The following is a 209,438-nucleotide window of genomic DNA, read 5'->3' on the forward strand; positions in this document are numbered from 1 at the left end:
TGCGGATTCGTGACCGCCTGGCGCTTGGCGGACTGGCCGACCAGCACCTCGCCGTCGTCACTGAACGCGACGATGGACGGGGTGGTGCGGGTGCCTTCCGCGTTCTCGATGACCTTGGCCTGGTCGCCTTCCATCACGGCGACACAGGAGTTGGTGGTCCCGAGGTCGATACCGATGATCTTGCCCATGATTGAAATCTCCTGATGCGAAAAAGTGGCGCTGCAGAGCGTCGTTCTCTGCCAACTTGTACGGGAATCTGGGGGCCCGGGCCGGGTTTTCAAGGGGCGATATCCGAGCCGCCCCCTGATCCGCCCGGGTAGCCGGGTCAGGCGCTCTCGTCGATGTTCGGCGAGCTCGGTGCCTTGGAGACCACCACCATGGCCGGGCGCAGTACGCGGTCCTGCAGCATGTAGCCCTTCTGCATGGTCGCCACCACCGTGTTCGGCGGGTGCTCCGGGTCTTCCTGCATGGACATCGCCTGATGGCGCTCCGGGTCGAAGCGCTGGCCGGTCGGTTCCTCGGCCTGGATGCCGAACTTGTCGAAGACCTTGGTCAGGTTCTTCAGGGTCAGCTCGGCCCCCTCGATGATGCGCTCGACATCCTGGGTCTCGCGGGCCGCCTTCAGCCCCATCTCCAGCGAGTCGCCGACCTCCAGCATCTCGGAGGCGAACTTTTCCATCGCGTATTTGTGCGCGTTCTCCAGCTCGCGCTCGAAGCGCCGGCGCTGGTTCTCCAGTTCCGCCTGCGCGCGCAGGGCCTGGTCACGCCGTTCCTCGGCCAGGGCCTCGAGCTCCTGCAGACGTGCCTCGGTATCGCCCTCGCCGGGGTGGTCGCCATCGGCCTCGGGGGCCGCCTCGTTCCCGGTCTCGAGCTCTTCCGGTTGTTCCTGGGGTTCCCGCTGTTCCGACATGCTGGCCTCGCGAATCAATGAAAAGTGGAACCGCCCGCCGGGTCGCCAGCCGGCAGGCGGGGTATTCGGGTTGACTACGGGGACTGTGGGGGCATCCGTTCGGGTTTCAAGGGCGACCCGCTACTTCGGGTCGCCCGGCGGCTGATCGCCCAGGGCCGAGCCGAGCAGACGCGCGGTCACGTCCACGATCGGGATCACCCGGTCGTAGGACATGCGCGTGGGTCCGATGACCCCCAGCACGCCGACCACCTCGCCATCCACACTGTAGGGCGCAGTCACCACCGAGCAGTTCTCGAACCAGTCCAGTCCGGACTCGCGGCCGATGAAGATCTGCACGCGGTCGCTGCGAATGCACTGGTCGAGAATCCCGAGGATCTCCTGCTTTTCGTTGAAGGCCTCGAGCAGCTGCCGCAGGCGCTCCATGTCCGCCAGCTCCTCGTAGCCGAGAAGGTGAGTCTGGCCGGCCACGACCACGTCGTCCGGGTCCTCGTCACCGACCGCCTTCTCGCCCAGATCGATCGCCGCCAGCATCATCGCGTCCAGGTCGTCGCGCACGTCGCGCATCTCGCGCAGCAGCTCGGCCCGCACGGCGTGCAGGCTCTTGCCCGCCAGATGGGCGTTCAGATAGTTCGCCATGCGCTGCAGTTCGTCCTGGCCGAAGTCGCGCTCCAGCTCCAGCACGCGGTTCTGCACCTCCTTGCCGTCGATGACCAGGATCGCCAGGATGCGCCCCTCGCCCAGGCGCAGGAACTCGATCTGGCTCAGCGCCACGTTGCGATGCCGTGGCAGGCGCACCATCCCGGCCATACGCGTGACCTGCGACAACAGGTTGCTGGTGGTGTCCATCAGATCCTGGGTACTGGCGTTCGGATCAAAGCCGGACTGGATCGCGCGCACCTCCTCCGGTGAGGGGTTGCGCACCTCCAGCAGGCTGTCGACGAACAGCCGGTAGCCGGCCGGCGTCGGGATGCGCCCGGCCGAGGTATGCGGCGCATGGATCAGGCCCATGTCCTCGAGATCCGCCATCACGTTGCGCACGGTGGCCGCACTCACGCTGAGCCCGGAGGTGCGGGCCAGGGTACGCGAGCCGACGGGCTGGCCGTCCCGGATGTAGCTCTCGATCAGGGTCCGCAACAGGGTACGGGCCCTGGCGTCCAGATTGATGAAAGCGTTTTCCATGGGTCGTCAGCGCTCCACTCGGTCGAGTGCCAGAAGGTACCAGTCTTGGATGGTGCCGGAATCCGGTCAAGAAACCCCGGGTGCAGTCGCGGTCCCTTTTCCGGATAATGCCGGCATGATGCCAGACTTCAACAAGGTCGGACTGGTCGGCAAGACCAGCGACTCGCGCACCGCACCGCTGGTCGCCACGCTGGTCGGTCTGCTGCAGGAGCGCGGCCGCCAGGTCTTCATGGAACAGGAGATCGACGGCTTCGAGCGTCCGGAGCGGGTCGGGCTCCTGCCGCTGGAGGAGCTGGCCAGCGCGGTCGATCTGCTGATCGTCATCGGCGGCGACGGAACCCTGCTGGCCACCGCCCGCAAGGTCGCCGATGCCGACACGCCGCTGCTGGGGATCAACCTGGGTCGCCTGGGATTTCTCGTGGATGTCTCCCCGGACACCGCCCCGGAGGAACTGGGCGAGGTCCTGGACGGGGCCTTCGAGCGCGAGCCGCGGGCGATGCTGGAGGCCGAGCTGATCCGCGACGGGGTCACCATCCACCACGGGATCGCGCTGAACGACGTCGTGGTCCATGTACTGAGCGTGGTGCGCATCATCGAGTTCGACACCGCGATCGACGGCATGGACGTCGGCCGGCTGCGCGCCGATGGCCTGGTGGTGGCCACGCCCACGGGTTCCACCGCCTACGCCCTGTCCGCCGGCGGGCCGATCCTGACCCCGCAGCTGGACGCGATGGTCATGGTCCCGGTGTGCCCGCACAGCCTGAACCACCGCCCGCTGGTGGTCAGCGGCCGCTCCACGGTGGAGATCCGCCTGTCCAGTGGCAGCCGTTCCCCGGCCCAGGTCGCGCTGGATGGCCAGGAGAACGTGGACTTCGCCCCGGGCGACCTGCTGCGCATCCACCGTCGCGAACAGGCCCTGACCCTGATCCATCCCCGCGAACATCACTTCCTGCGCGTGCTGCGAACCAAGCTGCGCTGGGGCGAGCAGCCCTGATCCCATGCTGCGACTGATCAGCATCCGCGACTTCGCCATCATCGACCAGCTGGAACTGGAGCTGGACACGGGCCTGAGCGCCCTGACCGGCGAGACCGGGGCAGGCAAGTCCATCCTGATCGACGTGATCGGCCAGCTGCTGGGCGACCGCGCCGACGCCGGCATGGTGCGCGAGGGGGCCGAACAGGCCGACCTGTCCGCGGAGTTCGCCCTGACCGACACGAGCCCGGCTGGCACGTGGCTGGCGGAACAGGACCTCGCGGACCCCGACGACGACGCGGTGCTGCTGCGGCGGGTCCTGACCCGCCAGGGAAAGAGCCGTGCCTGGATCAACGGCCGACCGGTCGCGGTCGGCCAGCTGCGCACATTGGGCGAGTGGCTGGTGGACATCCACGGCCAGCACGCCCATCAGCAGCTATTGCAGCGCGACACCCAGCGCCTCTGGCTGGACGGCTTCCTCGAAGGCGACCGGGTCTCCCACGTGCGCGAGGCCCACACGGCCTGGCGCGAGGCCGCCCGCGCGCTGGAGCAGGCCCGCGAGAGCCAGGCCGACACCTCCGACCGCCTCGACCTGCTGCGTTTCCAGACCACCGAGCTGGCCGAACTGGCCCCGGTCCAGGACGAATACCCGCAACTGCTGGCCGAGCAGAACCAGCTCGCCCACGGCACCGAGGTGCTGAGCGCGCTGCAGACCGCCAGCCAGCAGATCGAGGACGACGCCGGCGTCGATGCCCAGATCGGCCATGTGCTGCACGCGCTGCAGGACGCCGCGCAGCACGACGAACGGGTGAACCCGACGCTGGAGCTGCTGGAGTCCGCGCGCATCCAGATCACTGAGGCCGGCGACACCCTGCGTCGGCTGGCCGACGGCATCGAACTGGACCCGGAACGCCTGGCCGAGCTGGACCAGCGCGTCGGCGAGTACCTGCGCCTGGCGCGCAAGCACCGGGTCGATCCCGAGGCCCTCCCGGGCCTGCACGACGAACTGCAGACCGAGCGGGACGCCCTGGAGAACGGCGACCAGACCCTCGAGGCCCTGGAGGCGCGCGAACAGGAGACCCGTACCGCCTTCGACTCGGCTGCCAAGGCGCTGAGCAAGGCCCGCCAGCAGACCGCCAAACGCATCGGCCAGGCGGTCACCGACACCATGCAGGAGCTGGGCATGGCCGGCGGCCACTTCGAGATCGCGATCGAGCCCGCCGACAAACCGCAGGCGCACGGCGTGGATCACATCGAGTTCCGCGTCGCCGCGAACCCCGGCTCCGCCCCGCAGCCGATGGCGAAGGTTGCCTCCGGCGGCGAGCTCTCGCGTATCGGGCTCGCGCTACAGGTGCTGGCCAGCCAGCAGCAGACCGTACCGACGCTGATCTTCGACGAGGTCGACAGCGGCATCAGCGGCGCGGTCGCCGAGGTCGTCGGGCGCAAGCTGCGCACCCTGGGCGAGCGCCATCAGGTCCTGTGCGTGACCCATCTGGCCCAGGTCGCCGCCCAGGCCCACCAGCAGCTGGAGGTGCAGAAATCGCACGGCAAGGACGGCACCCGCACTGCCATCCAGCCGCTGGACGACGAGCGCCGCGTCGAGGCCCTGGCCCGCCTGATCGGCGGCACCCAGCTCACCGAGACCACCCGCACCCACGCCCGCGAACTCCTGTCCTCCGCCGGTTAGTCCAGCACGAAGGCCACAAAGGACAACACGCAGGATGCGATGAGCGCAGCGGATCGTGGAGCGGGCGCTACAGGATCACCACCGCTGAACCATGCGGTTCAGGACCGCGCCGGCCAGATGCCGTCCGCCAGATGGCGCGCACCGGGTGGCAGACGCGGCATCCAGTAGACCCAGAGGGCCGTGGGACCATCCTCGGTCCAGGCGGGCACCAGGGCCCGGCGATACTCCCCGCGGCCGCCCGGGCGCACACCCTCCAGGGCGTCGACGCGCGGCAGGGCCCGCGGCGGATCGGGCAGGCGAATCCACTCGCCGTGCACAAGCTCCTGCGCCGCATCCGGGGCTGATGGCGCGAGCCCCCGGAAGCGGCGCTGACGCCCCGCGTCACGGGCCGGGTCCTGCCCGGCTTTCAGCAGAATGCTGTCGGCGGCAATCTGCACGGCGGGGTAGCCCACGGGTAAGTCATATAGCGACCCGACAATGGTCGCGGTGCGAATCCGGAGGGCGCTGGAGCAGAACGCCCGGTGGTTGGCGAAGCCCCGCTTCAGCGTCCCGTACACGAACAGGTCGACGAATCCCGCCATACCGATGGCTACTCCTGCGGGAAACGCACTACCGGGCGCCACAGGCGCGCGGACTCCGGCACCTGGCCGGGCCAGTCGACCACGTAGTCGATCAGGGGGAGGTCGGGGGCATCACACTCGCGGATGACCCGGCCGGCCACCGAGACGCGGGCGCGCTTGACCGTCTCCGGATCGCCCGTCAGCAGAGGGTGCCAGGTCGGCAGCGGGTGGCCCTCGAAACGCAGGCGATAGGCACAGGTGGGCGGCAACCAGTGATAGTGGGGCAGGTCCTTTCGGGTCAGCTGGATGCAGTCCGGCACGAAGTCCCGGCGGTTGGCGTAGTCCGAGCAGAAACCGGTCTCGCAGTCGAGCAGGTCGCAGGCCAGCCAGGTAAAGGCCAGCTCGCCCGAGTCCTCGTCTTCCAGCTTGTGCAGGCAGCAGCGCCCGCAGCCGTCGCACAGGGCCTCCCACTCTTCGTGGCTCAGGGTCTCGAGCGGGCGCTCCCAGAACGGGCGGGCATCCGGCGCGGCCGATTCACTCATGATCCCCGTAGTCCTCGCCCAGGCGGCGGCGCCCTTCGTCGCGCAGGCGTTCCACGGTCTGTCCCCAGCGCTCCTGGGTCACGTAGTGCATCAGCACACGCCCGCGGCGCGGGACCAGAATGGCCAGCCCGTCCTCGGGGTAGAGCCAGTAGCTGTGATCGGAGTCCATGCGCAGGCGCTCGCGCGGCTCGCCAAAACGCTGGGTAATCAGGTCCTCGGTCCAGTGGGCGCGCGGGATGTAGCTCATCTCGACGATCGGGACGTTGCCCAGCGATGTCAGGGCGTCGTCGCTCAGTCCGTAGCGCCGGGCCCCGCTGGGCATGGGCCGCTCGGACGTCGTCTCGGCCTCGATCCGGTCCAGCGCCGCCTCATCCAGATCCGGGCGCAGGATCAGGTTGGCCTCGAACGGGGGGATGCGCGCGTTCACGTAGTAGGCCTCCACCGAACGCGAACCGTCGGCATCCACGAACAGGCGGATGTCCGGCACCGGCAGGCGGCCCATCAGGTCGGCCATGGTGGTCTCGCCCAGCACGATGCCCAGCACCCGCGTGCGCTGGCGATCCCCTACCTCGATCTGCCACGGAAGGTCGGAGAACTGCTGACTGCGCATGCCACCCGGGTTGGAGTAGACCCACATGGCCAGCGCCAGGATGACCCCCATCGCCACCAGCCCGATGATCCAGCGTACATGCATCGCGCAATTCCCCTTGAAGACACAAAGCCCGGCCGTGGCGGGCGCGCCATGCCGCCTCGTATAATGCGACGCTCGCCCGACCACCGGATACCAGCCCGCCATGTTCGCACGTTTGTCTGCCTGGATCACCGCCCGCTCCGTCCCCGGCGACAGCGGCGGGCGCATCCTGATCCTCGCCCCGCGGGCCACCCTCGAGACGGCCGCCGACTGGCTCGCGGAGCTGGCCGACGCCGTCGGGCCGATCACGCTGGGGGTCACCGACTGCGGCCATGACCGCGAGGCGGCCGGCTTGATGGATGCCACCCCGGCGCTGGCGATGCGCCCGGACCTGGCGGCCCCGCGTCTGGCGCGGCTGCGGCCGCGCGCCGTCGTGGTCATCGGGCCCCTGCGGGCCGGCGAGCACGACCTGGGCCCCGCACTGGCCTCGCTCCATGCACCGCGCATCTGGGTGAATGCCGAGGGCGACACCGGGGGCGTCGAGTGGGATGCCGTGTTCGCGGCGCGCGAAGACGCCCCGGCCCCCGGGATCGCCGAAGTGATCGGCGACCCGATCGCCGGGGCGGTGGAACTGCCGGCCCCGCCGTCCGACTCCAGCGCATTCTGCGAACGCTTTCGCGAATACCACGAAAAGGGCCATCCGATCCTGCTGGCACCCAACACCGGCCCGGGCGAGGAGGCCTTCGCGTTTGCCGTGCTGTTCGCGGTTCTGCGCAAGAGCGCGGCCATCCTGCTACTGGCCCCCGCGGACCCGGCTCGTCACGAGCCGGTCTATCGCGACGCCATCAAGTACTCGCTGCCGATCATCCGCCACAACCGCTTTATGACCTCCTTCGTGCCGCGCAAGAACCGGGTCTACTACATCGAGGATCCGGAGACGCTGCACGCCGCCTACACCTGCGCCCAGGTGACCCTGCCGGGCGGCACCCTGGCCGCCAGCGAGACCCCGCCCGACCTGGGCCTGCCGCTGGCCTGTGGCAGCGCGGTCATCTGCGGCCCGGCGGAGCATGAACGCCACCCGGATGCCGCCACGCGACTGCGTATCGCCGCCGAGCACACCGGCCTCGTCGCTCGCGGCGAGGACCCCGAGCGGGTGGCCGACGAGGTGCTCGCGCGCCTCGCGGAGGGGATCGACCCGGCGGCACGGCGCGCACGCCTCGCTGAATGGCAGTCCCGCCAGTCCGGCGCACGCGCCGCGGTGCACGCCCGCCTGCAGGCCCTGCTCGCCCCCGCCTGACCCGGCGCGGAGCCGCCGGGCGGTGAAATGCAACTAATTGATCTATAATCGGGTCAACGAGTTACAGGTTTGCCGGACAGGTTCACGCACATGATCGACGCCAGCCACTCCCTCGCGGGCATCCAGAAGGGCATGACCAGCATGCGCCAGCAGGCCCACACGGTGGCCACCGAGAACGCGGGCAGTCGCGAGAGTATGGGTGCCCAGGTGGGCATGATCGCCAGCCAGAATCAGGTCGAGGCCTCGGTGAAGACCCTGCAGGCCGAGGACCGGATGATTGGCTCGTTGCTGGACGTACGCGCCTGAATCCGGGCAACGCCTGAGAACACGACCTACCAGGAGGCTCGCCGAGTTACGCGATGGAAGTCCCGGTCACCAACCCGTCTGCTGCGGTACCGGTCGGCACACGCCCGACCGGCAGCGACCGGCTGGGCCTGGGGCAGCTCTCCACCCCGGCCGATTTCGATCGCCCGCTGAACGACCCCGAGGCCGGCGAGGCCCGCCGCCCGATCGAGGATCGCGCGGAACAGGACGAGAACCGCCGCGGCGATGCCGAACAGGACCAGGGCCTGGCCTTCCCCCCGCGCTCGGAACAGGAGATGGCCTCGCGGGCCCGGGTCGCGGCCCAGATCGAGGCCTTCCGCAGCAGCGGCAATGACGCCGAAGGGGCCGCGGCGCCGGATGGTGGCGTGCTGGGCGGCGTCGGTGTCGAGGCCCTGCGCCGCCGCGTGGAACTCGCGGTCAGCCTGGCCGGGCCGGCCGAGGAGCCACGCCGCGAACTGAACGTGGTGGTCTAGCCCTCCGCGGAGCGCACGAAGAAGGTCCACAGCGCTTCACAGGAAGGCCCGGAAGATCGGAAGAAGCGCGTTGGGGTCATGACGCAGTGCCCTCAGTCCCTGCGTGACACGCCACCCCCACGCTCTCGTCATCCCGAACACCAACAGCACCGATCAGCCGTAATCGCGAGGCGCGCAGCGCCGTGGCGATCGGCTCGCGAGCTCCCGGCGCTTCCTTCAGGTTGCATCCCTGACAGGCGGCCGTGCCGGCTACTGCAGGCGCGGCGCTGCTTTGGCCTGTGCCTGGTTCTGCAGCCACTCCTGGGCGCGTTCGCCCGCGTGCAGGCGCTCGTCGGGGCTCAGCTCGCGCGCCACGCGCTCGCGGTAACGCGCCGCGCTCGCAATCCCCATCTCCGCCGCGATCGCATACCACTTGAACGCCGACACATCGGAGCGTTCCACGCCCTCGCCCATCGCGAACAGCCGCGCGAGATTGGCTGCACCGCGCCCCTCGCCGGCCTCGGCCGCCAGCAGATACCACTGGGCCGCCTGTTCCGCATCCTGCGGCAGGCCCCGGCCCTCGTCGAACTTGAGCCCCAGGTTGAACATCGCCTGGGCATTCCCGCGCTCCGCGGCAATATGGAACCAGCGGGCCGCCTCGTTGGGGTTCGCCTCCAGGCCGTCCCCCTGCTCGAACAGGACGGCCAGGTTGAAGGCGGCATCCGGGAACCCGGCCTCGGCCGAACGCTGATACCACTGCGCGGCCTCGAGGGGATCCCGCGGCAGGTGCTGCCCCTCATCCAGCAGGACCCCCAGGTTGAAGGCGCACTGCGGGTCCCCGGCCTCGGCCCCCTGCCGCCAGAGGGTCATCGCGACGGCGTGTTCGCCGCGGGCCCAGGCATTGCGAGCCTGCTCCAGGAGAGATTCTTGCGAAGAGGATTGCGCCATCACTGCCGTCCGGAATTGCCTTTGTCTCACTCTAGCGACCCCGCGAAGGGCCGTCGACAAACCGCACGAGGATGCGTGACAGAAACCACGCCCCGGGCGAAACGCAAAGCTGTGATGAATTTCCCGAAACACCGGAGGGGGCTCAAGGGTCGAGAGGTGTGAACGCAGTTGCGCGTTTACATCCACCTCAATGGACAGGAGTTTCCATGAAGCATTCCACCAGGATCCTGGCCGCCGCGGCCATCGCACCCTTTGTACTTCTGATGGGCTGCTCCGACGGCGACATGGGCATGGACGAGTTCGAGGAACAGCAGATGCAGGAACAGCCCGAGGGGGGTGAAGGCGGCATGCAGAGCGCCCCGCCACCCGAAGGGAGCATGCAGGAGCCGCCGCAGGACGGCGAGATGCAGCAGCCCCCGTCCGATGGCGGCATGGAACCGGAGGGTGACAACAACTTCTGACCCTCGGGCGCCCCGCCGGGGCGCCCCCTCCGACTCAACCAAAAAAGCCCCGGCACGCGCGGCGTGCCGGGGCTTTTTGTTTCGGGTCAGCCGGGATCAGTTGCTGAAGGTATCCTCCATCTCGTCCCCGGCATCCTCCATCGCGTCGCCAGCATCGTCCATGGCGTCGTCGATGTTCTCGCCGGCCTCTTCCGCCGGGCCCTGATTGTCACAGCCCGCGAGGGTCGCGCTGCCCAGCGCCATCATCAGGGCAAGCATCAGAATCGTCAGTCGTGATTTCCACATGGTGTTCTCCTTTACCGTTGCAGTCCGTTCCGGATCATTCCCTACGCACGGGCGGATCACCCGCCGTCGGGACACTCGGCTCTAAGGCCCGGTTGAGCGCCGTTGGTTCGATTCGTTCGGCCCCTGCGCCTGCAAACTGTGATGCACACCCGCGGAAACCGATCCATAAAAAAGGCCGCGGACAACGCCGCGGCCAATCGGAGGCACATGCAAACCCCGTTCGGGGGTCTCAGAAGCGGTGCTTCAGGCCCACCGAGAAGGTGCGCGGCTCATTGGGCCGGGCCCCGTCCGGATACCGCGAGATGATGCTCTGCTCGTCCAGCACATTGGTGGCGCGCACGAACAAGTCGGTATCCTTGCCCAGCGGATATCGGCTTACCAGGTCCAGCGTGGTCAGCGACTCGGTGCGATTGAAGCCGCCCGACGCACGATTACAGCCGTCACTGCTGCAGGTCTCGTCGATGTACTTCAGGATGGCGTAGTTGTTCCAGCCACTGCCATGCTCGAGCCCCGCGCGCAGACTGAACTGGTGACGCGGGATCGCCTGCAGGCGGTCTCCCTTCTGCACACCGGAAACCGCGTTGTCCGCGCTGTATTCGGCGCTGGTGTAGGTATAGCTAGCCTCCAGCGGGGCCCGGAAGCTGCCGAGATCCATGCTTGTGGACGTACGCAGTTCCAGACCGGAAATCACCGCCTCTCCGGTAGTGAACGTCCCGGAGGTGGATCCGTCCGAGCAGGGCGTGGCGATCGAGCAGTTCTGCACGAAGTCGGAGAAATCGCTGTAGAAGCCGATGGCCTCGACGAAGGCGTTATCACCCTGATAACGGGCACCCAGTTCCCAGTTGGTGCTGGTTTCCGGATCCTGTTCCTCGGTCGCACCGCCGCCCAGGGGGGCAAATCCCCGGTGTACGCCGGCAAGGACCTGCCAGCGATCCGTCACGTCATAGGTAAGCGAGGCCCCGGGCAACCAGATGCTGCTCGAATTGGAACGCCGGGAGTCCACAACCGTGCGCTGCGCGTCGCCGTATTGAGTACGCGAGGTCTCGACGTCCTCGTAGCGCAGCAGGAGGTTGGCGGTCAGCCGATCGTTCACGTACCACTCGTCGGCCACCCAGAAACTCCAGGCCTTGGCATCCTCGAACCGGTTGTTGCTGCCCGTCGGCTGGATCGTATCCTGGTAGACCAGCGAGCCGTTCACCTGGTCATAGATATCATCCGGCTGGAACCGATCCATCTCGTCCTGATGATAGCGGGCACCCGCGCGCAGCCAGTGGTCCCCGAAGTCCATGCTCAACTCGGTCTGGACACCCTCGGAGACATACTCGCGGTTGTTGTTGCGATACGTCAGGTCCGCAACATCCTCCTCGCCCCGGAGGATCCGCTGCGCGGTGGCACCCCCCTGGTTGGCGTCGTCGATAAATGCACTGCCGCCACCAAGTTTGAACCAGTTACGCGCGAATTCGTTGCGGTACAGGGTGGTGGTCATGCGTACGCGATCCGACCAGTCGATGTCGTGCGTCAGGCTCAGCCCGAGGTGATCGTTATTCATCTGGTCGATCTCGGAAAGGCCGTATCGCCGGTTGGGGTCCCGCGCGAAATCCTCGTCGGTCAGACCGAGGTAGGTCTCGTTCGAGGTCTCCTCCGAATACTGGATCTTGGTCTCGATGCTCTGGCGCTCACCCTCCCAGCGCAGTTTTCCGACATAGTCCTGGATGTCGTACCCGGTATCCCGGTTGCTGCGATCGATGTCCTTGAAACCGGCCCCGTCCCGCTGGACCGTCTCGATCATGTAGCTCCAGTCGCCGGAACGGTCGCCAAACATGGCATGCACATCGGTGCCGCCGCGATCGTTCACCACCGCCTCGATGGACCCTTCGCGTTCGCGGGGGAGTGGCGTGGACACCAGGTTGATCACCCCCCCGGTCGTCTGGGGGCCATGGCGCAGCAATGGCGCTCCCTTCAGTACCTCGATCTCGTGGATCCGCTTCGTGGTCGGGAAATAGTAGGCCGCCGGGTTGGAGTACGGTGCCGGCGCGATCAGCACGTTGTCCTCCATCAGGGTCACCTTGCTGCTGCGCCCCGGCGGCGCCGCCCGGATACCGATATTCGGCCGCAGGCCCGCGCCATCCTCCTCTCGGACATAGACGCCGGGCACCGTCTTGAGCGCCTGATGGATATCGGTGGTCCCTTCAGTTTCCAGCTGTTCACGCCCCACAACGGCCGCCGAACCGGGCAGCCGCTGTGTCGCGGTCACATCCCCGAGAATCTGGACCGGCGCAAGCCGGACCTCGCCTCCGTCATCCGCCGCCGGGCCAGCCTCGTCGGCATGAAGCACGGGCGTCCCCAGAACCCCGGCAATCGCGAGCACGACAGCACGGTGCCTCCACACCCCGGAGGCACGCGCGATGTCCGCGCGATGTCCGCATCGAGTGGTCATTCGCTGGTTTCGAGCCATTATTTTCTCCCTTGAGTTAGCCAGAATGAACACCGCCGCGGCTGATCGAACGCGGCGGGCCGGTGATGAACAAAGGCTGGCTGAGGGAGAGGCTCCCCTGGCTGGCGGGTCCCGTGGCTGTAACCACGGGTGACAGACTTGCTTTATTTAGTCAGGATCAGCTTCTTGCTGGAGGTCACCCGAAGGGTGTAGCACTGCCCTTCATGGCGGATAAACAGGCGGTCGGCATCACGCAGCAACTCACTCGAGGCAACCTCCCGCGGCGTGCCGACAGGACAGTCATGCACTCCAGGGCGCGCCGGAGAAGACTCGGTAGATGCCGGGATGCGCCCGCCTTCGCTGGAATTCATGCTTGCCTCCCCGACCGCGCCGAAGGGCGGTCGCACTCGAAACGATTACGACGCGGAGCTCGCCTGGCTCTGCTCGTAGTTCTGCAAACCGATGCGATCGATGAGCTGCAGCTGGGTCTCCAACCAGTCGATGTGGCTCTCCTCGCTGTCCAGGATCTTCTGCAGCAGATCGCGGGTCACGAAGTCGCGCACCTGTTCGCAATGGGCAATGGCCTCGCGATAGACCGGCGCACCGGCGTGCTCGAGCGCCAGGTCCGCTTCCAGGATCTCGCGGGTGTTCTCGCCAATGCTCAGCGTCCCCAGGTCCTGCAGGTTGGGCAGGCCTTCGAGAAACAGGATGCGGTTGATCAGCTCGTCCGCGTGCTTCATCTCGTCGATCGATTCTTCGTATTCAGCCGCGGCCAGCTTCTCCAGCCCCCAGTCCTTGAACATGCGGGAGTGGAGGAAGTACTGGTTGATCGCGGTCAGTTCACCCTTGAGGGCCTGGTTGAGGTAGCGGATTACGTCCTTATCGCCTTGCATCTCGACTCTCCTGGAATAGGTCCTTGATCGTTTTTTCGGATCAACGGGTTGGTTGACTGTGGCCCCCGTACTCAGGGGGACCCCACTATCCCGCCCGACTCCGCCGGGATGCAAGAACGCCCTCAACGCGAGCAAAACGATATCGGTAATGCGAACGATTTGCAACCCCGTTTGCTATAAATTTCATGGCGACTGCCGAACCGGCCGGGCAATCGGCTGGGGGAGGCACTATCGGATCAGCGGCACATCCGCCAGGCTCTCGACCTGGACCTGATCGGCGCAGCCCTCGATCGCGCCCTCCGGCCCCTCGCAGGCGGCGATGTCGTTGACCAGGATGCGCCCGACGCGATCGCAGGCCGTGTCCGTCATGCGAAAGGCCCGCACCGCGGTACTTCCCGCCCGCAACGGGGCCATCTCGACCACCGTACGCCGATGGATAATGCCGTCCCTGTCGAACACCACCAGATCCAGCTGGAACGACTCCAGGGCCTCGTCCAGACCGTTCTCCAGCACCAGATGTGCGCGACAGTCGTCGCCGTCGGCCTCGAGCTTGTTCAGTTGGACGCCGATCGCGCCGGGATCGTCGGGGGCGGGATCATCCGCACCGGCTACGCCTGGCAGCACCAGCATCAGAAGTAGCACCATCAAGGTGCCGAGAGCCTCGTCCCGCATACGCATGAAACCTCCTTCAATACATCCTTAACGCACGGAAAATGTGACCGGCACTACGAGTTCGAATTCGTCACGGCCGATCGCACTCGGGGCCGGGAACGGATCTGCCCGCTCGACCATGTCCTCGAGCGCGCGGTCGAGAATGCGGCTTCCAGAACTGTCTTCGATCCGATACTCGATCACGTTCCCGTCGCGGTCCAGATGCAGCCAGACGGAGGCCGTCCCCTCCAGTCGACGCCGCTGAGCCTGCCGCGGGTAACTCTTGTGGCGCTCTATCCACGCCTGCAATTCGGCCAGGTAGTCCGGATCCACGCCGGGCGTACCGCCACCCGCCGCATCGGAGGGGCTGTCTCCGGCCTCGGCATCGGCTGCACCCCGTTCGTCAGCCGGCGCCTCGGCATCGGCGCTGTCGCCGGGCTCGGCTGCCCTGTCCACCTCGTCCACTGGGTCAACTTCGGACTCGGCCGGCTCCGGCTCGGGCTCGGGCTCCGGCTCGGGCTCGGGCTCGGGCTCGGGCTCGGGTTCGGGCTCGGGTTCGGGCTCGGGTTCGGGCTCGGGTTCGGGCTCGGGTTCGGGCTCGGGTTCGGGCTCGGGTTCGGGCTCGGGTTCGACGACCTCGGCCTCCTCTACCGGCTGGCGCTCCGGTTCCCGGGGCTGGGGGGGTTCCGGTTGCACCGGCTCGGCTTCCACGGCCTCGGGCCGTTCGGGCTCTACGGCGTCGGTGTCCGCGGACTCCGCGGGCTCGGCCGGCACGGCCTGGGGTGCGCCGCCGGCCGCGGCCATGGAGATTTCCAGCCCGCCCACGCCCGCATCCTCGGCGCCGGCGGGTGGCTCGCGCAGCAGCAAGGCCATCGCCACCAGCAGGTGCAGGGCGACCGCCAGGACGAGGGCCACCATCCAGTGTCGAAACGTCGGCTGCATCAGATATCCGGTACCGTCAGCAGGTCGATCCGCTCGACCCCCGCCTCGCGCAGGCGTTCCAGCACCCCGACAACCGCGACCGCTTCCGCGCGCCCGTCTGCTTTCACGCGGACTCTGGCCGCCTCTCCGTGGCGCTCGACGTGCTCGCGTACCAGACCGGTCATGCCGTCGAGATCGACCTCGTCCTGATTGACCGCCAACCGACTCTCGGTACCGATGATCACCATGAACTCGTCCGGCCCGGGCTGGCCGTCCACGGCCGACTCCACCGGTTCGACCTCGAACGGATCGATCGCACTCAACTGCCCGGCCACCATGAAGAAGATCAACAACAGGAAGACGATGTTGATCAGCGGCAGGATGCTCTCGTCGTCGTTGCGCGGGCGATGCGCAACATGAAAGTGGCGTCGTTCGCCGATCATGGCTGCGCCTGCCGAATTACCGAAAGGTTGCGCGCCCCGACGTCGGACAGACCCTCCAGTACGTTGACGGTGTCTTGCATGCTGACACCGGGCGCCGGCATCACCAGTACCCGCGTGTCGGCCTCGTCGCGCACGCGTGCGGCGATGCGCTCGCGCAAGTCGCCCTCCGCGATCGTTTCACCTGCCAACCGCAGCCCGTCCGAGCGGATCTCGACCAGCATGGCGCCCTCCATCGAACCGGCCCCGCCGGCCTCGGCCGGTGCCTCCAGCTGAACCGCCCGCCACTGGAGGAAACTCGAGGCCAGCATGAAGAAGACCAGCAGGATAAAGACGACGTCGATCAGCGGGGTCAGGCTGATCAGATTGCGCCGACGCGGGCGGCTAGTGTCCAGCATCGGCCGTTCGGGGCAAGGCCCCGTCAGTCGAATCCGGATCGGCCGTCGGGCGAGGCGCTGGACGGTCCGGCGACTCGCGAGTCAGCGACACCGCCGCATACTGCCCCCCCGTGAACAAACGGGTCACGGCATCGTCCATCCGGTGTGCCACCCGCTCGACCCGCGTCTCCAGCCAGTTGAGCGCGGCCACAACCGGGATGGCGACCGCCAGTCCCACCGCCGTCGTCAGCAGGGCCTCCCAGATACCACCCGACAGGACCGCTGGATCCACTTGGCTTCCAGCCTGCTCCATCGCCTGGAAGGCCCGAATCATCCCCATCACCGTGCCCAGCAGGCCCAGTAGCGGAGCTAGCGCGCCAATCACTTCGAGCGGCCGCAATCCCTGACGCAGGGACTGGATGGTCGCATTGCCGTAACGCACCACCTCTTCGCGCACGATGGCCTCCGGCGCCCCGCCGTGCAGCCCCCGAATGCCCCGCGCCACGGCCCGGGCGGCGGGGTTCGGGGTCGCCTCGGCACACTCGATTGCACCCTCGACATCCCCGCGGTGGAAGCGGTCCAGCGCCTCGTCAGCGGGGCGCACATCGGTGACCCGCATGCGCCACAACTGCCACAGCTTGACCAGCACGAAGGCCAGCGCCACCACCGAAGCCCCCAGCAGAATCAGGACCACGGGCCCGCCCGCATCCAAAAAACCGGCCAGGCGCTCCGATGGAATCCATTGCTCGAAATTCATCTTCAGCTCCGAGGGTTCTGAGAGTACAGGCCGCATCCGTACCCACCGCGCCCCGACTTGGCATGCGGCAGGACGTCACACACGGACGACAGTTGCAGGGATAACCAGCGAGTGCAGCGCGACCGCCACCGCGCTGCACTACAGTACGACAATCTGGATGGTCGCCCTACAGGGCGACGGCGGGTTCAGGCCGGGAAACCTTCTCGGGTGGCGCGGGGGTACTGCGTCCGCCGGACACCTGCAGCACATTCGCGGCCGGATCGCGGGAACACCCCTTCAGCAAGCAATTGGCGCGGCGCGCGCATTTCCCGCATTCGGAACTCACACCCAGCCGATCCCGTAGATCCCGCATACGCAGGCCTTCCTGACTAGAGTCGATCAACTCCCGGATATCGCGTTCGCGAACGGATTTGCAGATGCAGACGATCATCGCCTTCCTCGACCTATCCTGAGTACTGGGCGGACGATACGATGATTGAGAATGGTTTGCAACACCATTACCAATTCTGCGGGAGTGCTCTCGACAGCGTCGAACCGGCTACCCCCTCCCAGCCTGGCCCCCCAAACAAAACAGGCCCCGCGTTTGCGGGGCCTGGGGGGCTGGCGGGCCTGCAGGCGCGATGCTCCCGCGCACAGCAGTGCTCGAACCCGCTCAGTGCTGGTGACCGCCCTCGCCATGGGCGTGGCCGTGCTCCAGCTCTTCGGCGGAGGCCTCGCGGACCTCGACGATCTCGACGTCGAAGTTCAGGGTCTCGCCGGCCAGCGGGTGGTTCCCGTCGACCGTGGCGGTATCGCCCTCAACCTTGGTCACGGTGACGGTCAGCGGGCCGTTTTCGGTCTGCGCCTGGAATTGCATGCCCGGCTCGACGGATTCGACGCCCTGGAACGCATCCATCGGGATCTCCTGGACCATGGCATCGATCTTCTCGCCATAGCCTTCTGCCGGGGAGACCTTGGCCTGGACCTTGTCACCGGCGGCCTTGCCTTCCAGCTCCTTCTCCAGGCCCGGGACGATCTGGCCGTTCCCGTGCAGGTAGGCCAGCGGCTCGCGGCCTTCGGAGCTGTCGATCTTCTCGCCAGCGTCGTTGGTCAGGGTGTAGTGGATGGCCACCACGGCGTTCTGCGCGACTTGCATGGGCTTTGCCCTCTTAATACATGAACTTGTAAGGGTAACGCGGAACAGGGCCGCGCGTCAGGTCCACCCGCCGGCGATACGGTTTCCGGCGGGTGGCCAATCGGGTCAGGCGGCCTTCTGCAACAGGAGGCGATTGAGCCGCGCGACGAACCCGGTCGGGTCCTCCAGTTGCCCGCCTTCGGCCAGCAGGGACTGCTCGAACAGCAGCGAGGCGAGGTCGTTGAAGTCTTCGCCCTCGGCGGCCTTCAGTCGCTCCACCAGCGGGTGCCCCGGGTTGACCTCCAGCACCGGCTTGCCGGAGAAGGTCTCCTGGCCAGCCTGCTTGAGCAGCTCCTGCAGGTACAGCGCCATCTCGTGCTCGCCGAGCACGATGCAGGCCGGAGACTCCACCAGCCGCCGCGAGGCGCGCACACTGTCGACCCGATCGCCCAGCGCCTTCTGCAAGCGTTCGGGCAGATCGCCCAGATCGTCGTCGCCCGCCGGCTCGTCGCTACCACTCTTCGGGTCTGCCTCCTCGCCGATGATCTTGTCGAGGTCCAGGTCGCCCTTGGCAACATTCTTGATCGCCTTGCCATCGAACTCGCGCAGGTGCGACAGCAGCCATTCGTCGACCCGGTCGGACAGCAGCAGCACCTCGATCCCGTGCTTGCGGAACACCTCCAGATGCGGGCTGTTGCGCGCGGCGGAGGCATTATCGGCGGTGATCACGTAGATCGCCTCCTGACCGTCCTTCATGCGCTCGATGTAGTCCGCCAGCGCCACGTTCTGGGTGTCGTCACTATTGTGCGTGCTGGCAAAGCGCAGCAGCTTCGCGATGGTCTCCTTATTGGCGAAGTCCTCGCCGGGGCCTTCCTTCAGCACCCGCCCGAAGTTCTTCCAGATCTCGGCGTATTTCTCGGGTTCGTTGTCGGCGATGGACTGCAGAAGCCCGAGGATCTTCTTCACCGAGCCGGAGCGGATCGAGTCGACCAGGCGGTTGTCCTGCAGGATCTCGCGCGAGACGTTCAGCGGGAGGTCAGCCGAGTCCACGACGCCGCGCACGAACCGCAGGTAGTTGGGCAGCAGCTTTTCCGCGTCGTCCATGATGAACACGCGCTTTACGTAGAGCTTGACCCCGTGACGGGCATCGCGGTCCCACAGGTCAAACGGGGCCCGCTTCGGGATGTAGAACAGCGTCGTGTACTCCTGGCGCCCCTCGACGTGGTTATGCGTCCAGGCAATCGGGTCCTCGAAGTCGTGCGCGACGTGCTTGTAGAACTCCTGGTACTCCTCGTCGCTGATCTCGCTCTTCGAACGGGTCCACAGCGCGCTGGCGCGGTTGACCGTCTCCCATTCATCGGTCGGGTTGCCCTCGTCATCCGACTTGCGCATGCGGATCGGGAACGCCACATGGTCCGAATACCGCCCGATGATGTGGCGCAGGCGCATGGGCTCGAGGAATTCGTCGGCGTCTTCCTTCAGCGTCAACGTAATCTCGGTGCCAGCCTCGGTGCGCTCGCAGGCAGTGATGGTGTATTCGCCGTCGCCCCGTGACTCCCAGCGGGTACCCGCATCCGGCTCACTGCCGGCTCGGCGGGTCTCCAGGCGCACCTCATCGGCCACGATGAACGAGGAATAGAAGCCCACCCCGAACTGGCCGATCAACTGCGAGTCCTTTTTCTGGTCCCCGGTCAGCTTCTCGAGAAACGCCTTGGTGCCGGAACGCGCAATAGTCCCGATATGCTCGACCACCTCGTCCCGGGACATGCCGATGCCGTTGTCGCGCACCGTCACCGTGCGGGCCTCCGGATCCACCTCGACGTCGATCGCCAGTTCCGCCGGCTGCGGAATCGCCTCCGGCTGGGCCAGGGCCTCGAAGCGCAGCTTGTCACAGGCATCGGCGCCATTGGAGATCAGCTCGCGCAGGAAGATCTCGCGATTGGAGTACAGCGAGTGGATCATCAGCTGCAGGAGCTGACTGACCTCGGTCTCGAAGCGGCGGGTCTCGGGTTGCGGTGCGGTCTGGGTTTCACTCATGGCCTGCTCGTCCCTTGATTGGTCTCGACACGTCGCAAGGTTGGGTCGCCCGTGCCGTTTTCAAGGACAGCTGCCTGGTAGAGCCCACCGGCAGCCTCCGGATCCAGGACCTGCCACACCGGCGCCAGCAGCTCGGGGAGATGCGCCTCCAGTTGCCACGGGGGCCGCAGCACCAGCATCCCGGAACCCGCCAGCCCCATGTGGCGTTCGGGGTCAGGCGCGATGCGCAGCTCGCTGGCCAGCCACGGATCCTCCAGTTCGGCTCTTAAGTGCTCGCGCATCGCGTGATCCGGCCGGCCCGCGAGGATCGGATACCAGATCAGGATGATCCCCGTGTTCCAGCGCCGGCGGATCGTGGTCACCATCTCGGCCACTTCGCGATACTCGGCCCCGCGCTCGTAGGAGGGGTCCAGCAAGGCCAGGCCACGGCGCGGCTCCGGGGGAAACAAGGCCCGCGCGGCCTCGCGCGCGTCGCGTTTGTGCACGTGACAGCGCGGATCCCCCGCCAACCGCGCCTGCAGACGTTCGTATGCCTCGGGATGCAGCTCGCAGGCGATCAGTTGATCGCGTTCGCGCAGCCGCGCCCGGATCAGCAAAGGGGATCCCGGGTACTCCGTCAGACGCGGGGGCCGGGGTTGCATCGACCGCAGCGTGCCGAGGAATTCCCGCACGCCCGAGGGCAAGGGCTGTTCCGTCGCCCACAGGCGGGCGATACCGGCCGCGGCCTCGTCGGTCTTGCGCGCCCGCGCACCGGTCAGGTCGTATCCGCCGGCACCCCCGTGCAGGTCCAGTGCCACGAAGGGCTTGTCGCGACCGCGCAGGGATTCCAGGATCTGCCAGAGGACCAGGTGCTTGTGCACATCGGCGAAATTGCCGGCGTGATAGTCGTGTTGGTAGCTGAGCATGCGTCCCTCAAACAAAAAGCCACCGCGAGCGTACCCGCGGTGGCTCAAGAAGGGCAGCCGATAGCGACCGCCCTCGACCGTGTGACCGGTTTACTGGTTGACCGGAGACTCCGGGTCCAGCAGATACGCCATCACGTGCGCGATCTGCTCTTCGGTCAGGAAGTTGTTGTGGCCAAAGCGTGGCATCTTGGTGCACGGGAAGTACTGGTGGGGGTTGGACACCACCTGATGCACGTAATTCACGACCGAGCTGTCGGTTCCACGGGTGGCCCCGTAACCCGCCAGGCTTGGGCCCAGCGTGCCGTAGAGCTCCTCGGCTGGATCCATCTGGTGGCAGGCATAGCAGTTGCCGCCCGGCTCGCGGGTACCGTGGTCGTCATTGCGATGACCGATCCGATAGCCGTAACCGGAACGCGCCAGCTCGGCACCCCGACGCCAGTTCCCCAGGCGCGGGCCGCCCGGCGGCTCTTCGTAGCTCTCGCGCGCCATCGCGATGACCTCGCCGGCCGTATCGGCATCCGGCTCGCCTTCGAGCGAACAGGCCGCCTGGATGCCATCCTGGACCATACGGTCCCGGGCTGATCCACCCTCCTGTGCCTCCTGCTCGAAGCTGTAGCTGTCCGTCTCCAGCACGAGGTATTCCGCATACTCTTCGGCGGTCATCGCCGTAATATCGACTTCGCCGCCTCGCTCGCCCATCCAGCCGTCGCAGCCTGCAATCAGCGCCGTCGACGCCACGATGGCCAAGCTCGCCCCCACTGTCTTGTTACTGAGCATCCCTGATATCTCCTCTTGCGTCGGCTGTTGCCGCTTCTTGCCCGCGGTGAGACCAGCGCCTCAAGGCATTCAGCCCGGCTGCCCTGATGGCTGGAGCGTCTCGTTCCCGTCCGGGACCCGCGCGCGGACGGGAGGCCGAGCGCGATGGGACCCTTTTCTGAATCCCCGCAACCCTGCGCGGGGACTCAAAAAAGGGCAGTCCTTGCGGACTGCCCCGATCCAGCAAATGGCTTACTGGTTGTTGACCGGCGACTCCGGATCCAGCAGGTAGGCCATGATATGGCTGATCTGCTCGTCGCTCAGGAGCTGGTGACGGTCGGAGTTGAAGCGCGGCATCTGCGTGCACGGGAAGTACTGGTGAGGATTGGAAATCACCTCGTGCACGTAGCGCAGGACGGCTTCGCTGGTGCCACGGTTGGCACCGTAGTTCTGCAGGCTCGGGCCGATCGTGCCCTGCTCGGACACGCGCGGATCGAACACGTGGCAGTTGTAGCAGTTGCCACCCGCCTCGCGCTGGCTGTGGTCATCCGTACGGTGACCCTGGCGGTAGCCGTAGCCGGAGTCGGCCAGTTCGGCACCCTTGCGCCAGTCGCCCAGCTCGATGCTTTCCGGTGCCTCGTAGGACGCACGCGCCATCGCGACCACACGGCCGGCGGTCTCGCCGTCCGGGTCACCTTCCATGGAGCAGGCCTTCTGCAGTTCATCCTGGGTCATGCGATCACGCCAGGTACCGCCTTCCTGCATCTCCTGATCACGGAAGCTGTCCGTCTCGAAGATGAGGTGTTCGGCGAGTTCCTCGGCGCTCATCGCGGTGATGTCGACATCCGAACCCTTGCTCCCGTCGGCGACAGCGCAACCTGCGGTCAGGGCGACGGATGCGAACGCGGCCATGCCGGCCGCAACAGCATTCTTCTTAAACATACTTGGTGTCTCCTATTGCGTCCGTAGGTTACCGCTTCAGGTCGGGCAGGACGGCCGGTTCGCCGCGCGCCGCATCGTTCCAGAACGAGATCAGAGCGGTGTTGACCGGGGTGTCCGCCTTGATACCGGCGTGACGCATCTGCCACACGCAACCGCGGATACGGTGGTTCTGGCTACGCACGTTGTCGTGGCCAGCGCGGTGGGCGGGCCAGGAGACAGCCTTGGTCCATTCTTGGCCATTGCGCATTTCGGGCAGCACGGAGGCGCGGATCTGCTTGCCGGAATCGCCGTGGCAGGAGGCGCAGTTGAAGTCCATCGCACCACCGCGGCGGAAGAAGAGCACCTCACCGGCGTCGCGCATGGCCTGCTCTTCCGGGTGATCCAGCGGCGGGTTCCACGCCATCCCGGAGGACTGGTGCGCGATATAGGTGGTCAGCTGCATGATGTCGGAGCCGTTGCCGTGCCGGCGGGCCACCGCGGGATCATCGCTGGTGAAGCCCTGCAGTTCCTTCATGCAGTGCACCAGACGCATCTCGAAGTCCATTACCTTGCCGGTGTCTTCGAAGTAGCGCGGCAGCTCGACGTAAGCACCCTCAAGCTCGCCCGGGCCCTTGCCGAAGTCGCAGCCTTCCAGGGAGACGTTGTTCGGGCCACGCTCGGCGTAGAACAGTTCTTCGCCTTCGTCGATCAGCCACAGGGCGGGGTTGTCCGGCATCATCATGATGTTCATTTCACTCTGATGCAGGTAGGCGGAATCGGGATTGTTCTGCAGCAGGTTCTGCAGGACATCATTGGGGTCCTGCCACTCGCCAGCCTGAGCCGCAGCCCCAACAGCCATTGCTACGGGCAACGCAAGCAATGCTTTCTTGAACATGGAAACCTCCATCACACGGGTTTTTTTCGATGAAGCCCGGGACTGATCTGGCCCGGACCTGTGTAGCAGAGTGCTGAACCCGAGTCCGTGCTGTCAACACAAAAGACTATATTAGCGTTTCCTAAAAGTCTGTTTTTGAAAGGTTCTTGGGCATCAACACCGAGGGGCAGACGGGGGACCACTCCAATCTATTCCCGGTTTTGGGGAATTTTTTTCAGGCGCCGTTCAGCACGGCCCGGGCGCGCAAGAAACTGAAAAAAGAGATGAAGATTCCCCGCAGGGGGAACAAAGCACGCAGACCAGCCGCCGCGGAGGCGGGAAGAATCATCGGGGGGACGGAAGGAAGGGAGAAAAACCGGCACGCGACGGGCGCCGGATCATTCGTGGTTCAGAACCCCCTCGTGCGCCAGCAACAGGCGCTTGACCTGGGCCAGCTCGCCCACCTGATCGCCTGCGTAGCCGCCCACATCATGGGTACGACGAAAGCGGGAGGACACGACCCGATGGCAGGGGATGAACAGCGGCCAGGGGTTGGCGCGACAGGCCTGCCCCACGGCGCGGGGCGCCGAGCCCACGCGGGCCGCAATCTCGGAATAGGTGCGGACCTCGCCGACCGGGATCTCCGACAGGGCCGCCCAGACGCGGCGCGCATGGGCACTGCCCGGCGGGACCGCGGGGGTCGGCTGCCAGGCGGACGCATCCCGGCCATAGGCGTCCGGGGCAAACGGTGGCGGGCGACGATCGGCCCCCGGGATGTCGGCCAGCGGGACCAGCTCCCGGGGATCATCCGGGTCCTGCCAGTCGCAGGCGAGGAGCTCACCGTTCGCGGATTCCAGCCACGCAAAAGCCAGCGCGACTCCGGGGAGGAGACAGCGCTGGCTGCGGGTCGTCGATCCAGCCGACATCGAATAGCGAAAAGCCAGGGGTGACGGGGTCACGGCCATTTGCCGCACCCCGCCGGCCGGCGTTACTTCGCCGCCTTGACGTCTTCCTTGATGCGGGCGGCCTTGCCGGTGCGGTCGCGCAGGTAGTACAGCTTGGAGCGACGCACCTTGCCGCGGCGCTTCACCTTGATCTCGGCGATCTGCGGGCTGTGGGTCTGGAACGTGCGCTCCACACCGTTGCCGTAGGAGACCTTGCGCAGGGTAAACGCGGAGTTGAGGCCGCGGTTGCGCACGGCGATCACCGCACCCTCGAAGGCCTGCAGGCGCTCGCGGTCGCCTTCGCGCACCTTCACCTGCACCACCACGGTATCGCCGGGCCCGAAGTCGGGCACATCCGACTTCATCTGCTCGGCTTCCAGTTCCTGAATGACGTTATTCATTGCTCGACCTCAATCATCGCTTTCGGTGCGCGAGCCGCCTGTCCGGCCACTCACACGGTATTCGTCCAACAGGGCCGCATCCTCGGCCCCGAGTCCCAGCCGGGCCAGCAGGTCCGGCCGCCGGCTCCAGGTCCTGCCCAGCGCCTCACGGCGGCGCCAGCGACGGATGGCGCCATGGTCGCCACCCAGCAGTACCGGCGGTACTGCCCGCCCGGCCACGGTCTCCGGCCGGGTGTAGTGCGGGCAATCCAGCAGCCCGGCACTGAAGGAATCCTGTTCGGCGGAGTCCGCATGCCCCAGGACCCCTGGGAGCAGACGGGCGCAGCCATCGACGACCGCCATGGCCGCGAGCTCCCCGCCCGAGAGGACGAAGTCGCCCAGCGACCATTCCTCATCGACCCGCGCCTCGATGAAGCGCTCGTCGATGCCCTCGTAGCGCCCGCAAACCAGGGCCACCCGGGGGCGCGCCGCCAGCTCGCGCAGCATCGCCTGCCGGATCGGCCGCCCCTGCGGGGTCAGCGCGATCACGTACGGGACCGCCTCCGCGTCCGCCACCGCCGCATCCAGCGCGGACGCCAGGGGCGCGTACTGCATCACCATGCCCGGCCCGCCGCCATAGGGACGGTCGTCCACGGCCTGGTGGAAGCCGGCGCCCCAGGCGCGCGGATTCCAGTATTTCAGGCCCAGCCGGCCGCGCTCGACGGCCCGCCCGGTCACGCCGGCTTCGCCAACCGCCGCGACCAGTTCCGGAAACAGCGTGATGACGTCGAAACGCACCGGCGCCGCTTAAAAATCCGGATCCCAGTCGACCCGCACGCAGCGAGCCTCCAGGTCCACATCCAGCACGTACTGCTCGCGCACCCAGGGGATCAGGCGCTCCCGGTCACCCCGGACCACCAGCACGTCGTTGGCACCGGTCTCGATAAAGCCCGAGATGGTGCCCAGTGCCGTGCCGTCGCGATTCTCGACCGCCATGCCCAGCAGGTCGGCCCAGTAGTAGGCGCCCTCTTCGGCCGGGGGCAGCCAGTCGCGTTCGATCGCGAGTTCGGCGCCGATCAACCCGTAGGCGGCATCGCGATCCGCCGCCTCGCGGAACTTCATCACGACGCCCGCGCCATGCGCGCGGCCGCCTTCGATCTCGACCAGGCGCCAGTCGTTCCCGTAGTGCATCCACAACTGCGGGAACTCGGTAATCGCGGCGCGCGGCTCGGTCTCGGAAAACACCCGGACCCAGCCCTTGACGCCATAGACCCCGGAGACACGCCCGACGCGGATGCGCTCACCCGCCTCGTTCATGACCGCAGCCAAGCGTCAGTACAGCGGACCGGACGACCTCAGGCCGCCGCGGACTGCTGCTTGCGGTAGCCCTTGACCAGGTGGTTCACGCGCTCGGACATGCCGGCGCCGTGACCCAGCCAGTAGTCCACGCGCTCGAGATCGATGCGCAGCGGCTCTTCCTGACCGCGGGCCACCGGATTGAAGAACCCGATCTGCTCCTTGTAGCCGCTATCGCGACGAGCGCGGGAATCGGTAACCACGATCGAATAAAACGGGCGCTTCTTGGCGCCGCGGCGTAGCAGGCGAATCGTAACCATGTAGTGTTGAACCCCGTGAGTCCGTTTTCTCGAGAAAACGCGCGATTATAACGAATCCGGCCAGCAACACAAGGGAAGCGGCAGGGCTCCCCACGGCTGCAGGCGGTCGTTCGCGCGAACCTTGACCATCAGCGGAACGGCATCCCGCCGCCGGGGCCACCCATACCCCCCATGCCGCCCATCTTGCCCCCCAGGGCGCGCATCATCTTCGACGCGCCGCCCTTGGAGAACTTCTTCATCGCCTTGCTCATCTGGGTGTGCTGCTTGAGCAGGCGGTTCACGTCCTGGATCTGGGTGCCGGACCCGGCCGCGATGCGCCGCTTGCGCGAGCCCTTGATCACGTCCGGATGGCGGCGTTCGTGCTCGGTCATGGACGAGATCACCGCCATCATGCGACCGATCTCCTTGTCGCTGGCCTGGTTCTTGACGGCGTCCGGCAGCTTGCCGCCACCGGGGAGCTTCTCGAGCATGGAGCTCATGCCCCCCATCTTCTGCATCTGGCCGAGCTGATCGCGCAGGTCGTTCAGATCGAAACCACGCCCCTTCTTCAGCTTGCGGGTCAGCTTCGCGGCCTGGTCCTGGTCGACCTGACGGCTGGCCTCCTCGACCAGCGACAGGACATCGCCCTTGCCCAGGATGCGCGAGGCGATTCGCTCGGGATGGAACGGCTCCAGCGCATCCGGGCGCTCGCCCATGCCGATGAACTTGATCGGCACCCCGGTGATCTGGCGCACCGACAGCGCCGCACCGCCGCGGGCGTCGCCGTCCGCCTTGGTCAGCACCACGCCGGTCAACGGCAGGGCCTCGCCAAAGGCGCGCGCGGTATTCGCGGCGTCCTGGCCGGTCATGGAATCGACCACGAACAGGGTCTCGATCGGGTCGATCGCCTGATGCAGCGCCCGGACCTCGGCCATCATGTCCTCGTCGACATGCAGCCGGCCGGCGGTGTCTACCAGCAGGACCTCGACCCCCTCGCGGCGGGCGCGGGCCACCGCGTCATCAGCGATCGCCTCGGGCTTCTGGCTGGTGTCGCTGGGATAGAACGTGACACCCACCTGCCCCGCCAGCGTCTCGAGCTGCTGGATCGCCGCCGGGCGGTAGACGTCGCAGCTCACGACCGCGACCTTTTTCTTCTCGCGCTCGCGCAACAGGCGCGCGAGCTTGCCAATGCTGGTGGTCTTGCCCGCGCCCTGAAGACCGGCCACCAGCACCACCGCGGGGGGCTGATGGGCGAGGTTCAGGGAGGCATTCTCGCCCCCCATGGTCGCGATCAGTTCGTCATGGACGACCTTGATCAGGGCCTGGCCCGGCGTCAGGCTGCCGATGACCTCCTTGCCCAGCGCCTTTTCCTTGACGTCCTTGATGAACTCGCGCACCACGGGCAAGGCCACGTCGGCCTCCAGCAGTGCCATGCGCACCTCGCGCAGGGCGTCCTGGATGTTGTCCTCGGTGAGCCGCGCCTGACCTTTCAGGCGCTTCATGGTCTCTTGCAGGCGGCTGGAAAGGCCGTCGAACATCGCGTGTCCTCTTCTGATCCGTGCGCGGGCGGCGGGCTTGGGCCGACCGCGGGACCGGACAGTATACCGGTCTCGCGGCCTTGCATGCAGGCCCGCCGCGGGGCAACCCGCAACCGCCGCCGGCATGTGCAATCCACCGGCATTGCAGCGATAATCCGGCGTCATGATCATTGCCACCGGACTCCTCGCCGTCGCGCTGTATCTCGCCACCGCGGGCTACCTGGCCATCACCGCCCGACGCCAGCCGCTGACACCCGGCCAGCCGCGAGCGGCCCTGGCCCTGTGGGGGCTGGCCCTGCTGGCCCACCTGGGCGCGCTGCTGCCGATGGTGCTCACCGAGGCCGGGCTCAACCTGTGCCTCGGCAACGCCCTGTCGGCGTCGCTGTGGCTGGTGGCCGCGCTGCTGTGGCTGACGAGCTGGCGCCACCCGCTGGCCATCCTCGGCGTGGTGATCCTGCCGTTGACGGCGCTCGCCGCCGTGACCGCGCTGCTGTGCGACGGCGATACCCGCTACGCCACCTCCGCGGGGATCGACCTGCACATCCTGTTTTCCGCGCTGGGCTGGGCCTTCCTCGCGCTGTCGACCGCCCAGGCCGCGGTGATGGCCGCCCAGCACCGCGCGCTGCACAATCACCATGCCTCGGGTTTCGTGCGCGCCCTGCCGCCCCTTTTCTCGATGGAGGTGTGGCTGTTCCGGATGATATTCATCGGCTGGTTGTTCCTCGGGCTCAGCCTGCTGTCCGGCCTGGTGTTCGTGGACAACCTGTTTGCCCAGCATCTGGTGCACAAGACCACGCTGTCGATCCTGGCCTGGCTGATCTTCTCCACCCTGCTGCTGGGGCGCTGGCGCCTGGGCTGGCGCGGCACCCGCGCGCTGGCCTGGACCACCGGCGGGTTTGTCGTGCTGGTGCTGGCCTATTTCGGCTCCAAGCTGGTGCTGGAGGTCATCCTCGGGCGGATCTGAATGCCCCCGAGGCGGCTTGACACCCCGGCGCCCCTTGCCTGAAATGACCCCGACGACGCCACCGCGTCCGCCCCAACCCTGACCGCAGGCCGCGCCCTTGCAAGAGATCCCGCTGTCCGTCCTGTTCGGCGCCCTGGTGGTGCTGTTCCTGCTGTCCGCGTTTTTCTCCGGCTCGGAGACGGCGCTGATGGCGCTGAACCGCTACCGGATGCGCCACCGCGCGCAGACCGGCCACCGCGGCGCGCAACTGGCCGCGCGGCTGCTGGACAAACCGGACCGGCTGATCGGCCTGATCCTGCTGGGCAACAACTTCGTCAACATCCTGATCGCGCAGATCGCCACCTTCATCGGCTGGCGCCTGTTCGGGGATACCGGGGTCGCCATCGCCACGGGCGTGCTGACCCTGACCCTCCTGATCTTCGCCGAGACCGCCCCGAAGACCCTCGCGGCTCTGCACAGCGAGCGCATCGCCTACCCCGCCGCATGGGTCTACTCCGGCCTGATCAGGGTGATGTGGCCGGTGGTGTGGCTGATCAACCTGATGGCCAACGGGGTGCTGCGCCTGTTCGGCGTGCACATGAACGCCGGCCAGCGCGCCGCGCTGAATACCGATGAACTGCGCAGCGTGGTCTCGGAGGCCGGCGCACTGATCCCAGCCAATCACCAGCGCATGCTGCTGAACCTGCTGGACCTCGAGCGCACCACGGTCGAGGACATCATGATCCCGCGCAACGAGATCGTGGTGATCGACCTGAACGAGCCATGGAACGAAGTCGAGGACCAGCTGATCCACGGGAGCTTCACGCGCCTGCCCGTGGTGGAAGGCGAGCTGGACCGTATCGTCGGCTTCATCCACCGCCGTGACGTGCTGCCCCTGGTCGAGCGCGACGAATTCGGCCCCGACGACCTGCGCCAGGTGGTGACGCCCCCGTATTTCATCCCCGAGGGCACGGCACTCAACCGCCAGCTGATCAACTTCCAGCAACAGAAGAAACGGATTGGCCTGGTCGTGGACGAGTACGGCGATATCGAGGGGCTGATCACCCTGGAAGACCTGTTGGAGGAGATCGTCGGGGAGTTCACCACCGATTCGCCGGCGATGAGCGACGACGTGCTGCGCCAGGAAGACGGCTCCGCCATGGTCGACGGCGGCATCCACCTGCGCGAACTCAACCGCGCCCTCGGTCTGGACCTGCCGCAGGACGGCCCCAAGACCCTGAGCGGCCTGATCGTCGAACACCTGGAGAGCATCCCCGAGGCACCGGTGAGCGTGAAGATCAACGGCGTGGTGATGGATATCGCCCAGATCAAGAACAACACCATCCGCACCGTGCGCGTGGTCGCACCGGACCTGCCCGCCACGCCCGACAACAAGGAAGCCTGATGGCGAAGGCAAAGACCCAGTACGTCTGCCGGGATTGCGGCGCGGTCAGCCCCAAATGGGCCGGCCAGTGCGGCGACTGCGGCGCCTGGAACACCCTCGAGGAGGCCACCCCGGCCGCCAGCGCCGGCCCGCGCGGCGGCTACGCCGGCGAGGCCGCCGGCATCACCCGGCTGGGCGAGGTCGAGCTGGCCGAGGTCCCGCGCACCGGCACCGGGCTGTCGGAGCTGGACCGCGCGCTGGGTGGCGGGCTGGTCCACGGCTCGGTGGTGCTGCTGGGGGGCGACCCGGGGATCGGCAAGTCCACCCTGCTGCTGCAGACCCTGGCGATGCTGCCGGTCGGCGACACGCTCTACGTGACCGGCGAGGAGTCGGCCCAGCAGATCGGCATGCGGGCCCGGCGCCTTGGTCTGGAGGTCGACGGGCTGCGCCTGCTCACCGAGACCCAGGTGGAGAACGTGATCGCCACCTGCGAGCGCGAACGCCCTCGAGTGCTGGTGATCGACTCCATCCAGACGCTCTACACCGCCGCGCTGCAATCCGCGCCCGGCTCGGTCGGCCAGGTGCGCGAGAGCGCCGCCGCCCTGGTGCGCCTGGCCAAGCAGCGCGGCATCACCGTGATTCTGGTGGGGCATGTGACCAAGGACGGCCAGCTCGCGGGGCCGCGCGTGCTGGAGCACATGGTCGACACCGTGCTGTATTTCGAGGGCGACCCGGACGGGCGCTACCGCATGCTGCGCGCGGTAAAGAACCGTTTCGGCGCCGTCAACGAACTGGGTGTGTTCGCCATGCTGGAGAACGGCCTGAAGGCCGTCTCCAACCCTTCCGCAATCTTCCTCTCCCGCCACCAGGGCCCGGTGCCCGGCAGCGTCGTGATGGTCACCCGCGAGGGCACGCGGCCGCTGCTGGTCGAGGTTCAGGCCCTGGTCGCAGAGAGCCATGCCTCGCAACCGCGGCGCATCACCGTGGGGCTGGAGCAGAACCGCCTGACCATGCTGCTGGCCGTGCTTCACCGGCACGGGGGCGTCGCCCTGTTCGACCAGGATGTCTTCATCAATGTGGTCGGCGGCGTGCGCGTGACCGAGACGGCCGCCGACCTGCCGATGCTCGCGGCCGCGCTGTCGAGTTTTCGCGACCGGCCACTGCCGCAGGAGATGCTGGCCTTTGGCGAGGTCGGGCTGGCGGGCGAGATCCGGCCGGTGCCGAATGGCGAGGAGCGCCTGCGCGAGGCGGCCAAGCACGGCTACACGCGGGCCATCGCGCCGGCGGCCAACGCGCCGCGCAAGCCCATCAAGGGCATGGAAGTCGTCGCGGTCTCGCGCCTCTCCGAAGTCCTCGACGCCCTTTAGCGGCCAGCCCCGCCCCTTCCCGGCTGGTCCGCCGGTCGCATTTACGGTGCCTTCGGCTCACCGCCTGCCTCGTAGTGGCAGGTCCTCGTTCGGCATCCGGTGTTTACGTGCCTTCGGTCCGCCGCCTGCCCGGCGCTGACTCGCCAGCGCGCCCCGAGTGACTTCTTTGCTCGTGCAAAGAAGTCACCAAGAAACACGCCCGACTGCCGCGACCCCGGCCCGCTTCGCGGGCCGGGGTTTCCCTCGCTCCGAGGCTTTTCGCGGGCGGCGCTGAACTCGCTGCGCCTTCGGCTCCGCTCAGACATCCAGCGCCTCTGATCCCGCGAAAACCCTCTCCGCTCGGCGCGACGACAACGGGGAGGCAGGTCAAAACAACGGCCGTCCCGACGATATTGCGAGTGGACGAAGGCTAGGTCTTCGGACATCTGGGCACGCTCGGCCTTCGGCCGTTGCGTGCCGCGCCCGCGTAGCGGGCGCCGGGGCTTTCGGGTGGCGCTGCCTATGGTTAGGAGTAAGCGTAGGGATACGGTCGGTTTTGACCTTCGCCTCCCGTATGGAGCCCCTTGCGGAAGGGTTCTCGGGCCGGCCCGTTTTCTATAAATTCGGGGCGCTGGATGTCTGAGCGGAGCCGAAGGCGCAGCGAGTTCAGCGCCGCCGGCCCAGCACGTCCGGAGCAAGGTTCCCGGGCGAAATCCGGGTGCCCTTCTTTGGGCACTTTCTTGGGCAAGCAAGAAAGTGCCTCGGGGCGCGCTGGCGAGTCAGCGCACGGCAGTATGTAGACCGAAGGCAGCGTAAACACCGAAGGATGAACCGGGACCAGCCACCAATACAACGCAAGCGGCGGACCGAAGGCACCCTAAACACCGGATGTCGAACCAGGACCAGCCAACACTAGGCAGGCGGCTAGACGAAGGCACCGAGACACGGACAGCAAAGGATACTGAGGCCGATGAAGCGCCTGTCGGCGCCGCCGGTTAGAGGTCCCGCAACCCCAGTACATCCTGCATATCGAACAGCCCATTGCCAGCACCAGCCAGCCAGACGGCGGCCCGCACCGCACCGGAAGCAAACACGGTCCGGCTGGAGGCCTTATGGGTGATCTCCACACGCTCACCGTCGCCCGCGAACAGCGTGGTGTGTTCACCCACGATGTCGCCACCACGTACCGTGGCGAAGCCAATGGTACGACGGTCGCGGGCGCCGGTCTGGCCCTCGCGACCATACACGGCATCGTGCTCCAGGTCCCGTCCCAGCGTCTCCGCGACCACACGCCCCAGCTTCAGCGCGGTACCGGAGGGGGCATCGACCTTGTGGCGGTGGTGCGCTTCCAGAATCTCGACGTCCACGCTGTCGCCCAGCGCCCGCGCCGCCAGCTCCACCAGCTTGAAGGTCAGGTTCACCCCAACACTCATGTTCGGCGCGTACACGATCGGCATGGTGGCCGCCGCATCGCGCAGACGCTGCTCCTGATCCGCGTCGAGACCAGTGGTCCCGATCACCAGGGCCTTGCCGGCGCGCGCGCACAGATCGAGGTGCTGCATGGTGGCCTGCGGCGCGGTGAAGTCGATCAGCACGTCGAAATCGTCGGTCACGGTTGCCAGGTCCTCGACCAGGCGTACCTGGCCCTCCTGACCGACGACCGCGCCAATCGCCTCGCTACCCGGCCGCTCGCTGGCCGCGCCCAGCCGCGCCTCGGGGTGCTCGTCCACCGCCTGCACCAGGTTCTGGCCCATGCGCCCGCCGGCGCCCGCAATCGCAATTCGAATCATCGTTTGTTCCATCCGGTTCTGTCGTTCCATCGGGGTATGCGCACCCTACGAAGCTTTGCCGCAACGCGCCAGTTACAGGGTTCGCACCGGGGTGCGGAAACGCCACTCGCCGTACACCGAGGCGATCACCCCGGCTGCGGCGAGGAACGCCGCGAACACGTACACCGAGGCCGGGCTGATGCCGTCCCACAGGTAGCCGGCCACCAGCGAGCCCATCGCCCCGCCCAGCCCGAAGGCCAGCGAGGAGTACAGCGCCTGCCCGCGCCCCTGCAGCCGGCCCGGGAAGAAATAGTGGATCAGCGAGATCGCCGCCGCGTGGTACACCCCGTAGCTGGCCGCATGCAGCACCTGAATGAACAGCAACATCGGCAGCGAATCCGGCACCGCCGCCAGCAGCCCCCAGCGCAGCGTGGTCAGAATAAGGGCCGCCGACACCAGCAGCCAGGCCCCGAAGCGCAGGATCAGCCGCGGCATCAGCAGGAACAGCACCACCTCGGCCGCGACCCCCAGCGCCCACAGCTGCCCGGCCACCGCGCGCGAGAACCCGGCCTGTTCCAGGTACAGGGTGAAGAAGGCGTAGTAGGGCCCATGGCTGGCCTGCATGAAGAAGCAGGCCACGAACAGCGCGATCACCTCCGGCCGGCGCAGCACGGTCAGTAGCGGTGGGGCGTTGTTGTCTTCCTCGTGGTTGCGCGCCGGTTCGCGCACGAACTGCGCGGCCGCCACCACCGCGATCAGGATCGCCAGCACGATCCACGGCAGCCAGGCCACGTCGATGTGATCGAAGGCCCAGCCCAGCAGCGCCACCGCGACGATAAAGCCCACCGAGCCCCATAGCCGCACCAGGGCATAGCGGTGCGCATCCTGCCCCAGCGAGCGCATGGTGGTCGCCTCGAATTGCGGCAGGATCGCATTCCAGAAGAAGCTGTAGGCGGCCATCACCACCGCCAGCCACCAGTAGCCGGTGTACAGCAACACGCCGGTGAAGGCGACCGCCCCGGCCAGCGCGCCCCAGCGCGCGATCGGCATGTGTGCACCGGCGCGATCCGCCAGCCATCCCCAGACGTTCGGGGCGATGATCTTGGTCGCCAGCACGATCGCCATCAGTTCGCCGATCTGGGCGCCGCTGAACCCCTCCTCGGAGAGATACGGCCCCCAGAACGGCATGAACGCACCGAGGCTGGCGAAGTAGAAGAAATAGACCCCGGACAGGCGCGCGTTCTGCGTCACGGCCATTGCAGGGGCCCTAGCGGTTCAGGAGACTACGGCCGGACGGCCGCGTCATTCGCCGGAATGATCGCGCAGTGCGAGGCCGGTATCCGCCACGTCCGCGTTCTGCCCGCGATGGCGCAGAGCGTGATCCATCAGCACCAGGGCCATCATCGCCTCGGCGATCGGGGTCGCGCGGATGCCCACGCAGGGGTCGTGCCGCCCCTTGGTCACCACCTCGACCGGCTCGCCCGCGGTGTTGATGCTGCGCCCGGGCAGACGGATGCTGGAGGTCGGCTTCATCGCGATGCTGGCGCGCACCGCCTGGCCGGTGCTGATCCCGCCCAGCACGCCACCGGCGTGGTTGGACAGGAAGCCCTCGGGGGTGATCTCGTCACGGTGCTCGGTGCCGCGCTGGGTCACGGACTCAAAGCCCGCGCCGATCTCCACGCCCTTAACCGCATTGATACTCATCAGCGCATGCGCCAGCTCGGCATCCAGGCGGTCGAATACCGGCTCGCCCCAGCCGGCCGGCACGCCGGTGGCCTCGACGGTGACCCGCGCGCCGATGGAGTCGCCCGACTTGCGCAGGGCGTCCATGTACTCCTCCAGCTCCGGCACCTTGTCCGGGTCCGGGGAGAAGAACGGGTTGTCGTTGGCGATCTCCGGCTGCTTCGCCTCCAGCGCGATCGGGCCCAGCTGGGACAGCCAGCCGCGGATGGTGATGCCGTAGCGCTGTTCAAGGTAGCGCCGGGCGATGCCGCCGGCCGCAACCCGCAACGCCGTCTCGCGCGCGGAGCTGCGCCCGCCGCCGCGATAGTCGCGCACGCCGTATTTCTGATGGTAGGTGTAGTCCGCATGCCCGGGACGGAAGCGATCCATGATCTCGCTGTAGTCCTTGGAACGCTGATCCACGTTCTCGATCAGCAGCCCGATCGGCGTGCCGGTGGTGCGACCCTCGAACACGCCCGAGAGGATTCGCACCTGGTCCGGCTCGCGCCGCTGGGTAGTGTGGCGCGACTGCCCCGGCCGGCGGCGGTCGAGATCGAACTGCAGATCCGCCTCGCACAGCTCCAGACCGGGCGGACAACCGTCCACCACCGCGCCCAGGGCCGGCCCGTGACTCTCACCAAAGGTACTGACGACGAACAGTCGTCCAAAGCTGTTTCCCGACATGCGCGTAGTGTAGCCGCGGGCGGCGCGGCTGTCGCCTGTTCCCCTACCCGGCGGCCGGTCGGCAGCCTGTGGAATGCAGCCCTCGGCAACCCCGTCCCCTATCTGCCATGATCGGTGTGCAGCATTAAAGACCACAAAAGGAGGACACCATGCCGAAATCCCTGACCCGACTCGCCACCGGCGCCGTTGCCGCCCTCTGCCTGGGCCTGACCAGCAGCGCCCAGGCCGATGACGTCTACACCCAGCGCTTCATGACCCTGGAGCTGGCCAATGACATCGCCATGGGCGCCGTCGAGGCCTGCCGCGACATGGGGTACCAGACCTCGGTCGTTGTGGTCGACCGGGCCGGCAACGACCAGGTGGTCCTGCGCGATCGCATGGCGGGCGTGCAGACCATCCAGATCGCCGGCGACAAGGCCCGCGCCGTCACCATGTCCGGCACTACCTCCGCCAACTTCCGCGACAACCGCGAAGACATCCGCATGGAGATGAACCATGTGGACGGCATCATCATGCTGGCCGGTGGCTTACCCGTCGAAGCGGCCGGCAGCATGCTGGGTGCGGTGGGCGTCTCCGGGGCGCCGGGCGGCGACCTCGACGAGGAATGCGCGCAAGCCGGGATCGACCGGGTCCAGGAACGTCTCGACTTCGTGATGTAGTCCACTCGGGCGCCAGGGACGGCGCCCACCCCGATAGCCGGATCGAGACCATGCCCCCAGACAACCCTTCCAGAACCCCCATTCGCATCTCGCCGGTGGAGACCTACGAGCGGCTGCAGGCACGCCCACGGGACCTGCTGATCGACATCCGCTCGACCATGGAATACCTGTTTGTCGGCCATCCGACCGGTTCGGTCCACATCCCCTGGATCGACGAACCGGACTGGACGGTGAACCCGCAGTTCGTGCCCCAGGTCCGCAAGCTGCTGCTGGGCGGCGTCAGCGACCACAGCGACGAAGCCCCGGCCCTGTACCTGATCTGCCGCAGCGGCAAGCGCACTCTGGATGCCGGCCAGGCCCTGGTGGATGCCGGCATCGAACATGTTTTTTCGGTAGAGGAAGGCTTCGAGGGCCCGCTGGACGAACACCACCAGCGCTCCACCCGCGGCGGCTGGCGCTACCACGGCCTGCCCTGGGAGCAGTGCTGAAGCACTCATATCCCTATGGATCCCCCACTGTCACGGGGGTTGCGCGCACCCCGGGGCGATTGGTCCATAATGGAGCCGGACGCGTCGCTGCGGCGTTCGATTGTGGCCCGGTGGTACCCTTGAGCCTTAATTCTTCACCACGGGACCGAGTACTTCCGTTTCGCTGTGCAGGTCCGTCTTCGAGCGGAAAGCCTAAAGATTCGGAGACTTCTCCCACCTGAACCTCAGGTTCAAGGTCAAAGGTCACGCCGGCGCCCGCGGGGCGCGTCCACTTTTCTCAAGCCCGATCCCTATGTCTTCGGAAACCGTCTCCGTCCCAGACCCGCTATCGCCCGACGATCTGCGCGCCCTGCGCCTGCGCCTGCGCCGCGCCCGCGCCGCGCTGTCGGACGCCCAGCTCGACCAGCACTCCGCCGCCATCTGCGAACACCTGCTGCGCTGGTTCGAGCGCTGGCAGCCGCGCTGCGTCGGCGCCTACCGGGGCCTGCGCGGCGAGGTGGACCTGACCCCGCTGACCGTCGCCCTGGCCGGACGCGGCACCCGCGTTGCCCTGCCGGTGATGGACGACAAACGCCCCGGCCGCATGCATTTCCATGCCTGGGGGCCCGGGGATGCGCTGTGTCATAACGGCTTCGGCATCGCCGAACCCTGCCCCGATGCCCCGCGCATCTGGCGCCGCGAGATGCAGGTGGTACTGATGCCGTTGGTGGCCTTCGACACGGCTGGCAACCGCATGGGCATGGGGGCGGGCTACTACGACCGCTACTTCGCCCGGCGCCGCTTCGGCATCGGCCGGCCGAAGCTGATCGGCGTAGCCCACTCGCTGCAGGGCGTGCCGGCGCTGCCCACCCAGCCCTGGGACGTGCCGCTGGATGCCGTCGTGACCGAACAGGGCTGGCATGCGCTGCCGGACCGCGCGCGGCACAATACGCACACCTGACCACCCCCTCACTTGGCACGAGGAGCCCGCATGGCCTACTGGCTGATGAAGTCCGAGCCCGACGAGTTCAGCATCGACGACCTGGAGCGCGTCGGCGTGGAGCCCTGGGACGGCATCCGCAACTACCAGGTGCGCAACATGATGCGCGACGAGATGAAGAAGGGGGATCTCGCCTTCTTCTACCACTCCAACGCCAAGCCACCGGGCATCGTCGGTATCCTGCGTATCGAGAAAGAGGCCTACCCGGACTCCTGCGCCTTCGACCCCGAAGACCCGCACTACGACCCCAAGAGCGACCCGGACAACCCGCGCTGGCTGCGCGTCGACGTCGCCTTCGAGGAAAAATTCGGCGATATCATCACCCTCGATTGGCTGAAGCAGCAGCCGCAGCTCGAGGACTGCCCGCTGGTGCGCCGCGGCAACCGCCTGTCGGTCATGCCCATCACCCAGGACCAGTGGGACTTCATCCTGAGCCACGCCCAGCGCGGGAAATAGCCCCGTGGCCACGCTCTACCACTTCCCGCACGACGCCAAGGCCGACCGCCTTCGCCTGGCCTGTGGCTACAAGGGTGTGGAGCTCGAAACCCGCGCGCTGGACTGGTTCGACGACGAGACTTTCTTCGAGCTGGGCGTGGCGCGCCAGTCGCCGATCCTGCAGATGGATGACGGCACCCTGGTCACCGACACGCTCGCCGCGCTGCGCGACATCGACCGCCTGTTCCCGACCGGCGAACCGCTGTCCGACGGCGTGATCGCCGAGGACGCCTGGCAGGCCCTGGTGGACTGGCGCGCCAAGGTGGAGATCGTACTGGACCGCCTCTACGCCCCGCTGGCACCGGGCTTTCACGGCATCGGCGAGAGCGCCGAGGCCCTGGCCGACTTCAAGGCTCAGGTACAGCACCGCTTCGGCATGTCGCTGGAAGAACTGGCCAACGACCGCTACGACGGCTACAACCAGCTCGCCAAGCTCAGCCACCTGCCGGAACTGGCCAAACACCTGGCCGCCAGTCGCTTCTACCTCGGCCACCCCTCCATCGCCGACTGCGTGATCGCCGCCGACCTCTATCCCCTGCAGATGCACGACGGCATCAACCTGCCCGTCGACATGCTCTACTACCTGCGCCGCGTCGAGGAGACCTTCAACACCCCCCTCGACACCCACTGGCTCGCCCGCTAAAGCCCGTGTGGGAGCGGCCTTGGCCGCGAACCGGCGTCAGCCCCGGATCGGGCCCTGCATTCGCGCGCACGCGCGCTCCCACAAAAACTGCGGGAAGGGCGTGAGCGAAATCCTTTTCCTTCCTGATTGGCGCCGAGCGTCAGCCGTACCGGCGACAGCCCGGCGCAGGAAGCCCAAGCTCGGGGGACTACTCCCAGGCCCTGTTCCTCGATGGAGCAACCCCGGCCACCGCACTCCCCCCCCCCCTCGTCATCCCGGCCGCAGCGCAGCGAAGAGCCGGGATCTCCCACGTCGGGACACCCCCAACCGCGGAGATCCCGGATAACCGCTACGCGGTTTCCGGGATGACGAAGCCCGGGGATCGTGGACCCGAAGGTGCGTGTCGCTGCGCGCAACCGCACCCTGTGCTGGCGGTTGCTGCCAGCCCGGGCGCGAACCGACGCTTCGACTGGCTGAACTTCTTGCCCAATGCGGCTGACCGCAAGGGCCCGCCACAATCAGGCGGCCGCGAAGCGCCGGATGTGGTTCTCGTCGCGGGATTCGGCCCGCGCCAGATCGAAGTTCGTCTGCATGGCGAGCCAGTGGCGCGCCTCGCCGATGCCACCGCTCTCGAGGCGCACGGCAAAGTCCGGCGAGATCGCGGCATGTTCGTTCAGGACGCGCGAGACCGCGTTGCGGGACATCCCCAGATGCTGCGCAAACTCGGTCACCGAAAGGCCCAGCCCGGGCAGCACACGCCGGCGCAGGATCCGCCCTGGGTGGGGCGGGTTCCGCATCGCCGCGTGTTCCTGAGGCTCAATGGTAGTCTTCATAATCCACCTGATCCGCATCGTTTCCACTGAACGTGAAGGTGACAACCCAGTTGCCATTCACATGCACCGAGAAAAAGCCCGCGCGATCCCCACGTAGCGGATGAAAATCCAATCCCGGCAGATCCAGCTGTCCGGGATGGGTCGCCGCATCCAGCAGCGCGAGAATATCTTCCAGGTCTTCCACATGGTCCGCCGGCAACCCACGGCGGTCGCCCTTCACGTAAAGCCGTTTGAGCCCCTTGTGACGAATCTTCCTGATCATCGGCCTTCCTTGGCACACGACTAAAATGTAATCTGTAACGTTACAGTGGTCAACTCAATCCACTGACACGAGCCTCAGCCGAAGCGGTAGTGCTTGCGGATGTCGCGGTGTATCTCCCAGGTGCAGCCCATACCCTCGGGGAAGGTCACCAGATCGCCCTCGCCCACGGTGACGGGCTCGCCTCCATCATCCGGCGTCACCGTCACCTGGCCTTCCAGGATGTAGCAGACCTCGCGCTCGTCGTAGTGCCAGGGGAAGGTCGAAACCTCCTTCTCCCACACCGGCCAGTCGAACACCCCCAGACGCTCCAGATGGTCCTGCTCCGGCCGATGGATCACTTCGATGGACATGACGGTCTCCTTGTCGGAATCAGCCGTCATCTTAACGAGCCCGATCACCCGAACGCAGCCAGCGCACCAGCAGCAACCCGAAGGTGAGCACACCCAGCGCGGCCGGCAGGTATTCCAGCCAGAGGCCCAGCTCCCAGGCGATGAATCCGGTGACCAGCGCCCACAGGAGCGGGATGATGGCCAGCACCAGCGGGGGCCGCGGGCGGGCGAGCAGCAGGAGCCCGAGCGTCAGCAGCATGGTCGGACCGGGCGCGACGCCGACGTACTGCAACTGGGCCCAGGGTGCACCGGTCAGCGCGAGATCGAGCAATGGATAGCCGGCCAGCGCGGAGACGATCATCAAGACCGCGCCGCTGCCCGCCAGCCCGCCGGGCCAGCCGAAGCGGGCCTGGCCCATCAGGGTCAGCGCGAACAGCAGCATCAGGCCCTGGGCGACGAAGACCCCGGCCAGCCATTCAGAGGCGAAGTGGAAGGGTGCGAGCGAGCCGCCGAAGAAGACCACTCCGGTCCAGATCCACAGCACGCCCAGCATCAGGCCCAAGACACGGGCCGCCCCGCGCCAGCCCGTGAACGCGAGCGCGACGGCCACCAGCGCGAGCAGGGCACCGACCGCGTGCAGCGGCCAGATGGCGGTGTTGTACTGGCCCAGGATGGCCAGCCAGGTGGCGCTATCGAACGGCAGCATCTATCTACCCCGTATCCATGGGTTGAAAGTCATTACTGTAGGAGGCCAGCCCTCTGGCCGATTCGGAGTGCGACTAGACTCGTCGGCCAGAGGGCTGGCCTCCTACAGGTCGCCGACGTAGGCAACCATGCGGCTGCGCATATCGGCATCCGGAAGCGGGCCGTACAGCGCGCCCATGTTCTCCTCCATGTGCGCCACGACCGAGGTCGCCGGGATCGCGCAGGTCACGTCCGGATGCGAGACGATGAACTTGAGCAGGAACTGCGGCCAGTTCGCGCATTCGATCTCCGCCGCCCAGTCCGGCAGAGGATGACCCTCGAACTGATTGATCAGCGCCTTGCGCCGGAACGGCCGGTTGGCGATCACCGCCACCCCGTGTTCGCGCGCCAGCGGCAGCAGACGCTGCTCCGCCTCGCGGTCGAGGATGTTGTAGGTCAGCTGCACGAAGTCCAGATCCTCGCGCCGCAGGATACGCTCCAGCTCGTCGTGGCGGCGTCCGTGCGAGGTGGTCACGCCAATGTAGCGCAGCTCCCCCGCCTCGCGACGCTCCCGCAGCGTCTCCAGGTGGGCCTCCCAGTTCTGCAGGTTGTGCACCTGCTGCAGGTCGAGCGTATCGACGCCCCACAGTTCCCGGGATTTCGCGTGCTGCTCGCGCCCGGTAGCGGTGCTGCGCGTCCAGACCTTGGTGGCCGCGAAGGCACCTTCCGGATGCCCCAGCTCGCGCAGACCGTGCCCCACCACCGCCTCGGCGCGGCCGTACATCGGGGAGGAGTCGATCATTCCGCCGCCGCGACGGATGAAGGTGTCGAGGATGCGCGTGCGCACCGCCAGCGCATCCGGGTCCTCCGGCACGTTGAAGGTGATCCAGGTCCCCATGCCGATCACCGGGATCTTCTCCCCGGTGGACGGAATCACCTTACGCTGCGGTTCACGGTCTTCGGAGGCACCCGCGACGACCGGCCAGCCCGCCCCGACCACCAGGGCAGAGCCGGCCATCCAGCGCAGGAAGGATCGGCGCGAACGCCGTGTGGACGTTGGTTTCATGGCCCGGATCAACGCAGGGGGTTCAATTCGTGGGCCATTCGCCCGGGCCACAAGTTCCCTACGCAGCCGCCCGCAGATGCCGGGTAAGCGCCGAGACCAGCGGCTTCATGAAGTAACGGCCGTCGGGGACCACCGCGGGGGAAATGCCGTGGGTGCGCAGTTCCTCGGCCACCACCGGGCCAATCGCGGCGACCACGGTTCCCTCCAGCGCCGCCCGCAACGCATCGTGACGATCATCGGCCCGGGCAACCGCCAGCAGGCGCCGCACCTGGGCCTGGCTGGTGAAGGCGATCGCATCGACCTCCCCCGCGATCAGGGCCTCGATCAGCCCGGTCACGCACCCGGTCTCGGCGGCGTCCGCATAGCGGTAGGGCCAGACCGGGAAGACCTCGGCGCCCGCCTGCTCCAGGAACTCGAGCAGGCGGCGGTTGGGTTCAGCGCCGTAGAGCTGCACCCCGATACGCTGTCCGGCCAGATCCTGCCCAGAAAGGGTCTCGATGATGCCTTCGGTCGTCGGCGCGGCCGCGACCGCATCCGGCCGCACGCCGAAGGGCTTCATCGCCCGTCCGGGCTTGGGGCCGCGCACCAGGGTCGGCGTCCGCGCCACGGCGGCCAGCCAGGCGTCCTCGCGCCCGGCACGCCGGGCAAAACCGGTCAGGCGGGTGAAGCCCTCGCCGGTCAGGAAGATCAGGCGGTCGAACGGCGCCTCGATCGCCCGGTGCAGCCAGGCCTCGATCGCCGTGCGGTCGGGGCTGTCGTGGATCGCGATCAGCGGGCAGCGCCAGACCTCGGCCCCGCGCCGCTCCAGCAGACCGGCGAAGACCTCCAGCGCCCGGCTCTCCGGCAAGGCCACCCGGCGACCCGCGAGGGCGCCGGCCGCCGCCTCCGGCAGGACGGATGCGGCCGTCACGCCGCACTCACCGCCGCAGTGCGCGGCCCCGACCCCGACATTGGCACCGGCATCGGCTGTGGAAACATCGTGGCGGCCCCGTCATCCGGCTGGAACCAGGCCAGACGCGCGTGGCAGGCCACCACCTCGCCGATCACGATCAGGCTGGGCGAACCCACCTGCTCGCGCTCGGCACGCGCGGCCAGGGTATCCAGCGTGCCGCTGACCACGCGCTGGCGGGCGGTGGTGCCGTTCTCGATGATCGCCGCCGGGGTCTGTCCGGCGCGGCCGGCACCCTTCAGCCCCCGGCAGATCTCGCCCACCCCCTTGCGGCCCATATAAAACACCAGGGTCTCGCGGGTACTGGTCAGCTGCGACCAGTCCACATCCAGCCGCCCTTCGCGGGTATGGCCGGTGATGAACCGCACCGACTGGGCATGGTCGCGGTGGGTCAGCGGTATGCCCGCATAGGCGGCGCAGCCGCTGGCCGCGGTAATGCCGGGGACGACCTGGTAGGCCACGCCGTCGCGCGCCAGCACGTCCAGCTCCTCGCCGCCCCGGCCGAACACGAACGGGTCGCCGCCCTTCAGCCGCGCCACGCGCTTGCCCTCGCGCGCCAGCCGGGAGAGCAGCGCGCTGATCTCCTCCTGCGGCACGCAGTGGTGGTCGCGCTCCTTGCCGACATAGAAACGCTCGGCCTCGCGCCGCGCCAGGTTCACCACCTCGGAGGACACCAGGCGGTCGTAGACGACCACATCCGCCTGCTGCAGCAGGCGCAGCGCGCGAAAGGTCAGCAGGTCGGGATCGCCCGGCCCGGCGCCGATCAGGTAGACCTCGCCCGGCGTACTAGCCGCGGCGTCCGCCAGGTCCTGTTCCAGGCGCGCCTCGGCCGCGTCCATGCGCCCGGCCAGGGCCAGCTCGGTGGCCGGCCCGGCAAAGGCCCGCTCCCAGAAGGCGCGGCGGGCGTTCACATGGTCGAAACGGGCGCGCACCCGGTCGCGTAGCCGCCCGGCGAGATCGGCCAGCCGGCCATAGCCGGCCGGGATCAGGCTCTCGATCTTCGCGCGCAGCAGGCGCACCAGCACCGGGGCGCGGCCACCCGAGCCGATCGCGATGGTCAGCGGCCCGCGCTCCACAATCGCCGGCAGGATGAAGCTGCAAAGCTCGGGCTGGTCGGCCACGTTCACCGGGATCGAGCGCGCGACGCAGTCCTCCGAGACCTGGCGGTTGACCGCCGCATCGTCGGTGGCAGCAATCACGATCGCCACACGATCCAGGCATTCGGTGTCATAGACCCCCGGATCGCGTCTGATCGACCCCGTTTTCTCGCGCAGCAGGCGCTCGGCGGCCTCGCTGTACTCGGGGGAGCGCAGGCGCACTCGCGCCCCGGCCTCCAGCAGCAACGCGGCCTTGCGCGTGGCCACCGGCCCGGCCCCGACCACCAGGGCCTCGCGGCCGTGCAACTGCATATAAATCGGCAGGTGTTCCATGCTTATCCCTCCCGCGCCACGGGGTTCGTGGGCACCTCGGCTTCTTCATTCAACAGGGTCTGGATCTCGGGTCGGCAGGAGCCACAGTTGGTCCCCGCCTCGAGGGACGCACCCACGGCCTCGCAGGTGGCCAGCCCCTGCTCGCGGATCGCGGCTCGGATTCGCGTCTCGTCCACGCCGAAGCAGGCACACACCATGCGCCCGCGCGCGACCTGCCCGTTCGGCGGTCGCCCGGTCAGGAGCGCCATGCGCTCGGTATCGCTGATGGTCTCGGCCGCGAACAGGCCCGCCAGCCACTCGCGCTCGGGCAGGCCCCGGTCGGGACCCGCGAACAGCACGCAGGCGAGCCGGCCCTCGTGGATCCGCGCGGCGCGGTAGCGGCCCCCGGCGGGATCGGCGAACTCCAGCCATTCCCCCGGCCCGTCCAGGCGTTCGCGCCACGCATCCATCGTGGGCGGTGCGCCCCGCCCGGCCAGTTCGATGCGCAGGTGCCGGGGACCACGGGCGGTGACCGCATAGTCGGCTGCGGGCGCAGCGACCGGCTCGCGGCTCAGCACGAAGCCGTGCCAGTCCAGCGCCGCCGGGCACACGGCCACAGCCGTGTGCTTGAACGCCGGCTGACCGGAGACCGGGTCGACATGCGCGGGCACCAGCGCATCGACCCGGGCGAGCCGCGCGATCGGCCGGCTCCAGTGCATGGGCACGAACACGCTGCCCGGGCGCTGCTCGCGGCTCACCTGTACCCGCGCCAGCAGGCGTCCGTGGCGACTGGTCACCTCGGCGAGATCGCCGGCCTGGACCCGGAACAGCCCGGCATCCACCGGATGGATCTCGACGAACGGCTCCGGCTGATGCGCACTCAAGCGCGGGGTGCATCCCGTACGGGTCATGCTGTGCCACTGGTCGCGGATGCGGCCGGTGTTCAGGCGCAGCGGATAGTCGGCAGCGACGGGGTCGGTCGGGGCCTGCGGAGTCACGGCCGCGAGCCGCGCCCGGCCATTGGCGGTAAAGAAACGGCCATCGGCATAGAGGTGTTCGGCACCGGTCCGGCTCCCCGCCGGCAGCGGCCACTGCACCGGCTCCAGGGCCTCGTACTCGGCGTCGGACAGCCCGGCCAGGGCGCCGATATCGAAGTCGCGCGTGCCGTGGTTCTCGAAGGCGGACAGCGCCGCATGCTCGCGGAATATTTCGCCCGGGCGGGTGTAGGGAAAGGCGTCGGCGAAACCCAGCCGCTGCGCGACCCGGGCCAGCGCCCACCAGTCGTGGCGGGCCTCGCCCGGGGGCGCCCGGAACGGGCGCTGGCGCGAGATGCGGCGCTCGGAGTTGGTTACCGTGCCGTCCTTCTCGCCCCAGGTGGTCGCCGGCAGCAGGACGTCGGCTACCCGCGTGGTCTCGGTCTCGCGCACGCAGTCGGAGACCACGACCAGCGGGCATGCGGCCAGGGCCTGCTCGAAGCGCGCGGCCTCGGGCAGGCTGAACAGCGGATTGGTGCCGATGATCCAGACCGCCTTCACCTGCCCCGACTCGACCGCGCGGAACAGGTCCAGCGCCTTCAGGCCCGGCTGGCGGGCGAGGTTCGATGCGCCCCAGAAGCGCCCGACCCGGTCCAGGGCCGCGTCGTCGAAGCCCATGTGTGCGGCCAGCTGGCTGGCCAGTCCGCCGACCTCGCGCCCGCCCATTGCGTTCGGCTGGCCGGTCAGCGAGAACGGGCCCATGCCCGGGCGCCCGATGCGGCCAGTGGCCAGGTGCACATTGAGGATCGTCCCGGCCTTGTCCACGCCGCTGTCGGACTGGTTGATGCCCTGGCAGAAGGCGGTCACGGTGCGCTCGGTACGGGCAAACCACTGGAAGAACGTCGCCACGGCCTCCGGCTCCAGCTCGCAGGCCTCGGCGGTCGCGGCGACCGACGGGCTGGAGGCTCGCGCGGCCGCCAGGGCGTCGGCGAAGCCATCGACATGGCGCTCCAGGAAGCCGGGGTCCAGCGCATCCTCCCGGCGCAGGTGGTCCAGCAGGCCGTTGAACAGCCAGGCATCCGAGCCCGGCGCCAGCGGCAGGTGCAGGTCGGCCGCCTGGGCGGTGGCCGTGCGCCGCGGGTCGATCACCACCAGCTTCATCTCCGGGCGCGCCGCGCGGGCGGCCTGCAGGCGCTGGAACAGGACCGGGTGGGCCCAGGCCATGTTGGAGCCCGTCACCACGACCAGATCGGCCTGTTCGAGGTCGGTATAGCTCCCCGGCACGCCATCCACCCCGAAGGCGCGGGTATGGGCGGCCACGGCCGTGGACATGCAGAGCCGGGAGTTGGTATCGATATTGGCCGAGCCGATGAAGCCCTTCATCAGCTTGTTGGCGACGTAGTAGTCCTCGGTCAGGATCTGCCCGGAGACGTACAGGGCGACCGCATCCGGCCCGTGCGCCGCGATCGTCTCGCGAAAGCCGTCCGCCACATGATCCAGCGCGGTCTCCCAGTCGACACGCCGCCCGCCGATCTCCGGGTGCAGCAGCCGGCCCTCGTCGCCTAGGGTCTCGGCCAGTGCCGCGCCCTTGGAGCACAGGCGCCCGGCATTCGCCGGATGGGCGGGGTCGCCGCGCACCGCGACCGGAAACTCGCCGCCCGGCGTCGCGGTCACCTCCACGCCGCAACCCACCCCGCAATAGGGACAGGTGGTGCGGGTCGCCGGCTCAGCCGTGGCCATCTCAGCCCGCCTCGCGGCAGGCGGACGGCACCGCCGCGGAATCGTCGGCGGCGTTGGCCGTGGCGCCGGAGAGGTCCAGCCACACCTGACCGTCGCTCACCCGGATCGGGAAGGCATGGGTGCAGCCACTGTCCGCCCCGGTGGCCTCGCCGGACTGCAGGTCGATCACCCAGTTGTGCAGCGGGCAGGTCACGCGCTCGCCGTGGACGATGCCCTGCGACAGCGGCCCGCCCTTGTGCGGGCACTGGTCGCGCAGGGCAAACACGCGGTCATCCGCGGTGCGGAACACGGCGATGTCGCCGTTCGGGCCCGCCACCACGCGCGCACCCAGCGGCGGGATGTCCTCGAGCGGACAGATCGCGAGCCAGCTCATGCCGACACCCCCTGGCGCGGGGCCGCGTCCACCGGCGTGATCGGGATGAACTCGTGCGCCGCATGCCCGGCGGCCCGCTCGGCCCAGGGGTCCACCTGCGCCACCTCCTGCGACTCCAGGAAGCGGGCGTACAGCGCGGCGCGGTTCTCGGCGTCGTCCACCAGGCGTTCCTTCACGCGGGTCAGCCCGACGCGCTCGATCCACGGGGCGGTGCGCTCCAGGTAGCGCGCGTCTTCGCGATAGAACTGCATGAAGGCCCCTGCGTATTCGAGCACCTCGGTCTCGGTTTCCACCTTGCAGAGGAAGTCGGTGGCGCGGACCTTCACCCCGCCGTTGCCGCCCACGTGCAGCTCGTAGCCCGAGTCCACGCAGACCACGCCCAGGTCCTTGATCGTCGCCTCGGCGCAGTTACGCGGACAGCCGGAGACCGCCATCTTGAACTTGTGCGGGGTCCAGGAGCCCCAGGTCATCCGTTCCAGCTGGATGCCGAGCCCGGTCGAGTCCTGGGTGCCGAAGCGGCACCACTCGGAACCGACACAGGTCTTCACCGTGCGCAGGGCCTTGCCGTAGGCATGGCCGGAGACAAACCCGGCGGCGCCGAGATCGCGCCACATCGCCGGCAGGTCGACCTTCTTGACCCCCAACAGGTCGATGCGCTGGCCACCGGTGAACTTGACCGTGGGCACCTGGTAGCGCTCGGCCACCTCGGCGATCGCGCGCAGCTCGGCCGGCGTGGTCACTCCGCCCCAGATGCGCGGCACGACGGAATAGGTGCCGTCCTTCTGGATGTTGCCGTGGGCACGCTCGTTGATGAAGCGCGACTGGGCGTCGTCCTGGTAGTCCTTCGGCCAGGCCGCCAGCAGGTAGTAGTTGAGCGCCGGGCGGCAGACATGGCAGCCGTTCGGGGTCTTCCAGTCGAGGGCCTCGAACACCGCGTCCATGGTCTTCAGCCCGTCGCGGCTGATCGCCGCGCGCACCTCGTCGTGGCTGTAGTCGGTGCAGGCGCAGACCGGCTTTTTCGCCGGGGCGTCGGAGTAGTCGCCGCCCAGCGTGGTGGCGAGCACGGACTCCACCAGCCCGGTGCAGGAGCCACAGGAGTTCGACGCCTTGGTGTGGGCGCGCACGTCCTCCAGCGTGAACAGCTTGTGCTCGCTGATTGCCTGGACGATCTCGCCCTTGCACACGCCGTTGCAGCCGCAGATCTCGGCCTCGTCGGGCATCGCCGCGACCCGCGAGGCCTCGTCGCCGTGGCCGGAGTCACCGATATGCGCCTGGCCGAACAGCAGGTTCTCGCGGATGTCGGCCACCGGCGTGGCATCGCGCATCAGCTGGAAGTACCAGGAGCCGTCCAGGGTATCGCCGTACAGCACCGCCCCCTGGATCCGGTTGTCCTTCAGCACCAGGCGCTTGTAGACGCCGCGCGCGGCATCCTTGAACACCAGGTCCTCGGTGGTCTCGTCGCCGGTGAAGTCGCCGGCAGAGAACAGGTCGATCCCGGTCACCTTCAGCTTGGTGGAGGTCATCGAGCCCTCGTAACGCCCGATGCCGTACTCGGCCAGGTGGTTGGCGCAGACCTTCGCCTGCTCCCACAGGGGCGCGACCAGGCCGTAGGTGGCGCCGCGGTGCTGCACGCACTCGCCGACCGCATAGATCGACGGGTCATAGGTCTGCATGGTGTCGTTCACCACCACGCCGCGCTCGCAGTGCAGCCCGGCGGACTCGGCCAGCGCGGTGTTCGGGCGGATGCCGACCGCCATCACCACCAGATCGGCATCGACCTCGCTGCCGTCGGTGAAGCGCACGCCGGTGACGCGGTCCTCGCCCAGGATCGTCTCGGTCTGGTGCGCCATGCGAAAACGCATGCCGCGCTGCTCCAGCGAGCCGCGCAGCATCCCGGCGGCCTCGGCATCCAACTGGCGCTCCATCAGGTGATCCATCAGGTGCACCACGGTGACCTCCATGCCCTGGCGCATCAGACCGTTGGCGGCCTCCAGGCCTAGCAGGCCACCGCCGATCACCACCGCATGCCGGTGTGCGCGACTGGCCGCGAGCATCGCGTCCACGTCGTGGATATCGCGGAAGGCGACCACGCCCTCGAGTTCGTGCCCCGGCACCGGGATCATCACCGGGTCGGAGCCGGTCGCCAGCAGCAGGCGGTCATAGGGCGCCTCGGTGCCGTCCTCGGCGATCACCCGCCGGTTTACGCGGTCGATCCGCTCAATGCGCTTGCCCTTGTGCAGGGTGATGCCGCGTTCGGCATACCAGGCATCGTCGTTCAGCATGATCTCGTCGACGGTCTTCTCCGAGGCCAGTACCGGCGAGAGCATGATGCGGTTGTAGTTGCCCCAGGGCTCGGCACCGAACACGGTGATGTCGTACATGTCCGGCTTGAGCTTCAAAAGCTCCTCGACCGTGCGCATCCCGGCCATGCCGTTGCCGATCAGGACCAGCCGCGGCTTGTCGTTCGCGGTATCCATCACGCGGCCTCCGACTCGGGGTTCTTGTGGCGCTCGTGGAGAAAGCGCAGCACCTCGGCCCGGTAGTGGTTGTAATCGGCGTTGTCGGCCATCGCCAGGCGCTCGCGCGGCTTCGGCAGGTCGATCTCCAGAATCTCGCCGATGGTCGCCGCCGGGCCGTTGGTCATCATCACGATGCGGTTGGACAGCAACACCGCCTCGTCCACGTCGTGAGTGACCATCAGCACGGTATTGCCCAGCTCCGACTGGATGCGCATCACCTCGTCCTGCAGGTGCGCCCGGGTCAGCGCGTCAAGCGCGCCGAAGGGTTCGTCCATCAGCAGGACCTTCGGCTCCATCGCCAGCGCCCGGGCGATGCCCACGCGCTGCTTCATGCCGCCGGAGATCTCGTCCGGGCGCTTGTCCAGCGCGTGGCTCATGCCGACCATATCCAGCGTCTGCAGGATCCACTCGCGGCGTTCGGCGGCGGACTTGGTGCCCTTGAAGGTCTTGTCCACCGCCAGCGCCACGTTGTCGCGCACGGTCAGCCAGGGCAGCAGGGAGTGGTTCTGGAACACGACACTGCGATCCGGACCCGGCTTGCTGACCTCCTTGCCATCCAGGATCACCGCGCCGGTGCTGGTCTCCAGCAGCCCGGCGACGATGTTGAGCACCGTCGACTTGCCGCAGCCGGAGTGGCCGATGATGGAGATGAACTCGCCGCGGTCCACGTGCAGGTCGACGTCGCGCAGCACCTCGCTGGCCGTCGGGCCTTCGCCAAAGGTCTTGTGGACGTGTTCGATGGAGAGATAGCTGGTCATGATGATTCTCCTGTGAGGGGCCGGATCAGCCGGCCTGCGTGCCGCGGGTGACCCATTTGCCGACGATCGCGACCAGACGGTCGAGGAAGAACCCGACCAGGCCGACGTAGACCAGGGCCAGCACGATGTCGCTGAGCATGGAGGCGTTCCAGGCATCCCAGATAAAGAAGCCGATGCCGACCCCGCCGATCAGCATCTCGGCGGCGACGATCGCCAGCCAGGCGAGGCCGATGCCGATGCGCAGACCGGAGAAGACATACGGCGCGGCGGCCGGGAGCATGATCTTGGTGAAGTACTCAAGACCGTTCAGGCGCAGCACGCGGGCCACGTTCACGTAGTCCTGCGAGATGTTCCGGATGCCGACCGAGGTGTTGATGATGATCGGCCAGATCGCGGTGATGAAGATCACGAAGATGGCCGACGGGTTGCTGGCCTGGAACGCGGCCAGGGAGATCGGCAGCCAGGCCAGCGGCGGTACAGTGCGCAGTACCTGGAACAGCGGGTCCAGCCCGCGCATCGCCCAGGTGGACTGGCCGACCAGCACGCCGAGACCGATCCCGGCCACCACCGCCAGGGCATAGCCGTAGGCCACACGTTCCAGGCTGGCAAGCAGCTGCCAGGCCATGCCCACGTCGTTGCCGCCGTAGTCATAGAACGGATTGACGATCAGTTCCCAGGTGTCGGAGATCACCTGACTCGGGCCGGGCAGTACGGCTCCCTGGGAGGACGTCATCATTTCCCACAGAAACAAAAAAATCGCGGTCACGATCACCGGGGGCAGCACCACGGTGGCCGCGTGGCGCATACGCCGGCCCCAGAGCCCGGGGTCGGGCGGCGGGGCACCGCCGGAACGGGCCGACGGCGGGGCCGAGCGGGCCACCGGGGCCGTGGAGGTCTCCGCGGCCGCCGGACGTTCGCGCCCGGCGCCGAAGGTCATGTTGCGATCGAGAATGGCACTCATCATCGAATCCTCTTGAATCGTCTGTGCAGGTGTCGGCGGGCCGCCGCGTCAGGACGCGATCGCCTTGATCTCCAGGCTGTCGAGGTAGGCCTGCGGGTCTTCCGGGTCGAAGACCTTGCCGTCGAAGAACGTTTCCTGGCCGCGCGAGGTGGATTCGGGGATGTCGGCCGAATCGATGCCAAGCGTGTCGGCCGCCTCGCGCCAGATATCCTCGCGGTTGACCTCGTCTACCAGGGCCTGCATGTCGAGATCCGGCGGCAGGTAACCCCAGCGGATGTCCTCGGTAAGGAACCACAGGTCGTGGCTCTTGAAGGGATAGGAGGCCTGGTCCTTCCAGTAGCGCATCTGGTCGGGGTGGTCCTCGACCACGCGGCCGGTGCCGTAGTCGAAGTTCCCCTGCATGCGATCGATGATGTCGGCGTACGGGGCGTGGATGTAGCGCCGGCGCGAACAGATCTCGGCGACCTCTTCCTTGTTCGCCGGATCCTCGCAGTACATCTGCGCCTCCATTACCGCCATTGTCAGGGCGCGGGCCGCATTCGGATTGGCTTCCACCCAGTCCGCGCGCATCCCCAGCGCCTTTTCCGGGTGGTTGTGCCAGAGCTCGCCGGTGGTGTTCGCGGTGTAGCCGATGCCCTGGTTGATCAGCTGCATGTTCCAGGGCTCGCAGACACAGAAGGTGTCCATGGAACCGACGCGCATGTTGGCGACCATCTGCGCCGGCGGGACGACGATGGTGGCGATGTCGCGATCCGGGTCGATCCCACCGGCGGCCATCCAGTAGCGGATCCACAGGTCATGGGTCCCGCCGGGAAAGGTCATCGCCGCGCGGATGTCGTCACCGCCGGCGGCCTTCTCGGCCAGCGCGCCCTTGAACTCGGTAGTGTCGGTCCCGACCTTCAGGTCCGCGTACTCGTCGCCCACCGAGATGCACTGCCCGGCCAGGTTCAGCCGCGCGAGGATCGTCATCGGCGTGCCACGGCGGTGGATCAGGTAGGGCATCGGCGTCAGGATGTGCGAGCCATCGATACCGCCGCGGCGCGAGCCCAGTTCCAGGTTGTCGCGCACCGTGCCCCAGGAGGACTGCTTCAGCACCTGCACGTCGGGCATGCCATGGGCGGCGAAGAATCCCTTCTCCAGCGCGACGAACAGCGGCGCGGCGTCGGTCAGGGCGATAAAGCCCAGCTTCGCCTCGGTCGTCTCCGGCTTGCCGTTGCCGGCCTTCGCATAGCCCCACGGCGCGGCCCCGGAAACACCCAGCGCGGTCGCGCCGATCCCGGCGGCCATGCCGCCCAGGAAACGCCGGCGCGACAGGCCGGAGGTCTTTTTCGTGTCATTCGTGTGATCGGTCATTGCGGGTTCACTCCCCTTGTCAGCAAACACATCCCAAAAACGAAAAAAGGCGTCGCATCAGCCCGGCCGCGTTTGCAGCCGGGTGATGGACGCCTTTGTCCAGTCCCGTGGGAGGCCCGGTCGTCGGGTCTCCCTGTTGTCAGGCGACGAACCGCCGTTGGCTCGTCTTGCCGGTATTCCTGCAGGAGGTGTGCCAATTAGCCGTTGCTAATCGACCCCGCCAGAAACAATCGCGCCATGGCGCGGGAAAATCGGATGGTTCGCCGTATGGAGTCGAACGCTTTCGGAAAACCCGGCGCCCGGGAGACGATCCGCAAGGCACCAGACTGGGGCGCGCTTGCGGTGCAGATGAACCGCGCTGGTGCACTACCTGTAGGAGCCGCCCTGGCGGCGAAGCCCCTGCCAGTCGCGGACACTGGCAGGGGCTTCGCGGGCAAGCCCGCTCCCACAGGGCCGGCATCCATTTCCCGGGGAGTTAGCTACAGGCCGCCCTTTCCCAGCAGATCGGACATCGCGACGGTCGCCTCGGCGACCTCGGCCAGGCGCCGGTTCTGGTTCATCGCCGTCTGGCGCAGGAGCTTGTAGGCCTGGTCCTCGCTGAGGCCGCGGTGCTGGATCAGCAGCGCCTTGGCGCGCTCGATGGTCTTGCGCTCGGCCAGGGCCTGGCGTGCCGCATGCAGCTCGTCCTCCACCGACTGCAGCCGGGCCGCCTGGCGCTGCACCAGGTCCATCACCGAGTGTCCGACGATCGGTACGTTGAGTGCGGCATCGCCCTCCTCCTGCGCGGGCTCCAGGCCCTCCGGCGCGCCGAAGAACACCGCATACGGGACGCTGTCGCGCAGTTCCGACTCGGCGAGTTGCGCGACCCGGTCACGCACCGCGCCGAGGTCCGCGCGATCCGCCGTGATGCGTGCCGAGCAGCACTCGTTCAGGTGCATCTCCAGCAGATCCTCGATCTCCTTCATCGCGTCGATGCGCGCGGTGGTACAGGCAAACCATTCCTCGGCCCGGGCGGGGTCGTGGTGCCCGGAGACCTCGGTACAGGCCCGGCGGCGCAGACGCTCGATGTCGGCGGCGAAGGCCGCCGTCTGCAGCTCGCGCCAGGCGGCACAGGCCGCCGGTGCCGCGAACTCGGAGAAGATGCGGAACGCCCGTTCCTGGGCATCGATCCGATGGACCAGCGCCTGGCGCAGTTCGGGCTCGAAGTTCGCGGCGCCAAACCCGGCGGCCCCGATCGCGCGCTCCTGCCCTGCCAGTTCCTTGCCCTGCATGAAGTTCAGCAGGGCCACCAGGACCCGCGAGACCTCGGGATCGGTCGCCGAATCCGCAGCCTCGAACACCAGAGCCATCAGGGCGCGAATCAGCTCGCTGAAGCCGCGGGTCGAGTCCATCGGGCTCAGGGTCAGCTCCAGGACCTCCTCGCGCAGGCTGCCCAGGCCGGACAGGCCGTGCAGCGCCAGCGCCATGCGCCCCAGCAGCCGACTGCGGCCATGGGCGCAGGCGTCCGGGGCCAGCCAGCCATCCAGGTGCTCGCGGAACGCGGCCGCGGCGGCGTCCGATTCGGCCCGGTACTGCTCCAGTTCGCGGGTATAGCGCTGGCCGCCGGACCCGATCCAGAGGCTGGAGGCCCCGCGCTCGCGCTGCAGGGCATGCACCAGCGCGCGGATGCGCCCGACCAGCTGCACCGCCTCCAGCAGGCGCTCCAGGCTCACCACCTCGCACTTGCGCGAGGCGACCAGGAAATCGCCAATGGACTCTTCGAGGGAAAAATTCGGGGATGTGTTCTGGGTCATGCTCGTCGTCCGTGAATCACTCCCGGAACAAACAAGCATGCGATGTGCCAGTTCGATCGACTGGCAGCGGGGGTACAAACAAAAACGGGTGGGGCATCACGCCCCGCCCGCGGAACGGCCCGGCCGATCAGAAGCTCATGGAGCGGTCGAACTCGGCGACGGCCTGGACGTAGTGGCCCATGCCGGCCATCTCGGCGTTCGGCAGGAAGTTGTGCTCGCCGACGTCGCGGCCCTTGGCGCAGGCCTCGCAGGCCCAGAACGGGACGCCTTCACTGACCAGGGAATCGACGATGTCCTTCATCGCCGGCATGTTGTGGCCGACGATCTTGTCGTAGACATTGCGGTTGGCGATGTTCACGGCCTCGCCCTGCAGCCAGACGGTCACGTCGTGGCCCTGCTGCTTGGCGACGTTCGCGGCGATCATGCCAAGCGTGGCGCGGGTCGGGTCGTCGGTACCGGCGGTGACGGCAACAATAAAGCGCATGGGAGTCTCCCGGGGTTGAAAAGGTGCGAAAACGGTAGCGGCCGGTGATCGCGGCGTCGATTTCCCACAAGCGGCGGGGAAACACTCGGGTCAGGGGGTGCCGCGGGCCGTGACGCTGTTGCGGTAGAGCTTGAAGGCCATCAACAGCCACGGTGTGGCGTGGAGGACCAGGTCAAGAATGTCCGGTAGCCGCGTCAGCTCACCGGCGAACAGCCAGCGCAGTTTCTCCGCAACATGCGGCTCGGGGGTCCAGGGGGCCAGGCCGACGGTCGCAACCAGCAGGGCAAACAGCCAAAGGGGGGCCCGATCGACCCAGTAAAGGAAGCGTTTCATCGCGCGCATGCTACCCAAGCCTCGTCAGCGCCGCAGCCCGGAGCCGCGATCGTCCTTGCCCGCGCGGACCGGGATGACTAGAATCCGGCCAGCTTCAGGGGAGTAGCGACCCGGGTGGCCTGGCCTCACCGGGATCTGCATCAACAGATTCGATCCTCCGCTCGGAGGACCGTGGTGCAGACAGCCCCGCCGCCGATGCGGCACCGGGCCCCGCGAGACCTGTGGCATGGCGCCCCGATCCGTGGCCGGGTGGGTGGTGCGATGTCACGTGTCTTGCCCACCCACCCGGCCCGGAAGACCGTCATGGAAGCCCTGCTCGTCTCTACCGTCATCGTCGCCATCGCCGAGATGGGCGACAAGACCCAGCTCCTCGCCCTGCTCCTGATCTGCCGCTACCAGCAGACCTGGCCCATCATCTGGGGCATCGTGGTGGCCACGCTGGCCAATCACTTCCTGGCCGCGCTGGTGGGCGTGTGGATCGGCGCCAGCATCCCGGAGGACTGGCTGCGCTGGGGTCTGGGGATCGGGTTCATCGTGATGGCCGCCTGGGTACTGGTCCCGGATGGCGAGGACGAGCTGCCGGCCGCGTCGAAACACGGCGTGTTCTGGACCACCACGGTGCTGTTCTTCCTGGTCGAGATGGGCGACAAGACCCAGGTCGCCACCGGCGCGCTGGCCGCGACCTTCGACAGCCTGATCCTGGTCGTGATCGGCTCGACCATCGGCATGGTGCTCGCGAATGCCCCGGTGGTGTGGCTGGGCCAGCGCTTCGCCTGCCACCTGCCCCTGCGGCTGTTACGCGCGCTCGCCGCCCTGCTGTTCCTCGCCCTGGGCATCGGGGTCCTGCTCGCCTGGGTCTGAGGAAGATACTGAAGTCAACGGCGCCTCGGTGTGCAGTGTCTTCTGGCCCAGCCAGATGCGGCGCACCAGGCGGGGCAGCAACAGCAACAGCGCCAGCACCGCGAGCAGGGCCAGCCCCAGCTGGACCCCGCTGTCGGCGCCACTGGCCATCTCCCGGGTGGCGTGCCCCAGCCAGGCATAGGCGAACAGGCTGGGGATCAGGGCCAGCATGGTGGTCAGCGCGAAGACCGGCAGCGGCAGACGCACCAGCCCCAGGGCGTAATTGGTTGGGGCGAACGGAAACACCGGCACCAGGCGGGTCAGGGCCACGACCCGCCAGCCCTCGGCCTCCACATCGGCGCGCAGCCGCGTGCTACGCGGGCCCATGCGCGGGGCCAGCCAGGGCTGCAGCCAGGTACGCGCCAGCAGGAAGGCAATGACCGCCGCCAGGGTCGCTGCCAGCAGGCTGAGGGCGGCGCCGGTGAAGGGGCCGAACAACGCCCCGCCCAGCAGGATCCAGAAGGTACTGGGCAGCGGGAACAGGGCCAGCAGCATGAAGGCCAGCACGAACACCAGATAGGCACCCGCACCCCAGCCCCGCAGCCAGGCCTCCACCTCGCCCAGCGGGAAGCCAAGGCTCGGCCACTCGGTGGTCAGCAGGATCCACGCCAGCGACACGCCGAACAGGATCGCCGCCACCGTCAGCCACCGCTTGTGATGCCGGATGCGCAACCCGGTCAGCCCTCCGCGCCGGGGTTTCCGCCCGCGTCGTGCAGACGGTCCAGGCGCTCCGCCAGCGCGCGCTCGGTGCCGTCCCGGCGCGGGCTGTAGAAGCGCGCGTCTTCCAGACCCTCCGGCAGGTAGACCTGCCCGCGGGCGAAGCCATCGGGCTCGTCGTGATCGTAGCGGTACCCGGCCCCGAAGCCTTCCGCGCGCATCAGCTCGGTCGGCGCGTTGCGCAGATGCAGCGGCACGCCCGGGCTCCCGGTCTCGCGGATCGCCGCGCGCGCCTGGTTCAGCGCAACGTAGGCACTGTTGCTCTTGGGTGCGGCGGCCAGTTCGATCACCGCCTGCACCAGCGCCAGGTCACCCTCCGGCCGGCCCAGGCGTTCCAGGGTCTGCCAGGCCGCCAGCACCCGCGCGCCCAGCCCCACCGCGGCCAGGCCGATGTCCTCGTAGGCCATGCGCAGCAGCCGCCGACCCAGGTAGTCCGGGTCGCAGCCGGCATCCAGCATGCGCGTCAGCCAGTACACCGCCGCGTTGGGGTCGGAACCGCGCACCGACTTGTGCAAGGCGGAGATCTGGTCGTAGAAGGCATCGCCCTGGCGGTCGAAGGCCAGGGACTGCGCGCCCATGACCGCGCGCAGGGCGTCTCCGGTAATCGCCCCGTCGCGGGCCAGGTCGGAGGCGGTCTCCAGCCAGTTCAGGGCACGCCGGGCATCCCCGTCCGCGGCCCGCGCCAGGCGCTGACGCTCCTCCGCATCCAGTGTCAGGCCGCGGCCGCCCAGGCCCCGCTCCGGATCCTCCAGGGCGCGCTCGATCAGGGACTCGACCGCTTCCGCCCCCACCGCCTCCATGCGGTAAACCCGCGCCCGCGACAGCAACGCGCTGTTCAGGGCGAACGACGGATTCTCCGTGGTCGCGCCCACGAAGGTCAGCGTGCCGTCCTCGATATGCGGCAGCAGCGCATCCTGCTGGCCCTTGTTGAAGCGATGGATCTCGTCGATGAACAACAGCGTGCCGACCCCATTGCGCCGGCGCGCCTTCGCGGACTCCACAACCGCACGAACGTCCTTCACCCCGGCCAGTACGGCGGACAGCGTCACCAGTCGCTGGGCGCCGGCCGCCGCCACCAGCCGCGCCAGCGTGGTCTTGCCGCAGCCGGGCGGGCCCCACAGGATCATGGAGGGGGTCTGGCCCTGCTCGATCGCCTGGCGCAGGGCGGCATCCGGACCGACCAGGTGATCCTGGCCGACCATCTCGTCCAGCCGCGCCGGACGCATGCGTTCGGCCAGCGGCGCGGTCGGGTCGGGGCCAGCCGGGGGCGGCTCCGGTTCGGGTTCGGGCGAAGCCATGTCCGGATCCGGACCGAACAGATCGCCTTCGGGGGAATCGCTCATAACGGAGATTGTAACCCTTCGGGCGAAAACCCTTTTTTCACCACGAAGCGCACGAAGGCACGAAGAAGGTCAAGGCCGGATTGCACCACGGAGGGCACAGAGAACACGGAGAAGAGCTGTTGTTGGCGTTGCAAACTCCACAGCAAAGAGGATGTACGAACGCTCCGGCCGGAATGACAGCGCGCAGGGCGTCCGTCCAGACACACCATGACGGATGGTTCGGCGTTGCGGGGTGGTCGGGATTACACCAACGTCGTCACGTAGCCCGGGCCGTCGGCATTCAGGCCAAAGCGCCACAGTTCCTGCGCCCTCCTTGCAGTCTACCCACCCTCCTGCAAAAGCCCTTGACCTTCTTCGTGCCTTCGTGCGCTTCGTGGTGAATAACAGGGCGCGGGCTTGGTTACGGGCGGTAGATGTCGGTGCCGGAGGGTGGGTCGAAGGTGAAGATGGCCGGGTCGAGGTCGGCGTTGCGCTCGGTCTCGTGGAAGCGGATAACGGTCTCCTGGCCGAAGATGTCGCGGAAGGCCATGCGGGTCAGATCCCCCTCCGCGGTCAGGTCCAGGTCCAGGCTGGTGAAGTCGGCCTGCTCGTTGCGCGGCACCAGCACCAGGCGCAGGGCGTCACCATCCGGCACCGGCTGCAATGACATGCGGAAGTGTTCGTCGAGGCGCTCCGGCTGAGTGATCGCGGCGATCGGGGTCGCATCGAAGGCATCGCCCAGCGGGCGCACCGTGGCCTGCGACAGGTCCGGGTCGTACATCCACAGGTCCTGGCCGTCGGAGACGATGGTCTGCGGGAACGGCTCGGTCACCTCCCAGTGCAGGCGGTTGGGCATGCCCAGCTGCATGCGCCCGTCGGACTCCTGCAGCACGTACCCCGTGTCGTCGCGCACCGTCTGGGTGAACACGGCGGAGAAGCTCTCCAGCCCGTCGACAAAGCGATCCAGCGCGGCGCGGGCATCCGCGGCGGGCGTGCGGTCAGCCGCCTGCACGGCGCCGGCGAACAGCACGGTCGAGACGACCACGGCCACCAGCAAGCGGGGAAGAAGACGAACGTTCATGCAAGCTCCGGAAGGATGGTTGACCTCATCCTGCGCCCGGTCGCTTAACCGGGCGTGAATGTATCGTTCGGGGATGGCGCACCACGTCACCGATCGGGAACATGGACCCTGTCGCTGCGCCGGGGTTCAAGGTGCTCAGTCGTTCGGCCCGGGCACCAGGACCTCACGGTTACCATTCGACTGGACGGGGCTGACCAGGCCGGCGGCCTCCATGTCCTCGACCATGCGCGCAGCGCGGTTGTAGCCGATCTTGAGGCGCCGCTGGACGAACGAGATCGAGGCCTTGCGTGACTCGATCACTACCTGCACCGCCTGATCATACAGCGGATCCGACTCGCTCTCGCCCCCCTCGGGCGACTCCAGCCCAGGGATGCTGGCCGCCCCCGCCTCGGGCTCCTCGAGGATCGACTCGTTGTAGTCCGGCTCGCCGGTGGACTTCAGGTACTCGACCACCTGATGTACCTCGTTATCCCCGACGAAGGCACCATGCACGCGCTCCGGCATCGCCTTGCCCGGCGGCAGGTAGAGCATGTCGCCGTGGCCCAGCAGGTGCTCGGCCCCCATCTGGTCGAGGATGGTGCGCGAATCCACCCGCGAGGACACCTGGAAGGCGATGCGGGTCGGGATATTCGCCTTGATCAAGCCGGTGATGACGTCCACCGACGGACGCTGGGTCGCCAGGATCAGGTGGATACCGGCGGCGCGGGCCTTCTGCGCCAGGCGCGCGATCAACTCCTCGACCTTCTTGCCGACCACCATGATCATATCGGCAAACTCGTCGACCACGATGACGATAAACGGCAGCGGCTCCAGTTCCGGCGCCTCGGTCTCGGTAATCGCCTCCTCGGGCTTGAACAGCGGGTCCTTCAGGGGCTCGCCGGCGGCCTGGGCATCACGCACCTTCTTGTTGTAGCCGCCGATATTGCGCACGCCCATTGCCGACATCAGCTTGTAGCGCCGCTCCATCTCCGCCACCGCCCAACGCAGGGCGTTGGAGGCGTCCTTCATGTCGGTCACGACCTCGCACAGCAGATGCGGGATGCCCTCGTACACGGACAGCTCCAGCATCTTCGGGTCGATCAGGATCAGCCGGACCTCGTCCGGAGTCGCCTTGTACAGCAGCGACAGCAGCATGGCGTTCACGCCCACCGATTTGCCGGAACCAGTCGTCCCGGCCACCAGCAGGTGCGGCATCTTCGCCAGATCCGCCATCACCGGGGCGCCGCCGATATCCTTGCCCAGCGCCATGGTCAGCGGCGACTTGTTCGAATCGAACAGGTCGGAGCGCAGGATCTCGGAGAGCGCCACGATCTCGCGATTCTCGTTCGGGATCTCCAGGCCCACCGTGGACTTGCCCGGGATCACCTCGACGATGCGCACCGCCATCACCGACAGCGAACGCGCCAGGTCGGTGGACAGCCCGGAGATACGCGAGGCCTTGACCCCGGCGGCCGGTTGCAGCTCGAAGCGCGTAATCACGGGGCCCGGCTGCACCGCGACCACCTCGACCTCCACGCCGAAATCCTTCAGCTTCAGCTCGACCAGCCGCGACAGCGCCTGCAGCGACTCCTCCGAAAAACCTTCGGGCGGCGGTGGCGGCTCGTCCAGCAGCGACAGCGGCGGGTGCGGATCGGCCCCGCTGCCCTCGGTGAACAGCGGAACCTGCTTCTCCTTCTGCACGCGCGGGCTGGGCGGCGGCGTCTCGATGCGCGGCTCTACCCGCGAGGGCGGCCGCTTCTCGGTGCGCTTGCGTTCCTTTTCCACGCGGGTCTCGCGCTCGGCGCGTTCGCGGGCGCCAATGCGCCGGTCACGGGCGGAGTCGATCGCCGCGCGGGTCCGCTCCCAACCGCGCACGGCCAGCTGGCCAAGACGGTCCATCAGCAGAAACCAGGACAACCCGGTGAACAAGGTCACCCCCGCGAGGAACAGCGCCAGCAGGACCAGCGTGCCACCCACCAGGCTCAACCCGGCGACCGCCCAGCCACCGAACAGATCGCCCAGGATGCCGCCGGCATGCACCGGCATGCCGCCCGGCATCAGGTGCAGCGCGGCCAGCGCCGACCCGGCGATCAGCGCCACGATCAGCGCCAGGCCCCGCACGGTCAGCTCCATCGGGCTGGCAATCTGCGCCTCGCGGCGATGCCGGAACAGCCACCAGCCAATACCGGCGACCGCCAGCGGGATCAGGTAGGCCAGATAGCCGAGCAGGTGGAAGGCGATATCCGCGAACCAGGCTCCTGTGGTACCGCCGAGATTGCGCAGGCCCTCGCCGTCGCCGGTGGTCGACCACGCCGCATCACCCGGGTGATAGCTGGCCAGCGCCACCAGCAGATAGAGCGCCAGCATGCCGAAGATCAGCAGCGCGCCCTCGCGCAGCCCGCGCAGCAGCTGCCCGCTCAGGCTCGGCGGGGCCGTCGGCTCCGCCGTCTTCTTGCCCTTGCCCCCGGTCTTGGCCTTGCTTGCGGCCATGCACTCCCCACTGGTCAGGCCCGCGCCGCGGGCAACTCGAATCATCGCGCAGTTTACCGGTTAAACCGGCGTTCGTGGGCGCGCCCGGCCCGGGCTGCGAACCGGTTCCGGGTCGGCGGACCAGATCCATCCCTCGCGCGCGGCGATCGCGGCCTCGTCTGCCGTCGGCGCCACCGCCTGCCCGTCCAGAAAATCGGCCCCGGCGAGCACGCACAGCACGGCATCCACCACATCGTCAGTGACATCGTCCAGGTCCGGCACGGGCACCTCGAAGGACCCCGGCAGCCGGGCTCGGACGTCGACCCGAGTCTCCCAGCCTCGGACCTTGCGCAAGGCGGCCGGATACACCTCGATCGCGGTCGAATCGGCAATCGGCCCGGCCACCCTGGGCAGCGGAAGCGACTGCCCGCTGTGGTCGCGCAGGGCCTGCAACAGGTTGACCGCCGCCAGCGCGGTACGCGCGATGAAGTTCGCTCCAACCTCCAGTGGTCGCTTGCCCAGGCGCTCCCGGATCACCCGGTCCGTATGACGGTGGAACATTGCATCGGCGTGCGCCGCGATGCCCGCCCCGGCCTGGTGCCCGGCCAGCTCGCTTGCCAGGCTCGATGGCCAGCCAAGCGGCGCATCCAGGCACAGCAAAACGGGTTCCGGTGTATCCATCCAGCCGCCCAGGATCACGGCGGGCGGTTCAGTCGGGGATGCGCGCCGTGCCGCCTCCAGACGCAGAACCCCGCCGGACCAGCGGGCCAGAGCCAGGCCCGTCTTGCGTGGCTGGGTCGCACAATCGACGCCGATGATGCGGACGGTGCCGCTCACGGCCGCCGACCCCAGACCGCGAACACCGGATCGGCATGCTCCAGTCGCCCGGCATACGGGTCGTCCGGGGGTCTCGGCAGCCCACGCAGGGAGAAGGTCGCCAGATCCACGAAGCCGGCGCGCAGAAAGACGTCCAGGACCAGCCCCATGCGCTCGAAGTCGTACAGCGGCTCCCAGGCCGCGATCGCCTTGGTCGGAAAGCAGCGATCGGAGAACGTGACCATGAACACCCCGTCCGGGCGCAGCACCTCGCGTACCGCGCGGAACACCGCCTCGGGCTGCGTCAGATACTCGACCGACGCGGTACAGACCACGGCATCGAAGCTCGCCGCCGCATATGGCAGTTCCGGACGGAGGTTCAGGTCGTGCACGAGGGATGACGTCAGCCGGGGGTTGTCCGCCAGCTCCTCGGCGTTCATGCCCAGCCCGATCACGGCTTCCGGCGCCTCGACCCTGTCCAGGTGGGACTCCCAACTGCTCATCAGGTCAAGCACCCTCGCGCCTGGCGGGATGCAGGCGGCATACAGCGCGGCGATCTCGGCCCGCGCGGTCGCGTCCAGGTGGTGCACCCGGCGCGGCTCGGCATAGAACACCGCATCGGACTCCGGGTCCTCGCGCCCCAGCGCCCCGTCGGCCCAGAAGTCGGTCGGCCGTCCACGCCAGCGGCACTGCATGCCCGGCCCGCGGGCCGTCAGCAGCCGGGCGACATCTACCGTCCGCTCGTCGTCACGCCCAGACTCGTGGCGCGCCATGACCCGCGCCTGCAGCCGCAGCTCGTGCCCGGCCAGCGGATGATTCCGATCCGCCACCAGGTGATCACCCTCCAGCGCCCCGATCCGGAACAGCTCGCGATCCCCGGCCTCGATCCCCGCATGACCGGCAAGGAACGCACGCGGGTAGAAACGCCCCGCATGGGGCTCCACCCGGCGATGCCGGCGCAGGTCCCGGTTGAATGCCGACGCCGGGAGCTCCAGCACGCGGTCGGGCTCCTCTTGCGGAACCAGGGCCGCGGTGGCCTCGCGGGAGGCCTCGTGCGCCGCCCCCGCGCCCCACCCGCGCAGGGCGGCCCCGAGATCGCCCGGCCAGCGGTCTCGTTGCGGCTCCTGCCACGGCAGGAACAGACACTCCCGGTGACGGGCCTCGGCACTCACCCAGTCCAGCGTGAAGCCGACATCCACCGCCATTCCCTGCGTCGGTCGCGCTTCACTGTTGTTCGGATCGGCGAATGGATCCCGCATGAACACCCTCCCGGAGCAATTCCCAAGGGAAACACGGATCCATGTACACACTCGCGTTGGCACCCCAGGTTTTCCGAGACCAGGCGCGGTGCGCAGCCGGTAGTGGTTCTACCGGCAAGGGCCGCAACGCAGGATCGGGGAACCTGGGGCGCCAACCCCAAGGGGCTCGGCCGCTTTTGTGCGCGCACGGCGTTGCGGTTCCCTTGTGCAGAATGACTGCACGGCAGTCACCGCGCCTTGTTCGCACGCAAAAGCGACTCGAGCGCGAGTGTGTACATGGATCAGTGTTTCCCTAGACTGCCTCGTTGTCGATCTTCCGGTTATGGTACGGGCAAGCCCCCACCGGATGTCCGCATGCCCCGCACCCTCTGCTCGCCCTCGTTTGTGTCGCTGCTGGCCGGCGCAGTGTTCGTGTTCGCCACGTTGCTGACCCTGCCGTCCGCTCAGGCCGAGGGGGATGGGGCCCGCGGCATCGGCGCCGATTCGACCCTGCGCGTGGGGACGCGCTTCGTGCCACCGTTCGTGATTGCGCCGGAGGAGCCGGGCGCCGCTCCTTCCGGCATCGCCATCGAACTGTGGGAGCGGGTCGCCGAACGCATGGAACTGGACTCCGACTACCGGGAGACCAGCCTCGAGGGACTCATCGAGGGCCTGGGGGATGACCGTATCGATATCTCGGTCGCGGCCCTCACCGCGACCGCCGAACGCGCCGAACGGGTCGACTTCACCCATCCGTACTACAGCACCGGGCTGTCGATTGCCGTACCCCAGCAGGGCAACCCGGTCGCCGGGGCCCTGCGCGCGTTCATCTCCGTACCCTTCCTGATGGTCATCCTCGCGCTCTCCAGCCTGCTCCTGCTGGTGGGTGCGCTGCTGTGGCTGTTCGAACGCCGGCGCAACGCTGACGAGTTCGGCGGCAGTGCCGCACAAGGGCTCGGCTCCGCGTTCTGGTGGGCCGCCGTGACCATGACCACGGTGGGCTATGGCGACAAGGCCCCGCGCACGCTGCCCGGCCGCGCGATTGCGCTGGTCTGGATGTTCGCGGCGCTGATTCTGGTCTCCACCTTCACCGCCGCCATTGCGACCACGCTGACGGTCAGTTCGCTGGATACCGGCATCCAGAATGTCTCCGACCTGGAGGGCCAGCGCATCGCCACCATCGGCGGCTCCAGTGCCGCCGCCTGGCTGGACGACCAGGGCTTTGCCTACCGCGACCATGCGGACCTCGCCACCGCACTGGGCGCAGTCGCCGAGGGCCGCGCCGACGCCATGGTCTACGACGCTCCGCTGCTGCGCTATCAGGTCCGCGAGCACTTTGCGGGGCAACTGGAGGTCCTGCCGGTCGAGTTTCTGCGCCAGGACTATGCCCTGGCCCTGCCCCAGGGGTCGCCACTGCGCGCGCCGATGAACGTCGCTATCCTCGAGATTCTGGAATCCGACGAGTGGCAGCGGGTGCTGCGGCGCTATCTCGGCAACTGACGGAGCCCGTCACGGGGGGACACCATCATGGAGGAGACCTTTCTGATCGCGATCGTCGACCAGGACCGCGAGGAGCAGGCCCTGGCCATCGCCGCCGAGGAAGGCGGCGCGGACGGGGCGGTGATCCAGGGTTCGGGCCTCGGTTTCCCCGAGCACATGACCTTTCTCGGCGTGACCTACCAGGGCAACGAGTCGGTCTGCATCTGGCAGCTGGATACCGCGCGCGCCGAACGCATTGCGCAGCGCCTGAACCTGGAGCTCGACCTGTTCCAGCCTTACAACGGGCTTGCCTTCACCCTGGACGTGAACGCCCTTCAGGGCATGGAGTTCGTCGGCCACCTGACCACCACGCCCTGACGCGCCCGGATACGGAGACTCTGCCATGCAATTCGTTCTGCTCGCCGCCGTCATCCCGCGCAGCCTGGCCGACCGCGCGATCGAGATCGTTCAGCGCGACGGGGCCGCCGGCCTGACCCTACTGGATGCCCAGGGCATCGCCCAGCTGCGGCGCAACCCGGTCATGGACCTGAAGGACACCTCTGGCCGCAAGGTGCTGCTGATGGTGCTGGAGGCGGGTCTGGCCCGCCGCATGCTGGAACACCTGGACGCGGAACTGGAACTGAGCCGGCTGGGCAACGGGTTTGCCGTGACCCTGCCGATCAAGGACATCGCCGGCATCAAGCCGGAACAGATCGAGCATCTGTTGCGCACGCTGCCGGACGCGCCCGAATAGTTCCCTTCAGCGCCAGGGCGGGTCCACGCCTTCGACGCGGTACTCGCGACCCAGCGCGCGCAGCAGGCTGACGCAGCAGAAGACCAGGATGATTGCCACTGGCAGCCCGGCGGTCAGGGAACCGGTCTGCAGGCTGTCCAGCGCGCGCTCGCCGCCGACGATCAGCAGGGTCGCGGCCACCGCGCCCTCGGTAATCCCCCAGATCACGCGCTGGCGCTTCGGCGAGTGCTTCGAGCCGCGCGAGATCAGCGCATCCACCACGTAGGTGCCGGAGGCCGACGAGGTAATGAAGTAGGTCGCGATCAGCAGGGTTGCCACGCCGGAGGCGATCGTGGTCCAGGGCAGCTGCGCGAGGGTTGCGTACAGCGCCACGGTGGTGTCCTCGGCGACCGCTGCGGCAATGCCCGCGCCGTCGTCGAACAGCTCCATGTGCAGCGCGGTGCCGCCGAAGATCGCCATCCAGGCGAACACGAACAGGCTGGGCAGGGCGAGCACGCCGACGATGAACTCGCGGATGGTGCGCCCGCGCGAGATGCGCGCGATGAAGATGCCGACGAACGGCGACCAGGCGATCCACCACGCCCAGTAGAACATGGTCCAGTCCTTCTGCCACTGCGAGCCGCCAATGGCGTCGGTGTGCAGGCTGAGCTGGACGATCTGCTGCAAATAGCCGCCGGTGGAGTCGAGGAAGAAGCGCAGGATGAACAATGTGGGCCCGGCGATCAGCACGAACAGCATGAAGCTGACCGCCAGCACCAGGTTGAACACGCTGACCCACTTCAGCCCGCGATCCAGCCCGGAGATCACCGACAGCACCGCCACCGCGGTGATCGCGGTGATGATGCCCACCTGCCACCAGTGCGAGACCGGCATGTCGACCAGTACGTTGAGCCCGGTATTGAGCTGCATCGCCCCGAACCCCAGCGAGGTGGCCAGCCCGAACAGCGTGCCGAATACGGCCAGGATGTCGATCACATGCCCGATCGGACCGTAGATGCGATCCCCCAGCAACGGGTAGAAGATCGAGCGGATGGTCAGCGGCAGGCGGTGCCGGAAGCTGAAATAGGCGACCGACAGCCCCAGCACCACGTACACCGCCCAGGCATGCAGGCCCCAGTGGAAGAAGGTGTAGACCATCGCCTGGCGCGCGGCCGCATCGGTCTCGCCATCGCCGGTCGGCGGGTGCTGGTAGTGCAGGATCGGCTCGGCCACGCTCCAGAACACGAGGCCGATCCCCATGCCGGCGGAGAACAGCATCGCGAACCAGGCAGCGAAACCGAACTCCGGCCGGTCGTCCGGCTGCCCCAGCCGGATCACGCCGTAGCGGCTGAAACCCAGCCAGATCAGGAAGCCGAGGAAAAAGGTCACCACCAGCAGGTAGCCCCAGCCGAGATACTCGGTGATGAAGCCGTGGATGCTGGCGAACACCTCGCTGGCCGTGGCGGGGAAGATCACCCCGAAGGCGACGAACACCACCACCATGATCGCGGAGGCGGTGAACACCGTCGGGTTCACCGTGGCGAAGAAGGCCTCCGGGCGATAGTGGCTCATGCCGCGGCCTCCCCGCGGGCCGGATCAGCCCGGCGCATCGGGATCCGTGCCCTCGTCGGCGGAGCACAGCGCCCCGGTGAGATCCGCCTCGTCCAGCACGTGCCCCTCGGCCACGGCATCGAACTGGCTGCGGGTCGCCCCCGCCTCCAGCTCCAGGTCGGCATCCAGCGCCAGCAGGCGGAAGCGGTAGTGATGACAGCCCTCCGGCGGCACCGGGCCGAGATAGCCGACCTTGCCGAAGGCATCCATCCCCAACCGCCCCTCGCTCGGCAGATGCAGGGCATCCACCCGCGTCGTATCCGGCGGCAGGTTCCAGACCAGCCAGTGAGTGACCTCCCCCAGCGGCGAATCCAGGTCCTCCAGGATCAGCGCGAGGCTGCGCGCGCCCGCCGGCACCTCGCGGATCTCCAGCTGCGGCAGCTCGTTGGCATCCCGCGCCGAGACCTCGATCGGCATCCGTTCTCCGTCAGCAAACGCCGGACTGCTCAGTCGCATGGCCCGTATCCTCCTCCATGACCCGATTACAGGCTCGCCCGCGGCCGGGGGCGGGTCAAGCCGTGCGTCGGACAATCCGGGGCCGGATTGATCGGGATCAAGCCCGGATACTTTGACTGCCCATCGCACCCGCGTCCCGCGTACACTTCTCCCCATGGCACAACTGACCTTTCAGGGGGCGACCGGCGAGGTCACCGGATCGCGTTATCTCCTCGAGACCGACGACGCCCGCGTCCTGCTGGAATGCGGCATGTATCAGGGCAACAGCGATGCGGACGAGGCGAACCGCGCCCCGCTCGCCGAACTGGCGGAAAGCCTCGACGCAGTGGTGCTGTCACACGGCCACCTCGACCACTCGGGGCTCCTGCCCAAGCTGGTGCGCGATGGCTACCGCGGCCCGATCTACTGCACGCCGGGCACCGAGGAGTTGCTCGAGATCATGCTCGAGGATGCCGCGTTCGTAATGAGCAAGGACATCGAGTGGGAGAACAAGTGGCGCCGGCGGGCGGACAAGCCGCTGCTGGAGCCGGTCTACGACATCGATGATGTCGCCACCACCCTCGGGCTGTGCGAGGCCGTGCCCTACGGCCAGGCGCGCAAGATCGCGGGCGGGATCGGCCTGACCTTTCGCGATGCCGGGCATATCCTCGGCTCCGCGATCGTGGACCTGATCGTGCCCGCTGGCGGTCGCGACCGGCACCTGGTGTTCTCGGGCGATCTCGGCAATGCCGACGCCGTGCTGATGCACGAGCCCGCGCGCCCGGAACACGCCGACCACGTGCTGCTGGAGAGCACCTACGGCGACCGCGACCACCGCCCGATGGAGGAGACGGTCGAGGAGTTCGCGCAGGTGCTGGCCGAGGCCGACAAGAGCGGCGGCAACGTGCTGATCCCGGCCTTCGCGGTCGGCCGCACCCAGGAGGTCCTCTACCACCTGAGCATGCTGCACCACGCCGGGCGCCTGCCGCAGCAAAAGGTGTTCCTCGACAGCCCGATGGCGATCAAGGTCACCGAGCTGTACGCCCGCCTGCGCCGCACGCTGGACCCGGAGGACATGGACCGGCTGCACCAGGCCGCGAATGGGGATCCGGCTGCCTACCTGCCCGGGCTGCAGGTCTGTCGCACGGTGGAAGAATCCATGGCGATCAACCGCATCACGGGCGGCGCGATCATCATCGCCGGCTCCGGCATGTGCAATGGCGGGCGCATTCGTCACCACATGAAATACAACCTGTGGCGGCGCGAGGCGCATCTGGTGATCGTCGGATTCCAGGCCGCCGGCACGCTCGGGCGGCGTCTGGTAGATGGCGCCGAGAAGGTCAAGCTGCTGGGCGACGAGGTCGCGGTGAACGCCAAGATCCATACCCTGGGCGGCTTTTCCGCTCACGCCGGGCGCAGCCAGCTGCTCGACTGGGCACGCGGCTTTCAGGACCAGCCGGTGTTCCATCTGGTACACGGCGAGCCGGAGGCGCGCGAGGCCCTGGCCGCCGGCCTGCGCGACGAGCTGGGGGCCGAGGCGCATGTGCCGGCCTTCGGCGAGACCATCACCCTGTAACGCCGCACCCCCACAGCCGCGATGCCGGAGGCCGAAGCCGTCAGCACCTATGCCCTGATCGCCGGTTTCCTCGGCGGTCTCGGACTGTTCCTGCTCGGGATGACCCTGCTGACCGACGGCCTGAAGACCGCCGGCGGCAAGGCGCTGCAGCATATCCTCGGGCAGTGGACCCGCACCCGGCCGCGCGCCCTCGCCTCGGGCATGGGCGTGACCGCACTGGTGCAGTCCTCCAGCGCGGTCACCGTGGCCACCATCGGTTTCGCCAACGCCGGCCTGCTGACGCTCGGACAGTCGGTCTGGGTGATCTTCGGCTCCAACGTCGGCACCACCATGACCGGCTGGCTGGTCGCGCTGATCGGCTTCAACATCCGCATCGAGGCCTTCGCCCTGCCGGCGATCGGCATCGGCGCCCTGCTCTACCTGTTCATGAAGGCCGCGCGGCCGCGCTACCTGGGACTGGCCCTGGCCGGCTTCGGGTTGCTGTTCTTCGGCATCGACGTACTGCGCGAGGCCTTCGAGGGGCTTAGTGCCACCTTCGACCTGGGCGCGCTGGCCCGCCCCGGCTTCCTCGGGCTGGTCATCATGGTCGGCATCGGCGCGCTGCTGACCGTGCTGATGCAGAGCTCCTCGGCCTCCATGGCCATGGCCCTGACCGCCGCGATGAGCGGTGCGGTCCCGCTGGAGGCGGCCGCCGCGGCCGTGATCGGCGCCAACCTCGGCACCACGGTCAAGGCGCTGCTGGTGGTGATCGGCGCGACCCCGAACGCCAAGCGCGTCGCCGCAGCCCATGTGATCTTCAACGGCCTGACCGCAATCGTCGCGCTGCTGATCCTGCCCTGGTTCCTGGCCGCGATCGCCTGGATCTGGGGCAGCACCGGCGAGGCCCCGGCCCCGGCGGTGCTGCTGGCGCTGTTCCACACTGCGTTCAACCTGTTGGGCGTGGCGCTGATGGTCCCGGTCGCCCCGCCGATGATCCGCTGGCTGCAGACTCGCTTTCGCACCACCGAGGAAGACATCGCCCGGCCCCAGTATCTGGACCGCAGCAGTTCCGGGGTACCGGATCTTGCCCTGCAGTCGCTGATCCAGGAGACCGAACGCCTGGCCGATATCGGCCATTCGATGGCACGCGAGGCCTTGCAGGCCACCCCGCCAGCTGCCGGCATCCTCGATCGCCGGCGCCTGGCCGCGGAGCAGCTCACCCAGGCCATTGCCGAATTCGCGGCCCATACCGCCAACCACCCGATGCCGGAACAGGTCGGGCACGGCATCGCCGAGGCCGTGCGCGTCGCCCGTTACCACCGCGAGGTCGCCATACTGGCCGACGAGATCGCCGATCTGCGCCGCCAGTCCAGCGGCGAGGAGCGCCCGATCGTGACCGAGCAGCGCCGCGCCTGGCAGGAACAGGCGATACGCGCCCTGGACCTGTGCAATCTGGAGGCGGACGACGGTGACAATGGCCATGATCTGGCCGCCGCCGAGGCCGTGGACGCGGTGGAAACCACCTACGCCGAACTGAAGGCCGCCCTGCTGCGCGAGGGCACCTTCGGCTCGCTGAGCATGGCCGAGATGGAACGCCAGCTGCGGATCATCAGCATGGCGCGGCGCCTGGTCACTCAGGCGGCCAAGGCGCGTCACCACACCGAGGCGCTGAAAGACCAGATCCGGGGGCTGCGCAAGGGAAACACGGATTGATGCACACGCTCGCGTTGGCAATGGAGAACGCATGATCGACCGGGACACGCTGCAGGACGCGATCGCGAACCACCGGGCTGAGGCCCTGACCTTTGACGGGCTGGAATACGCCCGGCTGCTGGAACCGGTGAACCACTACCCGCGTGGTTCCGTGGTGCTGCCGGACGGCTCGGTGGTGCCCGGCTACCCGGCCATTGGGCGGATCCAGTCACTGGAGGCCGGCTTGCCGCGCCAGTTCGAGCAGCCGTTCTGGGCGGAGGAAAAGATCGACGGCTTCAACGTGCGCATCCTGCGCCGGGACGGCCGGGTCTACGCCTTCAGTCGGGGCGGTTTCGTCTGCGCCTTCAGCACCGACCGGGTGCCCGATTTCGTGGACCTCGGGGTGTTCGACGCCGAGCCCGACCTGGTGCTGTGCGCGGAGATCGCCGGACCGGATACACCCTATCTGGAGGGTTCCACGCCGCGCGTGGCACAGGATGTCGGCCTGTTCGTGTTCGACCTGATGCGGCTCGGGCGCCCCGGCTTCGTGCCGCAGGACGAGAAATTCGCCCTGATGCAGCGCCACCAGCTACCCCCGGCACCCCTGCACGGACGGTTCACGCCCGCGGACAGCGCAGCACTGGGACGCCTGATCCGGCAACTGGATGCGGAGGGGGCCGAGGGGCTGGTACTGAAGACCGCGGACGGCCAGCACCGCGCCAAGTACGTGGCCGGGGGCTCCTGCATCAACGACATCCGGGTGTGTTCCGAGCAGCTGCTGGACCTGCCGCCGGAATACTTCACCAACCGCCTGACCCGCCTGGCGGTGTTCCTCGCGGAGCACCCGCCCAGCGAACGTGCCGCCGTGGAACGGGAACTGGGCGAGGCCCTGCTGTCCGGGCTGGCAACCGCGGTGGACAAGAGCCGGCGCGAGGGACGCGTCGGCCACACCTACCGCTGCCGCTTTCGCGAGCGCGCGGGGGCGCAGCGCTTTGTCGACCACATGCAGGCAACCGGCGGACGCCACGTGCGCTTCCTGCCGGACACCCCGCGTCAGGAAGAAAGCGGCTACTGGCTGCTGGAGTTCGAACGCCTGTTCGACCGCATCACCGGCACCCTCGCCTCGGCCCTGGCGGGTGACCGGCAATACGACTGAGCCCTTCGCCTGCTTGCAGGCGAACACGGGAAAGGCCCCGACTTGCGGCCTCAGGCGCCGCCCTGACCGGGGATGCCCGACTCGGAGAGGTTCTCCATCACCTGGCGCAGGTAGTCGGCGGTGACCAGCTTGATGCCCATGCGGTTGCCCAGCTTGCGCATGCCCTCGTCGGCGCTGGCCAGCTCGGCATCCAGCTCCATCGCCAGCAGCACGGCATCGACATCCTCGCGCGAGTCCACCAGGCCTTTGCGCATGGCCTCGCGGAAACGCTCGCGCAGCTGCGTGATCAGCTCCGGGCGCAGCGACTCGGCCGCCCCCGCCTGGCGCGTGTGCTCCTCGGCGATGCGCAGGCCGCGGTCGATGCGGGTGCGCACCTCGTCGATGAACTCGTAGAGGATGTCGCTCGGCAGGGTCAGGGCGAAACGGCGCGGGGAGCGCACCCAGACCACGGTCTCGAAGTCGGCCGCCAGGGCCTCGAGGTCGCGCATGCCGCGAAACTCCTCGTACACCGACAGCGGCATGTAGAACTCGGCGGGGCAGTGGCGCGCCAGATTGAGAAAGGTCCGCAGGATGTCCTCGGGGTCCTCGCCGAACTGCCCGGCTACATGCGGGTTGGTAAAGACGCTGGTATCCAGCACGAATCGGCGCATCACGACCTCCTGTCGGCTCCCTTCATCATCGGCAGGGGCCGGCGGCCCGTCAACCGACCCGCGACACCCCGCCCGCGCCAACGCCTGTGGCATAATCGGCGCGTCTTTACCCAGCCGGACACGGATTGCCATTGGCCACCCGAGCGGAAGTCGAAAAATTCCTGGAGCGCCTGCGCGAGGACCTCGAACGTCACCAGATCGAGATCCCGACCCTGCCCGATGTCTCGGTGCAGGCGCTGTTCATCACCCAGGACGAATCCAGCTCCATCGCCGATCTGGTCAACCTGATCTCGCGCGACACGGCCCTGGCTTCGCGCCTGGTGCGCCATGCCAACAGCCCGGCCTACCGGGGGCTGACCCGCTGCGCCACCATCCGTTCTGCGGTGACCCGCCTGGGCATGGAACGCGCCCGCCAGACCATCATCGCGCTGTCCATGAAGGAGGTCTTCCAGAGCGGGAACGAGGCCATCCGCATCCGGATGGAGGAGCTGTGGAACCACAGCCTGGAGGTGGCGATCATCAGCTACCTGCTGGCCCGTCGCCACCCCCATCTGGACCCGGACACCGCCCTGCTCGCCGGGCTGGTTCACGACATCGGCATGATCCCGATCCTGCGCCGCGCCGAGAAGACCCAGGAGATCTACGAGGATCCACGCGCCCTGCAGGCCGCGGCCGATGCCGCGCACGTCGCCATCGGCCGCGCGATGCTGAAGAACTGGAACTTCGAGCCGGAGATCATCCGCGCCGTGGCCGAACACGAAAACCTCAAGCGCGAGCCGGAGGAAGGCGAACCGGTCAATTACAGCGACATTCTGCAGGCCGCCAACATCGAGAGCCACAACGCCACCCGGCATCGACTGGCCCATATCGACCGCAGCTCGGTCGCCTCCATCCGCCGTCTGGCGGCCAAGCCCGGCACCACCCGCCTGAACTGGGAAGACGACGCAATCGGCCTGGAACACGTCAACCAGATGATCGAATGAACCCCGCGGGGCGCGGGCGGTCTTCTTCATATCGCCCCGGAACGGACGCCCGCATGCCCGCCATTCTCCAGCTCGTCTACGCCTCTCGCGCCACCTTCCGCGAGAACACCTCCAGCCAGGGCATCGAGCCCGAAGTCAGCCGCATCCTGATGCAGTCACGCCAGAACAACCCGCGCAGCGGGATTGTCGGCGCGCTCTATTACGGGGATGGCCACTTCTTCCAGTGCCTGGAGGGCGAGCCCGAGGCCGTCCGCGGCACCCTGGAGCGGATCCGGCGTGACGATCGCCACGAGGAGGTACGGGTGCTGCGCGAGCAGTCACTGGAGAGCCCGGGATTTGGCGAATGGTCGATGAAATACGTCCCGGCGGCGGTGGACGTCCGTCAGCTGCTGCAGCGCTTTGGCCAGCGCCAGTTCGACCCCTTCGCCTTCGACGATGACCGTATCGACGCGATGCTGGACCTGCTGCGTCAGGGCCGGGACAACGCACCTGCCGAGGGAGCGGGATCGACGGGCGGCAAGGCGGAAGATGCCACGCGAGGTGCCAACCGTGCGTTGTTCGGACTCGGACTGGCCGCAGCCGCCATCGTAGCGGGCGTGATCGGGGCCGCCGCCTGGCTCCTGCTCGCGGGATAACGCGGTCGCGCCCACCCCCGGCCGGGGCGGGGCATGCCTGCCGATCCGGCCGGGCGCCGAGGCCCTATTCCCACTCGATAGTGGCGGGGGGCTTGCCGGAGATGTCGTAGGTCACGCGCGAGATGCCGGGGATCTCGTTGATGATCCGGCGCGAGACGTGATCGAGGAAGTCGTACGGCAGGTGCGCCCAGCGCGCGGTCATGAAGTCGATGGTCTCCACCGCGCGCAGCGCGACCACGTAATCGTAGCGCCGACCGTCGCCCATCACCCCGACCGACTTCACCGGCAGGAACACCGCAAACGCCTGCGAGGTCTTGTCGTACAGATCCGCCTTGCGCAGCTCCTCGATGAAGATCGCATCGGCCCGGCGCAGCAGATCGGCGTATTCCTTTTTCACGGCGCCGAGGATGCGCACGCCCAGACCCGGCCCCGGGAACGGGTGGCGGTAGACCATCTCGGTGGGCAGGCCCAGCTCCACGCCGATCTTGCGCACCTCGTCCTTGAACAGCTCGCGCAGCGGCTCCACCAGCCCCAGCTTCATGTTCTCCGGCAGGCCGCCCACGTTGTGGTGCGACTTGATCACATGCGCCTTGCCGGTCTTCGAGTCGGCCGACTCGATCACGTCCGGGTAGATCGTGCCCTGGGCCAGCCACTGCACGTTGTTCAGCTTCGCGGCCTCCTCGTCGAACACGTCGATGAACAGCCCGCCGATGACCTTGCGCTTGGCCTCCGGATCCTCGACCCCGGCGAGCGCACGCATGAAGCGGTCCTCGGCATCCACGCGGATCACGTTCACGCCCATGTGGCGGGCGAAGGTCGCCATCACGTGGTCGCCCTCGCCCTCGCGCAGCAGTCCGGTGTCCACGAACACGCAGGTCAGCTGGTCGCCGATCGCCTTGTGCAGCAGCGCACCGACCACCGAGGAGTCCACCCCGCCGGACAGGCCCAGCACCACGTGGTCGTCGCCGACCTGTTCGCGCACCCGCGCGGCCATGTCGTCGATGATGTTGTCGGCGGTCCACAGCGCCTCGCAGCCGCAGATCTCGTGCAGGAAGCGTTCGATGATGCGCTGGCCCTGGGTGGTGTGCGTGACCTCGGGATGGAACTGCACGCCGTAGAAGCCGCGCTCCGGGTCGGCCATGCCGGCGATCGGCGCGGAGTCGGTGGAGGCCATCAGGCGAAAGCCCTCCGGCAGTTCGGTCACGTGGTCGCCATGCGACATCCACACGTCCAGCAGGCCGTAGCCCTCCGGTGTGGTGTGATCCTCGATGTCGCGCAAAAGCGGGGTATGACCGCGGGCGCGCACCTGGGCGTAGCCGAACTCGCGACGCTCGGACGGCTCGACCCGGCCGCCCAACTGCGCGGCCATGGTCTGCATGCCGTAGCAGATCCCCAGCACCGGCACGCCCAGCTCGAACACTGTGTCCTCGGCGCGCGGCGGCTGGTCGATATTTACCGACTCCGGGCCACCGGACAGGATGATCCCGGTGGGATTGAACGCGCGGATGTCCGCCGCCGGCATGTCCCAGGCGTGTACCTCGGAGTAGACCCCGGCCTCGCGCACGCGGCGGGCGATCAGCTGGGTGTACTGGGAGCCGAAGTCCAGCACCAGAATGCGGTGGGCGTGAAGATCCTGGGTCATGAGGTCATCCGCTATACCGGCCGGACGGCCGGTGGGGTATCGGGACCGGGCCGTGTCGGGCCGGTCAGTCCATTCGGTAGTTCGGGGCTTCCTTGGTGATCGCCACGTCGTGCACGTGGCTCTCGCGCATGCCGGCGGCGGTCACGCGGACGAAGTGCGGCTTGGTCCGCATCTCTTCGATGTTGTGCGCGCCGACATACCCCATGGACGAGCGCAGCCCGCCCATCAGCTGGTAGATGATCGCGACGATCGAGCCCTTGTACGGCACGCGACCCTCGATGCCCTCGGGCACGAACTTGTCGGCCGATGCGTTCGGGTCCTGGAAATAGCGATCCGAGGAGCCCTGCTGCATCGCACCCAGCGAGCCCATGCCGCGATAGATTTTGTAGGAGCGGCCCTGGTAGAGCTCGACCTCGCCCGGGGCCTCCTCGGTCCCGGCGAACATCGAACCCAGCATCACGCAGTCCGCGCCCGCGGCGATCGCCTTGGCCAGGTCCCCGGAGAAGCGCACGCCGCCGTCGGCGATCAGCGGCACGCCGGTGCCCTGGAGCGCCTCGGCCACATCCGAGATCGCGGTGATCTGCGGCACGCCCACGCCGGCCACAATGCGGGTGGTGCAGATCGAGCCCGGCCCGATCCCCACCTTCACGCCATCCGCCCCGGCCGCGACCAGGTCCTTCGCGGCGGCGGCGGTGGCGATGTTGCCGCCGACCACCTGTACGTCCGGGTAGTGCTTCTTCACCCAGGCAACGCGGTCGAGCACGCCCTGGGAATGACCGTGCGCGGTATCCACCACCAGCACATCCACCCCGGCCTCGACCAGCGCGGCCACGCGCTCGTCCGTGCCATCGCCCACGCCGACCGCCGCGCCCACGCGCAGGCGGCCGCGCTCGTCCTTGGAGGCATTGGGATGCTCGGTGGACTTCTGGATGTCCTTGACGGTGATCATCCCGCGCAGCTGGAAGTCGTCGTTGACCACCAGCACCTTCTCGATGCGATGCTTGTGCAGCAGTTCCAGCACCATCTCGCGGTCGGCCCCCTCGGGCACGGTCACCAGTCGGTCGCGCGGGGTCATGATCTCGGTGACCGGCGCCTCCATCCGCGTCTCGAAGCGCAGGTCACGGGAGGTCACGATGCCGACCAGATCGTTCCCATCCACCACTGGCACGCCGGAGATGTGATTGGCCTCGGTGAGCTCCACCACCTGGCCGATAGTGGCGCCCGGGCCGATGGTGATCGGCTCGCTGATCACGCCGCTTTCGTATTTCTTGACCTGCCGGACCTCGGCCGCCTGGGCCTCCACCGACATGTTCTTGTGGACGATACCGAGCCCGCCCTCCTGAGCCATCGCGATCGCCAGGCTGGCCTCGGTGACCGTATCCATCGCCGCCGACACCACCGGGGCGGAGAGCGTGATCTCGCGGGTGATCCGGGTACTCAAATCGACATCGCGCGGAACGACATCCGAATGTCCCGGGATCAGCAGCACGTCATCAAAGGTAAGGGCTTCACCGAGTATCCGCATGCACCACTCCAGGACAGGCCCGCCGGGACGCAGGGGGAGGAAATCCCGGGGGTAGATAAATAGCCCTTCAGTATAGAATTCGCACTCTCCCGCGACAAGCGCACACAGGCCTGCGAAGGGCGGATCGCAGACGCTGCCGGAGCACCCTGATAGGATGCCGGTTCACTCCGGACCCTCCGCCAGGCGAGAACCCATGCCCGAACGCGCGCCCCCGGCCCGCATCACCCGCCGCTCCGCGCTGGCCCTGCTGCTGGCCCCCGGCCTCGGCCTGGCCACCGCGTCCAGCGCCCAAGCCGACTGGTGGCGCTTCGGCCAGGACATGTTCCGCTCGCTGATCACGCGTCCGCCGGAGTTCTCCGGGCTGTCCACCTCGGAGCTGATCGAGGCCGTCCACGAAGCACTGGTCATCGCGACCCACGCGGCCTCCGAGACCCTCAGCCGGCGCAACGGCTTCTACGGCAATCCCGACGTGCGCATCCCCCTGCCCGAGGTACTCGCGACCACCCGGCGCTCCCTGGGGCGCCTGGGTATGGCCGCGCCGCTGGACACCCTGGAGGAGCGCATGAACCGCGCGGCCGAGGACGCCGTCTGGCAGGCACGGGAGCCCTTCATCCGGGCCATCTTCGCCCTCGACCTGAACAATGCACGGGGCATCCTGCTGGGCGACGAGGACGCCGCCACCCGCCATCTGGAGGCCCACATGCGCCCGCGCCTGACCGATGCCATGCGCCCGGTCGTGGAGAACAGCCTGGACGCCGTGGAGGCCCTGACAACCTATCGCGAACTGGAGGCGCGCATGCGCGACATCCCGTTCCTCGCGAACGTGCGTCTGGACCTTGCCGAGCACGTGCTGGAGCACACCATGGACGGCCTGTTCCATGCCATGGCCGAGGAAGAGGCCCGCCTGCGGGTCGACCCGGTCGGGCGCGGCACCGACGTGTTCCAGCGCGTCTTCAGCCGCCTGTAAGCGAGGGCCGCATGAGCGATACCCCGGTCTTTTCCGTCACCCAACTCAACCAGTGCGCCGACGGGCTGCTCCGCGACGGCCTCGGCGTGGTGCGCGTCGAGGGCGAAGTCTCCAACCTGCGCCAGTATGCCTCGGGCCACCAGTACTTCTCGCTGAAGGACGAGAACGCCTCGGTGAACTGCGTGCTGTTTCGCGGCAAGGCGCGCCAGGCGGCGCGTTTTGCCGACGGCGACGCGGTCCAGATCCGCGGGCGCGCCGGGATCTACGGCGCCCGTGGCCAGTTCCAGATCATCGTCGAGGCCCTGCAGCCGGCCGGCGAGGGGCGCCTGCTGGCCGCCTTCCAGCGGCTCAAGGAGAAACTCGCCGCCGAGGGCCTGTTCGACGCCGAGCGCAAGCAGCCGCTGCCCGCCTGGACCCACCGCCTGGGCGTGATCACCTCCACCCAGGGCGACGTGCGCCACGACATCGAGCGCACCCTGGCGCGGCGCTTCCCGCTGCTGCTGCCGGTCACGCTTTACCCCACCGCCGTGCAGGGCGCGCAGGCCGCCGGCCAGATCGTCGCGGCGCTGGAACAGGCTGCGGCCGAGGGCCGGGTCGACGTGATCATCCTCGCCCGTGGCGGCGGCTCCCTGGAGGACCTACAGGCCTTCAACGAGGAGAGCGTCGCACGCGCGATCGCCGCCTGCCCCATCCCGATCGTCACCGGCGTGGGGCACGAGACCGACACCACCATCGCCGACTTCGTCGCCGATCTGCGCGCCTCCACGCCGACCGCCGCGGCGGAGGCCGTCAGCCCGGATGCCGCCACCCTGCGCCACCAGCTGGCGCGGGCCCGCGAACGCCTCACCGGCCTGCTAGGCCAGCGCATCGCGCGCCACCGGCAGACCCTCACCGCCCTGCACACCCGCCTGGAGCGCCGCCACCCCAGCCAGCTCCTGGAGCGCAATGCCCAGCGCCTGGACGACCAGCGCGAGCGCCTGAACCGCGCCTGGTCACGCCTCGAGGAACGCGCCCGATCGCGGCTGCAGCGCGCCCAGTTGCGCCTGGCCGGGGCCTCGCCCGGCAACCGCCTGGCTGCCGCGCGCATGCGCCTGGAGCACCTGCGCCAGCGTCTGGCCCGGGTGCGCCCCGACCACGACATCACCCAGCGGCGGGAGGCCCTGGCGCGGCTCCAGCGGCAACTGGAGAGCGCCACCGGACAGGCGCTCGCCACCCGCCAGCGCCACCTGGATGCCACCGCGCGCCAGCTCCGCTCCCTGGACCCGGAGGCGGTACTGGAACGCGGCTACGCGATCCTGCAGACCCCCGAGGGCGAGGTCCTGCGCCGCGCGGACCAGACCGCCCCCGGCCAGCACCTGCGCGCGCGCCTGGCGCGCGGCCGCCTGGACCTGGACGTCACCGCCACCCAAACCGACGACTGAAGCGCGCGACCTCCTGGTCTTTAACCACGGAGGCCCTGAGCCCGTAGCAGGGACCCGTGAGGCGCGGGGTCATCCCGGGCCGCAGCGCGGCGCAGAGCCGGGATGGCGATCGGCTCGGCACACGCAATACACCGTGGGAGCGTGCTTGCACGCGAAGCCCCTGCCAGAGTCGGACGCGGGCAGGGGCTTCGCGTGCAAGCACGCTCCCACAGGGGGTGCATGGAGCCCCGCCGAGGGCGGCTGGGTACGAACGCGTACGCGCTCGCAGGCGAATCAGGATAGCAGGACGAGATTGTCGCGGTGGATCAGCTCCGGCTCCAGCAGGTAGCCCAGCTCCGCCTCGATGCGGTCGGCGCGCTGGCCGCGGATGCGCTGGATCTCGCTGGCCCCGTAGTTGGTGAGCCCGCGCGCCACCGCGACCCCGTCCGGGTCCAGGCAGGTCACCACCTCGCCGCGGCGGAAATCGCCCTCGACTCCGACCACCCCCACCGGCAGCAGGCTGCTGCCCGACTCGCGCAACACGCGCGCGGCCCCGGCATCCAGCTGCAACTGCCCGCGCGAGTGCAGCTGATCCGCCAGCCAGCGCTTGCGCGCCGCCAGGGGTTCGCGGTCCGGCTTCAGCCAGGTCCCCAGCGGCTCGCCCTTCAGCACCCGCCCCATCACCTGCGCCTCGCGCCCGGAGGCGATCACGGTATGCGTACCGGAGCGCGCCGCGCGTTCGGCGGCCAGCAGCTTGGTCGCCATGCCGCCGCGCCCCAGGCGCCCGAAATCGGCGGCCACGTAGTGGTGCAGCTGGGCATCCGAGGCCCGGCCTTCGGCGATCAGGCGGGCGTCCGCATGCTTGCGCGGATCGCGATCGAACAAGCCATCCTGGTCGGTCAGGATCAGCAGCAGGTCGGCCACCACCAGGTTTGCGACCAGCGCCGCCAGGGTGTCGTTGTCCCCCAGCCGGATCTCCTCGTAGGCCACCGTGTCGTTCTCGTTGACCACCGGGATCGTGCCCATCTCCAGCAGCGCCTGCATGGTGCTGCGGGCATTCAGGTAGCGCGAGCGATCGGCCAGATCATCATGGGTCAGCAGGACCTGGGCCGCGTGCAGGTCGTGGCTGGCGAACTCGCGCTCGTAGGCCTGCACTAGCCCCATCTGGCCGACCGCCGCGGCCGCCTGCACGTGATGCAACTGGTGCGGCCGTTCGGTCATGCCCAGCCGCCGCATGCCCTCGGCCACCGCGCCACTGGAGACCAGGATCACCTCCAGGCCACGGCGGCGCAGCGCCGCGATCTGGTGCGCCCAGGACTCCAGCGCCGGGCGGTCGAGCCCGGCCCCATCCGCGGTGATCAGGGCACTCCCGATCTTGACCACCACCCGGCGGATCGCCGGGAGCGCACGCATGTCCCCCGCGGTCACGCGGGGTCCTCCGGGTTGGCGATCGCGTCGCGCCGGCCGGCCTCGGCCGCTGCCTGCGCGGTCTCTTCGACATGGCGCATCACGGCCTGGAGCAGGGCATCCACGCCCTCGCCGGTCGCGGCGGAGATGGCGAACACCGGACGTTCCGACCCCTGATCGGCGCGCACCCGCTCGACCAGGGCCGCCAGATCCTCGGGGTCCAGCAACTCCTTCTTGTTCAGCACGATCCAGCGCGGCAGTGACGCCAGCTGGTCGCTGTGGTGCTCCAGCTCGGTGATCGCGGTGCGCAGGTCGACCAGCGGGTCGGCCTCCGGGTCCGGCGGCGCCACATCCACCACGTGCAGCAACAGCCGGGTGCGGGCCAGGTGCTTGAGGAACCGCGTGCCCAGGCCGGCCCCCTCGGCCGCGCCCTCGATCAGCCCGGGGATGTCGGCGATCACGAAGCTCTGGTTCACACCGATGCGCACCACCCCCAGCTGCGGGATCAGGGTGGTGAACGGATAGTCGGCGATCTTCGGGCGCGCGGCGGAGGCGCGCGCGAGCAGCGTGGATTTGCCCGCGTTCGGCAGCCCCAGCAGCCCGACATCCGCCAGCACCATCAGCTCCAGCGACAGCTTGCGCAGCTCGCCCGGCGTGCCCGGCTTGCTCTGGCGCGGCGCCTGGTTGGTGGAGGACTTGTAGCGCGTGTTGCCGAGCCCGTGGAAGCCCCCCTGCGCGACCAGCAGCCGCTGGCCCTCGTGGGTCACGTCGCCGAGGATCTCGTCGGTCTCGGCATCGCGCACCTGGGTGCCGACCGGGACCGGGATCTCCAGGTCCTCGCCGGAGGCCCCGGTGCGCTGGCGCCCCATGCCGTTCTCGCCACGCTGGGCATCGAAGCGACGCTGGTAACGGAAGTCGGCCAGGGTATTCAGGCCCTCGTCACCCACCAGCCACACGGAGCCGCCATCCCCGCCGTCGCCCCCGTCCGGGCCGCCAAAGGGGATGTACTTCTCGCGGCGGAAACTGACACAGCCGTTGCCGCCGTCGCCAGCCTTCACGGTGATGGTGGCCTCGTCGATGAACTTCATTGCTTGTTTCCCGCAGTACAGAACAAAAAAAGCCCCGTCGAACGGGGCTTTTCGCGAACGCTTCGCTAGGGAGACGCTGATTGAATCGCACGTCCGCGCTCGAGTCGCTTTTGCGTGCGAACAAGGCGCGGTGACCGCCGTGCAGTCATTCTGCACAAGGGAGCCGCAACGCCGTTCCCGCGCAAAAGCGGCCGAGCCCCTGCTTTCAATGGCTTGTGGGGTTGGTGCCCCCTGTTCCCCGATCCTGCGTTGCGCCGCTTGCGGGTAGAACCACTACCCGCTGCACGACGCGCCTTGTCTCGGAAAACAGGGGGCACCAACGCGGACGTGCGATTCAATCAGCGTCTCCCTAGCCGGCCGGCTTATTGCTGCGGCTGGACGCTCACGAAACGACGGTTGTGCGGACCGCCCACCTTGAAGACGACCTGGCCGTCGACCTTGGCGAACAGCGTATGATCCTTGCCGCAACCTACGCCCTCGCCGGGATGATACTGCGTCCCGCGCTGACGAACGAGGATGTTGCCGGCGCGCACGACCTGACCGCCAAAGCGCTTCACGCCAAGGCGTTTGCTCTCGGAATCGCGCCCGTTGCGGGTACTCCCGCCTGCCTTCTTATGTGCCATGGTTCAGTTCTCCTGAATGCCTGCGTCGATCAGCCGGCGATGCCGGTGATGCGCACGGTGGTGTAGTGCTGGCGGTGCCCCATCTGCTTCTGGGAATGCTTGCGCCGCCGGAATTTCATGATGTGGACCTTCTTGGCGCGGCCATGGTCCTCGACCTTGGCGGTGACCTTGCCACCGTCCACCAGCGGGGCCCCCACGCGGACATCGTCACCCGCACCGACCATCAGCACCTGGTCGAACTCGACCTCGGAACCGGCCTCGGCCTCGAGCTTTTCGATGCGAATCACGTCGCCTTCGGCGACGCGGTACTGTTTACCACCTGTTGCGATGATCGCGTACATTTCCCTGGGACTCCGTTGCGATACCTTGTGTGGACCAGCCGACGGGACTGGTCTCGCGAAAGGGCGGAAATGCTAGCAGCGCTTCGCTTGCGGGTCAATGCCGGGACAAGCCCATCACCGGCGCGCGCCGACGACCGCGACGCCGGGGAAACGCTGATGAATGTACACGGGCGCGCGCGCAGCGTTGCGGCTCCCCTGTGCAGAATGACTGCACGGCAGTCGCCGCGCATTAAACGCACGCAAGAGCGACTCGCGCGCGAGCTTGTACATTCGGTGGCGTTTCCCTAGCATGCCTTCGCCCCTCCCGACCACTCTACTTGTCCCGACAGAGCCCGCTTGCCTACCCCCATGTCCATTGACGCGATCCGAGAACTGGCGGCCGACGACATGCAGGCCGTCGATCAGTGCATCCGCGAGCGCCTGAGCTCGCCGGTGGTGCTGATCAACCAGCTCGGGCACTACATCATCCACTCGGGCGGCAAGCGCCTGCGGCCGCTGCTGGCCACGCTGTCCGCGCGCGCCTGCCACGTGCAGGGCCAGGACCCCGTGACGCTGGCGGCGGTGGTGGAGTTCATCCATACCGCGACCCTGCTGCACGACGACGTGGTCGACGCCTCCGAGATGCGCCGCGGGAACGAGACCGCCAACCACATCTTCGGCAACGAGGCCGCGGTGCTGGTGGGGGACTTTCTCTACTCGCGCGCGTTCGAAATGATGGTCGAGGTCGGCTCCATGCGGGTGATGGAGATCCTGTCCCACGCGACCAACGTGATCGCCGAGGGCGAGGTGATGCAGCTGATGAACTGCCACGACGCCGACGTCGACGAGCAGCGCTACATGCACGTGATCCAGTCGAAGACCGCCAAGCTGTTCGAGGCGGCCTGCCAGCTGGGCGCGATCCTGGGCGAACGCCCGCAGGCCGACGAACAGGCGCTGGCGCGCTACGGCATGCACCTGGGCACCGCCTTCCAGCTGATCGACGATGTCCTCGACTACTCCTCGGATGACGAAGTCACCGGCAAGCGCATGGGGGATGACCTCGCCGAGGGCAAGCCCACCCTGCCGCTGATCCACGCCCTGCGCGTCGGCACACCGGAGCAGCAGGCGATCGTGCGCCAGGCCATCGAGGACGGCGGGCGCGACCGGGTCGACACGGTGCTGCAGGTGGTGCACGGCACGGATGGCCTGGCCTATACCCGGTCCCGCGCGGAGGCGGAAACCGACGCCGCGATCGAGGCCATCTCCACCCTGCCCGACTCGCCGCACCGCCAGGCCCTGATCGACCTTGCCCGCTTCGCCGTCGGGCGCAACCACTGACGCCCGCGCCCGACCCGATTTTCATCCTGCGGGGGCATGGACACGCCCGGAGAGGCTCGGCATAATAGCGGGCTCGGTTCGGAGTGTAGCTCAGCTTGGTAGAGCACTGCCTTCGGGAGGCAGGGGTCGAAGGTTCGAATCCTTTCACTCCGACCAACCTTCTTCTTTGACCCTGGCGTACCCGCCTGTGGCTCGCCGCAAACGGCCCGCCCGGGAGACCGCCAGGACCCGATCACGTTCAGGTTCCGCGGACACGTCCATGACCGCCAGCACCCCGGCCGCTCGCGGCACCCTCTATATCGTTTCCGCCCCGTCCGGCGCCGGCAAGACCAGCCTGGTCGCGGCGCTCCTGGAGACGGTGGAGGCCGTGGAGGTCTCGGTCTCTCACACCACGCGCAAGCCGCGCGCCAGCGAGGTGGACGGGCAGCACTACCACTTCGTCTCCGCCGAGACCTTCCTCGGCATGATCGAGGACGGGCAGCTACTGGAACACGCCAAGGTCTTCGACAACTTCTACGGCACCGCGCGCGCCAGCGTCGACGAGCGCCTGGACGCTGGCGTCGACGTGATCCTGGAGATCGACTGGCAGGGCGCGCGCCAGGTGCGCGCGGCGGTACCGGACGCCCACTCCATCTTCATCTTGCCCCCCTCGCGCGACGAGCTGGAGCGCCGCCTGCGCGGCCGCGGCCAGGACGAGGAGGACGTGATCCAGCGCCGCCTGCGCGACGCCGAATCCGACTGCACGCATTTCCGCGAGTACGACTACACCGTGGTCAATGCCGATTTCGACGAGGCCGTGCGCGACCTGGCCTGTATCTTCCGCGCCAATCGTCTGCGCACCGTGGAACAGGAGACCCGAGCCGCACCCACGATCGGGAACCTGTTGGCGGCGGCGCCGGGGTCGGCGTAACATGCTAGTGAACTGCGGCTGTGCCGCATGGATTTCAAGAATTTACTGACCGGAGTATCCGATGGCACGCGTTACCGTCGAGGACTGCCTCGAAAATGTCGAAAACCGCTTTCAGCTGGTGCTGATGGCCGCCCGCCGGGCCCGCCACATCGCCCACGGCAAGGAAGCGCGTGTACCCGAGGACAACGACAAGCCCACGGTGATCGCCCTGCGCGAGATCGCCGCCGGCGTGGTCGGTCCGGAGGTGTTCGACGAACACGACGAACGGCCCCAGAACCAGATGCTGGACTTCAGCACCATCCGTCATCTGGAACAGCTGGAAGCCGACGAACGCTAGGCGAGGGTTTTCAATGGCCGCTGGGCAGCCAGCCGCGCCCGGGGCCGTTTCGGCGGCAACGGGTGATTCGACCCGATTCCTGATCAGCGATTTGTGTTCCGAGCTCGAGGCCTATCTCGAGCCGGAAGAGGTCGAGGAGGTCTATCGCGCCTATCTCCTGGGCGCGGAATCCCACGAAGGCCAGACCCGCAAGACCGGCGAACCCTACATCTATCACCCCCTGGCCGTGGCCCGCACCATGGCCGAGATGCGGATGGACCACCAGGCGATCTGCGCCGCCATCCTGCATGACGTGATGGAGGACACCGCTACCAGCAAGGACCGCATCCACGCCGAGTTCGGCGAAGAGGTCGCGGAGCTGGTGGACGGCGTCTCCAAGCTCACCCACCTGCAGTTCCAGACCAAGGCCGAGGCGCAGGCGGAGAACTTCCGCAAGATGATGCTGGCGATCACCCGTGATATTCGGGTGATCCTGATCAAGCTGGCCGACCGCCTGCACAACATGCGCACCCTGGGCGTGATGCGCCCGGACAAGCGCCGGCGCATCGCCAAGGAAACCCTGGAGATCTACGCCCCCATCGCGCAGCGCCTGGGCATGAACGCCATGCGCCGCGAGCTGGAGGCCCTCGGCTTTTCCGCCAAACACCCGTGGCGCGCGGCCGTACTGGAACGCGCGGTGCACCGTGCCGGCGGCAACCGCCGCGAGCCCATGCGCAATATCGAGCAGGCGATCTGCTCGCGCATGGAGGCCGCCGGCATCGTCGGGCGCATCTCCGGACGCGAGAAGGGGCTGTACAGCATCTACCGCAAGATGCGCGACAAGCACCACTCGTTCGAGGAGGTGTTCGACGTCTTCGCCATCCGCATCATCGTCGACGACGTCGATACGTGCTACCGCTCCCTGGGCGTGGTGCACAACCTCTACAAGCCGGTACCGGGGCGCTTCAAGGACTACATCGCGATCCCCAAATCCAACGGCTACCAGTCGCTGCATACCATCCTGTTCGGCCCGCAGGGCGTGCCCATCGAGATCCAGATCCGTTCCACCGAGATGGATCGCGTGGCCGAGAGTGGTATCGCCGCGCACTGGCAGTACAAGGCCGGGGGCGAATCCACCCGGACCGCCCAGAGCCGCGCGCGCGAATGGCTGAAGGATGTCCTCGAGATCCAGAACAGCGTGGGCAACTCGATCGAGTTCCTGGAGAACGTGAAGGTCGACCTGTTCCCCGACGAGGTCTACACCTTTACCCCCGGTGGCGACATCATGGTCCTGCCGCGCGACGCGACCCCGATCGACTTCGCCTACGCAGTGCACTCCGACGTCGGCAACCGCTGTGTGGCGGCCAAGATCGACCGTCAGTTGGCACCGCTGTCGGTGCGCCTGCAAAGCGGCCAGACGGTGGAGATCGTCACCTCCCCCGGCGCGCGCCCCAACCCGGCCTGGTTGTCCTTCGTGGTCACCGGCAAGGCCCGTACCGGCATCCGCCACTGCCTGAAGTCGATGCAGTCCGAGGAGGCCCGCACCCTGGGCGAACGCCTGCTGGAGAAGGCGCTGGAGTCGCTGGACACCAGCCTGCCGCGGATCTCGCCGGCACGCCTGGACCAGATGCTGGACGCGATGCAGCTGAAGGACCTGGACGCACTGCTGGTCGACATCGGCCTGGGCAACCGCATGGCCTCGCTGGTCGCCCGCCAGATGGCCGGCAGGGACGCCCCCGAGCCCGCGGCCGACGAGGCACCCACCACCCTCGCGGTCAGCGGTACCGAGGGCCTGGTGCTGAACTACGCCCGGTGCTGCCACCCGATCCCGGGTGACCCGATCATCGGCCAGCTGAGCGCCGGCCGCGGCCTGGTGGTCCACCGGGAAAACTGCCGCAACGTCCTGCACGAAAGCCGCGACCGCAGCGACCGCACCATCACGCTGGAATGGTCGCACGAGCCCTCGCTGCAGTTCACCGCCGCGGTGCGCACCCGCACGGCCAACCGCCGCGGGGCCCTGGCCGACATGGCTGCGGTCATCGCCGACCATGGCTCCAACATCGAGCACATCTCCTTCAACGAGCAGGATGGCCACTCCACCGCGATGACCTTCCTGCTGACCGTGCGCGATCGCCAGCACCTGGCCCAGATCATGCGCGGTCTGCGCCGCCTGACCGACGTCCTGCGCATCTCGCGCCAGCGCGGCTGACGCCCGAGACCTCGGCCGCACCGCCCGCCGGAGCGCGGGCTTCTTGCAGTTGCCCCCGCCGCGACGGAACATCGGGCCATGATCCTCGACATCCTCAGGCAGACGCTGAGTGTCGCGTTGACGGCGGCGCCCTGGCTGCTGCTGGGCCTGCTCGCGGCCGGCGGCGTCAAGGCACTGATTCCGGAGGCTGCCCTGCAGCGCTGGCTGGGCGGCTCGGGCATTCCCGCCACCGCGCGGGCCGCCGTGGTCGGCGCCCCCCTGCCCCTTTGCTCCTGCGGGGCCATCCCGACCGCGCTGGCCCTGCACCGCGGCGGGGCCGGGCGGGGCCCCACCACCGCCTTCCTGATCGGCACGCCGGGCGTCGGCGTCGACTCGCTCGCCATCAGCTATGCCCTGCTGGGCCCCATGATGGCCGTGGCCCGGGCCCTGGGCGCCATTGTCACGGCCATCACCACAGGCCTGCTGGTGGGCCGCACCCGCGCCGCGACCGAGCGTCCGGACCCACCGCGGGGCGAACCGGACAGCTGCGGCGGATGCTGCGGGACCGCCGACGGCTGCGCCACACCCGAGGCCCCGGAGCGTTTGTCCGCACGGCTGCGCGCGGGCCTCGCCTATGCCTTTGGCGGCGTGCTCGACGATATCCGCCTGTGGCTGGTGATCGGCCTGCTGGTCGCCGGCGCCCTGCTCGCCCTGGTCCCGCCGGCCACGCTGGCCGCCTGGGGATCGGGCCTGCCGGCCATGCTCGTAATGGCCGTCATCGGCATCCCCATGTACCTCTGCGCGACCGCCGCAACACCGATCGCCGTGGGCCTGATCGCGGCCGGGGTCTCCCCCGGCACCGTGCTGGTGTTCCTGCTGGCCGCACCGATCACCAGCCTGGCGACCCTGGGCGTGTTTCGCCGCGAACTGGGCACGCCGGCGCTATTGCTCTACCTGACCGGTATCGCGGTCACCACCATCGCGCTGGGGCTCGCCCTGGACGCCGGACTCGCCCACACCGGGGTCGACGTCGCCACGCAGATGGGCACCGCCGGCGAGATGCTGCCCGCCTGGCTCGAGTGGAGCACCCTGGTCATCCTGATCGTCCTGGCCACACCGGTCCTGCGCCGATGGCTGGACCGTCTGATCCCTCACCCACAACCCCGGAGCGCGTGATGTCCAATCGTTCCATCGGACTCGATGGCCCCCTGTATGACTACCTCCTGGAGCACTCGCTGCGCGAGCAGGAGATACTCGCCGAGCTGCGTGCCGAGACCGCGAACCTGCCCGAGGCCAACATGCAGATCGCCCCGGAGCAGGGCCAGTTCATGGCGCTACTGGCGCGGCTCATGGGGGCGCGGCGCTATCTGGAGATCGGGACCTTCACCGGCTACAGCGCGCTGGCCATCGCGCTGGCCCTGCCGGAGGACGGCACGGTCGTTACCCTGGACAAGAGCGCGCAGTGGACCACCACGGCCCGGCGCTACTGGGAACGCGCCGGGGTCAGCGGTCGCATCCGGCTCGAGCTGGGCGAGGCCGGCAACACGCTGCAGGCACTGGAGGCCGAAGGCGAGACTGGCCGCTTCGACCTGGCCTTCATCGACGCGGACAAGACCGGCTACCCCGACTACTTCGAGCACTGCCTGCGCCTGGTCCGTGCCGGCGGCCTGATCCTGGTCGACAACACCTTGTGGCATGGCAGCGTCGCCGACCCGGACGACACGCGCGAAGACACCCGCGCGATCCGCGCCTTCAACGATGCCCTGCACCACGACGAACGCATCGACCTCTCGCTGGCCCCCATCGGCGACGGCCTGACCCTCGCCCGCCGCCGCTGAACCAGCCGCAAGTCTCGATTCACCACAGAGAACACGGAGGACTCAGAGAAGGGCTTCAAGGCTCAAAAATCAAGGGCCTGTTGATTCACCACGAAGCGCACGAAGGCACGAAGAAAATCCTTTTGTTGTAAGCGTTCCTGGTGGCGAACGGCTTTGTTCCAGCCCGCGGGTCATCCTGAACAATTATCCCGCCCCCCTTGTCCTTCTCCGTGATCTCTGTGCCCTCTGTGGTCGAACCGCTGTTGCCCTCGCCCTTCTTCGTGCCTTCGTGCACTTCGTGGTGAATATTCTTTTCCCTGCGCATATCCTCCACGAAGCGTTACAGGCAGAGGCCGCTGTCGGCGAGGCCGCGGCGGCAGATGGCCCGGCGTTCCACCGTGCGCACCACCCAGCCGGCCTCCGCCTGCTCCAGCTCCAGGCGGAATTCGTAGGCCTCGACGGCATCATCACGCAGCCCGGTCAGGCGGACCTCCGCGCGTTCCGGGCGCGGCTGGTCGATCTCCAGCCCCGCGTAGTCGACGGCCAGGCCGGATTTCCAGCCACTGGCCGCGAACCACTCCATCACCGCGGAACCCGGCATCACCCTCGGCTCAAGCGATGGCACCGCCTGGGCCTCGAAGGCCGTCGGCGCGGGTTCCCATCCTTCGGGCAACCCCGAGGACGTGCCGTCATCGCCCGGATCCGGGGTCGACGTGGCGCAACCCGCCAGAAGCAGCGCCAGCACACCCCCTGCAACCTGCCTTCTCCAGTACATCACGTGGACTGCCTCGCAAATCATCCGCTCCCTGGAAACATACCGGAGCGCGAAACGTCCTACCATGAGAGATCAACATCATTGGTCAGCCGCCCCGCGGCACCCCGGAGGACCCGACATGAACCTGCTCGAACTGCGCCCCATCCTGCTCGCCGGGCTGTGCGGTCTGATGCTGGCCGCAAGCCCCCTGTATGCCGCCGATCACGATACCCACGCAGGGGACGAACCCACGGCCAGCGACGAATCGGATGCCGCCATGGAGGACGATGCCACCGCCAGCGAGATGGAGGAACTGCGCGAGTCCTGGGCCGAGACCCGCGAGGAACTCCAGGAGGAAGGCGAGGAGGCCGGCGAGGCCACCCGCTCCCGTACCCGCGAGACCCTGGACGCGATGGACCGCGAGCTGAGCCGCCTGGGCAACAACATCCGCGAGGGCTGGGACGACCTGAGCGACGCCACCCGCGAGCGCCGCGAACGCGCCTATGACGGCCTGGTCGAGGAACGGGACCGCCTGGCCGAATGGTCGGGCGAGATGCGCGAGCGCTCCTCCGGCGCCTGGGGCGGGGTGCGCGATGGCGCCCGCGACGCCTGGGGCGGCATCCGTGACGGCTCGCGCAAGGCCTGGGGCTCGGTACGCGACGCCTTCCGCGGGGACGACGCGCCGGCCGACGGTGCCGGCGAGCCGGACGTTCAGGACTGATGCCGGGCCCGCGTACCCACCGCGCCGGCTTCGCCGGCGCGGTACTGTTCCTGTCCGCTGCCACGCTGGCGGGCTGCGACGGATTCGGCGGGGCCTCCGGCACCCCTGAACACCTGGAACGCACCACCGACCCGGAGATCCTGCAGCGCGGGGAACGGCTTTATCAGGAGCACTGCATCGCCTGCCACGGAGCCCAGCGCGAGGGCGCCGAGAACTGGCGCCAGCGCAACCCGGACGGCACCTTGCCACCGCCCCCGCTGGATGGCAGCGCCCACACCTGGCACCACCCCTACTGGCAGCTGAAGGACATGATCCGTTATGGCGCCGAGGCGCGCGGCGGCGCCATGCCCAGCTTCGAGGACACCCTGTCGGAGGAGGACGTCGAGGCGATCATCGCCTGGCTGCAGTCACACTGGCCGGACGAGATCTTCGAGGCCTGGAAACGCTACGACCGCAACCATCCCACCCAGGCGGACTGGGAGGAGGCCATGGGCGAACCCTGGGTCACCCACCCCGCCGACTGATGCGCCGCATGCGCCGGGGCCCTACAATGCGCACGGAATGGCACGGGACTCGGAGGCGTCTTCCGGATGAGACGCCTCCGCGTGTACCGGCTGGCAAGGGAAACACTGGTTAATGTCCACACTCGCGTTGGCACCCCAGATTTCCCGAGGCTAGGCGCGGTACGCAGCCGGGAGTGGTTCTACCGGCAAGGGACGCAGCGCACCATAACGGCCGGGAGTGGCCCATGCAGTACACCCAGACGCGCAGGCCTCGGACGCGCACAATTTGCCTCGCCCACGGGGGGTGCGCGTGAACCGACGCGCGCGCGACTTCGCGACGGATAGCGAACGGGATCGCCTGCAGACCCTGGTCGAGCAGGAACGCGCGGCTCGCCGCCGCGCCGAGACGCTGGCCGAGACCCGGCTGCAGGACGTTTACGCGAAGCAGCAGCAGATCGAGCTGCTCAACACCATTGCCTCCACCGCGAACCAGTCCGACTCCATCGCGCATGTACTGCGCGCGGCGCTGGCCGCGATCGGACGCTACCTGGACTGGCCGGTGGGGCATGCCTACCTGGCCCGACCGAACCAACACAGTGGCCACAGCCAGCTAGACCCCACCGGCATCTGGCATCTCGCCTCTGCTGAGCCCTTCACCGCCTTTCGCGACAGCACCGAGAACACGAGCTTCGGCCCCGGCGAGGGGCTGCCCGGCCGTGTGCTGGACCACGGCGAGCCCGCGTGGATCGAGGATCTCGCGGCGGACGACAACTTCCCGCGCGCGCCTCAGGCAACGGCCAGCGGCCTGCGCTCCGGCTTCGCCTTCCCGGTCATGGTCGGCCACGAGGTGGCCTGTGTCCTCGAATTTTTCGCCACCGAGCCCACCACCACCGATCCCGATCTGCTATGGCTGATGTGGCAGATCGGGGTCCAGCTGGGCCGCGTGATCGAGCGCAACCGGCACGAGGAGCGCCTGCTCCACAACGCTTCGCACGACCAGCTGACCGGGCTTCCCAACCGGCGCCTGTTCCACGACCGGCTGGCCCATGCCATCGCCCGCGCCACGCGCGAACCCTTCAACCTGTTCGCGGTGCTGTTCGTGGACATCGACCGCTTCAAGGTCGTCAACGACAGCCTGGGACACCCGGCCGGCGACGAACTGCTGGTGCGCGTCGGGCAGCGCCTGCTGAGCGCGCTGCGCCAGAACGACACCGTCTCGCGCCCCAAGGGCGACGAGGCCAACCGTCCGGACGACACCCTGGCACGCCTGGGCGGCGACGAATTCACCATCCTGCTGGAGGGCCTGAACGAACCGGTGGATGCCCTGCGCGTCGCCGAACGCCTGCAGGCCGTGCTGCACGAACCCTTCTCCATCGCCGGCCAGGATGTCTACGTCACCGTCAGCATCGGCATCGCCACCCGGCCCTACGGCCACAGCTGCCCGGCCCGCGAGACCGTCGCGCCGGACGACCCGGCCCGCCCGGCCACCCCGGACGACCTGATGCGCGAGGCCGACATGGCGATGTACCGCGCGAAGTCACTGGGCAAGGCGCGCTGCGAGTTCTGCGACCCGGGCATGCAGACCCAGGCCCTGCAAAGCCTGGCGCTGGAGACGGACCTGCGCCATGCGGTGGAACGCGGCGACTTCCGGGTCCACTTCCAGCCGATCATGTCGCTCGGCGAGGACCGCATCACCGGCTTCGAGGCCCTGGTACGCTGGGAGCGCAATGGCGAGCTGGTGCCGCCCGACCACTTCATTCCCATCGCCGAGGATACCGGGCAGGTCCACCTGATCGACATGCTGGTGTTCTACACCGCCTGCCGGCAACTGGTGCAGTGGAACCAGGACTTCCCGGGCGCCCCGCTGACCATCAGCACCAACCTCTCCGCCCGCCAGCTCACACGACCGGAACTGGTCGACGAGGTGCAGACCATCCTGGAGGGCACGGGCATCCCGGCCGCGCAAGTGCGCCTGGAGATCACCGAGACGGCGACCCTCGGCAACCTCGACGAACTGATCGAGACCCTGCACCGCCTGAAGGCGCTGGGCGTCAGCCTGGCGATGGACGACTTCGGCACCGGCTACTCGTCGCTCAGCTACCTGCACCGCCTGCCGCTGGACATCCTCAAGATCGACCGCAGCTTCGTGGCCGGGCTGGATCGCGACGAATACAGTCAGCGCCTGGTGCAGACCGTGATCCACATGGCCCGCAATCTCGGGCTCGAGGCCGTGGCCGAGGGCGTGGAAAGCCACACCCACGCCGCCACGCTGCGCGCCCTCGGCTGCTCGCTGGCGCAGGGCTATTACTACTCGCCCCCGGTGGACGCGACACAGGCAACCGCCCTGCTCGGCGGGAAACTGCCGGCCCGGCCCGCCCACTGAGCCGGGGCTCCGGGAAACGCGCTCTGCCCGACCCGCGCGCGTTCGGTCAGACGGCGCGCGGCAACACCCCGCGCCGGCGTGCCAGCACCTGGCGCACCACCAGCTTTTCCAGTTCCACGATCACGAACACCGCCAGGCCAAAGGCCAGGATGCGCGCCCAGTCGTCCGCGCCGATGGCGGTGGTCCCGAACAGGGTGTGCATTACGGGCACGTAGGTGAACGCCAGCTGCAGCAGCACCAGGACCCCGATGGCCAGCCACATCGCGCGCGAGCGGAACAGCTCGCCGCCCGGCAGCACCGGTTGATGGATCAGACGCAGATTCAGCAGGTAAAAGGCCTGCCCGGCCACCAGGGTATTGATCGCCACGGTACGCGCGACCTCGTCGGCCACCCCGGCCAGGGTCTCCATGTAGACGAAATGCCCGAAGGTCCCGGCCCACAGCAGCAACGCCACGAACGGGATGCGCCAGAGCAGGAACCCGGACAACAGGGGCGTGTCCGGCGCCCGTGGCGGGCGCTGCATAACACCCGGCTCGGCCTTCTCGAAGGCCAGCGCCATGGCCAGGGTCACCGAGGTCACCATGTTGACCCACAGCACCTGCACCGGGGTCAGCGGCAACGCCAGCCCCATCAGGATCGCCATCATGATGGTCAGCGACTGCCCGGCATTGGTCGGCAGCATATGCAGGATGGCCTTGCGGATGTTGTCGTAGACCGTCCGGCCCTCCTCCACCGCATGCGCGATGGAGGCGAAATTGTCGTCCGCCAGGACCATCTCGGAGGCCTCCTTGGCCGCCTCGGTCCCCTTGCCCCCCATGGCCACGCCAACATCCGCCCGCTTCAGCGCCGGGGCATCATTCACCCCGTCGCCGGTCATCGCCACGATACGCCCGCCCTGCTGCAGGGCACGCACCAGGCGCAGCTTGTGTTCCGGCGAGGTCCGCGCAAAGACGTCCGTACGCTCCGCGGCGCCGGCCAGCGCCGCCTCGTCCAGGGCATCCAGCTCGTGACCGGACCGCGCCTCGGCCTCGCGGCCCAGGCCCAGCTGCTCGCCGATCGCCCGGGCGGTCGCCAGGTGGTCGCCGGTGATCATCTTGACGTCGATCCCCGCCGCGCGGCACTCAGCCACCGCGCGGATCGCCTCGTCGCGTGGCGGGTCGATGATCCCCAGCAGGGCGAGCAGGGTAAAACCGCCAGCCTCGACATCATCGAAACGCAGCTCGCCGTGATCGGGTTCGGTGTCGCGCACGGCCACGGCCAGCAGGCGCTGACCGCGGGCCGCCACGGCCTCCATGGCGACGTGCCAGCGCTCGCCATCCAGCGCCTCGCGGGTCTCGCCATCTACCTGCTGCTCGCTGCAAAGCTCCAGCACGCGCTCGGGCGCCCCTTTCAGGAAGATGCGGGCGTGACCGTCGTGGTCGTGGTGCAGGGTCGCCATGTAGCGATGATCCGACTCGAACGGGATCACGTCGGTGCGCGGCAGGCGTTCGCCTTCCAGGCGCGGGTCCAGCCCGGCCTTTTGCGCCAGCGTAATCAGGGCGCCCTCGGTCGGGTCGCCCTCCATCACCCAGTCGCCATCCTTCTGGTAGAGCCGGGCGTCATTGCACAGCAGCCCCGCCCGCAGCACCTCGCGCAACAGCGGGTCCTCGTCCGGGTCCAGATCCCGTTCCTCCTCGGAGAACTGCCCCTGCGGCGCATAGCCCACGCCGCTGACGAGGATCTCCCGGGTGGCCGTGCGCAGCGTCTGCGCCGTCATCTCGTTACGGGTGAGCGTGCCGGTCTTGTCGGAACAGATGGCCGAGACCGACCCCAGGGTCTCGACCGCCGGCAGGCGCCGGATGATCGCATTGCGCCGCGCCATCTTCTGCACCCCAATGGCCAGCGCGATGGTCATGATGGCGGGCAGGCCCTCGGGGATGGTGGACACCGCCAGGCTCGCCGCCGCGAGGAACATCTCGTCCAGCGGATAGCTGCGCACCCAGTAACCGAAGGCGAAGGTCGCCGCCGCGATGACCACGATCACGGCCGCCAGCCAGTGACCGAACTGTTCCATCTGCCGGACCAGCGGCGTCTCCAGCCCCTCGACCTCGCCGAGCATGGTGGAGATGCGTCCGATCTCGGTATGCTCGCCGGTGGCCACGACAACGCCCGCACCGCGGCCAAAGGCCACCAGCGTCCCGGAGAAGGCCATGCCGCGCCGGTCCCCAAGGTCGACCTCCCGTTCCACCGTGGCGGTATCCTTCTCGACCGCCACCGACTCGCCGGTCAGGACCGCCTCTTCCAGGCGCAGGTTCTTGGTCTCGAACAGCCGCAGGTCGGCGGGCACCCGGTCACCGGCCTGCAGGTGCACGATATCGCCGGGCACCAGCTCCTCGGCCGGGATCTCGCGACGCTCGCCTGCGCGCGTTACCACCGCGCGCGGGGACAGCATGCGACGGATGGCATCCAGGGCCTTCTCCGCCTTGCCCTCCTGGACGAACCCGATCAGCGTATTGATCAGGACCACGGCCAGGATCACGCCGGTATCCACCCAGTGCCCGAGCAGCGCCGTCCCCAGCGCCGCGACCAGCAGGATGTAGATCAGTACGTTGTGGAAATGGCGCAGGAAGCGCCGGACTACGCCCGCCCGCTCCGGCGGACGCAACTGATTGGGGCCAAAGTGCGCCAGACGTTCCTCGGCCACAACCGCCGACAGCCCCTCGCGGGCGGAGCCCCAGTGCTCCAGCGCATCATCCGCGGACCGGCTGTGCCAGGCGGGGGTCTCCCGGTTGTCACCCGGATCGGTAGGGTCGGGGGTATCGGTCATGGGCAACGCCCTGCTGTGTCAACGTCGCCCTATCGTCGCCCGGCGCCCGGGGGCCGGCAAGGCCCCGGACGCCGGGCAACCCGCCGGATCAGAACTGCATGCCCACCTTGCCCATCACGCGCATGTTGTCGGCATCGGCGCGACGGCCGTCGAAGCGGTCACTCTCGGTGAACTGGTAACGCGCCTCCAGCCCCAGAAACCACTGCCGGTCCAGCTGGTACTTCAGGCTGCCACCCAGCTGGGCCGCCCACAGGCCATTGCGGTCGTCATCCAGCTTGGCCCGCACGTAGCCGATGCCGGGACCAAAGCCCAGCGACAGCCGTTCGTTCGGCTCGAACATCCAGTGGCTGTTCACCTCGGCGCTGGTCATCTTGAGCGGGTCGTCGCTGTAACGGCTCACGCTCAGATGATGGCGCAGCACGCCGGTGGCCGGCTGGAACAACTGACAGTTGGCGCCGATCTCGACCCCGTAGGCACCATCGCTGCTGGCATCCGACAGGTCCGGCGAGACTACACCGCCCAGCAGTGCCACGCTGGGCTCCATGCCGCGATCCACCGCACTGGCCTGGGCCACCGGCATGGCCGCCAGCGCCCCCAGGGCGAACATCACCATCGTCTTACGGTACTGCATCGGGCACCTCCTGATTCGAATGAATAAGAAAACTCTAATGGTAGACCAGCCTGACGCGATCTTCATCACATCAGGCAGGACCCGGCGCTCGACATGGAATTTTTCCCGGCCCCGGTGCATCCCCTCTGCCGAACCACGATCGCCGGAAGGCTTCGGGGATCCCCGCAAAAATCGAGGGAACCCTCAAGGGCCCGAGGGCTCGAAGGGGTTGAGCCCGCACGTATCCAGCGTGCGTCGTTCGCTCCAACTGGCAACAAGAAGAACCATCCATTCAGAAAGCAAACGGAGGACCTCATGTCCGATCAACCGAATGCGAACCGTCGTAAGTTCCTGCGCCAGGCATCCGCTGCCGTGGCGGCCATCCCGGTCGTCAGCATGGTGGGCATCTCCTCGGCCAAGGCCGATACGAAAGCCGAAGACGGCCACGCCCACAACTACGTGAACGATGCGGCCGACGCCGACCACGCGGACTACTCCGAAGGCGAGAAGTGCAAGAACTGCGCCTTCTGGGGCGGAGGTGATGACCAGTGGGGTCAGTGCTTCCACGCCGACTTCCAGGGCGTTCAAGTGAACGCCGACGGCTGGTGCGACGAATACGTCGGAGCCTGATCCCGGCCCGCATATCCGGTCCGCGCCCGCGGGCCGGATACCCCCTCTCATGTCCCTCCCCGGCCATGGCTTGCATCCCCGCCACACAACCCCGCAAGCTAGACACCTGATTTCGTAGACCGGCTCCGGCGGGCTCCGCCCTGTGGCCGAAAGGAAACTGCGTGTCCGACCCATTGACCCGGCTGACCCGCATCCCCGCCGGTAAGGCACCCTCCAATGCGAGCGGCTGCCACTGATGGATCTCTCGCTCGCCGGATTCACCGTCCTGTACCTGGTCTATGGCCTGGCCTTCTTCTCCCTTGGCGTAGTCGCTTTCGTCCTGCCCCGCGGGGACGGATCCCTGCCGTTCGCCCGACATTTCTGGCTGCTGGGTCTGTTCGGCCTGATCCATGGCGCCTACGAATTCCTCCAGGCCGCGGGCTTGCACTATCCGGCGGCGCGCGACCCGTGGCTCAATGCCACCTGGCAACTGCTGTCCTACCTGCCGCTTCTGGAGTTCGGGCGCCGCGCCCTGCTCGCGAGTCCATCGCGCCTGCGCCTTGACGCCCTGTGGCTTTATCCGCTGATCGCCGTCGCGGTGCTCCTGCTCGTCGGTATGGCCGAGGACCCGGCGCGCGGGCTGGCCAATGGCGGGCGCTACCTGGTCGGCCTTCCGGGGGCCGTACTGTCCGGCCTGGCGTTCTTGCTTCTGCTGCGGGGGTCCCTCCAGCGCACCGCCGACGCCGACGATCATGCCAGCCAGTACCCGGCCCTGGCCGTCCTCGCCCTGGCCTTCCTCGGGTACGCCCTGATCACGCCGTTTCCGGGCACTGTCGACCCGGCTCTGCCCGAGTGGCTGCCGACCCATGCCGACTTCCTGGAGGCAAGCGGACTACCGGTGCAACTGCTGCGCATGTTCGCCGCCCTCCTCGCCGTCATCGGGATGATGACCCTGACCCGCTCGCTGGGCACCCAGCAGGGCGACGACTTGCTGCGGGTACTCGACACCATCGACGGCTTCGTCTATCGCTGCCGCAACAACCCGAACTGGGACGTGATCAACGCCGAGGGCGCCCTGGAGGAGCTCACCGGCTACTCGCGCGAAAGGTTCTTCGCCGAACGCCTCAGCTTCAACGATCTGGTGCACCCTGAAGACCGCGACCGGGTCTGGCGCGAGGTATCCGAGGGATTGCAGCGGACCGGCCAGTACCAGATCCAGTGGCGCCTGATCGGACGCAATGGCGGGGAGCGCTGGGTGTTCGAGCGCGGCGCCGGGATCTTCGACGATCGCGGGCGCCTTAAGTACTTGCAGGGGCATGTTATCGATGCCGACGAACTGGTCACCACCGGCGAGACCCTGCGGGCCCGGACCGACGAACTGGAATCCTTTCGCTCGACCCTGGACCTGACTCTGGACGCGGTCTTCCTGTTCGACGTCGAGACCCTGCGCTTTATCTATGTCAATCAGGGCGCGGTGGACCAGACCGGCATCCCGCGCGAGGAACTGCTCGAACTCCACCCCTATGACATCAAGCCGGACTACCCCGAGCCCCGCTTTCGTCAGCTGATCGAGCCGCTGCGCCGCGGCGAGCGTGACCAGTTCCGCTTCGAGACCAGCCATCGCCATCGCGACGGCTTCGAGGTACCGGTCGAGATCTCCCTGCAACTGGTCGCCCCGCGCGGCGAGACCGCACGCTACGTGGCGATCTCGCACGACATCACCCAGCGCAAGCGCAACGAGGAGGCCCTGCTCCAGGCCCTGTCCGAACTGGAAGCCTCGCGCGACGAGCAAACGCGCCTGCTGGAACTGACCCGGCGGGAGCAGGGGCGCATGGCCGCGCTGCTCTCGGCGATGAGCATCGGCATCCTGTTCGAGGACCGCGAGGGCCGGGTGGAATACGTAAACCCGGCCTTCCGGCGCATGTGGGCCATCGGCAGCGAGGTGGAACTGGTGGGTCGTCCCTCGCGCGAGGTACTGGAACATTCCACCCACCGCTTCGCGCGGCCGGATCACGCCTCGCGCCACGTGCTGCACGTGCTGGATACCCACGAGATCAGCGAACGCTTCGAGGTCGACCTGTACGACGGGCGCATCCTCACCCAGGTCTCCTACCCCGTCCACGACACCGACGAGCGTTCCATCGGTCGACTGTGGCTGTACGAGGACGTGACCCACGAGCGCCAGACCGCCCAGCAACTGGTCTACCTCGCAGAACACGACGCGCTGACCGGCCTGTACAACCGCCATCACTTCCAGAAACGCCTGGAACACGTGATCCACAGCGAGCGGCGGCGCAACGGGCGCTTCGCCCTGCTGTACTTCGATCTCGACGAGTTCAAGACCATCAACGACACCTTCGGCCACCGGGCCGGGGATACCGTGCTGGTGCGCGCCGCCGGCGAGATCGCCGCGCTGGTGCGCAGTCAGGATATCTTTGCCCGCCTGGGCGGCGACGAGTTCGCGATCCTGGTGGATCGCGAGTCGGAGCAGGAGCCGATCGAACTGGCCGAACGCGTGGGCCGCGCGATCTCGGCGATCCCGTTCCGCTTCCGCGGCCAGAACTACCGGCTCACCGCCAGCATCGGCATCGCCCACTTTCCGGAGCATGGCGACAACGTCGAGGACCTGGTGGCCCACGCCGACACCGCGATGTACCAGGCGAAGGACCTGGGCAAGAACACCTGGGCGGTATTCGACCGCAGCCGCAACACCGCCGAGCACATGCTGGAGCGGATGTCCTGGAGCCAGCGCATCGGCACCGCGCTGGAGCAGGGACACTTCGAGCTGCATTACCAGGGGATCTACGCGGTCGGCGATGGCCACCTGCACCACATGGAGGCCCTGGTGCGCATGCGCGACCCGGCGTCCCCGGAGGAAATCGCCATGCCCGGCCAGTTCATCCCGATAGCCGAGAAGACCGGGCAGATCCTCGACATCGATCGCTGGGTGATCCGCGAGAGCATCCGCCGACTGGCCGGGGACCCGGCCATCCCCGGGATCGCGATCAACATCTCCGGGCGCAGCTTCGACGAACCGGGACTGCCGCAATACATCGCCCAGCAGCTGGAACAGCAGGGGGTCGAACCGCGACGGCTGATCATCGAACTGACCGAGACCGCGGCGGTCTCCGAGATGCAGGATGCCCAGCGCTTCATCGAGGCGTTGCAGCACACCGGCTGCACCGTCTGTCTGGACGACTTCGGATCCGGGTTCTCCACCTTCGCCTACCTCAAGTACCTGGGCGTGCAGATCCTGAAGATCGACGGCATGTTCGTGCGCGACCTGCCCAACAACCGCGACAATCAGGCCTTCATCCGCGCGATGGTCGACGTCGCCCGGGGCCTCGACAAGCAGACCGTCGCCGAATGCGTGGAAGACGGCCCGACCCTGGAGATGCTGGCCGAACTGGGCGTGGACATGGCCCAGGGCTACCACCTGCACCGCCCGTCACCGGAGCTCCCCACCGCCCGTACATGAACACTCCGAAGGGGTGCGCTCGCCCCCTCAGTCATCCGTGATGGGCAGATACTCGTCGCGGCCCGCGGCCGGCTCCTCGAAGCGAAACCCCACCCCCGCAGGGGCGACCCGGAACACGCCCCGCGCGCGGACCCAGCCCTGATCCAGCACCGTGGCATCCACCCGTTCGAACAGCCGCTGCAGTGCGCGCGCGGTCGCGGCGCGGCGGGCGTAGTCCAGCCCGTGACGCCCCCAGGCCTCGCGCGCGCCCGCCGCGAGCCCCCAGCCCGTCGCCACGAACCCGGCAAGCCACAGCGCGCGCAGGACACCGTCACCCCACTGCGCGCGCAGTTGGGCCATGCCGGCGCGCGTGTCCGAGGCCGCCTCCACCGCCGTCACCAGGGACGCGGGCAGCAGTTCGCGCCAGTCGCCGCTTTCGAAGGCCCCCGGCAGCAGGTCCTCGTCGATGATCTGCACGAAGTCCGGCACCGGATCGGAGCCAGTACGTTCCGCCAGCTGAATCAGCGCCCCCGCCTCGTCGGTATAACCGGACAGGGCGAAACCGCACAGGTGATGGTCGACGATGTCATGCACGAACACCGAGGTCGGGATACGCTCGCCGGTATACGGGGTCGCCGCGATGACGTCCGCGCCACGCCCCGGCAGATCCAGCTTCCAGCCACGCACACCAAAGTCATCCTCCCAGATGTCCGCGTACTCCGCGGGAATGGATACGCCGGCGGCGTCAGTGGCTGCATGCATGTCGGGAATTCGGGACATCGGCTTGGGCCCTCCTGGACGATTGCTCCTTGCACTTTACCGACCGGTCAACTAGTGTGCAAAGGCATGACAGCGCCCCCAACCCCAACCCCGACCCACCGGGCCCGCGTCGACAGCCGCGACGCACTCTTGAGGGCTGCGCGCGAACTGATCGTCGGTCGCAGCTACAGCGCCGTCGGCATTGCCGAGATCTGTGCCCATGCCGGCGTGCGCAAGGGCAGCCTGTACCACTTCTTCCCCGGCAAGGAGGCGCTCACCCTGGCGATGCTGGACGCCCTCTACGCCGACTTCGAGCGCGAGGTGCTGATCCCGGGGCTCGCCGGCGCCAACGGCCTGCACGCCCGGATCGAGGCGTTCGTCCATGCGATCCACGCCTTCGAGACCCGCATGCAGGCGGAATCCGGCCAGCTGCCCGGCTGCCCCTTCGGCAACCTGGCCGTGGAGATGGGGACCCACAACGCGACCCTGCGCCGGGCGATTCGGGGGCACCTGGACGCCGTCACCGCCCATTTCCGTTCCGTATTGGACGAGGCCGTTCAGGACGGCGAACTACCCGGCGATACCAACACCGAGGCGCTGGCCGAACAGTGGCTGGCCCTGATGGAAGGGATCCTGGTGATGGCCAAGGCCGACCAGGACCCGGCGACGGTTCTGCGCCTGGGCCCGGCGCTGGTCACACTCCTGACCCACCCGCCCCCGGAGGTACCCCATGCGCGATGAACGCTTCCCCCTGCACGACGCCGCTAGCGCCCCGGAGGCGCAAGCCGTATTCGACCGAGCCGAACAAACCTTCGGCATGGTCCCCAACCTGATCTGCAAGATGGCCAGCGCGCCGGCCCTGGCCGAGGCCTACCTGGCGCTCCACGACCTGCTGCAGAAGACGTCGCTGAGCCCCACCGAACAGGGCGTCCTGCTGCTGACCGTCAGCCGCTACCACGAATGCGACTACTGCATGGCCGCGCACAGCATGACGGGTCGCATGACCGGCGTACCCGACGACATCATCGCCGCGCTGCGCGAGGACCGCGTGATCGGGGACCCCAAACTGGAGGCCCTGCGCCAGTTCACCCGCGCCATGCTCGAACAGCGCGGCTGGGTTGACGAGCCCACCCAGCAGGCCTTTCTGGACGCCGGGCACACTCCCGCGCAGATGCTGGAGGTCATCCTGGCGATCGGCCTGAAGACCCTGTCCAACTACACCAACCACATCGCCGGCACCCCGGTCGACACGCCCATGGCCAGCGAACGCTGGAGCGCAACCGCGCGTTGACCGCGCATGCCGTAGCCGATGATGCGATTGCGGCATGCACCGCGCAGCGGCAAGGTAGGGCCTCGCTCCCGACCGCCAGCCCGCCTGCATGCCGCCACGCTCGCGCATCCTCCTGCTCTCCGCCTACCGGGCCGACAGTCACGCCGCCTGGGTCGACTGGCTGACCACGACCTTCGGTCAATTCGACTGGGAGGTGCAGGAACTGCCCGGGCGGCACTTCCGCTGGCGCATCCGCGGCAACCCGGTCTCCTGGCTGGACCGGCTCGCGGGCGTGGAGGCCGATGCGGTCATCGCCACCTCAATGGTGGACCTGGCCACCTTGCGCGGCCTGCATCCGTCACTCGCCCGGCCACCCACGCTGTACTACGTGCACGAAAACCAGTTCGCCTACCCGGTCGGCCGCGACCAGGTGGATTCCGTGGAGCCCCAGATGGTGCAGATCTACGCGGCACTGGCGGCGGACCGCGTGGCCTTCAACTCCGCCTTCAACCGCGACTCGTTCCTGGATGGCATGGACGCCCTGCTCTCGCGGATGCCGGATCATGTCCCTGAAGGCCTGCGCACCCGGCTGCAGGCACGCAGCGAGGTCCTGCCCGTCCCGGTCGCGCCACCCGCCGCGGCGGACAACCCGCGCGATCCGCGCCTGATCCTGTGGAACCACCGCTGGGAGTACGACAAGGCGCCGGAGGTGTTCGTCGAGGCGCTGCTAAGGCTGCGGGAGGCCGGCGTGGACTTCCGGCTCGCCCTGCTGGGGGCGCGGCCCGCGCAGCCCCCCGAGGCCCTGCAGCGGCTGCGCGCCACCCTCGGTGACCGCATCGTGGCGGATGACAAGCTGCCGCGCCGGGAATACGAAGACCTGCTGGGCCGCGCGGGCATCGTCGTCAGCACCGCCCTGCACGAGTTCCAGGGACTCGCGGTACTGGAGGCCACGGCCGCCGGGGCGACGCCACTGGTCCCGGATGCCCTGGCCTACCGCGAGCAATATCCAGACACTTGCCGCTATCCCGCCGGCGATGGCGCGGCCCTGACCGAGCGCCTGCGACATTGGCTGCAACAGGGAACGCCGCCGGCACCGGACGTGCGCGCCTGGCTGCCGGCTCGGCTGGAACCGCGCTGGCAGCAGGCGCTGGATGCACTGGTCTCGGGCAACGCCCGCCGGCCCGGGATCAGTCGCGCCTGACCACGATCCGGTCGGACGGGAGCTCGTCCTCGGCCACGAAGACCGGGCGGATCACGTCGCGGTAGTTGCGAATGCGCTGCACGTAGTACACCGGCTGGTAGCCGCGAGCGTAGCCGAAGCGCAGGTTCTGGTAGTAGCGCTCCTCGGTCAGCAGCGGCAGGGTCTCGCGCATGTCGGCCCAGCGATCCGGATCACGCCCCAGCTCGCGCGCCAGCCGGCGCGCATCCAGCAGGTGCCCGCGGCCGATGTTGTAGGCCGCCAGCGCCAGGTAGGTGCGGTCGGGCTCGTCAATGTCGTCGGGCAGCAGTTCGTGCTGGCGCTGCAGGTAGCGCGCCCCGCCGTCGATGCTCTGCACCGGGTCCAGGCGATCCACCCCCAGGGACTCGGCCGTGCGCTGCGTCAGCATCATCAGACCGCGCACACCGGTGGGGCTGCGCGCCTCCGGATCCCAGTGCGACTCCTGGTAGGCCAGGGCCGCCAGCAGATCGGCCGGCAGATCGGTGCGTTCGGCCGCCTCCTCGAAATACGGCCGGTACTGCGGCAGGCGGTCCTCGATGCGCCGGTTGAGCGCCCGCAGGTCGACAAAATCGAACTGATCGATGTAGGCGTAGTAGCGCTCGTCCACGAGTTCGCGCAGTTCCCGGCCGCCATCACCTTGCATCCAGTCGCCCGCCAGTTCAGCCAGCGCCTCCTGGTCCGGCTGTACGTACCAGCCCAGGGTGCGCGGCTCGGACAGATCGAAGGCAATGTCGAGATGCGGGAAGGAGCGGCGGTTGTAGCGCACGATATGCGAGTCGGCCACGGTGCAGTCGATCTCCTGCCGGGCGACCTGCGCCATCAGCCGCTCGGTACCGATCTCGCGGACCTCGAACCCGGCCGCTTCCGGAAGCACTTGCTCCAGGGTCTCCACGTAGCTGCTGCCGGCCGAGACCACCAGATCCACCGAGCCCAGGTCGTCCGCCGATTCAGGCATGGCATCGAAGTCGCGATGGCAGACCACCTGCTCGGTGATCTCCATGTACTCCGGGCCGCGTCGGAAGCGCTCGTCCCGCGAGGCGAGATGGGTCAGCCCCGCCGCGGCCATATGCGCCTCGCCAGAGGCCAGCGTCTCGAGCACACCGGAGACCGATTCGGCCATGACCCACTCCACCTGCCAGCCATGCGCCTGGGCAAAGCCCTCGACCAGATCATGCTCCGTGCCCGCCGCTTCCAGATGCTGGTCAAAGTACCAGGTGGTGGGCGCATTGCGGGTCACTACGCGCAGCGTGCCGGTCTCCTCCACCGGCGCCAGCCGCTCGCCGGCGCTGGCATTCGAGACCATCGAGTCGGATTGCCCGTCCTCGGCGCCACAACCCGCGAGCAGCGCCAGCAGCGCGGCGGGCAGCAGCGCGCGGCCCTGTCCGCGGGATGACGGGCGCCAGCCCGCGGAGCAGCGATCATTCGGTTCATGCATTCCGGTTTCCTTCCCGTCGACAGGCCGCGCGGATTGGCTGACCCCGTCCATGACGGATCCATGAATGTCCGATACAGAGACTAGGGTTTTGCGGAATGGTTCTCAAAAATACCCATAACGAAGGGGTTGCCATCCATTGCGGAGGCCACCGCTGATGGGCGGCCCAGCCGCGTGCCCTGTACAGTCGAACCCTTCGCCACCGTGCTTTTCGGGGAACGCAGCGACCTCGGCACACTCCAACACTCCGTTACCCGCAAGGAGCGCGACATCATGGCCATCGAATCCCTTCTCCTCCTCCTGCTCATCGGCGGCATCGCTGGCTGGCTCGCCGGACTGCTGGTGCACGGCTCCGGGCAGGGCATCCTGCTCAATATCGTGGTCGGCGTGATCGGGGCCTTCCTCGGCGGCTGGCTGTTCACCCAGCTCGGGGTCCAGGCCGGCGGGCTGATCGGCAGCCTCGCCGCCGCCACCGTCGGCGCCGTACTTCTGCTGGGCCTGCTCCGGCTGATTCACAAGGCCTGACCGATGACCCAGATCCTTGGAATCATCCTGCTGGTCGGGGGCCTGATCGCCGCTATTGTGGGCCTGCAGGATGCCTTCGGCATGCGTGAGCGCGCAGCGCGCCTGATCCTCGGCCGCTTTACCCGGCGCACCCTCGCGCTGCTGATCGGCGGCGGCATGGCCGCGCTGGTGGGCCTGATCCTGGTGACCTGACAGAAAAACGTGATGCGGTTGGCATCATCTCCCCGGAATCGGTAGTGTCCGCTGCGGGGAGTCCGCGCCGCGTGCGCCAGACCGACCGCGGCCTCCCTCCAGAACAAAACAACCAGGGGGAGACCGCATGACCTTGAAGCCTTCGCGCCGTCTGGCGCTTGCCGCCACAGTCAGCACCGTCCTGTTCGCCGCGCCCACCACGCTGATGGCGGCCGGGTTCTACATCCAGGAACAGGGGGTCTCCGGTCTCGGACGCGCCTATGCCGGAGAGGCCGCCATCGCCTCCGATGCCAGCACCATCTACTTCAACCCGGCCGGCATGACCCGCCTGGAACGCAACGAGGTGCAGGCAGGCGTGTATCTGCTGGCCCCCGAGGCCAAGGTCAGGCGCAGCAGCTCCACCATCAATGGAGCCCCGTACGAGGGCCGCGACGGCAACAACCCCTACGACCCGACCCCGATCCCCAACCTGTACTGGGCAGAGCAGTACTCCGAACGCGTCTGGCTGGGCTTTGGCCTCAGCGCGCCCTTCGGCCTGAAGAACGAATACAACGATGACTTCTTCGCCCGCTACGACTCGCTGGAATCCGACCTGCAGGTGCTGAACCTGCAGCCCAGCATCGCCTTCGACCTGACCGACCGCATCTCCATCGGCGGCGGCCTCGACCTGCAGTACGCCGACGCGACCCTGCGCAGCGCCATCCCCGGCGGCTTCCCGCCCACGCCCGCCAGCGATGGCGAATTCAAGCTCGAGGGCGACAACTGGGATATCGGCTTCAACATCGGGATGCTGTTCGATCTGGGCGATGACACCCGCCTCGGCATCCATTACCGCGACGGCATAACCCACACCCTGAGCGGCACGGCGACCATCACCGAGCCCGCGGGCGGGCCTGTCTCCGTGCTGCCCGGGCAGGCCGACCTGAAGCTGCCTGATATCGCCTCCATCGGCATCCGCCACCGCTTCAATGACCGCTGGACCGGCCTGGCTCAGTACACCTGGTTCAACTGGTCGAACTTCGACGAGATCCGCATCCAGCTGCCGCAGGGCAACGAACAGGTGCTGGAACAGAACTACCGCAACAGCTACGCCCTGGCGGTCGGAGCCGAGTACGAAATGAACCCGCGCTGGACCCTGCGCGGCGGCATCCAGTATGACCAGACCCCGACCCAGACCGACGGCCGCAGCACACGCACTCCGGATGGCGACCGCACCTGGTTCTCCATCGGCGCCACCTTAACCAGCAGTGACCGCTTCACCTTCGACTTCGGCTACAGCTACATCCACATCGGCAGCGAGGACCTGGACGTCACCCGGGGCTTCGATTCCAGCGGGGATGGACAGGCGGATACCTTTGTGAACATGCAGGGCACCACCAAGGGCCACGTCCACGTGCTGTCGGCCGCCATGCGCTACCACTTCTAGGGAAACGCTGATTGAATCGCACGTCCGCGTTGGTGCCCCCTGTTTTCCGAGACAAGGCGCGTCGTGCAGCGGGTAGTGGTTCTACCCGCAAACGGCGCAACGCAGGATCGGGGAACAGGGGGCACCAACCCCGCAACTCATTGAAAGCAGGGGCTCGGCCGCTTTTGCGCGCGCACGGCGTTGCGGTTCCCTTGTGCAGAATGACTGCACGGCAGTTACCGCGCCTTGTTCGCACGCAAAAGCGACTTGAGCGCGGACGTGCGATTCAATCAGCGTCTCCCTAGTACCGCCACCGATACCGGGGCCGGGCATTCGCCCGACCCTGGCGCTCACCGCGCAAGCTCCACGTCGCAGGCCGCCGCCAGCGCGCGGCGGTCGGCCTCGCTCAGGTCGCGCCGTCCGGCATTGGCCTCCCCCAGCATCGCATGCATCACGGCCGCCGGGTCGTCCACGTGATCGATCCCCAGGGCATGACCCAGCTCGTGCGCCAGCGTCAGGCGCAACTCATCGGCGTCACTCGCCTTGAACACGGTGATCGAGCGCCGCGCCCCGTGCTGCTCGTACACCGCCATGTCGAAGGCCCCGGTCGTACCGATCTCGCGGTTGAGCTCCGCGACCCGATCGTTGAACCCATCGATCTCGCGCTCCAGTGCCCGGATGTCGCGGTTGAGCTCGTCACGGCGCTGTTCCAGCGTGCGCCGGCGCTGATCGAGGTCGTCACCGGCGCGGTCCAGCGCCCGGCGCTGCCGCTCCAGACGTTCGCGGTTCTCCGCGCTGTGCGCCATGCGACCGGCATTCCAGGCGGCCACCGCCTGCTCGTATTCACGCTGGCGCGCCTGGAAATCCTCGAGATGACGCTGATAGCCCGCGGCATCCGCCGCCAGCGCCGAGTGGCGATGATCCAGGCGCTCCTCGCGCTCGGCGATCCCCCGCTGGAGGCGGTCCAGTTCCGCGCGGGCACGGTCCCGGCTCTCGGCTCCTGCCTGGCGCTCGTCGAACACCAGCCGCACCGGCATACCCTCGTCGTCACGCTGGCGGAAGAGCACGTCCGGCGTCTGCCCGTCCCACATCCGGACGGCCGCATCCAGGGCCGTCTGCACCGCGTCGCGCTCCAGGCGGAAGCGCGGATCCACGCCCGCCAGGTGCAGGGTGACCGGCACCTCGCAGCGCGGCGCGGCCAGGTGCGCGTGCCCGCCGGACGAGCCCGGCAACGGCCCCTCCTGCCACAGCACACCCCCCAGCGCGAGCGCGCCGACACCCCCGACCAGCCACAACGGCAATGCCATCGCGTTCCCTCCGAGTGAATCCTTGTAGAACCACTGATCAATGTTTCCTTAAGGTGCCAGTGCGCGGTCGCGGAGACCAGCGTTTGCCCCGTCATGGCGGGGCAGGCACCATTGAACGATCGCCTTACCCCGTTTCAGGAGACTGTCATGCTGCGCATCCTTTTCGCCGCCCTGCCCCTCGTGGCCCTGCCGCTGGCCGCCCAGGCCGACACCCCGAACATCCAGCCGGGCCTGTGGGAGAACCAGAACACCATGATCATGGAAGGCATGGCCGGGATGCCGGACCAGACCGAGACCACGACCGAGTGCGTCACCCAGGAAGAGATCGATCGCGGCGAGAACATCATCGAGGCGCCGGAGGGCTGCACGCTGGACCAGATGGACATGACCGCCGACCGCATGGACTACACCATGAGCTGCACCGACCCGCAGGGCGGCCAGATGCAGATGGAGGGCAGCATGCGCTTCATGGGCGATCGCGCCGAGGGCGAAATGACCAGCGAGATGGATACCCCGATGGGCCCGATGAACGTGCGCATGGAAACGCGCGGCCAACGCATCGGCGACTGCTGACCCCCCTGTATTCACCACGAAGCACACGAAGACACGAAGAAGAGCCAGGTCAAGAGCCTGTCTACCACAGAGGTCACGGAGGACACAGAGAGATAAAGGGGACATCTAGGGCGGGCGGCTGACCCTGATCGCCGCTCGCCCTATTTCAGCTCAACGGGATGGCAGGCTGTTCCGGAGCAAGCGGGAAGCAGTTCCTGGTCCCGATCTGATCTCAACGGATCATTCCATTGCCCCTCCCCTTGAAGCCTTTCGGATTTCTCCGTGGTCTCTGTGCACTCCGTGGTCAATCCGACTTTGAATTTCTTCGTGCCTTCGTGTGCTTCGTGATAGCCACGCCCTGAAAGAGCTACGTCCTGCGCCAGAGGAGGATCTGGTTGTTGGCGGGGAGGTCAATGACCGCCTCGGGTGCGAGACCGGCGGCGGTGGCGAGCGCGTCCAGGTGGGCGCGGTCGCGCACGCCCATGCCCGGGTCCTGCGCCCGCAGCATCTGGTCGAAGCGCGCGTTGGATTCGGCGGTGTGGGCCCCGTCGTGGGCGAACGGGCCATACAGGGCGAACAACCCGTCCGGCGCCAGCACCCGTGCCACGCCGGCGAACAGCGCCTCGACCGCCGGCCAGTGCATGATGTGCACAGTGTTGGCGCTGTAGACGTATTCGAACGGCCCCTCCGGCCAGGGGTCCCGCAGCACGTCCAGTGGCCGTGCCGGCCGCAGGTTGGGCACGGCGGCATCGCGCCGCCAGGCCTCTACACCGGGCAGATTCTCGGCCACATCACTGGGATGCCAGTCCAGGTGGGGAAGCGCCGCGGCGAAGTGCACCGCGTGCTGCCCCGTTCCGGCGCCAATCTCCAGCACCCGACCGTGGGCGAGAAAGCGCTCGCGCAGCACCTCCAGGATCGGCGCGCGGTTCTGTTCCGCCGCCGGGGCATAGGGCTTGTCACTGGCCATCGTATCCATCCATCCGGAAAAGCAGGCCGGGTATTCTGGACGCCTCGCGAGCGCACTGCCATGATCGGGAGACACCTTTTCCCAGGCACCCTGCCGATGCCCCGCTCGCGATTATCCCTGCCCGTCGTACTCGTCCTGCTGCTGGCTCTGGCCGGCGATGCCCTGGCGCGAGAGATGGCCACTGATCCGGATCGCCTGCTGCCGGTCGAGCTGGCCACCGTCGGGGTGGACGCCAACTCCGGCGCCCCCATCGCATTGCTGCGCCACCCGGCCTCCGGCGAGGTGGTCCCCATCGTGATCGGCACCGATCAGGCCCGCGCGATCCTGCTCGCGATGCACGAGGTCCCGCTGTCGCGCCCGCAGACCCACGATCTGATGATCGACCTGCTGGAGCAACTGAACGCCCGCCTGGAGCGGGTGATCGTCGACGGCCTGGAAAACGGCACCTATCTCGGCTGGCTGGAGGTGCGTGTGGCCGGCGACGACGAGCCGCGGATGATCGACACCCGCCCCAGCGACGCGCTCGCCCTGGCCGTTCGCAGCGGGGCGGCGATCCACGTCGCCCCGGAGATCCTCGAGGCGGAGGTGCCCTTCGACTACACGCCGCCGGGCGAGGACGAGGTCGTCACCGCCCTGGGCATCACCGTAGTCGAGGCCCGCGACGACCTGCGCGAGGCCCTGCAACTGCCCGACGAACCCGGCGTTCTGGTCAGCCGCGCGACCGGGCGGGCCGCCACCGCGGGACTGAGCCACGGGGCCCTGATCCTGGAAGTGAACGGCCGCGTGCCCGCCACCCCGATGGACTTCCTCGAGGCGGTCTCGGCTACCGCCGATGGCGCGGAGGCCGAGATTCGCTTCTGGCTGGACGGCGACACCCGGACGATCACCCTGCCCACGGACGTCCCCGCTATCGAGGAGTCCGACGACGCCCTGACCGTCTGAGCCAAGCCGGAACGGACGTGGATCAGTCCCGCTGCGGTAACCGCGGGCGCAACCAGTCGAGCGTGGCGGTGGTCGCCGGGTCATGTGCGGCGGGTGTCGCCCCCGGCTCCAGATCCGCGAGGATCTGGCCGGCCAACTGCTTGCCCAGCTCCACCCCCCACTGGTCGAAGGCGTTGATGCCCCACAGCGTGGCCAGCACGTAGATCTTGTGCTCGAACAGCGCGATCAGCGCGCCCAGCGTGGCCGGGTCCAGGCGTTCCAGCAGGATCAGCGTGCTCGGCCGGTTGCCGGGGAAGCTCCGGTGCGGCGCCAGGGCGTCGATCACCTCCGGCGACTGTCCTGCCGCCGCCATCTCCGCGCGCACCGCGCCCTCGTCCTTGCCCGTCGCCAGCGCCTCCGCCTGCGCGACCAGGTTGGCCATCAACAACGGATGCTGCGCCGGCAGGTCGTGCTCGGGGCGCGCCACGCCGATGAACTCGGCCGGGATGAAGCGCGTGCCCTGATGCAGCAGCTGGAAGAAGGCATGCTGGCCGTCGGTCCCCACCGCGCCCCAGACCACCGCGCCGGTATCGTCCGTCACCACCTGGCCGTCCAGCCCCACGCGCTTGCCCAGGCTCTCCATCTCCGCCTGCTGCAGGTACGGGGGCAGCAGCGAGAGGCGTTCGTCGTAGGGCAGCACTGCGCGCGACTGCGCGCCCAGCAGATTCTGGTTCCACAGATCCACCAGCGCCATGCGCACCGCCGCGTTGCCGGCGATCGGCGCGCGCCGGACGTGCTCGTCCATAGCGTGCGCGCCGCCGAGGAAGGCACGAAAGCCATCCATGCCCAGCAGCAGTGCCACCGGCAGCCCGATGGTGGACCACACGGAGTAGCGCCCACCGACCCAGTCCCAGAAACCGAACATGTTGTCCGGGTCGATGCCGAATTCGGTCACCCGCTCGCGCGCGGTGGACACCGCCACGAAGTGGCGCGCCACGGCCGAGTCGTCCGGTGCATGGCGCAGCAGCCAGGCGCGGGCCGCGCGGGCGTTGGTCAGGGTCTCCTGGGTGCCGAAGGTCTTGGAGGCGACGATGAACAGCGTGGTCTCCGGATCGGCCTCGCGCAGCACGGCGGAGAGGGCCGCGCCGTCCACGTTGGAGACGAACTGGACCGCCAGCGGCGCGCCTTCGGCCGTCGCCCGCGCATGCGGCGCCAGCGCCCGGCAAACCATGCGCGGCCCGAGGTCGGAACCGCCGATGCCAATGTTCACCACCCGCTGGATCGGACGTCCACTGTAGCCCCGGTGGGTACCGTCGTGGACCTGTTGCACGAAGGCCTCGACCCGGTCCAGCTGGGCATGCACCTGGGGCACGACATCGTGGCCATCCACCTCGCAGCGCGCCTCGCGCGGCAGACGCAGGGCGGTATGCAGCGCCGCCCGGCCCTCGGTGGTGTTGACCCGTTCGCCGGCGAACAGCGCGCGCAGCGCCTCCGGCACCTCGCAGGCCGCGGCCCGCTCGAAGAGCGCATCCCAGGCCGGGGCGTCCAGGCGCTGACGCGTCCAGTCCAGGCGCATGCCGGCGATTTCCTGCACATCCCGCTGCACCCGGTCGGGATCGCGCGCGAACAGATCGCGCAAGGTCTCGCCCTCCAGCCGGCGGGCCTCGACCCGCAGGGCACTCTCCATCCCCGTATCCCGTCCTGTCGTCATTCCATGCCCCCGCTTGTCCTGTTCCCCAGAGTGCCGCCCGGTCCCCTGCGTTACAATCCATAGAAACCATCCGGCGCCGCCGGTTCCGTTCCCGGGGAACTCTTCATGCGCATCCTGTTCGCCAGCAGCGAGGCCTACAGCCTGGTCAAGACCGGCGGGCTCGCCGATGTAAGTGCCAGCCTGCCCGCCGCCCTGCGCCGCCGACGCCAGGATGTGCGCCTGGTCCTGCCCGGTTATCCCGAGGCCTGCCGCAACCTGGTGGATGCCACCCCGCGCCCGGGTCCGGACAACGCCCCGTGGCAGCTCCTCGAGGGCCGCCTGCCCGGCACTCGCGTGCCGGTCTACCTGATCGACTGGCCGGAGTACTTCCAGCGCGCCGGCAATCCGTACAGCGCCAGCAACGGCATGGACTGGCCGGACAACGCCCAGCGCTTCGCCGGTTTCGCCCGCGCCATCGTCGCCCTCGCGCGCGACGAGGCCGGGCTGGACTGGACCCCGGAGCTCATCCACCTGAACGACTGGCAGACCGGCCTGGTGCCGCTGCTGCTGGACCCGGAGCGCACCGGCATCGAGCGCCCGCGGACCGTATTCACCATTCACAACCTGGCCTACCAGGGCCTGTTCCCGGCCAGCACCCTGCAGGAGCTGAACCTGCCCGCGGACCTGTGGCACCCGGAGGCGCTGGAGTTTCACGACCAGCTGTCGTTCATGAAGGCGGCCCTGGTCTTTGCCGACGCCATTACCACGGTCTCGCCGACCTATGCCCGCGAGATCCAGGAGCCAGCCTCCGGCATGGGCCTGGACGGCGTGCTGCGCGCCCGCGCCGCGGACCTGCACGGCATCCTCAACGGGGTCGACTACCGCGACTGGGACCCGGCCCGCGACCGCCATATCGCCGCGCGCTACAGCGCCGACGACCTCGCCGGCAAGGCCGCCACCAAGGCCGCGCTACAGACCCGCCTGGGCCTGGAACCGGACCCGGACATCCCGCTGCTGGGCCACGTCGGCCGCATGGTCGAGCAGAAAGGGGTAGACCTGCTGCATGCCGCCTGCACCCCGCTGCTGGAGGCCGGGCGCATCCAGCTGGCCCTGGTCGGCTCCGGCCAGAAGGACCTGGAACACGCCACCGGCGCCCTGGCGCGCACCTATCCCGGCCGGGTCGGGGTGCACATCGGCTATGACGAGCCCCTGGCCCACCAGATCGAGGCCGGCGCCGACCTGTTCCTGATGCCCTCGCGCTTCGAGCCCTGCGGTCTCAACCAGCTCTACAGCCTGCGCTACGGCACCCCGCCGGTGGTCCACGCGACCGGGGGCCTGGCGGACACCGTGGTCGACGCCACACCCGATCATCTGGACGCCGGCACGGCCACGGGATTCAGCTTCTCGCCGGACAGCGTGGCCGCCCTCGGCGGCGCGCTGGAGCGCGCCCTGGGGCTGTACGCCGCCCGCGGCGACGGCCGCTGGGAACAACTGATGCGCACCGGCATGGCCCGCGACTTTGGCTGGAACGCGAGCGCCGACGCCTATCTCGCCCTGTACCGCGAACAGCTCCCGCGCCGCAGCCGGCGTGCGAAGGCCGCATCTGCGCTATAATCGCGTCCTTTTCGCGACCTCCCGACCCCAACCGGCAAGCCCAGGCAGCGGCGATCGTCGTCCTGCGCGCACAGGCCCGATATGACTCGAAGCGATCAACACGACCGATTCCTGCCCAAGGACAAGGAACTGCGCGCCCGCGTGCGGCTGTTCGGGGAACTCCTGGGCAACGTGATCCACAAGCTGGAAGGCCAGGCGGTATTCGACGCGGTCGAAAAGCTGCGCCGCGGCTTTGTCAGCCTGCGCAAGAACGAGGACCCGGACCTGCGCCGCCAGCTGATGGCGGACATTACCCACTTCGACGCCGCGCTCACCGAGCGCGTGATCCGCGCCTTCAGCATCTACTTCAGCCTGGTCAACATTGCCGAGGAAGACCTGTTCTACCGCTGGCGCCGGGCCCAGGTCTCCAGCGGCGAACCGCTGTGGACCGGCTCCTTCGACCAGACCCTGCGCCAGCTGCATGACGAGGGGGTCACCGCCGAGGAGCTGGAACGGCTGCTCAGCGAACTGCACTACCAGCCGGTCTTCACCGCCCACCCCACCGAGGCCCGTCGCCGGACTACGATGGAGAACCAGCGCCGCGTGTTCGAGACCGCCGATCGGCTGAACCAGCCCGGTCTGGGCGAGGAGGAACGCCGCCTCATCACCGAGGAACTGGAAACCCAGATCCAGATCCTCTGGCGCACCAACGAGGTACGGGTAAAGAAGCCGCAGGTCCAGGACGAGATCAAGTACGGTCTGTTCTACTTCGAGGAGAGCCTGTTCGAGGCCATCCCGCAGTCCTACCGCTTCCTGGAAAAGGCCATCCGCCGCATCTACGGCGTCCACCCGGACGGCAGCCTGCCGGTGCGGATCCCGGCCTTCCTGCACTTCGGTTCCTGGATCGGCGGGGACCGCGACGGCAACCCGAACGTGACCCCCGAGGTCACCGAACTGTCCTGTCGCCTGGCGATGGAGCAGGTCCTGCGCGAATACATCAAGCGGGTCAACCACCTGCGCAACGTGCTGACCCACTCGTCGTTCATGTGCCAGCCGTCGCAGGCCTTCCTCGACAGCCTGGACTCCGACGCCAACATCGCGAACGCGGTGTTCCAGGGGGCCTCCGACCGCTTCGAGAGCGAGCCCTACCGGCGCAAGCTCTACATCATGCGGTATCGCCTGCGCGAAACCCTGGACACGGTGGTCCGGCGGGTACATGGCGAGGCCGCGGTGCTTCCGACCAACAGCGCCTATGCCGACGCCCAGGCCTTCCTGAGCGACCTGAAGCTGATCCGCGACTCGCTGATCAGCCACGGCGACCGCAATATCGCCAGCGGCGCGCTGACCGATCTGATCCGCCTGGTCGAGACCTTCGGCTTCCACCTGCACCACCTGGACGTGCGCCAGGAATCCACCGTGCATACCGACGCGATCGCCGAGATCCTCGGCCAGCTGGCCCCGGACACCGACTACGCCGCCCTGGACGAGACCGGCCGCCAGCAGGCCCTGAGCGACCTGATCGCCGCCGAACAGTTGCCGGAACTGGACCGCGACGCCCTGGGCGAAGGCACCCGCGAAACCCTGCGCGTGTTCGAGGTCATCCAGGGCATGCGCCGCGAGGTCGGCCCGGATGGCATCGGGACCTACGTGATCTCCATGACCCACGCGGCCTCGCATGTGCTGGAGGTCCTGCTGCTGGGGCGCCTCGCGGGGCTGGCCGGAGACAACGAAGACGGCAACCCCTTCTGCCACCTGCGCATCTCGCCGCTGTTCGAGACCATCGAGGACCTCCTGCATGTCGAGGACGTCCTCGAGGGCCTGCTGTCCAACCCGGTCTACGCCCGCCTGCTGGCCGCCTCCGGCAACATCCAGGACGTGATGCTCGGCTATTCGGATTCCTGCAAGGACGGCGGCATCCTCGCCTCCAGCTGGAACCTCTACGAGGCGCAGAAGAAGATCGTCGGCATCACCGACCGCTTTGGCGTGCGCTGCCAGCTGTTCCATGGCCGCGGCGGCACCGTCGGCCGTGGCGGCGGCCCGACCCATGAGTCCATCCTCGCCCAGCCCCCGGCCACCGTGCAGGGGCGCATCAAGTTCACCGAACAGGGCGAGGTGCTGTCGTACAAGTACTCCAACGTGGAGACCGCGGTCTATGAGCTGGGTATGGGCGCCACCGGTGTCATGCTCGCCTCGCGCAGCCTGATCCGGCCACCGCGCCAGGATCGCGACGACTACCGCGCCACCATGCAGGATCTCGCGCAATGCGGCGAGGATGCCTATCGCGAGCTGATCGACCGCACCGACGGCGTACTCGACTACTTCTACGAGATCACCCCGGTGCAGGAGATCGGCTTCCTGAACATCGGCTCGCGCCCCTCGCACCGGCGCAAGACCGATCGTTCCAAGAGCTCGATCCGGGCGATCCCCTGGGTCTTCGGCTGGGCCCAGGCGCGCCACACCCTGCCCGCCTGGTACGGCATCGGCACCGCGCTGGAGCGCTGGCGTGGCGACGATCCCGAGCGCCTTGCCCAGCTCCAGCGCATGTACCAGGAGTGGCCGTTCTTCCGCTCGCTGCTGTCCAACTGCCAGATGGCGCTGACCAAGGCCGATATGCGCACCGCGGCCGAGTACGCCCGCCTGTGCAGCGACCCGGAACTGGCCGAGCGCATCTATGCCCGGGTGCGCGACGAGCACAGCCGCACCGTGACCGAGGTGTTGCGGGTCGCGCAGCTGGACGCCCTGATGGACGAGACCCCCCTGCTGGCGCGCTCGCTGCAACGGCGCAATCCGTATCTGGACCCGCTCAACAGCATCCAGATCCACCTGCTGCGCGAATCCCGCGAGTTCGACGCCGAGGCCGGAGACGACGCCGACAATCCCTGGCTGTCGCCCCTGCTGCGCTCGATCAACGCCATCGCCGCCGGCATGCGCAACACCGGCTGACCCTTACGGGAGCGCGAGCTGGCCGGTCCGATGGTCCGCGACCATCATCGCGTCAGGGAAACGCTGATCAATGTGCACATTGACCAGCGTTTCCCCTAGAATCCGGTCATGCGCCTGCTGCTCCTGATCGTTGCCATCGTCGCCGTGTTCCTCGCGGTGCGCACCCTGGTGCGCTCCAGCAGCAACCGCAAGCAGGTCTCCCGCGGGGAACGCCCCGAACGCCTCAAGGAAGGTGGCGCGGTGATCCGCTGCGCCTTCTGCGGCGTGCACGTTCCGGAGGCCGAGGCCTACCGCGACGGGGACCGCCTGTACTGCTCGCGCCAGCACGCCGAGGTCGACCGCAGCCGCTCGGACGCCGACACCCACAGCGAAGACGACTGATCCCCGCGCGCATGGACGGCCAGAATGGGGCGCACACGCCGATCGACGCCGACACCCGACGCTCCGCCTGGCTGTTCGCGCTCTACCGGGTCTTTGTCGCAGCGGTTCTGCTGCTGCTGGGCCTGTTCCCGGATACCCCGCTGGGACTGCATGCGGTCGCCCCCCAGTTCTATGTGGTGATCGCCACGGCCTACCTCGCCTTCGCGCTGGCCGCGGCCGGCTTTGCCCGGCGTTGCACCCGCAACCCGAACACCACCAGCCTCAGCCGCATCGCCCTGATCGGCGGCGCCGGGGACGGCATCGGCCTGATCGGGCTGCTGCTCGTCTCCGGTGGGGTCGGCACCGGGATCGGCCTCCTGCTGGTCCCGGCCCTGGTCGCCGCGGTACTGCTCTCCGGCGCGCGCTTCGCCCTGAGTCTGGCGGCCATCGCCAGCCTCGCGCTGCTGCTGGCCGAGACGGTCAGCGCCCTGCTGCTACTCCACCCCGGCGAGAGCGCCATTACCCAGGCCGGGCTGCTGGGCGCCACCCTGTTCGCGGCCGGCCTACTGGCACGCCACTTCGCCCGCCGGGCCGGCGAGACGCGCGCCCAGGTGGAACGCCAGGAGGCCGACCTGGCGAATCTGGCCGAGCTGAATGCCCAGATCATCGCGCGCATGGGTGCCGGGGTCATCGCGGTGGACCCGGATGGCTACATCCGTTCCATCAACGAGGCCGCCCGCCGCCTCCTGCCGCCACGGCCGGGGCGCCACCTGACGTCGCTGTCGCCCTCGGTGGCCCGCGTCATCCGCGAGTGGCAGCGCAGCGGCAGGCCCAGTACCAGCCAGCAGTTGCCGGGCGATCGCGACCAGCCGGCCCTGCGCATCCGCCTGGCCCCGCTGGGCGACCGCGGCGATCAGGGCACGCTGCTGATCCTGGAGGATGCCGCCGAGCTCCAGCGCCAGGCCCAGGCCAGCAAGCTTCAAGCCCTGGGCCGGCTGACCGCCAGCATCGCCCACGAGATCCGCAACCCGCTCGGTGCGATCAGCCACAGCGCTCAGCTGCTTGGCGAGTCACCGGACCTCGCGCCTCACGACCAGCGTCTGCTCGACATCATCAACAACCAGAGCAAGCGCGTAAACGAACTGATCTCCAATGTCCTCAGCCTGTCACGCCGGGACACCGGCGAGCGCGAACGCCTGAACCTGCAGGAGACCCTGGACCGCTTTGCCGAGGAGTTCTGCGGGGCCCTGCAACTGCCCCGCTCCACCCTGCATGCCCGGGTGGAACCGGGCGACTCCGAAATCCAGTTCGATCGCTCGCAGCTCAACCAGATCCTGTGGAACCTGTGCACCAACGCGCGCATCCACGGCGGTCACGACGAACCCGACAGTCCGCCCATCGTGTTGCGCGGGGGCGCCGGCCAGGTCGCCCGCGTGGTCAGCCTGGATGTCATCGATGCCGGCCCCGGGATCTCCACGGAACAGGAAAAGGACCTGTTCGAACCGTTCGTCTCCGGTCGCAGCGGCGGAACCGGGCTCGGCCTGTACATCTCGCGCATGCTGTGCGAAAACAACGGGGCCTCGCTGGAGTACATCCGGACGCCCACCGGCGGCTGCTTCCGGATCCTGTTCGCTCCCCTGGAAGACGAATCGCCAAAGGAACAAGGCGCATGAGTATCCGTCACGTGCTGGTCGTGGACGACGAGCCCGACATCTGCGAACTGCTCGAGATCACCCTGGCACGCATGGGCCTGGAAGCGACCACGGCCACCCGCCTGGAACCCGCCCGCGCCCTGCTCGCCGAACGCGACTTCGACCTCTGCCTGACCGACATGCGCCTGCCCGATGGCGACGGCCTCGAGCTGGTCCGCCACATCCAGTGCGAACGCCCGGAATTGCCGGTGGCCGTGATCACCGCCCACGGCAGCGTGGACACGGCGGTGCAGGCACTGAAACTGGGGGCCTTCGACTTCGTCAGCAAGCCGGTGGACCTGAAACAGCTACGCGAACTGATCGACGCCGCGCTGCGCCTGGAGACCCGTGGCTCCGGGCCGGAAGAAGGGCCCGATGACGCGACCACGCCGGCCCGCCCCGACGACAGTCCCCTGCTGGGCCATTCCGAACCCATGCAGCGCCTGCGAGCCACCATCCACAAGCTGGCCCGCAGCCAGGCGCCGGTGTTCATCTCCGGCGAATCCGGCTCCGGCAAGGAACTGGTCGCGCGCGAGATCCATCGCCTCGGGCCGCGCGCCGAGCGGCCGTTCGTCCCGGTCAACTGCGGCGCCATCCCCGGCGAGCTGATGGAGAGCGAGTTCTTCGGCCACCGCAAGGGCGCCTTTACCGGGGCAACCCAGGACCACACCGGCCTGTTCCAGTCCGCCGACGGCGGCACGCTGTTCCTCGACGAGGTTGCCGACCTGCCACTGCCGATGCAGGTCAAGCTGCTGCGCGCCATCCAGGAGCGAGCGATCAAGCCGGTCGGCGGCACCCGCGAGATCCCGGTGGACGTGCGCATCCTCAGCGCCACCCATCACGATCTCGAGAAGGCCGTACGCGAGGGGCGCTTTCGCCAGGACCTCTACTACCGACTGAACGTGATCGAGCTGAAGGCCCCCCCACTGCGCAACCGCCGCGAGGACATCGAGCGCCTGGCCGCGCGTATCCTGCGGCGCATCAGCGAGCAGTGGGAGACCGGCGATCTGGAACTGGCCCCCGATGCCCTCGCGGCCCTGCAGGGGCACGGCTTCCCGGGCAACGTCCGCGAACTGGAGAACATCCTGGAGCGCGCCGCCACCCTGTGCGAGGGTCGGCTGATCCACGCCGACAACATCGACCTTCCCGCCACTGGCCTGGGCACCGAACCCGTCATGGACCGCGCCCCGGACAGCCCGCCTGACCCCGACCACAGCGCCCGCAACGAGGCCGACCGCGCACTGGACGACCAGCTCGCCGCGCAGGAGCGCCAGGCCATCGCCACCGCACTGCAACAGACCGGCGGCAACCGTACAGCCGCCGCGCGCCTGCTCGGCCTCAGCTTCCGCCAGCTGCGCTACCGCCTGAAGAAACTCGGTATCGAGTAACGGTCCCTCGACCAGTCCGCCGCTACAGCAGATCCGCCCACTCGGTCAGGGCAAACCAGATCACGTAGCCGCCGTAGAGGATCAGAAAGATGATGCTGAGCACCGTGATCGGCCGAAACCCCTTGACGTCCACCTGGTAGGACACATCCTCCCCCTGCGCGCGGCGGCGGCGCACATCCATCCAGCGCGACACCCGCCACCAGACAAACAGCAGGATCAGGATCACGGTCAGGAACTTCAGCATCGCGGTTCGCTTCCTCGTCGGACAGCACTGAACGCGACACTACCCGAGAACGCCACCCTCCGCATTCTCTGATGACGGCCGCGCCTTTGCCCCGCAACCCTGGCGGGCAGAACGCTTGAGGGAGCCTGCTTGCAGGCGAAGCCCCCGCCAATCCCGGGCCGGCTACCCACGCCGCTTCGCATGTCGCGTCGCTGGAGCATTCCACGGATCCTCCGGCCAGGGGTGTTTCGGATAACGCCCCTTCAGTTCACGGCGCACCTCCGGATAGCCATTCTCCCAGAAGCTGGCGAGATCCTGGGTGACCTGCACCGGACGCCGCGCCGGCGACAGCAGGTGCAGCACCAGCGCCACGCGGCCGCCCGCGACCCGGGGCGTCTCGCCCAGGCCGAACAGCTCCTGCAGCTTCACCGCCAGCACCGGCGGGTCCTGCGTGTAATCAATCCGGCGGGCGGAGCCGGAAGGGACCTCGATGCGCGCCGGTGCCTCCCGCTCCAGTTGCTGCTGGTGGTCCCAGTCCAGTCGCGCGCGCAGGGTCGCCGCCAGATCCAGCCGCTCCAGGTCCCGGCGCCGCGTGATCCCGGCCAGATACGGCCCCAGCCAGTCCTCGAGGGTCATCAGCAGCGCGGCGTCGCGCAGTTCCGGAAAACCGGCCGCGGGCAGGGTTTCGTGCAGCAGCTGGATGCGCGCGCGCAGCTGGGTCGCCGCGTCATCCCAGGGCAGCAGCGCAAGGCCCTCGCGGCGCAGCCGCTCGCACCAGCGCGGGATGGTGGCGGCGGGATCGTCCAGCGCGACCATCTGCCGCTCCACCACCAGCGTGCCGATCCGCCGAACCCGCGCGTTTTCCAGCCGCGAGCCATCCTCCACCCAGTCGCAGCGCATCTCGCGGTGGAAGAGCTCCGGGGCCTCCTGCTCCAGTGCCGCCAGGTCCAGCATCACCGCACCGCGGATGCGGGCCTCGCGGTCGGCATCCGTGCAATCCACCGCGACCAGGTAGTCGGCATGCGCCAGACGCTCGCGCTCCGGCAGCCACGCGCCGCGGCCGTTCCCCATCACGAAGCGCCCGGCCACCTCGCCGCGGCGACGCGCGATACGCTCCGGCCAGGCCAGCGCCGCCAGCACGCCCAGCGCCGTGCTTTCGTCCAGTGCCGCCTCCGTACCCGCGGGGCGCTCCCCGACTCGTGCCAGCGCCTGTTCCAGACGCCGCAGGCCGGATTGCCAGACCCGGCTACCCGAGCGCCGCGCGTGCTCCAGGCGCGCACCCAGCTCCAGCGGCGCCTCCGGCCCGGCCACACCCGGTTCTTCCACGGCCACCGCCAGTTCGCAGGCCAGGCGCGCAAGCCCCCGCTCCCGGCCCCGCAACAGCATGTGGGCCAGGCGCGGGTGCGTCGGCAGGCGCAGCAGGGCACGGCCGTGCCCGGTCATCCGCCCGTCGGCATCCACCGCACCCAGTTCCGCGAGTACGGCCTGCGCGGAGGCCAAGCCCTGCGCGGGCGGCGGCTCCAGCCAGTCGAGCTCGGCCACCGCCTCGCCCCAGCCGGCCAGCTCCAGGGCCAACGGCAGCAGGTCCACCTGCTGCATCCCCGGGGTCGCGTAGTCCGGGCGCGCGACCTCGTCGACCCGCGACCACAGGCGGATCGCTACGCCGGGCTCGGTGCGACCGGCACGCCCGGCCCGCTGTTCGGCGGCGGCCTTCGAGGCCGGGAGCGTCACCAGCCGCGAGAGCCCGGTCGCCGCATCGAAGCGCGGCTCGCGGGAGAGCCCCGCGTCGATCACCACGCGCACGCCCTCGATGGTCAGGCTGGTCTCGGCGATGTCGGTCGCCAGCACCACCTTGCGCTCGCCCGCGGGCGCCGGGCGCACGGCCCGGGCCTGCTCCTGCGCCGGCAGCCGGCCGAACAGCGGCGCGATCTGCGCCGGGCCGGCAGGGGTATCCATCTCCTCGCCCAGCCGCGTGGCCACCTCGCGGATCTCGCGCTCGCCGGGCAGGAAGACCAGGATCGAGCCCGTCTCCGCCGCCAGCGCGTCCCGCACCGCCTGCGCCACGCCGTCGGCCAGCGGCGCATCCTTCGCCGTCGGGACATAACGGACCTCGACCGGAAACTGCCGCCCGCGCGCGCGCAGCACCGGCACGGCATCCCCCTCCGGACCGGCCAGCAGCCGCGCCACGGCCTCGTCGTCGAGGGTCGCCGACATCACCACGATGCGCAGCTCCGGGCGCAGCAGCCGACGCACCTGCAAGGCAAAGGCCAGCGCCAGCTCGGCCTCGGGCCGGCGCAGGTGGAATTCGTCGAAGACCACGGTGCCGACACCTTCCAGCAGCGGGTCGCCCTGGATGCGCCGCAGGAACAGGCCATCGGTGACCAGCTCCACCCGGGTGCGATCCGAGACCTTCTGCTCGTCGCGCACGCGGTAGCCGACCGTCTGCCCGGCCGCTTCACCGAGCTGCCCGGCCATGTAGGTCGCCGCCATGCGGGCGGCCAGCCGGCGCGGCTGCAGCACGATCACGCGATCCTCGGGGCTGGAGGCGGCCAGATGCAGCGGGACGCGGGTGGTCTTGCCGGCACCGGGTTCGGCCACCAGCACGGCGGCACCGCGCGTCTGCAGCGCGGCATCCAGGGGGGTTAGCAGATCTTCCAGCGCCCGGGCCTGCGGCGCCTCATTCAACTCTGTGGCCATCTACAGCGGTCAGTTCTCGGTAACCCGCGTGCCGGCCCGCACCCGGTCCCCCGGGCGGGTGACGACACGCTCGCCCGCCTCCAGGCCCTCGAGGATCTGCGTGGCGAAGCCCGAGCGACGCCCCACCTCGACCCGGCGCGGCTCGGCACGGCCGTCCTCGACCACGAACACCGACCACTCGCCGCGGTCCCGGAACAGCGCACTGGTCGGGACCTGCAGCACCTCATCCCCTTCCCACAGCAGGAACTCGGCCTCCACGCGGTAGCCCACTGCCAGCCCGGCCATGCGGGCCTCCACCGCGTCGAGGTCGACGATCACCGGCACGCGCTGCTCGTCCACGCCCAGCGCAGAGATCTTGGTAAAGCCGAACGGTTGTACCCGGCGTACGGTGCCCTCCAGTTCGGCATCGCGGCCCCAGTCGGTCAGGCGCACGCGCATGCCCGGCACCACGCGCACCGCGTCCATGGACAGCAGATCCACCTGCACCTCGAGATCATCGAGATCGCCCACGACCAGCACCGGCTCGCCGGCCCCGATCGTGCCCTCGCAGCAGCGATGGCGCTCCAGCACCACACCCGTGGCTGGCGAGCGCACGGACAGGGTCTCGGCCTCGGATTCCGGCATCTGGCCGCTGGCGATCTCCAGCACGATCCGGGCCCCCTCGATCTCGCTGCGCGCGACCTCTACCGCGGACTCGCCGGCGCGCACCGCCGAGCGCGCGCGGTCACGCGCGGTCTCCATACGCTCCACCTCGGTGGCCGAGACCGCCCCGCGCTCGAACAGCTCCTGGTGCCGGCGGTACTCGGATTCGGCGAAGCGAGCCTCGGCCCGCAGATTCTCGAGATTCGCCTCGGCGCTTTGCAGGCGCGACCGCGCAGCGGCGAGGTTCTCGCGTGCCTGTTCGCGCGAGCGCACATCCAGTGCCGGGGTCGGCAGGGGCTCCATGCGGAACAATGTATCGCCGAGCGCGACCGCGTCCCCTTCCTCCATCTCGACGCGATGCAGGAAGCCGGCGATCGGCGCCGACACGGTGAAGGTGTCGCGCAGGCGCGTACGGCCTTCCTCGCGTACGGTCTCCTCGAACGGGCCGGCCTCGACCGTGGTCAGCGACACCGGTACCGGCTGCGGGCGCAGCGCCCATACCAGCGCGGCCACCCCCGCCAGCACGATCAGCCCAACCGTAATTCGCTTTTTCATCGCCATAGCGTCAGTCTCGCAAATCCCGCCATCCAGCGCTTCCCCATCACCCGGTGTGGCGCAGATCGCGCTGGACGCATATCGGTTATCACCTGACTTACCGTTCATCTCAACCGTTGTGAGGCTGGTCCTGGTTCGTCCTCCGGTGTTTACGGTGCCTTCGGTCCACATACTGCCCGGCGCTGACTCGCCAGCGCGCCGCGAGGTACTTCTTTGCTCGTGCAAAGAAGTACCCAAGAAACACGCCCGACTGCCGCGACCCCGGCCCGCTGCGCGGTCCGGGGTTTCCCTCGCTCCGAGGGTTTTCGCGGGCGGCGCTGAACTCGCTACGCCTGCGGCTCCGCTCAGACATCCAGCGCCTCTGATCCCGCGAAAACCCTCTCCACTCGGCGCGACGACAACGGGGGTCAAGGTCAAGACAACGGCCATCCCGACGGTCTAGCCAGTGGATGAAGGCTAGGTCTTCGCACATCTTGGGCACGCTAGCGGGCGCCGGGGGCTTTCGGATGGCGTTGCCTATCGTTAGGCGTAAAGGTGGGGATACGTTCGGTTTTGACCTTCCCCTCCCGTATGGAGCCCCTCGCGGAGGGCGTGATGGGCCGGAAGAAGGCGCTGGATGTCTGAGCGGAGCCGAAGGCGCAGCGAGTTCAGCGCCGCCGGCCCAGCGCGTCCGGAGCGAGGTTCCCGGGCGAAATCCGGGTGCCCTTCTTTGGGCACTTTCTTGGGCAAGCAAGAAAGTGCCTCGGGGCGCGCTGGCGAGTCAGCGCCGGGCAGTATGTGGACCGAAGCCACGTAAACACCGGATGCCGAACCAGGGCCAGCCACAAAGAGGCGGGCAATAGCGACCGCTACTCCGCCGCCTTCAGGGCCTGTACGCGGTCGAGCTGCTGCAGGCGCCGCCACGCAAGGAAGGCGGTCAGACTGGCCGCGACCAGGATGCCGAGGGCGGCGAAACCGTAGGCCTGCGGCGTGATCACCAGCGGCACGCGGAACAGATCCATCGCAAAAGCCTGGTTCAGCAGCCAGGCGAAGCCCGTGCCGGTCAGCCAGGCGACCGGGATCGCGGCGAGGGTCAGCACCGCGATCTCGCCGAGCAGGATCCAGCTGACCTGGCCGCGCGAGTAGCCCAGCACCTCCAGCGTGGCGAGGTCGCGGGCGCGCTCGGCATAGGTGATGCGGGCGTTGTTGTAGGTCACGGCAAAGGCGATGGACACGGCCAGGGCGACGAATACCATTGCGAACACGATAATCGTCTCGCCGATGTACTCGCGGATGTTGCGCTCGGCCTCCGCGATCAGGCCGACGCTGGCGACCCGGGGGCGGTCGGACAGGCTGCGGAACAGCGCCTCCTCCTGTGCGCGGTCGGTCAGCAACCAGGCGCCGGAGACCGCAGGGCCCTCGCCGATCAGGCGGTTCAGCGCCGGGCGATACATATAGGCGCCGACACCGATCGGCTCCTCCACCACACCGGCCAGCGGCACCGCGACCGTGCGGCGGCGGCCCTCGAGGATCTCCACCTCCACCGGGTCACCCACGCGCAGCCCGAGCTGTTCGGCCAGATAATCCGTCAGCAGGATGCCCTCGTCCGGTAGTCGGCCGCGCCCGCCGCCCATCGGCAACTGACGCAGGCGCGGCTCGGCATCCAGGCCCAGCAGGCGCACGCGCTCCTCGCGGTTCACTCCGATCAGCCGCACCGGTACCGCTCGGAAGGTCTCCACCGCCAGTACGCCCGGCTCGTGGCGCAGCTCGCCGGCCGCGCGCGCCGGCACGGGATCGGTGAACTGCAGGTCGATGTCCATCTGCAGGACCTGCCCGTACTGCGTGTCCAGCATCTGGCTCACCGCGTTCAGCTGATAGGCGCCCATCAGCAGCAGCCCGCCGGACAAACCAATACCGATCACCGATAGCACGGACTTGAGCCGGTGGCGCGCGAGGTTGCGCAGGATGATCCGGGTCGGCTGGTCGAACGCGCCCCAGGCCGCCGAGCGCTCCAGCCAGCCGCGGTGAAAACGCTCCGGGGCCGGCGGGCGCATGGCCTCGGCCGGTTGCATGCGCACCGCCTGCCAGACCGCGCGGAAGGTGCCGAGCATGGCCGCGCCCATGGCCACGCCCACGGCCAGCACCATCACCCAGCCCTGCAGGCGAAAGCTCATCTCCGGGAAACGGAAGTATTCTGCGTAGATCCCGGCCAGCCCCTGCGCGGCCCAGGCCCCGAATGCGAGCCCCAGCGCACAGCCCACCAGCACGATGCCGCCGGTCAGCAGGGCATAGTGCCCGGCGATCGCGCCGTTGCCGTAGCCGAAGGCCTTGAGCACGGCGATCGGCTCGCGCTGGGAACGGATGATGCGGCCGACGACAACATTCAGCAGGAAGGCCGCGACAGCCAGGAAGATGGTCGGCAGGATCGCCGCCTGCGCCCGAAGCTGGGTCAGCTCCTCGGACAGAAAACGATGCGAGAACTGGTCGTCGCGGCCATAGGCCCCCATGCCGCCGTAGCGCGCCAGTTCCCGGTCCATCGCCTCGATCACGGGGGCCGGATCCGCGCCTGCCTCCAGGCTCACGGCCACCGAGTTGAATGCTCCCTCCATGCCGTAGGCGGCGGCCAGCGCGCGGCGGTTCATCCACAGGATGCCGTAGCGCTCGTAGTCCGGCAGCAGGTCGGTGGGGCTGATCTGATAGACAAACTCCGGCGACAGCGCGATGCCGCTGATCTGCAGATCGGTCAGGCGCCCGTCGATAATCGCGCGCAGGGAGTCGCCGGCCCGCAGCTCGTGGGCCTCCGCGAAGGCCTCGCTGACGACCGCCTCGCGCTCGCGACCGGCCTCCGGCAGCCGCCCCTCGCGCAGGTAGAGCCGGTTCAGCAGTGGCTCGCCTCCGTCGGGTATGGAGAGCACGGTGCCCCGGATGGGATCGTCAAAATCGGCGACCTCCAGGCGCACCGGGGCCCGCACCCGGGTCTCGATCTGGTTGATCCCCGGCGTATCCCGAAAGCGTTCCACCGCGCTGTCCGGCGCGCGCGTGATCTCCGCGAACACGTCGGCGAACTGGTATTCGGAATAGAAACGGTCCTTGGTGATGGTCAGGGCGTCGAGGCTGGTGACTGCGATCACCAGCGTCATCACGCCGCTGGCGATCACCAGCGCGATCGCCGCCGCCTGTCCCTTCAGGTGACCGAGATCACGCAGGATCTTGCGGTTCAGGGCGCGCATGGTCGGCCGCGGTCGCTACCAGTGGAGCTCGGCCGGGGACTGGCGCGTGGCATTTTCGTGGATCTCGCTCACGCGCCCATCGCTCAGGTGGATCACCCGGTCCGCCATCTCGCCGATCACCGCGTTGTGGGTGATGATCGCCACCGTCGTGTCCAGGCGCTCGTTGATGTGCTGCAAGGCCTCCAGCACGCGGATGCCGGTCTTCGAGTCCAGCGCACCGGTCGGCTCGTCGCACAGCAACACCGCCGGTTGCTTGGCGATCGCGCGGGCGATGGCCACGCGCTGCTGCTCGCCGCCGGAGAGCTGGGAGGGGAAGTGGTCCATGCGGTCCTCCAGCCCGACCAGCGCCAACGCCTCCTCCGGTGGCATCGGGTCGCGCGAGATCTCGGTGACGATCGCCACGTTCTCGCGTGCGGTCAGGCTGGCGATCAGGTTGTAGAACTGGAACACGAAGCCGACATGGTCACGGCGAAAGGTCGTCAGCGTGCGCTCGGAGGCCTGCGCCAGGTCCTGGTCGCGGTAGCGCACCTCGCCCTCGGTCGCGGTATCCAGCCCGCCCATGATGTTCAGGAGCGTCGACTTGCCGGAGCCCGAGGCCCCCAGCATCACCACCAGCTCGCCGGTGTACAGCTCCAGGTCCACCCCGCGCAGGGCGTGAATGGTCACCTCGCCCATGCGGTAGACCTTGGTCACCCCCGCCGCACGGAAGATCACCTCCCGTGTGGCCACGGGGGCCGGGGAGGCGCTCATGCGGGGGCGGCCACCACGTGCGTGGTCGGCAGCGCCGCGGCCCCCGGCTCGGGCGCGCTTGGCAGGATGCCGCCCTCGCCGTCCAGGCTCATGGACCACAGGCTCAGCAGCAACAGCAGGATGATCAGGATCGGGATCAGTACGCGTGGTTTCATCGGACAGGCCCTCGCTCGCGGCAATAGCTCCATGCTGCCACAAAGCCCCCGTCACGGCGCTGCCCCGCTCCCGTCATCGCGAGTCGCGAAGCGACGTGGCGATCTCCATCCGAAGCCGCCTGTTCCTGCGTACAGACAACTTTGGCCGATTGCCACGTCGCCTTCGGCTCCTCGCAATGACGGGAGCGAGAGCTTCGCGACTCGCGATGACGGTGGTACGAACGACGTCGCGCGAGTACCCGATTTGTTGTTTTGCGCCCAAATATTTACCCTATGCGCACCGTCCGGCCTGTTGCGGGCGCGCAGCGAACCCCGAAATCGCGCGCCGCCAGGCCGCTGTGCCGTCTTTTTCGGACGCCACGCCAACCCGTTTCAACAACGCAAGGAGTCAACATGTCCGCTCTGATCTGTGGGTCCATGGCCTACGACACCATCATGGTGTTCCCCGACCGCTTCAAGAACCACATCCTCCCGGACAAGGTGCACATGCTGAACGTGTCTTTCCTGGTCCCGGACATGCGTCGCGAGTTCGGCGGCTGCGCCGGCAACATCGCCTACAACATGAAGCTGCTGGGCGCGGACCCGACCGTGATGGCCACCGTGGGAGGCGACTTCGCCCCCTACGCCGACTGGATGGACAAGCACGGTATCTCGCGCAAGTTCGTAAAGGAGCTGCGGGACACCTACACCGGTCAGGCCTTCATCACCACCGACCAGGACGACAACCAGATCACCGCCTTCCACCCGGGCGCGATGGGCTTCTCGCACCAGCAGAAGGTGACCGACGCCGACGGCATCAAGGTCGGTATCGTCTCCCCGGACGGCCGTGACGGCATGATCGAGCACGCCCAGCAGTTCGCCGACGCCGGCATCCCGTTCATGTTCGACCCGGGCCAGGGTCTGCCGATGTTCGACGGCGACGACCTGAAGCGCTTCATGGAGAACGCCACCTATGCCGCGTTCAACGACTACGAGGCGCAGCTGACCGCCGATCGCACCGGCATGAGCATGGAGCAGCTGGCGGAGATGGTCGACGCGATGATCGTCACCCGTGGCGGCGACGGCTCCGACATCTACACCGGCGGCAAGAAGATCACCATCCCGTCGGTCGAGCCGGCCGCAATCAAGGACCCGACCGGCTGTGGCGACTCCTACCGCGCCGGCATCCTGTTCGGCCTGGAAAAGGGCTACGACTGGGAGACCACCGGCCGCATCGCCTCGCTGATCGGCTCGATCAAGATCGCCCACTCCGGCACCCAGAACCACCACTTCACCGCCGACGAGTTCGCCGACAAGTTCGAAAAGGCCTTCGGCTACCGCTACTAAGCGACCTCACGCCGCCCCGGGCACCCGCCCGGGAACGCAAAAGGCCCGGTCCGAGTTCGCTCGGCCCGGGCTTTTTTGTGGACGACTTCAGCTCCCCTGCCCCCGTGGGAGCGTGCTTGCACGCGAATGCCCTTGCCCGCGCCCGACTCTGGCAGGGCTTCGCCGCCGAGCCGGCTCCCACAAGAAATTCCTACAAGGCTATTCGCCGTAATGCGTACGCGCCCGGATCACGATCACCAATAACTGCTCGTCCCGAATCGTGTACAGCAGACGGTCCTTGTAGCTGATCCTCAGGGAGTAGTATCCGCGCAGATCACCAACCAGCGCCTTGCCACAGTACGGGTCGACCGCCACCCGGTTGCGCAGGATCTGCTTCACCTTGTCACGCAGCTTCGGCGTCAGACGCCGCAAGTCCTTCTCGGCTTGACGGGTGAACCGAATAGTCCAGGTCACTGCTTCTCCCCGAACACCTCCTCGAATCCCAGCGTATCGCCCTCATCCGCCTCGCGGCGGCCCTGCTCGAATTCCTGCCGAAAGCCGGGTTCCGAGAGCAGTTCCAGGGTCTCGATCAGGCTGGCGTACTCGTCTTCCGACATCAGCACCGCATCGCCGTTGCGATGCCGGATGTGGTAGATCGCGTGCTGTTCGTTCACGCCCTTGATCAGGTCAAACAGACCCTTGCGGGCCTCGGTAGCGGTCAGCGTCGTCATCGCCAGTTACCCGAAACGTACATAAAGTGGTACATATCGTGCGCCCGCCGCCCCACCCGGTCAAGACCGAACCGTCACAAGCAGGATAGGGCCCCTGTGGGAGCGTGCTTGCACGCGAATGCCCCTGCCCGCTTCCGACTCTGGAAGGGGCTTCGCCGGCGAGCCGGCTCCCACAAGACATTCCTACAAGGCCTCAGCCCCGCTGATAGGTACCCACCAGGCGATTCATGCCGATCACGTGGGGCTCGGCGTGTTCCAGGAACTGCCACAGGGTCAACCCCGGCGGTAGCTGCAGGTCGGCGTCCAACGCCAGCAGCCAGAAGAAGTAGTGATGCTTGCCGTGGCCCTCGGGCGGCATCGGCCCGCCATAGCCGGTGCGACCAAAATCCGTCTGGCCCGTCGCGCCCAGATCGGTTGCCTCGGACAGGCCATCCAGATCCGGCGGCAGGTTGTACAGCACCCAGTGCACAAAGCCATAAGTGCCCGGCTGGATCAGCGGCGCATCCGGGTCGTGGCAGATCACCGCCAGCGACTGGGTACCCTGCGGCACGCCGTGCCACTGCAGCGCCGGCGAGGTGTCCTCGCCCTCCCCGCTATGGCGTTTGGGGATCGGCTGGCCGGGGCCGAACGCGGAACTCGACAGCTGCATCTCGGACAGTGCAAAACCCATGACTGGCTCCTTTTGAGTGACCTGCCCGCACGGTAACGCCGACAGCCGCATCCCTCCAAGCCGTCACGCGACCATCTCCGCTTGCAGACCGGCGCCGGCATGCGGATCATCCCGGCATGCGCAAACTTCTGCAGAAATGGCTGGCCCCACGCGACCCGCTGGAGTCCGCCGCCCAGGCGGTGGACCACGGCCGCAGCGGCATCGAGACCGTACTGGGCCTCCCGCACCGACTGTCGGTACCGCTGCTGCGCCGCCACTTCGGCGACGATGCCGAACCCTCCGACGAAGCTTTCCGCGAGACCGGCCGCGATGGACACTGGAGGCTGCCGCCGCCCGCCCCCGAGTTCGAGGTGCACCTGTTCGGCGATACCGAAGGCCGCCTGACGCTGGGCACCATCCGCGGGCGAGGCCCGTACACCGGGCTGGTAGTCTTCAGCGAATGGTCACCGGATCACCCGGCCCACGTCTGGCAGCTGCGGGTGGAAGAACCTGCCGGCGAAGCCGCCCAGGCCCTGCACGATCACCTCCTGGACCCGAACCGCGCCCCCGAATAGCCCCCATCGCCGCACACCACTCCCTATAGGAGCCTGCTTGCAGGCGAACCCCCTGCCGTGAGAACCATTCGTTGGAACCAGCCCTCTACGCTGGAAAAATCCCGTCACACCCCCAACATATCCTCAAGGAAAACCGGTAACAGCAGCTCCGCGAAGCGATCGGCGCGTTCCCCCCAACACCCCAGACAGGCAGGGCGGCCACCATGACGCGAAAGCCCCAGTCCATCTCCCTGGTCCTTGGCAGCGGCGGCGCCCGCGGCCTGGCGCAGATCGGCGTGATCCGCTGGCTGGAGGAACACTCGGACTACCAGATCCGCTCCATCGCGGGCGCTTCCATGGGCGCGGTCGTCGGCGGCATCTACGCGGCCGGCCAGCTGGACGCCTACGAGGACTGGGTGAAGACCTTGCGCCGCCAGGATGTCTGGCGGCTGCTGGATTTCTCCTTTCGCGGCGCTGGCCTGATTCGCGGCGACCGCCTGATCGAGAAGCTGCGCGCCATGCTCGGCGACACCGACATCGAACAGCTGCCGATCTCGTTTACCGCCGTGGCCACCGACATCGAGCGCGAACGCGAGGTCTGGCTGAATACCGGTTCCCTGTTCGACGCCATCCGGGCGTCCATTGCCATCCCCACCGTGTTCACCCCGGTGCGCCACAAGGGGCGGCTGCTGGTGGATGGTGGCCTGCTGAACCCGGTCCCGATCGCGCCGACCCTGAACGACGACACCGACATCACCCTGGCGGTCAGCCTGAATGGCCGCGTCGGCGAAGAACTGATCCGCCCCGAACGCACCGGGACTTCCGACTCGCACGTGGGCGCACCAGATAGCCGGGGCCTGCTGAATCACCGCCTGGCCGAGGCCCTGCCCGACCGGGTCGGCACCTGGCTGCAGGACTGGCAGGACAAGCTGGGCCTGGGCGAGACCGACCCCAGTCTGAGCCGCGAACAGGAGGCCCGCGCACTGGGGCTGATCGACATCGTCTCCCACTCCATCGAGGCCATGCAGGGCACCATCGCGCGCTTTCGTATCGCCGCCTACAACCCGGAGCACCTGATCGAGGTCCCAGTCAACGCCTGCGGCGTGTTCGACTTCCACCGCGCCGCCGAGATGATCGACCTCGGCTATGCACTCGCCGAGCGCAAGCTGGGCGACCAAAGGCCGTAAGCCCATACCCCCTGTGGGAGGCCAGCCCTCTGGCCGATCCAGCGCCGGCACAACCCATCGGCCAGAGGGCTGGCCTCCTACAGCGGAAAAGAGGGAACGGCCTGCTCAGTGCTTGAAATGCACGAACAGCCGGCCGTGGTTCTTCGAGTCCTTCTCCACACGGTGGTAGCGGGCCTTGATCTCCGGCTGCTGCAGGAAACGCAGCACGCGCTTCTTCAACTGCCCGCTGCCCTTGCCGTGGATAATCTCTACCGTCTTGATGCGCTTGTCGCAGGCCTGCTCGATCGCACCGTTCAGCTCGGCGTCGATCCGGCGGCCATTGCGAAAGCACTCGTGCAGATCGACCGATAACCGCGACATCGCAACAAAGCCGGGCTCAGTTCACCGTCACCACGATGCAGCGGGCAAGCTGCTGCACCTTGTGCGACACGCTGCCGGACAGCAGCCCCTGCAGGCCGCCCAGCCCGCGCGAACCCATCACCACCATGTCCACGTCGTGGTACTCGGCCTGCTGCAGGATCACCTTGGCCGGAGAGCCATCCTCGATATGGTGCTCGATGTCGGTCACGCCCAGTTCGGTGAAGTATTCGTGCGCCTGCTCCACCAGCTTCTTCGCGATATCCCGCAGCACCTTCGGCGGCACCGCGGAGCCGACCGCCGCGCCACCCATCGCCAGGGGCGGATCATCCGGGTCCGGAAGATCGGAAAGCCTTCGGATATGCGGCGGCACCTCGCCCTGCAGCAGCACGCTGGCCAGCACCACCCGGGCGTGATACTTGGCCGCCAGGTCCGCGGCCACCTCCACCGCGCGCCACGCATTGGCAGAACCATCCACTGGCACCAACATGGTCTTCAATTCCATACCGCACTCCTTGGAAACGCCGCCAGGGAAACACTGATTAAGGTACACACTTGCGCTTCTCCCCCGTGGGACCCGGCCCGCTCCGGGCCGTTCAGTCGCCGACCAGACTGCCAGACTCGCCCCCCGCGCGCACCCCATTCCAGCCCCCTATACTGGGGACAACAATCCGTTCGGAATTCGCGATGACCCGCCTGTTCGAAAAGACCTACCTCAAGCCCGGCGCCGCCCCCGGCCATGGGGTCCACGCCACCGAACACCCGCACACGGGCGACGCGGTCGTCTCCGCCTGGCACTACCACCACGAACAGCTCGTCGAACTCGACCCGCAGCGCACCCTGCGCGAGGGCGCACAACCGCACGAGGGTGGCCTGGTCTGGCTGCACCTGCAGGGCGCGCCCAGTCCGCGTCAGCTGCACGATCTGGGCGAGGCCTTCGACCTGCACCCGCTGGCGCTGGAAGATGTACGCCACCAGGGCCAGCGCCCCAAGGTGGACTTCTTCGAGGAGCAGCTGGTCGCCATCCTGCGCCAGCCGCGCCATCACAACGGCAACATCGAACTCGACCAGGTCAATGTCTTCGTGGTGAATACCCGCCTGGTCATCAGTATTCACAGCGGCGAGCATGACCCCTTCGGCCCGGTCCGCGAACGCATGCGCGGCGCCAACCGCAACTTCAATCGCCTGGGGGCCGCCTACCTCGCCTATGCCCTGATGGACACCGTCATCGACCAGGCCTTCCCGGTACTGGAGCACATCAGCGAACGCCTGGAAACGCTGGAGGAAACCGTCCTCGAACAACCCGACCGCCAAACCCTTAACGAGATCCATATCCTGCGCCGCGAACTCCTCGTGCTGCGCCGCCAGCTCTGGCCCACGCGCGACGTAATCGCCCGTCTGATGCGCGACGACATGGAGCCTTTCACCCCGGAGCTCTTCCCGTACCTGCGCGACGCCCACGACCACACGATCCAGATCATGGATCTGCTGGAGTCCTACCGCGAGATGGCCGCCACCCTGATCGAGGCCTATATGTCCGCGATCAACCAGCGCTCCAACGACGTGATGCGCGTACTCACCATCATCGCCACCATCTTCATCCCGCTGACCTTCCTGGTCGGCATCTACGGCATGAACTTCGACAACCCGGACAGCCCCTGGTCCATGCCCGAGCTCTACACCTACTACGGCTACCCCGTACTGCTCGGCTTTATGCTCGCCGTCGTCCTCGGCATGCTCTACCTCTTCCGCCGCCGCGGCTGGCTATAACGTCCCCGCCCCCAACATCGCAGCGCCGCTCTCCCCTTCCCGTCATCGCGAGGCCGCAAAGCGGCCGTGGCGATCTCCAGACCGAAACCCCGACGCGAGAACTGCCAAAAGCGATTCACAGGAAGACACGAAGGTCGGAAGGACAGGACGGGACCTTTGTTCGTTCCGCCGGAAGCCCCGCAGGGGTCTGCTGGCAGACGAAGCCCTCGCCCGTGCCTGCCCCGGCAAGCATGTCCGCGCACACCCTCGATCCACAGCCTCCACGCGTCGCCCCGAGCACCGCGCAGCCGCGATTACGTCCAGCCGCAGACTCCGTTACGATGCCGGCAACGCAGCGGCACCGACCGAACGGAGGATCCATGGACGTCCCATCGAGCGGCACACCGGAACTGGACGAACTGACCGCCCGGGTGGAGGCCTTCGTCGCGGAACGTGACTGGGCCCAGTTCCACTCGCCCAAGAATCTGTCGATGGCGCTGGCGGGCGAGGTCGGCGAACTGATCGAACACTTCCAGTGGCTGACCCAGGAACAGTCGCGACACCTGTCCCCCGAGACCCACGAGGCGGTACGCCAGGAGATCGCGGACGTCCAGATCTACCTCCTGCTGCTGGCCCGCAAGCTCGATATCGACCTGCTGCAAGCGGCCCGCGACAAGCTGGAGATCAACATCCGCAAATACCCGGTGCACAAGGCCCGCGGCAACGCCCGCAAATACTCGGACCTGTAATCCACAGGCCGGGCCAACGATCCATTTCAGATCGCGGAAAGCATCTCCCTGGCGGGAGTCTCCACGGTTCTCTTGGCCTCAGCAAAGCCGGGGTGGGCACAGACCTTCGGAATGCGGGCCCTGCGGTGAGCCAGACCCGATCGCTTGCGGACTCCGACCAGAACGGGTTTCAAGCCGGGTGTTCGAACGTGAAAAAAGCCAGCCGGGCGGGGTGCCCGGCTTGGCGTGGGAGTGGGGCTTACCAGTCAGGGGCCCCTTCGTCGTCATCTTCGTCTTCGTCGCCGTCATCATCCATGGGGCCGGCGCCCGCCTCGGCACCTCCGCCCATGCTGCCGCCACCACCCGCGCCGGCTCCGCCTTGCGGCGCACCGCCGCCGGCGCCCGCGCCACCTTCGGGCGCACCCGCACCGCCTTCAGCGCCAGCACCGGCTTCAGGGGCTCCGGTATCGGCGCCCGCGCCGGCATCTCCACCCGTCTGGGCCTGCGCGGCACCGAGGCCGCCCAGCGCAAACATGGAACCCAGGACCATCGCGATCGCAGTTTTCTGGAAAGTCGACATCATGCGTTTCTCCTTCAGGATTGAATCGAATCGCAGTCAATCGATCAGGGCCGTACTGGCGTTCAATTGACTGCACTGAAGGAACAGCAAGCGGAATGCCAGAACGACATCCGGCAACGAAGGTCTCGTTTCTGCCAAACGCCGTGATCCACTTCTCGCGCAGGCGCGGACACGCCATCCACCCGCAATGACGCAAAACGACACATGGGCTGGAACGACCCGGTCAGGACGCTACACCGCCGTTCTGGAGCACGAGATCACGCGTCCGCCAGAGTGGGCCGCTGACTGGAGTTTCTGCTGCAGGTCGCCTTCCGCAGCAAACCCTCGATCATGCCGGCCGGAGCCCGCGACGACCTGCGGATGGCCGCAGCCCCCGCGGGAGCTCGCGATGACGGCCAGTGAAGCACCGTCATCGCGAGGAGCGCAGCGACGTGGCGATCTCCCGGGACAGCCCGGGCGCCGGATCCGGCGGGTGTCAGGGCCTACGCCGAGAGCTTCCACCCTGCGCAACAAAAAAAGCGCCCGGGAAAACCCCGGGCGCCTCTGGATCTGAACCGGGCGAACCGCCCGGCTCGGGCCGTGCTTACTGCTGGAACTGCTCCAGGTCGAAGCGGTCGGCGTTCATCACCTTGGTCCAGGCCGTGATGAAGTCCTTCACGAACTTCTCCTGGTTGTCGTCCTGGGCGTAGACCTCGGCGTAGCTGCGCAGGATGGAGTTGGAGCCGAACACCAGGTCGATGCGGCTGGCGGTCCACTTCACCTGATCGCCCTGGCGATCGCGCACCTCGTACACGCCGTTGCCCGCGGGCTGCCAGGCGTAGGCCATGTCGGTCAGGTTGACGAAGAAGTCGTTCGTCAACTGGCCCTCACGGTCGGTGAACACGCCATGCTTGCTACCACCATGGTTGGTACCCAGCACGCGCATACCGCCAATCAGCACGGTCATCTCCGGCGCGGTCAGGCCCATCAGCTGGGCGCGGTCGAGCAGCATCTCTTCCGGCTTGACCACGTAGTCCTTCTTCAGCCAGTTGCGGAAGCCATCGGCCAGCGGCTCCAGCGGTTCGAAGGAGTCGGCGTCGGTCATCTCGGCGCTGGCGTCACCCCGGCCCGGGATGAACGGCACCAGGACATCGTGACCGGCCGCCCGGGCCGCCTGCTCGATGCCCACGCTGCCACCCAGCACGATCAGGTCGGCCACGCTCGCGCCGGTCTCGGCGGAGAGCTGCTCGTAGACCTTGAGCACGCGGGCCAGGCGCTCGGGCTCGTTGCCTTCCCAGTCCTTCTGCGGCGCCAGGCGGATGCGGGCGCCGTTGGCGCCACCGCGCATGTCGGAGCCACGGAAGGTACGGGCGCTGTCCCAGGCGGTCGCGACCATCTCGGCGATACTCAGCCCGCTCGCGGCGATCTTCTGTTTGGCCGCCTCCACGGAATAGTCCGTGTTGCCGGCCGGCACCGGGTCCTGCCAGATCAGGTCCTCCTGCGGCGCGTCCGGCCCGATGTAACGGGTCTTCGGACCCATATCGCGGTGGATCAGCTTGAACCAGGCGCGGGCGAAGCAATCCTTGAAGTACTCGGGGTCCTTGCGGAAGGCGTCCATGTACTTGCGGTAGACGGGATCCATCTTCATCGCCATATCCGCATCAGTCATGATCGGGTTATGGCGGATGGAGGGGTCCGTGGCATCGACCGGCTTGTCCTCCTCCTTCATGTCCACCGGCTCCCACTGCCAGGCGCCGGCCGGGCTCTTCTTGAGCTCCCACTCGTGGTCGAGCAGGGCTTCGAAGTAGCCCATGTCGAACTGCGTCGGGTTCCTGGTCCAGGCGCCCTCGATGCCGGAGGTGATGGCGTTCGCGGCCTTGCCCTGCATGTTGGGGTTCTTCCAGCCGAAGCCCTGCTCCTCGACATCGGCGCCTTCCGGTTCCGGGCCCAGCGCGCCGGCATCGCCGTTGCCGTGGCACTTGCCGACGGTATGGCCGCCAGCGGTCAGCGCCGCGGTCTCCTCGTCGTTCATCGCCATACGGGCGAACGTCTCGCGCACCTGCTCGCCGGTCTTCAGCGGATTGGGCTTGCCGTTGACCCCTTCCGGGTTCACATAGATCAGGCCCATCTGCACGGCCGCCAGCGGGTTCTCCATGGTGTCGGGCTTCTCGACGTCGCCGTAGCGCTCGTCGGAGGGCGCCAGCCACTCCTTCTCCGCGCCCCAGTAGGTGTCCTTCTCGGGGTGCCAGATATCCTCGCGGCCGAAGGAAAAGCCGAAGGTCTTCAGGCCCATGTTCTCGTAGGCCACATTACCGGCCAGGATGATCAGGTCGGCCCAGCTGATCTTGTTGCCGTACTTCTTCTTGAGCGGCCACAGCAGGCGGCGCGCCTTGTCCAGGCTGGCGTTGTCCGGCCAGCTGTTGATCGGCGCGAAGCGCTGGTTGCCGGTGCCGCCGCCACCCCGGCCATCGGCGATCCGGTAGGTACCCGCCGCGTGCCAGGACATGCGGATCATCAGCCCGCCGTAGTGACCCCAGTCGGCCGGCCACCACGCCTGGCTCTCGGTCAGCAGCGCGTGCATGTCGTTTTTCAGGGCCTCGAAGTCGAGCTTCTTCACCTCTTCCCGGTAGTCGAAGTCCTCGCCCATCGGGTTCGTCTTGCGGTCATGCTGGTGCAGGATGTCCAGATTCAGCGATTCCGGCCACCAGTCCATCACCGAGTGACCGGCGGCCGTCTCGCCGCCGTGCATGACCGGGCACTTGCCCATGTTCTGATGCTCACCCATATCCTTCTCCTTGTTCGCTGCGTAGAGCGTGTTCGTGTTCGGGAAGCCACTATCCTTTCGTGATGGCCGGCTTCCGTGGGGGACCGCACGCCTTCTCCGCCTCTTCCCGGCTGCAGCCGGAGAACGGCGTGCTGTTTGTGTATCCCTGAAGGTAGGCCGCCCGAGTCATTGGTGCCAGTTGAGATTCACCATGATCGCGATAGCCCGACACTATCTCTCCACGGGCGAATGCACGGCGCGTGCGGCTACAGGATGCTCTCGATCGCGCGGCGCAGCTCGGCGGAGCCGGGGCCCGCCTGGCTGGGGAAATGCGCGACCACCCGACCCTCCCGGTCCACCACATACTTGTAGAAGTTCCAGCGCGGGGCGTCGGCCTGGCGCGCCAGCTCGCGGAAGATCGGATGGGCATCCGCGCCACGCACGCCAATCGGCCTGAACATGTCGAAGGTGACGCCAAAGTTCTCGAAGCACACCCGGGCGGTCTCGGCCTCGTCGTCGGCCTCCTGATTGAAGTCATGGGAAGGGAAGCCGACCACCTTCAGCCCCCGGTCCCGGTAGTCCTGGTGCAACTGCTCCAGACCGCCGAACTGGTCGGTGTAACCGCAATGGCTGGCCGTGTTGATGATCAGCAGCGGATGCCCCTGGAAACGTTCCTGCAGGTTGATCACTTCAGACGAATGCAGGCGACCCAGCTCGTGATGGAACAGGGCTTCGGTATTCGGCTCCGTGGCGCTTGCACAGGCCATCGGCAGCACCAGCAACAGGGAGGCGAACAGGGGCGCGAAACGGGACATGACACATCTCCACGGGGCCTCCACGGTCAGACCACCGGCGTGCCTTCGGGTTCTGCGGAAGGCCGGTTGGTCACGGCCAGGCCGGGATCGCGATGCCGTCGCACAGCCGCCGGGCCGAAGCGCCTGTCCGCGCCGGTCATGGCCTTGCGAGCATGTCGTGCGTACCCTTGTGGGCAACCATCAACAAGGGCCTCCGCCGATGATTGTCTACGCCCGCCCGCTCCTGCTGCTTGCCGTCATCCTGCCGCTGGCGACTGGCTGCACCGCCGTGAAGGTTGCCGGCACTGCCGGGAGCGCCGCTGTCAGTGTCACAACCGGAACCGTAAAGGCCACCGGCAAGACCGCCGGGGCGGTGGGACGCGCCGTCACCCCGGGCGGCAAGCAGGACGATGATGACGCCGATTGAAGTGTCCGGGGTCGGCCGCCCGCAGCGAACGGAACTGAAACGCGGTTCCTGACCGAAAGGGCCGCGCCGGACGGCCTTCATTCCCCGGCGTCCGTGCGGCCTCGTTCGCACGGCAGCCCGGCCCGCCACCAGGCGAACATGCCACCCTGAAGCTGACGGGCATCGTAGCCGTGCGCCCGCAGCTTGCGTACGGCCGGGATGCTGCGGTGTGCACTGAGGCAGATGGCCACCACGGGGCGTCCGCGATCCAGCTCCAGGCCGGACAGCGCCGCCTCGGAGAACCGCGTAATCGGGAGATGGCGGGCACCCGGGATGCGGCTCCGACGGTGCTCGACCCCGGTACGCACATCCAGCAACTGCACCTCGGCGTTTTCCAACGCCCGCGCCAGATCCTCCGGACTCATCTCCGGCACGCGGCCGAACGGTCGCCACTGGCTCCAATCCATCGCGATCACCTCCTGTCCACGATGCCCGTGGCTGACCCCAAGCGTACATCCGCCTGCGCTCGCGTGCGTCGAGAGTGGTTCATCGCCACACCGACACCTCGCGGGCCGCTCCGGCCGATTGCCACGGCCTCTGCGAGGCCTCGCAATGACGGGGCACGCCTCTGTGGGAGCGTGCTTGCACGCGAAGCCCCGGCCTGCGTCTGACTTTGGCAGGGATTTCGCGCGCAAGCACGCTCCTGCGGCGTTTAGCTCCACCGTGGCTGTCGCCCAAGGCTGTCTCACAGACAGTGGCTGGGTGGCACGGGTTACAGGCCAGAGTATTTGCGGGCGTTGCCGCGGGCCTTTTCGACGGGATACTTCCGGGCGTTCATCTCCAGTTTGTCGCTGGCGGCCTCGACCGGGTCGATATCGAGCTTTCGGGCCAGCAACAGGAGGTAGATCTGGACGTCCGCGATCTCCTGGCGCGCCGCCTCGTGGGTCTCGGCGGACAGGTGGCTGGACTGTTCCTGAGTCAGCCACTGGAAGTGTTCGATCAGTTCGCCGACCTCGCCCGCCAGTGCCATGGAAAGGTTCTTGGGCGAATTGAACCGTACCCGGTCGCGCGCCTCGACGAACGACTCCAGTTGCCGGGCGAGTTCCTCCAGCCTCTGTGCGCCGTCCGATTCCCCTTTCATCGCGCCCCCTTGATATCGATCGCCGCCCGGGTCGCATCGTACCCTCAACCAACGCCAGGCGTACCGCCCCATACAGCGGTGGCCCCGCGATTCCAGGCGTTGTTCACGAGTGCTCGCCGGCTACCGGCATAATCGGCCTTCAGCAACCGGGACTGCCCGCGGAACAAGGAACATCGCCCGATGGCGAGTGTAAAAAGTACCTGTTACGAGTGCGACGCCAACTGCGCGATCGACGTGACCCTGGACAACGCTGGCGAGCCGGTGAAGATCGACGGCCCCGACTGTCCGCGCTGCTACGTCCAGCTGGATCGGCGCAACCATCCCGAACGTCTGCTGTACCCGCTGCAGCGCACCGGACCGCGCGGCAGCGGCGAGTTCGAGCGCATCTCCTGGGACGAGGCACTGGACACCATCGCCGAGCGCCTGCGCGCGACCCGCGAGGAGCACGGCGCCCCGGCGGCCGCGTTCTTCGCCGGCTATACCAAGGAGGCGCGCCCGCAGCTGCAGCGCCTGGCGCATGCCTTCGGCTCGCCCAACTACCTGACCGAGAGCGGCTGCTGCTTCTCCTCGACCAAGGTGGCGGAGGAGGTGACCTTCGGCACCAAGATCAAGACCTCCTCCACCGTGGCCTCGGATGCGACCCGCTGCCTGCTGGTGTGGTCCACCAACCCGCGCGGGTCCATCCCGCCGTTCCATCAGCATGCGCTGGCCGCGGCACGCCCCGGCTGCGCCACGGTGGTGGTGGACCCGCGCGTGACCCCGCTGGCGGAGCAGGCCGAGGTGCACCTGCAGATCCGTCCGGGCACCGACGGGGCGCTGGCGCTGGGCATGCACTACCTGATCTTCGAGAACGGCTGGCAGGACCAGGCCTTCCTCGACGAATGGGGCAACGGGGTGGAGGCCTTCCGCGAATACGTGGCCGAATTCCCGCCGGAGCGGGTGGCGGCGATCTGCGGAATCGAGGCGGCCGATCTGCAGCGCGCCGCCGAGCTCTACGCGACCCGCGCCCCGGCGCAGATCATGCTCTCGCCCACCGCCACCGTGCAGCATTCCAACGGCTTCCAGAATCACCGCGCGGTGACCCTGCTGGCGGCGGTCACCGGCAACATCGACCGCGAGGGCGGCAACCGCTTCTTCAACGACAAGGTCACGCCGAAGCCGATCGACCTGTTCGACCACTGCAGGGAAAACCTGCCGCCGCGCATCGGCGACGAGACCTTCCCGGTGTGGACGGCCCACTGGCCGGCGGCGCAGAGCATGCTGCTGCCGGACGCGATCCTCGACGGCCGGCCGCAGCAGGTGCGCTCGCTGCTGGCGATGGGCATCAACACCGCGATGTGGCCGAACTCGAAGCGCATGGAACAGGCGCTGGGGGCGCTGGATTTCTTCGCCGTGTCGGACTTCTTCCACAACCCGGCCACGCGCATGGCGGACATCGTGCTGCCGGCCGCCACCAGCCTCGAGCGCCCGGCGCTGATCGCCTATCCCGGCTGCAACTTCCGGGGCGAGCTGCGTTACCGGCATCAGGCGGTGGACCCGCGCGGCGAGGCACGCGCCGACGCCGAGGTGTTCCTCGAGCTGGGCGTGCGCCTGGGGATGGCGGAGCAGTTCTGGAACGGCGATCTGGAGGCGAGCTGGGCCGAGGCCGCCGCGGGCATCCCCGAGACCATCCGCGAGCAGGTGTACAACGACCCGGACGGCGTGACCGTGTTCGCCAAGGCGCTGGACGACATGGTCGAGCACGGCTTCGAGGAGGGCGACCGCCAGTACCGCCTGCACGGCTTCCGCACGGTCAGCGGCAAGGTGGAGTTCGACGCCGCCGAGCTGCGCGAGGCCGGGCACGACGGGCTGCCGGTCTGGCGTGAGCCGGCCGAGAGCCCGGTTTCCACGCCGGAGCTGGCGCGCGACTATCCGCTGGTGCTGACCAGCGGCGCGCGCCACAAGCACGCTACCCATTCGCAGCACCAGTACCTGGAGCGCATGCGCCGGGCAATGCCGGAGCCGCTGGTGGAGCTGCACCCCGAGGATGCCGCGGCGCGCGGCATCGCTGATGGCGACACCGTGGAGGTGCGCTCGCCGCGCGGGCGGGTCGCCTTCGTGGCGAAGGTCACCGACCGCATCAAGCCCGGTGTGGCGCACTGCCAGCACGGCTGGAACCACGCCAACGTCAACGAGCTGACCGACGACCGCAACCTCGACCCGATCAGCGGCTTCCCCGCGTTCAAGTCGCTGCTGTGCGAGGTGGAACGCCTGCACGCCGGGCACGAGCAACGCCTGCCGGAGGCGGGCTGACCGTGCCCTTCGTTGGTGTTCTGCCCGAGCGCCGGCACCTCTTCCGGCCGCAGCCGCGTCGCGAGGTGGCGGTGTCGGATGCCGCCGCCTGGCGCTTGAACCCCGCGCATCGGCATGTCTACGACAAGCTGCGCCTGGCCCTGGATGCGGGCCTGACCGCCGCGCCCTGCGGGGTCGCGCCCACGGACCTGGGGCTGGACGCGGCGGACACGGTGTTCGTGAAGCCGATCACCAACCTCGCCGGCATGGGGCTGGATGCGCGTGCCCTGCCCGCTGGCGAGGTGCCGGCCGAGCCCGGCAGCTTCTGGTGCCAGCGCCTGGAGGGCGCCCACACCAGCACCGACTGCCTGGTGGAGAACGGCGAGGTGCGCTGGTTCGCCCACACCCGCGGCTCGGACGAGAAGGACGCCGCACGTCCGATCTACTGGGAGATCGGCGCCGCCGTGCCCGAGGTTGAGCCGTGGATCGCCGACTGGGTGCGGCGCAACCTGACCGGATACAGCGGCATCTACAACATCGAGCTGATTGGCGAGCGACCGATCGAGGCCCACCTGCGCGGCTCCAACGGCTTCTTTGACTTCTACGGCCCGGCCTTCATCCCGGCCTGGGTGGCGCTGGCAGACGGCGAACCGTTCACCCCGCCCCCGCCGATCCCCGGCGGCTTCGTCATCTCGGTATTCGGCGAGATCGAACTGCGGGACGCCGACTTCCGAGCCGCCGAGGCAGCCGGCGTGAATCTGCAGCCGGACCCGTCCACCCCGGGCCGCGCCGCCATCCTGCGCTGCCAGGATCGGGACGCCGGCTTCGCCCTCTACCAGCACCTCACCGGCCACACGCTGTAACCCCTGACGCCCGGCCCATAACCGCCGGCAGCCCGAGCGGGACAGGAACAACGTCGTGATCTGCTTGCGGCTGCCCCGGCAGCAGTCGCCAGCTGCGCAGGGCGGGGGTATGTTGGCGGCATGGAGATCGACCCCGTCATCCGCGAGTGGCTGCGCCTGGCCGGGCAGGCGCCCTCCTCGCACAACACCCAGCCCTGGCGGTTCCGCGTGGATCGCGCGGGAATCGAGGTCTGGACCGATCCGGCGCGCTCGCTGCCCGTGAACGACCCGACCGGGCGCGAGCGCATCATCAGCTGTGGCTGCGCGGTGCTGAACCTGCGCGTGGCCGCCGCCGCGGACGGCCAGGGCCTGAACGTGCGCCCGGAACAGGCGGGCGACGGCCCGTTCGTACGCCTGCTGACCGGGCACCATGGCGGGCCGGACCGGCAGGAGCTGGCGCCGCTGCAGGACTGGATCAGTGCGCGCCACTCCTGGCGCGGCCGGTTTCGTCCCGACGCACCCGCCCCGGACATCATCGCAACCCTCGTGCAGGCCGCCCGCCAGGAAGGGGCCTGGCTGCGCCCGGTCACGGACCCGGAATGCCGCGGGGAGGTCGCCGAGCTGGTCCGGGCGGCGACGGCGGCACAGTGGAAGAACCCGGCCTGGCGGCGCGAGCTGACGCACTGGATGCGCACGCCCTCGCGCGGCGACGGCCTGGCGGTCGGTCGGTTGAGCGGCGGTCTGACGCGCTGGAGCGTGCGCCACCTGGTATCCGCCCGGGCGATGGCCCGAGACGAGGCCCGCGCGGCCCGGGCCGCCCCGGTGCTGCTGGCACTGGGCACCGGGATCGAGGGCCCGATGCAGTGGCTGACGGCCGGGCAGGCCCTGCAGCGCGTACTGCTCGAGGCCGCGCGGCACGGGCTCTGCGCCCGTTATCTGAATCAGCCGATCCAGCTGGCCGAATGGCGCCCGAAACTCGCCGAACTGCTGGGCGAGGGCCAGCCACAACTGCTGTTCGCGCTCGGCCGCCCGGACGGCACGCCCCACCCCACGCCGCGACGCCCGCTGGACGAGATGCTGAAGCGCTGAGGGCAACGCCCGCCCGCGCTCCATTCGAGACGACACGCGGCAGGGGCATGAATGGCGTGCGCTACACTGAACCCCCGTTCACCTCCCGTCCGCCGCCATTAATCGTCATGCTGCTCACCCTGCTCGTTATGTTCGCCCTGCTGGGCCTTGGCCTGGCGCTGATGCTCTGGCATGCACGGCAGGTGTTTGCGGTGGAACTGCGCGATGGTGCGGCCCGCGTGCGGCGCGGCAAGCCACCGACCGCGTTCCTGCGCGGCTGCGAGGAGGTCGCGCGCCAGTTCCGGCTGAAGCGCGGCCGGATCACCGCCGTGCGCACCGACGCCGGCGTGCAGCTGCGTTTCTCCCGCGATCTCCCGAAGAAGACACACCAGGCCTTTCGCAACGTCTGGACACCCCCGCCGGGCGGCGGCGGTGGCGGCGGCATGCGGGCGACGGGATAACGCCGCACCGGCTTGCGGCCACGCTTCCGATCAATGGGCTCCCTTGAACGCCGGGCTGGCGCCGGTTCCGTCAAGCACGATTAGACTCCGCTAACCTCCTCGGTCCGGCACTGCGGCGCGGCGATGTGCTGTTCCAGGATCCGGCTCGCGGCTCGGATGAGTGAAAACGCAGGGGCCATGCCCGGCTCCCCCGGCCATCGGCCAGGGCGACCCATCGCCCGCCGCTTGGGCCATCCTGCCCCAGCAGCCACGGTGCCATCGCCGGCTCTACCCGATCGGCATGCTGCGTGTTGCCGGCATGCTGCCCAGGCGGGGGTGGTGTTCCGGCGGCCCGGGACCGACACTATGGGCACGCGGCAGACGGCCGCGAGGACTGCAAACCGCGTACCGCGCGGCCCGCTTAGGCAAAGGAAGGAGACACCTGCATGCTGCTGGCCCTGCTACTGATGATCGCGCTGCTGCTGGCAGCCGGTGCCGTGCTGATCTGGCAGGTCAGCATCATCTTCAGCATCGAGATCGAGGACGGACAGCCGCGGGTCCGCCGTGGCGACCCGCCAAAGTCGTTCCAGCACACGGTACGGGACGTGGTTCGCCGCTACGGCATCCAGCAGGGCCGCCTGACCGCCGTGCGCCGCCAGCAGGGGCTGCAACTGCGCGGATCGGCCTCGATACCCCGAGAGGCCAGATCCGAACTGCAGCACGCCCTGCAGCGCATCAAGGTAGGCCGCAAGCGCCGCAAGAAGCGGCGCTGACCGAATCCGTGCCCGTGGCTTGCGCGCCCGCGCCCGCTCCCACACCCGAGGAGACCGGCCAGCACGCCGGGGCCTGGTTCGTCTACCTGCTGGAATGCGCGGGTGGGCGCATCTACACCGGGGTGACACCGCGCCTGGCCGCCCGCATGGCGGCCCATGGCAGCGGCCGCGGTGCCCGTTTCACCCGGATGCACCGGCCCAGGCAGCTGCTCGCCGCGCGGCCTTTTGCCTCTCGTGGCGAGGCGCTGCGCATGGAGCTGCGCATCAAGCGCTACAGCCCCGCCGCAAAACGGGCCCTCGCCCGCGACTGGGCACACGCCGCCAGCATCTGCCGGCTGCCCTCGGCGACGTGACTACTCCAGCGGCTGCTGGCGCGAGTGCCGGAACTGCTCCTGCACCGAGGCGGAAGGCTTGCCGGTCAGCAGGCTCACCACGACGATGGCCACGGTCGCGAAGATAAAGCCGGGCAGCAACTCGTAGACGTCGAACAGCCCGCCCTCGGCCTGGTTCCAGAGGATCACGGTAACCGCGCCGACCACCATGCCGGCCAGCGCCCCGTTGCGCGTCATCCGCGACCAGTACAGCGCGAGGATGATCACCGGGCCAAAGGCCGCGCCAAAGCCGCCCCAGGCGTAGGCCACCAGGTCCAGCACCCCGGCCTCCGGCGCCATCGCCAGCAGCAGGGCCACCAGCGACACGCCCAGTACGGCGGCACGGCTGATCCACACCAGCTCGGTCGCCCCCGCCTCGGTGCGCAGGATGCCGCGGTAGAAATCGTTGGTGATCGCACTGGCGGAGACGATCAGCTGCGAGTCGATGGTGCTCATGATCGCGGCGAGGATCGCCGCCATCAGGATGCCCGCCACCCACGGGTTGAACAGCGCGCGGATCAGCTCGATCAGCACGGTCTCGCCGTCCGCCAGCGGCGCGTCGGCAAAGTAGGCGATCCCCATGTAGCCCGTGGCCACCGCGCCGATCAGGGCGAGGACCATCCAGGTCATGCCGATCAGCGTGGCGCGCGGCACGTCGCGCTCGGAGCGCAGCGCCATGAAGCGCGCCAGGATATGCGGCTGGCCGAAATAGCCCAGCCCCCAGGCCAGCAGCGAGATCATGCCGAGGAAGGTCATCCCCTGCAGCACCTGCACATGCGTCGGATCCACAGCGACGACCTCGCTCTGCACACTGCCCCAGCCACCGACCAGCACCACCGCGAACATCGGCACCACCAGGAGCGTCAGGAACATCAGGATGCCCTGCAGGAAGTCGGTCCAGCTGACCGCCAGGAAGCCACCGAGGAAGGTATAGCTGATGATCACGATGGCACCGACCCACACGGCGGTCTCGTAATCCATGCCGAACGAGCTCTGGAACAGCAGCCCGCCCCCGACCAGCCCGGCCGAGATATACAGGGTGAAGAACACCAGGATCACGATCGCGGAGACCACGCGCAGGATACGCGTGCGGTCCTCGAAGCGGTTCTCGAGGAAGTCCGGGATGGTCAGGGAGTCCTTCGCCAGCGCGGTGAAGCGGCGCAGGCGCCCGGCCACGAACAGCCAGTTCAGCAGCGCCCCGACCACCAGGCCCACCCCGATCCACAACTCGGACAGGCCGGACACGTAGACCGCACCGGGCAGCCCCAGCAGCAGCCAGCCGCTCATGTCCGAGGCCCCGGCGCTCAGCGCGGCCACCCCCGGTCCCAGGCGGCGCCCGCCGAGCACATAGTCCGACAGCGTGGTGGTCGTGCGGTAGGCCGCGATCCCGAGGACCAGCATGGCCGCCAGATAGGCGGCAAAGGTCACCAGGGTGGGCATCGGCATGTTGATCTCCATGGAGCGTCTCCTCGTATCAGGCCGATGGCCCTTGTTGTTGTGGTACTCGGTCGCGTCTCGATCGAGTGTAGAGGACGCCGTGCCGCCTGGAGGCCCCGCGTCGTCAGTGCGGCGTGATCCTCACGCTCTGCTCAGTCGGCCGCCGCCAGCAGGCTGGCGTTGCCGCCGGCGGCCGTCGTATCAATGCACAGGTGGCGCTCCACCACAAAGCGTTCGGGCGCGATCAGGGCGGTTTCCAGCGCAATAATCGGCCCGTCCCGCTGTGCCAGCACCTGGCGCAGCGCTCGGGTCCAGTCGCTCGCGCCGGCCGCGGCCACCGCGACCAGCCCCTCCAGCGCGGCCAGCGCGTCCGGTTCCAGCGCGCCATCGATCCCGACCAGCGGCACGCCCTCCCCGCGCAGCGCGCGCGCCGCACGCTCGGCCCCCGGTGCCAGCATGATCACGGGGCAGCCCGCCCCCAGCGCCTGCACCGCCTGCGCCAGCGCGATCTCCGCACCCGGCCCCAGGCACAGCACCGGGCCGCGGGGATACAGGCGCAGACGATTGCTCTCGCCGGTCGGGCCCGGCAGCGTCTGCGGGCTGGTGTCGAAGGCCGCGGTCTCCGCCAGGGCCTTGCGCAGCAGCCCCGTGCGCTCGGGCAGCGCCTCGCGCAGTACGTGCATGCGGTCGGTACGCTCGGCCCAGCCGCTCGCGTCCAGGGCATCCAGGGCCTGTTGCAGGCGCTGCGGGGCCACCCATTCCGCCTGCGCGCCCGCCTCCGGCGGGTCCGGCCGCTCCGCGGCAATGGACGTGCGACGGGCAAAGCGCGTCAGGTACAGCGGCCCGCCCGCCTTCGGCCCGGTGCCGGAGAGCCCCTCGCCGCCGAACGGCTGCGAGCCGACGATGGCGCCGATCTGGTTGCGATTGACGTACTGGTTGCCCACACGCAGGCGTTCCACCACCTGCTGCACGCGGTCGTCGATGCGGGTATGCAGACCGAAGGTCAGGCCATAGCCGCGGGCGTTGATGGCATCCACCACCGCATCCAGCTCGCGGGCCCGAAAGCGCGCCACGTGCAGCACCGGCCCGAACACTTCGCGCTCCAGCTCGCCGATCCCGGACAACCGGACGATGGACGGTGCGACAAAGCGACCGTTCTCCGGCACCAGCAGGGACTTCAGCAGCCGCCCCTGCTCCTCCTGCGTCCGCAGGTAGTCGCGGATATCCGCCTGCGCCTCGGCATCGATCACCGGCGAGACGTCTGTCGCCAGCTGCCAGGGATCGCCGATGCTCAGCGCGTCCATCGCGCCCTGCAGCATCTCCAGCAGGCGGTCGTAGGCCTCGTCCTGCACGTAGAGCATGCGCAGTGCCGAGCAACGCTGCCCGGCGGACTGGAAGGCGGAGGCCAGGATGTCGCGCACCGCCTGCTCGGTCAGCGCGGAGCTATCCACGATCATCGCGTTCAACCCGCCGGTCTCCGCGATCAGGACCGCACCCGGCCCGGCGTTGTCCGCCAGGCTGCGGTGAATCCGCTGCGCGACCTCGGTGGAACCGGTAAAGCAGACCCCGGCAATGCGCGGGTCGGCGGTCAGCGGCCCGCCCACCGTCGGGCCATCGCCCGGCAGCAGCTGCAGGGCCGACTGCGGGAGACCGGCGGCGCGCATCAGCTCCACCGCGCGGGCGGCGATCAGCGGGGTCTGCTCGGCCGGTTTGGCAACCACGGTATTGCCCATGGCCAGGGCCGCGGCGACCTGCCCGGTGAAGATCGCCAGGGGGAAATTCCAGGGACTGATGCAGACGAACACGCCGCGTGGCTCCAGCTCCGCCTCCTGCCCCAGGCGTTCGGCCTCGCCCGCGTAGTAGCGCAGGAAATCGGCCGCCTCGCGCACCTCGGCAATGCCGTCCCAGACGGTCTTGCCGGCCTCGCGATTGGCCAGTGCGATCAGTTCCGGGGCATGTTCCTCGTAGCAGTCCGCGATCGCCCGCAGCAGATCGGCGCGCGCCGTCACCGGGTGCGCTGACCAATCGACAAACCCGGACAGGGCCGTCCCCAGCGCCTGTTCGACCTCCGCCGCCGTGGCCTCGCGGACCTCGCCGACCACGGCACCGGGATCGGAGGGGGAGACCGCAACGCGCGGCGCGCCCTGCGCCGCGTGACCTTCCACCAGCATGGGTACGGCCTGCCACTGCGTCTGCGCGAACGCCTCGCGCGCGGCCAGCAGCGGCAGGATGGAGGCCGGCTCGTTGACGCGGTACCCGCGCGAGTTCTGTCGCTGTGGCCGGTAGAGATCGACCGGGTCACGGATGGCCGGGTTGGCCACGGCGTCGCCCAGCGCGTCCAGGTCGGCGATGGGATCGCGCGCGATCTCCGCGGGCGGGATGCTGCTGTCCACCACCTGGTTGACGAACGAGCTGTTGGCGCCATTCTCCAGCAGGCGCCGCACCAGATAGGCCAGCAGGTCGCGGTGCGCCCCCACCGGCGCGTAGATGCGGCAGCGGGTGCCGGCCGTCGCCTTGACGATCGCGTGCACCGATTCCCCCATGCCGTGCAGACGCTGGAATTCGAAGCCGTTACGGGCGTCGCCGGCCATCGCCAGCACCGCCGCGCAGGTGTGCGCATTGTGGGTAGCAAACTGCGGGTAGATGCGGTCGCGCCGGTCCAGCAGCATCTGCGCACAGGCGATGTAGCTGACATCCGTGTTGACCTTGCGGGTGAAGACCGGGAAGCGTTCCACGCCCAGCTCCTGGGCCTGCTTGATCTCGGTATCCCAGTAGGCGCCCTTGACCAGACGCACCATGATGCGCCGGTCCAGCCGCTGCGCCAGCGCATACAGCGCCTCGATCACCGGGGCCGCGCGGCGGCCGTAGGCCTGTACGACCACGCCAAAGCCGTCCCAGCCCTCCAGCTCCGGGTCCGCCAGCAGGGCCTCGATCACGTCCAGCGACAGGTCCAGACGGTCCTGCTCCTCGGCGTCGATATTGAACCCGATGCCGGCGCGCGCGGCCTGACGCGCCAGCTCCTGCGCCCGCGGCACCAGCTCCGCCATGACCGTCGCGCGCTGGGTGTACTCGTAGCGCGGGTGCAGCGCGGAGAGCTTGACCGAGATGCCGGGGCTGGAGCGCACGTCGCCTTGCGCCTGGTTCGCGATCTCGGCGATCGCCGTGGCATAGGCCTGGTGATAGCGGCGGGCATCGGCATCGGTGCGCGCGGCCTCGCCCAGCATGTCGTAGGAATAGGTGTAGCCCTCGCGTTCCCTCTCGCGGGCATTGCGCATGCCCTGGGCGATGGTCTCGCCAAGCACGAACTGGCGACCGAGCAGCTTCATCGACTGCGCGACGGCCGTGCGCACCAGCGGCTCGCCGACGCGCCGGATCAGGCCGCGCAGCGCGGCGGCCGGGCGCTGCGGATCGTCGTTCAGCACCTTGCCGGTGAGCATCAGCGCCCAGGTGGAGGTATTCACCAGCGGGGACGACGAGTGCCCGAGGTGAGCCGCCCAGTCGGAGGGCTCGATCTTGTCCTGGATCAGCTCGTCGATGGTCTCGGCATCCGGCACCCGCAGCAGCGCCTCCGCCAGGCACATCAGGCCGACTCCCTCCTCGGTGGACAGGCCGTACTCGGCCAGGAAGCTCTCCATCATCGACGGCGTGGTCTCGGCGCGTACCCGCTCGACGATGCGCGCGGCCTCCGCCGCGATGCGGGCGCGGGCCTCGGCATCCATCCGGATGCCGCCGCGCAACTCCCGCAATACGGCCGCCTCGTCGGCCGTGTAGGCCTCACGGATGCGGGCGCGGTGGGGATCGGACGCCGGGTCGCGTGTCGGGTGCGGGCGGGTGTGGGGCTGCGTCATCGGCCTGCTCCTGCGGTGCCGGGGTTGGCTCGACCGGGCGCCGGCCTCTGACTGGAAGCATAGACGGGCGCGTCCGGGGTCCTCGGGACCTCAGGTTCACAGATGCCCCGTCTTCACGTAGATCAGAGTCTCCTGTTCCACCCAGGGATTGTGCTGGCTCAGGTGCGGGCTGCGAATCCACGTGCCGGCGGGGTAACGCCCGTGCTCGTCGATGAATTCACCGGACAGCACCAGGATTTCCTCCCCGCCCCAGTGCCGATGGGGCTGGAAATGTTCGCCGGCCGGCCAGTGCACCAGTGCGGTGTGTTCGGTCTCGAAGCTGTGCAGATGCAGGACCCGCAGCCCGCCGATGCCCGGCTGGAACGGCGCCGAAAGGGTATCCACCACCACCTTGTCGCGGTCCTCCGGGGCGAACTGCTCGAGCTTCACGAACAATGTGCAGCCGGGGTCCGAGTGCGGCGCGTGGCGGGAACCGGGCGGGTTGCGCAGGTAGGTGCCAGCGGGATAGTCCCCGGCCTCGTCAGAGAACACGCCGTCGAGTACCAGGATCTCTTCGCCCAGTGCATGGGTGTGCGACGGGAAGCGGGCTCCGGGCTGGAACTGCACGACGCTGGTGGCGCGGCCTGCTTCCGCCAGCTCGCGTTCCAGCGGCTTGCGCACCACGCCTTCGGCGCGGCTGCCGCTCCACGACATGGCGGCCGTCTCCACCACCACCGGCTGCTGCAGATCCAGATTCAGGGCTTCCATCGCGCGCTCCGTTCATCTCCCCAGTCGAACACGCGACCCGCTGTTAGTTCCTGGACAGGGAGAGCAGGCCCTCAGTGGTGGTGCCCTTCGCGCCCCGGATGATGACCGTGATGGTCGTGATGGCTGCCCCCGGAATGCGCCCCTGGCGAGCCACCGGACTCGCTCCCGGACTCACCCTGATAGCCGCGGGCCCGTTGATAGCGCGCCTTCTGCTCCGCGTCGAGCAGCGCGTCCATCTCCAGGTGGTAGGACAGATGCACGTGGCGCAGGCGGCCACGCAGCTCGCCGATCTCGACGGTCAGCGATTCGATGGTCGCGCTGCTGATACCGCCCTCCGCGAAGCGCGCATCCAGTTCCCGCTCCCGCTCCACGATGCGCCGGCCGAGATCACGCGCTTGCTCCCGCATCGCCGCGAACAGGCGCTCGGTCTCGCGCCGCTGCTCGGGCGTCAGTTCCAGCGAGTCGGCCACCTCCAGCACATGCATCGGCCCCGGATAGCCATGCAGTTCGGCCGGCAGCGCCATGCCCATACCCCGCCCTTCCAGCAAATCCTCGGTCTCCTGCGCGGAGAGTGCCTTGATCTCGCGTGCCTGCAATTCGGAGTACGGATTGGCCGCAACCGGCGCCGCAACGGCCAGGGCAATCCCCACAACCAGCCACCCGGAAAAGCGGAATATACGATGCATGATGGAACCCTCGACGGTGAAAAGTGTTCGCATTGTAGATCGCTGGCGATCTCGGGGCGCGGGATCACTACGGGACGTCTAGACTCCAGAGCGGCACCCAGAACAACCAAAACAGAAAGGACGCGACATGCTGATTATCGGACTGATTGTGGTCGTTGCCGCGCTGGTGTTCGCCACGGCGAAACTGCGCGTGCACCCGTTCCTGGCCCTGCTGATCGCCGCCTTCGTGATGGCGATCATCGGCGGCATCGCCCCGCGCGAGGCCATCAGCGTCATCAACGACGGCTTCGGCAGCACCCTGGGCTATATCGGTATCGTGATTGCGCTGGGCACGATCATCGGGGTCATCCTCGACCGCACCGGTGCCGCCGTGGTCATGGCAGAGGCAATCATCCGTACGCTGTCCGACCGCTTCCCCACCCTGACGGTCTCGATCATCGGCTACATCGTGTCCATCCCGGTGTTCTGCGACTCGGGCTACGTGATCCTGAACTCGCTGAAGAATGCCCTGGCCAAGACCGCCGGCATCTCGGTGGTCGCCATGAGTGTCGCGCTGGCCACCGGCCTGTTCGCCACCCACAACTTCGTGCCACCCACCCCCGGCCCGATCGCGGCCGCCAGCAATGTCGGCATCGCCGATGCGCTGGGCCTGGTGATTCTGGTCGGCCTGTTCGTGTCCGCGGTGGCGGCCGCCGTTGGCTGGCTGTGGGCCAGCCGCTACGCGAAGGCCAACGACGACGAGCTGCTGGAACCGGACCCGATCAGCGAAGCGACTGGTCAGGAGATCGAGAAGGAAGAGATCAAGCTGGAGCATCGCCCGACGACCCTGGGCGCCTTCATGCCCATCCTGGCGCCGATCGTACTGATCTCCATCGGCTCGGTGGCCGCGCTGGCCACCCGCGATAGCGACCCCGGCATGCTCGCCGCGGCCCTGATCTTCCTCGGCACCCCGGTGGTGGCGCTGGCGATCGGCGTGATCTTCGCGCTGCTGCTGATCAAGGGGGCCGGCATCAAGGACCGCTTCCACCAGATGACGGTGGACGCGATCCTGCTGGCCGCGCCGATCATCCTGATCACCGGCGCGGGCGGCGCCTTCGGCAACGTGCTGCGCGAGACCCCGATCGGCGATCAGCTGGGCGACCTGCTGAGCGGGCTGGGCCTGGGCCTGCTGGTGCCGTTCCTGATCGCGGCCGCACTGAAATCCGCGCAGGGCTCGTCCACCGTGGCACTGGTCACCGCGTCCAGCATGATCGCGCCGATGCTGGCCTCGCTGGGCCTGGATTCCACCATGGGCATGGTCCTGGCGGTGATGGCCGTGGGTGCCGGGGCAATGACCGTCTCGCACGCGAATGACAGCTTCTTCTGGGTGGTCACCCAGTTCAGCCGCATGAAGGTGTCCACCGCGTACAAGGCGTTCACCACCGCTACGCTGCTGCAGGGCATCAGCGCAATGATCACCATCTACATCCTGGGGCTGATCTTTGTCTAGGGGGACGCTGACCAATCGGCACGCTCGCGTTGGTACCCCCCTGTTTCCCGAGACAAGGCGCATCGTGCAGCGGGTAGTGGTTCTACCCGCAAGCGGCGCAACGCAGCATCGGGGAACAGGGGGCACCAACCCCGAACGGGCTCGGCCGATTCTGCGCGCTGACGGCGTTGCAGCTCGCTCATGTAGCTCGGCTACACTTTACTCACCGCGCCTTGTCAGCGCGCAGAGTCGACTCGAGCGCGAACGTGCCGATTAGTCCGCGTCCCTCTGGGCATTTCCGGGTCATCGTCTGCCCGGACAGCTACAAGGGAAGCCTCGAAGCCGAGGACGTGGCGGCCGCCATGGCCCGGGGCGTGCACGCGGCCCGCCCGGCTGCCCGGGTACGCGCCCTGCCCATGGCCGACGGTGGCGAGGGCACGGCCCGCCTGGTCAGCCATACCCTCGGCTGGGCCTGGCACCTGTCCGACGTGACCGGCCCCACCGGCAACCACTTGAGCGCTGGCTGGGGCTGCGATCATCGCGAGCGGCGCGCGGTGATCGATGTCGCCTCTGCCTGCGGCCTGGACCGGATCCCCGACGATCGCCACGACCCCTGGCAGCTCCACAGCTTCGGGGTCGGCGAACTGATGCTGGCCGCCCTGGACGCGGGCGCCGAACACCTGCTGATCGGTCTCGGCGGCAGCGGCACGGTGGACGGCGGCGCGGGCATGCTGGCCGCGCTGGGCGTGCGTTTCCTCGATGCGCAAGGGCAGCGCCTGCCGCCCCACCCCGCGGGCCTCGCGGATCTACAACGGGTGGACTTCGACACACTGGACCCGCGCCTGGCCCGCGTCGACATCACCGTCCTGAACGACGTCGACAACCCGCTGACCGGGCCGCATGGCGCGGCGGCCGTGTTCGGACCGCAAAAGGGCCTGAAGACCGCGGACATCCCGGCCATGGATGCCCACATGGAGCGCCTGGCCGCCGCCATCGAGGCCACGGGGCAGTTGCAGCGGCCCGTCGACACCCCGGGGGCGGGCGCCGCCGGCGGGCTCGGCTTCGCGCTGGACTGCGTCCTCGGCGGTCGCGCTCGCATGGGGGCCGGCTACCTGGCCGAGCTTATCGGACTGGATGCCGCGCTGCGGGAGGCCGACCTGGTCATCACTGGCGAGGGCCAGCTCGACGGCCAAACCTCGCACGGCAAGGTCGTCGCCGAGGTGGTACGCCGCGCCCGCGAGCAGCAGGTGCCGGTCGTGGCGGTGGCCGGCTCCATCGCCTGCGACCCGGCCGAGCTGGCCGCCTTTGGCCTGAGCGATGCCCGTGCCCTGTGCGATGGCAGCATCACCCTGGACGAGGCTCTGGCCCACCCCGCGCGCTACATCGCCGAGCGTACCCGCACTCTGGTCGAGGCCCGTCACCCGACAGATTCACCATCCGGACCGGACTGAACATCATCCCACTGAACGCGCTCGTACGTGATGACGTTGAGCTGAGAGGCCGGGCGCCTGACGTCAGACGGCGACGTCGGCCAGGTGGCCCTTGCCTTCCAGCCAGGCGCGGCGTTCGGAGGCGCGCTTCTTGCCGAGCAGCATGTCCATCAGTTGCTGGGTGTCGTCGGCGGCGTCCAGCGTGAGCTGCACCAGGCGCCGGGTGTCCGGGTTCATGGTGGTTTCGCGCAGCTGTAGCGGGTTCATCTCGCCGAGGCCCTTGAAGCGGGTCACGGAGACCTTGCCCTTCATCTTCTCCGCCTCGATGCGTTCCAGCACGCCGGCCTTCTCGTCGTCGTCCAGCGCGTAAAAGGTCTGCTTGCCGACGTCCACGCGATAAAGCGGCGGCATCGCGATGTAGATATGCCCGCGCTCCACCAGCGGGCGGAAGTGCTTCAGGAACAGCGCGCACAGAAGGGTGGCGATGTGCGCGCCGTCGGAGTCCGCATCGGCCAGGATGCAGACCTTGCCGTAGCGCAGCCCGTCGAGGCTGGCCTGCCCCGGGTCCACGCCCAGGGCCACGGAGATGTCATGGATCTCCTGGGAACCCAGCACCTGATCGGGATCGACCTCCCAGGCATTCAGGATCTTGCCGCGCAGCGGCATGATCGCCTGAAAGTCGCGGTCGCGCGCCTGCTTGGCGGAGCCGCCGGCCGAGTCGCCCTCGACCAGGAACAGCTCGGTGCGCTCCAGGTCCTGGCTGGCGCAGTCGGCCAGCTTGCCCGGCAGGGTCGGCCCCTGAGTGACCTTCTTGCGCACCACCTTGCGCCCGGCACGGCTGCGCTTCTGCGCGTTCTGGATCGCCAGCTCGGCGATACGCTCGCCCTGCTGCGGGTGCTGGTTCAGCCACAGGCTGAAGGCATCCTTGACCACGCCGGAGACAAACGGCGCGGCCTGGCGCGAGGACAGGCGTTCCTTGGTCTGCCCGGCAAACTGCGGGTCCTGCATCTTGAACGACAGCACGCTGGAGACCCGCTCCCAGACATCCTCCGGCGCCAGCTTGATCCCGCGCGGCAGCAGGCTGCGGAACTCGCAGAACTCGCGCACGGCATCCGTCAGACCGGTGCGCAGGCCGTTCACGTGCGTGCCACCCTGAGTCGTCGGGATCAGGTTTACGTAGCTTTCGCTGACCACCTCGCCGCCCTCTGGCAGCCAGGTGACCGCCCAGTCGGCAGCCTCGGTGGCCCCGGAGACCGAGCCCATGAATGGCTCCTCCGGCACACGATCGAGGCCATCCAGGGCCTCCACCAGATAGTCGCGCAGCCCCGCCTGATAGCACCACTCGCAGGCCTCGCCGGTGGTCTCGTCGCGGAACGTGACCGTCAGGCCCGGGCACAGCACGGCCTTGGCGCGCAGGATGTGCTTGAGCTTTGGCACCGAGAACTTCGCCGAATCGAAGTACTGCGGGTCCGGCCAGAAATGCAGTGTGGTGCCGGTATTGCGCTTGCCGACCTCCCCCACCGCCTCCAGGTCCTGGGTCTTGTGGCCGCCGGCGAAGGCCATACGGTACTCGCGCCCGTCGCGCTTGATCTGCACCTCGAGCTGCTGCGACAGCGCATTGACCACCGAGACGCCCACCCCGTGCAGACCCCCGGAGAACTGGTAGTTCTTGTCGGAAAACTTCCCGCCCGCATGCAGCGTGGAGAGGATCACCTCGACCCCCGGGCGGTTCTCGCGCGGGTGCAGATCCACCGGCATGCCGCGGCCGTCATCCGACACTGAGACCGAGTCGTCCTTGTGCAGGACCACGTCGATCCGCTTCGCGTGGCCGCTGATCGCCTCGTCCACCGAGTTGTCGATCACCTCCTGGGCGAGGTGGTTCGGGCGAGTGGTGTCGGTATACATGCCCGGGCGCTTGCGCACCGGGTCCAGCCCCTCGAGGACCTCGATATCGGATGCGGAATAGCTCACACAGGAACCCCTTTATTGATCATGCCCTTTGCCGAACCCGGCCTTCTGAACAGGCACCGTCATTGCGAGGAGCGAAGCGACGAAGCAACCCCTCAACGCAAGCCCCGACGTCCGCGCCTGCCGGCGCCGGGGCCACACGCATGGATCGCCACAGCGCTGCGCGCCCCGCGATGACGAGGGTGGCGGGTTTCGTTACCGGCGTGTCCCCTCGTCCCGGACTGTGCGCAGCGTACCAAAGCCCGCGGGGGAAAGGCTGCTTGCAATCCCGGGGCCGATCCCAACAATGCAGGACAGATTCCGTATCCCCGTCTTCACAGGAGGTTTCCGATGGAAGAAGCCGCGAGCATCACTGGCAACGACATCCTCGACGTGACCCAGGAGGATTTCCAGCAGGCCGTGCTGGACGAATCCCACAAGCGCCCGGTCGTGGTGGATTTCTGGGCCGCCTGGTGCGGGCCCTGCCAGCAGCTGATGCCGCTGCTGCAGCAACTGGCCGCGCAGTACGCCGGCAAGTTCCGCCTGGCCAAGGTCAACAGCGACGAGCAGCAGGCCCTGGCGCAGCAGTACGGTGTGCGCAGCCTGCCCACGGTGATGATCTTCCGTCACGGCAAGCCGGTGGACCAGTTCATGGGCGTGCAGCCGGAGCCGAACATCCGCGCGATGATCGACCAGTACCTGGAGAAGCCCTCCGACAAGCTGATCGAGAAGGCCCGCGAACAGGCCCAGGCCGGAGACACAGACGCCGCCCTCGCCACGCTGCGCGCGGCGCTGGAAGAGGACCCGGACAACGGCGACCTGCGCATCGAGCTGGCCCGCGCGCTCGCCCAGGCCGGCGACCCGGAAGCCGCCGAGGCCGAGCTCGGCAAGCTCCCGCTGGACCAGAGCGAAAAGGAAGAGGCGAAGGCCCTGCGTGCCCGCCTGGTATTCGCCAAGACGGCCGCCGGCATCGACCCGCAGGCGCTGGCACAGGAGCTGCAGGAAGGCGATCCGCGCCCCGAGGCACTGGAGCAGATGGCCGCCTACGCGATGCTGTCCGGCCGCGCCGAGGAGGCGCTGGGGCTGTACCTGCAACTGATGAAACAGCACCGCTCCTACAACGACGGGGCCGGCCAGAAGGGCCTGCTGGCCGCGTTCGAGGTCCTCGGCAACGATCACCCGCTGGTCGGTCAGTTCCGCCGGCAGATGGCCTCGCTGCTGTACTGACCGGGCTCCGATTGCCGTCACAGCATCCTTGCAGACGGCTAAGACTTCGACGTCGCCCCGTCGGCCAGAGGGCTGGCCTCCTGCAGCACGCGGCAAGCCCCACGTAGGAGCCGAGCCCCCTCGGCGATTGGCGCGGGGATTCGCGAGCAGGCTCGCTCCCACAAAGGGGCCCTTCCCGGGTGGGTCGAGCCGGGCCGCTGGCTGCGGCCCGGTCGACGTCCGGATCAGTTGCTGCCGAGGATGCGCTCGATCACGGCCTGCGGTTCCTGGTAACCGGAGAGCTGCTGGCCACCCTCGGTGATCAGCGCCGGGGTGCCGCGCAGGCCGAGCTGCTGCCCCATGGCCATGTGCTGATCCTGCGGCGTGGCGCAGCTGCCGTCGATATCGCTCAGCTTGTCGCCTTCCTTGGCCCGGTCCATCGCCTCTTCGCGATCCTCCGCGCACCAGATACGGTCCATGATCTCCGGGGAATCACGTCCCAGCACCGGGAACATCAGGTAACGCACCTTGATCCCGGCCGACAGATACTCCGGCAGGTCCTGATGGATCTCGCGGCAGTAGGGGCAGTTCGGATCGGTGAAGATGTTCAGCACGCCCCGGGTCTCTCCGTTCGGCGAGTAGGTCACCAACTCACTGTCGTCAATGGCGGCGAACATGTCCGCGCGCACGCCGCTGAGCGCGGACTGGGTCAGGTTTTCGCGGGTCTCCAGGTCGACCATGTTGCCCTGGATCAGATAGCGCCCGTCCTCGGAGACATAGAGGATATCGGTGCCGTAACGGACCTCAAAGACACCTTCCATCGGCGTCTCGCGGATGCTGTCGATCTCGGTATCCGGGATGACCCGGGCCATGTATTCCTCGATGGCCTCGGTGGCCATGAGCGGGGTACTGATGACGGCCAGGGCCGCAGCAAGGGGAAGAGCACGTTTCAGGGACATGGATTCTCTCGTGTCGATACAAAAAAGCGGCGCCAGTTTACCAGCCTCGCGGGGGTATCCCCGGGCCATCTGGCGGAGTCCGGTAATAGACGTCAGCCGCGGGGATGATGTTCCGCATGCAGGCTCTGCAGGCGGGCGCGTGCGACGTGGGTATAGATTTGTGTGGTCGACAGACTGCTGTGGCCCAGCAGCATCTGCACCACGCGCAGGTCCGCCCCGTGGTCCAGCAGATGCGTGGCAAATGCATGGCGCAGGGTGTGCGGCGACAGTGGCGACTCGATGCCGGCACGGCGCGCGTGAGCCTTGATGCGGTACCAGAAGGCCTGACGCGTGAGCCCGCCGCCACGCCGGGTGACGAACACCGCCTCGCTGGGCGGGTGACCGTCCATCAGGTCCGGCCGTGCCTCGCGCTGATAGCGGGCCAGCCAGTGGGCCGCCTCCTCGCCCAGCGGGATCAGGCGTTCCTTGTCGCCCTTGCCGGTAATGCGCACCACGCCCTGCCGACTGTTCACCTCCGACTGCTCCAGCCCCACCAGTTCGGAGACCCGCAGTCCGGTGGCATACATCAGTTCCAGCATCGCGCGATCCCGCAACCCGACCGCATCGTCGATATCGGGGGCCCGCAGCAGGGCCTCCACCTGGGCCTCGGACAGGCTGTCCGGCAACGGGCGCCCGGCCCGGGGGGACTCGATCCCGGCGCTCGGATCATCCTCGCGCTCGCCCTGGTGGACCAGATAGCGATAAAAACGCCGGATGCTGGACAGTGCCCGGGTGATGGACTTCGGCCGTGCCCCGGCCTGCATGCGGGCGCTGACATAGCCCAGGAGATCGGCCGCACGGGCGGATTCCAGGCTTGCCCCCCTGGGTTCCAGCCAGTGCGCCAGACCCTCCAGATCGCGCCGGTAGGCCGACAGGGTGTGGTCGGACAGACCCTCGACCGCCCAGAGCTCGTCCAGGAAACGGTCGAGGGCCGGAGATGCCGCCGTGGCGACGCTCACGCGTTACTGGCCACCAGGTTTCCCGGCATTGCCCGGGGCGTCCGGGTTCTCCGCGCGGAACTTGCCGGCCAGGTTCTCGAAGACCTTGGTCAGTTCCAGCGGCAGCGGGAAGAAGATGGTGTTGGCGTTGCCGTTGGTCGACATGTCGGACATCGTCTGCATGTAGCGCAGTTGCAGCGAAGAGGGGCTGGCCTCCATCTGCTGCGCCGCCTGCACCAGCTTTTCGGCCGCCTGCAGTTCGCCCTCGGCGTGGATCACCTTGGCGCGGCGTTCGCGCTCGGCCTCGGCCTGGCGCGCGATCGCGCGGATCATGGAGTCGTCCAGGTCGACATGCTTGATCTCGACATTGGTGACCTTGATGCCCCAGGCGTCGGTCTGGGCATCGAGGATCTCCTGGATGTCGTTGTTCAGCTTGTCGCGCTCGGAGAGCATCTCGTCCAGATCATGCTTGCCGAGCACCGAGCGCAGCGTGGTCTGCGCGAGCTGGCTGGTGGCGGCGTAGTAGTCCTCGACCTGGATCACCGACTTGGCGGAATCCACCACGCGGAAGTACAGCACCGCGTTCACGCGTACCGTCACGTTGTCCTGCGAGATCACGTCCTGGCTGGGCACGTCGAGCGTGATGATGCGCAGGTCGATCCGCACCATCTGCTGGATGCCCGGGATCACGATGATCAGACCCGGACCCTTCACCGACTGAAAACGGCCGAGGAAGAAGATGACGCCGCGCTCGTACTCGCGCAGCACCTTGATCGACATCACGATGATGGCGACCAGGATGACTAGCGGGACGACAAAGAAACCGAGATCGTTCATGTCCTGCTCCTTCTGCGTTATGGGCTCGGCGGCGACCGGTCAGCCGGTCGTGGCAGTGCCCGGGGTGTCTTCTTCAGTCACGGGTTCGACCCGCAGCCTGAGTCCTTCGATCGCGGTCACCCGCACCTTCTGTCCCTCGCGGACCGGTGCCGAGGTCTCGGCGTTCCACTGTTCGCTGTGGACCCAGACCCGGCCGCTGCGATCGAAGTCCTCGCGCGCCTCGCCGATCATCCCGATCATCTCTTCATAGCCGGTGGCGGGCTTCTTGCCGCGCAGGCTGAACAGCCGTCCCAGCACCCAGACGGACAGGATGCCGATGGCGATGGCCGTGCCGATCACCAGTGGCAGGGCCACGTTCAGGTTGGGGTCGTCCCACAGAATGATGGAACCGGTTGTGAATGCCACGATGCCTCCTATGCCCAGCGCCCCGAAACTGGGCACGAAGGCCTCCGCAATCATGAAGATCATGCCCAGCAGCATCAGCGCCAGGCCCGCATAGTTCACCGGCATCACCTGCAGCGCAAAAAACGCCAGGATCAGCGCGATCGAACCGATCACGCCGGGGTAGATCGCGCCCGGGTTGGCCAGTTCGAAGATGATGCCGTAGATCCCCAGCAGCATCAGGATATAGGCGATGTTCGGGTTGGTGATCACGGACAGCAACTGGGTACGCCAGTCCGGATCCATGCGCACGATCTCCAGCCCTTCGGTCGCCAGCGTGCGCTCGCCGTCGTGCATGCGCACGGTATGCCCGTCGATCTGGGCGAGCAGGTCGCTCAGGTTGTCCGCCACGAAGTCGATGACGTTCTGCTCCAGCGCGGCGGTCGCGGTCAGGTTAGAGCCCTCGCGTACGGTCTCTTCCGCCCAGTCGGCATTGCGTCCGTAGCGTTCCGCCAGGCCGCGGATATAGGACACCGCGTCCTCCAGCACCTTGCGCTCCATCGCGTCGCCGCCGCGGCGCGGGGCCGGGTCGTCCTCCAGCAGTTCCTCCTCGCTGGCGGGTTCGACCTCGCCGTTGGCGGCTCCATTCTCATCCGCAGGCTCATCCGCCGCGTCGGTTTCGTCGTCGCGCGCCTCGCCATTGGCCTCGTCGGTTTCCGTATCGTCGCGCGCGTCCTCGTCCGGCTCCGGCGGGTCCATGCCCGGGAGCCCGCCGCCGCCCATCTGCACCGGGGTGGCCGATCCCAGATTGGTGGCCGGGGTCATGGCCGAGACATGCGACCCGTAAAGCATGTAGGTGCCGGCGCTGGCCGCGCGGGAACCCGCCGGGTGGACATACGTGACCACCGGCACATCCGATTGCAGGATGTTCTTGATGATGCTGCGCATGCTGGAATCCAGACCGCCCGGGGTATCCAGCATCAGGACCAGGATCTCGGCGTCCTCGGCCTCGGCCCGCTCGATCCCCCGGCGGATGTAGTCGCCGGTGGCCGGGCCGATCGCGTCATTCACCGTCAGCAACAGGCCGTGGCGATCCGCGGTCTGGGCCAGGCTCGAGGCGGCCAGCCAGCCGGCCCCGAGCACCAGGAGGGTCAGCCACAGCAGGTGGCGCCAGCGGCGCCCTCCGCCCACTCCTGCCTTGCGTCCAAATGAAACCCGCATGGGCTTCCTCTCCCGTCAGGGTGGATTCGTCGTACACTGCGTGCGCACACGCGACAGCCGACTCGCCCACCACGATAAACCAAAGGCCGGACCCGCGCCGAACCCGCAGACCCGCATGGACCCGCAGGCAAAGCAGACCCCGCCCGAGAATCTCGCCGCCGTGATACTGGCCGGCGGTCAGGGCCTGCGCATGGGCGGGCGCAACAAGGGCTGGGTCGAGTATCGGGGCCGCCCCCTGATCGAACAAGCCATCGCGCGCCTGCGCCCCCAGGCGCCGCGCCTGGCCATCAGCAGCAATACCGATATCGACCGTTATCAAGCGCTGGGGTTTCCCGTCCTGACCGATTCCCACGCCGATTATCGCGGCCCGCTGGCCGGGATCGCCGCGGCCTTCGCGGCCTTCCCCGGCCACGCGATCCTGTGCGCGCCGGTGGACGCACCCGCGCTGCCCCTGGACCTGGAGTACCGCCTGCGCCAGGCCCTGGAGACCCACCCGGCGCCCGCCGCCATTGCCCACGACGGCCACCGCCTGCAGCCCCTGTTCGGCCTGCTCGAGCCCGCGGTGGCGACGCGCCTGCAGAGCGATCTCGCGCATGGTTCGCTGGCGGTGGGACGCTGGTTTCACGAGATCGGCGCGATCACGGTGGACTTCTCCGATCAGCCGGAGGCATTCGCCAACATCAACACCCCCGGGGACCTGATGGGCTGAACGCCCCTCGCGACCCGGCCGGATCTCGCTATACTCGGACGCGCTTAACGCAGGCAGGCCACCATGATCCAGTCCACCTCCAAGCTCCCGCGCATCGGCTTCGCCGCCTGGAGCGGCAGCGGCAAGACCACCCTGCTGAAGGGCGTGATCCCGGCCCTGCGAGCCCGCGGCCTGCGTCCGGCGATGATCAAGCATGCCCACCACGAGTTCGACGTGGACAAGCCGGGCAAGGACAGTCATGAGCTGCGCCATGCCGGCGCCGACCAGATGCTGGTGGCCTCCGGTCGGCGCTACGCCCTGATGGTGGAGACCCCGGAGACCGACGATGGCCGCGTGCCGGACCTGGACATGCTCTGCGCGCGCCTGGACCCGCGTCGCTCCGACCTGATCCTGGTCGAGGGTTTCAAGCAATGGGACCTGCCCAAGATCGAGGTGCATCGGCCGTCGGTGGGCAAGGCCCCGCTGTACCGCGAGATCCCCGGCGTGGTCGCGGTCGCCACCGATGCCACCACACTGGACTTCGACGGCCCGCTGCTGCCGGTGAATGACCCCGACGCAGTGGCGGCCTTCGTCATCGACTACCTGGACATCCACCCCTGACCCGGAGACCCCCATGCCCGAGGCTGCCCCCGGCTGCGACGAGTTCGATCCCAACGCCAAGACCCTGGAACAGGCCCGTACCGCGATCCTGGAAGCCTGCCAGAGCCTCGAGGAACAGGAGACGGTGGCGCTGGAGCAGGCTCTCGGGCGGACCCTGGCGGAGCCCGTGGCCGCGCGCATCGACGTACCACCCGCCGCGGTCTCCGCCATGGATGGCTACGCCCTGCGCGCGACGGACGCCACAAAGGGTGCACGCCTGGCGCTGGTCGGCACCTCGGCGGCCGGGCACCCCTGGGATGGCGAACTGCAACCGGGCCAGTGCGTGCGCATCCTGACCGGCGCGGTGGTCCCGGACGGGGCCGAACTGGTCGTGATGCAGGAACAGGTGGAACGGGACGACGCCACCATCCTTCTGCAAAACGGCGACCTCACCACGGGCCACAACATCCGCGGCGCGGGTGGCGACACCGCCGCCGGGACCCCGCTGTATGCCGCCGGACAAACCCTGGGCGCGGCCGAGATCGGGGTGCTGGCGAGTCAGGGCATTGCCCGGGTGAAGGTACTGCGCCGGCCGCGCGTGGCCTTCTTCTCGACCGGGGACGAACTGGTGCCCGTGGATCAGCCACTGGGCCCGGGACAGATCCATGACAGCAACCGCCACACCCTGCGGGCGCTGCTCGCGGCCTACCCGGTCGAGGTGCAGGACTACGGCGTAATCCGCGACACCGAGGAGGCGGTACGCGAGGCCCTGACGCGTGCCGGGGAAACGGCCGACGTGATCATCACCACCGGGGGGGTCTCGGTCGGCGATGCCGACCATGTGACCCGCGTGCTGCAGGCCTCCGGCCAGGTCGGCTTCTGGAAGCTGGCCATCAAGCCCGGGCGCCCCCTGGCCTTCGGGCATTTCGGCCAGGCCCACTTCTTCGGTCTGCCGGGCAATCCGGTGGCCGTAATGACCACCTTCGCCCTGCTGGTGCGCCCGGCCCTGCAGCAGCTGGCCGGGCGCGCAGCGACCGCACCGCAGACCCTGAACGCACGCCTGCTGGAAGACCTCCACAAGACCCCCGGGCGCAAGGATTTCCAGCGCGCGGTGCTGGAGACCGACGAACGCGGCTGGGTGGTGCGCGCCGCCGGCGGCCAGGGTTCACATCAGTTGCGCGCGATGAGCGAGGCCAACGCCTACGTCGTCCTGCCACGCGAATCCGCCGGGGCCCGTGCGGGTGACTGGGTGGAGGTCCTGCCGTTTCGGGAGATCTTTCCGACCCCCTGAGGCCGAGTCAGTCGGCCTGGATCAGCGCGGCGAATTCGCGCTCCAGCAGGGCCTCGTCACCGAGGTTGAGCTCGACCAGACGGCGCAGGTGGGAGGCGGATTCCAGCGGCATGGCCTCGATCTCCACGCCCAGCCACAGGCCCTCGTGCCAGCGCACCCGGCCCTCGAAGGTGATCCGCGCCTCCTCGCTGAGCGGGATGTCGACACTGACCTCGTCGCCATCGGCCATCGCGGGAAGATCCGCGCCCTCCAGCAGCACGCCCTTCAGGGAGATATCCTCCACCCGGACCGGGCCGCCCCCGCCATCGGTGAGCAGGGTAGCCGGAAATTCCAGGGGGATACGTTGAAAGCGTCGCTCCATGCGGCAAGACTACGCCCACTCCGCACCCGCGGCCAAATCCAGAACCACCCGGAACGCCCATGACCGAAACCGCCGCCTCGTCCATCGACGGCCAGCCCTCCAGCCTGCTGCGCCGCCTGGCCGCCATCGTCTACGACGCCCTGCTGCTGGTGGCGATCTGGATGGTCCTCGGCCTGCTGGTGGTCATCCTCGGCAACACCACCGGGCTGTACTCGCCCCGCGCCCATTTCGTGCTCAACCTGATCGTGGCCTGGGGGTTCTTCTACTGGTTCTGGACGCGCACCGGGCAGACGCTCGGCATGCAGGCCTGGAACATCCAGCTGCGCACCGAGGGCGGGCACGCCGTCAATGCCTGGCAGGCGACGCTGCGCTATCTGGTTGCGGTCGCCCAGTGGCTGGTGATCCTGATGGCCATCTGGGCGGTGCGCGAATACGGCGCGGTCGCCATTACGGTGGTCACCGCGGCGGCGCTGTTCGCGATCGGCCTGTCGCAGTTCCACCCGCGCCGCTGGATGCTGCACGACTGGCTCACCGGCACCGAACTGGTGCGCATCCCCGGCCTCGCCAAACCCCGCTGGAAACAGAACCGCAAGACCTGAAGCCCCCTCACCACTTGCTCTCACCGTAAAGAAGGACAAGGGCGGTTTACAGGAAGTCTGGAAGACAGGAAGGATTTTTGGGTTTGGCGCTCGGGTTGCCCGAGCGGGGGCCCTGCCATCGTCGTTCGGTTTCATCCTGACGCCCCAACACAATCCCCTTCCCATCTTCCAAGCTTCCTGTAAACCGCATTTGACCTTTCGTGAAGTCAAACGTCAGGGGGCGAGCCAGAGGCCGAGGTCGTCCAGGGCCTCGGCGATCTCGGTGGCGATGCGGCGGTAGCCGCGGGCATTGGGGTGGACCGGGTCCGCGCGCAGATCGCTCTCGGACAGCACCCCCGAGAGCACGCCCTCGATCAGGGGCACCTGTTCCTCGTGCGCCAGCTCGCGGTAGATCGGGTCGTCCCGCAGGCGGCCGGTGGCCGCGCCCAGGGCGGAGGCCCGCGGCACCCCCAGCAGCAGGGGCTGGGCTCCATGGTCGCGAACGGTCTCCACCAGTACACGCAGATCCTCGCGCACCGCGGCCGGGTCGCGCTGGCGCAGGAAATCGTTGCCACCCAGCCAGATCAGCACCAGGTCGGGCTCGTGCGCGCGCAGGCTCGGGGCGAGACGCTCGCGGGCGCTGCTGGCGCGATCCCCGGGCACCCCGTCGTTGACGATCGTCCAGCCGGTGATCGCCGCCAGGCGCGCCGGGTAGTCCTCGCCCGCTCCGGCCCCGGTCCCGTGGGTCACACTGTCGCCGAAGGCCAGTACGGTCGCCTGGCGCGGGAGCGGATCGAAGTCGCCCGGGACGCCGCTCCCGCAGGCCACCAGCATGGCGACCAGCCCCAGCAGGAAGCCCGCGCGCAGCCAGGCCATCATGTCTGGCGCCCCATGCGATACAGCGCCACCAGTGCCAGGATCAGGAACAGCACGACCGGCAGGCTGGCGGCGACGAAGGGCGGCAGGTTGTAGACCAGCCCCAGGTGGGTCATCGCGCGCATCACGATGGCGAAGGACACGCCGATCGCGATGCCGATGAACAACCGCCGGCCGGCCCCGCCCTCGCGCTGGGAACCGAACAGGAACGGGATGGCCAGCAGCAGCATCACGAAGGTGCTGGCCGGCAGGGTCAGGCGTTGCCAGAACGCGACCTCATAGGGGGCCGAGTCCAGGCGATTCTCCTGCAGGTAGCCGATATAGCGCGCCAGGTTCTGCGCCGCCATCTGGCCCGGCTCGACCACCAGCACGTCGAAGTATTCCGGCGCGATCAGCCGCTCGATGGTTTCGGTCTCCAGACGCTCCGACTCGACACGTTCCAGCGACAGCCTTGAGCGTTTTACGTCCTGCAGCCGCCAGGCCCCGCCCTCGTACTGTGCGCTCTGGGCGCGGGTAATCTCGCGCGGCTCGCGATTCGCGTCCACCTCGATGATGCGCACCCCGATCAGCCGATTGCCCGGCAACACGGTATCCGCCTGCACCATGCGCCGGCCATCGCGTGCCCACAGCCCGATCGGGCTCACGCTCAGCTGTTCGTCGAAGGCCGTCGCCTTCAGGTTCTGCGCCCGGCTCTCGGCGGCCGGGGCGAAGAACTCGCCCACCACCACCATCGCCACCACGACGACCAGGCCGGCCTGCATCACCCAGCCGATAAAGCGGCCCAGTGTCATCCCGGCCGCGCGCATCGCGGTCAGCTCGCTGTTCGCGGCCAGATTGCCCAGCCACAACAGACCACCCAGCAACGCCGCCGACGGCAGCATGTCGTACATCCGCCGCGGCAGGGTCAGCGCCACGTACAGAAGCGCCTCGGTCAGCCCGTAGTTGCCTCGCCCGGTGTCGCGCAGCTCGTCGATCAGCGCGAACACCGCATCCAGCGCCACCAGCAGGACCACGGCCAGCGCGGTCCCGATCAGGACCTGGCGCATGATGTAGCGCCCCAGCACCGTCGTCATGGCGTCACCTCGTCACGCTCCATGGCCCGGCCGAGGCCCAGCATGCCCTTGCGCCAGGCGAGCACCAGCCAAAGCACCAGCATCGAGCCGTGCGTCCACCACAGGCCCAGGGCCAGCGGCGTGCGCCCGTCCGCCAGCTGGCCCTGCCCCAGGATCAACAGGTTGGCATACAGCACGTAGACGCCGATCGCCGCCGGGATACGCGCATAACGGCCGGTGCGCGGCGGCACCTGCGCCAGCGGCAGCGCGATCAGGCTCAGCACCAGGATCGACAGTGGCATGGCGAGGCGCCATTCCAGCTCCGCGCGGTGGTCGGGGCGATGCCGCTCCTCCCAGAGATCCAGCGTCGACATCGCGTTCAGCGAGCGCCTTCCGGCCCCGGCGTCCGGATCCGTGATCTGGGTCCGCAGGCGCTCGAACTCGAGCATGCGGAAGCTGCTTTCGCCCGGAACGCCGACGTGGCGGTAGCCGTTCTCGAGGATCAGAAAGCCGCTGCCCTCCGCCCCGGGATCGGGGATCGCGCGCTCGGCCACGGTCACCTGCGCTTCCCCCTCCACCTCGCGGTAGATAAAGACCTCCAGCAGGGCCTCGCGGTCCTCGCTCAGGCGCTCGGCGAAAAAGACCTGCTCGCCCACCCGCGAGCGCAGGAAACGCCCGGGCGTAATCCCGACCAGGTCGGAGCGCTGCTCGGCCAGGTCGCGGAACTGATCGATCTGGGCCTCGGTACGCGGCACCACCAGCGTCATCAGCACCAGCAGCACCAGCGTCGCGGGCACGGCCACCCACAAAAGCGCGCGATAAAGCGCGGCGAAGGACATGCCACTGGCCTGCAGCGCGACCAGTTCGCTGTCGCGCTGCAACCGGCCCAGCACCAGCATGAAGGCCAGAAACAGCGCCACCGGCCAGAGGAACACGATGCCCTTGAAGGCACCGAAGGCCACCAGCGGCGGCAGAAAATCGACCGGGATCGTGCCCTCGGCGACGTCCCGCAGCACCCGCGCCAGCACGCCGCCGATGATGACCAGCAGCAGGACGATGGTGACCGCGGTCTGGGTGACCAGCAGCTCGCGGGCGATGAAGCGTTCGGCACGGCGCAGGATCATGCGCGCATTACCCTGCGGCCCGCGCGGCGCGTGGTCGGTCGCCGCGTGGCGCTGGTACCATGATGGAACTCATTTTCGGGAGGCATTCATGCAATTCTCCGTCACCACCTCGACCCTCGACAAACCCCGCGCCGGGATCCGCGCCGCCGGCATCAATCACAAGCGCAAGCCGGCCGCGGGCGCCAGCGCCCTGGATGCCGCGCGCGACGGCGAGATCGCGGCACTGCTGAAGGCCGGCGAGATGGACGGCGAGGCCGGCAGCCGGCTGTTGCTGCCCGGCGGTGGCAGCCCAGGCAATCAGGGGAAGGGTAGCGCACTCCTGATCGGCCTGGGGGCGAAGAAGGACTTCGACGCCCGCGCCGCGCGCAAGGCGGCGCAGGCCCTGGCCGCCGCACTGGTCGAGCGCCCGGCCACCAGCGCCGCGATCGCGGTCGCGGACTTCCAGCCGCGCGGCAAGGACATCGCCTGGGTGGTGCACACCCTGGTCGCGGCGATCTCGGAGGCCGCCTACCGCTTCACCCCGTTCAAGGGCAAGGAGAAGACCACCCCGGTGAAGCTGGACAAGATCCAGCTGTGCGTGGAGCGCAAGGACGCCGAGGCCGCGAAGCAGGCCTGCACCGAGGCCGCGGCGATCGCCACCGGCGTGAACCGCGCGAAGGACCTGGGCAACACCCCGCCGAATGTCTGCTACCCGGAGAGCCTGGCCGACACCGCCCGCGAGATGGCGAAGCAATACAAGCAGCTGAAGGCCACGGTCCTGGACGAGAAGGACCTGGAGAAGCTCGGCGCCGGGGCCATCCTGGCGGTCGGCAAGGGTTCCGAGCGCCCGCCGCGCCTGATCGCGATGGAGTACTCCGGCGGCAAGAAGGGCGCCGCCCCGGTGGTGCTGGTCGGCAAGGGCATCACCTTCGACACCGGCGGCATCTCGCTGAAGCCCGGCGCCGAGATGGACGAGATGAAGTACGACATGTGCGGCGCCGCCAGCGTGTTCGGGGTGATCGAGGCCTGCTGCGAACTAGGGCTGCCGGTCAACGTGGTCGGCGTGGTCACCAGTGCCGAGAACATGCCCGATGGCCGCGCGACGCGCCCGGGCGACATCGTCACCACCCTGTCCGGGCAGACCGTCGAGATCCTGAACACCGACGCCGAGGGCCGCCTGGTGCTGGCCGACGCCCTGACCTGGGTCGAGCGTTACAAGCCGAAGGTGGTCATCGACATCGCCACCCTGACCGGGGCCTGCATCATCGCGCTGGGCCATCAGGGCGCGGCGATCCTGGGCAACAACGAGCGCCTGGCGAAGGGCCTGCTGGCCGCCGGCGAGGAGACCGGCGATCGCGGCTGGCAGCTCCCGCTGTGGCCGGAGTACCAGGAACAGCTGAAGAGCAATTTCGCCGACATGGCCAATATCGGCGGGCGCCCCGCCGGCACCATCACCGCCGCCTGCTTCCTGTCGCGCTATACCGAGGACTACACCTGGGCGCATGTCGACATCGCCGGCGTGGCCTGGAAGAGCGGCAAGGAGAAGGGCGCGACCGGCCGCCCAGTGCCGATGCTGATGCGCTACCTGCTCGACCAGGCCTGATCCGGGTCGGGCGCGGATGACCCACGTCAGCTTCTACCTGCTGCAGGACCCGGCCCCGGAGGCGCGCCTGCGCTTCACCTGCCGCCTGGCGAAAAAGGCCAGCGGCCAGGGCCATCGCGTGCACATCCACACCGGCTCGCCGGAGCTGACGCGCACGCTGGACGAGTGGCTGTGGACCTTCGAGGACACCGCCTTCCTGCCGCACAGCACCGACGTGCGCGATGCGGACGTTTCGGTCTCGCTGCACGAGGCCCATGCCCCGTCGGATCGCTGCGACGTGCTGATCAACCTGGCGCCGGAGGTGCCGGAGTACTGCGGGCGCTTCGAGCGCGTCGCCGATATCGTCGGCGGCGAGGAATCGGAACGCGAGGCGGGCCGCGCCCGCTACCGCTACTTCAAGGAACGCGGCTACCCGCTGGAGCACCACAACATCCAGTAAAGGGGCGCTGACGGGGGCGGTTCAGACACGCGGCGGCGGGTCGGGGATCTCGCGCAGCCAGGCCTCCAGCTCGAACAGGGGCAGACCGACCACATTGGTGTAGGACCCCTCGATCCATTCGACAAAGGCGGCACCGCGTCCCTGGATGGCATAGGCGCCGGCCTTGCCACGCGGCTCGCCGGTCGCCCAGTAGGCCGCGATGTCGGATGACGTTAGCGGCCGCATGCGCACGCGGGTCGTCACGGTACGCGCCCGCATGGATGCACCGGGCCGGCCCAGCGCCATGCCGGATACCACGCGGTGCTCCCCGCCGGAAAGGCGCTGCAGCATGGCCTCGGCGTCGGCGAAATCCGCGGGCTTTCCCAGGGCCTCGTCGCCCACCGCGACGACGGTATCCGCGGCCAGCACCCACTGCCCCGGGATGCCGCACGCGATGGCCGCCTCGGCCTTGGCGATGGCGAGGCGCTCGACCAGCACCTCCGGGGACTCGCCCGGGCGTGGGGTCTCGTCCACGTCCATCGGGGCCACCTCGTAGGCGAGCTGGATCTGCTCCAGCAGTTCGCGGCGGCGCGGGGATGCGGAGGCCAGCAGCAGCGGATGGGCCACGGGCGTCACGCGCGGTGGTAGGGGTGGTTGTTCAGCAGCGACCAGGCGCGGTAGAGCTGCTCGGCGACCAGCACCCGCACCAGCATGTGCGGGAAGGTCAGCGGCGACAGCGACCAGGCCCATTCCGCACGGGCGCGCACGGCCTCATCCAGCCCCGCGGCCCCGCCGATCACCAGCGCGACATCGCGCCCGTCCTGCTGCCAGTCCGCCAGGCGCCGCGCGACACTCTTGGTGTCCACGCCCTTCCCGCGCTCGTCCAGCAGGATCACGCGGGCGCCCTCGGGGATGGCCTTCAGCAGGATCTCGCCCTCGCGCCGCAGCAGCGTGGCCGTATCCATGGACTTGGCCCCGGAGGGGCCGGCCAGGGCCTGCAGGTTCAGGTTCAGCTCGCGCGGCAGACGACCGGCGTACTCGTCGAACCCGGCCGCCACCCAGTCGGGCATGCGCTTGCCGATCGCAATCAGGTCCAGGCGCATGGCGGCGCGCCCCGGTCAGCCGCGCAGGCGGCGGACGCGCTCCAGGCTGGGGTCCTCGGGCGCGGCCTTTTCGGTATCCGCGGCCTCCTCGGCCAGCCAGAGCTTTTCCAGGTTGTAGAAGTCGCGGGTCTCCGGGAGCATCACGTGGACGATCACGTCGTTCAGGTCCACCAGCACCCACTCCTGGCTCTCCTGGCCCTCGACCCCCAGCGGCTGGATGCCGGCCTCCTTGGCCTTCATTGCCACCGACTCCGCGGTGGACTGCACGTGACGCCCGGAGGTCCCGGAGGCGATCACCATGTAGTCTGCCAGCGTGGTCTTGCCGCGGACGTCGATGCTGCGGATGTTCTGGGCCTTCATGTCGTCCAGAGCGGTGGTCACCAGCTCCAGGAGTTGTTCACTGTTCATGCTGTCGGTCATATCCCGTGATTGCGGTTCGACACGGCCCGGTACAGGCCGCGGTCGTGGATGTAGCGATTGACGGCGCCGGGGAGCAGGAAGCGCGGGCTGCGCCCGGCCTGCAGTTCATCCCGGATCGCGGTGGCGGAGATATCGAGCTGGGTCACCGGCTGGAAATAGACCCGCCCGCCCGGGGCATTGCGCAGCACCGCCGGGTCGCGGGTTGCGGCATTACCCAGCCAGCCCCCCAGATCCTGCAAGGCCGGGCTGCCGGGACGATGCGAGACCACGATATGCGCCAGATCGAAGATCTGCTTCCAGCGGTTCCACGACGGCAGGCCGGCGAAGGCGTCCATGCCCATGATCAGCACCAGCGGTGCCTCCGGCCCCAGCTCCTCGCGGAAGCTGAGCAGGGTGTCGACGGTGTAGGACGGCCCTTCGCGATCCAGTTCACGGCGATCGGCCACAAACCCCGGCACGTCCGCGATGGCACTCTCCACCATCGCCAGCCGGTCGTCGCTGCCGGTGCCCGGGCTCGCGCGATGCGGCGGCACGTGGCAGGGGATGAAGTGTACCCGTTCCAGGCCCAGATGCTGCTGGATCTCCAGCGCCGGACGCAGATGCCCGAAGTGGATCGGATCGAAGGTGCCGCCGAGGATCCCGATCACGCCGGGCGTGCCCCAGGGAGACGCTGATCCAATCGCACGTCTTTCTTAGCTACGCACATGACCGTCGCCGAACACCACATACTTGAGGGTCGTCAGCCCATGCAGGCCCACCGGACCGCGCGCGTGCAGCTTGTCGGTGGAGATGCCGATCTCCGCACCCAGGCCGTACTCGAAGCCATCGGCGAAACGGGTGGAGGCGTTCACCATCACCGAGCTGGAGTCCACCGCGCGCAGGAAGCGCCGGGCCCGGGTGTAGTCCTCGGTCACGATGCTGTCGGTATGGTGCGAACCATACGTGTTGATGTGGTCGATCGCCGCGTCCAGGTCGTCAACCACGCGGATCGCGAGGATCGGTCCCAGGTACTCGGCCACCCAGTCGTCCTCGGTGGCCTCGGCGATATCCGTCCCGGTGTGCGCGAGGATGGTCCGGGTACGCGCGCAGCCACGCAGGCTCACCTGATGTTCCGCCAGGGCCGTCGCCAGGCGCGGCAGAAAGGCCTCGGCCTGATCCGCGTGCACCAGCAGCGTCTCCATGGTGTTGCAGGTGCCATAGCGCTGGGTCTTGGCGTTCACCGCGACCGCCAGCGCCTTGTCGAGATCGGCCCCGCCGTCCACGTACACGTGGCAGACGCCGTCCAGGTGCTTGATCACCGGGATCTGCGACTCGTTGCTGACGCGTTCGATCAGGCCCTTGCCACCGCGCGGGACGATCACGTCCACGTACTGCGGCATGCGCAGCAGCGCGCCCACCGCCGCGCGGTCGGTGGTCGGCACCACCTGCACCGCCTCGCGCGGCAGCCCGGCCTGCTCCAGCCCGGCCTGGATGATCACGGCCAGCGCCTGGTTGGAGTGCAGGGCCTCGGAGCCGCCGCGCAGGATCGCGGCGTTGCCGGACTTCAGGCACAGCGCGGCGGCGTCGATGGTCACGTTCGGGCGCGACTCGTAGATGATGCCGATCACGCCCAGCGGCACGCGCATCTGGCCGACCTGGATGCCGCTTGGTTGATAGGCCATGTCGGAGATGGTGCCCACCGGATCGGGCAGGCCCGCCACCTGGCGGCAGCCCTCGATCATGGTGTCGATGCGGGCATCGGTCAGCGCCAGGCGATCCAGCATCGCGGCGTCCAGGCCGCGCTCGCGTCCCGCCTCCAGGTCGCGGCTGTTGGCCTCCGCCAGTTCGGCACGGCGCGCGGCGATGCCCTCGGCGATCGCGTGCAGGGCCGCGTTCTTCGCGCCCGGCTCGGCCTCGGCCATGCGCCGCGAGGCCACGCGCGCGGCACGGCCCAGCGCCTCGACCTGGGCGATCACATCGTCGGCTACGGATTCGGTGGGGTTCACGGCAGCGTTCATGCGGTCAGACTCGTTCCGGGTTCAGGGCGGGTTCGGCCACGGTCAGCGGGCGCCCCGCCATACGGGCCACCAAGTCTAGCAACCCCTGCCGGGCATTGCCGTTTTCCTGACCCTTGATCACGCGATCCACGCGCGCGGCCTCGGCCAGCAGGCCCCGCGCCTGCGTCAAGCTCAGCCGCGACATGGCCTGGCGCAGGGCCTTCTGGCCATCGCCGAAGCTGCCCTGGAAGGCCTCCTTGTCGGGCGCGCCGGCGGCCTTGCGCTCCATCGCCTGCACCAGCAGCCGGCATTCGCGCGCCAGCGCCCACAGGATCAGCGGCTCCGCCTGGCCCTCCTCCAGCAAGCCCTCCAGCATGCGCAACGCGTGGCGGACATCGCCGCGCAGCGCGGTCGGGGCCAGGGCGAACAGCTCGAAACGCGCGGCGTCGGTGGTGGCCTCCGCCAGCACCGTCTCGTCGATCTCGGTCACGCCGGCCAGCGCCAGCTTCTCGATCTCCTGGCGCGCGGCCAGCAGGTTGCCCTCCACCCGCGCGACCAGCAGCGCCAGCGCCGGGTCGGTGATGCGCAGCCCGTTCTTCTGCAAGCGCGCGCGGATCCAGCTGCCCAGCTGGGCCGGCGGCACCGGCCGCGCATGGATCACCACCGCACGGTTTTCCAGGGCCTTGAACCAGGCCGCCCGGCGCATATCGCGGTCCGGACGCGGCAACTGGAGCAACAGCACCAGATCGTCCTGCGGATCGCCGGCGTAGGCCTTCAGGTGGTCGCCACCGGTCTTGCCCGGCTTGCCGGTGGCCAGGCGCAGGTCCAGCACCGTGCGCTCGGCAAACAGCGAGCGGTCGCGGATCGCGGCCTCGAACGGCCCCCAGTCGGACTGTGCGGTCAGGTCCAGCACCGTGCGCTCGAGGAAGCCCTGCTCGCGGGCGGCCGCGCGGATCGCGTCGGCCGCCTCGATCGCCTGCAGCGGCTCCTCGGCCAGCAGCAGGTAGATCGGCGCCAGCCCGCGGGCGAGATCCTGCTCCAGGCGGGCGATATCCAGCGCCATTACGGGGCCGGCTCCTCCGCCGGTTCGCGCAGGCGGCCGTCCGGCTCGGTCAGTGCCGCGATCCGGCGCTGCAGCTGACCCACGATGTCGCGGTCCATCGCCTCGCGCAGCGTGGCCTCGCGCTCGCCACGGCTGAGCACGGCGGTCCCGTCGAACAGGTAGATGCGCGAGGCGCGCAGCGGCCCCAGGTCCACTGCTTCGCCGTCGACCGGGCGCAGGCGGACCTCGACCGTGCGGATCAACTCGTACTCGGACACCCGCGCCGCCTCGGTCACCGACAGGGTGCGACGCTGGTCGTTGACCGAGCGGATCTCGAGGATCGCGCCCTGCCCCTCGGGGCGCTGGTTGACGATCTCCACGCCGGCGGAGCCCAGGGTCACGGCCAGCTCGCGGTACAGCGAATCACGCGCATTGATCCCGGTGATCTGGACCGGCTGCAGCGCCTCCGGCCACTCGCCACTGCCGCGCAGCTGGAAACCGCAGGCGGCCAGTGCAGCCACCAGCACCAGGACCAGCGCGGCGCGCAGCAGGGCGGTCATTGCGGCTTCACCACGAAGTTGACCAGCCGGCCCGGGACCACGATCACCTTGACCACATGGTGGCCCTCGAGATGGCGCTGTACGTTCTCGTCGTTGCGGGCAACACTCTCGATGGCGTCCTTGTCAGCGCCGGCCGGGACCGCGATCTCGGCGCGGCGCTTGCCGTTCACCTGCACCGCCAGGGTCTCCTGTGCGGCCTGGCGCGCGGCCTCGTCGACCGTCGGCCAGGCGGTGGTCGCGACCAGCTCGTCATGGCCCAGCGCGCGCCACAGGGTCTCGGTCACGTGCGGGATGATCGGCGCCAGCATGCGCACGATGCCTTCCAGGGCCTCCTGGCGCACGGCCGCGGCCTGCGCACCATCCTTCGGGAATTTGCCGAGGTCGTTCAGCAGCTCCATGTTCGCGGCCACCGCCGTGTTGAAGGTCTGGCGCCGGCCGATGTCGTCGGTGACTTTGGCGATGGTGTCGTGCAGCTTGCGCCGCAGCTCGCGCCCGGCGTCGTCCAGCGCGTCCACCTCCAGCGCCCCCGGCGCATCGCCGTTCACGTGCTCGTGCACCGCCCGCCACAGGCGCTTGATGAAGCGCTGCGCACCCTCGACGCCGGAGTCGGACCACTCCAGCGACAGGTCCGGGGGTGCGGCGAACATGGTGAACAGCCGCGCGGTGTCAGCGCCGAAGCGCTCGATCAGCGCCTGCGGGTCCACGCCGTTGTTCTTCGACTTGGACATCTTCTCCATGCCGCCCACGACGACCGGCTGGCCGTCCTCGCGGTGGCGCGCGGCCTTCACCGAGCCGTCCTCGGCGCGTTCCAGCTCGACATCGGCCGGGTTGATCCAGTCCTTCCCGCCGTCACCGCGCTCGCGGTAGAAGGTCGGCGCGATCACCATCCCCTGGGTCAGCAGCCGGGTGAATGGCTCGTCGGAGGCCACCAGGCCCTCGTCACGCAGCAGCTTGTGGAAGAAGCGCGCGTACAGCAGGTGCAGCACCGCATGCTCGATGCCGCCGACGTACTGGTCCACCGGCAGCCAGTGGTCGGCGCGCGGGTCCAGCATCGCGGTGTCGTTGTCCGCGCAGGCGTAGCGGGCGAAGTACCAACTGGATTCGAAGAAGGTGTCGAAGGTATCGGTCTCGCGCCGTGCCGGCTTGCCGCATTCCGGGCAGGTTGCCTCGAAGAACTCCGGCATGCGCGCCAGCGGCGAGCCGGCGCCGTCCGGGATCACGTCCTCCGGCAGGCGCACCGGCAGGTCCGCCTCCGGCACCGGCACCGCCCCGCAGTTGTCGCAGTGGATCACCGGGATCGGGCAGCCCCAGTAGCGCTGGCGCGAGATACCCCAGTCGCGCAGGCGGTAGTTGCGCCGGCGCCGGCCCAGCCCGGCCTGCTCCAGGTGTTCGGCGATCGCGCCCTTGGCCGCCTCGGAGGCCTGCCCGTCGAAGTCGCCGGAGTTCACCAGCACGCCGGGGTCGGTGAAGGCCGCGGCCTGTACGTCGCACTCGGCACCGTCGGCCGGGGCGATGACCTGCCGGATCGGCAGGTCGTATTTCGTCGCGAATTCGTGGTCGCGTTCGTCGTGTGCCGGCACGGCCATCACCGCGCCGGTGCCGTATTCCATCAGCACGAAGTTGGCGACCCAGACCGGGACCTCCGCACCGGTCAGCGGATGGCGGGCGGTAAAGCCCAGCGACCGGCCCTTCTTCTCCATGGTCGCCAGATCGGCCTCGGCCACCCCGCCTTGCGCGCAGTCAGCGACGAACGCAGCCAGTTCGGCATCATGTTCCGCCAGCGCCTGCACCCGCGGGTGTTCCGGGGCCAGCGCCATGTAGGAGACGCCGAACAGGGTGTCCGGACGCGTGGTATAGACGGTCAGCGGTTCGCCGCCATCCACCGCGAACTCCAGCTCCACGCCCTCGGAACGCCCGATCCAGTTGCGCTGCATGGTGCGCACCTGGTCCGGCCAGCCGTTGAGGTCGTCCAGGGCCTCCAGCAGCTCGTCGGCGTAGTCGGTGATGCGCAGGAACCACTGCGGCATCTCGCGGCGCTCGACCAGCGCGCCGGAGCGCCAGCCACGGCCTTCGATCACCTGCTCGTTGGCGAGTACGGTCTGGTCCACCGGGTCCCAGTTCACGGTCGCCTTCTTGCGATAGACCAGGCCCTTCTTCAGCAGGCGCACGAACAGCCACTGTTCCCAGCGGTAGTAGTCGGCATCGCAGGTCGCGAACTCGCGCGACCAGTCGTAGGCAAAGCCCAGGCGCTTGAGCTGGGTGCGCATCTGCTCGATGTTCTGGCGCGTCCACGCGGCCGGCGGGACGTGGTTCTGCATCGCCGCGTTTTCCGCCGGCAGGCCGAAGGCATCCCAGCCCATCGGCTGCAGCACGCTTTTGCCCTGCATGCGCTGGAAGCGGGCGATCACGTCACCGATGGTGTAGTTGCGCACATGCCCCATGTGCAGCTTGCCCGAGGGGTAGGGGAACATGGACAGGCAGTAGAACGGCTCGCCGGCGGCGTCCTCGCGCGCGCGGAAGCAGTCGGCCTCCTCCCACTGGCGCTGTGCCTGCGCCTCGACCGCCTCGGGGGAATAGTGCTCCTGCATGCGCCTCACCTGTCCTGATCGCCGAAAACAAAGAACTGCGCAGAATACCAGCGCCCCCCACCCCCTCCAAGGGAAACAGCGCCCCGCAGCCTCGCGCGGCGCAGGGCAGAGATCCGGAGGGACACCCGGATCACCGGCGGCCTGTGAACCGCGTCACGTCAATTCAGGAACATGCCCCCGGCCCGGACTGCCTCACTGGGTAAAGCAACCGGAAACGTTGAACCTGACGTTCCAAGGAGGAAGGACATGCACGAGAAGGACGAGATCCCCGTTGTGCAGCGGGCCTACCCGGAGGATCTGGGCGAGACCCATCCCGAACACACGCCCGAGACCGACTCGCCCGCGATCCGTGAAGTCGCGCCCGAGGACCTCGGCACCTGGCTCGGCAAGGGCTGGCGCGACCTCTGGAAGACGCCGGTGGCCCTCGTACACGGCCTGGTGATTGCGCTGGCCAGCCTGGTCCTGTTGGGCCTGTCGTGGAACCAGCCGTGGATGGCCTTTTCCTTCCTCGCCGGCATCCTGCTGCTCGGCCCTGTACTCGCGGTGGGGGTGAACTACCTGGCGCTGCAGAAGGAACGCGGCGAGCCGGGCGGTGCCGGACTCGGCTGGCTGGGCACCCTGGGCGGATCGATCTGGGGCTTTGCCGCGCTCCTGGCCGTGCTGTTCGTGATCTGGGCCAGTTTCGTGTGGATGTGGATCGCGGTCCTCAACATCGGCGAACTCGCCATGATGGGGCAGTTGCACCATCTGGTGGGTGCGATGCTCGGCAGCGGCGCCGGGATCATCTCGCTGGTGGGGGTCGTGCTGGCCGCCATCGTGTTCGGGCTGGTGGTCTTCGCCCTGAGCCTGGCGACCATCCCGGCCCTCCTGGATCACCGGGTGCGCGCCGATGCCCCGCAAAAGAGCCTGATCGAGTCCATTGGTGTCAGCCTGAAGGCCTTCAACCACAACCCGGGCACCCTGATTCTGTGGGCCCTGATCATCACGGCCCTGTTCATGGTGTCGATCGCAACCGGCCTGCTGGCCCTGATCGTGATCTTCCCGTGGCTGGGTTTCGCCATGTGGCATGGCTACCGGGATATGGTCGAGGCAAGCTGAGCTCCGACAGGCCAAGCGCGGTCGTCCCCGGGGCGCGGGCTCCGGGGGCCCGCGCTCGTGCTAACGTTAGGGACACGCCACCATCTACGCTCGCAAAGGAGAGGCCGATGAGCGAAGAACAGAAGGATCAGGAGCGCGAATCGCGCCTGAGCGATGCCTATCACCGCATGCTGAACGAGGTCACCGAGGACCTCGAGAAACTGGAAGACAAGACCAGCAAGGCCATCACCGAGGCCCTGGAGAACGCCCGCGACCGTGTGCAGAAGGCCAGCGACCTGACCCGCGAAGAGGCCCACGAGGTGATGGACTACCTGCGCCGCGACCTGCAGGACCTCGGCGCCTACCTGGACAGTCGCAGCTCTGACTGGCGCGGCTGGCTGCAGATCGATCTGGGCCTGATCGAGGCCGGCATCAAGAACGCCCTGGAGCGGATCGCCGACCGCACCCGGATCGAGATCACCGAACTGACCGCGCGCGCCCAGGTGATGGGCGAGTGGCACACCGGCGAGATCACCGGCCCGGGCGAGCTGCTGTGCAAGAAGTGCGGCCATCCGCTGCACATGACCCGGGTCGGCCGCATCCCCCCGTGCTCTAACTGCCACAACACCACCTTCCGCCGCGGCCCCGGAGGCACCGAGGCGGAATAACCCCTCCGGGGACAGGTTCAGTCGGGCCCGCGGGCGCCGCGCCGGCGCCCGACGGCGGCACCGGCAACCACCAGCACCAGCGCGGCAAGCACGGCCGGCCCCGCCCCGGTGGCGGTCGCCGGCGTCACGCCCTGGCGCGGCTGCAGGGTGCCGGTGACTACCTCGCGGGTAAACGAGCCCGAACGTTCCAGGATGCGGCCATCGGCATCGATCAGGGCCGAGATCCCGGTATTGGTCGCGCGGATCATCGGGCGCCCGGTCTCCACCGCCCGCACCCGGGCGATCTGCAGATGCTGGGCCGGCGCCAGGCTGTCGCCGAACCAGGCGTCGTTGGAGACATTGACCAGGAATCCCGCCTCCGGCAGCGCGGCCCGGATGTGGCGCGAATACGCAGACTCGTAACAGATGCTGACCCCGGCCGTCTGGCCGGCTACCCGCATGCGCCCGTCACCGGTCCCCGGGGACAGGTCGGACATCGGGATCGCCAGCAGCCGGTCCAGCCAGTCGAGCTGGCCGCGCAGCGGGATATATTCGCCGAACGGGACCAGCTGGCGCTTGTTGTACCCCGCGCCGGTGGTCACGTTGATCACCGAGTTGTAGACGTGACGGCCGGCCGAAGCATGGTCGAACACCCCGACCAGCAGCTCGGCATCGTGCTCCGCCAGCGACTGCGCGAGCTGCCCCAGCGGGCGCTGCACTTCCACATAGAACGCCGGGATCGCGGTCTCCGGCCAGACCACCAGATCCACGTCGCCTGCCTCGCGGGTCAGTTCCTGGTAGATCCCCAGCGAATACTCGATGCCGTCGGCATCCCACTTGCGTGCCTGATCGATATTGCCCTGCACCATGGCCACCGAGAGCGCCTCGCCGCCCGGCTCTACCCAGCGTGCGAGCCCCGGCACGAGCGAAGCCAGCACCAGCACCCCGACCAGCCCCGCGCCCGCCCCGCGCTGCCCGGCCCGGAACACGCTGACCACGGCCACCGCCAGCAGTGCCACGACCAGCCCCGCCCCCAGCTCGCCGGCCAGCGGCAGCCAGGGCTGCAGCGGTGTGTCCAGCACGGTGTGCCCGAACAGGAGCCAGGGAAAGCCGGAGAACAGCCAGGAGCGCGCCAGCTCCATCAGCACCAGGCCACCGGCCAGCGCCAGCATCCCGGCCGGACGCCCCAGCGGCAGGAAGCGCGCCGCCAGCGCGGCCAGCAGCGCCGGATAGACCGCCATGGCCAGCACAAACAGCACGGTAATCAGCGAGGCCACGACCAGCGGGGCCTGGCCGAACACCAGCAGGCTGTTGAAGATCCAGGTCACCCCGACGCCGAAAAACCCGAGACCAAAGGCATAGCCGATCCCGGCGGCCCGGCGCGGGGTCACCCCGGGCAGCAGGGCAAACCAGGCGGCCAGGGCCAGTGGGGCCGCCAGGAACCAGCCCACCGGGGCAAAGGCCAGGGTCGCCCCCGCCCCGGCCAGCAGGGCCACCAGCCCCGCGGCCCAGGGCGGCAAGTCCGCGACACGGATCGGCATGACCGTCAGGGGGCGCGGTGGTCGCCCGGCTCCGGGGCCGGGCCATCGAATGGCTGCGCCCCCTCGCCGGTGGTCACGCGGCCATCCGGCTCCGGCAGGCGCATCTCCAGCAGATGCAGACGCCGGTTGTCGGCCCGCAATACGCGAAACTGCATGCCATCCACCACGATCTGTTCGCCACGCCGCGGCACATGCCCGAAGTGCGACAGCACCAGGCCTCCGATGGTGTCGAAGTCGGCCTCGCTGTAGGCGGTCTGGAAGTAGGCGTTGAACTCCTCCATCGGCGTCAGCGCCTTGATGGTGTAGCGCCCGCCGGGGTGCTGCATGATCTGGGTCAGGTAGTCCTCGACATCGTGCTCGTCCTCGATCTCGCCGACGATCTGCTCCAGCACGTCCTCGATGGTCACCAGTCCGGCCACGCCACCGTACTCGTCCACCACGATCGCCATGTGGTTGCGGCTCAGGCGGAACTCCTTCAGCAGCACGTTCAGACGCTTGCTCTCCGGCACGAACACCGCCGGGCGCAGGATCTCCTGCATGTCGAAGGCAGCATCGTCGGGCTCGCCGAAGAAGCGCAGCAGGTCCTTGGCCAGCAGGACGCCAACGACCTCGTCACGGTGATCCCCGACTACCGGCAGCCGCGAGTGCGCGGAGGCCACCACGTCGGGGAGAAACTCGGAGAGCCCCGCATCCCGGCGGACCACTTCCATCTGCGCGCGCGGGATCATGATGTCGCGCACCTGCATGTCGGCGACGTTGAGCACGCCCTCCAACATGGTCAGGGCCTCGGGGTCGACCAGTTCGCGGGCGTGGGCGCCCCGCAGGGTCTCGATCAGCTCGCGGCGGGTGGCCGGCTCGCGGCGCGGACGCAGGGTCTCGGCGACGCGGGCCAGCCAGCGCCGCCAGATCGGTTGCTCGTCGGGTTCGGGTTCAGGCATCGGGGGCGTTTCCGGCTGGGTGCGGCGTCAGGGCACGGACCGGATGCTCGGCGTAGGGGTCGGGATAGCCTAACCCGGCCAGGATGGAGCGCTCAACGGCCTCCATCCGCGCGGCCTCGTCCGGCGTCTGGTGATCCATCCCCTGCAGGTGCAGCATCCCGTGCACCACCATGTGGTGGTAGTGGGCGGCCAGGGGCTTGCCCTGCTCCACCGCCTCGCGCGCCAGCACCGGCGCGCACAGGATGACGTCGCCGAGATAGGCGTTCGCCTCGGGCGGCAGACCGGGTGGCAGCTCCGGTGCGGGGAAGGACAGTACATTGGTCGCGTAGTCGCGGCCGCGGAAGACATGGTTCAGGGTGCGCCCCTCGTCGACATCCACCAGGCGCAGCGTCACCGCGGCCTCGCCGGCGCCGTGCCAGGCCGCGCGGGCCGCGCGGTGCAGGGTGGTGGCAGCCGGCAGGCCGGCGCGCGGCACGGCGTACTGCACCGCAACCTCAAGCCCCATCGGCGTCCTGCCCGTCCACAGCGGCGCCGGCACCGGACTCGGGCGCCGCATCCGGTTTGCCGGAGGCGCTGTCGTGGGCGTCGTAGGCCTCCACAATGCGCTGCACCAGCGGATGGCGCACCACGTCACCCGCCTGGAAGCGGGTGATATGTACGCCCTCCACGTCGTTCAGGATCTGCATCGCGTGCTTGAGCCCGGAGCGCTGGCCGCGCGGCAGGTCGACCTGGGTGATGTCGCCGTTGACGACCGCCGTGGAACCAAAGCCGATGCGGGTCAGGAACATCTTCATCTGCTCGACGGTGGTGTTCTGCGCCTCGTCGAGGATGATGAAGGCCTCATTCAGGGTGCGCCCGCGCATGTAGGCCAGCGGGGCCACCTCGATCACCTGACGCTCCATCAGGCGCGCGGTCTGGTCGAAGCCCATCAGTTCGTACAGCGCGTCGTACATCGGGCGCAGGTAGGGGTCGATCTTCTGCGCCAGGTCGCCGGGCAGGAAACCCAGACGCTCGCCGGCCTCCACCGCCGGGCGCACCAGCACCAGGCGCTGCACGCGGTCCTGTTCCAGCGCCGCGACGGCGGCGGCGACCGCGAGGAAGGTCTTGCCGGTACCGGCCGGCCCGATGCCGAAACTGAGGTCGTGCTGCGCGATCGCCGCCAGGTACTTCGCCTGACGCGGGCCGCGCCCGCGGATCACCGCGCGCTTGAGACGCAGCGACGGATCGCCCGCATTGCCATCGGGCTCGGCCAGGCCTTCGACATGCGCCGTCTGCAGCGCCGTATGCACCTGTTCCAGGCTGACCGGCTCCTCCTGCGCCATGCGATGGAGGTCGTGGATCAGCGCCCCGGCCGCCTGCACCGCGGTCTTCGGGCCGGTCAGATTAAAGCGCGGGCCGCGGTTGTGCACGGCCACGCCCAGGCGCGACTCGATCAGGCGCAGATGGGCATCCAGCGGCCCGGAGATCCGCGCGAGCGTCTCCTGGTCACCGGGTTCCAGGGTGAAATCCAGACGATTGGCCATTCCGGTCAGGCGCCGACGGCCGCAGACATGGCCCGCTCCACGGTTCGGCCGCGCAGGGAATGCGCCAGGGCATCGGTGATCTCGACCGGGATCATCTGCCCGATCAGGCCGGGGTCGCCGGCGAAGTTCACGATGCGGTTGTTCGCCGTGCGTCCGGCCAGTTCGCCGGGATTGCGCTTGGCCGGGCCCTCGACCAGTACGGGCTCGATGTTGCCGACCATGGCCTGGTTGCGTTCGCGCCCGTGCTGCTCGATCAGGGCCTGCAGCTCGGCCAGACGGGCCTTCTTGGTGGCCAGCGGCACGTCGTCCGGCAGTGAGGCCGCCGGTGTGCCCGGGCGGGCGCTGTAGATGAAGCTGAAGGAGAAGTCGAAGTGCAGCTCCTCGATCAGCTTCATGGTCGCCGCGTGGTCGGCATCCGTCTCGCCGGGGAAGCCGACGATGAAGTCGGAGGACAGGTCCAGGTCCGGGCGCGCCTCGCGCAGGCGGCGGATCTTGGACTTGTATTCCAGAATCGTGTGGCCGCGTTTCATCTGCGCCAGGATGCGGTCGGAGCCGCTCTGTACCGGCAGGTGCAGGTGACTGACCAGCTTGGGCTCGTCGGCAAAGGCCTGGATCAGCGAATCGGAGAACTCCACCGGGTGCGAGGTGGTGAAGCGGATGCGTTCGATCCCGTCCACCGCGGCGACGTAGTGAATCAGCAGCGCGAGGTCGGCGGTATCACCGTCCTCCATCGGCCCCTGATAGGCATTCACGTTTTGTCCCAGCAGGTTGATCTCCCGGACCCCCTGCGCGGCCAGCGCGACCACCTCGGCGATCACGTCGTCGAACGGCCGGCTGATCTCGTCACCGCGGGTATAGGGCACCACGCAGAAGCTGCAGTACTTGGAACAGCCCTCCATCACCGAGACGAACGCGGTCGGGCCATCGGCCTTCGGCTCCGGCAAGCGGTCGAACTTCTCGATCTCGGGGAAGGAGATATCCACCACCGGCGCGCGCTCGCGGCGCACCGACTGGATCATGGCCGGCAGCCGGTGCAGGGTCTGCGGGCCGAACACCAGGTCCACGTACGGAGCGCGTTCGCGCAGGGCATCACCCTCCTGGCTGGCGACACAGCCCCCCACGCCGATGATCACCTCCGGCCGGCGCTCCTTGATCTGGCGCCAGCGCCCCAGCAGCGAGAACACCTTCTCCTGCGCCTTCTCGCGGATGGAGCAGGTGTTCATCAACAGGACATCGGCCTGCTCCGGATCGTCGGTACGCTCGGCCCCGTGCAGCTCGCGCAGCGCGTCGAGCATGCGATCGGAGTCGTACTCGTTCATCTGGCAGCCGTGCGTCTGAATATAGACCTTGCGGATCATGCTCTCGGTACTTCGCTGGTTGGGCCGGTCAGGGATCGCCGTGCGTTCTAGAAGGGGACGTCGTCGTCATCAAAGCCACCGGAGACCGGGGCGCTGCTGCGGTTGCCACCCTGCTGGCCGCCACCGCCATAGGCATTGCCGCCGCCATAGCCCGGGTCCTGATCGAACCCGCCACCGCCGCCGCCCCCGCGACCGCCGATCAGCTGCATGTCGTTGGCGACCACCTCGGTGCTGTAGCGGTCGTTGCCGGACTGGTCCTGCCACTTGCGCGTCTGGATCTTGCCTTCGATATAGACCTGCGAGCCCTTGGACAGATACTGCGCGGCGATATCCGCCAGGCGCCCGAACATCACCACCCGGTGCCATTCGGTGTTCTCGCGCTTCTCGCCGGAATTCTTGTCGGTCCACTGTTCCGACGTTGCCAGACGCAGGTTGGTGACGGTAACCCCGTTGGGGGTCTCGCGCTTTTCCGGGTCGGCCCCGAGGTTGCCGAGCAGGATGACTTTGTTGACGCCGCGGGCCATGGGGCCTCCTTCAGTCGGGCATGGAGAGACAGACCCGATAGTGTAGCAGCCCGCCCCCGCCGCGACAGTGCACCGGTCCACGACGCGGAGCGGGCACGTCCTGCCGGCGCTACCGGGAGGGCGGGCGCGCCAGCCAGGCCGCCAGCTCGGGGGTATCCGGACCGCCGGGCTCCACCTTCAGGTAGAGGGACCCGGCGTCCGGCGACAGCTCGGCCTCGTGCACCCCCGGCCAGTGCGCGATCAGGCGCAGCAGCTCGGCCTCGCGACCGGACCAGTGGGCGGGCAGCGCCAGCACGCGGTTGGAGCGGTAGCGCGGCTGCATCCCGCGCGCCCCCCACCACCACAGCAGCAGCAAAGGCACCCCGGCGAGGAACACGCCGACCGGCCCGGCGACCGTCAGCAAGGCGCCCCCCAGCATCCCGCCGGCGAAGATCCCGAGGAACTGCGCGGTGGCGAAGCCGCCCATCGCGGTGCCCTTGTGGGCCACCGGCGCCACGCGTGCCACCAGGGACGGCAATCCGGCCTCCAGCAGATTGAACGCGGCGAAGAACAGGATCATCAAGGCGCCCAGCGTCCACAGGCCGCCACCGTCCAGCACCAGCAGGGCCAGCAGGACCTGCACCCCGGCCAGCAGGAGGATCGCCGCGCGCAGCACGGCGTGCACGCGCCGCCGCCGCTCGCCGAAGATGATCCCCGGCAGCATCAGCACGAACCCCGCCAGCAGGACCGGCACATAGAACTTCCAGTGACTCGCCCCGGGCAGCGCCAGGGTCTCCAGCAGCAGGACCGGGATCACCAGGAAGTTCGCGGCCAGCACCAGGTGCAGCACAAAGATGCCGAGATTCAGGCGCAGCAGGTCGGGGGCGCGCAGGACCCGCGGCAACGCGGACCACACCGGCACCATGTCCGGATGCCTGCGCACCCGATCCGGGCTCGGCACCCACAGGAACAGGATCACGATCGCGACCAACCCGAGCAGCGCAGAGAGGCCGAAGACCCCCTCCAGCCCCGCCGCACGGTCCACCAAGGGGCCCAGGGCCATCGCGGCGGTAAAGGTCAGACCGATGGTCAAGCCGATGGCAGCCAGCGCCCGCATCCGACGCTCCTCGCCGACCAGGTCCGCCGTCAGGGCCAGGATCACCGCGGCCACCGCGCCGGCCCCCTGCAGGGCACGCCCGAGGATGATGCCGTGGATGGTCTCCGCCAGCGCGGCCACCAGGCTGCCGGCAACGAACAGCAGCAGGCCGGCCAGGATCAGCGGCTTGCGCCCCACGCGGTCGGACAGCAGCCCGAACGGGATCTGCAGAATCGCCTGGGTGAGGCCGTAGATCCCCAGCGCCAGCCCCATCAGCAGCGGAGTCGCGCCAGGGATACGGTCGGCATGCAGCATAAAGACGGGCAGGACCATGAACAGGCCCGCCATGCGCACGCCATAGATCGCCGCGAGCCCGGTGGTGGCGCGCAACTCGCGCGGGCTCATGGCGTCCGGAACCGGCGCATGGACGGAGGGGTGTTCATGGCAGCGGAGTTTACCGGCAACCCCGGCGCGGAAACCATGGCGCCGCACGCCCGGGTGTTAAGATGGCCGGTTTGCGGTACCCCGGATGACCGGGCACACCGCGCGACGCAACCCGGTGGAGTCGACCCAGCCCCATGGACAGCATCAGCATTCGCGGCGCCCGCACCCATAACCTGAAGAACGTGGACCTCGATCTGCCACGCGAGCGGCTGATCGTGATCACCGGCGTCTCCGGCTCGGGCAAGTCGTCGCTGGCCTTCGACACCCTGTTTGCCGAAGGCCAGCGCCGCTACGTGGAGAGCCTGTCCACCTATGCCCGGCAGTTCCTGTCGATGATGGAGAAACCCGACGTCGACCAGATCGAGGGCCTGTCGCCGGCGATCTCCATCGAACAGAAGAGCACCTCGCACAACCCGCGCTCCACCGTCGGCACCATTACCGAGATCTACGACTACCTGCGCCTGCTGTTCGCCCGCGCCGGCGAACCGCGCTGCCCGGAACATGGCGAGACCCTGGCCGCGCAGACCATCTCGCAGATGGTGGACCAGGTGCTGGAGCTGCCGGAGGGCGACAAGGTCATGCTGCTCGCGCCCGTGGTGCGCGGACGCAAGGGCGAGCATCACAAGATGCTGGAGGCGATGCGTTCCCAGGGGTACCTGCGCGCGCGCATCAATGGCGAGATTCACGACCTCGATGCCCTGCCGGCGCTGGACCCGAAGCGCAAGCACAACATCGAGATCGTGATCGACCGCTTCCGCGTGCGCGAGGACCTGCGCCAGCGTCTGGCCGAGTCCTTCGAGACGGCCACCGAGCTCGCCGACGGCCTGGCCCTGATCGCCTGGATGGACGAGCCGGAACGCGAACCGATGATCTTCTCCGCCCGCTTCGCCTGCCCGGTCTGCGGGTATGCGCTGCGCGAGCTGGAGCCGCGCCTGTTCTCGTTCAACAACCCGGCCGGGGCCTGCCCCACCTGCGACGGGCTGGGCGTACACCAGTTCTTCGATCCCGAGCGAGTGGTCTCGCAGCCGGAGCTGAGCCTGGCCGGCGGGGCCGTGCGCGGCTGGGACCGACGCAACGCCTGGTACTTCAGCCTGCTGACCAGCCTGGCCCGGCACTACGGCTTCGACGTAGAGACCCCGTGGCAGGAGCTCCCCGCGGAGGTGCGCGCGGTGGTCCTGCACGGCTCCGGCAAGGAGAAGGTCAAGCTCGCCACGCCCGCCGCCAACGGCCGCCTGCGCACCGACGAACGCGTGTTCGAGGGCGTGATCCCGAACCTCGAACGGCGCTACCGCGAGACCGACTCCTCTGCCGTGCGCGAGGAGCTGGGCCGCTACCTGGCGGAGCAGCCCTGCCCCGACTGCCACGGCACGCGCCTGAATTCCGCCGCGCGCCATGTGTTCGTCAATGACTTGACCTTGCCGGAGGTCACGCACATGAGCGTGGCCAATGCCCAGACCTTCTTCAGCGACCTGCGCCTGCCCGGGCGTTTCGCCCAGATCGCGGAGAAGATCGTGCGCGAGATCTCCGCGCGCCTCGGCTTCCTCAACGATGTCGGGCTCGACTACCTGACGCTGGACCGCTCCGCCGACACCCTGTCCGGCGGGGAAGCCCAGCGCATCCGGCTGGCGTCGCAGATCGGCTCGGCCCTGGTCGGCGTCATGTACATCCTCGACGAACCCTCCATCGGCCTGCACCAGCGCGACAATGCGCGGCTGCTCAACACCCTCAGCCACCTGCGCGACCTCGGCAACACTGTGATTGTCGTCGAGCATGACGAAGACGCCATCCGACAGGCCGATCACGTAGTGGACATCGGACCGGGCGCCGGCCGCCACGGGGGCCGAATCGTCGCCTCCGGGACCCCCGAGGCCGTCGCCGCGCATCCTGAATCACTCACCGGTGCCTACCTGCGGGGCACACGATCTATCGCGGTCCCGGAACAGCGCCACGCTGCCGATCCGGAAGCCGAAATCCGGGTGATCGGCGCGCGCGGCAACAATCTCAAGGGCGGCGATTTCGCCTTCCCTACGGGCCTGTTCACCTGCGTCACCGGCGTGTCCGGATCCGGCAAGTCGACCCTGGTCAACAACACCCTTTATCCGGCCGTCGCGACCGCCCTGCATGGGGGCCGCCACCACATCGAGGCCCACGAGCGCATCGACGGCCTGGAACGCATCGACAAGGTCGTCGACATCGACCAGAGCCCGATCGGGCGCACACCGCGCTCGAACCCGGCGACCTACACCGGACTGTTCACCCCCATCCGCGAGCTGTTCGCCGCCACCGCCGAGGCCCGTTCGCGCGGTTACAAGCCGGGGCGCTTCTCCTTCAACGTCCGTGGCGGGCGCTGCGAGGCCTGCCAGGGGGATGGCGTGATCAAGGTCGAGATGCACTTCCTCCCGGATGTCTTCGTGCCCTGTGACGTCTGCAAGGGCCACCGCTACAACCGCGAGACGCTGGAGGTGCGCTACAAGGGCAAGAACATCCACGAGGTCCTCGAGATGACGGTGGAAGAGGCCCTCGACTTCTTCCAGCCCGTGCCGGTCATCCACCGCAAGCTGGAGATGCTGATGGAGGTCGGGCTGTCCTACATCCAGCTCGGCCAGAACGCGACCACCCTCTCCGGCGGCGAGGCCCAGCGCATCAAGCTCGCACGCGAGCTCTCCAAGCGCGATACCGGACGCACCCTCTATATCCTCGACGAGCCCACCACCGGGCTCCATTTCGAGGACATTGCCCAGCTCCTGCGCGTGCTCCACCGCCTGCGCGACCACGGCAACACCATCGTCGTGATCGAGCACAACCTGGACGTGATCAAGACCGCCGACTGGCTGATCGACATCGGGCCCGAAGGCGGCAGCGGCGGCGGCGAGCTGCTGGTCGCCGGCACGCCGGAGACCGTCGCCGCCACCCCCAACAGCCACACCGGCCAGTTCCTCGCGCCGCTGCTGGCCCCGGCCGCCCGCCCTCGGGCCGTCTCCAACTGAAGCCGCGCATCCCGCGACCGGCTCGCAAACACCCCGCCCCAGACGCAAGAAAGCCGGCACGCGGCCGGCTTTCTCGGGACCGCCACCCCCGAGAGGGTGCGGTTCATTGCACTGCGAAATCTCAGGCGGCTTCGCCGTCCCCGGAATCGCCCTCGGGGCGATCCACCAGCTCCACGTAGGCCATCGGGGCGTTGTCACCCGGACGATTGCCACACTTGAGGATACGCAGATACCCACCCGGGCGCTGCTGATAGCGCGGACCCAGCTCACTGAACAGCTTGCCCACGATCTCCTTGTCGCGCAGACGCGCAAAGGCCGTGCGACGGCCATGCACGCTGTCTTCCTTGGCCATGGTGATCAGCGGCTCGGCGACCCGGCGCAGTTCCTTCGCCTTGGGCAGCGTGGTCTTGATCAGTTCGTGCCGGAACAGGGCCACGGACAGGGCCTGAAACGTGGCCTTGCGGTGCGAGCTGTTACGGCCCAGCTGACGGCCGGAATGACGATGACGCATGAGAGGCTTCCTCTAGAAAAACGATGGGCGCAGGGCGCCGTGATTACTCGTTGTCGTCGCGCAGACCCGGCGGCGGCCAGTTCTCGAGACGCATGCCCAGCGACAGCCCGTGGGTCGCCAGCGTGTCCTTGATCTCGGTGAGCGACTTCTTGCCGAGGTTCGGCGCGCGCAGCAGCTCGACCTCGGTGCGCTGAACCAGGTCCCCGATGTAGTACAGGTTCTCCGCCTTCAGGCAGTTCGCCGAACGCACCGTGAGCTCCAGCTCGTCCACCGGACGCAGCAGGACCGGGTCGATCGCACCACCGGCGGTCCCGACCACCTCGCCGGCCTCTTCCTGGAGGTCGACGAACGGGGCCAGCTGGCCCTGCAGGATCGTCGCTGCCTGACGCACCGCGTCATCCGGCGCGATCGCACCGTTGGTCTCCAGTTCCAGCACCAGGCGGTCCATGTCGGTACGCTGCGCCAGACGCGCGCTCTCGACGCGGTAGGACACGCGGCGGATCGGGCTGAAGCTGGCATCCAGCAGCAGTCGGCCGATGCCCGTATCGTCGCCCGCCTCGGACTGGCGTCGGGCGCTCACGGGCTCATAGCCACGGCCGGCCCGCGCGGTCAGCGTCACGTCCAGGTCGACGTTCTTGGTGATGGTCGCGATCACGTGTTCAGGATTCACGACCTCCACGTCATGGTCCACCTGGATGTCACCCGCCGTCACCACGCACGGACCCTTCTTCTTCAGGGTCAGGGTGGATTCGTCACGGCTGTGCATGCGCAGCGCCACGCCCTTGAGGTTCAGCAGGATGTCAACGACGTCCTCCTGCACCCCTTCGATCGTGGTGTATTCGTGCAGCACGCCCTCGATCCGGGCCTCGACGATCGCGGCACCGGGGATGGACGACAGCAGCACACGCCGCAGGGCATTGCCCAGGGTATGCCCGAAACCGCGTTCCAGCGGCTCGAGCGCGACCTTGGCCTGATTCCGGTTCTCGGCCTCGACCTCGATCTGCTGTTTCTTGACCAGTTCGTTCGACTGCATTGTGACTCCTGGCGCCAGGCCGAAAAACGATTACTTCGAGTACAGCTCGACGACGAGCGACTCGTTGATGTCTGCGGGCAGATCCGAACGGTCCGGGATCGCCTTGAAGGTCCCTTCGAACTTGCTGGTGTCGACTTCGACCCAGCTCGGGAAACCGGTCTGCTCGGCCAGGGTCATCGCATCCTGGATGCGGACCTGCTTGCGGGCCTTCTCGCGGACCGTGACCACATCCGACGGCTGAACCTGATAGGCGGCGATGTTCACCACCTGGCCATTCACCATGATCGCGCGATGCGCCACCAGCTGCCGCGCTTCCGAGCGGGTGGCGCCGAAGCCCATGCGGTACACGACGTTGTCCAGACGACCTTCTAGCAGCTTCAGCAGGTTCTCGCCGGTCGAGCCCTTGCGCTGGGCGGCCTTCTTGTAATAGTTGCGGAACTGCTTCTCCAGCACGCCGTAGATCCGGCGCAGCTTCTGCTTCTCACGCAGCTGCACGGCATAGTCGGACAGGCGGGTACGGCGTTCACCGTGCTGACCCGGCGGCTTGTCCAGCTTGCACTTGGTTTCCAGCGCGCGTGCGCCGCTCTTCAGGCCCAGATCCACGCCTTCGCGGCGGCTGAGCTTGCACTTCGGTCCAATGTAACGAGCCATTCTCGAACTCCAGCCTTAAACGCGGCGTTTCTTGGGCGGCCGGCAGCCGTTGTGAGGGATCGGGGTCACATCACTGATATTCGTGATCTTGAACCCGGCATTGTTCAGCGCACGCACCGCCGACTCGCGACCCGGACCCGGGCCCCGCACCATCACGTCGAGATTCTTCACGCCGTGCTCGGCCGCGGTCGTCCCGGCCCGTTCGGCCGCGATCTGCGCAGCGAACGGCGTGGACTTGCGGGAACCACGGAAACCGGAGCCACCGGAGGTGGCCCAGCTGATCGTATTGCCCTGCCGGTCCGTGATCGTGATGATCGTATTATTGAACGTGGCATATACGTGAGCCACGCCCTCGGCGATATTCTTGCGGACCTTCTTCTTGGTCCGAGTCTGCGCTTGTGCCATGTACCTGAGATCCCAGTCTGATTACTTGCGAATCGGGCGACGCGGGCCCTTGCGGGTGCGTGCATTTGTCTGCGTCTGCTGGCCCCGCAGCGGGAGGCCGCGGCGGTGACGCACGCCCCGGTAGCAGCCCAGGTCCATGAGCCGCTTGATGTTCATGCTGACTTCCCGGCGCAGATCCCCTTCCACGGGGATCTTGTCGATCTGCGCGCGCAGGGCATCGACTTCGGCATCGGTCAGATCCCGCACCTTGATGTCCCGACGCACACCCGCGGCATCGCAGATCAGGCCGGCCCGGGTGGGGCCAATGCCATAGATCGCGGTCAGCGCGATTACCGTGTGCTTCTGGTCAGGAATATTGATTCCAGCGACGCGAGCCATCCAACCTCTCCATCTAAATCCGGCAAAGCCGGCTATAGTAGCAATGAATATCCGTTACGCCAAGCGTTAGCCCTGGCGCTGCTTGTGGCGGGCATCCGAACAGATCACCCGCACCACACCGTTACGCCGAATCACCTTGCAGTTTCGGCAGATCGGCTTTACAGATGCACGTACCTTCATGGTCTTTCTCCTGGTCTAGCGGATCCCGGTCCCGCCGAAACCCTTCAGATTCGCTTTCTTCATCAACCCTTCGTACTGGTGGGACACCAGATGCGACTGCAGCTGGGCCATGAAATCCATCACCACGATCACGATGATCAGCAGCGACGTCCCACCGAAGTAGAACGGCACGTTCCAGTACAGGATCAGGAACTCGGGCAGCAGGCAGACCGCGGTGATATAGACCGCGCCCACCGCCGTCAGCCGGGTCATGACCCCGTCAATAAACCGTTCCGTCTGCACCCCGGGACGAATCCCCGGGATGAAGGCGCCCTGCTTCTTCAGGTTCTCCGCGGTATCCCGGGAGTTGAACACCAGCGCGGTGTAGAAGAAGCAGAAGAAAATAATTGCGGCCGCATAGAACATCACGTACAGCGGCTGCCCCGGCGCCAGCGTCGTCGAGATCTCGCGCAGCCAGTCCATCCCTTCGGCCTGCCCGAACCACTGCCCCAGCGTCGATGGGAACAGGATGATACTGGAGGCGAAGATCGGCGGAATCACCCCGGCCATGTTCAGCTTCAGCGGCAGGTGGGAGGACTGCCCGCCCACCATCTTCCGCCCGACCTGGCGTTTCGCGTAATTGATCGTCACGCGTCGCTGACCGCGCTCGACGAACACCACGAAGGCCGTCACCGCGAGGGCCAGCACGATCAGGATCACCACGAACGCCGCCGCCAGTTCGCCGGTACGGGCCAGCTCCAGGGTGCCGCCAATGGCCCCCGGCAGCCCCGCCACGATCCCCGCGAAAATAATGATCGAGATCCCGTTCCCGATGCCGCGCTCGGTGATCTGCTCGCCCAGCCACATCAGGAACAGGGTACCGGTCACCAGCGAGACGACCACCGTAAAGATAAAGATCGGCCCCGGGTTCAGCGCCATCGGCATGCCCTGAATGGTCTGTCCATTCAGCGCAATCCCGATCCCGATACTCTGAAACAGCGCCAGCGCCACGGTCCCGTAGCGCGTGTACTGCGTGATCTTGCGCCGCCCCTGCTCGCCTTCCTTCTTCAGCTGCTGCAGGGCCGGCACGGTGGCCGCGAGCAGCTGCATGATGATCGCGGCGGAGATATAGGGCATCACCCCGAGGGCAAAGATCGACAGCCGTTCCAGCGCCCCGCCCGAGAACATGTTGAACATGTCCAGGATCGTGCCGCTTTGTTGCTCGAAGAACTGCGACACCGCGACCGGGTTGATGCCCGGCACGGGGATGAACGTCCCGATGCGGTACACCACCAGGGCGCCCAGCACGAACAGCAAGCGTTGGCGTAACTCGGTAAAACCGGTGAGTCCGCCACCGGAACGTGCTGTCGCTCCACGCGCCATTATTTAGGCCTCGACGCTCCCGCCGGCCGCTTCGATCGCGGCCCGCGCACCCTTGGTCACACCCACGCCCTTCACGGCGCAGGCACGGGAGACTTCACCGGAGGCGAAGATCTTCGCGCTCTGGGCGTCGCTGCGCACGACACCGGCGGCCTTGAGGCTTTCCAGGGTCACGTCGCCGTCCACCTTGGCCAGCTCGCTCAGGCGCACTTCGGCCGCGTACTGCTGCTTGCGGGAGCGGAAGCCCACCTTCGGCAGGCGCCGCTGCAACGGCATCTGGCCGCCTTCGAAGCCGACCTTGGTGAAGCCGCCGGAGCGGGACTTCTGGCCCTTGTGGCCACGGCCGCCAGTCTTGCCCAGACCGGAACCAATGCCACGACCGACGCGCTTGCCCGGCTTGCGGGCGCCGTCGGGGCTTGCAATCTCATTCAGTCGCATCGTTAGACTTCCTCTACCTTCAGCAGGTACGACACCTTCTTGACCATGCCCAGATTTTCCGGGGTGGCCTCGACCGTCGAGGTGCTGTGGGTCTTGCGCAGCCCCAAGCCGCGGACGCACGCCTTGTGCGATGCGATGCGGCCGGCGGTGCTGCGTACCAGGGTCAGTTTCAGCTTGCTCATGGCTTAGCTCGTCACTTCGTCAACGGTCTTGCCGCGCTTGGCCGCCACGCGCTCCGGCGAGCTCACCGTGGTGAGCCCGTCGATCGTGGCCTGCACGACGTTAATCGGATTGCGCGATCCCACGCACTTGGCAAGCACGTTACGCACCCCGGCCACTTCCAGCACGGCACGCATGGCCCCGCCGGCGATGATCCCGGTACCTTCCGAGGCGGGCTGCATGTAGACGTTCGCGGCACCGTGGCGGCCATTGACCGCGTAGTGCAGGGTCCCTTCGTGCAGGGCCACGTTGCGCATCTCCATCCGCGCCTGCTGCATTGCCTTCTGGATCGCGGCCGGAACCTCGCGCGCCTTGGCATAGCCATAGCCCACGCGACCTTCTCCGTCGCCCACCACCGTCAGTGCGGCAAACCGGAACTGGCGACCGCCCTTGACCACCTTGGCCACGCGGTTCACGCCAATCAGCTTTTCCTGCAGGCCGTCTTGCGCTTCGCTTACATCGTTACGTGCCATATCTCTCTCCGCTCGATCCCGTTTGACTAGAACTGCAGGCCGTTTTCACGTGCGGCGTCGGCCAGAGCCTTCACCCGTCCGTGATAACGGAAACCCGCGCGGTCAAACGCGACCTGTTCAATACCGGCCTTGCGCGCGCGCTCGGCAATCGCCTGCCCCACACGGGCCGCCGCCTCGGCGTTCCCGGTCGAACCGCCGGCATTCTTCAGATCCTTCTCCACCGTTGACGCCGCGGCGAGTACCGCGTCGCCGGACGGGGCAATGATCTGCGCGTACATGTGGCGGGGCGTCCGGTGGATACAGAGACGATGCACCCCCAGCTCACGGATCTTGAACCGTGCGCGACGCGCCCTCTTAAGTCTGGCCTCTTTCTTGTCCACTGGTGCCTACCTACTTCTTCTTGGCTTCTTTGCGCACAATGCGCTCGTCTTTGTACTTCACGCCCTTGCCCTTGTAGGGCTCAGGCGGGCGGAAGGCGCGAATATTCGCGGCCACCTGGCCCACCTTCTGGCGATCGGTCCCCTTGACCACGACCTCGGTCGGGGTCGGCGTTTCCACCGTCACACCCTCGGGGATCTCGAAGTCGATCGGATGCGAATACCCGAGGGTCAGGTTCAGCTTCGCGCCCTGCATCTGCGCGCGGTAGCCGACACCCACCAGCTCCAGGGCCCGTTCGAACCCCTGGCTGACACCGTGGACGTGATTCCCGAGCAGAGCACGGATGGTGCCGGCGAGCGCGACGTTCTTCGCATTCTCGGCGGCCTTCACCCGCACGACGCCGTCCTCGACGGTAACCGTCACCGCCTCCGGGCAGGTGAGCTGAAGCTCGCCCTTCGGGCCCTTGATCTTGATCTTGCTGTCCGTCTGCTCCACGGACACACCGCTCGGCAGCTGGATCGGCAGATTTGCAATGCGCGACATGGCTGATTCCTCAGTAGATCTTGCAGAGGACCTCGCCACCCTGGCCAGCGGCCCGGGCTGCGCGGTCACTCATAACACCCTGCGGCGTGGAGATCACCGCGACACCAAGGCCCGCGTTGATCCGCGGCAGTTCGTCCTTGCCGCGATAGATCCGCAGACCCGGGCGGGAAATCCGTTCGACGGTCTCGATGACCGGCCGTCCCTCGAAATACTTCAGCTTCACCACCAGCTTCTTCTGTGCGGCTTCGCCCTCGACCTGCATGTCGCCCACGAAACCCTCTTCCGCGAAGACCTTCAGGATGCGCTCCTTGGCCTTGCTGTAGGGAACGGCGACCTGCTCCTTGTTCGCGCGCTGCGCATTGCGCACGCGGGTGAGCATGTCGGAAATCGGATCGGTCATCATCGCTTCAAATCTCCTTACCAGCTCGCCTTGCGCAGGCCCGGAATCTCGCCCTTCATGGCGTATTCCCGCAGCTTGTTGCGCCCCAGGCCAAACCGGCGGTAATAGCCCTTCGGCCGGCCGGTCACGCCACAGCGGTTCTTCTGACGCACGCGCGACGAATCACGCGGCAGTTTCTGCAGCGCATGCATGGCCGCCAGACGTTCCTCGGAGGACTTGGTGTCGTCCACCAGGATTGCCTTGAGTTCGGCCCGCTTGGCCGCGTACTTCTTTACCAGTCGTTCGCGCTTTTTCTCGCGCTCGACCATCGATACCTTCGCCATGTGCGCCTACCTCGTTTACTGCCGGAACGGGAATCGGAAGGCCTCCAGAAGGGCCTTGGCTTCCGCGTCCGTCTTTGCGCTGGTTGTGATGGTGATGTCCATGCCGCGCAGCTTGTCGACACGGTCGTAGTCAATCTCCGGAAAGATGATCTGTTCCTTGATGCCCAGGCTGTAGTTGCCGCGGCCGTCGAACGCCTTCGCGGAAAAACCGCGGAAGTCGCGTACCCGGGGCAGCGCCACATTGATCAGGCGATCCAGGAATTCGTACATCTGCCGGCGCCGCAGGGTCACCTTGCAGCCGATGGGATAATCATCACGGATCTTGAACCCCGCAATCGACTTGCGTGCCTTGGTGACCACCGGCTTCTGCCCGGCGATCGCGGTCATATCACCGACCGCGTGTTCGATCACCTTCTTGTCCGCGACCGCATCGCCGAGACCCATATTGAGGGTCACTTTGGTGATGCGCGGAATCTCCATCACGTTGGCATAGCCGAACTGCTCGCGCAGGGCCTGCTTCACGTTGGATTCGTATTCTTCTCTCAAGCGTTCCATAAACCGTCCGTCCCGCGTTATGCGTCCACGACCTCGCCGTTCGAGCGAAAGACCCGCACCTTGCGGCCGTCTTCCAGGGTCTTGAACGACACGCGATCACCCTTGTCGGTTGCCGGGTTGAAGAGCATCACGTTCGAGACATCGATCGGCATTTCCTTCTCGATGATCCCGCCACCGACACCCTGCTGCGGGTTCGGCTTCTGATGCTTCTTCACCATGTTGATGTTCTGGACCAGGACCTTGCCGTCCAGGACCTTGATGATGGTCCCGCGGCGACCCTTGTCCTTGCCCGCGATCACGACGACATCGTCGCCCTTGCGAATCTTGTTCATCACGTCCTCACAGCACTTCCGGGGCGAGGGAGATAATCTTCATGTACTTCTCCCCTCGCAGTTCACGCGTCACCGGCCCGAAGATACGGGTGCCGATCGGCTGGTGCTGGTTGTTCAGCAGGACCGCGGCGTTGCGGTCGAAGCGGATGATCGAACCATCCGGGCGCCGCACGCCGGAGGCGGTACGCACCACGACGGCGTCGTACACATCGCCCTTCTTGACCTTGCCACGCGGGATCGCGTCTTTGACGCTCACCTTGATGACATCGCCCACGCGGGCGTACCGGCGGTGCGAGCCGCCCAGCACCTTGATGCACTGGATGCGTCGGGCGCCGCTGTTGTCGGCGGCCTCGAGCACGGTCTGCATTTGAATCATGACTTATCTCCTGGCAGCCGATTCAGAGCGCGTCCTGCCCGACCACTTCGATCAGGGCAAAGCGCTTCTGCTTGGAAACCGGCCGGCATTCACGGATACGAACCCGATCGCCCATGCGGGAGACGTTCTCCTCGTCGTGGACGTGCAGTTTCGTGCTGCGGCGGATGAACTTGCCGTACAGCGGATGACGCACGCGACGCTCGACCAGGACCGTCCGGGTCTTGTCCATCTTGTCGCTGATCACCCGCCCCACGACGGAACGCTGAGTCTTGGAACCTTCTTCGGTCATCTTCTTAGCCTGCCCTTCTGCGTTCATTCATCAGCGTCTTGATCTGCGCGATCTCGCGCCGCACCTTGCCGACGCGATCCGGGCGCGCGAGCTGCCCGATCGCCTTCTGCATACGGAGGCCGAACTGCTCCTTGTAGAGCGCTTCCAGCTCCTGGTTCAGATCGTCATCCGACTTCTTTCTGAGTTCTTCTGCTTTCATTACATCACCTGCCGACGGGTGAAGACCGTCTTGACCGGGAGCTTGGCGGCGGCCAGGCGCATGGCCTCGCGGGCCACGTCCTCGTGAACGCCTTCCATCTCGTAGAGCACGCGGCCGGGCTGGATCTTGCAGACCCAGTACTCCACGCCACCCTTGCCCTTGCCCATACGCACTTCAAGCGGCTTCTTGGTCACCGGCACGTCCGGGAACACCCGGATCCAGATCTTCCCGCCACGCTTGATGTGACGCACCATCGCACGACGCGCGGCCTCGATCTGGCGCGCGGTAATGCGACCGCGTTCAACGGCCTGCAGGCCGTACTCGCCGAAGCTGACCTTGGCACCGGTCGAGGCCATGCCCCGGTTCCGGCCCTTGAACTGCTTGCGGAATTTGGTTCTTTTTGGCTGCAACATGGTCTATGTCCTAGCTCGCGTTGGCCGCAGCGCGCGTCCCTTCGACCGGCTCGAGACCGAAGACTTCGCCCTTGAAGATCCACACCTTCACACCGATGATCCCGTAGGTCGTACGGGCCTCGGCGAAGCCGTAGTCGATATCGGCACGCAGGGTGTGCAGCGGCACACGCCCTTCCCGGTACCACTCGGAACGCGCGATCTCGGCGCCGTTCAGACGGCCGGAGACGTGCACCTTGATCCCCTGGGCACCCAGGCGCATGGCATTGCCGACGGCGCGCTTCATCGCACGGCGGAACATGATGCGGCGCTCGAGCTGCTGGGCAATCCCTTCCGCCACCAGCTGGGCCTCGATCTCGGGCTTGCGCACTTCCTCGATATTGATCTTGACGTTGCCCTGGTCCAGGCCCGTCTCCGCCGCGACTTCACGACGCAGCTTCTCGATGTCCTCGCCCTTCTTGCCGATCACGATCCCCGGACGCGCCGTATGGATCGTGATGTGCGCGGCCTTGGCCGGACGCTCGATAGTAATGCGGCTCACCGACGCGTGCGCGAGTTTCTTCTGCAGGAATTCGCGCAGCTTGATGTCGTTGTTCAGCGTCTCGCCAAATTCACGACCGTCGGCGTACCAGGTCGCCGACCACGGGCGAGAAATGCCCAGCCGGATGCCGGTTGGATGTACTTTCTGACCCATGGTTAGTTCGCTCCCTTCTCGCTAACGCCAATCACGATGTGACTGGTGCGCTTCATGATGCGGTTGCCGCGGCCCTTGGCACGCGCCTGCATGCGCTTGAGCACGGGGCCCTCGTCGACCTGGATGCGCGAGATGCGCAGCTCGTCGATGTCGGCGCCGTCGTTGTTCTCCGCATTGGCGATCGCGGATTCCAGCACCTTCTTCACGATGGCGGCCGGCTTCTTCGGGCTGAAAGTCAGCTCGTTCAGGGCCTCTTCCACGCGCATACCACGAACCTGGTCGGCGACCAGCCGCGTCTTCTGCGGCGAGATGCGCGCGTAGCGCAGTTTTGCAATCGTCTCCATCGTTCGTCCTCAGCGCGACTTCTTGTTGGCGATGTGACCCTTGAAGGTCCGCGTCAACGCAAACTCGCCCAGCTTGTGGCCGACCATGTTTTCGTTGACCAGCACCGGAACATGCTGACGCCCGTTGTGAACCGCGAGGGTGAGACCCACCATCTGCGGGATAATCATCGAGCGACGCGACCAGGTCTTGATCGGCCGGCGATCGTTCTTCTCGCGCGCCTCTTCCACCTTCTTGCGCAGGTGGTGGTCGACGAACGGGCCTTTTTTCAGTGAACGCGGCATGCTGGCACTCCGTTACTTCTTGCGCCGACGCACGATCATGCCGTCGGTACGTTTGTTGTTGCGGGTCTTGTAACCCTTGGTCGGACGGCCCCACGGGGTCACCGGGTGACGCCCGAAGTTGCGCCCTTCACCACCACCATGCGGATGGTCGACCGGGTTCATCGCGGTGCCGCGCACGGTCGGGCGCACGCCCGTCCAGCGCTTGGCACCGGCCTTCCCGAACTTCTTCAGGCTGTGCTCCGTATGCCCGACCTCGCCCACCGTGGCGCGGCATTCGGACGGGATGCGCCGCATCTCGCCGGAGCGCAGCCGGATGGTGGCGTGGGCGCCTTCGCGGGCCACGACCTGGGCCGAGGCACCGGCGGAACGGGCGATCTGGGCGCCCTTGCCCGGCTTCATCTCGATGCAGTGAATCACCGTGCCGACCGGGATCGAGCGCAACGGCATGGCGTTACCGACACGAATCGGCGCCTGCGAGCCGCTGTGCACCGCGTCACCCTGCTTCAGGCCGCGAGGCGCGATAATGTACCGGCGTTCGCCGTCCGCGTACAGCACCAGTGCGAGATGAGCGCTACGGTTCGGGTCATATTCGAGCCGTTCAACCTTGCCCGGCACGTTGTCCTTGTTCCGCTTGAAGTCGACGATGCGATAGCGCTGCTTGTGCCCACCACCCACGTGACGCGTGGTGATGCGCCCGGAATTGTTTCGGCCGCCCGTGCGCGTCTGCTTCTCCACCAGCGCCGCATGCGGGGCGCCCTTGTGCAGACCGTCACCGCGGATCTGAACCGCGTGACGGCGTCCGGCCGACGTCGGATTGGTCTTGATAATCGCCATGACTAGACCTGTTCTCCTTCACCCATGTCGATGCTCTCGCCCTCGGCGAGCGCGACATAGGCCTTCTTCCAGTGGTTACGACGACCGAACTGGCGACCGAAGCGCTTGTTCTTGCCCTGCTGGTTCAGCGTGCGGACCTGCTGGACACGAACCTCGAACAGCTTCTCGATCGCGGCCTTGATCTCGGCCTTGTCGGCATCCGGCAGCACGCGAAACACGTACTGCCCGACTTCCCCGGCGTTGGTCGATTTCTCGGACACCACCGGACCCTGAATAATCTGCATCAGACGCGAATTCATGCCAGCCACTCCTCGAGCTTGCGGATGGCGCCTTCCGTGATCACGACCGTCTCGGCCCCGACCAGGTTGGCAGGATTGACGCCGTTGACGTCGATCACGTCCACGTGCGGCACGTTGCCGAGGGCGCGGGCGGTCATCGCGTCCTCTTCGGCCAGGACCACCAGACCCTTCTCCAGGCCCAGTTCCTTCAGCTTCGCGACGCCGTCGCGGGTCTTGCCGGATTCAACGGCAAAGCCCGCCACCACCTTCAGGCGATCCTGGCGCAGCAGCTCGGAGAGGATCGACGCCATCGCGGCGCGATACATCTTCTTGTTGAGCTTCTGCGAGAAATCCTGGGTGCGCGCCGCGAATACCTTGCCGCCCCCGGTCCACAGCGGGCTGCGGATGGTGCCGGCACGCGCACGGCCGGTGCCCTTCTGGCGGAACGGCTTGATGCCGCCGCCGCTCACCTGGGCGCGTGTCTTCTGCGCACGGGTGCCGCTGCGGGCTCCGGCGAGCTGCGCGACCACGCTCTGATGCACCAGGGATTCGTTGAATTCCCGCTCGAAGCAGACGGCGGACAGCTCGACGCTGGCCCCGGTATCGGCAGTCGTTACTTGCATTGTCTTAACCCTTCGCCTTCACGGCCGGACGAATCATCACGTCGGAACTCGGCGCGCCCGGCACGGCACCCTGAACCAGGACCAGACTGCGATCGGCGTCGACACGCACCACCTTGAGGTTCTGGATGGTCTTGCGCTCCGCGCCCATGTGGCCGGCCATCTTCTTGCCCTTGAACACGCGGCCGGGGCTCTGGTTCTGCCCAATGGAACCCGGGGCACGGTGCGCCAGCGAGTTGCCATGGGTCGCGTCCTGGGTGCGGAAGTTGTGACGCTTCACCGCACCCTGGAAGCCCTTGCCCTTGCTCTGCGCGGTCACGTCGACGATCTGACCTTCCTCGAACCGGTCAACGGTGATCGCATCACCGGCGGCCAGGCCTTCCAGATCGGCCTCGTCCACGCGGAATTCCCACAGACCACGACCCGGTTCCACCGACGCCGCAGCAAAGTGACCGGCCTCCGGCTTGCTTACCCGAGACGGCTTGCGCGAGCCCGCCGTCACCTGGACCGCGTTGTAGCCGTCGCCTTCAGTGCGCTTGATCTGGACCACGCGATTGTTGTCCACCTGCAGCACCGTGACCGGCACGGAGACGCCGTCGTCCGTAAAGACGCGCGACATGCCGAGCTTGCGACCGATGAGTCCAAGAGCCATTACAAAACCCCTTCCGTATCAGACGGCGCTATCAAGCGCCCTAAAGCCGTGGCCCGGCGAAAATTCCGCCGGGCCACGGAAAGCCCAATAGTATGGCAGAAAATTTAACGTTAGTTAAGCCTGATCTGAACATTGACGCCCGCGGCCAGATCCAGCTTCATCAGGGCATCCACGGTCTTGTCGGTCGGATCGAGGATATCCATCAGGCGCTTGTGCGTACGCAGCTCGTACTGGTCACGCGCGTCCTTGTTGACGTGCGGGGAGACCAGGACCGTGTACGCCTCGCGCTTGGTCGGCAGCGGAATCGGTCCCTTGACCCGGGCGCCGGTCCGCTTCGCGGTCTCGACAATCTCGGCCGCGGAGCGGTCGATCAGTCGATGATCAAAGGCCTTCAGACGAATTCGAATGCGCTGGTTAGCCATCTCGTTCACTCAATAATCTTGGAGACGACGCCGGCGCCGACGGTGCGGCCACCTTCGCGGATCGCAAAGCGCAGCCCGTCTTCCATCGCGATCGGGTTGATCAGGGACACCGTCATCTTGACGTTGTCGCCCGGCATCACCATCTCGGTGCCTTCCGGCAGTTCCACCGAACCCGTCACGTCGGTCGTACGGAAGTAGAACTGCGGGCGGTACCCATTGAAGAACGGCGTATGACGACCGCCCTCGTCCTTGCCCAGGATGTACACCTCGGCCTCGAAATGGGTGTGCGGGGTGATCGAACCCGGCTTGCACAGCACCTGACCACGCTGCACGTCGTCACGCTTGGTGCCACGCAGCAGGATACCGACGTTGTCGCCCGCCTCGCCCTGGTCCAGCAGCTTGCGGAACATCTCGACACCGGTGACGGTGGTCTTCTGGGTGTCGCGAATACCGACGATCTCGATTTCTTCGCCGACCTTCACCACGCCGCGCTCGACGCGACCGGTCACCACGGTGCCACGACCGGAGATCGAGAAGACATCTTCCACCGGCATCAGGAACGCGCCGTCCACGGCACGCTCGGGCTCCGGAATCCAGCTGTCCATCGCCTCCACCAGCTTGTAGATCGCCGGGGCGCCCACTTCGCTCTCGTCACCTTCCAGCGCCTTCAGCGCGGA

General features: G+C 68.1%; 217 protein-coding genes, 1 tRNA gene, 1 other RNA gene and 1 pseudogene (1 of these 220 running past the window's edge). 76 read left to right on the forward strand and 144 right to left on the reverse strand.

Features of this window, described 5'->3' with window-relative positions:
• The 3 genes from dnaK to hrcA all read right to left on the reverse strand — a co-directional run.
• Positions 1-188, reverse strand: the beginning of a protein-coding gene (gene dnaK, locus D107_RS0108045) for a molecular chaperone DnaK (RefSeq protein WP_018881214.1). The gene continues 1,744 nt to the left of window position 1, outside the view; only the first 188 of its 1,932 coding nucleotides appear in the window; it begins with the start codon at positions 186-188; the stop codon falls past the left edge of the window.
• Positions 189-325: 137 nt separating this feature from the next.
• The gene (gene grpE, locus D107_RS0108050; protein ID WP_018881215.1) at positions 326-910 is read right to left on the reverse strand and encodes a nucleotide exchange factor GrpE; all 585 of its coding nucleotides are present in this window, start codon (positions 908-910) and stop codon (positions 326-328) included.
• A 120-nt stretch (positions 911-1,030) separates the two neighbouring features.
• Entirely contained in the window at positions 1,031-2,089 is a 1,059-nt protein-coding gene (gene hrcA / locus D107_RS0108055; protein ID WP_018881216.1) for a heat-inducible transcriptional repressor HrcA, read from the reverse strand.
• A gap of 115 nt (positions 2,090-2,204) precedes the next feature.
• Here hrcA and D107_RS0108060 point away from each other — a divergent pair, with 115 nt between their 5' ends.
• The gene (locus D107_RS0108060; RefSeq protein ID WP_018865770.1) at positions 2,205-3,083 is read left to right on the forward strand and encodes an NAD(+) kinase; all 879 of its coding nucleotides are present in this window, start codon (positions 2,205-2,207) and stop codon (positions 3,081-3,083) included.
• Between the two features lie 4 nt (positions 3,084-3,087).
• Positions 3,088-4,749, forward strand: coding sequence for a DNA repair protein RecN (gene recN, locus D107_RS0108065; RefSeq protein WP_018881217.1), 1,662 nt, complete (start codon positions 3,088-3,090; stop codon positions 4,747-4,749).
• A gap of 98 nt (positions 4,750-4,847) precedes the next feature.
• On the opposite strand, the gene D107_RS0108070 is transcribed toward recN, so the two are convergent.
• Genes D107_RS0108070 through D107_RS0108080 form a run of 3 tightly spaced genes read right to left on the reverse strand, consistent with a single transcriptional unit; the run spans position 4,848 to position 6,545 of the window.
• Positions 4,848-5,330 carry a gamma-glutamylcyclotransferase gene (locus D107_RS0108070; RefSeq protein WP_018881218.1) on the reverse strand — a complete coding sequence of 161 codons (483 nt, stop codon included), beginning with the start codon at positions 5,328-5,330 and terminating at the stop codon, positions 4,848-4,850.
• Positions 5,331-5,338: 8 nt separating this feature from the next.
• Positions 5,339-5,851: a YcgN family cysteine cluster protein gene (locus D107_RS0108075; protein WP_018865773.1), complete on the reverse strand. Its 513-nt coding sequence runs from the start codon at positions 5,849-5,851 to the stop codon at positions 5,339-5,341.
• Positions 5,844-6,545 (reverse strand): hypothetical protein, encoded by a 702-nt coding sequence (locus tag D107_RS0108080; protein ID WP_018865774.1) that lies wholly within the window; start codon positions 6,543-6,545, stop codon positions 5,844-5,846. The genes D107_RS0108075 and D107_RS0108080 overlap by 8 nt, the downstream gene beginning before the upstream one ends.
• Before the next feature lie 100 nt (positions 6,546-6,645).
• On the opposite strand from D107_RS0108080, the gene D107_RS0108085 reads away from it, so the two are divergent.
• The 3 genes from D107_RS0108085 (at position 6,646) to D107_RS0108095 (ending at position 8,576) form a co-directional block, all read left to right on the forward strand.
• Positions 6,646-7,779 carry a hypothetical protein gene (locus D107_RS0108085; RefSeq protein WP_018879940.1) on the forward strand — a complete coding sequence of 378 codons (1,134 nt, stop codon included), beginning with the start codon at positions 6,646-6,648 and terminating at the stop codon, positions 7,777-7,779.
• A 90-nt stretch (positions 7,780-7,869) separates the two neighbouring features.
• Entirely contained in the window at positions 7,870-8,085 is a 216-nt protein-coding gene (locus D107_RS0108090; protein ID WP_018865776.1) for a hypothetical protein, read from the forward strand.
• Between the two features lie 53 nt (positions 8,086-8,138).
• Positions 8,139-8,576: a hypothetical protein gene (locus tag D107_RS0108095; RefSeq protein ID WP_018865777.1), complete on the forward strand. Its 438-nt coding sequence runs from the start codon at positions 8,139-8,141 to the stop codon at positions 8,574-8,576.
• Between the two features lie 249 nt (positions 8,577-8,825).
• Here the strand turns inward: D107_RS0108095 and D107_RS0108100 are convergent, their stop codons facing one another.
• Positions 8,826-9,503 carry a tetratricopeptide repeat protein gene (locus tag D107_RS0108100; protein WP_018865778.1) on the reverse strand — a complete coding sequence of 226 codons (678 nt, stop codon included), beginning with the start codon at positions 9,501-9,503 and terminating at the stop codon, positions 8,826-8,828.
• A gap of 206 nt (positions 9,504-9,709) precedes the next feature.
• Between D107_RS0108100 and D107_RS0108105 the strand changes: the two genes are divergently transcribed.
• A complete protein-coding gene (locus D107_RS0108105) occupies positions 9,710-9,964 on the forward strand; it encodes a hypothetical protein (RefSeq protein WP_018881219.1) in 255 nt (84 codons plus the stop codon).
• A gap of 96 nt (positions 9,965-10,060) precedes the next feature.
• Here D107_RS0108105 and D107_RS0108110 read toward each other — a convergent pair whose 3' ends face one another.
• From D107_RS0108110 to ffh, 22 genes are all read right to left on the reverse strand, one after another.
• Positions 10,061-10,249: a hypothetical protein gene (locus D107_RS0108110; RefSeq protein WP_018876089.1), complete on the reverse strand. Its 189-nt coding sequence runs from the start codon at positions 10,247-10,249 to the stop codon at positions 10,061-10,063.
• A 229-nt stretch (positions 10,250-10,478) separates the two neighbouring features.
• Positions 10,479-12,596: a TonB-dependent receptor domain-containing protein gene (locus D107_RS0108115; protein ID WP_038035275.1), complete on the reverse strand. Its 2,118-nt coding sequence runs from the start codon at positions 12,594-12,596 to the stop codon at positions 10,479-10,481.
• A 251-nt stretch (positions 12,597-12,847) separates the two neighbouring features.
• Positions 12,848-13,054 (reverse strand): hemin uptake protein HemP, encoded by a 207-nt coding sequence (locus tag D107_RS0108120; RefSeq protein ID WP_026280642.1) that lies wholly within the window; start codon positions 13,052-13,054, stop codon positions 12,848-12,850.
• A 45-nt stretch (positions 13,055-13,099) separates the two neighbouring features.
• Positions 13,100-13,576, reverse strand: a complete 477-nt coding sequence (gene bfr, locus D107_RS0108125) for a bacterioferritin (RefSeq protein ID WP_018879945.1) — start codon at positions 13,574-13,576, stop codon at positions 13,100-13,102.
• A 228-nt stretch (positions 13,577-13,804) separates the two neighbouring features.
• The gene (locus D107_RS0108130; RefSeq protein WP_018879946.1) at positions 13,805-14,254 is read right to left on the reverse strand and encodes a hypothetical protein; all 450 of its coding nucleotides are present in this window, start codon (positions 14,252-14,254) and stop codon (positions 13,805-13,807) included.
• 21 nt (positions 14,255-14,275) lie between these two features.
• Positions 14,276-15,169 (reverse strand): energy transducer TonB, encoded by an 894-nt coding sequence (locus D107_RS0108135; protein WP_018881222.1) that lies wholly within the window; start codon positions 15,167-15,169, stop codon positions 14,276-14,278.
• Positions 15,169-15,591 (reverse strand): biopolymer transporter ExbD, encoded by a 423-nt coding sequence (locus D107_RS0108140; protein WP_018879948.1) that lies wholly within the window; start codon positions 15,589-15,591, stop codon positions 15,169-15,171. Before D107_RS0108140 ends, D107_RS0108135 begins: the two co-directional genes overlap by 1 nt.
• Positions 15,588-15,986 (reverse strand): biopolymer transporter ExbD, encoded by a 399-nt coding sequence (locus D107_RS0108145; protein ID WP_018879949.1) that lies wholly within the window; start codon positions 15,984-15,986, stop codon positions 15,588-15,590. The genes D107_RS0108140 and D107_RS0108145 overlap by 4 nt, the downstream gene beginning before the upstream one ends.
• Positions 15,973-16,722 (reverse strand): MotA/TolQ/ExbB proton channel family protein, encoded by a 750-nt coding sequence (locus D107_RS0108150; RefSeq protein WP_018879950.1) that lies wholly within the window; start codon positions 16,720-16,722, stop codon positions 15,973-15,975. The genes D107_RS0108145 and D107_RS0108150 overlap by 14 nt, the downstream gene beginning before the upstream one ends.
• A 166-nt stretch (positions 16,723-16,888) precedes the next feature.
• On the reverse strand, positions 16,889-17,152 hold the full coding sequence (locus tag D107_RS13770; RefSeq protein ID WP_081619372.1) for a bacterioferritin-associated ferredoxin: 264 nt from the start codon (positions 17,150-17,152) through the stop codon (positions 16,889-16,891).
• 222 nt (positions 17,153-17,374) lie between these two features.
• Entirely contained in the window at positions 17,375-17,857 is a 483-nt protein-coding gene (locus D107_RS0108155) for a peptidylprolyl isomerase (protein ID WP_018865786.1), read from the reverse strand.
• Positions 17,858-17,962: 105 nt separating this feature from the next.
• On the reverse strand, positions 17,963-19,873 hold the full coding sequence (gene htpG, locus D107_RS0108160) for a molecular chaperone HtpG (RefSeq protein WP_018881223.1): 1,911 nt from the start codon (positions 19,871-19,873) through the stop codon (positions 17,963-17,965).
• Positions 19,870-20,778 carry a 23S rRNA (adenine(2030)-N(6))-methyltransferase RlmJ gene (locus tag D107_RS0108165; RefSeq protein WP_018881224.1) on the reverse strand — a complete coding sequence of 303 codons (909 nt, stop codon included), beginning with the start codon at positions 20,776-20,778 and terminating at the stop codon, positions 19,870-19,872. The genes htpG and D107_RS0108165 overlap by 4 nt, the downstream gene beginning before the upstream one ends.
• 90 nt (positions 20,779-20,868) lie before the next feature.
• Positions 20,869-21,555: a sulfur oxidation c-type cytochrome SoxX gene (gene soxX / locus D107_RS0108170; RefSeq protein ID WP_018876084.1), complete on the reverse strand. Its 687-nt coding sequence runs from the start codon at positions 21,553-21,555 to the stop codon at positions 20,869-20,871.
• A 231-nt stretch (positions 21,556-21,786) separates the two neighbouring features.
• Positions 21,787-22,476: a sulfur oxidation c-type cytochrome SoxX gene (gene soxX, locus D107_RS0108175; RefSeq protein ID WP_018879954.1), complete on the reverse strand. Its 690-nt coding sequence runs from the start codon at positions 22,474-22,476 to the stop codon at positions 21,787-21,789.
• 28 nt (positions 22,477-22,504) lie between these two features.
• Entirely contained in the window at positions 22,505-23,314 is an 810-nt protein-coding gene (gene soxA / locus D107_RS0108180) for a sulfur oxidation c-type cytochrome SoxA (protein ID WP_018876082.1), read from the reverse strand.
• A gap of 413 nt (positions 23,315-23,727) precedes the next feature.
• Positions 23,728-24,294 (reverse strand): methylated-DNA--[protein]-cysteine S-methyltransferase, encoded by a 567-nt coding sequence (locus tag D107_RS0108185; RefSeq protein ID WP_018876081.1) that lies wholly within the window; start codon positions 24,292-24,294, stop codon positions 23,728-23,730.
• A gap of 23 nt (positions 24,295-24,317) precedes the next feature.
• The gene (gene rplS / locus D107_RS0108190) at positions 24,318-24,674 is read right to left on the reverse strand and encodes a 50S ribosomal protein L19 (protein ID WP_018865793.1); all 357 of its coding nucleotides are present in this window, start codon (positions 24,672-24,674) and stop codon (positions 24,318-24,320) included.
• 9 nt (positions 24,675-24,683) lie between these two features.
• A complete protein-coding gene (trmD, locus tag D107_RS0108195) occupies positions 24,684-25,451 on the reverse strand; it encodes a tRNA (guanosine(37)-N1)-methyltransferase TrmD (RefSeq protein ID WP_018881225.1) in 768 nt (255 codons plus the stop codon).
• A 9-nt stretch (positions 25,452-25,460) separates the two neighbouring features.
• On the reverse strand, positions 25,461-25,970 hold the full coding sequence (gene rimM, locus D107_RS0108200; RefSeq protein ID WP_018881226.1) for a ribosome maturation factor RimM: 510 nt from the start codon (positions 25,968-25,970) through the stop codon (positions 25,461-25,463).
• 38 nt (positions 25,971-26,008) lie between these two features.
• The gene (rpsP, locus tag D107_RS0108205) at positions 26,009-26,269 is read right to left on the reverse strand and encodes a 30S ribosomal protein S16 (RefSeq protein ID WP_018865796.1); all 261 of its coding nucleotides are present in this window, start codon (positions 26,267-26,269) and stop codon (positions 26,009-26,011) included.
• A 128-nt stretch (positions 26,270-26,397) separates the two neighbouring features.
• A complete protein-coding gene (ffh, locus tag D107_RS0108210) occupies positions 26,398-27,786 on the reverse strand; it encodes a signal recognition particle protein (protein ID WP_018879957.1) in 1,389 nt (462 codons plus the stop codon).
• A gap of 163 nt (positions 27,787-27,949) precedes the next feature.
• Here ffh and D107_RS0108215 point away from each other — a divergent pair, with 163 nt between their 5' ends.
• The 4 genes and pseudogenes from D107_RS0108215 to D107_RS14185 all read left to right on the forward strand — a co-directional run bounded on the left by D107_RS0108215 (position 27,950) and on the right by D107_RS14185 (position 32,102).
• Positions 27,950-28,750: an inner membrane protein YpjD gene (locus D107_RS0108215; protein ID WP_018881227.1), complete on the forward strand. Its 801-nt coding sequence runs from the start codon at positions 27,950-27,952 to the stop codon at positions 28,748-28,750.
• A gap of 97 nt (positions 28,751-28,847) precedes the next feature.
• Entirely contained in the window at positions 28,848-30,134 is a 1,287-nt protein-coding gene (locus D107_RS0108220; protein WP_018881228.1) for an HlyC/CorC family transporter, read from the forward strand.
• Complete coding sequence (gene radA, locus D107_RS0108225; RefSeq protein WP_018865800.1) at positions 30,134-31,480, forward strand: DNA repair protein RadA; 1,347 nt, start codon at positions 30,134-30,136, stop codon at positions 31,478-31,480. Before D107_RS0108220 ends, radA begins: the two co-directional genes overlap by 1 nt.
• 425 nt (positions 31,481-31,905) lie before the next feature.
• Positions 31,906-32,102 (forward strand): annotated as a pseudogene (locus D107_RS14185) (hypothetical protein).
• A 352-nt stretch (positions 32,103-32,454) separates the two neighbouring features.
• Here the strand turns inward: D107_RS14185 and dapB are convergent.
• The 3 genes from dapB to aroC form a co-directional block, all read right to left on the reverse strand.
• Positions 32,455-33,249: a 4-hydroxy-tetrahydrodipicolinate reductase gene (dapB, locus tag D107_RS0108230; protein ID WP_018877988.1), complete on the reverse strand. Its 795-nt coding sequence runs from the start codon at positions 33,247-33,249 to the stop codon at positions 32,455-32,457.
• Positions 33,250-33,321: 72 nt separating this feature from the next.
• Positions 33,322-34,485, reverse strand: coding sequence for an MFS transporter (locus tag D107_RS0108235; RefSeq protein ID WP_018881229.1), 1,164 nt, complete (start codon positions 34,483-34,485; stop codon positions 33,322-33,324).
• 45 nt (positions 34,486-34,530) lie between these two features.
• Positions 34,531-35,634, reverse strand: a complete 1,104-nt coding sequence (gene aroC, locus D107_RS0108240; RefSeq protein WP_018866423.1) for a chorismate synthase — start codon at positions 35,632-35,634, stop codon at positions 34,531-34,533.
• Between the two features lie 149 nt (positions 35,635-35,783).
• Here aroC and D107_RS0108245 point away from each other — a divergent pair, with 149 nt between their 5' ends.
• The 6 genes from D107_RS0108245 (at position 35,784) to D107_RS0108265 (ending at position 38,898) form a co-directional block, all read left to right on the forward strand.
• On the forward strand, positions 35,784-36,293 hold the full coding sequence (locus D107_RS0108245) for a heme-binding protein (RefSeq protein ID WP_018877990.1): 510 nt from the start codon (positions 35,784-35,786) through the stop codon (positions 36,291-36,293).
• A gap of 50 nt (positions 36,294-36,343) precedes the next feature.
• Positions 36,344-36,781, forward strand: a complete 438-nt coding sequence (locus tag D107_RS0108250; RefSeq protein WP_018877991.1) for a rhodanese-like domain-containing protein — start codon at positions 36,344-36,346, stop codon at positions 36,779-36,781.
• A gap of 81 nt (positions 36,782-36,862) precedes the next feature.
• Positions 36,863-37,048: non-coding RNA, 6S RNA (gene ssrS, locus D107_RS13780), on the forward strand.
• Positions 37,049-37,073: 25 nt separating this feature from the next.
• The gene (locus tag D107_RS0108255; RefSeq protein WP_018877992.1) at positions 37,074-37,721 is read left to right on the forward strand and encodes a 5-formyltetrahydrofolate cyclo-ligase; all 648 of its coding nucleotides are present in this window, start codon (positions 37,074-37,076) and stop codon (positions 37,719-37,721) included.
• Positions 37,722-37,751: 30 nt separating this feature from the next.
• Entirely contained in the window at positions 37,752-38,216 is a 465-nt protein-coding gene (locus D107_RS0108260; RefSeq protein WP_017941841.1) for an EVE domain-containing protein, read from the forward strand.
• A 4-nt stretch (positions 38,217-38,220) separates the two neighbouring features.
• Complete coding sequence (locus D107_RS0108265) at positions 38,221-38,898, forward strand: glutathione S-transferase family protein (protein ID WP_018877993.1); 678 nt, start codon at positions 38,221-38,223, stop codon at positions 38,896-38,898.
• 497 nt (positions 38,899-39,395) lie between these two features.
• Here the strand turns inward: D107_RS0108265 and D107_RS0108270 are convergent, their stop codons facing one another.
• The 16 genes from D107_RS0108270 to D107_RS0108345 all read right to left on the reverse strand — a co-directional run bounded on the left by D107_RS0108270 (position 39,396) and on the right by D107_RS0108345 (position 55,697).
• The gene (locus D107_RS0108270) at positions 39,396-39,674 is read right to left on the reverse strand and encodes a HigA family addiction module antitoxin (RefSeq protein WP_018877994.1); all 279 of its coding nucleotides are present in this window, start codon (positions 39,672-39,674) and stop codon (positions 39,396-39,398) included.
• A gap of 19 nt (positions 39,675-39,693) precedes the next feature.
• Positions 39,694-39,972, reverse strand: coding sequence for a type II toxin-antitoxin system RelE/ParE family toxin (locus D107_RS0108275; protein ID WP_018877995.1), 279 nt, complete (start codon positions 39,970-39,972; stop codon positions 39,694-39,696).
• Positions 39,973-40,046: 74 nt separating this feature from the next.
• Positions 40,047-40,322 (reverse strand): cupin domain-containing protein, encoded by a 276-nt coding sequence (locus tag D107_RS0108280; RefSeq protein WP_012982192.1) that lies wholly within the window; start codon positions 40,320-40,322, stop codon positions 40,047-40,049.
• A 31-nt stretch (positions 40,323-40,353) separates the two neighbouring features.
• Positions 40,354-41,007 (reverse strand): DUF6064 family protein, encoded by a 654-nt coding sequence (locus D107_RS0108285; RefSeq protein ID WP_018876956.1) that lies wholly within the window; start codon positions 41,005-41,007, stop codon positions 40,354-40,356.
• 102 nt (positions 41,008-41,109) lie between these two features.
• Entirely contained in the window at positions 41,110-42,051 is a 942-nt protein-coding gene (locus tag D107_RS0108290; RefSeq protein WP_026280357.1) for an aldo/keto reductase, read from the reverse strand.
• A gap of 58 nt (positions 42,052-42,109) precedes the next feature.
• Complete coding sequence (locus D107_RS0108295; protein WP_018881230.1) at positions 42,110-42,961, reverse strand: uroporphyrinogen-III synthase; 852 nt, start codon at positions 42,959-42,961, stop codon at positions 42,110-42,112.
• A complete protein-coding gene (cysG, locus tag D107_RS0108300) occupies positions 42,958-44,430 on the reverse strand; it encodes a siroheme synthase CysG (protein ID WP_018881231.1) in 1,473 nt (490 codons plus the stop codon). The genes D107_RS0108295 and cysG overlap by 4 nt, the downstream gene beginning before the upstream one ends.
• A 2-nt stretch (positions 44,431-44,432) precedes the next feature.
• Positions 44,433-47,123 (reverse strand): nitrate reductase, encoded by a 2,691-nt coding sequence (locus D107_RS0108305; RefSeq protein WP_018881232.1) that lies wholly within the window; start codon positions 47,121-47,123, stop codon positions 44,433-44,435.
• Position 47,124: 1 nt separating this feature from the next.
• Positions 47,125-47,496 carry a nitrite reductase small subunit NirD gene (gene nirD / locus D107_RS0108310; RefSeq protein ID WP_018881233.1) on the reverse strand — a complete coding sequence of 124 codons (372 nt, stop codon included), beginning with the start codon at positions 47,494-47,496 and terminating at the stop codon, positions 47,125-47,127.
• Positions 47,493-49,973: a nitrite reductase large subunit NirB gene (nirB, locus tag D107_RS0108315; protein WP_018881234.1), complete on the reverse strand. Its 2,481-nt coding sequence runs from the start codon at positions 49,971-49,973 to the stop codon at positions 47,493-47,495. Before nirB ends, nirD begins: the two co-directional genes overlap by 4 nt.
• Positions 49,973-50,773: an ABC transporter ATP-binding protein gene (locus D107_RS0108320; RefSeq protein ID WP_018876963.1), complete on the reverse strand. Its 801-nt coding sequence runs from the start codon at positions 50,771-50,773 to the stop codon at positions 49,973-49,975. Before D107_RS0108320 ends, nirB begins: the two co-directional genes overlap by 1 nt.
• 25 nt (positions 50,774-50,798) lie before the next feature.
• Entirely contained in the window at positions 50,799-51,734 is a 936-nt protein-coding gene (gene ntrB / locus D107_RS0108325) for a nitrate ABC transporter permease (protein WP_018881235.1), read from the reverse strand.
• A 48-nt stretch (positions 51,735-51,782) separates the two neighbouring features.
• The gene (locus D107_RS0108330; RefSeq protein WP_018866406.1) at positions 51,783-53,087 is read right to left on the reverse strand and encodes a CmpA/NrtA family ABC transporter substrate-binding protein; all 1,305 of its coding nucleotides are present in this window, start codon (positions 53,085-53,087) and stop codon (positions 51,783-51,785) included.
• A gap of 479 nt (positions 53,088-53,566) precedes the next feature.
• Positions 53,567-54,880, reverse strand: a complete 1,314-nt coding sequence (locus D107_RS0108335; protein ID WP_018881236.1) for a nitrate regulatory protein — start codon at positions 54,878-54,880, stop codon at positions 53,567-53,569.
• A gap of 127 nt (positions 54,881-55,007) precedes the next feature.
• Positions 55,008-55,364, reverse strand: a complete 357-nt coding sequence (locus tag D107_RS0108340) for a DsrE family protein (protein ID WP_017941855.1) — start codon at positions 55,362-55,364, stop codon at positions 55,008-55,010.
• A gap of 90 nt (positions 55,365-55,454) precedes the next feature.
• Positions 55,455-55,697 (reverse strand): hypothetical protein, encoded by a 243-nt coding sequence (locus tag D107_RS0108345; RefSeq protein WP_026280441.1) that lies wholly within the window; start codon positions 55,695-55,697, stop codon positions 55,455-55,457.
• A 303-nt stretch (positions 55,698-56,000) separates the two neighbouring features.
• Between D107_RS0108345 and D107_RS0108350 the strand changes: the two genes are divergently transcribed.
• The gene (locus D107_RS0108350) at positions 56,001-56,558 is read left to right on the forward strand and encodes a TMEM165/GDT1 family protein (RefSeq protein ID WP_018866403.1); all 558 of its coding nucleotides are present in this window, start codon (positions 56,001-56,003) and stop codon (positions 56,556-56,558) included.
• Here the strand turns inward: D107_RS0108350 and D107_RS0108355 are convergent.
• The 6 genes from D107_RS0108355 to D107_RS0108380 form a co-directional block, all read right to left on the reverse strand.
• Positions 56,493-57,269, reverse strand: a complete 777-nt coding sequence (locus tag D107_RS0108355) for a TVP38/TMEM64 family protein (RefSeq protein ID WP_018881237.1) — start codon at positions 57,267-57,269, stop codon at positions 56,493-56,495. The genes D107_RS0108350 and D107_RS0108355 overlap by 66 nt on opposite strands.
• 5 nt (positions 57,270-57,274) lie before the next feature.
• Positions 57,275-58,657 carry a replication-associated recombination protein A gene (locus D107_RS0108360; RefSeq protein WP_018866401.1) on the reverse strand — a complete coding sequence of 461 codons (1,383 nt, stop codon included), beginning with the start codon at positions 58,655-58,657 and terminating at the stop codon, positions 57,275-57,277.
• 400 nt (positions 58,658-59,057) lie between these two features.
• Positions 59,058-59,717 carry an outer membrane lipoprotein chaperone LolA gene (gene lolA / locus D107_RS0108365; protein ID WP_026279212.1) on the reverse strand — a complete coding sequence of 220 codons (660 nt, stop codon included), beginning with the start codon at positions 59,715-59,717 and terminating at the stop codon, positions 59,058-59,060.
• Between the two features lie 135 nt (positions 59,718-59,852).
• The gene (locus D107_RS0108370) at positions 59,853-62,186 is read right to left on the reverse strand and encodes a DNA translocase FtsK (protein ID WP_038035277.1); all 2,334 of its coding nucleotides are present in this window, start codon (positions 62,184-62,186) and stop codon (positions 59,853-59,855) included.
• Positions 62,187-62,246: 60 nt separating this feature from the next.
• The gene (locus D107_RS0108375; protein WP_018881239.1) at positions 62,247-63,002 is read right to left on the reverse strand and encodes a DUF429 domain-containing protein; all 756 of its coding nucleotides are present in this window, start codon (positions 63,000-63,002) and stop codon (positions 62,247-62,249) included.
• On the reverse strand, positions 62,999-64,240 hold the full coding sequence (locus tag D107_RS0108380) for a methyltransferase domain-containing protein (protein WP_018881240.1): 1,242 nt from the start codon (positions 64,238-64,240) through the stop codon (positions 62,999-63,001). Before D107_RS0108380 ends, D107_RS0108375 begins: the two co-directional genes overlap by 4 nt.
• A 354-nt stretch (positions 64,241-64,594) precedes the next feature.
• Here D107_RS0108380 and D107_RS0108385 point away from each other — a divergent pair, with 354 nt between their 5' ends.
• From D107_RS0108385 to D107_RS0108395, 3 genes are read left to right on the forward strand one after another with little or no spacing between them, the layout of a single operon-like run.
• Positions 64,595-65,719 (forward strand): transporter substrate-binding domain-containing protein, encoded by a 1,125-nt coding sequence (locus D107_RS0108385; RefSeq protein ID WP_018881241.1) that lies wholly within the window; start codon positions 64,595-64,597, stop codon positions 65,717-65,719.
• Between the two features lie 27 nt (positions 65,720-65,746).
• Positions 65,747-66,076: a hypothetical protein gene (locus tag D107_RS0108390; protein WP_018876975.1), complete on the forward strand. Its 330-nt coding sequence runs from the start codon at positions 65,747-65,749 to the stop codon at positions 66,074-66,076.
• A gap of 25 nt (positions 66,077-66,101) precedes the next feature.
• The gene (locus D107_RS0108395) at positions 66,102-66,452 is read left to right on the forward strand and encodes a hypothetical protein (RefSeq protein ID WP_018881242.1); all 351 of its coding nucleotides are present in this window, start codon (positions 66,102-66,104) and stop codon (positions 66,450-66,452) included.
• Positions 66,453-66,458: 6 nt separating this feature from the next.
• Here D107_RS0108395 and D107_RS0108400 read toward each other — a convergent pair whose 3' ends face one another.
• Together D107_RS0108400 and D107_RS0108405 are read right to left on the reverse strand one after the other, a co-directional pair.
• The gene (locus D107_RS0108400; RefSeq protein WP_018881243.1) at positions 66,459-68,003 is read right to left on the reverse strand and encodes a BCCT family transporter; all 1,545 of its coding nucleotides are present in this window, start codon (positions 68,001-68,003) and stop codon (positions 66,459-66,461) included.
• A 24-nt stretch (positions 68,004-68,027) separates the two neighbouring features.
• Complete coding sequence (locus D107_RS0108405) at positions 68,028-68,459, reverse strand: YbhB/YbcL family Raf kinase inhibitor-like protein (protein ID WP_018866392.1); 432 nt, start codon at positions 68,457-68,459, stop codon at positions 68,028-68,030.
• Between the two features lie 193 nt (positions 68,460-68,652).
• Here D107_RS0108405 and D107_RS0108410 point away from each other — a divergent pair, with 193 nt between their 5' ends.
• From D107_RS0108410 to D107_RS0108420, 3 genes are read left to right on the forward strand one after another with little or no spacing between them, the layout of a single operon-like run.
• Entirely contained in the window at positions 68,653-70,053 is a 1,401-nt protein-coding gene (locus tag D107_RS0108410) for an MBL fold metallo-hydrolase RNA specificity domain-containing protein (protein ID WP_018878014.1), read from the forward strand.
• 21 nt (positions 70,054-70,074) lie between these two features.
• The gene (locus D107_RS0108415) at positions 70,075-71,745 is read left to right on the forward strand and encodes a Na/Pi cotransporter family protein (RefSeq protein ID WP_018878015.1); all 1,671 of its coding nucleotides are present in this window, start codon (positions 70,075-70,077) and stop codon (positions 71,743-71,745) included.
• A 31-nt stretch (positions 71,746-71,776) separates the two neighbouring features.
• The gene (locus D107_RS0108420) at positions 71,777-72,880 is read left to right on the forward strand and encodes an RNA ligase (protein ID WP_018881244.1); all 1,104 of its coding nucleotides are present in this window, start codon (positions 71,777-71,779) and stop codon (positions 72,878-72,880) included.
• 50 nt (positions 72,881-72,930) lie between these two features.
• On the opposite strand, the gene D107_RS0108425 is transcribed toward D107_RS0108420, so the two are convergent.
• Positions 72,931-73,530, reverse strand: a complete 600-nt coding sequence (locus D107_RS0108425; protein WP_017941871.1) for an RNA ligase partner protein — start codon at positions 73,528-73,530, stop codon at positions 72,931-72,933.
• Between the two features lie 131 nt (positions 73,531-73,661).
• On the opposite strand from D107_RS0108425, the gene D107_RS0108430 reads away from it, so the two are divergent.
• A complete protein-coding gene (locus tag D107_RS0108430) occupies positions 73,662-74,513 on the forward strand; it encodes an HDOD domain-containing protein (protein ID WP_018876981.1) in 852 nt (283 codons plus the stop codon).
• A gap of 53 nt (positions 74,514-74,566) precedes the next feature.
• Complete coding sequence (locus D107_RS0108435) at positions 74,567-75,148, forward strand: BLUF domain-containing protein (protein ID WP_018881245.1); 582 nt, start codon at positions 74,567-74,569, stop codon at positions 75,146-75,148.
• 64 nt (positions 75,149-75,212) lie between these two features.
• On the opposite strand, the gene guaA is transcribed toward D107_RS0108435, so the two are convergent.
• Entirely contained in the window at positions 75,213-76,790 is a 1,578-nt protein-coding gene (gene guaA, locus D107_RS0108440; RefSeq protein WP_018876987.1) for a glutamine-hydrolyzing GMP synthase, read from the reverse strand.
• Between the two features lie 64 nt (positions 76,791-76,854).
• Positions 76,855-78,315 (reverse strand): IMP dehydrogenase, encoded by a 1,461-nt coding sequence (guaB, locus tag D107_RS0108445; RefSeq protein WP_018866382.1) that lies wholly within the window; start codon positions 78,313-78,315, stop codon positions 76,855-76,857.
• 193 nt (positions 78,316-78,508) lie between these two features.
• Between guaB and D107_RS0108450 the strand changes: the two genes are divergently transcribed.
• Together D107_RS0108450 and xseA are read left to right on the forward strand one after the other, a co-directional pair.
• A complete protein-coding gene (locus tag D107_RS0108450) occupies positions 78,509-79,282 on the forward strand; it encodes a DUF4197 domain-containing protein (protein ID WP_018881246.1) in 774 nt (257 codons plus the stop codon).
• A gap of 11 nt (positions 79,283-79,293) precedes the next feature.
• Entirely contained in the window at positions 79,294-80,703 is a 1,410-nt protein-coding gene (gene xseA, locus D107_RS0108455) for an exodeoxyribonuclease VII large subunit (RefSeq protein WP_018881247.1), read from the forward strand.
• 273 nt (positions 80,704-80,976) lie between these two features.
• Here the strand turns inward: xseA and proB are convergent, their stop codons facing one another.
• The 4 genes from proB to rplU form a co-directional block, all read right to left on the reverse strand.
• A complete protein-coding gene (proB, locus tag D107_RS0108460; protein WP_038035280.1) occupies positions 80,977-82,095 on the reverse strand; it encodes a glutamate 5-kinase in 1,119 nt (372 codons plus the stop codon).
• Between the two features lie 11 nt (positions 82,096-82,106).
• The gene (cgtA, locus tag D107_RS0108465) at positions 82,107-83,177 is read right to left on the reverse strand and encodes an Obg family GTPase CgtA (protein WP_018881249.1); all 1,071 of its coding nucleotides are present in this window, start codon (positions 83,175-83,177) and stop codon (positions 82,107-82,109) included.
• A 362-nt stretch (positions 83,178-83,539) separates the two neighbouring features.
• Positions 83,540-83,800 (reverse strand): 50S ribosomal protein L27, encoded by a 261-nt coding sequence (gene rpmA / locus D107_RS0108470; RefSeq protein ID WP_018867867.1) that lies wholly within the window; start codon positions 83,798-83,800, stop codon positions 83,540-83,542.
• Positions 83,801-83,829: 29 nt separating this feature from the next.
• A complete protein-coding gene (rplU, locus tag D107_RS0108475) occupies positions 83,830-84,141 on the reverse strand; it encodes a 50S ribosomal protein L21 (RefSeq protein ID WP_017941885.1) in 312 nt (103 codons plus the stop codon).
• A gap of 348 nt (positions 84,142-84,489) precedes the next feature.
• Between rplU and ispB the strand changes: the two genes are divergently transcribed.
• The 7 genes from ispB to D107_RS0108510 all read left to right on the forward strand — a co-directional run bounded on the left by ispB (position 84,490) and on the right by D107_RS0108510 (position 90,710).
• Positions 84,490-85,458 carry an octaprenyl diphosphate synthase gene (gene ispB, locus D107_RS0108480; protein WP_018867868.1) on the forward strand — a complete coding sequence of 323 codons (969 nt, stop codon included), beginning with the start codon at positions 84,490-84,492 and terminating at the stop codon, positions 85,456-85,458.
• Between the two features lie 79 nt (positions 85,459-85,537).
• A tRNA-Pro gene (locus D107_RS0108485) sits at positions 85,538-85,614 on the forward strand.
• 103 nt (positions 85,615-85,717) lie between these two features.
• Positions 85,718-86,368, forward strand: coding sequence for a guanylate kinase (gene gmk / locus D107_RS0108490; protein ID WP_018867869.1), 651 nt, complete (start codon positions 85,718-85,720; stop codon positions 86,366-86,368).
• Between the two features lie 61 nt (positions 86,369-86,429).
• Positions 86,430-86,705, forward strand: coding sequence for a DNA-directed RNA polymerase subunit omega (gene rpoZ / locus D107_RS0108495; protein ID WP_018867870.1), 276 nt, complete (start codon positions 86,430-86,432; stop codon positions 86,703-86,705).
• A gap of 13 nt (positions 86,706-86,718) precedes the next feature.
• Positions 86,719-88,893 (forward strand): bifunctional GTP diphosphokinase/guanosine-3',5'-bis pyrophosphate 3'-pyrophosphohydrolase, encoded by a 2,175-nt coding sequence (spoT, locus tag D107_RS0108500; protein WP_026279325.1) that lies wholly within the window; start codon positions 86,719-86,721, stop codon positions 88,891-88,893.
• 78 nt (positions 88,894-88,971) lie between these two features.
• Positions 88,972-90,048: an SO_0444 family Cu/Zn efflux transporter gene (locus D107_RS0108505; RefSeq protein ID WP_018867872.1), complete on the forward strand. Its 1,077-nt coding sequence runs from the start codon at positions 88,972-88,974 to the stop codon at positions 90,046-90,048.
• The gene (locus tag D107_RS0108510; protein ID WP_018867873.1) at positions 90,048-90,710 is read left to right on the forward strand and encodes a class I SAM-dependent methyltransferase; all 663 of its coding nucleotides are present in this window, start codon (positions 90,048-90,050) and stop codon (positions 90,708-90,710) included. The genes D107_RS0108505 and D107_RS0108510 overlap by 1 nt, the downstream gene beginning before the upstream one ends.
• Before the next feature lie 319 nt (positions 90,711-91,029).
• Here the strand turns inward: D107_RS0108510 and D107_RS14275 are convergent, their stop codons facing one another.
• A complete protein-coding gene (locus tag D107_RS14275) occupies positions 91,030-91,434 on the reverse strand; it encodes a hypothetical protein (RefSeq protein WP_081619374.1) in 405 nt (134 codons plus the stop codon).
• A 148-nt stretch (positions 91,435-91,582) separates the two neighbouring features.
• Between D107_RS14275 and D107_RS0108525 the strand changes: the two genes are divergently transcribed.
• From D107_RS0108525 to D107_RS0108535, 3 genes are all read left to right on the forward strand, one after another.
• Positions 91,583-92,164, forward strand: coding sequence for a hypothetical protein (locus D107_RS0108525; RefSeq protein WP_018881250.1), 582 nt, complete (start codon positions 91,583-91,585; stop codon positions 92,162-92,164).
• Positions 92,164-92,688, forward strand: a complete 525-nt coding sequence (locus D107_RS0108530; RefSeq protein WP_018881251.1) for a cytochrome c — start codon at positions 92,164-92,166, stop codon at positions 92,686-92,688. Before D107_RS0108525 ends, D107_RS0108530 begins: the two co-directional genes overlap by 1 nt.
• A gap of 283 nt (positions 92,689-92,971) precedes the next feature.
• On the forward strand, positions 92,972-95,050 hold the full coding sequence (locus D107_RS0108535; RefSeq protein WP_196799930.1) for a bifunctional diguanylate cyclase/phosphodiesterase: 2,079 nt from the start codon (positions 92,972-92,974) through the stop codon (positions 95,048-95,050).
• Positions 95,051-95,096: 46 nt separating this feature from the next.
• Here the strand turns inward: D107_RS0108535 and D107_RS0108540 are convergent, their stop codons facing one another.
• Complete coding sequence (locus tag D107_RS0108540; RefSeq protein WP_018881253.1) at positions 95,097-97,856, reverse strand: cation-transporting P-type ATPase; 2,760 nt, start codon at positions 97,854-97,856, stop codon at positions 95,097-95,099.
• An 88-nt stretch (positions 97,857-97,944) separates the two neighbouring features.
• Positions 97,945-98,487: an outer membrane beta-barrel protein gene (locus D107_RS0108545; protein WP_018875589.1), complete on the reverse strand. Its 543-nt coding sequence runs from the start codon at positions 98,485-98,487 to the stop codon at positions 97,945-97,947.
• A 294-nt stretch (positions 98,488-98,781) separates the two neighbouring features.
• Between D107_RS0108545 and D107_RS0108550 the strand changes: the two genes are divergently transcribed.
• Positions 98,782-99,096 (forward strand): high-potential iron-sulfur protein, encoded by a 315-nt coding sequence (locus D107_RS0108550; protein ID WP_018867881.1) that lies wholly within the window; start codon positions 98,782-98,784, stop codon positions 99,094-99,096.
• Between the two features lie 235 nt (positions 99,097-99,331).
• Positions 99,332-102,553, forward strand: coding sequence for an EAL domain-containing protein (locus tag D107_RS0108555; protein WP_018879800.1), 3,222 nt, complete (start codon positions 99,332-99,334; stop codon positions 102,551-102,553).
• Positions 102,554-102,580: 27 nt separating this feature from the next.
• Here the strand turns inward: D107_RS0108555 and D107_RS0108560 are convergent, their stop codons facing one another.
• The gene (locus D107_RS0108560) at positions 102,581-103,294 is read right to left on the reverse strand and encodes a hypothetical protein (protein ID WP_018881254.1); all 714 of its coding nucleotides are present in this window, start codon (positions 103,292-103,294) and stop codon (positions 102,581-102,583) included.
• 84 nt (positions 103,295-103,378) lie between these two features.
• Here D107_RS0108560 and D107_RS0108565 point away from each other — a divergent pair, with 84 nt between their 5' ends.
• The 3 genes from D107_RS0108565 (at position 103,379) to D107_RS0108575 (ending at position 105,762) form a co-directional block, all read left to right on the forward strand.
• Positions 103,379-104,032, forward strand: coding sequence for a TetR/AcrR family transcriptional regulator (locus D107_RS0108565; protein ID WP_026280779.1), 654 nt, complete (start codon positions 103,379-103,381; stop codon positions 104,030-104,032).
• Positions 104,022-104,582, forward strand: coding sequence for a carboxymuconolactone decarboxylase family protein (locus D107_RS0108570; RefSeq protein ID WP_018881256.1), 561 nt, complete (start codon positions 104,022-104,024; stop codon positions 104,580-104,582). The genes D107_RS0108565 and D107_RS0108570 overlap by 11 nt, the downstream gene beginning before the upstream one ends.
• Before the next feature lie 88 nt (positions 104,583-104,670).
• Positions 104,671-105,762 carry a DUF3524 domain-containing protein gene (locus D107_RS0108575; protein ID WP_018881257.1) on the forward strand — a complete coding sequence of 364 codons (1,092 nt, stop codon included), beginning with the start codon at positions 104,671-104,673 and terminating at the stop codon, positions 105,760-105,762.
• On the opposite strand, the gene mltF is transcribed toward D107_RS0108575, so the two are convergent.
• Positions 105,749-107,215, reverse strand: a complete 1,467-nt coding sequence (mltF, locus tag D107_RS0108580) for a membrane-bound lytic murein transglycosylase MltF (protein ID WP_018881258.1) — start codon at positions 107,213-107,215, stop codon at positions 105,749-105,751. The genes D107_RS0108575 and mltF overlap by 14 nt on opposite strands.
• A gap of 270 nt (positions 107,216-107,485) precedes the next feature.
• Between mltF and D107_RS0108585 the strand changes: the two genes are divergently transcribed.
• From D107_RS0108585 to D107_RS0108595, 3 genes are all read left to right on the forward strand, one after another.
• Positions 107,486-107,737, forward strand: coding sequence for a GlsB/YeaQ/YmgE family stress response membrane protein (locus D107_RS0108585; protein WP_018879795.1), 252 nt, complete (start codon positions 107,486-107,488; stop codon positions 107,735-107,737).
• A gap of 3 nt (positions 107,738-107,740) precedes the next feature.
• On the forward strand, positions 107,741-107,929 hold the full coding sequence (locus D107_RS0108590; RefSeq protein WP_018881259.1) for a DUF3185 family protein: 189 nt from the start codon (positions 107,741-107,743) through the stop codon (positions 107,927-107,929).
• A 127-nt stretch (positions 107,930-108,056) separates the two neighbouring features.
• Entirely contained in the window at positions 108,057-109,355 is a 1,299-nt protein-coding gene (locus tag D107_RS0108595; protein WP_018881260.1) for an OmpP1/FadL family transporter, read from the forward strand.
• A 329-nt stretch (positions 109,356-109,684) separates the two neighbouring features.
• On the opposite strand, the gene D107_RS0108600 is transcribed toward D107_RS0108595, so the two are convergent.
• Positions 109,685-110,641 carry a matrixin family metalloprotease gene (locus D107_RS0108600; protein WP_038035267.1) on the reverse strand — a complete coding sequence of 319 codons (957 nt, stop codon included), beginning with the start codon at positions 110,639-110,641 and terminating at the stop codon, positions 109,685-109,687.
• A 147-nt stretch (positions 110,642-110,788) separates the two neighbouring features.
• Between D107_RS0108600 and D107_RS0108605 the strand changes: the two genes are divergently transcribed.
• Positions 110,789-111,214: a DUF3617 domain-containing protein gene (locus D107_RS0108605; protein WP_018881262.1), complete on the forward strand. Its 426-nt coding sequence runs from the start codon at positions 110,789-110,791 to the stop codon at positions 111,212-111,214.
• A 346-nt stretch (positions 111,215-111,560) separates the two neighbouring features.
• Here D107_RS0108605 and D107_RS0108610 read toward each other — a convergent pair whose 3' ends face one another.
• On the reverse strand, positions 111,561-112,160 hold the full coding sequence (locus D107_RS0108610) for a DUF938 domain-containing protein (protein ID WP_018881263.1): 600 nt from the start codon (positions 112,158-112,160) through the stop codon (positions 111,561-111,563).
• 96 nt (positions 112,161-112,256) lie between these two features.
• Here D107_RS0108610 and D107_RS0108615 point away from each other — a divergent pair, with 96 nt between their 5' ends.
• Positions 112,257-113,102: a bifunctional nuclease domain-containing protein gene (locus D107_RS0108615; protein ID WP_018881264.1), complete on the forward strand. Its 846-nt coding sequence runs from the start codon at positions 112,257-112,259 to the stop codon at positions 113,100-113,102.
• A 22-nt stretch (positions 113,103-113,124) separates the two neighbouring features.
• Here the strand turns inward: D107_RS0108615 and pgi are convergent, their stop codons facing one another.
• Positions 113,125-114,768: a glucose-6-phosphate isomerase gene (pgi, locus tag D107_RS0108620; RefSeq protein ID WP_018881265.1), complete on the reverse strand. Its 1,644-nt coding sequence runs from the start codon at positions 114,766-114,768 to the stop codon at positions 113,125-113,127.
• Between the two features lie 129 nt (positions 114,769-114,897).
• Between pgi and glgA the strand changes: the two genes are divergently transcribed.
• The 5 genes from glgA to D107_RS0108645 all read left to right on the forward strand — a co-directional run bounded on the left by glgA (position 114,898) and on the right by D107_RS0108645 (position 122,746).
• On the forward strand, positions 114,898-116,385 hold the full coding sequence (glgA, locus tag D107_RS0108625; RefSeq protein WP_018881266.1) for a glycogen synthase GlgA: 1,488 nt from the start codon (positions 114,898-114,900) through the stop codon (positions 116,383-116,385).
• An 81-nt stretch (positions 116,386-116,466) separates the two neighbouring features.
• A complete protein-coding gene (ppc, locus tag D107_RS0108630; protein WP_018867897.1) occupies positions 116,467-119,307 on the forward strand; it encodes a phosphoenolpyruvate carboxylase in 2,841 nt (946 codons plus the stop codon).
• Positions 119,308-119,415: 108 nt separating this feature from the next.
• Entirely contained in the window at positions 119,416-119,688 is a 273-nt protein-coding gene (locus D107_RS0108635; protein ID WP_018867898.1) for a PP0621 family protein, read from the forward strand.
• Positions 119,689-119,699: 11 nt separating this feature from the next.
• A complete protein-coding gene (locus D107_RS0108640; protein ID WP_018881267.1) occupies positions 119,700-121,340 on the forward strand; it encodes a PAS domain-containing sensor histidine kinase in 1,641 nt (546 codons plus the stop codon).
• A complete protein-coding gene (locus D107_RS0108645; RefSeq protein WP_018881268.1) occupies positions 121,337-122,746 on the forward strand; it encodes a sigma-54 dependent transcriptional regulator in 1,410 nt (469 codons plus the stop codon). Before D107_RS0108640 ends, D107_RS0108645 begins: the two co-directional genes overlap by 4 nt.
• Positions 122,747-122,768: 22 nt before the next feature.
• Here D107_RS0108645 and D107_RS0108650 read toward each other — a convergent pair whose 3' ends face one another.
• The 6 genes from D107_RS0108650 to D107_RS14120 all read right to left on the reverse strand — a co-directional run bounded on the left by D107_RS0108650 (position 122,769) and on the right by D107_RS14120 (position 130,977).
• Entirely contained in the window at positions 122,769-122,990 is a 222-nt protein-coding gene (locus tag D107_RS0108650) for a hypothetical protein (protein ID WP_018867901.1), read from the reverse strand.
• A gap of 162 nt (positions 122,991-123,152) precedes the next feature.
• Positions 123,153-125,666 (reverse strand): ATP-dependent helicase HrpB, encoded by a 2,514-nt coding sequence (gene hrpB, locus D107_RS0108655; protein WP_018881269.1) that lies wholly within the window; start codon positions 125,664-125,666, stop codon positions 123,153-123,155.
• Positions 125,667-125,675: 9 nt separating this feature from the next.
• Positions 125,676-126,869, reverse strand: a complete 1,194-nt coding sequence (locus tag D107_RS0108660; protein WP_018881270.1) for an efflux RND transporter periplasmic adaptor subunit — start codon at positions 126,867-126,869, stop codon at positions 125,676-125,678.
• A gap of 842 nt (positions 126,870-127,711) precedes the next feature.
• The gene (locus tag D107_RS0108665) at positions 127,712-130,072 is read right to left on the reverse strand and encodes an ABC transporter permease (protein ID WP_018881271.1); all 2,361 of its coding nucleotides are present in this window, start codon (positions 130,070-130,072) and stop codon (positions 127,712-127,714) included.
• A 15-nt stretch (positions 130,073-130,087) separates the two neighbouring features.
• Positions 130,088-130,822 carry an ABC transporter ATP-binding protein gene (locus D107_RS0108670; RefSeq protein ID WP_018879781.1) on the reverse strand — a complete coding sequence of 245 codons (735 nt, stop codon included), beginning with the start codon at positions 130,820-130,822 and terminating at the stop codon, positions 130,088-130,090.
• Positions 130,819-130,977 carry a hypothetical protein gene (locus tag D107_RS14120; RefSeq protein ID WP_018867950.1) on the reverse strand — a complete coding sequence of 53 codons (159 nt, stop codon included), beginning with the start codon at positions 130,975-130,977 and terminating at the stop codon, positions 130,819-130,821. The genes D107_RS0108670 and D107_RS14120 overlap by 4 nt, the downstream gene beginning before the upstream one ends.
• Before the next feature lie 393 nt (positions 130,978-131,370).
• Between D107_RS14120 and D107_RS0108680 the strand changes: the two genes are divergently transcribed.
• The gene (locus D107_RS0108680; protein ID WP_018878051.1) at positions 131,371-132,303 is read left to right on the forward strand and encodes a carbohydrate kinase family protein; all 933 of its coding nucleotides are present in this window, start codon (positions 131,371-131,373) and stop codon (positions 132,301-132,303) included.
• Between the two features lie 198 nt (positions 132,304-132,501).
• On the opposite strand, the gene D107_RS0108685 is transcribed toward D107_RS0108680, so the two are convergent.
• The 3 genes from D107_RS0108685 to D107_RS0108695 all read right to left on the reverse strand — a co-directional run bounded on the left by D107_RS0108685 (position 132,502) and on the right by D107_RS0108695 (position 133,683).
• Positions 132,502-132,756 carry a type II toxin-antitoxin system mRNA interferase toxin, RelE/StbE family gene (locus D107_RS0108685; RefSeq protein WP_017940358.1) on the reverse strand — a complete coding sequence of 85 codons (255 nt, stop codon included), beginning with the start codon at positions 132,754-132,756 and terminating at the stop codon, positions 132,502-132,504.
• Positions 132,753-133,013 (reverse strand): type II toxin-antitoxin system Phd/YefM family antitoxin, encoded by a 261-nt coding sequence (locus D107_RS0108690; RefSeq protein WP_018146344.1) that lies wholly within the window; start codon positions 133,011-133,013, stop codon positions 132,753-132,755. The genes D107_RS0108685 and D107_RS0108690 overlap by 4 nt, the downstream gene beginning before the upstream one ends.
• Before the next feature lie 193 nt (positions 133,014-133,206).
• Positions 133,207-133,683, reverse strand: a complete 477-nt coding sequence (locus tag D107_RS0108695) for a YbhB/YbcL family Raf kinase inhibitor-like protein (protein WP_018878052.1) — start codon at positions 133,681-133,683, stop codon at positions 133,207-133,209.
• 116 nt (positions 133,684-133,799) lie between these two features.
• Here D107_RS0108695 and D107_RS0108700 point away from each other — a divergent pair, with 116 nt between their 5' ends.
• Together D107_RS0108700 and D107_RS0108705 are read left to right on the forward strand one after the other, a co-directional pair.
• A complete protein-coding gene (locus tag D107_RS0108700) occupies positions 133,800-134,237 on the forward strand; it encodes a hypothetical protein (protein ID WP_018881272.1) in 438 nt (145 codons plus the stop codon).
• Between the two features lie 203 nt (positions 134,238-134,440).
• Positions 134,441-135,403, forward strand: coding sequence for a patatin-like phospholipase family protein (locus D107_RS0108705; RefSeq protein WP_018876422.1), 963 nt, complete (start codon positions 134,441-134,443; stop codon positions 135,401-135,403).
• 105 nt (positions 135,404-135,508) lie between these two features.
• Here D107_RS0108705 and D107_RS0108710 read toward each other — a convergent pair whose 3' ends face one another.
• Both D107_RS0108710 and D107_RS0108715 read right to left on the reverse strand, forming a co-directional pair.
• Positions 135,509-135,763: a Smr/MutS family protein gene (locus D107_RS0108710; RefSeq protein ID WP_018867944.1), complete on the reverse strand. Its 255-nt coding sequence runs from the start codon at positions 135,761-135,763 to the stop codon at positions 135,509-135,511.
• 16 nt (positions 135,764-135,779) lie between these two features.
• A complete protein-coding gene (locus D107_RS0108715) occupies positions 135,780-136,265 on the reverse strand; it encodes a universal stress protein (protein WP_018878053.1) in 486 nt (161 codons plus the stop codon).
• 182 nt (positions 136,266-136,447) lie between these two features.
• Here D107_RS0108715 and corA point away from each other — a divergent pair, with 182 nt between their 5' ends.
• Positions 136,448-137,530 (forward strand): magnesium/cobalt transporter CorA, encoded by a 1,083-nt coding sequence (corA, locus tag D107_RS0108720; protein WP_018881273.1) that lies wholly within the window; start codon positions 136,448-136,450, stop codon positions 137,528-137,530.
• Between the two features lie 359 nt (positions 137,531-137,889).
• Positions 137,890-138,258, forward strand: coding sequence for a nucleotide pyrophosphohydrolase (locus D107_RS0108725; protein ID WP_018867941.1), 369 nt, complete (start codon positions 137,890-137,892; stop codon positions 138,256-138,258).
• 238 nt (positions 138,259-138,496) lie between these two features.
• Here the strand turns inward: D107_RS0108725 and D107_RS14280 are convergent, their stop codons facing one another.
• The 3 genes from D107_RS14280 to D107_RS0108745 all read right to left on the reverse strand — a co-directional run bounded on the left by D107_RS14280 (position 138,497) and on the right by D107_RS0108745 (position 142,375).
• Entirely contained in the window at positions 138,497-138,820 is a 324-nt protein-coding gene (locus D107_RS14280) for a hypothetical protein (RefSeq protein WP_026280780.1), read from the reverse strand.
• 580 nt (positions 138,821-139,400) lie between these two features.
• Positions 139,401-141,581: a catalase/peroxidase HPI gene (gene katG, locus D107_RS0108735; protein WP_018881275.1), complete on the reverse strand. Its 2,181-nt coding sequence runs from the start codon at positions 141,579-141,581 to the stop codon at positions 139,401-139,403.
• Between the two features lie 245 nt (positions 141,582-141,826).
• Positions 141,827-142,375: a glutathione peroxidase gene (locus D107_RS0108745; RefSeq protein WP_018881276.1), complete on the reverse strand. Its 549-nt coding sequence runs from the start codon at positions 142,373-142,375 to the stop codon at positions 141,827-141,829.
• Positions 142,376-142,574: 199 nt separating this feature from the next.
• Between D107_RS0108745 and D107_RS0108750 the strand changes: the two genes are divergently transcribed.
• Entirely contained in the window at positions 142,575-142,781 is a 207-nt protein-coding gene (locus tag D107_RS0108750; protein WP_018876426.1) for a hypothetical protein, read from the forward strand.
• A gap of 77 nt (positions 142,782-142,858) precedes the next feature.
• On the opposite strand, the gene D107_RS0108755 is transcribed toward D107_RS0108750, so the two are convergent.
• Entirely contained in the window at positions 142,859-143,227 is a 369-nt protein-coding gene (locus D107_RS0108755) for a rhodanese-like domain-containing protein (protein WP_018878058.1), read from the reverse strand.
• Between the two features lie 305 nt (positions 143,228-143,532).
• Positions 143,533-143,901, reverse strand: coding sequence for a nucleotide pyrophosphohydrolase (locus D107_RS0108760; protein ID WP_018881277.1), 369 nt, complete (start codon positions 143,899-143,901; stop codon positions 143,533-143,535).
• A 180-nt stretch (positions 143,902-144,081) separates the two neighbouring features.
• Here D107_RS0108760 and D107_RS0108765 point away from each other — a divergent pair, with 180 nt between their 5' ends.
• The 6 genes from D107_RS0108765 to D107_RS0108795 all read left to right on the forward strand — a co-directional run bounded on the left by D107_RS0108765 (position 144,082) and on the right by D107_RS0108795 (position 149,648).
• On the forward strand, positions 144,082-146,193 hold the full coding sequence (locus D107_RS0108765) for a molybdopterin-dependent oxidoreductase (RefSeq protein WP_018881278.1): 2,112 nt from the start codon (positions 144,082-144,084) through the stop codon (positions 146,191-146,193).
• A gap of 2 nt (positions 146,194-146,195) precedes the next feature.
• Entirely contained in the window at positions 146,196-147,035 is an 840-nt protein-coding gene (locus D107_RS0108770; RefSeq protein ID WP_018881279.1) for a hypothetical protein, read from the forward strand.
• Positions 147,036-147,155: 120 nt separating this feature from the next.
• A complete protein-coding gene (locus tag D107_RS0108775; protein WP_018881280.1) occupies positions 147,156-148,103 on the forward strand; it encodes a nitroreductase family protein in 948 nt (315 codons plus the stop codon).
• A 107-nt stretch (positions 148,104-148,210) separates the two neighbouring features.
• Entirely contained in the window at positions 148,211-148,543 is a 333-nt protein-coding gene (locus tag D107_RS0108780) for a DUF3634 family protein (RefSeq protein ID WP_018881281.1), read from the forward strand.
• A gap of 425 nt (positions 148,544-148,968) precedes the next feature.
• Positions 148,969-149,295: a DUF3634 family protein gene (locus tag D107_RS0108790; RefSeq protein ID WP_018876437.1), complete on the forward strand. Its 327-nt coding sequence runs from the start codon at positions 148,969-148,971 to the stop codon at positions 149,293-149,295.
• A gap of 14 nt (positions 149,296-149,309) precedes the next feature.
• Positions 149,310-149,648: a GIY-YIG nuclease family protein gene (locus D107_RS0108795; RefSeq protein WP_018865731.1), complete on the forward strand. Its 339-nt coding sequence runs from the start codon at positions 149,310-149,312 to the stop codon at positions 149,646-149,648.
• Here D107_RS0108795 and putP read toward each other — a convergent pair whose 3' ends face one another.
• The 4 genes from putP to D107_RS0108815 all read right to left on the reverse strand — a co-directional run bounded on the left by putP (position 149,649) and on the right by D107_RS0108815 (position 156,417).
• Positions 149,649-151,124 (reverse strand): sodium/proline symporter PutP, encoded by a 1,476-nt coding sequence (gene putP, locus D107_RS0108800; RefSeq protein ID WP_018881283.1) that lies wholly within the window; start codon positions 151,122-151,124, stop codon positions 149,649-149,651.
• Positions 151,125-151,255: 131 nt separating this feature from the next.
• Positions 151,256-154,951, reverse strand: a complete 3,696-nt coding sequence (putA, locus tag D107_RS0108805) for a bifunctional proline dehydrogenase/L-glutamate gamma-semialdehyde dehydrogenase PutA (protein ID WP_018881284.1) — start codon at positions 154,949-154,951, stop codon at positions 151,256-151,258.
• Between the two features lie 96 nt (positions 154,952-155,047).
• The gene (locus tag D107_RS0108810) at positions 155,048-155,698 is read right to left on the reverse strand and encodes a cupin domain-containing protein (protein WP_018881285.1); all 651 of its coding nucleotides are present in this window, start codon (positions 155,696-155,698) and stop codon (positions 155,048-155,050) included.
• A 71-nt stretch (positions 155,699-155,769) separates the two neighbouring features.
• The gene (locus D107_RS0108815; protein ID WP_018881286.1) at positions 155,770-156,417 is read right to left on the reverse strand and encodes a Spy/CpxP family protein refolding chaperone; all 648 of its coding nucleotides are present in this window, start codon (positions 156,415-156,417) and stop codon (positions 155,770-155,772) included.
• A 94-nt stretch (positions 156,418-156,511) separates the two neighbouring features.
• Between D107_RS0108815 and D107_RS0108820 the strand changes: the two genes are divergently transcribed.
• Positions 156,512-157,873: a GntP family permease gene (locus D107_RS0108820; RefSeq protein WP_018865726.1), complete on the forward strand. Its 1,362-nt coding sequence runs from the start codon at positions 156,512-156,514 to the stop codon at positions 157,871-157,873.
• 284 nt (positions 157,874-158,157) lie between these two features.
• Positions 158,158-159,303, forward strand: coding sequence for a glycerate kinase (locus D107_RS0108825; protein WP_231373777.1), 1,146 nt, complete (start codon positions 158,158-158,160; stop codon positions 159,301-159,303).
• Between the two features lie 63 nt (positions 159,304-159,366).
• On the opposite strand, the gene parE is transcribed toward D107_RS0108825, so the two are convergent.
• Positions 159,367-161,253: a DNA topoisomerase IV subunit B gene (parE, locus tag D107_RS0108830; RefSeq protein ID WP_018881288.1), complete on the reverse strand. Its 1,887-nt coding sequence runs from the start codon at positions 161,251-161,253 to the stop codon at positions 159,367-159,369.
• 327 nt (positions 161,254-161,580) lie between these two features.
• Between parE and trxA the strand changes: the two genes are divergently transcribed.
• Positions 161,581-162,456: a thioredoxin gene (gene trxA, locus D107_RS0108835; protein ID WP_018865720.1), complete on the forward strand. Its 876-nt coding sequence runs from the start codon at positions 161,581-161,583 to the stop codon at positions 162,454-162,456.
• Between the two features lie 224 nt (positions 162,457-162,680).
• Here trxA and D107_RS0108840 read toward each other — a convergent pair whose 3' ends face one another.
• The 4 genes from D107_RS0108840 to D107_RS0108855 all read right to left on the reverse strand — a co-directional run bounded on the left by D107_RS0108840 (position 162,681) and on the right by D107_RS0108855 (position 166,810).
• Positions 162,681-163,394 carry a DsbC family protein gene (locus D107_RS0108840; RefSeq protein ID WP_018881289.1) on the reverse strand — a complete coding sequence of 238 codons (714 nt, stop codon included), beginning with the start codon at positions 163,392-163,394 and terminating at the stop codon, positions 162,681-162,683.
• Positions 163,395-163,486: 92 nt separating this feature from the next.
• Positions 163,487-164,392 (reverse strand): site-specific tyrosine recombinase XerD, encoded by a 906-nt coding sequence (gene xerD, locus D107_RS0108845; protein ID WP_018865718.1) that lies wholly within the window; start codon positions 164,390-164,392, stop codon positions 163,487-163,489.
• Between the two features lie 3 nt (positions 164,393-164,395).
• Complete coding sequence (locus D107_RS0108850) at positions 164,396-165,208, reverse strand: slipin family protein (protein WP_018865717.1); 813 nt, start codon at positions 165,206-165,208, stop codon at positions 164,396-164,398.
• Positions 165,209-165,247: 39 nt separating this feature from the next.
• Positions 165,248-166,810 carry a nodulation protein NfeD gene (locus D107_RS0108855; protein WP_026280781.1) on the reverse strand — a complete coding sequence of 521 codons (1,563 nt, stop codon included), beginning with the start codon at positions 166,808-166,810 and terminating at the stop codon, positions 165,248-165,250.
• Here D107_RS0108855 and mobA point away from each other — a divergent pair.
• From mobA to glp, 3 genes are all read left to right on the forward strand, one after another.
• The gene (gene mobA / locus D107_RS0108860; RefSeq protein ID WP_018881291.1) at positions 166,809-167,519 is read left to right on the forward strand and encodes a molybdenum cofactor guanylyltransferase MobA; all 711 of its coding nucleotides are present in this window, start codon (positions 166,809-166,811) and stop codon (positions 167,517-167,519) included. The two genes, D107_RS0108855 and mobA, sit on opposite strands and share 2 nt — an antisense overlap.
• 63 nt (positions 167,520-167,582) lie before the next feature.
• Positions 167,583-168,119, forward strand: coding sequence for a molybdopterin-guanine dinucleotide biosynthesis protein B (gene mobB, locus D107_RS0108865; protein WP_018865714.1), 537 nt, complete (start codon positions 167,583-167,585; stop codon positions 168,117-168,119).
• 13 nt (positions 168,120-168,132) lie between these two features.
• On the forward strand, positions 168,133-169,389 hold the full coding sequence (glp, locus tag D107_RS0108870) for a gephyrin-like molybdotransferase Glp (RefSeq protein WP_018881292.1): 1,257 nt from the start codon (positions 168,133-168,135) through the stop codon (positions 169,387-169,389).
• Positions 169,390-169,396: 7 nt separating this feature from the next.
• Here glp and D107_RS0108875 read toward each other — a convergent pair whose 3' ends face one another.
• Positions 169,397-169,750 (reverse strand): PilZ domain-containing protein, encoded by a 354-nt coding sequence (locus D107_RS0108875; protein ID WP_018865712.1) that lies wholly within the window; start codon positions 169,748-169,750, stop codon positions 169,397-169,399.
• A gap of 59 nt (positions 169,751-169,809) precedes the next feature.
• Between D107_RS0108875 and D107_RS0108880 the strand changes: the two genes are divergently transcribed.
• Positions 169,810-170,349 carry an RDD family protein gene (locus D107_RS0108880; protein ID WP_018878078.1) on the forward strand — a complete coding sequence of 180 codons (540 nt, stop codon included), beginning with the start codon at positions 169,810-169,812 and terminating at the stop codon, positions 170,347-170,349.
• Positions 170,350-170,562: 213 nt separating this feature from the next.
• Here the strand turns inward: D107_RS0108880 and D107_RS0108885 are convergent, their stop codons facing one another.
• The 3 genes from D107_RS0108885 to lptF are packed head-to-tail and all read right to left on the reverse strand — an operon-like array spanning position 170,563 to position 173,380.
• Positions 170,563-171,207: a GDSL-type esterase/lipase family protein gene (locus D107_RS0108885; RefSeq protein WP_018881293.1), complete on the reverse strand. Its 645-nt coding sequence runs from the start codon at positions 171,205-171,207 to the stop codon at positions 170,563-170,565.
• Positions 171,204-172,277, reverse strand: a complete 1,074-nt coding sequence (gene lptG, locus D107_RS0108890; protein ID WP_018878080.1) for an LPS export ABC transporter permease LptG — start codon at positions 172,275-172,277, stop codon at positions 171,204-171,206. The genes D107_RS0108885 and lptG overlap by 4 nt, the downstream gene beginning before the upstream one ends.
• Positions 172,274-173,380, reverse strand: coding sequence for an LPS export ABC transporter permease LptF (gene lptF / locus D107_RS0108895; RefSeq protein WP_018881294.1), 1,107 nt, complete (start codon positions 173,378-173,380; stop codon positions 172,274-172,276). The genes lptG and lptF overlap by 4 nt, the downstream gene beginning before the upstream one ends.
• 88 nt (positions 173,381-173,468) lie before the next feature.
• Here lptF and D107_RS0108900 point away from each other — a divergent pair, with 88 nt between their 5' ends.
• Together D107_RS0108900 and D107_RS0108905 are read left to right on the forward strand one after the other, a co-directional pair.
• Entirely contained in the window at positions 173,469-174,962 is a 1,494-nt protein-coding gene (locus D107_RS0108900) for a leucyl aminopeptidase (RefSeq protein ID WP_018881295.1), read from the forward strand.
• A gap of 16 nt (positions 174,963-174,978) precedes the next feature.
• Positions 174,979-175,401 carry a DNA polymerase III subunit chi gene (locus tag D107_RS0108905; protein ID WP_018881296.1) on the forward strand — a complete coding sequence of 141 codons (423 nt, stop codon included), beginning with the start codon at positions 174,979-174,981 and terminating at the stop codon, positions 175,399-175,401.
• 21 nt (positions 175,402-175,422) lie between these two features.
• On the opposite strand, the gene D107_RS0108910 is transcribed toward D107_RS0108905, so the two are convergent.
• Genes D107_RS0108910 through leuS form a run of 8 tightly spaced genes read right to left on the reverse strand, consistent with a single transcriptional unit; the run spans position 175,423 to position 183,069 of the window.
• Positions 175,423-176,016, reverse strand: a complete 594-nt coding sequence (locus tag D107_RS0108910) for a nucleoside triphosphate pyrophosphatase (RefSeq protein ID WP_018881297.1) — start codon at positions 176,014-176,016, stop codon at positions 175,423-175,425.
• Positions 176,013-176,483 (reverse strand): 23S rRNA (pseudouridine(1915)-N(3))-methyltransferase RlmH, encoded by a 471-nt coding sequence (rlmH, locus tag D107_RS0108915; RefSeq protein ID WP_018881298.1) that lies wholly within the window; start codon positions 176,481-176,483, stop codon positions 176,013-176,015. Before rlmH ends, D107_RS0108910 begins: the two co-directional genes overlap by 4 nt.
• A 15-nt stretch (positions 176,484-176,498) precedes the next feature.
• Complete coding sequence (rsfS, locus tag D107_RS0108920) at positions 176,499-176,891, reverse strand: ribosome silencing factor (RefSeq protein ID WP_026279156.1); 393 nt, start codon at positions 176,889-176,891, stop codon at positions 176,499-176,501.
• An 8-nt stretch (positions 176,892-176,899) separates the two neighbouring features.
• Complete coding sequence (gene nadD / locus D107_RS0108925; protein WP_018881299.1) at positions 176,900-177,550, reverse strand: nicotinate-nucleotide adenylyltransferase; 651 nt, start codon at positions 177,548-177,550, stop codon at positions 176,900-176,902.
• Between the two features lie 45 nt (positions 177,551-177,595).
• Positions 177,596-178,900, reverse strand: a complete 1,305-nt coding sequence (locus D107_RS0108930) for a glutamate-5-semialdehyde dehydrogenase (RefSeq protein ID WP_018881300.1) — start codon at positions 178,898-178,900, stop codon at positions 177,596-177,598.
• 4 nt (positions 178,901-178,904) lie between these two features.
• On the reverse strand, positions 178,905-179,942 hold the full coding sequence (gene holA, locus D107_RS0108935) for a DNA polymerase III subunit delta (RefSeq protein WP_018878085.1): 1,038 nt from the start codon (positions 179,940-179,942) through the stop codon (positions 178,905-178,907).
• Complete coding sequence (gene lptE / locus D107_RS0108940) at positions 179,942-180,481, reverse strand: LPS assembly lipoprotein LptE (protein ID WP_018878086.1); 540 nt, start codon at positions 180,479-180,481, stop codon at positions 179,942-179,944. Before lptE ends, holA begins: the two co-directional genes overlap by 1 nt.
• A complete protein-coding gene (gene leuS, locus D107_RS0108945; RefSeq protein WP_018881301.1) occupies positions 180,478-183,069 on the reverse strand; it encodes a leucine--tRNA ligase in 2,592 nt (863 codons plus the stop codon). The genes lptE and leuS overlap by 4 nt, the downstream gene beginning before the upstream one ends.
• 246 nt (positions 183,070-183,315) lie before the next feature.
• Here leuS and D107_RS0108950 point away from each other — a divergent pair, with 246 nt between their 5' ends.
• Positions 183,316-184,167, forward strand: coding sequence for a DUF2189 domain-containing protein (locus D107_RS0108950; RefSeq protein ID WP_018865697.1), 852 nt, complete (start codon positions 183,316-183,318; stop codon positions 184,165-184,167).
• Positions 184,168-184,274: 107 nt separating this feature from the next.
• Positions 184,275-184,814, forward strand: coding sequence for a zinc ribbon-containing protein (locus tag D107_RS0108955; RefSeq protein WP_018865696.1), 540 nt, complete (start codon positions 184,275-184,277; stop codon positions 184,812-184,814).
• Positions 184,815-184,831: 17 nt separating this feature from the next.
• Here the strand turns inward: D107_RS0108955 and lnt are convergent, their stop codons facing one another.
• The 7 genes from lnt to D107_RS0108990 form a co-directional block, all read right to left on the reverse strand.
• Positions 184,832-186,334 carry an apolipoprotein N-acyltransferase gene (lnt, locus tag D107_RS0108960; RefSeq protein WP_018881302.1) on the reverse strand — a complete coding sequence of 501 codons (1,503 nt, stop codon included), beginning with the start codon at positions 186,332-186,334 and terminating at the stop codon, positions 184,832-184,834.
• Positions 186,335-186,339: 5 nt separating this feature from the next.
• Positions 186,340-187,272, reverse strand: coding sequence for an HlyC/CorC family transporter (locus tag D107_RS0108965; protein ID WP_018865694.1), 933 nt, complete (start codon positions 187,270-187,272; stop codon positions 186,340-186,342).
• The gene (ybeY, locus tag D107_RS0108970) at positions 187,265-187,777 is read right to left on the reverse strand and encodes an rRNA maturation RNase YbeY (RefSeq protein WP_018881303.1); all 513 of its coding nucleotides are present in this window, start codon (positions 187,775-187,777) and stop codon (positions 187,265-187,267) included. Before ybeY ends, D107_RS0108965 begins: the two co-directional genes overlap by 8 nt.
• Entirely contained in the window at positions 187,767-188,795 is a 1,029-nt protein-coding gene (locus D107_RS0108975; protein ID WP_018865692.1) for a PhoH family protein, read from the reverse strand. The genes ybeY and D107_RS0108975 overlap by 11 nt, the downstream gene beginning before the upstream one ends.
• Before the next feature lie 5 nt (positions 188,796-188,800).
• Positions 188,801-190,153, reverse strand: coding sequence for a tRNA (N6-isopentenyl adenosine(37)-C2)-methylthiotransferase MiaB (miaB, locus tag D107_RS0108980; protein WP_018865691.1), 1,353 nt, complete (start codon positions 190,151-190,153; stop codon positions 188,801-188,803).
• Between the two features lie 47 nt (positions 190,154-190,200).
• Positions 190,201-190,677 carry a single-stranded DNA-binding protein gene (gene ssb, locus D107_RS0108985; RefSeq protein WP_018865690.1) on the reverse strand — a complete coding sequence of 159 codons (477 nt, stop codon included), beginning with the start codon at positions 190,675-190,677 and terminating at the stop codon, positions 190,201-190,203.
• Between the two features lie 109 nt (positions 190,678-190,786).
• A complete protein-coding gene (locus D107_RS0108990) occupies positions 190,787-192,157 on the reverse strand; it encodes an MFS transporter (RefSeq protein ID WP_018876466.1) in 1,371 nt (456 codons plus the stop codon).
• A 173-nt stretch (positions 192,158-192,330) separates the two neighbouring features.
• Between D107_RS0108990 and uvrA the strand changes: the two genes are divergently transcribed.
• On the forward strand, positions 192,331-195,183 hold the full coding sequence (gene uvrA, locus D107_RS0108995) for an excinuclease ABC subunit UvrA (protein ID WP_018881304.1): 2,853 nt from the start codon (positions 192,331-192,333) through the stop codon (positions 195,181-195,183).
• A 121-nt stretch (positions 195,184-195,304) separates the two neighbouring features.
• Here the strand turns inward: uvrA and rplQ are convergent, their stop codons facing one another.
• The 29 genes from rplQ to D107_RS0109140 all read right to left on the reverse strand — a co-directional run.
• Positions 195,305-195,694, reverse strand: a complete 390-nt coding sequence (gene rplQ, locus D107_RS0109000; protein WP_018865687.1) for a 50S ribosomal protein L17 — start codon at positions 195,692-195,694, stop codon at positions 195,305-195,307.
• Positions 195,695-195,737: 43 nt separating this feature from the next.
• A complete protein-coding gene (gene rpoA, locus D107_RS0109005) occupies positions 195,738-196,727 on the reverse strand; it encodes a DNA-directed RNA polymerase subunit alpha (RefSeq protein WP_018865686.1) in 990 nt (329 codons plus the stop codon).
• Positions 196,728-196,757: 30 nt separating this feature from the next.
• Complete coding sequence (gene rpsD, locus D107_RS0109010) at positions 196,758-197,378, reverse strand: 30S ribosomal protein S4 (protein WP_018865685.1); 621 nt, start codon at positions 197,376-197,378, stop codon at positions 196,758-196,760.
• 15 nt (positions 197,379-197,393) lie between these two features.
• On the reverse strand, positions 197,394-197,783 hold the full coding sequence (gene rpsK / locus D107_RS0109015; protein ID WP_017941093.1) for a 30S ribosomal protein S11: 390 nt from the start codon (positions 197,781-197,783) through the stop codon (positions 197,394-197,396).
• A gap of 21 nt (positions 197,784-197,804) precedes the next feature.
• Positions 197,805-198,161, reverse strand: a complete 357-nt coding sequence (gene rpsM, locus D107_RS0109020) for a 30S ribosomal protein S13 (protein ID WP_017941092.1) — start codon at positions 198,159-198,161, stop codon at positions 197,805-197,807.
• A gap of 66 nt (positions 198,162-198,227) precedes the next feature.
• Positions 198,228-198,341 carry a 50S ribosomal protein L36 gene (gene rpmJ / locus D107_RS0109025; protein ID WP_018881305.1) on the reverse strand — a complete coding sequence of 38 codons (114 nt, stop codon included), beginning with the start codon at positions 198,339-198,341 and terminating at the stop codon, positions 198,228-198,230.
• 15 nt (positions 198,342-198,356) lie between these two features.
• Positions 198,357-199,703, reverse strand: a complete 1,347-nt coding sequence (gene secY / locus D107_RS0109030) for a preprotein translocase subunit SecY (protein WP_018146441.1) — start codon at positions 199,701-199,703, stop codon at positions 198,357-198,359.
• A 3-nt stretch (positions 199,704-199,706) separates the two neighbouring features.
• Positions 199,707-200,138: a 50S ribosomal protein L15 gene (gene rplO / locus D107_RS0109035; protein WP_018865683.1), complete on the reverse strand. Its 432-nt coding sequence runs from the start codon at positions 200,136-200,138 to the stop codon at positions 199,707-199,709.
• A 2-nt stretch (positions 200,139-200,140) separates the two neighbouring features.
• The gene (gene rpmD, locus D107_RS0109040; protein WP_017941089.1) at positions 200,141-200,320 is read right to left on the reverse strand and encodes a 50S ribosomal protein L30; all 180 of its coding nucleotides are present in this window, start codon (positions 200,318-200,320) and stop codon (positions 200,141-200,143) included.
• A 3-nt stretch (positions 200,321-200,323) separates the two neighbouring features.
• The gene (rpsE, locus tag D107_RS0109045) at positions 200,324-200,830 is read right to left on the reverse strand and encodes a 30S ribosomal protein S5 (protein WP_018865682.1); all 507 of its coding nucleotides are present in this window, start codon (positions 200,828-200,830) and stop codon (positions 200,324-200,326) included.
• A gap of 26 nt (positions 200,831-200,856) precedes the next feature.
• Positions 200,857-201,210 carry a 50S ribosomal protein L18 gene (gene rplR, locus D107_RS0109050; protein WP_017941087.1) on the reverse strand — a complete coding sequence of 118 codons (354 nt, stop codon included), beginning with the start codon at positions 201,208-201,210 and terminating at the stop codon, positions 200,857-200,859.
• A gap of 10 nt (positions 201,211-201,220) precedes the next feature.
• Positions 201,221-201,751, reverse strand: coding sequence for a 50S ribosomal protein L6 (gene rplF, locus D107_RS0109055; protein ID WP_018881306.1), 531 nt, complete (start codon positions 201,749-201,751; stop codon positions 201,221-201,223).
• A gap of 10 nt (positions 201,752-201,761) precedes the next feature.
• Positions 201,762-202,154 (reverse strand): 30S ribosomal protein S8, encoded by a 393-nt coding sequence (gene rpsH, locus D107_RS0109060; RefSeq protein WP_018881307.1) that lies wholly within the window; start codon positions 202,152-202,154, stop codon positions 201,762-201,764.
• Between the two features lie 14 nt (positions 202,155-202,168).
• Positions 202,169-202,474, reverse strand: coding sequence for a 30S ribosomal protein S14 (gene rpsN / locus D107_RS0109065; RefSeq protein ID WP_018865680.1), 306 nt, complete (start codon positions 202,472-202,474; stop codon positions 202,169-202,171).
• Between the two features lie 15 nt (positions 202,475-202,489).
• Complete coding sequence (gene rplE / locus D107_RS0109070) at positions 202,490-203,029, reverse strand: 50S ribosomal protein L5 (protein ID WP_018865679.1); 540 nt, start codon at positions 203,027-203,029, stop codon at positions 202,490-202,492.
• Positions 203,030-203,046: 17 nt separating this feature from the next.
• A complete protein-coding gene (rplX, locus tag D107_RS0109075; protein WP_018865678.1) occupies positions 203,047-203,361 on the reverse strand; it encodes a 50S ribosomal protein L24 in 315 nt (104 codons plus the stop codon).
• A 7-nt stretch (positions 203,362-203,368) separates the two neighbouring features.
• Positions 203,369-203,737 (reverse strand): 50S ribosomal protein L14, encoded by a 369-nt coding sequence (gene rplN / locus D107_RS0109080; RefSeq protein WP_017941081.1) that lies wholly within the window; start codon positions 203,735-203,737, stop codon positions 203,369-203,371.
• 22 nt (positions 203,738-203,759) lie between these two features.
• Positions 203,760-204,026: a 30S ribosomal protein S17 gene (gene rpsQ, locus D107_RS0109085; protein WP_018865677.1), complete on the reverse strand. Its 267-nt coding sequence runs from the start codon at positions 204,024-204,026 to the stop codon at positions 203,760-203,762.
• 4 nt (positions 204,027-204,030) lie between these two features.
• Entirely contained in the window at positions 204,031-204,225 is a 195-nt protein-coding gene (rpmC, locus tag D107_RS0109090; protein WP_018865676.1) for a 50S ribosomal protein L29, read from the reverse strand.
• Positions 204,225-204,638, reverse strand: a complete 414-nt coding sequence (gene rplP / locus D107_RS0109095) for a 50S ribosomal protein L16 (RefSeq protein ID WP_017941078.1) — start codon at positions 204,636-204,638, stop codon at positions 204,225-204,227. The genes rpmC and rplP overlap by 1 nt, the downstream gene beginning before the upstream one ends.
• Before the next feature lie 10 nt (positions 204,639-204,648).
• Positions 204,649-205,329, reverse strand: coding sequence for a 30S ribosomal protein S3 (gene rpsC / locus D107_RS0109100; RefSeq protein ID WP_018865675.1), 681 nt, complete (start codon positions 205,327-205,329; stop codon positions 204,649-204,651).
• Between the two features lie 2 nt (positions 205,330-205,331).
• A complete protein-coding gene (rplV, locus tag D107_RS0109105) occupies positions 205,332-205,673 on the reverse strand; it encodes a 50S ribosomal protein L22 (protein WP_018865674.1) in 342 nt (113 codons plus the stop codon).
• Positions 205,674-205,682: 9 nt separating this feature from the next.
• Positions 205,683-205,955, reverse strand: coding sequence for a 30S ribosomal protein S19 (gene rpsS / locus D107_RS0109110; RefSeq protein ID WP_018139876.1), 273 nt, complete (start codon positions 205,953-205,955; stop codon positions 205,683-205,685).
• A 12-nt stretch (positions 205,956-205,967) separates the two neighbouring features.
• Entirely contained in the window at positions 205,968-206,789 is an 822-nt protein-coding gene (rplB, locus tag D107_RS0109115; RefSeq protein WP_018865673.1) for a 50S ribosomal protein L2, read from the reverse strand.
• Positions 206,790-206,791: 2 nt separating this feature from the next.
• Positions 206,792-207,088, reverse strand: coding sequence for a 50S ribosomal protein L23 (gene rplW / locus D107_RS0109120; RefSeq protein ID WP_017941073.1), 297 nt, complete (start codon positions 207,086-207,088; stop codon positions 206,792-206,794).
• On the reverse strand, positions 207,085-207,690 hold the full coding sequence (gene rplD / locus D107_RS0109125; protein WP_018865672.1) for a 50S ribosomal protein L4: 606 nt from the start codon (positions 207,688-207,690) through the stop codon (positions 207,085-207,087). Before rplD ends, rplW begins: the two co-directional genes overlap by 4 nt.
• Before the next feature lie 4 nt (positions 207,691-207,694).
• On the reverse strand, positions 207,695-208,339 hold the full coding sequence (gene rplC / locus D107_RS0109130) for a 50S ribosomal protein L3 (protein ID WP_018878096.1): 645 nt from the start codon (positions 208,337-208,339) through the stop codon (positions 207,695-207,697).
• A 110-nt stretch (positions 208,340-208,449) separates the two neighbouring features.
• Positions 208,450-208,761 carry a 30S ribosomal protein S10 gene (rpsJ, locus tag D107_RS0109135; RefSeq protein WP_018865670.1) on the reverse strand — a complete coding sequence of 104 codons (312 nt, stop codon included), beginning with the start codon at positions 208,759-208,761 and terminating at the stop codon, positions 208,450-208,452.
• Positions 208,762-208,766: 5 nt separating this feature from the next.
• The coding region (locus D107_RS0109140) for an EF-Tu/IF-2/RF-3 family GTPase (protein WP_018881309.1) at positions 208,767-209,438 on the reverse strand (672 nt) is incomplete at its 5' end.

Origin of the sequence: Thioalkalivibrio sp. ALE30 (assembly GCF_000377465.1) — a bacterium.
In the GTDB taxonomy this organism is placed as follows: Bacteria; Pseudomonadota; Gammaproteobacteria; order Ectothiorhodospirales; family Ectothiorhodospiraceae; genus Thioalkalivibrio.

Excerpts from the sequence above, each read along its gene's own strand:
- grpE (WP_018881215.1), bottom strand. The coding sequence starts at position 910 with ATGTCGGAACAGCGGGAACCCCAGGAACAACCGGAAGAGCTCGAGACC.
- hrcA (WP_018881216.1), bottom strand. The coding sequence starts at position 2,089 with ATGGAAAACGCTTTCATCAATCTGGACGCCAGGGCCCGTACCCTGTTG.
- D107_RS0108060 (WP_018865770.1), top strand. The coding sequence starts at position 2,205 with ATGATGCCAGACTTCAACAAGGTCGGACTGGTCGGCAAGACCAGCGAC.
- recN (WP_018881217.1), top strand. The coding sequence starts at position 3,088 with ATGCTGCGACTGATCAGCATCCGCGACTTCGCCATCATCGACCAGCTG.
- D107_RS0108070 (WP_018881218.1), bottom strand. The coding sequence starts at position 5,330 with ATGGCGGGATTCGTCGACCTGTTCGTGTACGGGACGCTGAAGCGGGGC.
- D107_RS0108075 (WP_018865773.1), bottom strand. The coding sequence starts at position 5,851 with ATGAGTGAATCGGCCGCGCCGGATGCCCGCCCGTTCTGGGAGCGCCCG.
- D107_RS0108080 (WP_018865774.1), bottom strand. The coding sequence starts at position 6,545 with ATGCATGTACGCTGGATCATCGGGCTGGTGGCGATGGGGGTCATCCTG.
- D107_RS0108085 (WP_018879940.1), top strand. The coding sequence starts at position 6,646 with ATGTTCGCACGTTTGTCTGCCTGGATCACCGCCCGCTCCGTCCCCGGC.
- D107_RS0108090 (WP_018865776.1), top strand. The coding sequence starts at position 7,870 with ATGATCGACGCCAGCCACTCCCTCGCGGGCATCCAGAAGGGCATGACC.
- D107_RS0108095 (WP_018865777.1), top strand. The coding sequence starts at position 8,139 with ATGGAAGTCCCGGTCACCAACCCGTCTGCTGCGGTACCGGTCGGCACA.
- D107_RS0108100 (WP_018865778.1), bottom strand. The coding sequence starts at position 9,503 with ATGGCGCAATCCTCTTCGCAAGAATCTCTCCTGGAGCAGGCTCGCAAT.
- D107_RS0108105 (WP_018881219.1), top strand. The coding sequence starts at position 9,710 with ATGAAGCATTCCACCAGGATCCTGGCCGCCGCGGCCATCGCACCCTTT.
- D107_RS0108110 (WP_018876089.1), bottom strand. The coding sequence starts at position 10,249 with ATGTGGAAATCACGACTGACGATTCTGATGCTTGCCCTGATGATGGCG.
- D107_RS0108120 (WP_026280642.1), bottom strand. The coding sequence starts at position 13,054 with ATGAATTCCAGCGAAGGCGGGCGCATCCCGGCATCTACCGAGTCTTCT.
- bfr (WP_018879945.1), bottom strand. The coding sequence starts at position 13,576 with ATGCAAGGCGATAAGGACGTAATCCGCTACCTCAACCAGGCCCTCAAG.
- D107_RS0108130 (WP_018879946.1), bottom strand. The coding sequence starts at position 14,254 with ATGCGTATGCGGGACGAGGCTCTCGGCACCTTGATGGTGCTACTTCTG.
- D107_RS0108135 (WP_018881222.1), bottom strand. The coding sequence starts at position 15,169 with ATGCAGCCGACGTTTCGACACTGGATGGTGGCCCTCGTCCTGGCGGTC.
- D107_RS0108140 (WP_018879948.1), bottom strand. The coding sequence starts at position 15,591 with ATGATCGGCGAACGACGCCACTTTCATGTTGCGCATCGCCCGCGCAAC.
- D107_RS0108145 (WP_018879949.1), bottom strand. The coding sequence starts at position 15,986 with ATGCTGGACACTAGCCGCCCGCGTCGGCGCAATCTGATCAGCCTGACC.
- D107_RS0108150 (WP_018879950.1), bottom strand. The coding sequence starts at position 16,722 with ATGAATTTCGAGCAATGGATTCCATCGGAGCGCCTGGCCGGTTTTTTG.
- D107_RS13770 (WP_081619372.1), bottom strand. The coding sequence starts at position 17,152 with ATGATCGTCTGCATCTGCAAATCCGTTCGCGAACGCGATATCCGGGAG.
- D107_RS0108155 (WP_018865786.1), bottom strand. The coding sequence starts at position 17,857 with ATGCAAGTCGCGCAGAACGCCGTGGTGGCCATCCACTACACCCTGACC.
- htpG (WP_018881223.1), bottom strand. The coding sequence starts at position 19,873 with ATGAGTGAAACCCAGACCGCACCGCAACCCGAGACCCGCCGCTTCGAG.
- D107_RS0108165 (WP_018881224.1), bottom strand. The coding sequence starts at position 20,778 with ATGCTCAGCTACCAACACGACTATCACGCCGGCAATTTCGCCGATGTG.
- soxX (WP_018876084.1), bottom strand. The coding sequence starts at position 21,555 with ATGCTCAGTAACAAGACAGTGGGGGCGAGCTTGGCCATCGTGGCGTCG.
- soxX (WP_018879954.1), bottom strand. The coding sequence starts at position 22,476 with ATGTTTAAGAAGAATGCTGTTGCGGCCGGCATGGCCGCGTTCGCATCC.
- soxA (WP_018876082.1), bottom strand. The coding sequence starts at position 23,314 with ATGGCTGTTGGGGCTGCGGCTCAGGCTGGCGAGTGGCAGGACCCCAAT.
- D107_RS0108185 (WP_018876081.1), bottom strand. The coding sequence starts at position 24,294 with ATGGCCGTGACCCCGTCACCCCTGGCTTTTCGCTATTCGATGTCGGCT.
- rplS (WP_018865793.1), bottom strand. The coding sequence starts at position 24,674 with ATGAATAACGTCATTCAGGAACTGGAAGCCGAGCAGATGAAGTCGGAT.
- rimM (WP_018881226.1), bottom strand. The coding sequence starts at position 25,970 with ATGAACGAGGCGGGTGAGCGCATCCGCGTCGGGCGTGTCTCCGGGGTC.
- rpsP (WP_018865796.1), bottom strand. The coding sequence starts at position 26,269 with ATGGTTACGATTCGCCTGCTACGCCGCGGCGCCAAGAAGCGCCCGTTT.
- ffh (WP_018879957.1), bottom strand. The coding sequence starts at position 27,786 with ATGTTCGACGGCCTTTCCAGCCGCCTGCAAGAGACCATGAAGCGCCTG.
- D107_RS0108215 (WP_018881227.1), top strand. The coding sequence starts at position 27,950 with ATGATCATTGCCACCGGACTCCTCGCCGTCGCGCTGTATCTCGCCACC.
- radA (WP_018865800.1), top strand. The coding sequence starts at position 30,134 with ATGGCGAAGGCAAAGACCCAGTACGTCTGCCGGGATTGCGGCGCGGTC.
- dapB (WP_018877988.1), bottom strand. The coding sequence starts at position 33,249 with ATGATTCGAATTGCGATTGCGGGCGCCGGCGGGCGCATGGGCCAGAAC.
- D107_RS0108235 (WP_018881229.1), bottom strand. The coding sequence starts at position 34,485 with ATGGCCGTGACGCAGAACGCGCGCCTGTCCGGGGTCTATTTCTTCTAC.
- aroC (WP_018866423.1), bottom strand. The coding sequence starts at position 35,634 with ATGTCGGGAAACAGCTTTGGACGACTGTTCGTCGTCAGTACCTTTGGT.
- D107_RS0108245 (WP_018877990.1), top strand. The coding sequence starts at position 35,784 with ATGCCGAAATCCCTGACCCGACTCGCCACCGGCGCCGTTGCCGCCCTC.
- D107_RS0108250 (WP_018877991.1), top strand. The coding sequence starts at position 36,344 with ATGCCCCCAGACAACCCTTCCAGAACCCCCATTCGCATCTCGCCGGTG.
- D107_RS0108255 (WP_018877992.1), top strand. The coding sequence starts at position 37,074 with ATGTCTTCGGAAACCGTCTCCGTCCCAGACCCGCTATCGCCCGACGAT.
- D107_RS0108260 (WP_017941841.1), top strand. The coding sequence starts at position 37,752 with ATGGCCTACTGGCTGATGAAGTCCGAGCCCGACGAGTTCAGCATCGAC.
- D107_RS0108270 (WP_018877994.1), bottom strand. The coding sequence starts at position 39,674 with ATGCGGAACCCGCCCCACCCAGGGCGGATCCTGCGCCGGCGTGTGCTG.
- D107_RS0108275 (WP_018877995.1), bottom strand. The coding sequence starts at position 39,972 with ATGATCAGGAAGATTCGTCACAAGGGGCTCAAACGGCTTTACGTGAAG.
- D107_RS0108280 (WP_012982192.1), bottom strand. The coding sequence starts at position 40,322 with ATGTCCATCGAAGTGATCCATCGGCCGGAGCAGGACCATCTGGAGCGT.
- D107_RS0108285 (WP_018876956.1), bottom strand. The coding sequence starts at position 41,007 with ATGCTGCCGTTCGATAGCGCCACCTGGCTGGCCATCCTGGGCCAGTAC.
- D107_RS0108290 (WP_026280357.1), bottom strand. The coding sequence starts at position 42,051 with ATGAAACCAACGTCCACACGGCGTTCGCGCCGATCCTTCCTGCGCTGG.
- cysG (WP_018881231.1), bottom strand. The coding sequence starts at position 44,430 with ATGGAACACCTGCCGATTTATATGCAGTTGCACGGCCGCGAGGCCCTG.
- D107_RS0108305 (WP_018881232.1), bottom strand. The coding sequence starts at position 47,123 with ATGGCCACGGCTGAGCCGGCGACCCGCACCACCTGTCCCTATTGCGGG.
- nirD (WP_018881233.1), bottom strand. The coding sequence starts at position 47,496 with ATGAGCTGGCTCGCGATCTGTCCGCTCGAGGACATCCCGCCGCTGGGT.
- nirB (WP_018881234.1), bottom strand. The coding sequence starts at position 49,973 with ATGGATACCGCGAACGACAAGCCGCGGCTGGTCCTGATCGGCAACGGC.
- D107_RS0108320 (WP_018876963.1), bottom strand. The coding sequence starts at position 50,773 with ATGACCAGCTATCTCTCCATCGAACACGTCCACAAGACCTTTGGCGAA.
- ntrB (WP_018881235.1), bottom strand. The coding sequence starts at position 51,734 with ATGAGTGCCATTCTCGATCGCAACATGACCTTCGGCGCCGGGCGCGAA.
- D107_RS0108330 (WP_018866406.1), bottom strand. The coding sequence starts at position 53,087 with ATGACCGATCACACGAATGACACGAAAAAGACCTCCGGCCTGTCGCGC.
- D107_RS0108335 (WP_018881236.1), bottom strand. The coding sequence starts at position 54,880 with ATGACCCAGAACACATCCCCGAATTTTTCCCTCGAAGAGTCCATTGGC.
- D107_RS0108340 (WP_017941855.1), bottom strand. The coding sequence starts at position 55,364 with ATGCGCTTTATTGTTGCCGTCACCGCCGGTACCGACGACCCGACCCGC.
- D107_RS0108345 (WP_026280441.1), bottom strand. The coding sequence starts at position 55,697 with ATGAAACGCTTCCTTTACTGGGTCGATCGGGCCCCCCTTTGGCTGTTT.
- D107_RS0108350 (WP_018866403.1), top strand. The coding sequence starts at position 56,001 with ATGGAAGCCCTGCTCGTCTCTACCGTCATCGTCGCCATCGCCGAGATG.
- D107_RS0108360 (WP_018866401.1), bottom strand. The coding sequence starts at position 58,657 with ATGAGCGATTCCCCCGAAGGCGATCTGTTCGGTCCGGATCCGGACATG.
- lolA (WP_026279212.1), bottom strand. The coding sequence starts at position 59,717 with ATGAACGTTCGTCTTCTTCCCCGCTTGCTGGTGGCCGTGGTCGTCTCG.
- D107_RS0108370 (WP_038035277.1), bottom strand. The coding sequence starts at position 62,186 with ATGGCCGCAAGCAAGGCCAAGACCGGGGGCAAGGGCAAGAAGACGGCG.
- D107_RS0108380 (WP_018881240.1), bottom strand. The coding sequence starts at position 64,240 with ATGCGGGATCCATTCGCCGATCCGAACAACAGTGAAGCGCGACCGACG.
- D107_RS0108385 (WP_018881241.1), top strand. The coding sequence starts at position 64,595 with ATGCCCCGCACCCTCTGCTCGCCCTCGTTTGTGTCGCTGCTGGCCGGC.
- D107_RS0108390 (WP_018876975.1), top strand. The coding sequence starts at position 65,747 with ATGGAGGAGACCTTTCTGATCGCGATCGTCGACCAGGACCGCGAGGAG.
- D107_RS0108395 (WP_018881242.1), top strand. The coding sequence starts at position 66,102 with ATGCAATTCGTTCTGCTCGCCGCCGTCATCCCGCGCAGCCTGGCCGAC.
- D107_RS0108400 (WP_018881243.1), bottom strand. The coding sequence starts at position 68,003 with ATGAGCCACTATCGCCCGGAGGCCTTCTTCGCCACGGTGAACCCGACG.
- D107_RS0108405 (WP_018866392.1), bottom strand. The coding sequence starts at position 68,459 with ATGCCGATCGAGGTCTCGGCGCGGGATGCCAACGAGCTGCCGCAGCTG.
- D107_RS0108410 (WP_018878014.1), top strand. The coding sequence starts at position 68,653 with ATGGCACAACTGACCTTTCAGGGGGCGACCGGCGAGGTCACCGGATCG.
- D107_RS0108415 (WP_018878015.1), top strand. The coding sequence starts at position 70,075 with ATGCCGGAGGCCGAAGCCGTCAGCACCTATGCCCTGATCGCCGGTTTC.
- D107_RS0108420 (WP_018881244.1), top strand. The coding sequence starts at position 71,777 with ATGATCGACCGGGACACGCTGCAGGACGCGATCGCGAACCACCGGGCT.
- D107_RS0108425 (WP_017941871.1), bottom strand. The coding sequence starts at position 73,530 with ATGCGCCGATTCGTGCTGGATACCAGCGTCTTTACCAACCCGCATGTA.
- D107_RS0108435 (WP_018881245.1), top strand. The coding sequence starts at position 74,567 with ATGCCCGCCATTCTCCAGCTCGTCTACGCCTCTCGCGCCACCTTCCGC.
- guaA (WP_018876987.1), bottom strand. The coding sequence starts at position 76,790 with ATGACCCAGGATCTTCACGCCCACCGCATTCTGGTGCTGGACTTCGGC.
- guaB (WP_018866382.1), bottom strand. The coding sequence starts at position 78,315 with ATGCGGATACTCGGTGAAGCCCTTACCTTTGATGACGTGCTGCTGATC.
- D107_RS0108450 (WP_018881246.1), top strand. The coding sequence starts at position 78,509 with ATGCCCGAACGCGCGCCCCCGGCCCGCATCACCCGCCGCTCCGCGCTG.
- xseA (WP_018881247.1), top strand. The coding sequence starts at position 79,294 with ATGAGCGATACCCCGGTCTTTTCCGTCACCCAACTCAACCAGTGCGCC.
- proB (WP_038035280.1), bottom strand. The coding sequence starts at position 82,095 with ATGCGTGCGCTCCCGGCGATCCGCCGGGTGGTGGTCAAGATCGGGAGT.
- cgtA (WP_018881249.1), bottom strand. The coding sequence starts at position 83,177 with ATGAAGTTCATCGACGAGGCCACCATCACCGTGAAGGCTGGCGACGGC.
- rpmA (WP_018867867.1), bottom strand. The coding sequence starts at position 83,800 with ATGGCACATAAGAAGGCAGGCGGGAGTACCCGCAACGGGCGCGATTCC.
- rplU (WP_017941885.1), bottom strand. The coding sequence starts at position 84,141 with ATGTACGCGATCATCGCAACAGGTGGTAAACAGTACCGCGTCGCCGAA.
- ispB (WP_018867868.1), top strand. The coding sequence starts at position 84,490 with ATGTCCATTGACGCGATCCGAGAACTGGCGGCCGACGACATGCAGGCC.
- gmk (WP_018867869.1), top strand. The coding sequence starts at position 85,718 with ATGACCGCCAGCACCCCGGCCGCTCGCGGCACCCTCTATATCGTTTCC.
- rpoZ (WP_018867870.1), top strand. The coding sequence starts at position 86,430 with ATGGCACGCGTTACCGTCGAGGACTGCCTCGAAAATGTCGAAAACCGC.
- spoT (WP_026279325.1), top strand. The coding sequence starts at position 86,719 with ATGGCCGCTGGGCAGCCAGCCGCGCCCGGGGCCGTTTCGGCGGCAACG.
- D107_RS0108505 (WP_018867872.1), top strand. The coding sequence starts at position 88,972 with ATGATCCTCGACATCCTCAGGCAGACGCTGAGTGTCGCGTTGACGGCG.
- D107_RS0108510 (WP_018867873.1), top strand. The coding sequence starts at position 90,048 with ATGTCCAATCGTTCCATCGGACTCGATGGCCCCCTGTATGACTACCTC.
- D107_RS0108525 (WP_018881250.1), top strand. The coding sequence starts at position 91,583 with ATGAACCTGCTCGAACTGCGCCCCATCCTGCTCGCCGGGCTGTGCGGT.
- D107_RS0108530 (WP_018881251.1), top strand. The coding sequence starts at position 92,164 with ATGCCGGGCCCGCGTACCCACCGCGCCGGCTTCGCCGGCGCGGTACTG.
- D107_RS0108540 (WP_018881253.1), bottom strand. The coding sequence starts at position 97,856 with ATGACCGATACCCCCGACCCTACCGATCCGGGTGACAACCGGGAGACC.
- D107_RS0108545 (WP_018875589.1), bottom strand. The coding sequence starts at position 98,487 with ATGCAGTACCGTAAGACGATGGTGATGTTCGCCCTGGGGGCGCTGGCG.
- D107_RS0108550 (WP_018867881.1), top strand. The coding sequence starts at position 98,782 with ATGTCCGATCAACCGAATGCGAACCGTCGTAAGTTCCTGCGCCAGGCA.
- D107_RS0108555 (WP_018879800.1), top strand. The coding sequence starts at position 99,332 with ATGGATCTCTCGCTCGCCGGATTCACCGTCCTGTACCTGGTCTATGGC.
- D107_RS0108560 (WP_018881254.1), bottom strand. The coding sequence starts at position 103,294 with ATGCATGCAGCCACTGACGCCGCCGGCGTATCCATTCCCGCGGAGTAC.
- D107_RS0108565 (WP_026280779.1), top strand. The coding sequence starts at position 103,379 with ATGACAGCGCCCCCAACCCCAACCCCGACCCACCGGGCCCGCGTCGAC.
- D107_RS0108570 (WP_018881256.1), top strand. The coding sequence starts at position 104,022 with ATGCGCGATGAACGCTTCCCCCTGCACGACGCCGCTAGCGCCCCGGAG.
- D107_RS0108575 (WP_018881257.1), top strand. The coding sequence starts at position 104,671 with ATGCCGCCACGCTCGCGCATCCTCCTGCTCTCCGCCTACCGGGCCGAC.
- mltF (WP_018881258.1), bottom strand. The coding sequence starts at position 107,215 with ATGCATGAACCGAATGATCGCTGCTCCGCGGGCTGGCGCCCGTCATCC.
- D107_RS0108585 (WP_018879795.1), top strand. The coding sequence starts at position 107,486 with ATGGCCATCGAATCCCTTCTCCTCCTCCTGCTCATCGGCGGCATCGCT.
- D107_RS0108590 (WP_018881259.1), top strand. The coding sequence starts at position 107,741 with ATGACCCAGATCCTTGGAATCATCCTGCTGGTCGGGGGCCTGATCGCC.
- D107_RS0108595 (WP_018881260.1), top strand. The coding sequence starts at position 108,057 with ATGACCTTGAAGCCTTCGCGCCGTCTGGCGCTTGCCGCCACAGTCAGC.
- D107_RS0108600 (WP_038035267.1), bottom strand. The coding sequence starts at position 110,641 with ATGGCATTGCCGTTGTGGCTGGTCGGGGGTGTCGGCGCGCTCGCGCTG.
- D107_RS0108605 (WP_018881262.1), top strand. The coding sequence starts at position 110,789 with ATGCTGCGCATCCTTTTCGCCGCCCTGCCCCTCGTGGCCCTGCCGCTG.
- D107_RS0108610 (WP_018881263.1), bottom strand. The coding sequence starts at position 112,160 with ATGGCCAGTGACAAGCCCTATGCCCCGGCGGCGGAACAGAACCGCGCG.
- D107_RS0108615 (WP_018881264.1), top strand. The coding sequence starts at position 112,257 with ATGCCCCGCTCGCGATTATCCCTGCCCGTCGTACTCGTCCTGCTGCTG.
- pgi (WP_018881265.1), bottom strand. The coding sequence starts at position 114,768 with ATGGAGAGTGCCCTGCGGGTCGAGGCCCGCCGGCTGGAGGGCGAGACC.
- glgA (WP_018881266.1), top strand. The coding sequence starts at position 114,898 with ATGCGCATCCTGTTCGCCAGCAGCGAGGCCTACAGCCTGGTCAAGACC.
- ppc (WP_018867897.1), top strand. The coding sequence starts at position 116,467 with ATGACTCGAAGCGATCAACACGACCGATTCCTGCCCAAGGACAAGGAA.
- D107_RS0108635 (WP_018867898.1), top strand. The coding sequence starts at position 119,416 with ATGCGCCTGCTGCTCCTGATCGTTGCCATCGTCGCCGTGTTCCTCGCG.
- D107_RS0108640 (WP_018881267.1), top strand. The coding sequence starts at position 119,700 with ATGGACGGCCAGAATGGGGCGCACACGCCGATCGACGCCGACACCCGA.
- D107_RS0108645 (WP_018881268.1), top strand. The coding sequence starts at position 121,337 with ATGAGTATCCGTCACGTGCTGGTCGTGGACGACGAGCCCGACATCTGC.
- D107_RS0108650 (WP_018867901.1), bottom strand. The coding sequence starts at position 122,990 with ATGCTGAAGTTCCTGACCGTGATCCTGATCCTGCTGTTTGTCTGGTGG.
- hrpB (WP_018881269.1), bottom strand. The coding sequence starts at position 125,666 with ATGGCCACAGAGTTGAATGAGGCGCCGCAGGCCCGGGCGCTGGAAGAT.
- D107_RS0108660 (WP_018881270.1), bottom strand. The coding sequence starts at position 126,869 with ATGGCGATGAAAAAGCGAATTACGGTTGGGCTGATCGTGCTGGCGGGG.
- D107_RS0108665 (WP_018881271.1), bottom strand. The coding sequence starts at position 130,072 with ATGCGCGCCCTGAACCGCAAGATCCTGCGTGATCTCGGTCACCTGAAG.
- D107_RS0108670 (WP_018879781.1), bottom strand. The coding sequence starts at position 130,822 with ATGAGCGCCTCCCCGGCCCCCGTGGCCACACGGGAGGTGATCTTCCGT.
- D107_RS14120 (WP_018867950.1), bottom strand. The coding sequence starts at position 130,977 with ATGAAACCACGCGTACTGATCCCGATCCTGATCATCCTGCTGTTGCTG.
- D107_RS0108680 (WP_018878051.1), top strand. The coding sequence starts at position 131,371 with ATGTCCGCTCTGATCTGTGGGTCCATGGCCTACGACACCATCATGGTG.
- D107_RS0108690 (WP_018146344.1), bottom strand. The coding sequence starts at position 133,013 with ATGACGACGCTGACCGCTACCGAGGCCCGCAAGGGTCTGTTTGACCTG.
- D107_RS0108695 (WP_018878052.1), bottom strand. The coding sequence starts at position 133,683 with ATGGGTTTTGCACTGTCCGAGATGCAGCTGTCGAGTTCCGCGTTCGGC.
- D107_RS0108700 (WP_018881272.1), top strand. The coding sequence starts at position 133,800 with ATGCGCAAACTTCTGCAGAAATGGCTGGCCCCACGCGACCCGCTGGAG.
- D107_RS0108705 (WP_018876422.1), top strand. The coding sequence starts at position 134,441 with ATGACGCGAAAGCCCCAGTCCATCTCCCTGGTCCTTGGCAGCGGCGGC.
- D107_RS0108710 (WP_018867944.1), bottom strand. The coding sequence starts at position 135,763 with ATGTCGCGGTTATCGGTCGATCTGCACGAGTGCTTTCGCAATGGCCGC.
- D107_RS0108715 (WP_018878053.1), bottom strand. The coding sequence starts at position 136,265 with ATGGAATTGAAGACCATGTTGGTGCCAGTGGATGGTTCTGCCAATGCG.
- corA (WP_018881273.1), top strand. The coding sequence starts at position 136,448 with ATGACCCGCCTGTTCGAAAAGACCTACCTCAAGCCCGGCGCCGCCCCC.
- D107_RS0108725 (WP_018867941.1), top strand. The coding sequence starts at position 137,890 with ATGGACGTCCCATCGAGCGGCACACCGGAACTGGACGAACTGACCGCC.
- D107_RS14280 (WP_026280780.1), bottom strand. The coding sequence starts at position 138,820 with ATGATGTCGACTTTCCAGAAAACTGCGATCGCGATGGTCCTGGGTTCC.
- katG (WP_018881275.1), bottom strand. The coding sequence starts at position 141,581 with ATGGGTGAGCATCAGAACATGGGCAAGTGCCCGGTCATGCACGGCGGC.
- D107_RS0108745 (WP_018881276.1), bottom strand. The coding sequence starts at position 142,375 with ATGTCCCGTTTCGCGCCCCTGTTCGCCTCCCTGTTGCTGGTGCTGCCG.
- D107_RS0108750 (WP_018876426.1), top strand. The coding sequence starts at position 142,575 with ATGATTGTCTACGCCCGCCCGCTCCTGCTGCTTGCCGTCATCCTGCCG.
- D107_RS0108755 (WP_018878058.1), bottom strand. The coding sequence starts at position 143,227 with ATGGATTGGAGCCAGTGGCGACCGTTCGGCCGCGTGCCGGAGATGAGT.
- D107_RS0108760 (WP_018881277.1), bottom strand. The coding sequence starts at position 143,901 with ATGAAAGGGGAATCGGACGGCGCACAGAGGCTGGAGGAACTCGCCCGG.
- D107_RS0108765 (WP_018881278.1), top strand. The coding sequence starts at position 144,082 with ATGGCGAGTGTAAAAAGTACCTGTTACGAGTGCGACGCCAACTGCGCG.
- D107_RS0108775 (WP_018881280.1), top strand. The coding sequence starts at position 147,156 with ATGGAGATCGACCCCGTCATCCGCGAGTGGCTGCGCCTGGCCGGGCAG.
- D107_RS0108780 (WP_018881281.1), top strand. The coding sequence starts at position 148,211 with ATGCTGCTCACCCTGCTCGTTATGTTCGCCCTGCTGGGCCTTGGCCTG.
- D107_RS0108790 (WP_018876437.1), top strand. The coding sequence starts at position 148,969 with ATGCTGCTGGCCCTGCTACTGATGATCGCGCTGCTGCTGGCAGCCGGT.
- putP (WP_018881283.1), bottom strand. The coding sequence starts at position 151,124 with ATGGAGATCAACATGCCGATGCCCACCCTGGTGACCTTTGCCGCCTAT.
- putA (WP_018881284.1), bottom strand. The coding sequence starts at position 154,951 with ATGACGCAGCCCCACACCCGCCCGCACCCGACACGCGACCCGGCGTCC.
- D107_RS0108810 (WP_018881285.1), bottom strand. The coding sequence starts at position 155,698 with ATGGAAGCCCTGAATCTGGATCTGCAGCAGCCGGTGGTGGTGGAGACG.
- D107_RS0108815 (WP_018881286.1), bottom strand. The coding sequence starts at position 156,417 with ATGCGAACACTTTTCACCGTCGAGGGTTCCATCATGCATCGTATATTC.
- D107_RS0108820 (WP_018865726.1), top strand. The coding sequence starts at position 156,512 with ATGCTGATTATCGGACTGATTGTGGTCGTTGCCGCGCTGGTGTTCGCC.
- trxA (WP_018865720.1), top strand. The coding sequence starts at position 161,581 with ATGGAAGAAGCCGCGAGCATCACTGGCAACGACATCCTCGACGTGACC.
- D107_RS0108840 (WP_018881289.1), bottom strand. The coding sequence starts at position 163,394 with ATGTCCCTGAAACGTGCTCTTCCCCTTGCTGCGGCCCTGGCCGTCATC.
- D107_RS0108850 (WP_018865717.1), bottom strand. The coding sequence starts at position 165,208 with ATGAACGATCTCGGTTTCTTTGTCGTCCCGCTAGTCATCCTGGTCGCC.
- mobA (WP_018881291.1), top strand. The coding sequence starts at position 166,809 with ATGGGCTTCCTCTCCCGTCAGGGTGGATTCGTCGTACACTGCGTGCGC.
- D107_RS0108855 (WP_026280781.1), bottom strand. The coding sequence starts at position 166,810 with ATGCGGGTTTCATTTGGACGCAAGGCAGGAGTGGGCGGAGGGCGCCGC.
- mobB (WP_018865714.1), top strand. The coding sequence starts at position 167,583 with ATGATCCAGTCCACCTCCAAGCTCCCGCGCATCGGCTTCGCCGCCTGG.
- glp (WP_018881292.1), top strand. The coding sequence starts at position 168,133 with ATGCCCGAGGCTGCCCCCGGCTGCGACGAGTTCGATCCCAACGCCAAG.
- D107_RS0108875 (WP_018865712.1), bottom strand. The coding sequence starts at position 169,750 with ATGGAGCGACGCTTTCAACGTATCCCCCTGGAATTTCCGGCTACCCTG.
- D107_RS0108880 (WP_018878078.1), top strand. The coding sequence starts at position 169,810 with ATGACCGAAACCGCCGCCTCGTCCATCGACGGCCAGCCCTCCAGCCTG.
- D107_RS0108885 (WP_018881293.1), bottom strand. The coding sequence starts at position 171,207 with ATGATGGCCTGGCTGCGCGCGGGCTTCCTGCTGGGGCTGGTCGCCATG.
- lptG (WP_018878080.1), bottom strand. The coding sequence starts at position 172,277 with ATGACGACGGTGCTGGGGCGCTACATCATGCGCCAGGTCCTGATCGGG.
- lptF (WP_018881294.1), bottom strand. The coding sequence starts at position 173,380 with ATGATCCTGCGCCGTGCCGAACGCTTCATCGCCCGCGAGCTGCTGGTC.
- D107_RS0108900 (WP_018881295.1), top strand. The coding sequence starts at position 173,469 with ATGCAATTCTCCGTCACCACCTCGACCCTCGACAAACCCCGCGCCGGG.
- D107_RS0108905 (WP_018881296.1), top strand. The coding sequence starts at position 174,979 with ATGACCCACGTCAGCTTCTACCTGCTGCAGGACCCGGCCCCGGAGGCG.
- rlmH (WP_018881298.1), bottom strand. The coding sequence starts at position 176,483 with ATGCGCCTGGACCTGATTGCGATCGGCAAGCGCATGCCCGACTGGGTG.
- rsfS (WP_026279156.1), bottom strand. The coding sequence starts at position 176,891 with ATGAACAGTGAACAACTCCTGGAGCTGGTGACCACCGCTCTGGACGAC.
- D107_RS0108930 (WP_018881300.1), bottom strand. The coding sequence starts at position 178,900 with ATGAACGCTGCCGTGAACCCCACCGAATCCGTAGCCGACGATGTGATC.
- holA (WP_018878085.1), bottom strand. The coding sequence starts at position 179,942 with ATGGCGCTGGATATCGCCCGCCTGGAGCAGGATCTCGCCCGCGGGCTG.
- lptE (WP_018878086.1), bottom strand. The coding sequence starts at position 180,481 with ATGACCGCCCTGCTGCGCGCCGCGCTGGTCCTGGTGCTGGTGGCTGCA.
- leuS (WP_018881301.1), bottom strand. The coding sequence starts at position 183,069 with ATGCAGGAGCACTATTCCCCCGAGGCGGTCGAGGCGCAGGCACAGCGC.
- D107_RS0108950 (WP_018865697.1), top strand. The coding sequence starts at position 183,316 with ATGCACGAGAAGGACGAGATCCCCGTTGTGCAGCGGGCCTACCCGGAG.
- D107_RS0108955 (WP_018865696.1), top strand. The coding sequence starts at position 184,275 with ATGAGCGAAGAACAGAAGGATCAGGAGCGCGAATCGCGCCTGAGCGAT.
- lnt (WP_018881302.1), bottom strand. The coding sequence starts at position 186,334 with ATGCCGATCCGTGTCGCGGACTTGCCGCCCTGGGCCGCGGGGCTGGTG.
- D107_RS0108965 (WP_018865694.1), bottom strand. The coding sequence starts at position 187,272 with ATGCCTGAACCCGAACCCGACGAGCAACCGATCTGGCGGCGCTGGCTG.
- ybeY (WP_018881303.1), bottom strand. The coding sequence starts at position 187,777 with ATGGGGCTTGAGGTTGCGGTGCAGTACGCCGTGCCGCGCGCCGGCCTG.
- D107_RS0108975 (WP_018865692.1), bottom strand. The coding sequence starts at position 188,795 with ATGGCCAATCGTCTGGATTTCACCCTGGAACCCGGTGACCAGGAGACG.
- miaB (WP_018865691.1), bottom strand. The coding sequence starts at position 190,153 with ATGATCCGCAAGGTCTATATTCAGACGCACGGCTGCCAGATGAACGAG.
- ssb (WP_018865690.1), bottom strand. The coding sequence starts at position 190,677 with ATGGCCCGCGGCGTCAACAAAGTCATCCTGCTCGGCAACCTCGGGGCC.
- D107_RS0108990 (WP_018876466.1), bottom strand. The coding sequence starts at position 192,157 with ATGAGCCCGCGCGAGTTGCGCGCCACCACCGGGCTCGCGGCGATCTAT.
- uvrA (WP_018881304.1), top strand. The coding sequence starts at position 192,331 with ATGGACAGCATCAGCATTCGCGGCGCCCGCACCCATAACCTGAAGAAC.
- rplQ (WP_018865687.1), bottom strand. The coding sequence starts at position 195,694 with ATGCGTCATCGTCATTCCGGCCGTCAGCTGGGCCGTAACAGCTCGCAC.
- rpoA (WP_018865686.1), bottom strand. The coding sequence starts at position 196,727 with ATGCAGTCGAACGAACTGGTCAAGAAACAGCAGATCGAGGTCGAGGCC.
- rpsD (WP_018865685.1), bottom strand. The coding sequence starts at position 197,378 with ATGGCTCGTTACATTGGACCGAAGTGCAAGCTCAGCCGCCGCGAAGGC.
- rpsK (WP_017941093.1), bottom strand. The coding sequence starts at position 197,783 with ATGGCACAAGCGCAGACTCGGACCAAGAAGAAGGTCCGCAAGAATATC.
- rpsM (WP_017941092.1), bottom strand. The coding sequence starts at position 198,161 with ATGGCTCGCGTCGCTGGAATCAATATTCCTGACCAGAAGCACACGGTA.
- rpmJ (WP_018881305.1), bottom strand. The coding sequence starts at position 198,341 with ATGAAGGTACGTGCATCTGTAAAGCCGATCTGCCGAAACTGCAAGGTG.
- secY (WP_018146441.1), bottom strand. The coding sequence starts at position 199,703 with ATGGCGCGTGGAGCGACAGCACGTTCCGGTGGCGGACTCACCGGTTTT.
- rplO (WP_018865683.1), bottom strand. The coding sequence starts at position 200,138 with ATGCGACTGAATGAGATTGCAAGCCCCGACGGCGCCCGCAAGCCGGGC.
- rpmD (WP_017941089.1), bottom strand. The coding sequence starts at position 200,320 with ATGAGCAAGCTGAAACTGACCCTGGTACGCAGCACCGCCGGCCGCATC.
- rpsE (WP_018865682.1), bottom strand. The coding sequence starts at position 200,830 with ATGGCACGTAACGATGTAAGCGAAGCGCAAGACGGCCTGCAGGAAAAG.
- rplF (WP_018881306.1), bottom strand. The coding sequence starts at position 201,751 with ATGTCGCGCATTGCAAATCTGCCGATCCAGCTGCCGAGCGGTGTGTCC.
- rpsH (WP_018881307.1), bottom strand. The coding sequence starts at position 202,154 with ATGATGACCGATCCGATTTCCGACATGCTCACCCGCGTGCGCAATGCG.
- rpsN (WP_018865680.1), bottom strand. The coding sequence starts at position 202,474 with ATGGCGAAGGTATCGATGGTCGAGCGCGAGAAAAAGCGCGAACGACTG.
- rplE (WP_018865679.1), bottom strand. The coding sequence starts at position 203,029 with ATGGAACGCTTGAGAGAAGAATACGAATCCAACGTGAAGCAGGCCCTG.
- rplX (WP_018865678.1), bottom strand. The coding sequence starts at position 203,361 with ATGAACAAGATTCGCAAGGGCGACGATGTCGTCGTGATCGCGGGCAAG.
- rplN (WP_017941081.1), bottom strand. The coding sequence starts at position 203,737 with ATGATTCAAATGCAGACCGTGCTCGAGGCCGCCGACAACAGCGGCGCC.
- rpsQ (WP_018865677.1), bottom strand. The coding sequence starts at position 204,026 with ATGACCGAAGAAGGTTCCAAGACTCAGCGTTCCGTCGTGGGGCGGGTG.
- rpmC (WP_018865676.1), bottom strand. The coding sequence starts at position 204,225 with ATGAAAGCAGAAGAACTCAGAAAGAAGTCGGATGACGATCTGAACCAG.
- rplP (WP_017941078.1), bottom strand. The coding sequence starts at position 204,638 with ATGTTGCAGCCAAAAAGAACCAAATTCCGCAAGCAGTTCAAGGGCCGG.
- rpsC (WP_018865675.1), bottom strand. The coding sequence starts at position 205,329 with ATGGGTCAGAAAGTACATCCAACCGGCATCCGGCTGGGCATTTCTCGC.
- rplV (WP_018865674.1), bottom strand. The coding sequence starts at position 205,673 with ATGGAGACGATTGCAAAACTGCGCTACGCGCGCATCTCGCCGCAGAAG.
- rpsS (WP_018139876.1), bottom strand. The coding sequence starts at position 205,955 with ATGCCGCGTTCACTGAAAAAAGGCCCGTTCGTCGACCACCACCTGCGC.
- rplB (WP_018865673.1), bottom strand. The coding sequence starts at position 206,789 with ATGGCGATTATCAAGACCAATCCGACGTCGGCCGGACGCCGTCACGCG.
- rplW (WP_017941073.1), bottom strand. The coding sequence starts at position 207,088 with ATGAATTCGCGTCTGATGCAGATTATTCAGGGTCCGGTGGTGTCCGAG.
- rplD (WP_018865672.1), bottom strand. The coding sequence starts at position 207,690 with ATGCAAGTAACGACTGCCGATACCGGGGCCAGCGTCGAGCTGTCCGCC.
- rplC (WP_018878096.1), bottom strand. The coding sequence starts at position 208,339 with ATGGCTCTTGGACTCATCGGTCGCAAGCTCGGCATGTCGCGCGTCTTT.
- rpsJ (WP_018865670.1), bottom strand. The coding sequence starts at position 208,761 with ATGGCTAACCAGCGCATTCGAATTCGTCTGAAGGCCTTTGATCATCGA.